This window comes from Rhodococcus sp. AH-ZY2 (genome assembly GCF_030916465.1).
In the GTDB taxonomy this organism is placed as follows: Bacteria; Actinomycetota; Actinomycetes; order Mycobacteriales; family Mycobacteriaceae; genus Rhodococcus; species Rhodococcus ruber.
On record NZ_CP126458.1, the window covers coordinates 3992800 to 4221491 of the forward strand.

Here is a 228692-nt window from a genome sequence, read left to right on the forward strand (position 1 = left end):
GGCACGACGACGAACGGGCGTTGCGCGCCGAACTCACCGAGGGCATCGCCACCGCCGCCGGCCTGGGCGCACGCGTCGTGTTCCTGCCCGAACTCACCCTCAGCCGCTACCCGGCCGACACACCCGGCGGCACCGACGCCGCCCGGACCGCCGAAGACCTGCGGACCGGCCCGACCGTCGCCTTCGCCGCGGCCGCCGCCTCCGCCCACGGCGTGTTCGTGCACGCTTCCCTCTACGAACGCGCCGACGGCTCCGACGGACTCGGCTACAACACCGCCGTCCTCGTCTCCCCGGCCGGCGAGCCGGTGGCCCGCACCCGGAAGCTGCACATCCCCGTGACCGCCGGATATCACGAGGACACCTACTTCCGGGGCGGACCGGCCACCGACCCGTATCCCGTCCACACCCCCGACGGCCTCGACGGCGCCCGCATCGGCATGCCGACCTGCTGGGACGAGTGGTTCCCGGAGGTGGCGCGCGCGTACTCGCTCGCCGGGGCCGAGATCCTCGTCTACCCGACGGCGATCGGTTCCGAACCCGACCATCCCGAGTTCGACACCCGTCCGCTGTGGCAGCAGGTGATCGTCGGAAACGGCATCGCCAACGGCACGTTCATGATCGTGCCGAACCGGTACGGCTGCGAGGGAGCCGTGACCTTCTACGGCTCCTCGTTCGTCTCCGATCCGTACGGCCGCATCCTGGTGCAGGCCCCGCGCGACGAATCCGCCGTGCTGGTGGCCGATCTCGACCTCGCGCAGCGCCGGGACTGGCTGTCGCTGTTCCCGTTCCTGACCACGCGCCGCCCGGACACCTACGGCTCGCTGACCGCGCCGGTGGATGCGCACGCCCCCTTCGGGGCCACGCGATGAGCTGGCGCATGCCCGCGGAGGGCGAACCGCACGAGCGCACGTGGATGGCCTTCCCCACCGAGGGATACTCGCTGGGCGACACCGCGGAGGAGCGCCACGAGGCCCGCGCCACGTGGGCCGCGGTCGCGCATGCCGTCGCCGAGTTCGAACCCGTCACCGTGGTGGCCGATCCCGGCCAGGTCGACGCGGCGCGCCGATACCTGTCCCGCGACGTCGAACTGATCGAGGCCCCGCTGAACGACGCCTGGATGCGCGACATCGGGCCGACCTTCGTCCTCGACGACGACGGCCGCCGCGGCGGGGTCGACTGGGTGTTCAACGGGTGGGGCGCCCAGGACTGGGCCCGCTGGGACCGCGACGCCCGGATCGCGTCGTTCGTGCTCGAGCGCGCCGGCGTCGAGCGCGTCGCCTCGACGCTGGTCAACGAGGGCGGCGGCATCCAGGTCGACGGTCTCGGCACCGTCCTGCTCACCGAGACCGTCCAGCTCGACCCCGGGCGCAACCCGCACCTGGACAAGGCCGCGGTCGAGGCGGAACTGCGGCGCACCCTCGGCGCGACCTGCGCGATCTGGCTGCCGCGCGGGCTGACGCGGGACCAGGAACGCTACGGCACCCGCGGGCACGTCGACATCGTCGCCGCGATCGCGTCCCCCGGTGTGGTCCTCGTCCACGACCAGCGCGACCGGGACCACCCGGACTTCCACGTCACCGCCCAGATCGTCGACCGGCTGCAGCACACGACCGACGTCCGCGGCGAGCCGTGGTGCATCGTCCGGGTGCCGGCCCCGGCCACGGTGCGCGACGACGAGGGCTGGGTGGACTACAGCTACATCAACCACTACGTCGTCAACGGCGGGGTGATCGCCTGCCGCTTCGGCGACCCCGCCGACGACGAGGCCGCGGAGATCCTGGCGGCCGCGTATCCGGGCCGGCGCGTCGTGGGAGTGGACGCCCGGCCGCTCTTCCGCCGCGGGGGCGGCATCCACTGCATCACCCAGCACCAACCGCGGTGACGGGTCCGGCGGTGCCGCCGCGCCGGCACCGCCGGCCCGTCCGTTGAACAGCGCCCGGAGCAGATTCCCGGGCCGGGTCGGTGGTTCGCTACCGTGCGGCCGTACGGGACGCGGTGAAGGGCGTCGGACCCGTGATCGCCACGTTCCCCGGGCGCTCATCGGGGACGAGCACACAGTGGGTACGGCCGTAGACGGTGTACATGCACTTGTTGTTGTGGTTGCACCGTCCGGTCACCGTGTGGTCCGCGCGGATGCGCTCGATCAGATCCGGCTCCCGCAGCAGCGCGCGCCCCATGGCGACGAAGTCGAACCCCTCCCGCATTCCGGTGGTGATGTGGTCGTAGTTGTTGATCCCGCCCAGGAGGATCAACGCGGTGTGCTCCATGACGGGAACGAACTGGCGAGCGGACTCGAGCATGTACAGATCCTCGTAGGGATACGAACCCAGCGCCCGTTTGCCGAACAGGCGCACACCCGTCCTGAAGGGTTCCTTCATGACCGACGCGAACTCGTCGACAGGCACGTCGCCGCGGAACAGGTACATCTGCTTGAAGAAGGACGAGCCCTGCGTCAGCTCGAGCGCATCGAGGTTGCGGTCCTGGTCGAGCAATTGCGCTGTGCGAAGGGACTCGGTGAGCCAGATGCTGCCGCGGATCCCGTCGTCCATGCTCATTTTCGCGGTGACAGCCACTCGCGTGCCGACCACCTCCCGCACCCGGTGGGCGATCTCACGGACGAAGCGGGAGCGATTGTCGATGCTGCCCCCGTACTCGTCCTTCCTGCGGTTCAGAAGCGGACTGAGAAACGAGCTCGGCAGATACAGATGGCCGAAGTGCAGTTCGATCGCATCGAACCCGGCCTCGGCCGCGACGGCGGACGCCTCACCGAATTGATCGACGACCTTCTGGATCTCGGCTCGATCGATTTCGCGGCAGTACTCGAAAGACGAAGGGTTGATCACCCGGCTCGGTGCCATCGCGGTGACGCCTGTGATCTTCTTCGAGGCCACCACACCGGCGTGGCCGAGTTGAGCGGAGATTGCGCCACCGGCCTCGTGGACGGCATCCGTCAGCTTCCGCAGGCCGGGAAGCGCCTGCCGGTTCATCAGTATCTGACCGGGCGCGCTGGCGCCCTCGGGAGCCACACAGCAGTACGCGACCGTCGTCATGCCCACCCCACCGCGGACGAAGCCGAGGTGGAAGTCGATCAGGTCGTCGGTGACCAGACCTTCGGGTGAACGCCCCTCCGATGTCGCGGCCTTGACGATGCGGTTGCGGAGCCGGACAGGGCCCAACGTCGCGGGGGCGAACGGATCCCGGGGCGCGGTGGCCGACCCGGTCGAGGTTTCCGAAACGGTCATGGCGAGCAGCCCTCCCGACTGAGTGGATGTGACCCCACTTACATTCCGCAGGCAGCCGTGCCCGTGTCAACGAGCGTCCCTCTCAGCGGACACCGCACGGGCTCGGCGCTCGTCCGGACGGCGGACCCCGGCGACGGTGCGCGACGAAGAGGGCCGCCCTTCCACCGCGGGGCGACATCCACTGCGTCTCCGAGCACCGACCGCGACGGTCGTCGCCGGCGCTGTCCGGTGTCGGCGAAGACGGCCCCCGTGACCCGTCCCCCCTCTACTGTGTCCTCGGGACGGCCCACGGCGCGTGCGGGAGGTTTCCTGTGACGGAGGAACGGCTCGATACCGGGGCGGCGGATCGGATCGTCGGTTCGATCGTCGACTCGACCGGGATCTCGCGCGCCAAAACTTTTCCCGCGCACATGCTTTCGTGGTTCATCGAGGTCGGTGCGGGGGCGTCGCCGAGCTGGGCGGTGTTCTGCGTCGACGACCACCTGGCGTTCACACCGTCGCTGTCGGTGACGGGTGATCTGCGGCTGCGGATCGACCGCGACCGGCTCCGGCGTATCGGCGACGGGATCCGATGGGCTCCTGCCGGCCTGTACGACCAGAACGGGACACGGTCGTCGCTGTGCACCCGCGGGGTGCTCGAACGCGTCGTCGACGCTCTCGCCGGGATCGGGGTGCAGGCCCGGATCGGGCACGAGGTGGAGTTCACGCTCGTCGGCGGGCACGGCGAGTGGGCCGCGTACGGACTCGGCGCCGTCCTCGGGCAGGACGAGTTCGTCGCCGACCTGCTGCGTGCCGCCGCAGGCGCCGGACTGGGGATCGAGCAGATCCACGCCGAGGCGGGCGCGCAGCAGTTCGAACTGTCCCTGTCCCCCACCGACCCGGTCGGCTCGGCCGACGACCTCGTTCTCGCGCGCATCCTGATCGGTCGCACCGCGCGCGCCCACGGGATGCGCGCGTCGTTCTCGCCCGTGCCCGTCGCCGGCGGGTCGGGCAACGGCGCCCACGTCCACGTGTCCTTCACCCGGGACGGGCGGCCGCTGCTGTCCGGTGGCGCCGGCCCGCACGGGATGACGGACGCGGGCGGCAGCGTCGTCGCCGGCATCCTGCGCGCCCTCCCCGACCTCGGCGCCGTCCTCACCGGGTCCGTGCTCTCGCACCTGCGGCTGCGGCCGGGCATGTGGGCGGGCGCCTGGTGCTGCTGGGGACTCGAGAACCGCGAGGCCGCGGTGCGGCTGTGCGCCCTCACGCCTGGGAATCCGCACGGCGCGCATCTCGAGGTCAAGCCGGTGGATCCGTCGGCGAACCCGTACCTCGCCTGCGCGGCGATCCTCGGGGCCGCGCACGCCGGCCTCGTCGGTGCACTGCCGCTGCCGGCGGAGGTCCCGGTCGATCCCGTCCGGCTGACCGACGCCGAACGCGCCGCGCTCGGGGTCGACCTCCTGCCCACGAGCCCCGACGACCTGCTCGCGGCCCTCGCCTCGTCGCGGCTCGCCGGTGACCTGTTCGGGCCGTCGCTGCGCGAGGCGCTGCTCGCGGTGAAGAGCTACGAGTACGGCGAGTACCGCGCGCGGCCACCCGCCGAACTCGCGGAGCGGTTCCGTTTCGCATGGACCACCTGAGGGCGTGGCGAATTTCACCGTAACGGGCGTGCCGGGTTTGTCGATCTACGGCCGTCGGCAACTGCGGACAGTCGACACCTGTGGAGAACGGACGACCATGCACAATCCCGAGTCGGTGGACCCCCTCGCGTCCACCCAGCCCATCGCCAAGCTGCTCGTCCCGGGCGAGCCGGCCGCGGCGCCGGCGTCGCACTCCGCGGCGCGGGTCCCGGCCTCCGGCGCCGAGGTCCGACGCGTCAAACGGCTCACCTACGGCGACGAGCCCCGCGGGCGCTCGTGGCGACCGGATCTGTGGACGGTCGTCGGCGTGCTGGCCGTGCTGCTGGCGGTCGCGTTCGTCGTCGTCGCGGTACTCGTCTCGGGGAACCGGTCGCAACCGTCGTACCGGCCCGGTTACGCACCGTCGGGCATAGGCGCTGCGTCCGTGCCCGTCGCAGCCGTCGCGTGAGGACCCACGACCTGCCCTCCTCCCGCTGAGCGGGATCGCCGGAGTGTCGCCGCCCTCCCGGGGCAGCAGCATCGACCTGCTGACCGAGTAGGAGGAGTGAATCGATGAGTGAATTCGAAGGCCGGGTCGCGCTGATCACGGGCGGGGCACGCGGGCAGGGACGCAGCCACGCGGTGGCGCTGGCCGAGCGCGGCGCCGACATCGTGCTGTGCGACCGGTGTGCCGACAGCCCGGTGGTGCCGTACCCGCTGGCCACCGAGACCGACCTGGAGGAGACCGCGGAGGCGGTGCGCGCCACCGGGCGCCGGTGCCTCACCGCGAAGCTGGACACCGCGGACCGCCCGGCGATGGACGAACTCGTCGCGCAGGCGCACGCGGAGTTCGGCCGGATCGACATCGCGGTCGCGAACGCCGGAGTGTCGGTCGCCGCCCCGATCCAGTCGATGACCGAGGCACAGTGGGCCGAGGCGATCGGCTCGAACCTGACCGGGGTGTTCAACACGGTCGGGTCGGTGGCACCCGGCATGGTGGAGCGTGGGTACGGCCGGATCGTGACGATCTCGTCGATGCTCGGGCGCGCGGGCAGCACCAACATGGCGGCGTACAGCGCGTCGAAGTGGGGCGTGATCGGCCTGACCAAGAGCGCCGCGCTGGATCTGGCTCCGCACGGGATCACGGTGAACGCGATCGCCCCCGGGAACATCTCGACGCCGATGATCCACAACGACTTCCTCTACGGCCTGATGCGCCCGGACCTCGAGCACCCCGGCGCCGACGACGTGGCGCCGGTCTTCCAGAGCCTGCACGCACAGCCGGTGCCGTGGCTCGATCCCGCGGAGATCACCCGCGTGGTGCTGTTCTTCGCCGCCGAGGCGAGCGCCCACATCAGCGGCACCGTGCTGCCGGTCGACGCCGGCAACGCGGGCCGGGTAACCGGATAGGCGCCTCCGGCGCCGGTGCGTCCTTTGGGCGGCCAGGGCAGCCCAAAGGACGCACCGGGGGCGTCAGCCCCAGCGGGACTGACCGCCGTCGAGGGGGATGGTCGCGCCGGTGAGGTAGCCGGCGTCCTCGCCGACGAGGAAGACGACGGCCCGGCCGATGTCGGTCTCGGGGTCGCCGATGCGACGCAGGGGGATTCCGGCGCGGAACTCCTCGGCCTCCTCGGGGTTGCGTTCCATCCACCGCTCGAGTCCCGGCGACAGGGCGTGGGGGGCGATGGCGTTGACGCGGATGCCGTCGACGCCCCACTCGCACGCCGCGGCACGGGTCAGCGACCGCATGCCCTCCTTGATCGATCCGTAGACGCCGTAGTTGCTCGCGTCCCACCGGACCGCCGCCGAGGTGACGAGGTTGACGATTGATCCGCCCCCGCGTTCCTTCATCACCGGGTAGCAGGCCCGCATCAGCCGCAGCGTCGCGAGCGGTCCGGTGGCGAAGGACCGCTCGAACTCGTCGTCGGTGAACGACAGCAGCGGTCCGGGCCGGCAGTCGTTGGCGTTGTTGACCAGGATGTCCACGCCGCCGAAGTGCTCGACGGTGCGCTGGACCGCCGCGTCGACGTCGTCGGGGTTGCTGACGTCGCAGCGCACGGCGAGTGCCTTGCCGCCGAGCTCCTCGATCGCCTCGGCCGTCGAGATCACCTTGGATTCGGTGCGGCCCGCCGCCGCGATCCGCACGCCCTCCTTGGCGAGGGCGAGGGCGATGCCCCGGCCGATCCCCTGCCCCGCGCCCGTGATGAGCGCGACCTTGCCGTCCAGCTTGCTCATGTGTCCTGCTCCGGTTCTCTCGCCACTTCGGAAGTCCTGGTGCGTCCCAGGCTCCCCGTCCACTATCCTTGACCAAGCACTTGCTTGTCTATGTCGGTTTCCACCGTCGCCCGCGAAAAGCGTCGGACGGCAAGCAGTCTCGAACCGCTCCGAACTCGCAGAAAGGTAGCCACGTGCACCTTCCCAATCCTGCCGACCACACCGGGCGCGCCGTGATCGTCACCGGCGGCACCAAGGGCATCGGCTTCGTCGTCGCCGAGCACTTCCTCGCCGCCGGCGCCGACGTCCTGGTCTGCGCCCGCAACGAACCCGAGACGCTGCCCGCGGTCGACGGCCGCAGCGCCGCGTTCCGGGCCGTCGACGTGCGCAACCCGGCCGACGTGGCCGGCCTCGTCGACGACACCGTCGCCCGGTTCGGCCGGCTCGACGTGCTCGTCAACAACGCCGGCGGGTCGCCGGACGCCGACGCCGCCACCGTCTCCCCGCGCTTCGTGGAGAAGATCGTCGCACTGAACCTGCTCGCCCCGTTCTACGCCGCGCAGGCCGCCAACCGGGTGATGCAGGAACAGCCCGAGGGCGGCGCGATCGTCAACATCGGCAGCGTCTCGGCGCACGACCCGCAGCCCGGCACCGCCGCCTACACCGCCGCCAAGGCCGGCCTGCTGGGCCTGACGAAGGCTCTCGCCCTCGAATGGGCCCCGAAGGTGCGCGTCAACCACATCACCACCGGCCTGATCCGCACCGAGGCCGCCGCGTCGGTGTACGGCGACGACGGCGGCGCCGCCGTGACCCGGACCCTGCCGATGGAGCGGATGGCGGTCCCGTCGGACATCGCCCGGGCCTGCCTGTTCCTCGGCAGCGACCTGGCGGCCTACGTCAACGGCGCCGACCTCGCCGTCCACGGCGGCGGCGAGTTCCCGGCCCGGTACATGGCCCTGCACGGGAAGTGACCGCGCGGATCGGTGCCCGGATGCCGGGCACCGATCCCACGTCACGCGAACGACGCCCGCGCCCCCGAGATCACGGCCCGTCCGTCCCCGACCACCTCGAACGCCACGTCGTCGCGTCCACCCCAGGCCCGCAACTCGGCGACGTCGCCGGGGAACACCGGCGCCGCGAAGCGGCCCTGCAGCGCGGTGAGATCCGCCGGATGCGCACCGACGAGCCGCGCCAGCGGCAATGTCGCCGCCGCGAGCGTGCACAGCCCGTGCATGATCGGACGCGGTTGCCCGATCCGCGCGGCCGCCTCCGGGTCGATGTGGATGTGGTGCCGGTCGCCGGTGAGCCGGTAGAGCGCGGCCTGGTTGGCGGCGGTGGCCAGAGGCGCGGTCAGCTCCGGCTCGCCCTGCGGGGCCGCCGGCTTCGACGGGCCGCGCTCGCCGCCGAACCCACCCGCGCCGGGCGCGAAGATCGACCAGGTCGCGACGAAGTACTCGCACTCGACCCGGACCTCGAACACGGCCGCGGCGCCCTTGTCCCACACCTCACCCACCGACGCCCGCAGCTCCACCTCGCCGCGGCGCGGCAGCGGAGCCAGCACGGTCAGCTCCTGCGAGCCGTGCAGCGCGGTGCCGGTGTCGAACGCGCCCCGCGAGCCCAGCTCGTCCGGCGCCCACTGGGCGAGGGTCAGCGCGAACGTCGGCAGCACCCGCAGCCGGTCCTCGAGCACCAGGTCCAGGTCGGTGGCCGGCTGGGCGCCGACGGCGAGCGCGTACAGGATCGCGTCGCGCTCGTCGTAACTCACCGTGCGGGTGCCCAGGTCGGCGCCGCGCCACGCACCGGCCTTCTGCTCCACTGCCGTCATGTCGTGTCCTTCCGGTTCAGGCCGCGCCGAGGATCAGGCCGGAGGTGGGAACCGCGGTTCCCGCCGTCACCAGCACGTTCTCGACGCCGTCGGGTTGGTTGGTGGAGGTGCCGCGCAGCAGGCGCACCGCCTCGGCGACGCCGTTGACGCCGTGCAGATACGCCTCGCCGACCTGCCCGCCGTGGGTGTTGGACGGCAACCGGCCGCCGAGCTCGAGATTGCCCTCGCGGATGAAGTCCTTCGCCTCGCCGGGGCGGCAGAAGCCGAGTTCCTCGAGCTGCGGCAGCACCAGCGGGGTGAAGTGGTCGTAGAGGATCGCGGCGTCGATCTCGTCCGGGCTCAGGCCGCTCTGCGCGTAGAGCTGGCGGCCGACCAGACCCATCTCCGGGATGCCGGAGATGTCCGGACGGTAGTAGCTGGTCATCATGTGCTGGTCCTTGCCGGAGCCCTGCGCGGCGCCCTTGACCAGGACCGGTGTGTGCCGCAGGTCCCGGGCCCGCTCGGCGGAGACGACGACGAGCGCCTGCCCGCCGTCGGTTTCCTGGCAGCAGTCGAGCAGGTGCAGCGGCTCGGCGATCCACCGCGAGTTCTGGTGGTCCTCGAGCGTGATGGGCTTGCCGTAGAACCACGCCGCGGGGTTGTTCGCGGCGTGCTTGCGGGCGACGACGGCGACCCGGCCGAAATCCTCGCTCGTGGCACCGTACTGGTGCATGTACCGGCGGGCGAACATCGCGACCCACTGGGCGGGAGTCGCCAGTCCCTGCGGGGTCAGCCACGCGTAGGCCGCGCGGTCGGCGGTCGAATCCATCGGCCGGTCGTGCTGGCCGAGACCGAACCGGACCCCGGAACGTTCGTTGAACGCACGGTAGACCACGACGACCTCGGCGACGCCCGTCGCGACGGCCATCGCGGCCTGCTGCACGGTCGCGCAGGCCGCCCCGCCGCCGTACCCGATGCGGGAGAAGAACTTCAGTTCCCCGAGTCCGCAGTTGCGGGCGACGAGGATCTCGCCGTTGGTCTCCATCGTGTAGGTGGCCAGGCCGTCGACCTCGGACGGGTCGATGCCGGCGTCGGCCAGCGCCGCGACGATCGCCTCGCACGCGAGCTGCAGCTCGGAGCGGCCGGACTTCTTGGAGAACTCGGTGGCGCCGATGCCGACGATCGCGGCGGCACCGGAGAGCGGGGTGGTCATCGGGTTCCTCCCGGCCGGTCGGTGAAGGCGATCGTGACGGTGCCGGCGGCGTGGTCGCCGAGGCTGTTGGCGCCGCGGACGCGGACCTCGACGAGCCCGTCGGACTTGCCGACCACCTCACCGGTCATCGTCATGGTGTCGCCGGGGTAGTTCGGTGCGCCCAGGCGGATCTTCACCCGCCGCACCACGGCGCACGGACCGGCCCAGTCCGTGACGAACCGGCCCACCAGGCCGTTGCTGGTGAGGATGTTCATGAACACGTCCTTCGATCCGCGCTCGCGGGCGAGTTCGGGATCGTGGTGGACGTCCTGGAAGTCGCGGGTCGCGAGGGCGGTCGCGACGATCAGGGTGCGGGTGAGCGGGATCGCGAGTTCGGGCAGCACCTCGCCGATCTCGATGTCGTCGTAGCTGCGGTCCGTGGACACGGTGGCGGTCATGCCACCACCTCGACCCCGGCGGCGAGCTGGGCACCGAGCCGCGCCAGATCCGACGCGGACCCGCCGAGGGTGGCGCCGATCTGCTTGCCCCACAACAGGTGCCGATGCACCGGATAGTCGGTGTCGACGCCCATTCCGCCGTGCACGTGCGTCGTGCGGTGCACGACGCGCTGACCGCCGTCGGTGGCCCACCACTTGGCGACGAGCACCGATGTGCCCGGGTCCGCGCCCTCGGTGAGCAGCCACGCCGCCTGCCACAGCGTCACCCGCATGGCCTCGAGGTCGATGTAGCAGTCGGCGAGCTGATGGCCCACCGCCTGGAACGTCGCAAGCGGACGCCCGAACTGCATGCGCCCGTTGAGGTAGGTGACGGCCTGCTCGACCGCCCCGGCACCGACACCGAGCTGCAGGGCGGCGAGCGCGAGCTCGACGCGGTCGAGCAACCACTGCACCGCGGTGCCGTCGGCGGGGCCGAGCAGCTCGGCGGGCGCCGCGTCGAACGTGACGTTGCCGCAGATCTCCCACGTGGTGGACTGCGTCTGCTCCACTGCGACACCGTCACCGGCGAGGTCGACGACGAACAGCGCGGCACCGGCCGGCGTCGTCGCCGACACGATCGCGCGCTCCGCGACGTGGGTGACCGGGACGGCGGCCTTGGCGCCGGTCAGGTGCCACCCGCCGCCGGTCTCGGTCGCGGTGGTCGCCGGAGCGCCGTCGACGTACGGGCCGAACTCCTCGAGCCCGATCGTCAGGAACCGGCTGCCGTCGGCGACGCCGGGAACCAGCGCGGTGCGCTGCGCGTCGGTGCCGAACTCGACCACCGCCAGGGCGGCGAGCACGGACTGCCAGATCGGGACGGGCGCCACGTGCCGGCCCTGCTGCTCGAGCAGCACGTACAGCTCCGACAATCCGAGACCGCCGCCGCCGAGCTCCTCGGGCAGGGCGACGCCGAGCAGACCGGTGGTGGCGAGTTCGCGCCACAGCTCCCGGTCGACGCGCTCGTCGCCGAGCTCGACCTGCTTGACCCGGTCGATGCCGGCCTTGCCGGTGAAGACCTCGTGGGCGAGGCCGCGAATCGCTTCCTGCTCTTCGCTGAAGTTGAAATCCATCTACGAGTCCTCCCGTGCGGCCGGCCGGAACGCGGGCAGCGTCAAATCCGGGTCGGCGTCGATCCAGTCCAGTTCCACCGGCATGCCGATCTCCACCGCGTCCGGCGCGACACCGGTCATGTTCGCGATCAGGCGGGTGCCCTCCTCGAGTTCGATCGTCGCCACGACGAGCGGGTACTCGAAGCCGGGAATCTGCGGGTGGTGGTTGACCACGAAGCTGTAGACGGTGCCGCGGCCCGACGCGTCGACGGTGTCCCAGTCGAGCGAGCGGCACTGCCCGCACATCGGTCCCGTCGGGTGCCGCAGGGTGCCGCACGACGTGCAGCGCTGGATCACCAGCCGGTGCTCCTTCGCCGCCTCGAACCAGAAGGCGTTGTCGGCGTTGAGCGCCGGGCGCGGACGCAGCCCCTTCGGCTTCGCCTGCGCCGCATCGTCAGGCTGCGCCGTGTCCTTCGGCTGCGCCGTGTCCTTCGGCCGGAAACGGAGGGTGCGCCACCGCTGGGTGGCGACGACCTCGCCGGCGCCGTTGCGGTACGTCTTGAGCGTGGTCACGAAGTGCCCGGCACCGAGCCCGGTCCTCTTCTCCTCCGAGATCGACTCGATCACCTCGGTGAGCGAGACCCGGTCGCCGGGGCGCAGCTCGGTGAAGAACTCGAAGTCCGAGTCGGTGGCGACGACGGAGGTGAACCCGGCGGCGTCCAGGGTGGCGATCAGGTCGGTCCACACCTGCGACGGGTCGTTGTTCGCCATCTTGTCGGTGAAGGTGCGCATCGTCCACACCTGCGTCATGAGCGCGGGGGCGACGGCACCGTCACGGCCGGTGGCGCGGGCGGCCTCGTCGTCGAGGTAGATCGGGCAGGTGTCGCCCATCGTCTCGACCCAGTGCCGGATCATCGGGGTGTTGACCTCGTCCGGCCCCCACGTGGTGGGGGTCAGGGTCTGCCCCTCGAACGCCCGCAACGTGGTCAGCAGTTCGCTCACTTGACCCTCTTCTCCCGCACGAGGCCCAGGCCCATGGTGCCGACCATGTCGCGCAGGACCTCGTTGACGCCGCCGCCGAACGTGTTGACCATGCCCTGCCGGGAGATCTGCTCGATCTGACCGGCCAGCACCGCGCCCGGCGATTCGGGACGGATGCGACCGGCCGCGCCGAGGATGCCCAGCAGCGTCCGGTACACGTCGACGTGGGTCTCGGTGCCGTACACCTTGGTGGCACCGGCGTCCGCGCCCGAGAGGGTGTCGGCCGCGACGGCGGCGGTCATCTTCCAGTTCAGCAGCCGCATCGCCTCGAGCTTCGCGTGGGTGCGGGCGAATTCCTGCTGCACCCAGGGAATCTCGATGGCGCCGTTCTCCTTCGCCCAGTCCAGCACCTGATGCCACAGCCCGTAGGTGCGGCCGCCGATCGCGGCCAGGCCGATGCGCTCGTGGTTGAGCTGGGCGGTGATCAGCGGCCAGCCGCCGTTGATCTCCCCGACCACGTCCCGGACGGGGACGCGGATGCCGCTGTAGTAGGTGGCGGTGACCGACAGGCCGCCGACGGTGTGGATCGGCGACCACGAGAACCCGGGCGCCTCGGTCGGCACCATGAGGATCGAGATCCCGCGGTGCTTGGGGGCGTCGGCGTCGGTGCGGCACGCCAGCCACACGTAGTCGGCGGTGTTGGCGCCCGAGGTGAAGATCTTGTTGCCGTCGACCACCCACTCGTCGCCGTCGCGCACCGCGCGGGTCTTCAGCGACGCCAGGTCGGTGCCGGCCTCCGGCTCGGTGTAGCCGATGGCGAAGACGATGTCGCCGGAAAGGATGCCGGGCAGGAAGCGGTCCTTCTGCTCCTGCGTGCCGTACTTCATCAGGGTCGGGCCGACCGTGTTGACGGTGACGAACGGGAACGGCAGGCCCGCGCGCTGCACCTCGTCGAAGAAGACGAACTGCTCCTCGATGGACCGGCCCTGCCCGCCGTACTCCGTGGGCCAGCCGATCCCCAGCCAGCCGTCCTTGCCGAGCAGCGTGACGACCTCGCGGAAGTGCTCGCCCCCCACTCCCTGCTCACCGGCGCGGCGACGCTTGTCCTCCGGCAGCAGCGACGCGAAGTAGGCGCGCAGCTCCCTCCTGAGCGCGACCTGCTCCGGGGATTCCTTCAGATCCATCGCGAATTCTCCTAGCGACCGAATGTCGTTGTGACCTCGGACGCTAGTCAGCGGGGCCGCCGAGCGGGCGGACCGTCTCGGACAGCGGGAACCGCCCGGTCACACCCGGCCGAGGCGTTCGGCACAGGCGGCCATCTCGTCGACGACCCGGTTCAGCGTCCCGGCCTTCGGCGACGCCGACAGCACCATCCGCGTCGCCCCGAGGGCGCGGGCCCGGTCGATGCGGGCCTCGTCGAGCCGCGGCAGCGTCGCCCCGAGCACCAGTTCCACGGCGCCGGGATCGCGGCCGGCCGACTCGGCGGCGCGGCGCATCTGCCCGATCGCCCGATCGAGATCCTCCCCGGCCAGGCCGAGCGGCTGGAATCCGTCGCCGAGGCGACCGGCCCGGCGGGCCGCGGCGGCGCTGTGCCCGCCGATGTACAGCGGCACCCCGCTCACGCGGTGCGGCTTCGGCCAGCTGTGGGCGCCGCGGAAGGAGTAGAACTCGCCGTCGAAGTCCGCTCCCGCCGGGTCGGTGCCGGCCCACAGGGCGCGCATCACGGCGATCGCCTCGTCGGCGATCTTCCCGCGCCGGTCGAAGTCGCCGCCGCACGCCTCGATCTCCTCCCGCATCCAGCCCAGCCCCAGGCAGATCCGGACGCGGCCGCGGGAGAGCCGGTCGAGGGTGGCCAGGCGCTTGGCCAGCACCACCGGATGGTGGTTGGGCAGCACCAGCACGCCCGTGGCGAGACCGAGGTCGGTGGTGGCACCGGCGACGAACGACAGCAGCTCGAGCGGGTCGGGCAGGTCGCAGTCGTCGGGCAGGTGGGACTTGCCGGTCGGCGAGTACGGATACGCGCTGCCGGTGTTCGCGATCACCACGGAGTGCTCGACGGCGGAGATCTCGTCGAACCCCAGTTTCTCCGCGGCACGCGCGAATTCGAGGATCCACTCGGGGTCCCCGCTGTGTCCCAGCTCGATCGGCACCACCACACCCAGCTTCACGTACGTCCGTCCTCTCGTGCCGCCGCTCCCCGAGCGGTCGTCTCCTCGATCAGTTTCGGCGCCCACACCACCTTGCCGAGCAGCCGGTCCGCCTCGGGCGCGGTCGCCAGCCACACCGCGGCGGCGGCGGGCACCGTCGCCGGCACGGCCTCGAATCCGGCGTCCTCGACGGCGCGCGTGCCGCCCCGGGCCCGGCCGGCCTCGGTGACGACGAACCCGGGGCTGAGGTTGAACGCCCGGATCCCGCGGCCCCGGTACTCGGCGTTGATCATCCCGGCGATCCGGGCGAACGCGGCCTTCGACGCGGCGTACGACAGGCCCCAGCCGCCCTCCCCCGGTGGGGCGGGCGGGTCGATCGCCGCCGACCCGGACACCAGATCGATCACCACACCGCTGCCGCGGTCGAGCATCGCCGGCAGCACCGTCTGCATCAACGCCACCTGGTGCAGGTAGTTGCCGTCGATCATGGCGGCGGCGTCGGCGAGGTCGATGTCGAGCAGCCGGTCCATGTTCCCCGCGGTCTGCGCGTACGCGTTGGCGACCAGCACGTCGACCCGGCCCCACGCGTCCAGGACGCGCCGGCCCGCGCCGCGCACCGATTCGACGTCGAGCAGGTCCATCGGGACGGGCAGCGCCCGCACTCCCAGTGCCTCGATCTCCGCGGTGGTGGTCTCGAGGCTGCCGGGCACGGCGATGGGTTCGTCGCCGTCGCGGCGGCTGCGGGGCGGCACGGCGCCCTGGCCCTCGCGGACCGTGCGGGCGGTGACGGCGACGTCGAAGCCCGCACGGGCGAACGCGAGGGCGGTCTCGCGTCCGATGCCGCGGCTGGCGCCCGTGACGAGGGCGACGCGGGTGCCGGGCATCGGCTACACGCTCAGCAGCCGCTGCCGGCCGTGTGCGGCGAATTCCTCGTCCAGGGCGGCCTTGTCGGACTCGCTCATCGCGGTGTACTCCGGCGCGCCGCGTCCCACCCACCGGTACACGGGCTCGGTGGTGTGCCAGCGCTGCGCCTGCAGCTCGCGCTTGAGGACCTTGTTCGAGCCGGTCACGGGAAGGTTCGTCGACACCCGCACGAACCGGGGAATCGCCTTCGACCCGAGATCGGCTTGGCCGGTGAGGAATTCGGCGAGCTCGGCCGGGTCGAAGTCGGTGAGCGAGGCGACCTCGATCGCCGCCATCACCTGATCGCCCGACCGCGGGTCCGGCACCGCGTAGACACCGGTGGTCACGACCTTCGGGTGCCGGCGCAGGACCCGCTCGATCATCAGCGCCGAGGTGTTCTCGCCGTCGACCCGGATCCAGTCGCCCTTGCGGCCCGCGAAGTAGATGAAGCCGGCCTCGTCGACGTAGCCGAGGTCGCCGGTCCAGTACCACCCGTTGCGGATCCGCTCGGCGTCGGCGACGTCGTTCTTGTAGTAGCCCTCGAAGGCGCGGGCGCCCTCCTTGTTGATCATCTCGCCGATCGCCTCGTCCGGGTTGAGCACCCGGCCGTGCTCGTCGAGCACCGCGCGGGCACACTCGGCGAACGTGTCGGGATTCACCACCGCGATCCCGGCGTGCGCGGGCCGGCCGAGCGCGCCCTCCGGCGCCGCCGGATCGAGCCGGACCGAACCGGCGCCCTCGCTCGAGCCGTACCCCTCGTACAGCACCGCGCCGAACCGGCGCACGAACTCGGCCTTGTCCTCCGGCGAGGCCTCGGTGCCGAATCCCCGCTCGAGCCGGTTGTCGGCGTCGTCGGGCTGTTCGGGGGTGGCCATCAGGTAGGCCAGGGCCTTGCCGACGTAGGTGAAGAACGTCGCGCCGAAGAACTTCACGTCGGGCAGGAACCCGGACGCGGAGAACTTGCGGGTCAGGCACACCGTCGCACCGTTGGCCAGGGCCGGGGCCCACAGCGCCATCAGCGCGTTGCCGTGGAACAGCGGCATGCAGCAGTAGTCCACGTCGTCGCGGTGGTGCCCGTACTTGGCGGTGTTGGCGTACGCGAGCCGCGACAACCGGCCCTGGGAGCACTTGACGGCCTTGGACCGGCCGGTGGTGCCGGAGGTGAACAGCAGCAGGAACAGGCTGTCCTCGTCGACGCCGTCGGCGATCGCCGGTTCCACCCGCTCGAGGCGGGCCGCGTAGCCGGGATCGTCGATCAGCAGGAAGCGGTCCTCGCCGAGGCCCAGGTCGAGGCCGCGCAGCTTCGCCATCCCGGCGGTGTCGGTGACGATGAGCTGGCAGTCCACGTAGCGGACCTCGGCCTCGAGTTCCGCCGCGCCGCGCGTGGGATTGATGCCGACGACCGTCGCGCCCGCCAGCGCGGCCCCGCCGAGCCAGAACAGGAAGTCCGGGACGTTGTCGAGGAGGATCCCGATGTGGAACGGGCCGTCGCCGCGCAGCGACCGCGCGAGAGCGCCACGCGCGGCGCTCTCGCGCACCACGGCGTCCCACGTCCAGTCCTGCTCCCGGGTCCGCAGGCCGAGCCGGTCGTCGCCGACGCGGTCGAGCAGCATCTCGGCGATGGTGGCGCGCTGCACGCCCGCTTCCGTCGCGGCGGTGCCGGGGTTCACGGTGCTCGTCATCGTTGCGGCTCCCTTCACGCCGTCCGGAGCACGCAGTGGGTGCCCCCGTAGATGGCGGTCATGCACTTGTTGCAGTGGTTGCACAGCGACGCGGCGTCCGCGTCCTCCTGCATGCGGTTGACGAGGTCCGGGTCGCGCAGCAGCGCCCGCGCGGCGGCGACGAACTGGAAGCCCTCGGCCATCGCCTCGTCGATGATCGCCCGGTTGGTGATGCCGCCGAGCAGCACCAGCGGCATCTTCAGCTGCGACCGGAACTGCTTGGCGTCCTCGAGCAGGTAGCCGTCGCGGTAGGGGTATTCACGCAGGAAGTGCTTGCCCACCAACTGGATTCCCAGCTTCGTCGGCTGCGGCATCACGGCGGCGAAGTCGCGCAGCGGCGCGTCGCCCTTGAACAGGTACATCGGGTTGAGCAGCGAGCTGCCGGCGGTCAGCTCGAGGGCGTCGAGCGAGCCGTCGGCCTCGAGCCACTTGGCGACCTGGATCGACTCGTCGAGCCAGAAGCCGCCGGGCACGCCGTCGTCCATGTTGAGCTTGGCGAGGATCGCGATCTTGTCGCCGACGGCGTCGCGGACGGCGCGGGCGGCCTCCCGCGCGAAGCGGGCGCGGTTCTCCAGCGACCCGCCGTACTCGTCCTTGCGCTTGTTGATCTTCGGGCTCAGGAACGAGCTGATGAGGTAGTTGTGCCCGAAGTGGATCTCGACGGCGTCGAAGCCGGCCTCGACGGCGCGGCGCGCGGCCTCGGCGTGGCCCTCGGTGATGCGGGCGATGTCCGCCTTGGTGGCGGGCTTGCTGAAGTTCTGGGTCGTCATGCGGAAGGCGCGGCTCGGCCCGAGGGCCGGGGTGCCGAGGTACTTCGCGGCGGCGACCGGACCGGCGTGGCCGATCTGCGCGGAGACCGCGGCGCCCTCGTTGTGGATCGCGTCGGTGAGCTTGCGCATGCCGGGCCGGGTCTCGTCGGTCCACTGCAGCTGACCGGGGGCGGTGCGGCCGTCGGGTGCGACGGCGCAGTAGGCGACCGTCGTCATGCCGACGCCGCCGGCGGCGGGCCGGCGGTGGAACTCGATGAGCTCGTCGGTGACGAGCCCCTTCGGGGTCAGGCCCTCGAACGTGGCCGCCTTGATCACCCGGTTGCGCAGGGTCAGCGGGCCGAGCTTCGCGGGGGCGAAGGGATCGATCCTTGTCGTCGGGGTATCGAGAAATGTGGACATGCGGTTGCTCCTCCGGCAGCGATTCTGCGCCGAACGTAGCCCCGGCTGTCGGGTGGATCACGGTGAGTCCCGCTCAGTGGTAACCACTACCCGCACCCACGGCCCGACGTGAGAAATTGCAGTGGCACGCCTCACACGCGGCCGCGGCCGGGGTGGGGTCACAGGTCTATCGCCGCAGGTGACACGGTATTCACGTGACACGAAGGAAAGGTCCCCGCATGACTGCGTCCGCAGGCCCCCGGCTGTACCTCGACGAGGTCGTCTCCCGCCTGACCGGCCCGGGTGGCCGGTTCGAGATCGTCGAGGAAGAGGTGCTCGGCGCCTCGATGCCGGTGATGAAGAACCGCGGCAAGGCCGTGGGCGAGCTGCTCGCCGACTCCCTGCGCTGGGGGGACCGCGACTACCTCGTCACCGCCGACCGCCGGCTCTCCTTCGCCGAGCACGCCGCCGCCGCCTACTCCCTCGCCCGGGCGCTGCGCAGCGACTACGGCGTCGAGAAGGGCGATCGCGTCGCGATCCTGGCCGCGAACACCCCGGAGTGGGTGATCGCGTTCTGGACGAGCCAGACGCTCGGCGCGATCACCGTCGGGCTCAACGGCTGGTGGGTGCCGCGGGAGATCGAGTACGGCCTCGAGCACAGCCGGCCGAAGGTCCTCGTCGTCGACGCCAAGCGCGCCGAGGCCCTCGCGGACGTCGACACCACCGGGATCACGGTCCTGACGATGGAGGAGGACCTGCCCCGGCTGATCGCGCAGTACCCCGGCGCCGAGCCGCCGCGCGTCGACATCGACGAGGACGACCCGTCGGTCATCCTCTACACCAGCGGCACCAGCGGCCGGCCCAAGGGCGCGCTGCACTCGCACCGCAACCTGCTGGCGGTCGTCGACTACCACCGGTTCAGCGATGCCCTGCTCGCGGCGTTCACCGGCCGGACCTACAGCGACGACGTCCCCAGCGACCTGCGGTACCTGCTCACCTCGCCGCTGTTCCACATCGCGAGCCTGCACAACCTGGTGATCCCGCGGCTGGCGACGGGCAGCGCGGTGATCATGCACCAGGGTTCGTTCGACGTGGACAAGGTGCTGAGCCTGATCGAACGCGAACGCGTCACCAACTGGGGCGCGGTGCCGACGATGGCGTCGCGGCTGCTCGAGCACGACAACCTCGACAAGTACGACCTGTCGTCGCTGACGGCGTTCGCACTCGCGTCGGCACCGTCGTCGATCGCATTCAAGGACCGGCTGCGCGAGAAGGTGCCCTTCGCGCGCGACGCCCTCGTCGACAGCTACGGGCTCACCGAGTGCAGCACCGCCATCGCGGTCGCCAACTCGCAGGACATCGAGGCGTTCCCCGGCACCCTGGGCCGGCCGATCATCACGGTGAGCCTCGAGATCCGCGATCCGTTCGGCGAATGGCTGCCGGACGGGGTCGAAGGCGAGGTGTGCGTGCGCAGCCCGTTCGTCATGCTCGGCTACTGGGAGGACGAGGAGGCCACGGCCGCGGCGATCACCCCGGACCGGTGGCTGCGCACCGGTGACTACGGCGTCATCGAGAACGGCCGGCTGCGCCTGACGGGCCGTCGCTCCGACCTGATCCTGCGCGGCGGCGAGAACGTCTACCCCACCGAGATCGAGCAGACCCTCGACGAGCACCCGGCCGTGCGCGAGTGCGCCGTGATCGGCGTCCCGCACCCCGACCTCGGTCAGGAGGTGGCGGCGGTCGTCGTCCTCGCCGAGGGGGCGAGCGTGACGGAGGAGGAGCTGCGCGAGTACGCGGCCGAGCGTCTGTCGTACTTCAAGGTCCCCACCCGCTGGCGGATCACCTCCGACCTGCTGCCCCGCAACGCGACGGGCAAGACGGTGCGTCGCGAGGTCAGCATCTAGTTGCGCGGGGCGGTGCTTCTTGCGCGCGTTCTCACGCGCGCGAGAAGCACCGCGGGTCGCGGATGCGGCTACTGCGACCGGGACACGAACCCGGGGTCCTCGACCGCCAGGCGCTGACGCACCGGCTCGGGCATCGTCGAGCACGAATCCGCGCTGGGCCGGTCGTCGGCGTGGTCGGCGGCCGAATCCTCGATGCCCACCGACGCGACGATGTTCTCCCAGCCGCCCCAGCCGGCGAAGCGGGCGGGCAGATCGACGTTGGCGGCACCGTTGATGTGGAACGCCGCGCTCGGATACGGCGCGTCCGGTGGCGTGGCGACGCCCCCGCCGGGCAGGCGCACGACGTCCTCCGGATTGGGCAGCATGCCCGCGAGCTGCATCGCGTGGTACTGGTACATCTCCCAGGGCGCGGTGTCGAAGTAGTACCAGCTGGCCGCGCACACCCCGTACAGGTCGGGACCGAACTGCGCGTAGTTCAGGTACAGCTCCATGATGCGGGCGTCGGGCAGGGTGCTGCTCAACAGGATCGACGGCACCGTCTCGACGGCCTTGCGGATCGCGCTCTGGTCGGGGGTGAAGAACATGTTCTTCGCGAGCTGCTGCGGGATCGTCGAGTACGTCTGCTGCGGCTCACCCGTCAGGTGGGCGCGGGCGCGGTCGGCGTAGTCGCCCCAGTGGAACGCCTGCGCACGAAGACCCATCTGGTCGTCCTCGTGGGCGATCACCGAGGCGACGATGTAGCGGCTGACGTGGTCGAGCGAGACGTACTGGTAGGTGACCGGGCCGTCGTCGATGCGCATGAACCGCGACGACGCCGGCGTCCACACCCGCAGCGACGCGGTGGCCGTCAGCGCGATCAGCACGAGCGCCGCGACCGCTGCGCCGGCCCGCTTCGCCCGCGTCGGCCACGGATTGCGGGGCGGCTGCGCCGGCAGCGGGGGCGGCCCGGGCCGGGCGACGGGCGGCCACGGCGGCTCGGGGCGACGCACTCCCGCGTACTCGGGTTCGCGACGAGGCTGCGGCTCGGACCGGCGGGGCCACTGCACCGCGGGGCGACGCAGGCGGGACCCCTGCCCCGCGGGACGACGCAGCCGGCGCAGCTTCGGGCCGCGGTCCTGCGGTTCCCGGCGCACCGGCACCTCGGGGGCCGCCGCCCAGGCGCGGAGGCGGGCGGCGACACACCGGGTGCACCGGCCGTCGACCCGCCGCTCGAACGGACCCACGATCCGCCGGCACGCTGCGCACCTGCCCGGCCTCATCGTTGTACACGCCTCCCGCTGGTCACCGACACGACCTCTTCATCTTCGTCGCCGACGGTCACGGGCCGGTCTCGGGGGTCGGGACCGGATGCTCAGTCCACCCGCGGCGCCCACTGGACGCCGTTGATGTGCGCGCCGCCGTCGACGAACAAGGTGTTGCCGGTGAGGTAGCGCGCACCGTCGCTCGCGAGGAACACCGCGACGGGTCCGATGTCGTCGAGCGAGTCACCGATTCGGCCCATCGGGTTGGCCTGCGCCGACGCCGCCGCCATCTGCGGGTCGGTCTCGGCCACCCGCCGGAACGCCTCGCTCTGCGCGCCGGGGCAGATCACGTTGCAGCAGATCTGCTTCGGCGCCCATTCCCGCGCCGCGGTGCGGGTGAGGGTGCGCAGCGCCTCCTTGGCGGCGTTGTACTGCACGGAGTACATGTGCGCGTTGACGCCGTTGAGCGAACACAGGTTGATCACCCGGCCGGTGCCGTGGCGCTCGAGTTCCGGGAGGGCCCGCTGCATCGCCCAGAACGCCGCCATCACGGCCGTGTCGAACCCGGCACGCAGCTGCTCGTCGGTCATGTTCTCGAACCGGGCGTACCCGGAGCCGCGCCAGGCGTTGTTGACGAGGACGTCGAGGCGGCCGAACCGTTCGACCGCGCCGTCGACCGCGGCGTGGACCTGGGCCTTGTCGGTGACGTCGGTGCGCACGAAGTGGGCGCGCGCACCCCACTCGTCGCGCAGCCACCGGGCGGTGGCATCGCCGGCCTGCTCGTCGATCTCGGCGACGACGACGTCCGCGCCCTCCCGCGCGTACGCCGCGGCGATGCCGCGCCCGATGCCCATGCCGGCGCCGGTGATCAGCGCGACACGACCGTCGAGTGCTCCCATGCGGATTCTCCTATCGGGGACGCGGAACCGTCTTGTCGATGAACAGTCCCTCCACCGAGACGCACAGCTGTCCGTCGGCCGTCGTGATGCTGCCGACGGTGCGGATCTTGCGGCCGTCGACGGAGACGAGCCGGCCGGTGACGACGAGCGGCTCGAACAGCGGCGTGGGCCGGTGGTAGTTCGTCTCGAGCTTCGCCGTCATCCCGGACTTGCCGCCCCAGGCGTTGGCAACCCCGAGCACGTGGTCGAGGATCAGGGCCGACACCCCGCCGTGGACACACCCGGGCGGGCCCTGGTACGGCATCGTCAGCGTGACCGTGCCCCGCACCGAGCCGTCCTCGAGGCCCTCGAGGACCAGGGGCGGGGCGATGGCGTTCTCGGGGCCGGTGACCGGGTCGTGCCGGGTGACGCCCTCGCCGTTCCACATGTCGATCAGTCGTTCGGCGACCTCCGGGGCGTGTTCCTCGAGGTGGTCGGCGATGCTGTTCAGTTCCTCCGCGACCCGGTCGAGGTTGGCGTTGCCGCGGTCGGTGCGCAGCATGGCGTCGACGACGCGGCGCGCGGCGGCGGTCGCCCGGTCCACCGGCGCGTCCTGCGGCGCCGAGGTCAGCACCGTGCCGTGGGCGTGGGTGGCGGCGGTGGGATGGGTTCCGACCTTCACGGACGCACCTCCATGACGGCGTGGGTGAGGACGGGGGCGCCGTCGCGCTCCGGGCAGGTCGCCAGCAACGTCAGCCGGTCGCCGTCGCGCCAGACGGCGGTCTCGATGGTCTCGCCCGGGAACAGCGAGCCGGCGAACCGCACCGAGTAGCTCTGCACCCGCGCCGGGTCGCCGTCGAGCAGGCCGTCGACGACGGCCTTGCACACGATCCCGTAGGAGGCCAGACCGTGCAGGATGGGCCGGTCGAAACCGGCGGCCTGCGCGAACGCGGGCTCGGCGTGCAGCGGGTTCATGTCGCCGCTGAGCCGGTACAGCAGGGCCTGCCGGGTGCCGGTGGGCGAGACGAGGACGGTGTCGGCGTCGCGGTCGGGCACCGTGTGCGGCGTCTCCGGGCCGGGTTCGCCGCCGAAGCCGCCCTCGCCGCGGGCCCAGATCTGCATGCCGGTGGTCCACAGCGGCGCACCTTCCGGGGTGGCTGCGGACTGTTCGAGCACGATGACAGCGGCCTTGCCCTTGTCCCACACGTGGGCTACGCGCGACGAGATGTGCGCCGTCCCGGAGGCGGGGATGGGGGCGTGCAGCTGCAGCGACTGCCCGCCGTGCAGGATGCGGCGCAGGTCGATGTCGATGCCGGGCAGGTTCATGCCGGCCGGTTTCAGCGCGCCGGCCGAGATGCCCTGACCGGCCACCATCGCGAACGTCGGCAGCACCCGCAGGTCCTTCTCGTACACCCAGCGCAGCTCGGCCGGGTCGAGTCCGTCGCCGCCGGCGCCGAGCCCGAGGTGATACAGCATGACGTCGCGGTCGGTCCAGACCGCTTCGCGCACAGTGGGTTCGGCAGACAGTGCGGTCTTCGGGTCGATGGGCACGGTCAGTTCTCCTTCTCGTCCGCGGATCCGGTGAGGGTCCCGGCCCGGTACAGCGTCACCACGCACGCGCCGCCGAGCCCCAGATTGTGTTGCAGGCCCACGCGGGCGCCGTCGACCTGGCGGCCGCCGGCTTCGCCGCGCAGCTGCCAGGTGAGTTCGGCGCACTGGGCCAGGCCGGTGGCGCCGAGGGGATGGCCCTTGGAGAGCAGGCCGCCCGACGGGTTGACCACCCACCGGCCGCCGTGGGTGGTGGCACCCGACTCGACGAGCTTGCCGCCCTCGCCGGGGCTGCACAGGCCGAGCCCCTCGTAGGTGATGATCTCGTTGATGGCGAAGCAGTCGTGCAGTTCGATCACGTCGACGTCGTCGACGGTGAGCCCGGACTCGGCGAACACCCGGGCGGCGGCCGCTCCCGTCATCGGGGCGCCGACGACGTCGATCATCGAGCGGCTGTCGAACGATTCGCCGGTGTCGGTGGTCATTGCCTGCGCGACGATCTCGACGGCCCGGTCCTCGAGGCCGTGCTCGCGCACGAAGGCCTCGCTCACCAGGACCGCCGCGCCGGCGCCGTCGGAGGTGGGCGAGCACTGCGAGCGGGTGAGCGGCGCGTGGATCATCTTGTCGCCCAGCACCTGTTCGAGGGTGTACTCGTCGCGGAACTGCGCGTAGGGGTTGTGCACCGAGTGCCGGTGGTTCTTCACCGCCACGGCGGCGATCTGCTCGGCGGTGGTGCCGTAGCGCTCCATGTGCTCGACCGCGGCGTTGCCGAACAGCTGGGCGGTCATCGGGCCGGTGCCCCACTCGTGCAGGTCGGTCATGACGTTCAGGTGGTGGTCGAGCGTGGTGACCTTCGGCAGTTCGCCGGTGCCGGTGAGGGAGGTGCGGGTCATCTGCTCGAACCCGACGGCCAGCGCGACGTCGGCCTGCCCGCCCTGCACCCAGTCCCGCGCCGTCATCAGCGCCGTGGAGCCGGTGGCGCAGTTGTTGTCGACGTTGACGATCGGGATGCCGGTCAGTCCCACCTCGTACAGGGCGCGCTGACCGGCGGTGGACGGCTGGAACACGTAGCCGACGGCGGCCCGCTGCACCCGTCCGTAGCCGATGCCGGCGTCGCCGAGGGCCATGTCGACGGCCTCGCGGACCATCTCGGGGTATTCCCGGCCGCCGGTCTCGATCTTCTCGAACTTCGTCATCCCCACGCCGACGACGAACACGCGGCGTCCCTGCCGCGCCGACGTCACGGCGGCGCTCACTTTCCGGGCTCGGGGTCGCGGGGCAGGCCGAGCAGGCGCTCACCGATGATGTTGAGCTGGACGTTGGTGGTGCCGCCGGCGATCGACATGCACTGGGAGTTGAGGAACATCTGCGTCGCCGAGCGGCGGTCCTGCGCGCCGAGCAGGGCGCGCGGTCCGGCCCAGTCCATCGCGACCTCCCACACCTGCTGGATGTGCTCGACGCCGAGCAGTTTCGCGACCGAGGACTCGGCGCCGGGCTGGGCGCCGGCCAGCGAGCGCAGCGTGGTGCGCAGCGCCATCAACCCGCCGGTCTGCGCGTCGCACAACACCTTTCCGAGCACGGTGGACTGTTCGTCGTCGAGCCCGCCGGGCAGCTCGGCGGCCAGATCGAGCAGGGCCTCGCCGCCGGAGCCGAGGGACGAGTCGTGTGAGAGGGAGACGCGTTCGTTGGCGAGGGTGGTGCGGGCGAGCTTCCAGCCGTCGCCGGGCTCGCCGACGAGGCACTCGTCCGGGACGAAGACGTTGTCGATGAAGATCTCGTTGAACAGCGCCTCGCCGGTGATCTCGCGCAGCGGGCGGATGTCGAGACCCTCGCTGCCGCGCATGTCGACGAGGAAGTACGACAGGCCCTTGTGCTTCGCAGCGGAGGCGTCGGTACGGGCCAGGCAGATGCCCCAGTGGGCGTCGCGGGCCATCGAGGTCCACACCTTCTGCCCCTGCAGCATCCACCCGCCGTCGACCTTGGTGGCCTTCGTGGTCAGCGACGCCAGATCCGAGCCCGCGCCGGGCTCGGAGAACAGCTGGCACCAGACGATGTCGCCGCGCAGCGACGGCGGCACGAACCGCTCGAGCTGCTCCGGGCTGCCGTGCGCGATCAGGGTCGGCACCACCCAGTTGCCGATGATCATGTCGTGCGGCCTCAGGCTCGCCGCGCGCAGCTCCTCGGCGATCACCAGCTGGGTGACCGCGTCGGCGCCCTTGCCCCACGGTGCGGGCAGATGCGGTGCGGTGTAGCCCTTCTCGGCGAGATACGCGGTGCGTTCGGCGCCGTCGAGCGCAGCGGCGGGCTCGAGTTCGCCGCGCACCTCCGCGCGGATCCGTTCCGCCTCCGGCGGCAGGTCGATGCCGAGGACGCGGCGGGTGCCGCCGCGGGTGAGGTCGGTGACGCGCCGGCGCCACGACGCGGTGGAGCCGAGCAGGATCCGCAGCGACTGGGCGCGGCGCAGATACAGGTGCGCGTCGTGCTCCCACGTGTAGCCGATGCCGCCGAGGATCTGGATGCAGTCCTTGGCCACGGCGAACGCGGCGTCGGGGGCCGTGGCGCCGGCGACGGCGGCCGCGAGGGACGCCTCGTCCGCCTCGGCACCGCCGGGAGTCAGCGCGCGGGCGGCGTCCCACGCGCACACGCGGGCCTGCTCGGCGAGCGCGAGCATGCGTGCGGCGCGGTGCTTGACGCCTTGGAACTGGCCGATCGGCCGGCCGAACTGGCGGCGCACGGCGGCGTACTCGGCGGCGGTGCGCACGCACCAGTCCGCGATGCCCGACGCCTCGGCCGCGAACAGGGCGGCGGCGAGGTCGGTGACGTGCTGCGGATCGATCCGCAGCACGTCGTCGGCGCCGAGCGCCAGCCGGTCCACCTCGAACTGCGAATTACCGCGCAGCACATCGTGACTGGGCAGGTCCTCGACGTCGACCCGGTCGCGGTGCAGCAGCACCCAGGCGCGGTTGCCGGCGTCCTCGGCCGCGACGAGCAGCAGGTCGGCGGTGTGGCCGCCGAGGACGAATCCGGACCGCCCGGACAGGGTGGTGCCGGCCGAGCCGCGCCCCACCCGCAACGTGCCCGGGTCGAGGGCGACGCCGGCGAGCGTGGTGCCGTCCGCGAGACCGGCGAGTTCGGCGGTGCGGCGGGCCTCGCGCAGCACCGCGGCGGTCAGCACGGTCGGCAGGAACGGGCCGGGCACCATCGACCGGCCGAGTTCCTCGGTGACGACCGCGAGTTCGACCAGACCGCAGCCGGCGCCGCCGGCCTCCTCGGGCAGGTGCAGGCCGAGCACACCGAGTTCGGCGAGCGAGCCCCAGTACGCGGGACGGGTGTCGGTCTTGGCTTCGACGGCCTGGCGCACCACGTCGGCGGTGACGTGGCGGGCGGCCCAGCCGCGCACCGCGTCGCGCAGGTCGCGGTCCTCGTCTGTCAGTCCAATGGTCATGTCGGCCTCGCGAATTCGATGGTGTCGGTCAGATGCGTTCGATGACGGTCGCGGTGGACAGTGCGCCGCCCGCGCACATGGTGACCAGCGCAGTCGACCGGTCGGACCGCTCGAGCTCATGCAGGGCACTAGTGAGGAGCCGGGCACCGGTCGACCCGACGGCGTGACCGAGGGCGATGGCGCCGCCGTTGACGTTGACCTTGGACATGTCGGCGTCGAGCACCTGCGCCCACGACAGGACGACCGCGGCGAATGCCTCGTTGATCTCGACGAGGTCGATGTCGTCGAGTGTCATGCCGGCCTTGCCGAGGACGTGGCGGGTCGCGTCGATCGGGCCGTCGAGGTGGTAGTACGGGTCGGACCCGACCATGCCCGAGGCGACGATCCGGGCGCGGGGCCGCAGCCCCAGTTCCTGGGCGCGCTCGGCGCTGGTGAGCAGGACCGCGGCGGCGCCGTCGCTGATCTGCGACGCGGAGCCGGCGGTGTGGATGCCGCCCTCGACGACCGGCTTCAGCGCGGCCAGGCCTTCGGCGGTGGTCTCGCGCAGGCCACCGTCGCGGGTGACGACGGCGGTCTCGCCGGTGGGCACGCCGTCGACGAGGACGGGCGCCTCGGTGGGGACGATCTCGCGGTCGAACCGGCCCTCGGCCCAGGCGGCGGCGGCGCGGCGCTGGGACTCGAGGCCGAAGGCGTCGGTGTCGCCGCGCTTGATGCCGCGCTTGGCGGCGATGCGCTCGGCCGAGGTGAACTGGTCGCCCATGTCGATGGTCCAGTCGTCCGGGTAGGGGTTCCCGGTCTCGGGGGTGAGGGCCTGGCCGAGGAACACCCGGCTCATGGATTCGACGCCGCAGCCGATGCCCGCGGTGATCTGGCCGGAGGCGATGAGACCGGCGACGATGTGGACGGCCTGCTGGGAGGAGCCGCACGCGCAGTCGATGGAGGTGGCGGCAGTCGTGTAGGGCAGGCCGGCGTGTAGCCAGGCCTGCCGGGTGATGTTGTTGGACTGTTCGCCGGCCTGGGTGACGCAGCCGCCGACGACCTGCCCCACCTGGTCGGGGGCGAGGCCGGCGCGCTCGAGGACGGCGCGCTGGGCGGTGCCGAGCAGGGTGGCCGGGTGCAGACCGGACAGGGCGCCGCGGCGGCGGCCGACGGGGGTACGGGCCGCGTCGACGATGACTACGTCGGTCATGAGCTGGCTCCTCGGAACATGAGTGCTGGGCAGGTGTCGGTGGGACGCGCCGGGGAACAGAACCGGAACGCGTTCATTTTTAGAATGTATTCCATTTACTGCGTCGAGGCAACGGTCTGTTCGGTGCCGATATCGGTCTACACCCCCGCAAGAAAGACAAGAATTCATTTCAGTTATGCAGGCATGCCAAGGCTCGACGCACGAGTGCGCGAGGTCAAGCAGACGGCGCCGGGCTCGCGTTCGCCGGGCTCGCGTTCGACAGGCCGGCGAGCAGCAGCTCGCAGGCCACCCGCAGGTCGGACTCCGCGTCGGGAACCGAGATCCGGCCGTTGAGGCTGGACTGGATGATCCCGAACCACGCCTGCTCGAGGACCCGCACGAGCGTCGCGTCCCGTTCGGTGACGTACTCGAGCCCGGCCGCACGGTAGAGCACCTCACGGAAACGGTGGTCGATCTTCGCGACGTCGGGAATGGACGTCGCCTTGGCGGTGCTCGTGGACTGGATCATCGCCGTCGCCAGCAACGGCCGTCGCCGCAGCGCCCGCGTCGCCCGCACGAGCGCCTCGTAGACGGCCTCCTGCGGGGTGGCGTCCGGGGTGGTGCGCTGGGCCATCCGCTCGCTCATCTGATCGATCTGATCGACCATGACCGCCACGAACAGATGTGTCTTGGACGGGAAGTACCGGTACAGGGTGCCGATGGCGACGCCGGCCATCTTCGCGACCTCGTGCATCTGCACCCGCTCGAGTTCCTTCTCGGTCGCCAGGCTCGCAGCGGCGTCGAGGATGCGCCCGAACCGCGCGCGCTGCTCGGCGGACGTCGGCTCCGCGGCGTCCCGCGCTTCGGCAACTCTGGGCACGGGGGTCCTCCTCCGTCGTCTCGTCTCTGCGGCGATGCCGCGCCGCCCAGCATCCCGCGTTCCGCGCCGAGCCGCCGGAGATCTTCCGCTCAGTGGGACGCGCGCGTGCTCGGCGCACGAGAGGGAGGATACAGCGATCCCGGGCACCCCTCGTTCCAGCAGGTGGCGGCTCAGATCAGGTTGTCCTCCACCGGCAGGCCGAATGCGCCCCGTCCGTACATCGCGAGGGCGCGTTCGGGATCGTTGGCGACGTGCACGCTGCCCGCGTGTGCGTCACGCCACGCCCGCTCGACGGGGGTCCCCCGGCCGAGCGAGTTGCCGCCCGAGGTCTTGAACAGCAGATCGATCGCCTCGACGGCACGCTCGGTGCCCCGCACCTGGTCGCGGCGCAGCCGCAGCCGCAGCCGCGTCGGCAGCGGCTGCCCCGCCACCGCCAGCTCGTACAACTCCCGGATGTTGCGGTCCGTCTGGAGGATCGCCGCGTCGATCTCCGAGGCGGCCCGGGCGACGGCGACCTGCGCGAACTGGTCCTCGGCGAACCGGCCCCCGCCCAGGCTCAACCGCACCCGGTTCCGCATCGCCCCCAGATACTGCTCGTAGCACCCGGCGACCGTTCCGATCACCGGCGCGGCGACGGCGGTGGTGAAGATCGCGGCGAACGGCAGCCGGAACAACGGTCCCGGGTTCACCGCGTGGCCGGGGGCACGCAGCTGCGCCAGGTCGTAGTTGCGCACCGTGCGGTGGTGCGGCACGAACGCCTTGTCGACGGAGATCTCGTTGCTGGCGGTTCCGCGCATGCCCACGACGTCCCACACGTCCAGGATCCGGTAGTCGCTGCGCGGCACCAGGACGGTCATGAAGTCCACCGGCCGGCCCTCGGCACCGACGACGAGTGCCCCGAGCAACGCCCAGGTCGCATGCTCGCACCCGGACGAGAACCGCCAGTTGCCCGACAGCCGGAAACCGCCGTCGACCGGGACGAGTTCGCCGACCGGCGCGTACGACGAGGACAGCAGCGTCGAATCGTCCTGCCCCCACACGTCGTCCTGGGCCTGCGGGTCGAACAGGCCCAGGTGCCAGGAGTGGACCCCGAGGATCGACGTCACCCAGCCCGTCGACCCGCAGGCCCCCGAGATCTCCCGCACCACCTCGTAGAAGCGCACGGGGTCGCATTCGAGACCGCCGTACCGGGCGGGCTGCAGCATCCGGAACACCCCCGCCGCGGCCAGGTCCTGCACGGTCTGGTCCGGCACCCGGCGCGAGTCGTCGACCGTCTGCGCGCGCTCCGCGATGGACGGCAGCAGTTCGCGCACCTTCGTCAGCACGTCGTCGGGCATCGGCGTCACTCCTTCGTGACCGGGGCGGGTACGGGCTCCCCCATCGTGCGGCGCCGTCGCCGCGGCCCGCCGGAACGTGTCCCGGACAGTGGGATCGCCGCACCCCCGGTGACCGGCCTCACCTAGCGTCGATCCCACAGGTCGCAGGCGGCTGCCGTCCCCCGGCCCACCCGCGCACAGCACCGAGGTGCTCCATCCGATACGACATTTCCTCCGAAAGGACGGACGACAGTGAGCTCCAGCAAGTCCGACGACGTCGAAGTTCGCGAGATCGTGGCCGGTGCCGCGCCCACCCGGTTCGCCCGGGGCTGGCACTGCCTGGGCCTGTCCGAGTCCTTCAAGGACGGCAAGCCGCATTCGATCCACGCCTTCGGCACCAAGCTCGTGGTGTTCGCCGACAGCAACGGCAACCTGAAGATCCTCGACGCGTACTGCCGGCACATGGGCGGCGACCTCAGCCAGGGCACGATCAAGGGCGACTCGGTGGCCTGCCCCTTCCACGACTGGCGCTGGGGCGGCAACGGCCGGTGCACCTCGATCCCCTACGCGCGGCGCGTTCCGCCGATCGCGAAGACCCGCGCGTGGCACACCCTCGACCAGGACGGAATGCTGTTCGTCTGGCACGATCCCGAGGGCAACCCGCCGCCCGCCGACGTCACCATCCCCCGCATCGAGGGCGCGACGAGCGACGAGTGGACCGACTGGGTCTGGTACACCACCGAGGTCGACACCAACTGCCGCGAGATCATCGACAACATCGTCGACATGGCGCACTTCTTCTACGTGCACTACTCGTTCCCCACGTACTTCAAGAACATCTTCGAGGGCCACGTCGCGACGCAGATCATGCACGGTCAGGCGCGCGAGGACATGCGGCCGCACGCCGACGGCCAGCCGAAGCTCGTCGGCAGCCGCTCCGAGGCGGCGTACTTCGGTCCGTCGTTCATGATCGACGACCTGCAGTACAAGTACGAGGGCTACGACATCGACTCGGTGCTGCTCAACTGCCACTACCCCGTCACCGAGAACAAGTTCGTCCTGATGTACGGGATCATCGTGAAGAAGTCGGACGCCCTCGGCGACTCGGCCGACGAGACGGCCCGCAAGTTCGGTGACTTCATCGCCCGAGGCTTCGAGCAGGACGTCGAGATCTGGAAGAACAAGACGCGCATCGAGAATCCGCTGCTGTGCGACGAGGACGGCCCGGTCTACCAGCTGCGCCGCTGGTACGAGCAGTTCTACGTGGACGCCGCCGACGTCAAGCCGGAGATGACCGAGCGGTTCGAGTTCGAGATGGACACCACCCGCCCCGTGGCGGCGTGGATGAAGGAGGTCGAGGAGAACCTCGCCCGCAAGACGGCAGCCGAGGAGGCGGCGACCACCGATGCAACCCCTGCAGTGCACTGAGTGCGGCGCCCGGGTTCTCGTCGCCAAGAACAGCTGGGAGCACACCTCCGTCCAGTGGAACGAGGAGGCGCGGTCTCGGTGCCCGGAGATGCGTGAGCAGGGTGGGCAGGACTCCCGGCCCGGGGCGCCGCGCCGTGGTTGCGCGAAGCTCGCCGAGACGATCACGTGGGCCGCGACCGAAGGCCGCCTCACCGTCCTCGACGACACCCCGGTCCCGGGGCCGATCATCCAGTAAGTCAGCCGGAAAGGAACTTTCGTGATCGACGTCAAGCAGTACGGCTCGTGGGCCGTCATCGCCGGCGGCTCCGAGGGCGTCGGTGCCGCGTTCGCCGACGAGTTGAGCAGGGCGGGGCTGAACCTGGTGCTCGTCGCCCGCAAGCCCGGCCCGCTCGAGGAGACCGCCGAGAAGGTCCGCGGCAACGGGGTCGAGGTGCGCACCCTCGCGCTCGATCTGCTCGCCGACGACGCGGTCGAGCAGCTCCGGCGGGCGACCGCCGACGTCGAGGTGGGTCTGCTCATCTTCAACGCCGGCGCCAACAGTTACGGTCACGAGTTCGTCTCCGGCGACCTCGACGGCTTCCGTGGCGTGATCACCCTCAACATCGATCGGCAGCTGGAACTTTCGCACCTGTTCGGGTCGAAGATGAAGGAGCGCGGGCGCGGCGGCATCATGCTGCTCGGCTCGCTCGCCGGCTACATGGGGTCCGAGCACCAGAGCATCTACGCGGCGTCCAAGGCGTTCAGTCGCGTGTTCGCCGAGAGCCTGTGGCTCGAACTCGCCCCGCACGGGGTGCACGTCGTCGAACTCGTCCTCGGTGTGACCCGCACCCCGGCGATGATCCGCGCCGGGCTGAACTTCGACATCCCCGGCATGCTCGTCGCCGAGCCGGAGGAGGTGGCCCGGGAGGGCCTCCAACACCTCACCGACGGGCCGGTGTGGGTGGCCGGCGGCAACTACGACGCCGCGGTCAAGCGCAGCGGGTTCCCCCGCGACAAGCTCGTCCGGGGCGCGGCCGAGGCGATGCGCAAGCTGCTGAACAGGAGCTGACCGAACGGATTTCCGGGGCGTCGGTGTGAAAGCACCGACGCGGGGGTACCTTACACACGATCGGGTCGGCCGGACTGCGCACATTCCATGACAGTCGGTCCACCGTCGACTTGCTGCGCAGGACGGCCGGCCCGATCGGTTCTCGTATCCGCACTGCCCACCCGCCGAGCACGGCGTGTGGGCAGTTCGTTTCTGTGCGGGTCGGAGCACCGGCCGGGTCGACTGCCGCGCCGGCGGGACCTGCGAGCTCGGTGCGTCGTCGGCAGGCGCGGACCGGCACTGCGTTCCGCGCAGAGCACCGACGATCCTGTCCTGCAGGCGCACCGGGGTCATGGCGCAGCCGTAGCCGACGATCACGACGAGCCATGACAGATCGCGGCGCGGGTGCACCGTCGCAGCCGCACCGACAAATTCGTCGCGAGCAGCGTCGCGACGACGCCGAGCAGCACGGCAGGAACCATGCCGTGCGAGGTGCGGCCCAGCACCAGGGCTCGACGACGAAGGCCCGGCCGGGGTGATCCCCGGCCGGGCCTTTGTTCGTGTTCCCTCTGCGAGCTAGGACTTCGGGCTGAACGCCGCCAGCGGCTCGGACTCGGACCAGTCGTGACCCCAGTAGCTGTCGGCGGTGATCTCCTCGGCCGTGTAGTACGACTCGTCGACGAGCATTCCCTCGGTGCCGAACTCGAGGTCCCAGCCACCGGGGGCGCGCACGTAGAACGAGACCATCTTGTCGTTCGTGTGCCGGCCCAGCGTCGAGGAGATGGAGAACCCGAGCTTGCGCACCCGGTCGAGTGCCTGACCGACGGCGTCGAGGGTGTCGACCTCCATCATCAGGTGCACGAGGCCGGGTTCCTCGGTCGGCGGCGCCGGGCACAGGGCCAGGCTGTGGTGGCGCTGGTTCACGCCGAGGAACCGCACGCGCCGCGCCGGGCCGGGGGCCTGGAGCCGGATCGCGCCGCGCGGCAGGAAGCCGAGCACCTCGGTGTAGAACGCGTGCGCCGCGTCGAAATCGGTGGCGGGCAGCACGACGTGGCCGAGGCCCTGCTCGCCGGTGACCCACCGGCCGCCGTGCGGGGTGACGACGGGGCTGTGATCGAGCACCGGGCCGAAGAACACCTCGACGCGGGTGCCGATCGGGTCGTCGAACGCGATGACCTGCTCGGCGTCGCGGTAGTCGCATTCCTCCTGGGAGAGGACGTCGACGGTGACGCCCGCCTTCTCGACGGTCTCGCGGACCCGCTGGAGGGCGAACTGATCGCGCACCTCCCAGCCCACCGCGAGTGCCTTGTCGGATTCGCCGGGCAGCACGATCAGGCGTGCCCGCCGCTCGTCGACCCGCAGGTAGAGGCCGTCCGGTTCGGGGCCGGAACCGACGGCCATGCCGAGGCCGTCGACGACGAGTTCACGCCAGCGCGCGACGTCGGTGGTCTGGATCCGGAGGTATCCGAGTCCTCGAATATCCGTCATATGTGTTCCTTCCGGGACGTTCGCGGGAGAGCTAGATCATCGAGCGGTGGACACCCTGCGGCTCGCCGCCGAGCTGGGTCAGCGCAGACGCGTGGAAGATCGAGCCGGGGACGTGGATCGCGTGCGACAGACCGACGTGCGCATCGCGCCAGAAACGCTGCATCGGGAACTTCAGGTGCATCGCGCCACCACCGGCGCGGGCGAAGATCTCGTCGACGGCGCGGACGGCCCGCCACGCGGCAGCGGTCTGGGTGCGGCGCCCGATGGCACGCTCGTCGAAGGTGACCTCCTGGCCTTTGTCCGTCTTGTCCCAGAAGCGGTCGACGGTCTCGAGGATCGCGGCGCGCGACGCGGCGATCTCGGCGGCCGCCTCACCGAGGGCATAGAGGACGTACGGGTCCTCCTTGATCGGGATACCGGTGACCGCGACGCGCTCCTTCTGGGCCGCGATGTAGCACGCGAGCGCGCCCTCGGCCATGCCGATCAGCGACGAGGTGATGCCCAGCGGGAAGATGCACGAGAACGGGAACTTGTAGAGGGTCTCGTCGCGCCCGGCGTGCCGCCAGCCGTTGCCGCTGAGGACGACGTCGGCGTCGAGGGTGCGGTAGGTGGGGATGAAGGCGTCCTCGATGATCAGATCCTTCGAGCCGGTGCCGCGCAGGCCCACGACGTTCCAGCTGTCCTGGTCGATCTCGTAGTCCGAGCGCGGCAGCAGCACGTGCAGGACCTGCGGCGGGTTCAGCCGGTTGCCGTCCTTGTCGCCCACCGCGGCGCCGATCATGATCCAGCCGCAGTGGTCGGTGCCCGAGGAGAACGACCAGCGGCCGTTGAGGATGTAGCCACCGTCGACCGGAACCGCGACACCCATCGGCGCGTACGGGGAGGCCATCCACATGTCGGGGTCCTCGCCCCAGATCTCGTTCTGCGCCTTCGGATCGAAGAACGTGAGCTCCCACGGGTGCACGCCGACGATGCCGGCGACCCATCCGGTGGCGCCGTCCATTGCTCCGATCGCCATCGCGGTCTCGGCGAACTCGCGCGGGTGGACCTCGAGGCCGCCGTGCTCCTTGGGCTGCAGCATGCGGATGACACCGGCGTCGCGCAACCGCTTGGCGTTGTTGTCCGTCAGGCGCATGAGCTTGTCGCCCTCGGCGCCCTCGGCGCGGATCTCGTCCGCGTACTGGATGATGTTGTCCAAAACCTGGCCCATGACTGTCAGCTCTCTCTCAAGACCCGGAGGTCTACTTCTGGGCGGCGAGACCGACGGCGATCTCGATCAGCTGGTCTTCCTGACCGCCGACGAGGTTGCGTCGTCCGGCCTCGATGAGGATCTCCGCACCGGAGACCCCGTACCGCTCGGCGTGCGTGGCGGCGTGCTTGAGGAAGCTCGAGTACACACCGGCGTACCCCATCGTCAGCGACATCCGGTCGAGGAGGCACTCGCCGTCCATGATCGGCCGCACCACGTCCTCGGCGGCGTCGATGATCTTCAGGGTGTCGATACCCGTTCGGATACCGAGCTTCTCGGCGACGGCGACGAACGCTTCGACGGGGGTGTTGCCCGCGCCGGCACCGAACCGGCGGGTGGAGCCGTCGATCTGCAGTGCGCCGGCACGCACCGCGAGCACCGAGTTCGCCACGCCGAGCCCCATGTTCTCGTGCCCGTGGAAACCGACCTGCGCGTCGTCGCCGAGCGCGGCGACGAGAGCCGCGACCCGGTCGGAGACTCCCTCGAGGACGAGGGCGCCGGCCGAGTCGACGACGTACACGCACTGGCAGCCGGCGTCGGCCATGATGCGCGCCTGCTTCGCGAGCACCTCGGGCGGCTGGCTGTGCGACATCATCAGGAATCCGACGGTCTCGAGACCGAGCTCGCGGGCCAGCCCGAAGTGCTGGGCGGAGATGTCGGCCTCGGTGCAGTGCGTGGCGATCCGGCAGATCGACGCGCCGTTGTCGGCGGCCTCGCGGATGTCCGAGCGGACCCCGAGCCCCGGCAGCATCAGGAACGCGATCTTCGCCTGCGTCGCGGTCTCGACGGCCGCCTTGATGAGCTCCTGCTCGGGGGTGCGGCTGAAGCCGTAGTTGAACGACGAGCCGCCGAGGCCGTCGCCGTGGGTGACCTCGATGACGGGCACACCGGCGGCGTCGAGTGCACCGACGATCGAGCGCACGTCCTCGACGGTGAACTGGTGACGCTTGGCATGGGAGCCGTCACGCAACGACGAGTCCGTGATCCGGATGTCGAGATCTGCGCTGTAGGGCATCGACTGTGTTCCTTCGAAAGTACGGTCTGCGGTGGGGTTCTACACGCGGGCGGTGAGCAGCTTGGCCGCGAAGCTCTCGCCCACCTTCGTGGCGGCCGCGGTCATGATGTCGAGGTTGCCCGAGTACGGCGGCAGGAAGTCGCCGGCGCCCTCGACCTCGAGGAAGATCGCCACGCGGGCGCGTCCGCCGCTCATCGGGGTGGGGTCGTCGAACTGCGGCTCGGCGCGCAGGCGGTAGCCGGGGACGTAGCCCTGCACCGTGGCGACCACCTCGTGGATCGACGCGGCGATCGCGTCGCGGTCGGCGTCCTCGGGGATCGAGCAGAACACGGTGTCGCGCATGAGCATCGGCGGCTCGGCCGGGTTGAGGATGATGATGGCCTTGCCCTTGCGGGCGCCGCCGATCGTCTCGATGCCGCGGCTGGTGGTGATGGTGAACTCGTCGATGTTGGCGCGGGTTCCGGGGCCGGCCGACGGGGAGGCGACGCTCGCGACGATCTCGGCGTACTCGACCTCGGTGACGCGGGAGACGGCGTGCACCATCGGGATCGTGGCCTGGCCGCCGCAGGTGATGAGGTTGACGTTCGGCGCGTCCTCGTGTTCGCCCATGTTCACGGCGGGCACGACGGCCGGCCCGAGGGCCGCCGGGGTCAGGTCGACGACCTGGATGCCGAGCTCGGCGTAGCGGGGGGCGTTCGCGCGGTGCACGTAGGCCGAGGTGGCCTCGAAGATCACGTCGGGCCGCTCGTCCTGGGCGAGCAGCCAGTCCACACCCTCGTGGCTCGCGACCAGGCCCTCGGTCGCTGCACGGGCGAGACCCTCGCTGCTGGGGTCGACACCGATCATCCACCGCGGCTCGATGACATCCGAGCGCAGCAGTTTGTACATCAGGTCGGTGCCGATGTTGCCGGGCCCGACGATCGCGGCGGTAGCCTTCGTCACTGGTGCACTTCCTTACTTGAATTCGACTGAGACGGAGCCGATGTCGCTGAAATCGGCGCGGAAGACGTCGCCCGGCCGGGCATCGACGGCGCGAGTGCACGAGCCGGGCAGGATCACGTGCCCGGCCTCGAGCCGCACCCCGAAGCTCGCCACCTTGCGGGCCAGCCACGCGACGGCGCGGGTCGGGTCACCGAGCACGGCTGCCGCCTCGCCGCGCGCGATCTCCTCGTCGCCCTGGTACAGCACCGCCGAGATCGCACCGATGTCGACCTTGTCCGGTTCGATGCGGCCCGCTCCGAGGATCACGCCCGCGGACGAGGCGTTGTCGGCGATCGTGTCCGCCAGGCCGATGCGCCAGTCCACGATGCGCGAGTCGATGAGTTCGATGCTCGGGACGATGTACTCGGTCGCCCGCAGCACATCCGCCTCGGTGCAGTCCTTGCCGGGCAGGGTCTCGCCCAGGACGTAGCCGATCTCGACCTCGATGCGCGGGTAGCAGAACTGCGCCGTGTCGATGGGCTCGTCCTCGGAGTACACCATCGTCGAGAGCAGGTGTCCGTAGTCGGGCTCGTCCACGCCCATCATCTTCTGCATGACCTCGGACGACAGGCCGACCTTGTGGCCGTAGACGGTGGCGCCCGCCTCGAGCCGGCGGCGGATGTTGATCAGCTGGATCTCGTACGAATCCACCACGTCGATGTCGGGAAAGGTCTCCGTCAGCGGGGCGATCGCGACGCGGTCGCGCTCGGCGGCCCAGAGGAGATCGGCGGCGGCGAGTCGCCGGGAACCGTCGAGCATCGTGCACTCCTGGAACTGGTCGATGATCCGCGCGTCGTCGCGCCGATCGGGCTGTCTCGAAGGTGACATATGCGCAGGTGGGACGGCGGAAGCCCTCCCGCTCAGCGGGATCGTGGACTAGCTGCGGTCGTCGTCGCGCAGCAGGAACGCGAGCACGGCCGACAGCCACGCGTCGCGGGCTTCGATCATCGTCCAGTGCCCGCACTTCGGGAACGTGTGCAGCTCGCAGTTCGGGATGTCGCGCATGGGCAGCATCGCCATGTCCACGGGGCTGACCCGGTCGTCGCGGCCCCACGTCAGCAGGGTCGGTGCGGTGATCTTGTGCAGCTGCGCCCAGTACGGGGTGACGTTCGACGCGGCCGCTGCGGCGGCACCGGCGGCGAAGGCCTTCGAGCTGTACATCCGGCGGGCGATCTCGAGGGTCTTCGGTTCGGTGGCGAGCGCCCAGCGCTCCTCGATGAGCTGGTCGGTGACCACGGCGGGGTCGTAGACCATGGACTGCAGCCAGCGGACGAGACCCTCGCGGGTCGGGTTGTCGGTGAACTCCATGAGCAGCTTGATGCCCTCGCCCGGCCCGGGCGCGAAGACGTTCTTGCCCATCCCGCCGATCGTGACGAGCTTGCGCACGCGGTGCGGCTCGTCGATGGCGACCTTGGCGGCGACGATCCCGCCCATCGAGTTGCCGATCATGTCCACGGCACCGAGACCGAGCCCGTCGAGGAAGGTGCCGACGGCCCCCTGCGCCATCACCATCGGGTGGCCGTCACCGGGGTCGCTGACGCCGAAACCAGGAAACTCGAGCACCAGGCAGCGGAAGTGCTGTGCGAAGTCGGCGAGGACGCCGCGGTAGTTGCGCCACCCCGTCACGCCGGGTCCGGAGCCGTGCAGCAGGAGCAGCGGCGGCCCGTCGCCGGCCTCGTGGTAGCGCAGCACACCCTGATCGGTGGAAAGTTCCTTCAGGGTCCCCTCGTAGCTCACTTCGGTCATCGTCGTCCCTGTTCGTCGCCGTGGTGCCGGGCACACCGCCCATTCGAACCGCAGGCTGCCAGCCCTCGTCGACGACGGCCATACACCATCCCGTTCAGCGAGATCACCGCTCCGGCGACCGGGTCGCCGCCGGCCGCGTCCGCTCAGCGGGACGCCCGTTCGGGCCTCCCCTGGCCTGTCCTAGCGTCGAGCCCATCGACCACGGCGTGCTCACGCCGATCCGTCCCACGACCCGGAGGTGGACTCATGCCCCTCGAGACGACGACCCTCGCACCATCGACAGCTGACGCGCCCAGCCCGGAGGACATGCGCCGGGTGATGGGACAGTTCGCCACCGGAGTCACGGTGGTGACGGGACTGGACGACGAGGGCCCGGTGGGGTTCGCGTGCCAGTCGTTCGCCTCGGTGTCGCTCGAGCCGCCCCTGATCCTGTTCTGTGCCGACCACCGCGGCCGTGCCTGGCCCCGGATCCGTGCAACGGGACGGTTCTGCGTCAACGTCCTCCGCGAGGACCAGTCCGACCTGTGCGCCCGGTTCGGCTCGAGCCGGGGACGCAAGTACGAGGATCTCGCGTGGGAGGTGTCCCGCTGGGGGACGCCGGCGCTGCCGGACGTGCTGATGCGCGTGCACGCGGAAGTGCACGACGTCCACGTCGCCGGCGACCACGACGTGATCATCGGCCGGGTGCTCGAGCTGGACACGGTGTGTGAGGAGCGGCCGATGGTGTTCTTCCGGGGCCGGTTCGGGATCGACCACCCGGTGCCGGTGGCCTGACCGGGCCCGGCGCCGGGCACGGACACCACCGTCTCCGATACCGTCTCCGTCCCGGGATCGGCACGACGACAATCGGAGGATGGACCCCAGGGCGCACGTGAGACGTTTCGACCACATCGGCATCACTGTCGCGGACCTCGACTCGGTGACGGCGTTCTTCGTCGGACTGGGTCTCGAGGTCGAGGGCACCGGATCCGTGGAGGGCGAGTTCGTCGAGACCGTCTGCGGCATCCCCGGCGCGCACTGTGAGATCGCCGTGCTGCGGCCGCCCGACGGAGGGACGCGGTTGGAACTCGCGAGCTTCGTCACGCCCGACCACGCGCCCGGATCGCCCATGGCGATGGCCAACGAACTCGGACTGCGCAACGTGTCCTTCGAGGTCGGCGACCTCCAGGCGGCCGTCGACGCGGTGGCTGCGGAGGGGTACGGCCTCATCGGCGGCATCGGCGAGTACGAGAACAGCGTGCGGATGGCCTACGTGCGTGGACCCGAAGGGATCATCGTGTCGCTGTTCGAGCAGATCGGCTGATGCGCGAGCGCCGTTGTCATGTGTCGATGCGGTGCCGTGGACGCGACGGAAGGTCCGAGAATGTCCTTCTGCAGCAGCCCCTTACGAGGATCGACGACTGTCGCGCTCGGCCGGCGAAGTGAGCGCCGGACTTCGCCGCCTTCGGCCGCCCGGGCGAGGACACTTGCTTGCGCCCGAAGCCTTCCCGTGCCATCCTCGACAACCATGACTACAGGAAAGGCGGCCACCGCCACCATCCGGTGAGCGCCGTGCCGATCTCGTCAGCGGTTCCGCACCGCACCCTGTCCACCAGCATCACCGACCCTCACGCCCTTGCCGCCGCCGTGTCCGCCCGGCGTGACCATTGGCTCGCGCAAGGACTGTGTACGAGACCTTCCGACCGGCCCGCCGCGGAATCCGCCGTCGCAGAGCTCTACCGGCGAGCGGGATTCGAGGAACCGGAGTTCGTCTGGGTACCTTCTCCCCCAGCGGCCCTGCAGTTGATTGCCGACGAGGGCTTCTCGGTCCCCCCGCTGCGCTTCGGAGAACCGGCACACCCTTCGGCGGGGATCGCCGCAATCTGGACCGCGTCCCGCGACCGAATGGACGCGCGTACACCTCGGCGGCAGGACCCGCTTCTTCGTGCGGCCGTGTGGGATTCGTTGCGGACCTCGCTGTTCGTCGGTGTCGCGACGGCGATACGCACACTGTTGCCGGGCCCGACTCCCGGCGTCACCTGGTACGGGCAACAGGAGGCACATCGGGTCGCGTACTACGACACGCTCCGACGCTACGGTCTCGCGGGCTTCGAGTCGCGCGACGACGAACTTCTCGATCTTCAGGGCGCACTGGTCCGTGCCACCGGATGGTGGTGGGCCTTCGAACGTGTCTGCGTCATGGCCGAACGGCCCACCGCGCTGCACACCGAACCCACACCCGGGGGCGTCCACAACGAACGCCGCTTACACCACTCCGATCGTCCGGCGCTCGAATTCGCGGACGGCAGTCATGTTTTCGTGCAGAACGGCACGATCGTTCCCGATTGGGTCGTCCTCGATCCCACCGTCGAGCGGATCAACGACGAGCGCAACGTCGAGGTCCGCCGATGTGCTGTCGAACGCATCGGCTGGGACAGGTACATCGGCATGGCCGCGCTCGCACTCGTGGACCGTGCCGACGATCCGGGAAACCCGGGATGCACGCTCGGACTCTATGCATCCCCGACCGGTTGGGGTCGACCCGGCCGGATCCTGCTCGTCGTCAACGGTTCCGTCGAACGCGACGGGCAACGGCGCCGTTACGGCCTGCACGTCCCCGATCAGGTTTCCTCCGCACTGGACGCCGCGGGCTGGACCTACGGCATCAGCGGTACCGACTATGCACAACTCGTTCGCCGAACCTGAACTCCCCCGAGGTGGTCCCATGCATTCCGATCTCACCCTGTCCGACCTCACGGCCCTCAGCGGTCTGGACGTCCTCGACCACCTGGACCGGGAGGTGACCGTCCCGGTGACCGATGGTCTCCAGGCTCAAGGCGATCTGATCGTCATTCCGTACGCGCTTGTCGGTGCCGCCGTCGAACGCACACCGTGGGCGCGCTCCATCCGGGTGCCGCTTTCGGGAGTGGAGTTGTTGCGGAGCGCCGCCGGCGGCAACCCGCACTCTCTCGTCGCCGACGAGGGCACCTGCAGGTGGACGACCCCCGTCCGGGACACCATGGGTCTCGCCCTGGGCATCGTCGAGACGACCGGGACCGCGTATCTCCTCCATCCCGAGCACGGGGCGACGGGGATCGCTCCGGGTTGCTACGTGATCCGTCGACAACGCGAGCACGGTGCAGGACGGCACGGGTCGCCACGGCTGGTCGCCGATTGACCTGAACACGTCGCCGAATCGACGTCGCCGACCAGACGCGTCGCCGCTCCGCGCAGCCCTGAGGTGTGGCGGGCTCGCGGCGGTAGTCTCGGTGATCGTGATGGTGACCGGGAGCGTGGTCGCCGAGGCCGGCTGGAGCGAGTGCGTGCGCGCCGACACGCAGTGTCTGCCAGGCTTCGGCCCACTGGTGGCCGCATGGGCGGCGGCAGGAGTGTTCGTGCTGGTATGGCTGGCCGCGGCATCGGCGGCCACCGTCGACGTCGTCGGCTCCCGGCCCGGCCTGCCCCGGGCGGCACTGTGGGTGCTGGTGGTGTGGACGGTGCCGGTGGTCGGTGTGCTCGCCTGGTATCGCCGCCGGCGCACCGGCGACGCCGTCCGCACGTGCGATGGCCCACCACCGATTTGACGTCGACTTCCCGAACTCCGGTCCTCGGCGAAGCATCCGATACGGAAGTCGATATCGCCGGGGGTCGTTATCCTCGCCTGGAACGGGAGGTGAGCGGTGGACCAGTCGGTTCCGTGGGTGCAGGTGCTGGTGCAGATGGTGCACGGCCCCGATGTGCCGGTGCGCGGGATCATCTCCAGCGCCGACGGAGGCCTGAGGTCCCGCGATGAGGTCGGTTGGACCGCGTTCTCCGGTGCGCTGCCGCCGACGTTCACCGGCGGCGGGATCGAGGCCACCGAGTTGCGGGTGTGGCGCGACGGGATGCGGGTGCGCATCGAACACCTCGACGGTCGCCCGCTGCTGTTGTGCGACGCGGTCACCTGCTGGCGGTTCCGTAAGGGCCGGGAACTGCCGCGGGTCGCGCCCGCGGCGACGCTGCGGTTCGTCGGCAACGGCACCGGTCTGCTCGCACGCCGTCCCGCCGAGGACTGGGTCGGTGACGACTACACCCGCCCGACCGGTCCGCTCACCACGACCACGTACCTGTCGCGGCCGGCGTGGCAGTTCGAACTTGCCCCACCGCCGCAAAGCAGGTCTCCGCGTACGGCGCATCCGATGCGCATGGTCGTCGATCAACAGACCGGACTGGTGCTCGAGCAGCGCATCGACGCTGTCGGGTCGGCCGAGCGCTGGTCACAGTTCTTCATCGGGGAGGTGTTCGACGAGGCGTTGTTCACCTGGGACGGGCCGGCCGAGTCCGTCGCCGCGGAAGCCCGCCGGCAGCGAGCTGCGGACCGGGCGCTGCGGGCCGAGCGGCGTCGGTGGTTCGACACCCACGTCACCGCCGAGCCCCTGAATGCGGCGGTAACCGCGGATCTGGACCTGCAATACCTCCACACCTTCGATTCCGGCACCGGTGCGTTCGAAGCGCGCCTCGGCCGCCGAGGGATCACCGCCTCGCTCGCCCGCCGCCCCCGATCGACCGAAGTGTGGGAGCTGCAGTGGGCGGGCCCGGTCCACCGCTGGTCGACATCCCGCTTCGACTGGGCTCTGGCCGTCCACGATGTCGAACTGACCGCCGAAGGACTCGCCGAGCTGCAGGCCCGCCTACACCCGGGTGAGCAGACGGTGCCCACCGGCGAGCCCTGACTCCGAACCCGGCAGGGCATCTGAGTGGTGCCCTCACAGCCTGCCGACTACTGAAGGTCACAACCTGGGGATTTCGACCAGATCATGACAATCCCCGCATAATGCCGAAAAGTCCCGGATCGTCTCTTGATTCAGAAGTGCCAGCCCAACATCGCGGGGCGGGCGACGTCGAACGCGCGGTCCACGTCGGCGATATCACGAGCACTGTGCGCCTCCACCCGGCCGGCGGCGGCAAACGTGCGGGCCTTGTGCGCGCCGAGGTACAACGCGGACAGCGCGTCCAGGTCCAGCGTGATCACCGGCGCCGCGTCGGTGCGGACGCACCGGGCCCGTCCGTTGCGTACCGTCAGCGCGAAAGTGCCCCCGGCGCTGCGGAACTGGTCACGGACCGCCAGCACGGTGGCCAGGTCGGCGGCATAGTCGCGGGCGGTCAACGCGGCCGGCACGTCCATGATCCGCAGCCACAATTCGTCCACCCGGGCGGTCGTGCGCGGCAGGCGGTAGTCGGTCAGCAGCAGGCGCAGCGGATCGTCGGGATGCTGGACGGCTTCGATGCGGTGGGTCAGGTCCAGTCCGCACAGGGTGCGCCACAGCGCGGCGTGGGCGTCGTCGGTGATCGCGACCAGCTCCTCGACCACCGCGACCGGCTCGGCGTCGGATCCCTTGCGGCGGAAGGTGGCGTACCCGTCGGGGTGTACCAGGAAGAACAGCGCCGAGGCGCCGTCGCGGCGCTCCTCGGGATCGGCAAAAGTGTAGTCCCACTCGGCTTTCGGACGGGCCTGCGCTCCCGGCGTGCACAGCCGCCACCGGTCGTACAGTTCCGGCAACCGGACCGCCGCCGTCGCAGCGTCGGCAAGGACCACCCCGCCGGGATCGGGGGCGTCCTCGCGGAAGCGGGCGAAGCGCCGATCGACGGTGACCTCGGTGGCGACGGTGGCCGGACCGTATCCGAAACGCCCGTAGATGCCGGCGTCGCTGGCGGTCAAGGCGGCCAGCGGTGCCCCGGTCGCCTCCATCCGGCGGTGCAGCTCGGTGAACATCGACCGCAGCACGCCGCGGCGACGGTGCGTGGGAGCGACCGAAACCCAGCTGACACCACATGCCGGGACCTGGTGCCCGCCGGGCACGGTGACCTCCATGTCCAGATACAGCGCCTGACCGATCGGCGCGCCCCGCTCGGTCGCCACCACGATGTTCTCCGTGCGGAACATCGGACGAAGCAGTGTCCGATCGGCATCGATGGGGTGATACCCGAACGCCACCGAGTCGAGCAGCTCCAGGGCCGGCCAGTCGTCATCGGTGGCGGTACGGATGGTGAGGGCGTCGTGCACGGTCATGTCCGAGAGACTGACACAACCGGCCCCTCGAACGCGAGTGATTTGTCCGGTTCGGCTCGGTGCGGAGACAGCCGGGTTTCCTCGGCGACGGACGCGGCGAGGCGCGCTCACGGCGGTTCCCCGTTCGTGGCCGGGAGGGTCATGTCGACGACCCGGTCGGAGATCGCATCCACCACGGCGCCGTCGTGGCTGATCATCAGCAGGGATATGCGTTGTGTTCGTACGAGATCGGACAAGATGTCGAGCACCCGCTGTCGGGATGCGGGATCGAGTCCCGTGGTGACTTCGTCGCAGATGAGCAGCGAGGGCTCGACCGCCAGGGCACGGGCGAGGGCGGCGCGCTGGGCCTCGCCGCCGGAAAGGGCGGACGGATGCTGCCGGGTGATCCGTTCGGCCAGACCCACCTGGTCGAGCGCGCGACGGGCCGCCGCGGCCGATTCCGGGCCGGTGGCACCGCGCAGGCGTGCCGGACCGCGCAGGATCTGCTCCCACACGCTGCGATACGGGTCGAAGGCCGCCTTGGCGTCCTGGAAGACGTACCCGATCGCCGCCGTCTGGTGCCGGGTCCGTCGCCGTACCGATGCGGCCAACGGGTGGCCGTCGAGAAGAACCCGTCCGGCCGTGGGTGGGTGCAAGCCCGCGACGACCCGGGCCGCGGTGGTCTTGCCGCAGCCCGAGGGGCCGTGAAGTGCCAGACATTCGCCGGGCTGGAGCGAGAGCGAAAAGCGTTGCAGAACCCGGTTGTTGCGGTACCCCGCCGAGACGGCGTCCAGGATCAACCGGGCGTCGGCCCGGGTCGGGCGGCGATCCGCAGTGTCGGCGCGTGTCTGCGGGATCCGCGGGGCGGCGACCGGCAGGATCCCGGCGTCACCGGTCTCGAGCACCCGGCCGCCGCCCATGACGATCACACGCTGGGCGACCGCGCGGACTGCGTCCAGGTCGTGGGTGACGAGCACGATCGTCAGGCCCTGCCGGGCAAGTCGGGTGATCTCGTCGAGGACCGCCGTCCGACGAGCCGGGTCCTGCCCGGTAGTGGGTTCGTCGAGGATCAGGCATGTCGGGTCGGTCAGCAGAGCCTGGGCAATGACCAGTCGTTGTTGCTGTCCGCCCGACAGTTGATGCGGGTAACGGCGCAGCATGCCCGGATCGTCGGCGAATCCCGCACGTGCGAGTGCGTCGGCCACGGTCACCGGATGCCCGTGCCGTCGGCCGGCACGAGCGATGTCGTCGAGCACGGTACCGATCCGCAGGGCCGGGTTCAGCGCCGAGGAGGGGTGCTGGGGCACGTACCCGAACCGTGCCCCGCCCGTGTCCAGAACGGTCGTGGTCACGTCGCCCCCCGGGCGGCGCTCGCCCATCAATGCCAGCGCGGTGGTGGTCTTGCCGCTCCCGGAAGACCCGACGAGCGCGGTGACCACCCCGGCGGGAATGTCCAGGTCGACGCCGTCGACCAGGAGCCGATCCCGTGTCCGTGCGGTCAGACCGCGCACTCGGATGGTGCTGCTGGGCACAGCGGCGGCCGGGGCCGCGGGGATTACCTCGGTCATCGCCACTTCCTCGTCGACACCTCGCGTGTTGCCGCGCGAGCACCGGAGTCGAACAGCAGATTCACCCCCATCGCCAAGGCGATGATCAGGGCCGCGGGCAGGACGACACCCCACGGGACGAGGGCGAGGCCCGCGCGGTTGCGGTCGATCATCACGGCCCAGTCGGTGCCGGCGGAGTCCGCGCTCACCCCCAGGAAGCTGGCCGAGGCGACCAGGTAGATCGCCCCGACGAACCGTAGCCCTGCGTCTGCCGCGAGGACCGGGAGCAGCGATCGTCCCAGATAGCCGAGGTGCCGGCGCCACCAGGTTTCGCGTTGCAGGAGCAGCGCCTCCATGGCCGGGGTGTGCGCGGAGTGCAGCGCCGACGCCCGCACCAGACGCGCCGCATCAGGGAACAGCAGCACCGCCACGGTGACTGTCAGAACGACCAGGTCGGCGTCGGTGAGCGCCACGGCCAGCAGCAGCACCATGATCGACGGCAGCGACAGCAGCAGATCCAGGGGGCGCATCAGCATCTCGTCGACGATCGGTACCCGAGCGGTCGCGGCAGCTATCCCCCACGGCACGGCGAGCAGGTACGTCAGGGCCACGGCCGCCGCGGCCACCAGCACCAGCGAACGCCCCCCGAGCAGGACCTGCGTGAGCAGATCGCGCCCCTCGGAATCGGTTCCCAGAAGCCACTGGTCCCCGTAGGTGAACGCCGGGCCACGGGCACCGGGTTCGGTGAACAAGGGCCCCAGCAGCGCGACCGCGAGCGGGACCGCCGTCAGGGCAGCCCCGACGCGCACCCGGGACCGCCCACCCGCACGCTCGAGAAACGTGGAGCCGGTCACGATGCCGATCCTGCCGTGGGGTTGAGCTGGAACGCCGCGATGTCCGCGACCGTGTTGACCGCCACCGTGATCACCGCGAACACCGTCACCAATCCCATCAACAGCGGAATGTCGCGGCTGCTGACCGCGCTGACCAGCAGCTGCCCGAGACCGCCGAGCGCGAACACCGCCTCGACGACCACGACCCCGCCGAGCAGCCAATCGGCGACCCGCGCGAGATGCTGTGTCGCCGGGGTGAGCGAGCCCGGCAGGGCATGCCGCCAGATCACCCGCCGCACGGGCACACCGAGGCGACGGGTGTGCCGGATGTATTCGGAGTCCAGGGTGGTGATCAGCGACGAGCGCACCAACCGCGACAGCGAGCACACCGGGCGGATCACCAGCACCAGTACGGGCAGCACCCACAGCTCCGGTTGCATCAGCAACGGACCACCGGCGCCGACCGCGGTGGGCGCGAACCATCCCAGCCCGACCGCGAACACTGCCACCAGCACGATCGCCAACGCGAATTCCGGTGCCGCGTAGAACGCTACGGTCAGGGCGGTGACGGCCCGGTCGATCCGGTGGCCGCGGCGCACCGCGGCGACCACCCCGAGGAGCAGTGCCAGCGGGACCAGCACCACGAACGCCAGGGCGGCGAGGGTCAGCGTCGGCGCCAGCGCCGAGCCCAGCATCGCGGTGACGGGGCGGCCGGATACCACGGAGGTGCCCAGGTCGCCGCCGAGCAGACCGGTCAGCCAGTCCCCGAACTGCACGGACAGCGGCCGGTCCAGCCCGAGGAGTTCGCGTAACTGCGCAATCCGCCGCGGATCTGCGTCATCGCCCGCGATCACCACCGCAGCGTCCCCCGGCAGCAGGGCGGCGATCGCGAAGACGACGACGAGTACGCCCAGCACCTGGGCCAGTCCCACCGTGAGGCGGGTACCGGCGTAGCGGGCGAGCATCACGAAAGCCAGGCCTTGTCGAAACGGGCGTACCCGAGGGTGTTGCTGGGCGCATTCTCGGCCATCCCCGCCAGATGCGGCGCCATCCCGTGCAGGCCGTCGGAGAGGCCCCACACCAGCAGACCGCCCTCGCTGTGGAGCTGCGACTGCATCTGCTGATATGCGCGGGCCCGGACGTTCTCGTCGGTGGTTTCGCTGGCGGTGGCGAACAAGGCGTCGAACTCGGGGCGGCGCCACTGGGTGTAGTTCTTCGCCGAGGTCGACAGCATCCGCTGCGCGAGGTGCGTTTCGATGGGCATGGCCCCGGAGCGGAAACTCGACAACACACCCTCGTCGAGGGTGCGCGTCCAATAGGTCGATCCCTCACCGACTTTCACATCGATCTTCAGTCCGGCGCGTCCGGCCTGCTCGGCCAGGATGTTGGCGGCCTCGACGAAGCCGTTGGTGGCGCCGGTGGTCTGCAGTTCGATGGTCGCGTTCCGGGCGCCGGCCTTGCGGATCAGGGCCTCGGCCTCGTCCAGATCCAGGGTGCGCTGCGGCAGGTCGGCCGCGTAGTACTTGGCGTCCTTGCCGAACAGGTCGTTGCCGACCACACCGGTGCTGCCCAGCACGGTGGTGACCAGCTCGTCGCGATCGACGAGGGCGAACATCGCCCGCCGCAGATCCACGTTGTCGAAGGGGGGCCGGTCCACCTTCATCGCGAACGCCGACATCGCGCTGCGCGGCGACCGCAGGATCTGCATCCGGGCATCGGTTTCGTAGGTGCGCGCCGAGGTGACACCGAGGTCGTCGGCGTAGTCGACCTGCCCACCGAGCAGGGCGTTGATCCGTGCGGTCTCGTCCGGAGCGGTGAGGATCTCGAGTTCGTCCACATGGGGGGCACCGTCCCAGTAGTCGGGGAATCGCGCGGTGACGAGCGAGCGCCCCGGTTCGAACGAGACGAACGTGAACGGCCCGGAGCCGATCGGACGGCTGAAGTCGGTGGTGCCCTCCGGGATGATGTAGGCGCCGAACGCGGCCAGCACGTTCGCCAGTTCCCCGCACGGGCGGGCGCAGACGAACTCGATCGTGTGGTCGTCGAGGGCGCGGGAGCGGGCGATGTCGATCACCTCGAGAGAGGCCCGCGGGCGCAGTGCGTTCACCGGGTCCAGGATCCGCCGGTAGGAGTACAGCACGTCGGCGGCGCGCACCGGCCGGCCGTCGTGGAAGACCGCCGGGCGCAGCTCCACCGTCCAGGTGGTCGCGTCGGCGTTCGGATGCCAGGCGGTGGCGAGCCGCGGTACCGGGCCGAGGTCGTCGCCGTATTCGACGAGCTTGTCGTAGAGCGCGTTCGCGCGGGCGACGTCGGCGTACAGGTTGGTCTTGTGCGGGTCCAACACCTCCTGTGCGCCACCGCCCGCGAACACCGCTCGCAGTCGGCCGCCGTCCCGGGGCCCGGCGGTGGCCGCGGGGGCGGTCTCGCCGCTCGTGCTGCATGCCCCGAGCAGTACGGCGCCGGCGGCGGCGCCGAGGCCGAGGAACGAGCGACGGCTCAGGTGCGGACGCGGAGGCAGGGCAATCGGATTCATCGGGGTATCTCCTCGGGCAGTGGATCGAGCGGGTCGGGTGGAACGTGGGGGTGAATCAGACGGCCTCGGCGATCACGTGCAGCCGGTCGCCGCAGAGCGCAGTACCGCCGAGATCGGTTCCTTGCCCCGGCCAGCCGGTCTCGGTGCGGGGTCCGGGTGTGTCGAACAGTGCCCGCACCACGAATCCGGCGCGCTGCAGGTGGCCGGTCAGCTCCAGCGGAAACAGCAGCCGCCACGCCGAGGTCTGGACGAGGGGCTCGGCGGACTCGGGGATCTGCCACCGCCGGCGGCGGCGTAGCAGCTGCGCCGCGTGGTCGATCCACAGGGTGGTCTCCGCCCGCCAGGTGTGGCCGTGCCAGGAGAAGGACGAGCGGGTGGGCCCGTCGAGGAGTTCGGTGTTGCCGAGGAAGAAGGCGCCGTTGCGCATTTCCGCGATCAGCAGCCCACCGGGACGTAGGTGCCTGCGGCAGCAGCGCAGGCACGATTCCAGCTCGACGTCGGTGTGGCAGTACAGCAGGGCACTGTCGAGGCAGACGATGGCGTCGACGCTCGCGTCGACCTCGAAGGTGCGCAGGTCGCCGACCGCGGCTCTCACGCCCGGATACTGTTGTTGCGCGTACCGCACCATCGCCGGGGACTGGTCGATGCCCAGGCAGCGGTATCCCCGCCGGGCCAGGTATCCCAGGTCGCGGCCGGTGCCACAGCCCAGGTCCAGCACTGTCGCGGGGTGTGTCCGCGGCGCCGGATCGTCGGAGGTCAGGTAGGTCGCGAGAATGTCGTCGACGAACCGGGCGGCGCTGTGGTCCGGGTCGGGGAATCGTGCCTCGTACAGAGCGGGGTTGTCCGTCAACAGGTTCCGAGCCCCTGCAGCCGCGGTCATGTCCGCGCTCCGGCCGGGTCGGCGAGCAGGCCGCGGCGGTGCAACAGCCAGATCCCGGTGGCCGAACCCCATGCGAGGGCGACGCACACCAGCGCTCCGGGCCACCCGTTGCCCAGGTCGAGGCCGTATCCGATCAGCGCATTGCCGCCGGCGGCGGCCACCCCGGAGACCAGGTAGAACATCCCGAACAGAGTTCCGGACATGTTCGACGGCCCGTATGCCGGGATCAGTTCCATCACGAACGGCTGCGCGATCAGGATGCCCGCTTCGAGGATCAGGGCGGAGAGCAACAGCGGTGCCAGCGTCAGGGCGATCCGTCCCGCGCCGTGGGAGGGTTCGCCCCACAGGACCGGCAGTGCCACCACGAACGCGGCGCCCATCAGCATCAGCCCCGCCGTGATCGCGGTGCCCCGGCTGGTGTGGCGATCGAACCATCGGGTCAGCCGCACCTGAGCGAGCAGACCGAAGACGGTGGTGGACAGGAACAGCACCGCCACTGCCCCACTCCAGTCGGTGATCCGCCCGGCCAGCACCGGATACACCAGATACATCTGCGTCTGCAGGGCGAACATCCCGAGCATGGTCACGGTGAACAGCACGAACCGGCGGTCGGCCAGCACCGCACCCCAGCCGCGGAGCACCGTCGTCTCGGCGCGGTCCACCGGGTGGGCGGGCAGAAACCGCAGCTGTGCCAGGGTGAGGGCGGCGAAGACGGCCGCCGCGGCGACGGCGACGGTACGGAAGTCCACCGTCAGCAGCGCGCTGCCGATCAGCGGCCCGGACAGTGCCCCCGCCTGTGCGAAGGCATTGAAGACCGCGAACGCCTCCGCCCGGCGCCGGGGTTCGGCGACGGCGATGTAGGAGCGCACGGCCGGATTGAACAGAGCCCCAGCCAATCCCGACAGAACAGAGGCGAGCAGCAGCAGCGGCACGCTGGTGCCCACAGCGAACACCGCGAAGCCCACCGACCGTAGTGCGCAGCCGGCGATGATGACCCGATGGGGTCCGAGCCGGTCGGCAGCGGTGCCCCCGATCAGGAACAACCCCTGCTGGCTGAGGGTGCGCGCCCCGAGGACCAGGCCGGTGATCGCCAGGGACAGACCCAGGTTCCCGGTCAGATGCATCGACAGGTACGGCACCAGCATGTAGAAGCCGGTGTTGACGCCGTACTGGTTGAGCACCAGCAGTTGTACCGAGCGGGGGAAGCTGCGCAGCAGAGCGAAGGTCCCTGCCGGGGAGTCGGTGGCGGTCATCGCGTTTCCTCGTTGTCGGGTCGGTACACGCCGAGTCCGGGCAGGCCGCTCGGGCGCAGCTTTCCGTCTCCGCCCCCGAGGCCGGCCCACGGGTCTCGGGCGAGCAGCAGGTGCCCGTCCAGGTCGCACCATCGGGCCAGGGACGCCAGCTGAACCGCGGGGGCGATACCCAGCGAGCTGCACACCAGGCAGCCGAGCATCACCTCCATTCCGCGCGCGCCGGCCGCCTCGGCCAGTGCGTGGGCGCGGTAGATGCCGCCGCACTTGGCGAGTTTGATGTTCACCACGTCCGCGAGGCCGGTCAGCTCGTCCAGGTCCGTCAGGTCGTGGACGGCCTCGTCCGCGACGAGCGGAAGATCGGTGCGGCTGCGCAGCTCCCGCATTCCGTCGCGGTCGTGCACCGGCAGCGGTTGTTCGAGCGCGACGATCGGCAGACCACCGCTGTCGGCGAGTACCGACAGCGCGGTGGCGGCGGTCCACGCTTCGTTCGGGTCGACGATCAGGTCCACGCCTGGAGCGGCAGCGGCGATGGCGGCCAGCCGCCGTACCGATTCGGTCGGGTCGGCGTCGGTCTTGACCTTCAGCAGAGCGAACCCGCACCCGGACAACTCGGCGGCCTCGGCGGCCATGTCCTCGGGCGCACCGATTCCGAGGGTGCGGGAGATCGGGATCTCGGCGGGCAGCGGCAGCCCGAGGTGCGCAGCGCCCGTCTGCCTGTTCACGCGTGCCCGGTAGTCGGCGACGTCGGACCACACGGCGCCGGCGACCGCCGGGTGCACGTGTGCCGGAATCGTTTCGGGGATCCCTCGGGCACCGCAGCACGCCGCGACCGCCCGCAGTTGGGCCTCGACGAGGTGCACGTCCAGGCCCGCGAACACGGAGGTGACGACCTCGCCGCGGCCGCACGATCCCGTGTCGGGATCGGTCACGGTGACCGTGATCGCCTGGCGGGACGACATCACCGCCCGGCTGATCCGGAACGGCCGGGCCAGGGCGAGGGTGCTCACCGACCAGGTCAGGCTCATCGCGCCGTCTCCATCCGGTCCCTCGCCCCCGGGTGCGGGGCCCGCACGGATTCGCACCGCGTCCAGCACTCCGCCGGGTCACCGCACTCGGCGATCTCGTGCGGATGTGTTCGCGGCGGAGCGAGCAGGCTGTGCCGAGCACACCAGTCGTCGTCGAAGATGGTGCGCAGGTAGCGGTCGGGGCCGTCCGGAAAGACGGTGACCACCGAGCCCGGCCAGCGGGTGGCCGCCCACCCGGCCACCGTGGCCACCGCACCCGTCGACCAGCCGCCGGTGTGGAACCCGTCCCGCGCCAGGCTGCGGCAGGCGTGCACGGCCTCGCGCGGGCCGACCCAGTGCACCTCGTCGAACATCTCGTATCGCACATTGCGCGGATGCACGCTGCTGCCCAGTCCCCGCATGACCCGGCAGGCGGCGGGCTGTCCGAAGATCGTCGACCCCACCGCATCGACCCCGATGATCCGCAGGTCCGGCCACGCCTGGCGCAACCGCAGACCCACTCCGCTGCTGTGGCCGCCGGTGCCCACACTGCACACAAGCACCTCGGCCCGCTCGATACCCTGTGCGGCCAGGCCCGCGACGATCTCGTCGGCGAGCCCGTGGTAGCCCACGGCGTTGTCGGGATTGTCGTACTGGTTGGGCCAGTACGCATCCGGGTCGGCGGCAAGAATCCGGTGCAGGACGTCGAGCCTGGCCTGCTGCCACCCGCCTTCCGGGTGCGGACGGTCCACGATCTCCACGGTGGCACCCAGCGCGCACAGCAAATTGCGCATGGCGGGTTCGAGCTCGCAGTCCACCACCAGGGTCACGGGGTGGCCGAGTGGCTGTGCCACGTATGCCAACCCGACTCCCAAAGTGCCGCTGGTCGATTCGACGATCCGCGCGCCGTCCCGCAGTTCCCCGCGTCGCCGGGCGCCGACCAGCATCGACAGGGCCGACCGCGCCTTGAGCCCACCGAGGCCGAGCGCCTCGATCTTCGCGAAGTAGCCCGGATGCCGGGTCGGCACCGGCGTGAGGATGCGGACGAGTGGGCTGTTCCCCACCCGCGCCGGTAGATCGATCACAGTCATCGTGCCCTCGACCCGTGGTACAGGTAGATCGGGCCGGCGTCCCCGGTCAGCCAGAAGAACGGGTACGGCTCGGCCGAGAGTGCGTCGATGCCGTGTCCGAGCAACTCCCGGGCGACCGCGGCGCCACTCTGGGCGAACATCGTGATCGGAATCCGCCGGCCGGACGCCGCCACCCGCGCGAACAAGGTGTCGACGGTGCCGTTGCCCAGCATCATTCCGCTGGCCAGCACCGCATCACACTCGTCGAGATGCTCGGTGAAGTCGGTAACGATCGGCTCACCCCACTCGGTGGTGCCGCCCTTCAGATCACACGGCACGTACCGCAGCCCGCGCTCGCGCAAGCTGACGAGCAGCGAGTTGACCACTCCGATCACCAGCACCCGCCCGCCGGGTGGTGCGTCGACCAGCCCGGTCACGTGATGCGCCCGGGCCAGCGAGCGCTGCAGCGAATCCCCGGAATCCAGCTGCACCGTCACTGCGCGGGGCTCATCCGAGTGCGGGCGCTGGTGCGTCAGGTAGGCGTCGAGTGCGGCGATCTGCACGGCGATCTCGGCATGGTGCAGCAGATCGGCCACTGCCACCCCTGCGCAGGCGTGCACGATCTCCGGATCCACCGAGCCCGGCTCGACCGCGCACGAGCCCGTCGCAGCCCCCACCCGCAGCGAGATCACCTGGTTGCGGTAGCCGCCACTGCGCCCGCCGTGCCGTACCCCCTGTGACGTGGTGAACGCAACCGACACCACCACGTCGCGCGCGGGACGCCGGGCAGGGTCGGTGCGGTAGCACTCGAGAAGCGCAGCCAGGCGCCCGTTCGTCGCGGTATCGATCGCCGAGGTGGCGGTCACGACGCCGGCTCCTCGCCGTATGTGGCGGAGATCGACGACAACAGGCGCTCCGCCAGCGGGCGGGCCCCGGACCGCTCCGGCGAGATGACGACGACGCTGCCCAGGTAGCTGTTGTTGTCCATTCCCGGCGTGGTTCGGTGACCGGGCCCCTTGAACGCCGCCGAGACCACCGACGGATCGGCTGCGACGGTGTCCACTCCCTCGATTCCGGTGACGACACCCGCCCTCGTCGGCACCAGCATGCTCACGGCTGCGCTCGAGGGCCGTCCACCGTCACGGTGCTCGTCCGGGACCGCCGGGACGATCGGCTCGCGTCCCAGTGCGAGTTCGACCGCCACCCGCGGCAGGTCGACTCCGCTCACATGCCGGATCAGCTCGGTGATCTGATTGCCGGCCGGCCGTGGATTGATCTCGATGATCCGCGGCCCGGCGGCGGTCAGGCGCAGTTCGGTGTGCACCACACCGTGATCGAGGCCCACCGCGTCGATCGCCTCCTCCGCGGCGGCCACCACCTTCGCGCGGTCCCCCTCAGCCAGGTCGGCCGGAAACATGTGCCCGGTCTCCACGAAACCCGACGTCCCACCCAGGCTCTTGTCGGTCACGCCGACCGTGTGGACGTTTCCGCGTGAAATCCAGCTCTCCACACTGAATTCCGGTCCGGCGAGGAACTCCTCGAGCAACACCACCGGACTCCGCCGCTGCCCGCGCGCATTGATCTCGAACCCCCGCAGCGCGTGCACCGCCGACTCGACATCCAGCCAACTGTCCGCGCGTCGCACGAACATTCCCGCACACAGATCGGTGGGCTTGACCACCAAGGGGAATCCCACCAACTCGGCCGCGGTACGGAGCCGGATCGGGTCGTCGACCGAGGCGGTGGTGTGCCGCGGCCCCGGGACACCGACGCAATCCAACACCGCCCGGGTGCGCGCCTTGTCGCAGGCGGTCTCGATCGCCTCGGGTGTCGGACCGGGAAGTCCGAGCGCGGCGGCAATTCGCGCGGCCGTCGGCAGGTAGTAGTCGCAACTGGTGAGGACGCCGTCGATCCTTGCCTCGGCATCGATCCGCCGCGCCGCCTCGAGTGCGGCAGCCGGATCGTTGGTCTCGGCAGTCGCCACCGCGCGACCGAGACGCAGCGGATGCGGGGAGCCGTCCGGCAGGGTGTCCGGGTAGTGCCCCGGTCGTCGGGTCAGGAATGTGAACTCGACTCCCAGGTCGGCAATCGCTCTCGGCAGCAACGTTCCCATTGCCCCGACCCAGCTCTCGACCAGCAGTAGGTGTGCCACACGTGGCCTTCCGCTCGCATCCTCCGTAGTACCCAGCGCCACAGAAGCTACTGATAATCGTTATCGTTAGCAAGACTGGTTGTGCCGGACGATTGCGAGGCCGATGAGAACGGTGGCCCACGAAGGTCCGGCAGCTCGTGCCGATCCGCCGATCGAGCCGGGCTCGATCCCAGGCCGGTCGGCGACCCCGGCGACGCCGGGAAAGCCCGGAACAGCGGTGCGAACGGGGTCGCGACGAACGATTGGCGGGCTGCTCACTCGGCCGGGTCACGGACCCCTTCCTCGTCCGAGGAAGTCGCACGGGAGATCTCGGTACGGATCGTCAGGACGGCGTCCCGGTGCGCTGCATCGGTGGCGACGTTGCAGCCGAGCGCGAGGTCCTCGAGGAGAAGACCTCGATGGACCGCGAGGATGCGCGAGGCGACGGACCGGGCCGCGCCCGGTGCCGCGCCCGCAGCCTCGATCGCCGCGGCCATGGGGTCGAGCCATTCGGTCACCACCGGGACGAGGAATGTCTGCTGCAGCTCGGGATCCCGCGTCGCCGCGGTATAGATCTCGAAGAACATGGCGGTTCGCCGGCGCCCATCCGGCGTGTGCGCTTCCGCCCAGGCCAGCTCGAGCCCACCGCACCGGCGGGACGTCGCTGTTCACGGCGCGCAAGGCCGGCGCCGGCGGCAAGGCCGGAAACAGCATCGGAACCTACATGTGCAGCAACTTCGCATGCTCACTGTATGTGCGGGAGCTGGCGCCTCTGTCCGGCAATCAGCCCGATCAAGCACTGCCCACCGAGACTCGGATCCGCCGGCTCGGGACTCGACTCGGTGGCTTCGTCGGGCGGGTGCTCGACGAGCAGGACCCCTGACCGCGCTGTGCACTACCCGAGCGGCGCCGTCACCCGGGTGCCTTCACGCGAAGGACCACAGTCCCAGACTGTCGCGCAAGGTGGCCCCGGGGTATGCGGTGCGAAACAGGCCGCGGCGTTGCAGTTCCGGGACGACGAGGTCGACGAAGTCGTCCAGCGAATCCGGATACGCCGGACACATCAGGTTGAATCCGTCGCAGGCGCCGGCGACGAACCACTCCTCGATCCCATCCGCGATCGCCTCGGGCGTGCCGATCATCGTCGCATGTCCTCCTCCGGCCGCGAGGTAGCCGAGCAGTTCACGCAGAGTGGGCCGGTGCGTTTCGATGATCCGTTGTACCGTCGCGTAGCGGCCCTGCGGGCCGGAGAACTGATCGAGGGACGGCAGGTCGTCCACCGGCGCGTCGAGATCGTGGCCCGTGTAGTCCTGACCGGTGAAGACACCGAGCTGGGCGAGCGCAGCGTCGATGTCGAGCAACGCGTCCAGGGTCGCCTTCTTCGCCCGGGCCTCGTCCTCGGTGCGACCGACGTAGGGGACGAGGCCCGGCAATATCGCAATCGACGCGGGATCTCGTCCGGCGGCGGCAGCGCGGCCACGCAGATCGGTGGCGAAGTCGAGCGCCGCGGCCGAATCCCACGACACCGAGTACACCGCTTCGGCGTGCCGCGCTGCGAGGTTGCGTCCGGTCTCCGACGCGCCCGCTTGGAACAGCACCGGACGCCCCTGCGGACAACGCGGCACGGTGAGCGGCCCGTCGACGCGGAAGTGCTGACCGCGATGGTCGATCCGACGGATGGCATCGGCGTCGAGGTATCGACCGGCCGCGCGATCGACGAGGATGCCGGCTTCGTCCCACGAGTCCCACAGCGCAGTCAGCACCTCGATGAACTCCTCGGCGCGGCCGTAACGCTCAGCATGGTCCGGCAGCGCGTCGAACCCGTGGTTGCGCGCCTCCGCGTCGAACATCGAGGTCACAATGTTCACCCCGGCCCGTCCACCGCTGATGTGGTCCAGCGAGGCGAGCATCCGCGCCGCATGGAACGGTGTATGGAAGCTCGCGGACACCGTGGTGACCAGCCCGATGCGATTCGTCCTGCGCGCCATGGCGGACAGCGCGGTCAGGGGTTCGAGAAACCACGTGGTCCCGGCCGTGTAGCCCGGGTTCACGCAGTGTCCGTCGGCGAAGAACACCGCATCGAGGCAGCCGCGTTCGGCGGTCCGCGCGAGTTCCTCGTAGTAGGCGATGTCGCCGATTCGCTCCGCCGCGGACGATGGATGCCGCCAGGCCGCCGAATGGTGGCCGACACCGTGGAGAAAGGCGTTCAGATGGAGGGTGCGGGGCTCCGGCATCAGTTCATCACCAGTCCACCGTCGACCACCAGGTTCTGGCCGGTCACTGCTCGCGACCAGTCGGAAGCGAAGAACAGGACGGCGGCGGCGACGTCCGCCGGGGTGGTGACCTTCCGCAGGGGCGTGGAGGCGGCGATCAGGTCGAATACTTCCTCGGGGGTCGCTGCCGATGCGTCGGTGGTGCGCAGCAGCCCGCCGGAGACCATGTTCACGCGGATGCCTTCGGGCCCGAGGTCTGCCGCGAACGTGCGGGTCAGCGACAGCAGTGCCGCCTTGGCGGCGGTGTAGTCGTGATACGGCACCACCGGGTTCTGGAACAGGTTGGTGCCGATGTTGATGACGGTGCCGCCGCCGGCCTCGCGCATGCCGGGCAGGGCCGCCTGGATCGTGTTGACAGCGCCGCCGACGATGCCGTCGAGTTGAGCGGCGAAGTCGCCGTAGCCGATCTCGTCGGCTCTGCGGCGCGCGTCGCCGTTGAAGGAGAAGTCGGGCAGCGCGTTGTTGACCACGGTGGTGACCGGCCGGCCGAACTGTTTCCGGGCCTGCGTGAACAGGACGTCTACCTGCGCGGCGTCGGTCACGTCGGCGGGCAGGGCGATCGCACGGTCCGGGCCGATCTTCTCGGCGAGGGCGTGGGCGGCGTCGCTGCTGTTGCGGTAGTTGACCACGACGGCGGCGCCCTCGTCGGCGAACGCCTGCGCGAGGTGGCGACCGAGACCGCGCCCGGCGCCGGTGACGAGGACAGTCTGGTTCTGCAGGAGCATTGTCTGTTCTTTCCCTTCGGTGGGAAGGGGTTCACCGCAGCGACGGACCACACGGCCGCGCCGGCTCGGCATCCCTTCGCTCGCATGATCGAGATCAGGTTCGACGGGTCTGTCTCTCAGCCGTTTCCGGCACCCCGTGTCGAGTCCGTCGCAAGACTACCCCGGCTGTGCCTGCACGTCGAACTTCGATGTCACATCGGACAACTCGGCAGGCTGCGAAGGATTCCCGCCCGGCACGAGGACGATCCGGCGGCAGTGGGTCGCCTGAACATGGTCCAGAAGAAGCGCTGCCTGTCCTCCGGAATCCGAACCGGCAACGGACAACACTCGCGGCGGTGGACAAGCAGACATCGTCGTTCGGACATCCCTTCGCTAGTACGAACTAGAGCAGGTTCGACGAGTGTGATCTCAGCCCTCCTCCAGGGCACCCCGTGTCGAGAGGATCATAAGGCGTCGACGTCGTTCGGCGGCTCGGTGGGGCCGCGGGAGATGGACGGGTTCGGTGGCGAGCCGGCCGGGGCCACGCCGTACACGGTGCGGTCCGCTTCGCGCGGGTGTGTCGACCTGTGGTGGCGTGCGTGGGGCCCGAAAGCGTTCGTGCGGAACGATCTTGCTCAGGCAGTGTGCCGGTCGACCCACTTCTCGGCGAGTGTGCGAGATCGTCGACGAATTCCGCATTCGTGACGGCCGCAGACGGCAGGGGCCATGGTGTGGCTCACACTCCTGACGGTAGGCTGGACGGCGTGAGTAAGGCCAGTTCGGCGCGCCAACGGTTGCTCGCTTTCGGTTCCGGTGAAGACTTGTCGCGCCGCGCCCGATTGCTGAGCGACGTCCACGACGCGGTGATGTCCGGTCGGACGCCGCCGGTACCGCCGCGCGACGTCGTCGCCCGGTCGTGGTCGCGTCTTCGGGCAGACGGTGTCAGTCCCGCCCGGTGTGAGGACGTCGTACTCGCGGACACTTCCGAACTCGAGGCGCGCCGTGCACGAAGTGCCCTGAGATCGGTTCTGCCCGAGCTACGCGGCACCCTGACCGAGGTGGCGAGCGACGCGAACTTCATCGTGGTCGTCGCAGACTCGGACGGGGTGGTGTTGTGGCGAGAGGGTGCACGCGACGTGCAGAGGGAAGCCGACGTCCTCGGATTCGTGGAGGGCGCCCGGTGGTCGGAGAAGTCGGTGGGCACCAATTCGGTCGGCACGTCGCTGGTCGAGGACGCTCCGGTGCAGCTCTTCTCGGCCGAACACTACGCGCGGTCCCACTACGGCTGGTCGTGTACGGGGTCACCGGTCCACGATCCACGCTCCGGCGAGGTACTCGGGGTACTGGACATCAGCGGGTCCGCGATGTCGGTGCATCCGGCCACCGTGGCCCTCGTGCAGACGGCTGTGCGATTGGCCGAGTCGATGCTCTGGCGCGAGCATGCCGCCCACCTCGACAGGCTCCGTGCCGATGCGGCACCGGTGCTCGCAGCGACGTGCGGGCCCGCCGTTGTCGTGGACGGCCACGGCTGGGTCGTGGCAGCCAGCGGAATCGGCGTTCCCGAACGACTGGCACCGCCGGGCGGCGACCGACCGCTGCTCGTGCCCGGTCTCGGACTCTGCGTGCCCGAACCGCTCGGTGACGCATGGCTGGTGCGGCGCCGAGCGGAACGGGCGGCCGTCGAACTCGAACTCGACCTGGGGGCGGCTCCGCGGGTGACGGTGCGGGGGGAGACGGAATGGACGCGCGCCCTGTCACCGCGGCACGCGCAGATTCTGCGGGTATTGGCACGTACCCGGTCGGCCGGTATCGATGCCGCGTCGTTGAGCGAGGCCCTGTTCGGCGACCGGGACCACATCGTTGCCGTCCGTGCCGAGGTCTCCCGCCTGCGTAAGAGCCTCGGTCCTGTGCTGACGCCCCAACCGTACCGGTTCGCGGAGGGGGTCGAAGTCCGTGTGATCAGGTGAGATCCGCCTGCGGATATCTCGCTCCGAGCCCCCGCCGCCTCCGTGTCGACGAATCCGGGTAGGAGCGGCACGCGCGCCCTCCTCCCCGGGGCTCACAGCGGGGCGGACCGGGCTTCTCTCCGAACATCGTCCCTCCGGGTCGGCGCGGATTCGGCGGCGCGCGAGGCGACGGTGCGCGCAGCGACGAAGTTGCGCAGGTCCGCACGTAATCGGGGGTGCAGCCGTATGGCGGCGGGGCTGTCGAGGATCTCACCCAGCCGGGTCAGATATCCCGCGGGGGTCATACCGAATTCGACGAGAAGGTCTCCGGGACTTCCGCCCCCGTAGGGCAGCCAGCGGCGGGCGAACTCGACGATGCGGTCGTCTTCGACGGCGGAACTCATGTGGTCACTCTCCTGGCGGGTGCGCTGGGGCGAGACGGCTGAGAGCAGCCGCGAGTGGACGGCGGTGGTGGGCCATGGCGTCGGCGTAGAGGCGGCCGGCGCGGTAGGAGGAACGCACGAGCGGCCCCGCCAGGACGCCGGCGAAACCGATCTCCTCGGCGGCCTTCGCGTGCTCGACGAATTCTTCCGGCGCGACCCACCGCTCGACCGGGTGGTGCCGCGGCGAGGGACGCAGATACTGGGTGATGGTGAGGATGTCGCAGCCGGCATCGTGCAGGTCGATCATCGCCTGATGCACTTCCTGTGGGGTCTCGCCCAGACCGAGGATCAGGTTCGATTTGGTGATCAGGCCGAAGTCGCGGGCGGCGGCGAGCACACCGAGCGAGCGTTCGTAGCGAAACGCGGGGCGGATCCGCTTGAAGAGCCGCGGCACGGTCTCGAGGTTGTGGGCGAGCACCTCGGGCCGGGAGTCGAACACCTCGGCCAGCAGGTCGGGCTTTCCGCCGAAGTCGGGGACGAGGTTCTCGACGCCGGTGCCGGGGTTGAGGGCGTGGATCTGCCGGACGGTTTCGGCGTAGAGCCAGGCGCCGCCGTCGGGCAGGTCGTCGCGGGCGACCCCGGTGATGGTGGAGTACCGAAGTCCCATCGCGTGCACGGACTCGGCGACGCGGCGGGGCTCGTCCCGGTCGAGGTCGGTGGGTCTGCCGGTGTCGATCTGGCAGAAGTCGCAGCGGCGCGTGCACTGCCGACCGCCGATCAGGAACGTGGCTTCGCGGTCTGCCCAGCATTCGAAGATGTTGGGGCAGCCGGCTTCCGCACACACCGTGTGCAGTCCTTCGCGTTCGACCAGGCTCTCGAGTTCGGCGTACGCAGGACTCGTCTTGACGCGGGCCTTGATCCAGTTCGGCTTGCGTTCGATGGGGGTCTGCGCATTGCGGACCTCCAGTCGAAGCAATGTGCGGCCCGACCGGGCCGGCGCCTCGGGTGATGTTCCAGGGGTGGGATTCACGTTTCGTTCGATTCCTGGGCGTGGGTTCCCGCCGAACCACGATCCCACGCGGGCCCGCGGTTCGGCGGGACTTGCTACATGTTGATCGGACGGCCCAGTGCGGCCAAAACCGATTCGTGCATCGCCTCCGACAGTGTCGGGTGCGCGAAGACGACCTCGGCGAGATCGTCGGCGGTCGCCTCCAGGGATCGAGCGATACCGAATCCCTGGATCTGCTCGGTGACATCCGGGCCGACCATGTGGGCACCGAGGAGTTCGCCGCTGTCGGCGTCGAAGATCGTCTTCACGAAGCCGTCGGCTTCGCCGATCGCGAGCGCCTTCCCGGACGCCTGCAGGTCGAACTGCCCGATCTGGAGGCGGCGGCCGGTCGCACGCGCTCGTTCTTCGGTGAGACCGAGGCTCGCGACCTGCGGCCTCGCATAGGTACAGCCCGGAACGTAGTCGCGGTCCAACGGCCGGACGTGATCCGCACCGGCGAGCTTGTCCACACACAGCACGGCCTCGTGGCTTGCCTTGTGGGCGAGGCAGGGTGCGCCCGCCACGTCACCGATCGCGTACACGCCGAATGCGGTGGTGCGACACCACTGGTCGGTGGTGACGAATCCGCGTTCGACCTCGACGCCGAGTTCCTCGAGGCCGAGGTCCTCGACGTTGCCCTGGATTCCGGCCGCAACGAGAACCCTGTCTACGGTCGACTCGTCGATCGTTCCGTCGGCCGACCGGACGGCCACGGTGACGGCGTTCGTGTCGACCGTCAGTTCGGACACCGAGGCGCCGGTGTGAATCCTGATGCCTCGCTTCTCGAACTGCCGCCGTACGTGGCCCGCGACGGCGGCATCCTCGACCGGCATGATCTGCGGAGCCACCTCGACGAGGGTGACGTCGGTGCCGAGATCGTTGTACAGACTCGCGAATTCGACGCCGATGGCGCCGGAGCCGATGACCAGCAAGGACTTCGGCAACTCCGACGGGACCAGGGCATCGAAGTACGTCCAGACCCGGTCACCGTCGGGGACGACACCGGGTACCGATCGCGGCCGGGCTCCGGTGGCCAGGATGATGTGGTCGGCCCGGTACTCGGACACCGACTCGTCCGCGGCCGTCACTGCGACGACGCCCTTGTCGAGCAGCCGCGCCGACCCCCGGACGACGTCGATGCCGTTCTTCTTCATCAGGTAGCCGATGCCGTCGGACAGTCGCCCCGACACCGACCGGCTGAACTCGACGAGGCGTTCCATGTCGAATTCCACACCACTCGCACTGAACCCGAGCGGCCGCAGGTTCGCCAGCGTGTGGGCGACATCGGCGCCGTGGAGCAGTGCCTTGGTGGGGATGCACCCCCAGTTCAGGCAGATCCCGCCGAGCCGGTCCCGCTCGACGACCGCAGTGCGCAGACCGTGCTGCGCGGCGCGGATGGCGGCGACATAGCCACCCGGCCCGCTGCCGACGACGAGGACGTCGTATTTCTCTGTCATGGTGTACCTCTCAGACCAGCATCAGCGCGGGTGACTCGACGAAACGCCGGAGTTCTCGCAGGAAGGTCGCGCCGAGCGCGCCGTCGATCACCCGGTGGTCGCACGAGAGCGTGACGGTGAGCATCGTGCGCGCAACCACCTGACCGTCGACGACGACGGGACGCTCCTGTCCGGCACCGACCGCGAGGATGGCGCCCTGCGGCGGGTTGATGATCGCGTCGAACTCCCGCACATCGAACATGCCGAGGTTGGACACCGTGAAGGTGCCGCCTTGGAACTCGTCGGCCGTCAGTTTCCCGGTCTTGGCCTTGGTCACCAGCGACTGCACCTCCCCGGAGATCTCGGCGAGCGTCTTGCCGTCGGCGCCGCGCACGATCGGGGTGATCAGACCCGACGGCAGTGCGACAGCCACCGAGATGTCGGCACTCGCGTAGCGCAGCACCGACTGTGTCGCCTCGTCGAACTGAACGTTGACATCGGGCACCTTCCGCAGCGCCGCGGCACACGCCTTGACGACGAAATCGTTGACCGACAGCTTGACGGCCGGAACGGTCGCGTTGATCTTCGTCCGCAAGGCAAGAAGATCGTCGATCTGCAGGTCCGCGGTGAGCCGGAAGTGCGGGGCGCTGCGCTTCGACTCCTGCAACCGCTGCCCGATCGCCTTGCGCATCGCGGTGAACGGAATCGTCTCGAACTCCGCCTCCGCGGCGGGTTCGGGCGCGGCGACGACTTCCGGTTGCAGCCGGAACCGGCGCTCGGCCTCGCGGACGTCGGCCTCACACACCCGACCACGTGAACCGGTGGCGCGGCAGTCGTGCAGATTGATCCCGAGGGACGCGGCCAGACGTCGGGCCACGGGGGTGGCCGGGACGGCGGTGTCGTCCTCGAAGGAACGTCCCGGTACACCCGACCGCGTCGGCGACTGCGGTGGTGCGACGGTTCCACCAGCCGCACGGATCGAGTCGTGGAGATCGGCAACCGAGATCCGGCCCTCCCGGCCGGTCCCCGTCACACGGGCCAGGTCGATCGACAGCTCGTCCGCCAGGCGGCGGGCGTGCGGAGTCGCGAACACGTCACCGTTCGTCCGTCCGCGCAGGGCATCGGGAACGATCGTCGCGCCGGGACGCGGACGGGACCCGGGGGCCGCCCCGGTCGCCGGGACCGATTCGTGGGCCGCCGGCGCCGGCGGGCTGCTCTCGAGATCCGGCGGCGCGGGGGCGGGCTGCCCGCCCGGCGACCGCCCCGACTCGGCCGGTGCCGGCACCTGATCTGCCCCGATGCCCGCGAGGAATTCCTCGATCTCGGCGTCCGAGACCGCGGCCTCGGCCGACACCGCCAGCACCGCACCGACCGGCAACGTCTCCCCCGGCTTGGCGACGACCCGTCGGAGCACCCCGTCGAACGGCGCCTCCAACTGGTTGGCGATCTTGCTGGTCTCGATCTCGCAGATCAGGTCGCCCTTCGAGAAGGACGCTCCCTCCTCGACCAGCCACTCCGCCACGGTGCCTTCCTCCATGGACAGGCCCCACTTGGGAACTTCGATCAGTTTGATCTCACTCATGTCAGGCACTCACAACCTTGCGGACGGCGGCCTCGATCCGAGCGGCGTTCGGCAGCCACGCCTGCTCGAGGACCGGGGAGAACGGCACCGGAGTGTGCGGCGGGGTGACCAGTTCGATCGGCGCCTTCAGTGACCCGAACGCACGCGTCGCGATCAGCGCGGCGACGTCGTGACCGAACCCGCAGCGCGCCGCGGACTCGTCGGCGATCACAACCCGGCCGGTGGAGGCGACGGATTCGAGGATGCCCTCCTCGTCGAGGGGCGACACCGTGCGGGGGTCGACGACCTCGACGGAGATCCCCTCGGCTGCCAGCTTGTCCGCGGCGGTGTTGGCGGCGTTCACCATCGCCGACAGCGCGATGATCGTGACGTCCGTGCCCTCACGGGTGTAGTTGGCGACACCGAACGGGATCGTGTACGGCTCGTCCGGAACCTCGCCCTTGACGTCGTAGAGTGTCTTGTGTTCACAGAACACGACGGGATCATCGTCGCGAATCGACTGGATCAGCAGGCCTTTGGCGTCGTACGCATTCGACGGGGCGACGACCTTGAGGCCGGGAACGGCGGCGAACACGTTGTACGGTGACTGCGAGTGCTGGGCGGCGGCGGAGAATCCGGCGCCGATCATGCCCCGCACCACCAGCGGGGTACGGGCCTTGCCGCCGAACATGTACCGGAACTTCGCGGCCTGGTTGTAGAGCGCGTCGTAGCAGACTCCGAAGAAGTCCATGAACATCAACTCGGCCACCGGTCGCAGCCCGGTCAGAGCAGCGCCGGCTGCCATGCCGATGATCGCGGACTCGGTGATCGGGGTGTCGATGACACGGTCGGAACCGAACTCGGTCCACAGACCCTTCGTCACCCCCAGCACACCGCCGAACGCCTCCACCTTCCCGGACTCGAGTTCCGGATTGGTGCCGGCGTGACCGCCGCGCAGGTCCTCACCGATCTGCACGACCGTCGCGTCCCGCTGCATCTCCTGTGCGAGTGCGGCTTTGATCGCTTCGCGATATGTCGTCTTCGACGTGGTCATTTTCGTTCTCTCTCTCAGTACGACACGTAGACGTCGGTCAGCAGGTTCGTCAGCGGCGGGTATTCGGCAGCTCGCGCCTTCGTGACGGCGACCTCGACCCGTTCACGAGCCTCGGCGTCGATCGCATCGAGTTCCTTCGCGGTGACCTTCTTGCCGTCGACCTTCGCGCGGAACTTCACCAGCGGATCCTGGGTCCTGCGGAGCTCGGCGACCTGGTCCGCGGTGCGGTACAGCTGGGCGTCGCCCTCGAAGTGGCCGTGCCAGCGGTGTGCCACCGCCTCGATGGTGGAAGGACCGCCTCCCCTGCGGGCGCGCTCGACCGCCTCGCGCGCCGCCTCGTGGACCTCGAAGAAGTCGGTACCGTCGACGGTGGTAGCGGGCATCCCGAACGACGCGGCGCGCGCAGCGATACTCGGTGTGCCGACCGCATAGTCGCGGCCGGTGGCCTCACCGAATCCGTTGTTCTCGATGACGAAGACGATCGGCAACTCGAGCACGACCGCCATGTTCATGGCCTCGAACACGGTGCCCTGATTGGATCCGCCGTCGCCGGTGAACGAGGCCGCGACACCGCCGTTCCCCAGGGTCTTGGCGCTCAGCGCAGCACCGATCGCCAGCGACGGGGCACCGCCGACGATCGCGTTCGCGCCGAGCATGCCCACCGACAGGTCGGCGATGTGCATCGATCCGCCCTTGCCGTGGCACAGTCCGTCGTTCTTGCCGAAGATCTCGGCCATCATCCCGTCGAGGTCACACCCCTTGGCAATGCAGTGGCCGTGTCCGCGGTGGGTGGAGCCGATGTAGTCGGTGTCGTGCAGGTTCTCGCACACACCGACGGCGATCGCTTCCTGCCCCGAGTACAGATGGATGAACCCCGGGATGTCGCCGGTCGCGTTCTCCTCGTGCAACCGGTCCTCGAACTCGCGGATCTCCGACATCTTCCGATACGCGCTCAGTAATGCACTCTTGTTCAGCGCCATTGCTCTCCTCTACTTTCTGCCTGAGGGCCTGCCGCACAGGGCCGAGCCCCGAGCGTGACGAGACTTCGGGACGGTCCTCGTCTCACGCCGTGTAACCCGGGTCACGAATGTAGGGAGAGGGAGCGAGCCCGCTCAACGTTGCGGCGGATTGCAGCCCGGGCCCGGCACGAACACTCGCGGTCGCAGCCGGGTCGGTTGCCGCACGGAACGCGCGCGGGCTGGATACCGCGCATGGAAAAGCGGGAGAGCACTCGGGAAGGGGGCGGATCGATCCGCAGCCGTGACAGGGTCCCCGTGAAGATGACATCGCCGACGACACTTCGATGTGCCCGGTTTGCCGGATTTTTTGTGTCCCTGGTGAATACCGTGGTTCTCCTGACGAACTCGACGTTCGATGGCCACCCGGCGCGTAGCGACGGCCACAGCAGCGAGAAGCTGGTGTTTCCGCCGATGCGGCGACCACCGCTGCTACCTGACCGGCCCACGGTCACCCGAGTCTGCTCCCGGACCAGCCCGGGACCGCACAAGCGCCGGGCCCCGGCGCGGGCACGGGATCTACGTTCCCCGCCGAGGCAGCGGATCCGGCAGAGCCGTCCAGGCTGCAGGCCCGGCAAGAAACTCGTCGTCATCGAGGATGCACGCATCCAGCACGTCCTGCAGCCGGGCAGGATCGAGGTCGACGCCGAAGAATGCGATGTCCTGGCCTAGGGCGAGCGATTCCTCCGCGCAGGCATCGGTGTCGGTGTGCATGGCCGTGAACTGCAACTCGGTGGCACATTGATCCCACAGCACCACCGTGTGGGGGCGCGATGCAAGCTGGCAGAAGCCCACCGCCCGTACCACATTCGCCCCGACAGGCGAGTCCGGACCTGCATCGAACAACGCAGCCAGACGGCCGGGATGAAACGGGCGAAGATTCTGGTACCGGAAGGTGGACACCCGTGCGTGGACACTGCGCGGGGCGAAGGTGTCGCTGAGCACGTGCATCCAGCCCGCGCGGTTGAGGCTCGCCTCGGCGACGTCGAATCCGTGCCGATCGAGCACCAAGGGGGCGTCGGCTCCGAGCAGCACCACCGTCGCCGCCGGGTTCAGGTGCCCGACCAGCGCCACGAGCAGATGGAGATCGTCCACTGCCAGCGATGTCCATGCGGTGAACACCACGACGGTGGCGTGCTCGATCTGCGTCGCGGTCGCCACGAGCGACGCCCCCGGGTTTCGCCTCCGGTACAGGGCAGGGGCAACCAACATATCCCACAATGTCAGGGCGTCGACGGTAGTGACGACCGAGGCGAGGGCGAGGCCCCGGGGATGTTCGTCGCGGGCAGAGACGAATTCGGAGATCACGTGCGGCGCGCCGGCGTCCCCGCGGCACTGCACCAGCGCGTCGGTAGCGGTGACGTCCGCGGCCGAGCGCAGGTGCGGCACGAAGGCGTCGAACTCGACGAGCCGGTCCGCAGCCGACGGGCCCAGAGCGCGGCGCAACGCGGTGGCTGCCGCCGGTTGCGTGAAGAAGAGGTGCACGCGCACCGGATCGGAGATGTCCATGGGGCGTCCTGAGGGTCGAGGTGCGATGCCCAATTATAACGATAACCGTTTTCATTAATAGGGGGACTCGTGAACGTCGGCCGCTCGTCGCCCGAGTCCTCGAAGACCCTGCTCATGGGGTCGCCCGCCGTCGCCACCACGGACCCCGTTGGAGTCGGTGTGCGACGTCGAGCGTGTCCTCGGAGCTCACCCTGCGATTCGTCGACCCCGAGTTCGGCGGCGACCGCTGTCGCCCTCCCGGGAGTGGGCCGCTGCCGCGGTTCCCAGACCATGAGGGGAACTCACAGCGAGTCGAGCAGATCCAGCGCTGTCGGAACGACGGCCGGTGTCAGCACTCCGAGGCCGAACGAGGCCACCGGTGCTCCGATCGGCCGGTGGAGCAAAGAGAACACCGCGATACCCAGCAGGATCAGCCAGGCGCCGACCACCGCGACACGGATCGGCGCGACCCCCAGCAGTGCCCCGATGCTGCAGATCCCACCCAGCAGCACCCATCTCCAGCGCAGATTGCGCTCACAGAACTCCCGGATGCGCGGGTCGGTTGCGCCCCGGGGCGAGTCCTGCCGGTCAGTGGTCGTCGTAGTGCCCCTCGTGCGCGGCGTGCCGGTGCCCCTCGTGGATGTAGTCCATGTGGTCGCCGTGCGGAACGGCCACATGCCCGCAACCCTCGCCATGGGTGTGGTCGTGGCCTGCATGCTCGCGGTGGTCGGTCTCGGTCATCGCAGAACTCCTCCGTCGGGAACCGTCACCCCTCGTCCAGTATCCCACCGCGACCGGGGGCGGACACCCGACTCAAGCACTCACCTCGGGCACTGTTCGCGGGCCGGGACGGAGCGAGGGGTCCGTAGGGCACCGACGCGGCACGCGTCGAAGCGGGACCCTCAGGACGAGACCGGCACGAAGCCCACCACCGCAGCCAGCTCGCGGCATGAGGCCTCGAACAAGTCCCTCAGAGCCACTGACCGCTCTGGACCGACAGCAGCCGGTCCATCGCGTCCGGGGACCACGTGCTCTCGGGCGGTTCGGGCGCCCGGCGGCCCCGGCGCGGGGCGCCGAGTTCGGGGTAGAGGCTGCGGGAGACCTCTCGGGCGGCGTCCACCACGAGGGGTGCGACCCGCTCGAGCTGCGCGGTGCGGGCGTCGCCGCACAGCGAGATCGCGGCGACCGGACCGTCGTGCCCGCGCACAGCGACGGCGACGCACGCGACGCCGCGCACGGACTCGCTGCGCTCGAACGACAGACCGCGCCTCTGCCGGATCCGGCTGAGTTCCTGGTGCAGGGTCGCGAGGTCACCGATGGTGTGCTCGGTGCGGCGGGCCAGGCGCCGCTCGTACAGGTCGTCGACGCGCTCGGGTTCGAGCCAGGCCAGCATCGCCTTGCCACCGGCGGTGGTGTACGCCGGGGCCCGGCCGCCGACCCGCGAGGGCAGCGCCGCGGCGAAGCGGCCGCCGACCTTGTCGAGGTAGACGCTCTCGGCGCCGTCGAGGACGGCGAGGTGGACCACCATGCCGGTCTGCATGTGCAGCTCGTGCAGGAGCGGCGCCGCCGACGCCCGGATCTCCCCGTGGCCACCGTCCCCGCCGCCGAGACCGAGCGCCCGCCGGCCGAGGCAGTAGCCGAAGGATGCGTGGTCGACCCAGTTCAGCTTCACGAGCTGATCGAGGATGCGGTGCACGGTCGAGCGGGGCAGCCGGGTGCGGCAGGCCACCTCCTCCAGCGTCAGGCGCGAGGACCTGCCCTCGAACGCGTCGAGGATGAGCGTCATCCGTTCGACCATCGACGGCGGCACGTCGCGCCGCGGGGCGGTGGTAGCTGTCGGTTCCGTTGCTTCGACGACTGCCATCTGCGGCCTCCCGATACTTCTGCCCCCGGATGGGAGCGGGAAAACTGAAATGAATTCTGAAAGTGTATCAGCTCACTCTCGCCGCCAGTAGTGATCGGCGGCGCGAATCTCCCCCTGCGACCCTGACGCGCCTCGCGTCCGCGGTCGACGCGGATCCCGCTGATCGGAACGTCGGCCGCAACGAAACGATGCCGTCCGGTACAACGGACCGACACCCTCCCAGTCCCGGCAGCGGAGAGGCTCGCATGCGCATCGGAATCGTCAGCCCCGTCGTGGTCCAGCACCCCGGCGTGCACTCACCGTGGGAACGCACCGCCGGCATCGACGACCTCGCCCGGGTGGCCCGAACCGCCGATCTCCTTGGCTTCCACCATCTGACCTGCAGCGAACACGTCGCCGTCCCGGTGGACGTGGCGGCCACCCGCGGGGGCACCTACTGGGACCCCCTCGCCACGCTCAGCTATCTCGCTGCCCGGACGCAACGCATCCGGCTCGCCACTCAGGTGCTCGTCCTGGGTTACCACCACCCGCTCGAGATCGCCAAGCGCTACGGCACCCTCGACGTCCTCAGCGGCGGCCGGCTGACGCTCGGCCTCGGGGTGGGCAGCCTGCGCGAGGAGTTCGACCTCCTCGACGCACCGTTCGAGGACCGGGGCGCCCGCGCCGACGACGCCCTGGCCGCGTTGCGCGCCGCACTGTCCCGACGACTGCCGGAGTACCACGGGTCCTATTACGAATTCCAGAACCTGCTCGTCGAGCCGCACGCCGTCCAACCCCGCGTCCCGCTGTGGATCGGGGGCCGCACGCTGCGCTCGCTGCGCCGCGCCGTCGCCCACGGCGACGGCTGGGTGCCGTTCGGCCTGCCCCTGCCCGACCTGACCGCGATGCTCGGCCGGGTGGACCGCCCGGAGGGCTTCGACGTCGTCCTCGACACCGGTGCGCCCCTCGACCCGCTGGGCGCGCGCGAGCGCACCGCCCGGTCGCTGGATCGCCGTCGCGAGGCCGGCGCCACCGTGGTCGGAGCGACCGTCGCCGCGACCGGCGTCGAACACTACTGCGAACAACTCGAGTGCCTGCGGGCACTCGGCACCGATCTGGGGCTGGACTTCGCCCCGGCCGAACCATCCGAACAGGAGACCTCATGACCGACACCGCAGAGACCGACACCGCAGAGACCGACACCGCAGAACTCGTCCGGTCCCTCCTCGCCCGCGTCCAGCTCCTCGAGGACAAGATCGCCGTCCAGGAGATCGTCACCGCCTACGGCCCGGCCGTCGATGCCGGCGACGCCGACGCGGTGGGCGAACTGTGGACCGAGGACGCCGTCTACGACGTCGACATGCGCACCATGAACGGCCGCAAGGAGATCATGGAGATGGTGCGCACACGGCCGCACCAGGACTACATCCACGAAGGATGCGGACACCTCCTCGATCCCGTGCACATCCGGGTCGAGGGTGACACGGCCGTGGCCACCTGCCATTCGCAGTTGCTGCGCCACGACGAGAACGGCTTCCGGGTCTGGCGCGTGACGGCCAACCGCTTCGAACTCGTCAAGAACGACGGCCGGTGGCGGATCCGCAGACGCACCGCCCGGGTGCTCGACGGCCGCGACGAGTCGCGCGAGCTGCTCGCCCGCGCCGGTCGCTGACCCGCCCCGGACACCGGGAACGGCCGGCACCGAATGCGGGGCCGGCCGTTCCTCGTCCGACGACGTCAGGCGTCGACGGTCGCGTTCTCGAGCGTCGCCCTCGCCCACCGGTAGTCCGCCTTCCCGGCGGGCGAACGCAGCACCTCGGGAACCGGCACGATCGTCTTCGGGATCTTGTACCCGGCGATCAGGGTCCGGCAGTGGTCGGCCAGTTCCGTGGCCGTGGGCGCGTCCACACCGGGACGGAACTGGACGGCCACCGAGACCCGCTCGCCCAGAAGCGGATCCGGGATCCCCGCCACCACGGCGTCGAGGACGGCCGGATGGCTCTTGACGGCTTCCTCGACCTCCTCCGCGTAGACCTTCTCGCCGCCGGTGTTGATGCAGGCCGACCCGCGGCCGAGCACGACGATCGCACCGTCCGGCTCCACGGTGGCCAGGTCCCCGAGCAGGCACATGCGCACACCGTCACGCTCGGGGAACGTCGCCGCGGACTTGTCCGGGTCGTTGTAGTAGCCGAGGGGGACGTGGCCGATGCGGGCGAGGTAACCGATGGTCTCCGAGCCGGGCTCGACCTCGGCCAGATCCGTGTCGACCACCCGCAGCGTCGGCGACGGGGAGATCCGCGCACGGCCGTCGGAGCCGGCGTCGAGGGTGCCGGTCGCGCCCGCCTCCGACGAGCCGAAGGAGTTGCGCAGGTAGACGTTCGGCAGCAGCTCCGCCAGGTGTGCGCGCACACTCGCCGACCACAGCGCCCCGCCGGAGCCGATGACCAGCAGAGAGCTCAGATCGAACTCCGTGCCGCGGGCGGCGACCGCGTCGGCCAGCGGCCGGCTGATGGCGTCGCCGACCACCATCACGATCGCGATCCGGTGCCGGTCGATCAGGCGCAGCGCCTCGATCGGATCGAACGACCGCATCAGCACCTGCTTCGCACCCGTGAACAGCCCCATCAGCACCGAGTACATCGCGGCCCCGTGCATGAGCGGCGCCGTGACGAGATAGGACATCGGGTGCTCGTTGGCCGCGGCGGCCGCGGCGAGATCGGCAGGGCTGCGGTGCGGTTCGCCGTAGGGGTTGCCGCCGGCCAGCGCCGCGAAGTAGAAGTCCTCGTGCCGCCACATCACGCCCTTGGGCATGCCCGTCGTGCCGCCGGTGTAGAGGATGTACCGGTCGTCGCCGTTCCGCGCACCGAAATCCCTCTCCCCCGAGGCGCTCTCCACCGCCTCCGCGTACCGCGCCACGGTCGCGTCCACAGCTGCCGCGGCCTGCTCGAGCGCCGCCGTCTCGGCGCTTCCGACGACGGTGATGTGCCGCAGCCGTGAGGTGTGCGGCACGGCCTGCGCCGCGACGTCGGCGAACTCGTCGTCGACCACGAGTGCCACGAGGTCCGCATCGGTGTAGAGGTGCACGAGCTCGGCACCCACGTAGCGGAAGTTGATGTTCACGGGCACCGCGCGAATCTTCAAGCAGCCCAACATGACCTCCAGGAACTCGAGGCTGTTGCGCATGTGCAGGCCCACATGATCACCTGCCGTCACTCCGACGGCCGCGAGGTGGTGCGCGGCCCGATTGGCGCGCGCGTCGAACTCGGCGTACGTCCGGGACTCGTCCCCGCAGATCAGGGCCGTCCGGTCGGGTATCGCATCGACGACGGCCTCGGTGAGATCGGCCAGGTTCAGAGACATCGCGGGTCCTTCCGGGGTTCGTGGGTGGGGCAGGACGCGCACGACCACGCGATCGTCGCGGGTGTGCCGCGGATCACAGCAAATTCAGTAGAACATATTCCTGTTCCGGGATCAACGGCCGGATGATGACGCGAAGGCCAGGCCCCACGGTTGCCTGCGGAATTACGGGAACACCCTCGGCTCGCGAGAGTGCGGCCGGAGAACACCCTTGTGCAGGTACTAGAATGAATACTAGTTTTCAGTCACCGTTCTGCACTCCCGCACGGACCCAAGGAGCCCATCATGACCCAGAACCTGACCCTCGACGGCCGCGCCGCCGTCGTCACCGGAGCAGGCGCCGGCCTCGGCCGTGCCGAAGCCCTCGCCCTCGCCGACGCCGGGGCCGCCGTCGTCGTCAACGACATGGGCGCCGCCGCCCACGACGTCGTCGACGAGATCCGCGCCGCCGGAGGCCGCGCCGTCGCCGTCACCGGCGACGTCTCGGACTGGGCGCTCGGCGAGGAACTCGTCCGCACCGCGGTCACCGAGTTCGGATCGATGGACATCCTGGTCAACAACGCCGGCATCCTGCGCGACAAGATGATCTTCAACCTGTCCGAGTCGGACTGGGACGACGTGATCCGGGTGCACCTCAAGGGCCACGCTGCGACGTCGCGCGCCGCGGCCGTGCACTGGCGGCAGGCGTCGAAGGACGCGAACGGCCCCGTCTACGGCCGCGTGATCAACACCTCCTCCGAGGCGTTCCTGTTCGGCTCGGCCGGGCAGCCCAACTACTCGGCCGCCAAGGCCGGCATCACCGCCCTGACCCTGTCGACCGCCCAGGGCCTGTCGCGGTACGGGGTGCGGGCCAACGCCATCTGCCCGCGCGCCCGCACGGCCATGACTGCGGACGCATTCGGCGAGAACAACACCGGCGCGTCGGGTCTGGACCCGCTCGCGCCCGAGCGAGTGGCCACCCTGGTCCGGTACCTCGCCTCCCCCGCCTCCGACGAGGTCAACGGTCAGGTCTTCGTCGTGTACGGCAAGATGGTCGCGCTCATGGAGGCCCCCAAGGTCGAGCACCGCTTCGACGCCGCGGGCTCCGCGTTCACCGTCGACGAACTCGGTGACCAGCTCTCGTCCTACTTCTCCGGTCGCGGCCCGTACGAGACCTACGCCGCCTACAGTGTGGCCGAACTGGAGAAGGTCGCGCTCGCCACGGGCGACCCCGTCGGCGCATGAGTGGAAGGGACGTGGCCGTGAAACTGCGCGGGAAGACCGCCGTCGTCACCGGCGGTGCGGGCGGGATCGGCCGCGCGGTGACCCGCGTGTTCGTCCGCGAGGGCGCCCGCGTGCTGTTCGTCGACGTCGACGACGATCGGGGGCGCGCGCTCGAGTCCGAGCTGACCGGGGCCGGCGGTGAGGCGAAGTTCCTGCAGGCCGACATCTCCCGGCGCGAGAGCGCGGACCAGATCCGCGACGCCGCCGTCGCGGCGTTCGGCGGCATCGACATCCTGGTCAACAACGCGCACGCGTCGCGCCAGGCACTGCTGGTCGAGCACACCCCGGAGATGTTCGAGCTGTCGTTCGGCACGGGGTTCTACCCCACCGTGCACCTCATGCAGGCCTGCTACCCGCAGCTCAAGCAGGCCCGGGGTTCCGTCGTCAACTTCGGCTCCGGGTCCGCCCTCGACGGCATGCCGACGCAGACGTCGTACGCGGCGGCGAAGGAGGCGATCCGGGCGGTCAGCCGGGTGGCCGCGAACGAATGGGCCGCCGACGGCATCCGCGTCAACGTCGTGTGCCCGTTCGCCGCGACCGAAGGCGTGCAGGCCTGGCAGCAGGCGTTCCCCGACCGGGCGGCCGCCGCGGCGGCGAAGGTGCCGTTGCAGCGCATCGGCGACCCGGAGACGGACATCGCGCCGGTGGTGGTGTTCCTCGCCTCCGACGACTCGAAGTACATGACGGGGCAGACGCTGATGGCCGACGGGGGCAGCATCAAGCTGCGGTGAGCGGGGTTCTCTCGCGCCGGGTTCCATCGCACTGAGTGGGACACCCGATCGACAGGGGCGGTGCCGCGTGGAAATCTGCGTCCTACAGGCCCGCCGGCCGGTGTCGTACCCGGCCGGCGGGCCGCATCCATATCCGGTCTGCCGCACGGCAGCCACGTCCGTACCGTCCGAGAGAGGGTTTCGACCGCATGGCTTCCTCCTCCCCGCTCTTCCGCCCGCTCCGTGTGCGTTCGCTCGAGTTGGCGAACCGCATCGTGATGTCACCGATGACGCGGTCGTACTCGATCGACGGTGTGCCGGGTGAGGACGTCGCCGCCTACTACCGGCGGCGGGCCGCGGGTGGGACGGGCCTGATCGTCACCGAGGGTGTCGCCATCGATCACCCGACGGCCGTGGACAATCCGCGTGTTCCGCGCATGCACGGCACCGAGGCACTCGCGGGGTGGCGCCGGGTCGTCGACGAAGTACACGACGCCGGGGGCCGGATCGTCCCGCAGTTGTGGCACGTCGGACCGTTGTGGGGCGCGATGAGCGCGGTCGATCCCGCACTGAAGCCGATGCGTCCGTCGGGCAGCTGGGGCGCCCTGGGCATCACCTCGTACCCGGAGGACTACGTCGCGTGGGCCACCCGGCCGACGGAGGCGATGACCGAGCAGGACATCGCCGACGTGATCGCGGCCTACGCTCGCGCCGCCGCCGCAGCCGCCGAGGCCGGATTCGACGGCATCGCGCTGCACGGCGGGCACGGCTACCTGCTGGACTCGTTCCTGTGGGAGGGCACCAACACCCGGACCGACGCGTGGGGCGGTGACCTCGAGCGGCGCACCCGATTCCCCGCGGCCGTCGTGGCGGCCATCCGCGCCGAGATCGGCGACGATCTGCCCATCGTGTTCCGCTTCTCGCAGCACAAGCAGCAGAACTACACCGCGCGCATCGCCGAGACGCCCGACGAGCTGAAGGTGATCCTCGGCGCTCTCGTCGAGGCCGGCGTCGACATCCTCGACGCGAGCATCCGCCGTTTCGACACCCCCGCCTTCGAGGGCAGCGACCTCTCGCTCGCCGGCTGGGCCAAGCAGCTGACGGGCGTGACCACCATGGCCGTCGGCAGCGTCGGCATCGGCAAGTCGCTGCGGGAGAGCCGGATCAGCGGCTCGGCACCGATCGACGACAACGTCCACGAGGTGGAACGACGGATCGACAGCGGCGAATTCGACCTGATCGCCGTCGGCCGCCTGCACCTGGCCGACCCGGCCCTCGCGACCACCCTGCAAGCCGGGGGGCCGCTGCCCGAATTCGACCGCGCGATCCACGAAGCGTCGCTGACCTGACCCGAACGGGGCGGGTGCGCGGCGGTGACGACAGGAGGCCTCCATGGGATCCTCGTTCCCCGAGCAACTTTCCGCTGTGCTCGATCGGCAGCGCCGGACGCCGTCCACGGCGTCGGCCACCGATCCGGGCCACCGGGTCCGGCCCGTCCGCGCCATGATCGATCTGCTCGTGCAGCACCACAAGCCGCTCACCGAGGCGGTCCACGCCGACTTCGACGGACAACTGCCGACCCACGTGGTCATGGACGACATCCTCACGTCCCTGACGGCACTGCACCGGGTGCGGGAGTCGTTGGAAGGCTGGGGTAGCGCCGGTCGGCCCACCTACCGGATACCCGGGCCGTCGGGGGCGCTGTGGCACTGCGGCCCGCACCACGACGCCGGGACGGTGGCCATCGTGGGAAGCCGCACCGCACCCCTGTTCTCGCTGCTGGGACCGTGGGTCAGCGCGATCGGCACCGGCCACCGCGCCGTGCTGATGCCGGCCCACGGGCTGCCGCGCACGGTGCGAGTGCTGGCGGACGCCGCCGAGTCCCTCCTCGACCCCGCCCACATCGCGGTGCTCGTCGGGATCGAGAACCACGACGATCAGATCACCGCCGACCGCTTCGACCACGTCGTGGTCACCGGCGAGCACCACGCGTCGCCGCCCGGCGGGACCGCGACGACGTCCGTGCTGCGCCCCGGCGCTGCGGGACCGGTGAGTCCGCACCGGCGCACGTTCGCCGACGCGCTTGCGACGACGTACGCCGCGCTGCTGCCCGCCGTCACCGACCACCCCGGTCTCGTCGTGACCGTCGCCGACCACCCGGGCAGCTGCCCGGTCCTGCGCTTCACCCGCCCCGGAGCGGCCTCGTCGCCGACCGATCAGTGGGACGACGAGCGCGCGCCGGACGTCGAGCGATGGAGAATGCCCGCATGAGCAGCCCACTCGAGGATCGCCTCGCGCTCACGGACGTCGTCGCACGGTACGCCCGTGCCGTCGACCGCCGCGAGCCGGCCGTGCTGCGTTCGCTCTTCACCGACGACGCCGAGTTCGTGCAGCCGCCCGGGCTGGTCCGTCGCGGACACGACCCGGTGCTCACCGGTGCCGGACCGATCGCCGACGGGGTGCTCGCCGCGGTCGCGCACCTGCACTCCACACGCCACGTCCTCGGCCAGCACGTGATCGACCTCGACGGCGACCGCGCCCGGGGCGAGCTGTACTGCGAGGCGCACCACGTGTACCCGAGCGGCGACGGCTACCGGGACTACACGGTGTCCGTCCGCTATCGGGACGAGTACCGGCGCGAGCCGGACGGCTGGCGCATCTCGCGCCGGGAACTGGTCGTCGATCTCACCGCCGACCGTGAAGTGACGTTGCTCCGATCCGAGTGAGGGGGAAACCTTCGTGACACAGACCGACGCGGGCCTGACACCGAGCGCCGCGGAACAACTGCTGGCCGTCGAGGAGATCAAGCGGCTCTTCGCCGCACGGCTGCGGGTGATGGACACCAAGCAGTGGGATCTGTACCCCACCCTGCACACCGAGGACGTGGTGAGCGAGACCTGGGGCGGTCTGCCCGAGGACACCCAGCCGCGCACCGGTGGACGGTCCAATCGGGTCGTGGGCCGCGAACCGTTGCGGCGCGCCATCGAGAACCTGCTCGACGGAGGCACTCCGGTCACCAGTGCGCACCACGGTCACACTCCCGAGATCACCCTCACCGGCGACACCACCGCGACCGGCATCTGGGCGATGGAGGACGAACTGTGGTGGACGAACGGGACCGTCGAGGAACACCTGCACGGCTGGGGCCACTACCACGAGGAGTACCGGAAGGTCGACGGCGTGTGGTTGATCAGCTACCGCAAGCTCACCCGGCTGCGGCAGGTGCACACACCCGGGTTCTTCGACTTTCTGAAGCCGCTCCGGTAGGACTTCGCCGGTTGCCGTCTCGGGGATCGAGATGGTGACGGAGCGCCTTTCGCGGTAACGCGTCTCGTCGGTTCACCGGCTCTCGGTCCTCGTCGACACGCCACGGATGGCTCAGCAATTCTCTTGCGGAGCCGAGGGCAGCGCACGTGGAACGGCTTCGTGACGTCTCTGGCGGAAATCGTCCCAGAGCAACGGAATTGCTGCCACCGAGCACATTGCGCTCGCCCCTACCTCCCCAGTCTCCGCTGCGGCGGAACAGGCTTCGGCTCTTCGACCACTCGAAGAAGTGCGTGGTACCCCTGACTTCGGAACTGTTCGGGAACCTGCAACCAGGACGGATGCGACTCTGCGGCCAATGCGTCGGCCAAGACCCGGACCCGTCCACGATCACTGCCTTCCATGCGTAGGCTGTCGCCCAACGGATCGCTCATCGCACACGCCGACACCACCGCGTCGTCGAGGTGCCGCGCTCGGTCCCGTGCGTCCTCCTTGTAGGCAGCACCTTTCAGCACCAGCGCACCGAGGACGTCAGGAACGCTCAGCCGGATCGATCCGTCGTCGTACTCGACGATGCAGTCGACGGTCTTGCGGAGAGCCGAAGTTCCTGCAGGCACGGCGAATACCTCACGGCCGGCCACCTTCGGTCGATGACGGGGCGCGAGATCGTCCGGGACAGTTCCGCTACCTGGGGTCACGGCGGCGTCCACCCGCCGACAGGAGCCGGCACTTCCCATCTCGGCCGGTCACCGGACGTCATCGAGCAAATTCTGTAGCACCCGCGTGCCGGCGCTACGCTCGCGAGTGTCGAGAGAGTCCATCAGATCCACTGCGACAGCTGCCAGCGGCACCTCTCCCCCACGAAAGGCATCCGCGATCGTCACCGCCCGCACAGTGATGTCACCATCCCCGTCGACGGTCAAACCGAAGTGATCGACAAGACCGTCGTACTCCTCCGCCAGTACATATCCGTCGATTCCTCTCCGGCTCGCAGCCAAACCGAACTTGCTCGCGACGGGGCGTCGTACCAGCGCGCTTGCGCCGGTCAGCACCAGATACTCGGAGAGGTTCGCCGCGCTGCCGGCCCATCCACGCATGCGATGAACCGCCGCACGGCGACGCGCGAGAAATGCGACTTCCTGCGCGCTGGATCGCCGGAGCCGGTGCTTGAGCCGGGCCATCTGCGCCGCCGGTATCCAGTCCACGTCCTCCCCGGACAGCAGCGTCAACGCCGCCCAGGCGACGTCTTCGTTCCAGGGCCGCCCGCGGACCGGGCGCAACTGTGCACGACGGTGCACCGAGCCGGCATCCAGGAGCAGCATGTCACCGATCTCACGCGCTACCACCACTTCGCCGGCGCGAGCCAAGCGGGCGACCTGTCGCCTGCTGACTCCCAGTTCGACAGCTGCGGCCGCTACCGACATCTCCTTCACTCATATATAGTCTCGACTGCGACCATATAACGCAATATTTCCACTTCAATCCCGTTTCTATTCCACCTCTGCAGCGCAGGCGGATCCCCACTCGCACCGGGCCGTCGAACATGGCACGACATGGGGGATGCCACGCGGGAGCGCCTCGATCGCGGCACCGGTCGGGACGAACCGGGGGTCACGCCAGATGCTGCCGGGGAGCGAGCTTCCGGTCGGCTCGGTCCACGGCGGCCCACACCGCGCCGATCTCCTCGTCGTCGGGATCGATGCACCCCTCGCACGCGAGCAGGTTCAGCTCGAGGAAGCCGTCCGACCGGTTCGCCGGGCCGGCCGCGAACACCATCGGGAGCAGACCGCGGACGCGGTCGGCGCCTTCGTGGAGTGCACGTCGAAAATGTCGCACCGGCAGGATCAGGGCACCGAGCCCTCGTAGCACCCTTCGGACAGATCGGCGTGGCATGCGCGTCAGGTGTATGAGGCAGGAGTCGGCCCTGTAGGCGTGCCGGCGCGGGCCTGCCGCCGCAGCGTCTCCAGGTTCTGTCGCATCTGTGGCCGCATGTCCTGGTGCTGCGGATGCAGGCGGGAGTAGAGCGCGAGCAGGGGGCGGTACGGCAGTACGTCGATCCGGTACGAGTGCGTCACCCGGGTCCCGTCACCGTCGGTCCGGAACACGTAGGACCAGGTGGTCGAGTCGTGGTAGAGCGGGTTGCGCCGGTCCGAGACGGTGTGGAATTCGAACCTCTCGCCAGGATCGGCGGCGGTCACCTCGCAGACCCGGGACCATCGGGTGTGATGGGCGCGGTTGCGTCCGCGGAAGCGGGCCCCCACCGTCCCCGGCGATCGTCCCGGCAGCCACTCGCAGCTGCGGCACTCGGGGCTGCGCTCCCCGATGCGCGTGACGTCGGCGACCGCGTCGTACAGCTGCCGGGCCGGGGTGTCGATCCGCAGTTCCACCGACCCCTCGGTGCGGGGCGGCCGGTGCAGCCGCGGGCCGACATCGACGTCGGCGCCCCACCGAGCGGCGCATGCCCGCCGATACGGTCGTGCGAACGCATGCCGCAGCAGGAACCGAGTAGCGGGGCCGACCTTGCCGACGGCGACGTCGTAGTCTTCCCGATCGACCCCGTCGACCACCCAGTGAGCTTCGATCCCCAACTCCCGCTTCGTCTTCGAGGCAATGAACACCTTCTGCTCCACCTCGTCCCACTGACGACGGGTCAGGGTCCGGGCGACGACCGGCATCATCTCGTCCTCTTCGCGCTGCAGATGCGGCAGCAGTACCTGTTCGAGTGCGGTGAGGGCATGCACCAGATCTTCTCGGGCCGCGGGATCGGCACGGTAGTCGGTGGCCGCAGCGGTCACCCGTTCGATCTCGGGGCCGATCCGCGCATGGTCGGCGTCCATCTCGTCGAGCAGGGCCTCGGCGGCCGGGTTCACGGCGCGCACCAGGGGCCACAGTCCCTGATCCTCGCCGCTGTGGTGCAGGTGCAGGAACTGCATCATCCACACCAGATGATCGGCCAGGGCGACCCGCTGGGTCCGTTCGGGCGCAGGCGCGGTACGCAGTACCTGGGCGGCGCGCGTCAGATCGCGGCGCAGCGCGCTGTGCACGACACGCATGATCCGCGTGTCGGCGGGGGGCAGAGTGTCGGTTGTCATGTTCGTCTCCAGCCATGGGCACCCGAGTCTCACCCCGGGCGATCGAGAATTTCTTCGATGCGGTCGATGAGCCACGCCTCGTAGCGGACCCGACTCCAGCCGCATCCTTCGATGAAAAGGGCGTAGACCTGGTCCCCGGCCTGAACCCACAATTCGTCGACCTGACCGGGATCCGGGTGGCGGCCCAGAATCACGCCGGCGACGTCGGCGATCGAGAGCCTGCGTTGCCGCTCCAGATCGGCAACCACCGCGGCGAGCGCGGGATCGACCGTCGCCCCCTGGCGCAGTGCCGCGGCCAGGCGATGGAGGCGCTCGTTGATCAGGGCAATCATGCGCGCGGTGATCTCGATGCGCTCGCCGGTCGTTCGTCCGGAACCGATCTCCGTGTAGGCGGGCCGGGCGGCCAGTGGCACCGGCGCGTCGTCGCCGACGACGGCGACGTCCAGCGCCGACTTCAACAGATCCGCCTTGGATCCGAACGTTGCGTAGACGGTTTCGACGGACACCCCGGCGGTCCGCGCGACCTCGCGCATCCCGGTGCCGACCCAGCCGCGCTCGGCGAACAAGCGGGTGGCGGCCTCGAGCACGACCCTCCGCGTCTGGGCTGCCTGCATCCGGCGCAGCGAAGAGCGGTACCGGCGAGTTCCGGAGCCGCCGGCCGTCGAGTCGTACTCGACCGTGGCCATACCCCTATTCTAGAACGTACGCGTTTTCGATACAATACTGTTCCAGTGATTTCCGGGCCCCACTCGAATCCGAATACATCCATAGCACCACCCCTTTCGTCACCCTGGGTCGGGCGGCACAGTGGTCCGGGACGGCCGAACGGACCATCGACTGTTCGACGGCCGGTCGGCCGCAATCCCGTTCGCACACAGTGACATACACTGCACCACGCCGGTGCAGCAACAGATCCGTGGTGATCGCCGGCTCCCCGATCGGGGTGCCGAACTCGAACTCACGCCCCGCGGCCGAAGGGTGGTCGCTGTCGCCGCGGCCGGTGCCCTCGAGCGTCGGGCCCCACGGTGAGCGCCAGACAGTTCCGGACGTCCGTAGACGGAGCGATGCACGTCTGCGCCGTCATGTTCGGGACGAACGGTAGTCTCGAACCGTGCAGGAGGCTGCGAGGTTTCACGTGCGGGAACCGGAGCCCGCCGATGCCGAGGCGATCGCTCGAGTGCAGGTCGCCACCTGGCAGGCAACCTACGGCAGCCTCCTCCCCAGCTCGTACTTCGACGCCACCGCGCTCGAGCAGCGCACAGCCATGTGGCGCTCCGTACTGAACGGGCTGCACCGTCCGCCACGACTCCGCGTCGCCGAAACACACGGAGACATCGTCGGGTTCGCTGCTGCCGGCCCACCGATCGAGGACGACGACCCCGTCCGAGACCTCCAGCTCTACACCCTCTATCTCCTCCCCGAACACCACGGAAGCGGTGCCGGGCAACTACTTCTCGATGCCGTTCTCGTCGGAGAACCCGCTCAACTGTGGGTTGCCGAGGACAATCCCCGCGCCCACAGCTTCTATCGCCGTAACGGGTTCATGCCCGACGGTACGGAGAAGATCTTCCCGCACGCCCCTCTGGTCGCGGTCCGACTCGTCCGATAGCTGCCCCTCATACCGAGCAAGTGATGCGCACACGCCGCCCGATGCGGGCATCACTTGCCACCGCACATGCAACAACGACTCCGCCCCGAGTGGCGGTGGCGCCCCGCCGACCGGCTCGTAACACGTGGACGTGATTGCGAACTGGACGCTTGTCACGATCACCGGACGGGGGCCCGGCACGGCCGGTACCGGCCCGAGTGGCCCGGTTCCGACGACTGCACCTGTCGCCCACGCAATACCCGGCCGCTGGGACACCGATCCGGTGCGACAATCCAGGTGTCGAAGGGAGGCGCGAGATGACCCAGACACGATCGGTGATCGGGGACAGCGTCGAGGAGTCGATCGGCGGCGGCGAGGACGTCGCGCCGCCGCGGCTCGGGGCGGCCGTCGGTGCCCTGGCCGACGTGTTCGGTCACGGCCGGACCGTGGCCCGGCACGGCGCGGCGTTCGGCAAGGAACTGGCGAAGATCGCCGCCGGTCGATCCACGGTGGCCCCCGCCGAGGGGGACCGCCGGTTCGCCGATCCGGCGTGGAGCACGCACCCGGCCTACCGCCGGCTCGAGCAGACCTACCTGGCCGCCACCGACGCCGTCGACGGCGTCGTCGCCGACGTCGGCCGCGGCATCGACCCACGCCGGGCCGCCGAGGCCAAATTCGCCGCCGACATCCTCACCGCCGCCCTGGCGCCGACGAACTACCTGTGGACCAACCCCGCCGCGCTGAAGGAGGCGTTCGACACCGCCGGCCTCAGCCTGGTGCGCGGCACGAAGCACTTCGTCTCCGATGTGGTCGAGAACCGGGGCATGCCGTCGATGGTCCGACGCGGCGCCTTCACCGTCGGCACCGACCTGGCGGTGACCCCGGGGGCGGTGATCTCCCGCGACGAGGTCGCCGAGGTGCTGCAGTACACCCCGACCACGGCGACGGTCCGCCGCCGGCCGGTGCTCGTGGTGCCCCCGCCCATCGGCCGGTACTACTTCCTGGACCTGCGCCCGGGACGCAGCTTCGTCGAGTACAGCGTCGGCCGGGGCCAGCAGACCTTCCTGCTGTCGTGGCGCAATCCCACCGCCGAGCAGGGTGACTGGGACTTCGACACCTACGCCGGGCGGGTGCTGCGCGCGATCGACGAGGTACGGGAGATCACCGGCAGCGACGAGGTGAATCTGATCGGCTTCTGCGCCGGCGGGATCCTCGCCACCACGGTGCTCAACCATCTGGCCGCCCGGGGCGACGACCGGGTGCACAGCATGGCGTATGCGGTGACGATGCTCGACTTCGGCGATCCGGCACTGCTCGGCGCGTTCGCCCGGCCTGCCCTGATCCGGTTCGCCAAGGGCCGGTCCCGCCGCAAGGGCCTCATCAGCGCCCGGGACATGGGCTCGGCGTTCACCTGGATGCGCCCGAACGATCTGGTGTTCAACTACGTGGTCAACAACTACCTCATGGGGCGCACCCCGCCGGCCTTCGACATCCTCGCCTGGAACGCCGACGGCACCAACCTGCCCGGCGCCCTGCACGGGCAGTTCCTCGACCTCTTCCGGGACAACCTGCTCGTCGAACCCGGCGCGTTCACCGTGCTGGGCACGCCCCTCGACCTGACGTCGATCACCGTACCCACCTTCGTCTCGGGCGCGATCGCCGATCACCTGACCGCGTGGCGCAACTGCTACCGCACCACCGAGTTGCTCGGCGGCGACACCGAGTTCGTGCTCAGCTTCTCCGGGCACATCGCCAGCCTGGTCAACCCGCCCGGCAACCCGAAGGCGCACTACTGGACCGGTGGCACACCGGGCCCGGACCCCGATGCCTGGCTGAAGGGCGCCGAGCGGCAGCAGGGCAGCTGGTGGCAGGCCTGGGCCGACTGGGTGCTCGCCCACAGCGGGGAGGAGATGCCCGCGCCGAGCGCGCCCGGCAGTGCCCGGCATCCCCCACTCGAGGCCGCCCCCGGCCGATACGTACGCGACCTACCCCCCGACTGAACGTGTCTCTCACGGATCACATCTCGGTGACGACACGATGCATGTCGGGGCCGAGGGGCCGTCGGTGATGTCGCGGTAGCGCCGGCGTCACGGCCGCGACGAGCCGTGCTCACCGTGGAGGTGGGCACGCTCGCCGTCGTGGTCGAAGATCGTGAGAATTTCCACCGGACCGTCGTGGGCACCGATGACGTGCGGGACCATCGTCGAGAACGCGGCGGCCTCGCCGGTCCGCACCAGCACCGTCCGCTCGCCCAATTGCAGCCGGGCCGTGCCGGCGAGCACGGTGAACCACTCCCGGCCCGGATGCACCGCCGCCGCACCGGTTCCGGTGGGCCGGTCGGGGGTGATGCGCATCTTGGCCACCGTCACGCCGTGCAGGGCCCGCTCCCGGGACAGCAGCCACGTCGTCACCCCGGGCATGTGCTCGGGCTGCGGCCGGATCACCACGTCCTCGTCCTCGGCGGATTCGACGAGCTGATCGAGCGTGGTGCCCAGGGCCCGGGCGATCGGCACCAGTTGATCGAGAGCGATCCGGCGGTTGCCGGTCTCGATGCGGCTCAGCGTCGACGGGCTGAGCCGGCAGCGGGCCGCCAGCGAATCGAGCGACCAGCCGCGGGCCAGGCGCAGGCTGCGGATGCGGCGGCGGATCACGGCGTCCAGATCTTGCGTCATACGCAAGATGGTATGCGTCATAGGCACCACGGCCGCTACCGTGAGCGACATGACGCACCACACCCACTCTCCGGGCCACCCGCACACGCATCACGAGGCCGGCCTGGCGGACCTCCTCGACCTCGACGCCGAGGTGCTCGGCGCGTATCTGGACGAGGTGACGGCGTGGGCCGAACCGTACGCCCCGGTCCGTCCCCGGGTGATCGCCGATGTGGGGGCGGGAACCGGAACCGGCAGCGTGGCTCTCGCCCGTCGATTCCCCGACGCGGAGATCGTCGCGGTCGACCGGTCGGCATCGATGCTCGACCGCGTCCGCGCCACCGCCCGCGAACACGGCCTCGCCGAACGCATCCGGACCGTCCTCGCCGACCTGGACACCACCCGGCTTCCGGTCGACGAGGTCGACCTCGCGTGGGCGGCCTCGTCGCTGCACGAGGTCGCCGACCCGGATCGGGTGCTGCGCGACCTCCACGCCGGCCTGACGCCCGGCGGGTTGCTCGTCGTCGTCGAGATGGACGAGCTGCCGCGCTTCCTGCCCGACGACACCGGACAGGACCGGCCCGGCCTCGAGGAGCGCTGCCTTCGGGCGCTCACGGAGGCAGGGTGGAACGCCCACCCCGATTGGCACGCCCACCTCGAGCGCGCCGGGTTCGAGGTCGTCGACCGGCAACGGTTCTCGACGGAAGCCACTGCGGCACAATCGAACACGGTGCGGTACGCATCGACCTACCTGGCCCGCATCCGCGACGCGCTCGACGATCGACTGGACAGGGACGACCTCGACCGGCTCGATCGCCTGCTGTCGCCCGGCAGCCCCGAACACCTGGCGCGGCGACCGGATCTGACGGTCCGCAGCGTCCGCACGGCGTGGGCCGCCCGGCGGCCCTGACCCGACACCGTCCGCTTCGGAGGGCGAACAGTGCGCGACTACCTGCGTGGCCTGTCCCCGAAGGGCAGCACACCGTCGACGTCCGCGATCTCGAAACCGAACCGCACGTCGTCGCCTCGTCGGGCGGCGTACACCTTGCGAATCCCGGCCGGCAACGGCGGCAACGGAACCCGCCGAGCCGCGACGACCGGTACGAGCAGGCCGTAGCAGCGCAGGCGCAGCAACTCCACGTAGGCGACGTCGTCGACGACCGCCCCGTCCACGACGGCGCTGACGTTCAGCCGACGGTGATCGGCGCGGATGTCGTCCCCGCGACTCAGCCGCCACGGCGTGTCGAGGGAGTTGAACCAGTCCAGCACGACGGTGATCGGTGCGACGCCCTGCACGTCGAGACGCGCCGCGCTGATCCGGGTGGACAAGCCCGGCACGATCCGCAGCCCGTGTGCGGTCACCGTCAGGCTGTCGATGCGCCGGTCGTCCCAGTCGAGTCGGCTCAGCCGCACGCGGGCGCGCAGATGCGCGCGGTCACGACGGATTCGGACGCCGTCGACGACGGCACGCAGCGGCGCTCCCTGCACGGTCGTCTCGACCGGACGGCCGGCGTACCGGAGGGCGAGACCGCGGCCGAGCAGGTCGACGAGGGTGTCGGGGACCAGCGCGGTGACAGTGCCCGCGCCGAGTTCGGCGAGCGGCTGCATCCATGCACGTTCCACCCCGGCATGATGCCACCGCACCGCAGGTCGTGGTGGGACCGTCGCTCTAGGCTGCCGCCTCCCGCAGCACCGTGACGAGCGTCGCGAGCCGGTCCGCGGCCCGGTCCGGATCGGGATGCACCATGGTCAGCGGGACCATCACATCGGTGACGCCGACGGCAAGGAGCTCTTTCACCGCCCGAGCGGTCTCCGGCACGGCGATCTCGCCGCTCGCCTCGTGCACCACCTGCAGCCGCCCGCGGATCTGCAGGTGGTCGGGGTCGCGTTCCTCCCGCTCGAGCGCGGCACGGAGCAGGTCGCGGCCCCGTTGCAGCTCGTCCGGTCCGGCACCCATGATCGGGATCCACCCGTCGCCCCATCGGGCGAGCCGGCGGATCACCGGTTTCGACAACGATCCCGAGACCCAGACCGGGATCCGCCGGTCTCCGGGGCGCGGCGAGCAGTACACCTCGGTGAAGGCCACGCTGGGCCGCTGCACCGAGGCCGGGGCGTGCTCCCACAGGGCCCGGCAGGCGGCGAGCGTGTCGTCGAGCAGCGGCCCGCGCTCGCGGAAGCTCAACCCGGCCGCCTCGTATTCCTTCTCCTGCCAGCCGGTTCCGACGCCCAGGTCGAGCCGCCCGCCGGACAGGTGGTCCAGGGTGGCCGCGGTCTTGGCGAGCACGGCCGCGCCCCGCAACGCCGCGATGATCACGCCGGTGCCGAGGCGGATCGTGCGGGTCCGGCCGGCGATCACCGCCAGCACGGTCATGGGTTCGAGCCACATCGCATCGGGTTCGGTGGCGAACGGTCCCCACGCGTAACCGGAGGTGTCGGACCCCATCACGACGTGGTCGGTGACGTTGACCCGGTCCACCCCGCTCTCCTCCGCCCGGACCGCGACGTCCACGAGGTGGGCGTAGTTGTCGCGGGCCAGCACGTCGCCGAAGTTGGGGAGGTTGACGCTCAGGGTGGGAGGATTCACGCGAAAGGTCCTTCGGTGGTAGGGATCAGGGCGCGAGGGGACGATTGGTCCACGATCCGTCGGCGCGGGCGAACCAGCCGCCGGCCGCGTAGCTGCCACCGTCGACGTGCACCGTGGACCCCGTCACGTAGCGGGAGAGGTCGGAGGCGAGGAACAGAGCCGGCCCGGCGACGTCCTCGGGCCGGCCCGGACCGCCGAGCGGCGCCCAGCCCGGCCAGCGGTGCCGGTCCGCCTCGGGCACGAGCCGCTCGTACGGCACCTGCGGCGTCTCGATCAGGTCGGGTGCGATCGCGTTCACCCGGATGCCGTGCCGGCCGACCTCGAGGGCGAGACTGCGGGTGAAGTGCCGTAGCCCGGCCTTGTACGTGCCGTACACGACGTGCCCGGGAATGCCCCGGTGCGCCTCGACCGTGGTGACGTTGACGACGGAACCGCCCCTCCCCCGGTCGATCATGCCGGGAAGGACGGCGCGGGTCATCCGCAGGGCGTGGTCGAGGTTGACGCGGGCGAGGGCTTCCCACTCGGATTCGTCGGCCTCCGCGAAGGGCGTCGCGGCGCGGAGGAAGTCGCCGACGTTGTTGACGAGCACGTCCGGGTCACGGGCGGCGGCCTCCGTCGCGACCGCCGGGTCCGCTGCGTCACCGACGATCGGAACCGCGGCGGGTACTTCGGCGGCGAGCTGCTCGGCCGCCCGGCGATCGGTGTCGACGAGGACGACGCGGGCACCGTGCTCGGCGAACAACCGCACGACGGCCGCGCCGATGCCGTTCGCTCCTCCGGTGACGACCGCGGTCCGTCCGGACAGCAGTGGATGCGACGGAGTGTTCGAGCTCGGCACGGTGGTCACCGTCGCGACGGTAGCCGTCCCGCCCCGGCGGCATCCGGCGGTTTCCCGGTGGCCGGGAACGGCGCCGTGCCCACCCCTTACGGAGTGAAGGCCGGGGGTGGCACGCGCAGCCCGGTCTCCCGCCAGATGCGCGTCGCGTCGTAGTAGTGGTCGTGACCGGCGAGATCGATGTGCCGCTCCGTCAGTCCCCGCTCCGCCGCGAGGGCCACGGCCTCGTCGTACCCGAGACTGGTGCTGGGCAGGTCGAATCCGGCGTCGCGCGCGACGGCCGAGGCGAGTGCGCGCACACTCACCGGCTCCGGGTGGGCGGCATGCAGGACAGCGCCGCCGGCCCCGGGACGGGTGCCGCGAACCGCGAGTGCCGCGATCAGGCGGCCGAGATCACCGACCGAGATCACCGACAGCAACGGGCGTCCGTCCTCGACCCACGCACCGAGACGAGTGAGGATCTGCGCGATTCCGGGCACGAACCAGCGGTCTCCGGGTCCGTGGACGAAGGCGGCGCGCACCACCGTGCCCCCGTAGTCCCGCACGGCCAGCTCGGCCGCGAGCCGGCTCGCACTGAGCACCGAGACCGGGTTCGGCACGACGGCGTCCTCGGCGACGCCGCGGTGCGGGCCCGGTCCGTAGACTCCGATCGTGCTGACGTAGATCACGTGGGGCCGGTGCTGTCGGTTCGCTGCCGCCAGCAGGTTCTCGGTCCCGGCACGGTTCACCTCGTCGCACGTCTGCGGGTCCGATCCGGTGTACGAGGCCGCATGCACGATCACGTCGGCGGCGGCGATCACGGTGCCCAGGGACGGCGGTTCGGTCAGGTCCGCCGCGATCCGTCGCGTCGCCGCGGCGGGCACGTCGTCGGGTCGTCGCGCGACGGCCGTGCCGGGCACACCCGCCTCCGTGAGCCCGGCCAGCACGGCGCCGCCGACGAAGCCGGTCGCGCCGATCACCGCGATTCGCGGGTGCTGCGCCGAAGGTTCGTCGCGGCGGCATTCCGGGGCGGCGGGTACGATTCGGCCGGGTGGGGGAAACCCGATGGGGTTCGTCACGATGCACCTCGTCGGAACACAGGGTGGGAACGGAGTGAGGACGGATGGCTCAGCAAGCGCGGGCGGTGGCTACCAGGCAGCAGATCGTCCTGGGCGCGGCAGAGAACTTCGAACGATCGGGCTACGAGGGCGCGAGCCTCGGGGCGATCGTCGAGAGCTCGGGTATCACCAAGGGTGCTCTCTACTTCCACTTCCGGTCGAAGGACGAGCTCGCGCAGGTCGTGATCGAGGAGCAGCATCGCATCTCGATCGCCGCGGTCGAGGCCATCGCGAACCTCGACATTCCCGCGCTGGAACAGATCGTGATGCTCTCGCACGAGATGGCGCGCCAGATGATCGACGAGCCGATCGTGCGGGCCGGAATCCGTCTGACCCTCGAACTCAGTGCCACCGACGGGCCCACCGGTCCGTACCTGGACTGGATTGCCGCCTGCGAGAAGCTCACCGAGCAGGCGATCGCCCAGGGCGACATCCTCGACACGATCGACGCGGCCATGCTGGCCCGGTTCGTGATCTCCGCCTACAACGGTGTCCAGCTCGTGTCCAACGTGCTCACCCACCGGCAGGATCTCGAGCAGCGCCTCGACGAGATGTGGATCCTGCTGCTGCCCGCCGTGATGCCCGCCGACCGCCACGGTGAGATGCCGCGGATCCGCGCGGCCCGCTGGACGCCGCCGTCCGGCGACTGAACGAACGTCGCCGGCGGTCAGCATCGCGACCGGTCCGGCGCGAGCCGCACGACGCCGCTCGCCAGGACCTCGCCCCACTGCTCGACGGTGGTGCGCACGATCCACGGATCGTGCGCATCGATTCGCGCCACCACGTTCGCGGGCTCGTCCAGTTCCACGAACCGGTGATAGGTGGCCTCGATGAGCGCGATATCCGCGTCCGGACACCCGCACGCGGCGCGGGCGCTCTGGCGGAACGCTTCGAGGAGGAGCATTCCGGGCACGTGGTCGCTGGGATGGTCGAACAGGACGGGGTGCCGATCGTCGACCCGCAGACGCCAGCGGTTCTCGGCGTACTGCGGTCCGAGGACGACGTCCACGGGCCGGGACTGGCCGACGACGACGGGGGAAATCGGCGGGGGGCAGACGGGATCCCCGATCCGGCGGGGGCCGGCGCCGTTCCAGCGCAGCCGCTGGTAGGCGTCCGGGGTGAGGACGTTGGCCACCCCCTCTCCCGTGCCCACCCGCTGTCCGTCGATGGCGAACACCACCGTGAGGTCGAACTGGGAGAGCAACCCGCCGCGATAGACCGGGTCGTCGAGGGAGGCGTCGAGCACGACCTCTGCGGCTCCGGCCCCGATGGCCAGCGCGTCCACCGCCGCGTCCACCCGCAGGGTCTGCATGACGAACGGATGGCCGAGCGGCACACGATACTGCGTATGCCCCAAGTAGATCGCCGTCTGGCGCAGAGTCTCGGCGATCAGCATGGCGTCGTAGCGGCCGGTTTCGGTCCGGTAGAAACCGTGCAGCCGTGGCCATTGGGCACCCAGAAGGAATCGGTGGGCGACGCCGACGGACGTGCAGTCCGTCAGGAACACCTCCGACACCGATTGCCGATGGACGTACCGCCTGGGCACCGTCGACTCGAAACCGAGGACGGGACTGTTCCGGGGCACTGCGTCCGCATCCACGGTCATTGTCGCTTCTTTCATTGCAAACCGGCCGGACTGCTTTTATCGAGGGACTATAGACGACCGGGACGAATCGGGAGACGCTCGCGTCCGGTAGCCGGCACCCTCGTGGGGAACGGTTTCCGTCCCCCGTCGATCGCTCGGATGAATTCTTCGAACTCCACAAACCGATCGACCGGTTTATGCTAACGTGTAGTGCAGTCGGGAAACAAAAAGGGTCGGCCGTGGAGCACGCGGAGGGGTGTTTCCGATCGACCCGAGATCACGGCACCTCCGCGTCGCCGGGACTATACGAGGGGTAGTCCCAGCGGCGCGGAGGCGTGTCTGCCCCCCGCATCGAGCCTGTACCCGCCCGGCCGGAACCCGGTGCTCCAGTTGCCCCGGGTGCTCTAATTACTCGGAATCCGGCTCCGCGCTTCGGCGAGCTGATCCTCGAGGCAGACGATGCGGCACGCCGCGTCCACCGCCGTGCCGCTGTCGACCAGTTCCCGCACCCGCGCGACGATGCGGAGCTGGTTGCGGGAGTAGCGGCGGTGGCCTCCCTCGGAACGGTGCGGAACCACGAGGCCGGGGGCATCGAGACTACGGAGGAAGGCGGGGGTGACGCCGAGTGCCGCAGCGGCGCGGCCCATGCTGAAGGCAGGGTAGTCGTCGTTGTCGAGTTCGTTGGTGACCGCGGGAGTGCGGTCGTCGGTCGGATCCACGTGCCCTTCGTTGCTACGAGAGGGAACCCCGGCACGTGCAGCGCCGGGGTTCGTGACGGTTATGACAATGCCGGCCTCGACCGGCACGAGGAAATGACATACACGAGTTCGCAATCCCGATGGATACGCATCACCAGCCTCTCGCTCTGTTCTCCGGTGGCGACGTGGTCGGCCTCCCAGAGTCCGCCCCGTCGCGCCGTCGGGGTGGAGCCGCAGAACCGAGTGCGGCTCCACCCCTCTGCAACTTCAACTTCGCCGGCAACCCGTCGGTTGCCCCTCTTCCGGATCCTTCGCGTTGACGCCCTCGATATTATCGGCCGCGCTATCGAAAGTCTACTGTTGCGACTGCAGTTTCTTTCGGCTGCCGCAAGGCCGCCCTTCGATCCTGTCGGACCGGTGCGGCACCATGAGCGCACCGCCGCCGGAAGGAACGCTCATGCCCGAGATCCTCGACCTGGCACCGGCCGCCCACGAGATGGCACGGCTCGTCGGCGCGCTCACAGACGAGCAACTGGCCCGTCCCACCCCGTGCGCGGGCACGACCGTCGGGGACCTCGTGGATCACGTGGGCGGGCTGTCCCTGGCGTTCACCGCCGCCGCGGGTAGAGCTGTCGGGGATCACAGACCGTCGGCGGATGCCTCCCGGCTCGGTGACGACTGGCGCGTCAGGATCCCCGGCCAGGTCCTCGCCCTCGCCGAGGCGTGGCACGACCCCGGCGCATGGACCGGAACCACCCGGGCCGGCGGCGTCGACCTGCCCGGATACGTCGCGGGAGTCGTGGCGCTCGACGAACTCGTGATCCACGGCTGGGACATCGCGACCGCCTGCGGCCGGAAGTTCTCCTGCGATCCCGCCGCGCTGGCCGCGTGCCTGACGTTCGTCGCCGCGACCACCGACGAGGAACGCGCAGCCGGCGGGCTCTTCGGGCCGGCCGTCGCGGTTCCCGACGACGCCCCGGATCTCGACCGCCTGATCGGGCTCAGCGGACGCGACCCGTCGTGGCGTCCGCCCCACGACCGCCGGGAGCCGACCCCGCGCGACGGTCCGGACTAGGCTCGGCGGGCGCCCCGACCACAGTCCGCCCGCCCAGAAAGGCACGCATTCCTTGCCCGACCACCCCACTCCCCGCCCGGAACTACTGGCCGACTGCGCCGACTGCTTCGGATTGTGTTGCGTGGCTCTGCCGTTCGCCGCGTCGTCGGACTTCGCGATCGACAAGGACGCGGGCCGGCCCTGCCCGAACCTGCAGGACGACTTCCGCTGCGGCATCCATCGGGACCTGCGGAGCCGGGGCTTCACCGGGTGCACCGTCTACGACTGCTTCGGTGCGGGCCAGAAGGTTTCACAGCTCACCTTCGGCGGGGAGGACTGGCGGCGCTCGCCGCAGCTCGCCCGGCAGATGTTCGACGTCTTCCCCGTCGTGCGCCAACTGCACGAGCTGCTGTGGTATCTCGACGAGGCGGCCGCCCTGCCCACCTCCGGGCCGATCCGCACGGACCTGCGCGCTGCGCGGGCCGCGACCGACCGGCTGAGCAACGGCGACGCCGGCGCGCTCGCCCGCCTCGACGTCGCGGCACACCGGCAGCAGATCAACACCCTGTTGTTGCATGCGAGCGAACTCGCCCGGGCCACCGTGCCCGGTCGCAGGAAGGACCGTCGCGGTGCGGACCTGGTCGGCGCGAAACTCCGCCGGGCGAACCTGCGGGGCGCCAGCCTGCGGGGCGCCCTCCTCGTCGCCGCGGATCTGCGCGAGGCCGACCTGCGCCGCGCCGACCTCATCGGCGCCGACCTGCGCGATGCGGATCTGCGCGGCGCCGATCTCACCGGCAGCCTGTTCCTCGTCCAGTCCCAGCTCGACTCCGCGCGGGGCGACGGCCGCACCCGGCTGCCCGCCACAGTGACCACGCCGAAGCACTGGTAGCGCAACGGGCGAATCGGGCCCGTTGCCCGCGAAAGCCCTCGATCCGGCCGCGATCGGGTGTGCAATAGGTCCCATGAACATCCCCGACCTCCTTCCCACAGACCGCCGCCGGATGGCTCGTGCTGCCGTGGATTCGCTGGGTACCCAGCGCAGTGACCACGCCCTCGTCCGCGTGAAGTGCCCCGCCAGCCACAACGTCGCCACCGTCTACCGCACGCCGGAGGGGCCGGTGCTCGTCGCCGGCGGTGGGCCGACGGCACACGGCAATCGCGACCGCTCCGAGACCGCACATCACGGCGGCTCCCTCGGCTCCGAGTTCGTCGACACTCTCGAGACGACGCAGTTCGAGGACGACGACGTGCCCGCGCGCTGCGCGTGCGGCCCGCACACCCTGTCGCGCCAGGACCTGCAGGACGCGGTCCGCTCGCACACCCGCACGGTCACCCTGGCCTGAGCCGAACCCGATGAGCACCGCCGACAGCGCGCGAGACGTCGAGCTCGAGCTCCGCGACGTGGCCCTGGCCGGCACCCTGACCGTCCCCGCCGGTTCGGACGGCCTGGTGATCTTCGTGCACGGCAGCGGCAGCAGCCGGTTCAGCCCGCGCAACCGGTACGTCGCCGGGGAACTGAACGCCGCCGGTCTGGGCACGCTGCTGTTCGACCTGCTGACGGCCGGGGAGGAGGGCGACCGCACTCTCGTCTTCGACATCGAGCTGCTCGCGGGCCGGCTCGGCGAGGTGACCGACCTCGTCCGCACGGAGGCCGCGTGGATCGGTTACTTCGGGGCCAGCACGGGCGCTGCCGCGGCGCTGTGGGCCGCTGCGGACCCGGACCGGGAGATCGCCGCCGTCGTCTCCCGCGGCGGACGGCCGGATCTCGCGATGCCTGGGCTCGGCCGGGTCCGTGCCCCCACGCTCATGCTCGTCGGCGGCCTGGACCGCACGGTGATCGAACTGAACCGGCAGGCTGCCGCGGCCCTGCGGTGCGAACACGACCTGCGGATCGTGCGCGGGGCGACGCACCTGTTCGAGGAACCCGGCACGCTCGAGGTCGTGGCGCAGCAGGCGCGGGACTGGTTCCTCGACCACCACCCTCCGGCCTGACCGGCGCGCAACATACATGGTGTCGGAAACCTGTGCAGCTGCGACGAATTCGGACATCGAGGACGGAACACCCGCGGACGCGGCGTCGCCCCACCGGGCTGTGCTGGGCAAACACGGGTACGGTGGACACGACGGCACAGTCCTCGTACTGTGACGGAGGACACAAGACCGGGTAGCTGCCGAACCGGCGGGGTACCCGCACTACAACGAGTTGACACACGCCCAGTGGCGACACCTCAGAGGCGGACAATTGACGATCGAAGCACACCGTGACATCCCCGCGGTACGACGCCTGACGGCACTCGACACCGCGCAGACCCTTCTCCGCTCCGCACGGGGCCGCTCCTACAGCGAAGACCAGGCGTTCGACGAACTGCTCGACGCCTCGATGCGCTTCCACGTCGACATCGTCGACCTGTGCGAAGCCCTCACCGACCTGACCACCACCTCCGACACCGTCCCGGCACACCGGCGCGCCCACACCGTCGCGACCGACCTGTGGGGTGCGCTGATCGACCGGAGTGCCACCACCGTCGAGAACTGATCACCGGACGCGGAAGCTGAGCGTGCGACGGACGAGGTCACCGACCTCGTCCGCCCACGCGAGAATGCCGAGCGTCGAGTCGATGTTCCCCGGTGGCGTCCGCACGAGGGTGTCCCTGCGGATCAACCGCTCGAAGTCCACCGTCACCGGATCGGGGCGCACGCCACCGTTGGCATGGTGGAACCGCACCCCCGCGCGACGCATCACGTTGACCAGTTCCTGCGCGAGGATCCCGTTCGCCACCGTCGTCGGGTGCACACCGTCGAGGGAGAACAGCCCGCCCGCGGCCCGGCCGCCCCGGCCGTCGGCCGTCAGGAACCGCGAATCGGGCACGGGGTCGAGCGCGGCGAGCGCGGGCGGGAGCGGGTAGGGGGTCCACCACGCCGGACGGGCACCGACATCCGTGACGAAGCGCCGGGACGCGAGGCGCTCGAGCAGACCGGCCACGTCCAGCAGATACCAGTCCCGTGCCGGGCCGTGCGCACCGGCGCGGGCGTCGGCGACCGCCTGCTCGATGTGCTCGTTGTAGAGATCGATCGCGACGTCCACCGCGTACGCGCCGGCACCCGTGATGTGCTCGTCCTGGGCCGGGTCGAACCGGGACTCCTCGATCCACGGCCGGGTGTAGTAGGGGAAGTAGGGCGAACCCGGTTCCATCTTGTGGCCGAGCCCCTTGGCGATCGGGGCGATGGTGACGTGGGGAATCGTGCACCACACGACGTGCCGCGCCCGGATCGCCGCCACCCGATCGACCACCTCCGCGAACTCGGCCGCGAAATGCTCGGGCCGCCAGATGGTGTAGGCGTCCTTCGCGGTGAGGTCGCGGAAGTCCGGGCCGCTCCAGGAGATACGCAGGTCCGTGACCGTTCCGAGCGCGTTGTTGGAGCCGAGGAACACGACCAGCGTCTCGATCCCGGCTTCCGTCGTGTCGTCGTGGTCGTCGCCCAGGGCCGCGGCCGCGTCGAACACCGTCATCGACTTCGCCTCGTCGCTCCAGCGCGGATACACCCGCAACGCGGCCCGCTCGCCGTTGTTCTGCACGATCTGGTCGAGCAGGTCGTCCTTCGGCGTGGCGATCGCCGCCTCGCACGTCGCGGCGGTCTTGCTCAGGGCGTCGCGCAGGTCCCAGCCGAAGCAGGACAGGTTGTGCCGATACGTCGCGGGCAGCGGCGCGTCCCGACCGGGCCCGCGCTCCCAGTAGTCCTCCACCTCGTCCATCAGCGCACGCACGGCGAACAGTGCGAGGGGCGTCTCCCACACGTTCACCGAGGACCCGAAGCGTCGCTCCAGGTCGCGCAGAAGCAGTTCGATGTTGAGCGGCAACCCGCCCGGACCGGCGTAGCGGGGGTAGCGGAACCGGCGCAGCCAGCCGAGTTCGTAGGCGACGATCGCGGGCACCGAGACGTCGGTGTGGAAGACGGCGCCGCTCTGGAACCCCTGCAGCACCGAATCCCCGATCGCGACGAGCCGGTGCGGTGGGACACCACGGGCGTCGACCTGCACGTCCCGTCCGAGCGCGGGATCCGACACCGGCACCCGGGGGGCGGACGCCGCGCGCACCCGCACGTCCTCGGGCGTGCCGTCCGGGAGATCCATCGGAGTCACCGGCATGTCGTCCTCCCCGGGCCGCAGCTGCGCCTGCTCCGAGCGTGAGCCGCGCGGGGTGGGTTGTCAACGGCACGGCCGGCGGCCAATCCTGTAGGGCATGGCCACCGACGAGGACTTCGCGCACACCGACGAGGCGGCCCGCAACCGTCGGGAGAAGGCGATCGTCCTCGCCCGGTTCGCCTGGGATCGCGGGATCACCGCGGAGGAGTTGCTGGCCCTGAGCGAGGACGTGCGCCGGAAGCTGGCACGGGCGGCGGGGGCGCATCCGCCGCGCACGATGGAGACGTGGACGCTGGTCGCGCGGCTGCTCGACGAGAAGTCGGCATGGGCCGCGCAGCATCCCGACCATCCCGCGGCCTCCCCCACCGCCACGGATGAGAAGATCATGTGGGTGAAGAAGCCACCCCGCCGGTGGCTGTGATCGGCACGCGGGATCCGCACCCGCCGTGCGCACCCGCTCGCGGTGGCGACCGAATGTGACATGCGTTCGATGTGATCGAACGGGTGTGACATTCGGTCGCCACGGCAGCAGCTCAGCGGTCGGCGTCGTCCCAGATCCGCAGGACGGTCGAGAGGATGTCCTCGGACACGCCGAGACCGCCGAGGTGGCTCTCTCCCGGCAGGTGGTGGAACTGGGCGTCGGGGAGCCGGCCCACCACGTGGAGGCCGTGTTCCATGGGGACGATGTGGTCGGTGTCGCCGTGCCACCACCGGACCGGCACCTTGACGTCCTCGAGGCGGAAGCCCCAGTCCCGGGTGAACACCACGACGTCGGCGAAGGGGGCGGCCATCTGCTTGCGGCTGCCGTTGAGCAGATCGTCGAGGAACATCGCCTTGAACTCGGGGCGGGCCAGCAACTGCCGGTCGGCCTCGGGCGAGAGCCGGCCGTACAGGTCGATGATCGGCGACGCGAACGGGCGCACGACCCGGATGATCGAGGTCACGCCCATGCCGATGGGGACGCCCGCGACGGCGAGCAGCGGCGCGACCATTGTGCCGAGCCGCATCAGGCCGCTGCTGATCGCGTCGGGGCCGACGACGGGTGCGACACCCCCGAGTACCCCGGCGGCCATGACCCGCTCGGGCATCGCGTGCGCCGCGGCGAGGGTGTAGGGCCCGCCGCCGGAGAGCCCGACGACCGCCATCCGGTCCACCCCCAGGGTGTCCGCGACGATCCGCAGGTCGTCCGCGAAGGCGAGGACGTTCTCGTAGCGGTGCGGGCTCGACGAGCCGATGCCGGGGCGGTCGAGGCCGATGAGCCGGACGTGCTCACGCTCGGCGTAGCGGCGTGCCTCGACGGGGATCTGCCGGCGCGCCCCGGGGGTGCCGTGCAGCCAGAACACGGCTCGGCCCTGGGCCGATCCGAACTCGGCGAACCCGATCCGGCGGCTGCCCCCGACCGCGACGGTGCCTTCCAGCTTGGGACGTTCGACGTCGATCATGAGCGCCAGCATGCCACGTGACGGCGGCCACACGAGGCAGGTGTCCGTGACGGCGCGTGCCGGACATCTTCCCGGCCGCTCAGCGCAGCGCGTCGATCAGTTCGCCGACGGTGTGCGCGGATTCGAGCGGATGCCGCAGCCGCCCCTCCGGATTCAGCGAGTAGGTGTTGCGGCGGCCCACCCGGGTGCGGGTGAGGTACCCGCCGTCGACCAGATCCGCGAGGATCGTCTGCACGGAGCGCTCGGTGATCCCGATCCGTTGCGCGAGTTCGCGGACGGTGGGTTGTCCGCCCCGCGCGACACACAGCAGCACGTGCGCGTGGTTGGTCAGGAACGTCCAGCCCCGGGCACGGTCCTCGCCGACGGCGGGTGACGAGCGGGCGGAGGAGGTCACCTGCACACCATAGGGCACCACGGTTTCCGGTATTGCTCTTCACTTCCGTGTCCTGCCCCCTTGACAATTAACCGGAAATACTCTTCACTAATCTAAGTTCGCGAAAGGGAGTATCCCTCCGCGCTTCGTCGTCAACTCGGGAGCCGTCCGCCGGCTCTCCGGCGGAGCGGGCTCACCGGAGCCGGGAAAGACTTTCGGCCGTTCGAGGCTGAAAGGTGGTCCTGATGACCGTTCCGTTGTGGTTGTGGGCGGCGGTGCTCGCCGCGATCGTGGCGATGCTGGCCGTGGATCTGTTCGCGCACCGGCGTGCTCACGTGATCGGTGTGCGCGAGGCCGCAGGCTGGTCGGTGTTCTGGGTCGGTACCGGCGTCGGATTCGGCGCGCTGATCTGGTGGCAGTACGGCTCGGAGTTCGGCCAGCAGTACTTCTCCGGCTACCTGATCGAGAAGTCGCTCGCCGTCGACAACGTCTTCGTCTGGGCGATCATCCTGACGTACTTCGCCGTGCCGCGCGAGTACCAGCACCGGGTCCTGTTCCTCGGCGTGCTCGGCGCCCTGGTGTTCCGGGGTCTGTTCATCGCGGCGGGATCGGTGCTGATCGCGAGCTTCGGCTGGATCCTCTACCTGTTCGCGGCGTTCCTGCTCTACACCGGCTACCGGATGATCCGGCAGCGCGACGAGCACCTCGATCCCGAGAAGTCCCGGGCGCTACGGCTGTTCCGCCGCCACGTGCCGATGACCGACGCCTACCACGGACAGAAGTTGCTCGTCCGTCGCGGGGGTGCGCTGCTGGCCACCCCACTGCTTGCGGTACTCGTCCTCATCGAGATCACCGACATCGTCTTCGCGGTCGACTCGATCCCCGCGATCTTCGCCGTCACGGACGAACCGTTCCTCGTCTTCACCGCCAACGCATTCGCGGTGCTCGGACTGCGGGCGATGTACTTCCTGCTCGCAGACCTGATCCACCGCTTCGTGTACCTGAAGATCGGGCTGGCTCTGGTGCTGGTGTGGGTGGGCATCAAGATGCTGCTCAAGATCGACGTGTTCTACATTCCGACGCCGATCTCGCTGGCCGTCGTCGCCACGATCCTGACCGTATCGATCGTCGCCAGCCTGCGCGCCACCCGCGGCCAGGGCCGTCGCGGCCTCGAAGCGCCCACGACGCCGCCGTTCCGGGTGGCCACGGCCGAGGAGACCGCGGCGCTCGAGCCCGTGTGGCGGCTGCCGGGTGCCCGGCGGCGCGCGGAGCGGACCGAGCGCGACGACAGCCTCAGCGGTGAGCGGTGAACACGTACTGGCGGGTCGCGGACTCGACGATCTGATCGGGGGTCACGTCGATCTCCCCGCCGAGCCAGGCGGTCGTGAGCTCGGCGAGACCCCCGACGAACAGGAGCGCGGCGATCTGATCGTGGGGCGGCTGCAGGGCGCGGTCGCCCCACAGTTCGCGGGATTCCACGGCGACGAGGCCGGCGAACTGGCGCAGCAGTTCCCGGCGGCGGACGCGCACGGGCTCGGACCCGGTGGACTCGACGACGGCGACCCGGCCCTTGCGGGGATCGTCGGTCAGGACCGCGACGAACGCGGCGATGGCGGCGCGGGCCCGCTCCTCCGGTCCGCGCTCGGATTCGGCGAGTGCGGCCAGCGCGCGCTCCCGGATCTCGTCGGCGATCCGCTCGACGACGCACACGAGCAGCTCGTCCCGGCCGGAGAAACTCTCGTAGAAGTACCGTTCGGTGAGCCCGGCCTCCTGGCAGATCGCGGTCATGGTGGCACGGTCGCCACCGTCGCGGCCGAACACCGTCAGACCGGCCTCGAGCAACTGCTCGCGGCGGTCGGCGGTGCGCTGCTCGGCGCTCTTTCCGCGGTACTGACGACTGGGCCGGTCCATAGTCGAATCTTGACAGATCACGGCCTGTGATCCACGCTACAGTCAATTGACAGAGCTTCATGTCAGATACGGTCCGACGAATCGGAGACCCCATGACGAAAGTGCTCGCACCCTCCCCGCCCGGTCTGACCGCCGTTCCCGGGGACGCCGGCCTGCCGTACGTCGGGTACGCCCTCGACTACATGCGCAACCCGCTGAGGGCCTACGACCGGCGCTACCGCGAACACGGGCCGGTGTCCTGGTTCCGGTTCGCGGGCCGGCCCTGGGTGGTGCTGCTCGGCCCCGACGCCTGCGGCGCCGCGCTGCAGAACCGCGACCGGGCACTCGCGAACGGTCCGGGCTGGCGCACCCTCATCGGCCCGTTCTTCGATCGCGGCCTGATGCTGCTCGACGGCGACGAGCACCGCACGCACCGCCGGATCATGCAACAGGCCTTTACCCGGGACCGCCTCGCCCGGTACACGGACTCGATGCAGCCCGCGATCGCCCGGGCCCTCGACTCGTGGACGCCGAGCGAGGACTTCCGCGCCTACCCGGCGCTCAAGGAACTCACGCTCGGGCTCGCCACCTCGATCTTCATGGGCGGCGCCGAGGGCTCGTCGGCCACGGAGATGGCCGAGGTGAACAAGGCCTTCATCGGGTGCGTGCAGGCGGCCACCGCGATCGTGCGCTACCCCCTGCCCGGAACCCGCTGGCGCCGTGGCGTGGTGGGCCGTCGCCGGCTCGAGGAGTTCTTCCGGCGCTACCTGCCGGCGCGTCGCGCCGGCGACGGCGACGACCTGTTCACCGCACTGTGTCACGTGGAATCGGAGGACGGCGAACGGTTCTCGGACGAGGACGTCGTCAACCACATGATCTTCCTGATGATGGCCGCGCACGACACCTCGACGATCACGCTGTCCACCGTGCTGCAATACCTCGGTCAGTTCCCCCAGTGGCAGCAACTGTGCCGGGAGGAGTCGCAGGCGCTCGGCACGACGACCCCGACCCTGACGGACCTCGAATCGCTCACCAGCCTGGACCTGGTGATCAAGGAATGCCAGCGGCTCGTGACGCCGGTGCCCGGCATCGTCCGGTACACCACCGCCGACACCGACATCCTCGGCCACTTCGTGCCGCGCGGCACCCTGATCAACGTCGGGCTGCACTACAGCCACCACATGGCCGAGTTGTGGCCGGAGCCGGAGAAGTTCGATCCCGGCCGCTTCTCCCCGGAACGCCGCGAGGACCGAGTGCACAAGTTCGCGTGGACGCCGTTCGGCGCCGGAGAGCACCGTTGCCTGGGCATGTACTTCTCCGGCGCCGAGATCAAGACGGTGCTGCACCACCTGCTGCTCGGGTACAGCTGGCATGTGCCGTCCGATTACGTTGCCCCACTGAACTTCACGTCGCTGCCGTACCCGTCCGACGGGCAGCCGATCACGCTGCGCCGCCTGCGGTGACGCAGACTGCGGGGGTCAGACGCGGCCCTTGACCATTCCGTGCCAGTACATCGCCGGCAGGCCGTAGCGCTTGAGCAGCCACATGTCGCGGCGATCCTTGGTGGTGTCGATGACCGGAATGCTCGGGGACGGCTCGAGCTCGTAGTCGAACTCCGCGAGCATCATCTTGTCCCGGGCGGTGACGAACGGGCAGGACGAGTACCCGTCGTAGCTCTTGCGCTTGCCGACCCCGCGCATCTCGGCGACCAGGTTGGCGACGAGGACGGGCGCCTGCTTGCGGACGGCGGCGCCGGTCTTCGACGTCGGCAGGTCCGCGACGTCGCCGAGCGCGAACACGTTGGGGTACCGGCGGTGCTGAAGCGTGTGCTTGTCGACCTCGACGTACCCGAAGGGGCTCGCCGGGTTGGCGAGCGGGCTCGCCGCGACCCAGCCGGGCGCGCGCTGCGGAGGCACGGCGTGGAGCATGTCGAACCCGACGATCTCCTCGTCTCCGGTGGCGTTGTTCACGATCGTCGCCTTGCGCGACGCCCCGTCGAGCGCGGTCATCTCCGAGCTCAGGCGCACCTCGATGCCGTACCGCGCGGCGACCCCCTCGAGGGTCCGCCGCCAGGACGGGATGCCGAACATCGAGTCACCGGGCAGGACGAGGATGACGCGGATCCCGTCCAGCAGGCCCTGCCGCCGCCAGTAGTCGGAGGCGATGTAGGCGATCTTCTGCGGCGCGCCGGCGCACTTGATCGGTCCCGCCGGCTGCGTGAAGATCGCCGTGCCGGAGCGCATGTTGCGGATCAGCTCCCACGTGTAGGGGGCGTACCGCGGGGAGTAGTTGCTCGAGACGGCACCGTGCCCGACGGCGTCGGCGAGGCCCGGCACACCGTCCCAGTCGAGGTGCAGTCCGGTGGCGAGCACCAGATAGTCGTAGCCGACGACGGTCCCGCGGTCGGTCGTGACGGTCTGCGCGTCGGGGTCGACGGCGGTCGCGGCGGCCCGGATCCACCGGACGCCCTTGGGGATCAGCTTCTCCTCGGCTCGGCGGGTCTCGTCCAGCGACGCCTGGCCTCCGCCGACGAGGGTCCACAGGGGCTGGTACCAGTGCTCGTCGGAGGGCTCGATCACCGCGATGTCGGTGACGCCGGCCCGGCGCAGGCGCGCAGCGGTCGCGATTCCGGCCGTGCCACCTCCGACGACGAGTACTCGATGTCGCGCGGCACCGTTGCCTGAATGGAGCGACATGTGAACAGTCCTTTCCGTCCGTGACGCAGGCGCGGACGCGGGCTGGGCCTCCACGCCCCTAGATACCCGGTGGGGTATTCACCGACGACTGTAGGCGCGCGGCGTCGGCTCTTCAAGTACCCCGGCGGGTATTTCCGCCCGCTGAAGGTCCCTGCTTTCCGGGACCTTCGTCCCGGCCGGGCGGACCACGGCCCACCGACCGGGGCCCACCGACCGGGGCCCACCGATTGGGCGCCGCTACTCGGCGGCCGCGCTGACGACGTCGTCCTCGGACAGCAGCACCTCGGCCGCCGCCGGGCCGAGCGGCACGAAACTGTCCCGGCTGGTGACCCGCGAGATCCGGCCCCGGTAGCCCGCGTCCACCAGCGCGGTGACCACCGCCTCCGACACCCCGCCGCTGCGCCGCGTCTCGTCCACCACCAGCACGCGCGGGAAGGACTGTGCGCACGCGAGGAGTTCCGCCAGCGGCAGCGGGGCCAGCCACTGCAGGTCCAGCACCGCGGCCTGCACACCGCGCGCCGACAGCCGACGAGCCGCACGCAGGCTCATCCGGACGCCGTTGCCGAACGTCACGAGCAGCACGTCCTCGCCCGTGCCGTACACCCGCACCGAACCGGGCTGTACCGCAACGGAATCGGGCGGCTCACGCCACAGCCCGTCGCCCTCGTCGTACAGGTCGCGTTCGTGGTACAGCGCGATCGGCTCGAGAAACACGCACACCCGGCCCTCGCTGCGCGCGAGGTGCACGCAACTGCGCAGCAGTGCCCCGGCGACCGACGGGCGGCTCGGCACCGCGAGCACCAGACCGGGGATGTCGCGCAGCACCGCGACGGAGTTGTCGTTGTGGAAGTGCCCACCGAACCCCCGTTGGTAGGCGAGGCCGGCGATGCGCACCACCATCGGGTTGCGGAAGCGGCCGTCGGAGAAGAACATCAGGCTCGCCGCCTCGCCGCGCAACTGGTCCTCGGCGTTGTGCAGGTAGGCCAGGTACTGGATCTCCGGAATCGGCAGCAGGCCCGTCACCGCGAATCCCAGTGCCGTGCCGAGGATCGTCTGCTCGTCGAGGACGGTATCGAAGACGCGCCGCGGCCCGAATCGGCGGAGCAGGCCACGCGTGAGGCCGTACACCCCGCCCTTCTCGGCCACGTCCTCCCCGAACACGAACGATTCCGGGATCTCGTCGAGAATTCCGGCGAGCGCGCCGTTCACGGCCTGGGCGAGCGTGCAGGGCTCCGTCGTCGCGGGCTCCGGCCCGTCCGGAACCCGGCGCCGGCCGTGCATGTGCAGCGGCCGCATCACCTCGGCGGCCGACCCCAGCCGGGGGGCATCCGCGACGGCGTCCACCTCCGCGGCGACGACGGCGCGCACCGCCTCGTATCGTTCGAGCACCTGTGCGGGGGTGAGCGTTCCGTGGTCGACGAGGACACGTGCGGTGGCCAGCAACGGATCCTGGGCGTAGTCGGCGGCGATCTCCTCGCGGCTGCGGTACGCGGTCTCGGCGTCGGAGCCGGCGTGGCCGAGGAACCGTACCGCCCTCAGATGCAGCACGGCCGGTGCGCGTGCGGTCCGGACGGCGACGAGCAGGTCCGCGACGGCCGCGAGCACCCCGACCGGGTCCGCGCCGTCGGCCGCGCGGTAGCTCACCCCCGGGTACGACGAGAGGGCCCGTTCCGTCCAGCCCTCCGGCGTGCGGACACTGATGCCGAGCCCGTTGTCCTCGCACACGAACAGCAGCGGCAGCGGCAGGCCCCGGTACGCGCAGTAGGCAGCCGCATTGAGCGCACCGACCGCGGTGGAATGGTTGGCGGAGGCGTCCCCGAAGCTGCACAGCACCACCGAATCCGCGGGCCACGGGCACTGCAGGCCCAACCGGGACGCGCGGGCGAGGGCGAACGCCGCCCCCACCGCGCGCGGCAGATGGGACGCGATCGTCGAGGTCTGCGGGAGGATGTTCAACTCGGCGTTGCCGAACACCTTGTGCCGGCCGCCGGAGATCGGATCGAGCGTCGAGGCGGCGCACCCGGCGAGCACGTCCCGCACCGGCGTCGTGCCCGGCACCTGGGCCGCCCGCGCGGCGTAGAAGGCACCCGACCGGTAATGCAGCAGCGCCGGATCGGTGACCCGCGACAGCAGCCCCAGCGCGGCGTTCGCCTCGTGGCCGGACGAACCGATGGTGTAGAACCCGGCACCGCGTCGCTGCATCTCGCGGGCCGCGAAGTCGAGGTGACGGGACTGCAGTTGCGCGTCGAAGTACCGCAGCACCGGTTCGTTCGACGCCTGCCCGGCCCCGGCGCTCCAGCCGCGGACGGTGGCGGTGAAGTACTCGTCGAGCGGCTCGGCCGTCATCGCGCTGCCCCACACCCTCGCAGGTCCTGCCCAATACTGTGTACCGGCACAGTACCGCCCGGCCCCGGGCGGCGCGGGTCGTCGCGCCGGCCGCTCGCGGGCCGGCACCGAACGAAAGGAACACCGGGATGTCCACCCGCCTCACCGACGGGGAACTCGTCGAGCGGTACCTGCACGCCGTCCTCGTCCACCTGCCCCGGTCCCGGCGCGCCGAGGTGGCCGCCGACCTGCGCCGTCGCCTCGAGGACGCCGGTGCCGAGCACGAGACGCGTGCGGTGCTCGCCGACCTGGGGTCCCCGGAGGATCTCGCCCGCACCTACCGGGGCGCGCCGCGGCACCTGATCGGCCCGAGGTTCTACGACACCTATCTGCGGGTGCTGTGGCCCGTCGTCGGCGTGGTGGCGGCGGTGCTCGGCGGTCTGACCCTGCTCGCCGCCCTGACCGAGGCCACCGACCCCGCGGCCGCGCCCCTCGACGGCGCCGACGTCGTGTGGGACGCGATCGATGCGGCCCTGACCGGCGGTGTGTACGCCGCCTTCTGGGTGACCGTCGTGTTCGCGGTGATCGAACGCACCGCGCCCGCCGGCACGGATCTCGGGCGGTGGGATCCGGACGATCTGCCCGCGGTGCCGCACGGCCGGGAGATCCCGGTCGGGGAGGCGGTCGCGGAACTGGTGTTCGCGGTGGTCGTGCTGATCGGGGTGGCCGGTCTGTCCCCGTCGCTGGCGCCGTCGTTCTTCGGTGCCGGGTACGAGGCGCTCGACCCCAGTTTCACCGACCGGCTGGTGCCCGCGATGGTGGCCGTCGCGGTGCTGTGGGTGGTCTCGGCGAGCGTCGCGCTGGCCGTGCGCAGCTGGACGACGGTCGTCACCGCACTGTCGGTGGTCTCCGACCTGCTCGCTGTCGCGGTGGCCACGGCCGTGCTCGTGCACCGGCCGTACTTCTCCCCGCAGTTCCTGTCCGACCTGCGCGAGCGCGCGGGCTCGGACCTGACGGCTCAGCTGAACCTCGCCGTCGGCATCGTGTGCATCGTGGTGATCGTCGCCTCGGCGGTCGGGGTGGTGACGGCGGTCCGCAAGCACGTCGCGCACCGCCGCGCCTGAGACCGGTCAGCAGGTGGCCAGGACGCCGGCCATCGCATCCTTCTCGTCCGGCGTGATCCACAGTCCGTACTCGGCCTTCACCTCGATCTGCCGGGAGACGTAGGTGCAGCGGTACTCGGGGTTGGGGGGCAGCCACTGCGCCGCGTCCTTGTCGCCCTTGCCCTGGTTCGTCGGTCCGTCGACGGCAAGGAGGTTCCGGGGATCGTTCGCGAGATTCTTGCGGGCCTGTGCGTCGAGCAGGCGCGCACCCTTCTCCCACGCGTCCGACAGGGCGACGACGTGATCGATCTGCACCGCCGACGACGTGTCCACCCCGCGCCGGAAGTAGATCTCCCGGCCCGTGTACGGGTCGTACAGGGTTCCCGCCTCGACGGTGCACTCCTTCGTCACCGGTGCCAGCTTGATGTTCACCAGATCCCGCTTCAGGACGTCGTTGCGGGTGTCGCAGCCGTTGCGCCCGCCCGCGACGGTCACGTCGTCGGTCCACGCCGGCCCGAACAGCGCACGGTCGTACCCGCCGGAGGGGTCCGGTTCCCGCACGGCGAGGCTCTTCAGCAGTTCGACCGCCTCGGCGGCGGCGGCCGACGACGGGGCCGGGACGGGCGCCGACGTGGACCCGCCGGGACCCGCCTCGTCGCCGCCGTACGTCTGCTGGAGGACGACGAAGGCGACGAAGGCGAGCACGTAGGCGAGCGACCACAACCAGCGACGACGACCGGTCGAGTTCGCCGCGGCCACTACTGCGCGAGCTGCGGCATCTTCACGACCTGCCCCGCGTAGGACAGTCCGGCGCCGAAGGCGAGCAGCAGGGCGAGCCCGCCGGGCCGGACCTGGCCGGTGCGCAGCATCTTCTCCATCGCGAGGGGGATGGACGCGGCGGAGGTGTTGCCCGTTTCGATGATGTCGTCGGCGACGGCCACCGTCTCCGGCAGGTCGAGCTGCCGGACGATGACGTCGTTGATGCGCAGGTTGGCCTGGTGCGGCACGAACGCGTCGAGGGCGGCGAGTTCGACACCGGCCTTGTCGGCGACCTGGCGGGCGATCTTCCCCATCTCGAAGGCAGCCCAGCGGAACACCGCGGTGCCCTCCATGATGATCCAGGGCCGCTTCTGATCGGGGTTGTCCGCGAAGCTCACCCAGTCCGGTTCCTGGCGGATGGCGTCGGCCTGGGAGCCGTCCGACCCCCACACGGTGGGACCGATACCCACCTCGTCGGACGGGCCGACGACCACGGCACCGGCGCCGTCGCCGAAGATGAACCGCACCGAGCGGTCGGTGGGTTCGGTGGTGTCGCTCATGCGCTCGACGCCGACGACGACCACGTAGTCCTCGGTCCCGGTGCGCACCATGTCGGACGCCACGCCGAGCGCGTAGCAGAACCCGGCGCACCCGGCCGAGATGTCGAGAGCGGCCGCGCCCCCGGTGCCCAGGGCGTGCGCGACCAGCGCCGCGGACTGCGGCGTCTGATTCGGGTAGGTCGAGGTGGCCACGATGACGGCGCCGACACGATCACCGGTGATGTCGGCGGCCTCGAGCGCCTTGCGGGCCGACGCGATCGCCATGTCCACCACCGACTCCTCGGGGTGCGGCTTCGCGAAGCGCCGTTCCTTGATGCCGGACCGCGACTGGATCCACTCGTCGCTCGAGTCGATCTGCTGGCAGATCTCGTCGTTGGTCACGACCCGCTCGGGGCGGTGCACGCCCAGCCCGAGCAGTGCGGTGTTCCGCAGCGGGGCGGGACCGGCGATCTGTGCACCCATCAGGCGAATCTCCTCTGCTTCGTGCACTGCTCGTCAGTGCATCGCGTCCCTGACACGGTAACGCGCGCGCGAATCGTAGCGGAGCCCACCCGTCGGCCCGGGCCTCGTGCGAGTACCGCCGGGACACGCCGACGGACACCGAAGGACGTGTGACGGTTGTCACCCGCTGTTACCGTCTGTGGCCGTGCACACACGTAATGGGGGTTACCGACGTGCCTCGTTCCGAGTCGGGGTCACCGCACTGACCTGTGCGGTCGTCGCCCTGGTCCCGTTCGCGGGCACCTCCGCGGCGAACCCGAACGCGATCAATCCCATCCCGGGCCTCAACGGGGTCAACGGCCTGCCGGAGTTGCGCGGCCGCACCCAGGTGGTGGCCCAGCAGACCGGGATGCTCAGCACCAACCGCACCCAGGATCTGAACGTCCTGGGCACCGACCTGGGCGTGATGTGGGACAACGGGCGCGGCCAGGTGCTGACCGCGTTCGGTGACACCGCGGGCCTCGGCGTGCCCAATCTGCTGTCGGGCAGCATCTGGGCCTGGCGCAGCAGTTCCCTGTTCCGCAGCTCGGACCGCCACCTCGCCGACGGGATGACGTTCGACAGCGCGGCCCGCGATTTCTTCGGCCAGGCGAAGGAACTCGTCCCGAGCCCGAAGATCCCGTTCGTGGAGATCAGCCGGATCCCCACCGCGGGGATCGCCGTCGGCGACACCCAGTTCCTGAGCCTGATGTCGGTGAAGAACTGGGGGCCGGCCGGTTCGTGGGAGACCAACTTCTCCGGCCTGGCCTTCTCCCACGACAACGGGGAGAACTGGACGGTGGCGCCGCAGACCGAGCGGCCGAACGCCGACGGGAACCGGAACTTCCAGATGGGCGCCTTCGTCCGGCACGGCGGCTTCGTCTATCAGTACGGAACCCCGCCCGGTCGTGGCGGGCCGGTGCACCTGGCACGGGTACCGGAACAGCAGATCCTCGACCTCGCGGCGTACGAGTACTGGGACGGCGGCGCGTGGGTCCGCGACGTGAACGCGGCGCGCCCGGTGATGACGGGTGGTGCGGCGGAACTGTCGGTGCAGTGGAACGACCACCTCGGGCAGTTCGTCCTGCTGACCACCGACGCGCACAACTCCGTCGTGCTGCGCCGGGCACCGTCGCCGACAGGGCCGTGGAGCGCGCCGGAGGTCGTCCTCGACACCCGCGAACTGCCGACGGCGTACGGCGCGTACATCCACCCGTGGTCGTCGGGCCCGGACCTGTACTTCCTCACGACCGTGCACCAGAACTACAACGTGCTCCTGCTGCGCACCACGCTCCACCCCTGACCCGCGCGGCGTCCGGGCTACCGTGCGTCCATGGACGCACAGGAGTGGGATGCGCGGTACGCGAAGAGCGAGACGGTGTGGGGGTGCCGCCGAACCCGGTGCTCGTCGAGTTCGCGACGTCGCTGCCGCACGGCCGGGCTCTGGATCTGGGCTGCGGCGAGGGCCGGCACTCGCTCTGGCTGGCCACGCGCGGCTGGGAGGTGACCGGACTCGACTTCTCCCGCGTGGCGGTGGACAAGGCCCGGGCGATCGCGGCGCAGGCGCCACGGCGGGTGCGCGAACGCCTGACGTACGAGTGCGCCGACGTGACCGGGGCCACTTTCGAGGCTCGATATGATCTCGTCCTCTCGGCCTATCTCCATTTCCCTCCACCACAGCGACGGGCATTGATCGACAATGCGATCGCGGCCCTGAAACCTGACGGAATCCTCATATTTCTGGGCCACGATTCGCTCAATCCCACCGAGGGTGCCGGCGGCCCCCGGGATCCCGAAATCCTCTACACCCCAGCAGATGTCGTCGCGGAAATCGATGGCCGACTGCAAATCCGGACCGCCGAACGAAGAATGCGGGAAACGGACGCCGGAATGGCGATCGATGCGTTGGTGGTGGCCCGCAAACCAACTCTTGGCAGTTAGTTGCCCGACGGGTAACATAGGCGGATGTTACCGACGAGTAATAACTTGGGCGGTACTCGAACACAGCTTGACCGCACCATCTCACTGGGAGTAGCGCAGACATGGGCCATTACAAGAGCAACCTCCGGGATCTGGAGTTCAACCTCTTCGAGGTGCTGAGGATTCAGACGCTCCTCGAGGCCGGAAAGTTCGGCGACCTCGACGAGGAGACCTCTCGTGGCATCCTGGCCGAGGTGAAGACCCTCACCGAGGGCCCGGCGGCGGAGTCCTTCGCCGAGACCGACCGCACCCCCCCGGTCTTCGACCCCGAGACCCACTCGGTCTCGCTGCCCGAGGGCTTCAAGAAGGCGTTCAACTCCTGGTACGAGGCCGGCTACTGGTCCATGGGCCTCGAGGAGGAGATCGGCGGAACGCCCGCACCGCGCGCCCTGAGCTGGGCCGTCAACGAGATGATGCTCGGCGCCCAGCCGGCCGCCTTCATGTACGCCGCCGGCCCCTCCTTCGCCGGTGTGCTCCACGCCAACGGCACCGACGAGCAGAAGCAGTGGGCCGCGACCATCGTCGAACGCGGCTGGGGCGCCACCATGGTGCTGACCGAGCCCGACGCCGGCTCCGATGTCGGCGCCGGCCGCACCAAGGCGATCAAGCAGGACGACGGCACCTGGCACATCGAGGGCGTCAAGCGGTTCATCACCTCGGCCGACTCCGACGACCTGTTCGAGAACATCTTCCACCTCGTCCTCGCCCGCCCGGAAGGCGCCGGCCCCGGCACCAAGGGCCTGTCGCTCTTCTTCGTCCCGAAGTTCCACTTCGACTTCGAGAAGAACGAGATGGGTGAGCGCAACGGCGTGTTCGTCACCAACGTCGAGCACAAGATGGGCCTGAAGGCGTCCGCCACCTGCGAGCTCACCTTCGGCGGCCACGGCGTCCCGGCCAAGGGCTGGCTCGTCGGCGAGGTCCACAACGGCATCGCCCAGATGTTCGACGTCATCGAGCACGCCCGCATGATGGTGGGCACCAAGGCCATCGCGACGCTGTCGACCGGTTACCTCAACGCCCTGGCCTACGCCAAGGAGCGCGTGCAGGGCGCCGACCTGACCCAGATGACCGACAAGACCGCCCCCCGGGTCACCATCACCCACCACCCGGACGTGCGACGCTCGCTGGCCATGCAGAAGGCCTACGCCGAGGGTCTGCGCGCGGTCTACCTCTACACCGCCGCGCATCAGGACGACGTCGTCGCCGAGCAGATCTCCGGTGCCGACCACGAGCTGGCGCACCGCGTCAACGATCTGCTGCTGCCGATCGTCAAGGGTGTGGGCTCCGAGCGCGCCTACCAGTACCTGACGGACTCGCTGCAGACGTTCGGCGGCTCGGGCTTCCTGCAGGACTACCCGATCGAGCAGTACATCCGCGACGCGAAGATCGACTCCCTCTACGAGGGCACCACCGCGATCCAGGCGCAGGACTTCTTCTTCCGCAAGATCGCGCGTGACCGCGGCGTCGCCCTGGCACACGTGACCGGCCAGATCCAGAAGTTCCTCGCCTCCGACAGCGCCGACGAGCGCCTCAAGTCGGAGCGGGCCCTGCTGGCCACCGCGCTCGAGGACGTCCAGGCCATGACCGCCACCCTGACCGGCTTCCTCATGGGCGCCCAGGAACAGCCCACCGAGCTGTACAAGGTGGGCCTGGGCTCGGTGCGGTTCCTGCTGGCCGTCGGTGACCTGCTCATCGGCTGGCGGCTGCTCGAGCAGGCCGAGATCGCCCTCGCGGCCCTCGACGCCGGCCCGGATTCCAAGGACAAGGCGTTCTACGAAGGCAAGGTCGCCGTCGCCGGCTTCTTCGCCAAGAACGTCCTGCCCGAGCTGACCGCCGTGCGCAGCATCGTCGCCAACGTCGACCTCGACCTCATGGAGCTCGACGAAGCGGCCTTCTGAGCCGGCGCTCGGGCGGAACCGAGTACGCAGACAGAAAGCACTGTGCCCTCCCGTCGCACGACGGGAGGGCACAGTGCTGTGTGCAGGGACTGCCGCGGCTACTCCGTATCGGCCGCAGTCGGCGATGCCGCCGCGGGCGCCGCGGCAGGAACTTCCTCCCCCTCGTCCGCGCCGCTCGGCGCGGGCTGCGGGGTCGTCGTCACGGCCGGGCGCGCGCCGGCAGGTTCCTCCGCGCCACCGCCGGGCGTCTCCGCCTCACCGGGCGCCGGCTGCGACGGTGCGGCCGGCGCCGACTCCCGCTCGGGCTCCGGCTCGGCGCTGACGCAGCGCACCACGGGCACCGGGTCGTAGCGGACCGTGCGGGTGGTGCTCGAGATCTGCCGGCCGGTGGCCGCGTCGGTGATGATGCGGGTGTCGCTCACCGTGAACCCCTGCGCACCGCTCGACGGGATGCATCCCGGCCCGGCCGGCAGGGTGATCGTGTTCGGTGCCGTGAAGTTGGTGCGGGAACCGGTCACGGACTCGACGTCGACGGTCTTGGTGCCCCAGATCCGCACCGTGATGTCCGACGACGTGCCGATCGCCTGGATCAGCACCCCGGTGTCGAAGGGATTGCGGAACTTCAGGTCGATCGCGCCCTCGTAGACCGTCGCCTCCCGGGCCGCCGGGTACCGCGAGATGTAATAGCTGTGCTCGGTGTGTTCGACGTCCTCCATACCGGCGAAGTACGTCGCGTTGTACAGGGTGGTCGCGAGCTGGCTGATGCCGCCGCCCACGGCCTTGGACGGGCGCCCGTTGTTGATGATCCCGGACTCGACATACCCCTGCGCCGCGCCGCGCGGACCCGTGTAGCCGTTGAGCGAGAACGTCTCCCCCGGCTTCACCAGCGCACCGTTGATCTCCGACGCCGCCAGGCGGATGTTCACACCCGACGCGTACTCGAAGCCCCCGGTGGTGAACTCACCGATCACCTCGCGGATGCCCAGCTTCTCGGCGGCCTCCGTGGTCAGCGCCGGCTCGGCCGGCTTGTACACGGCGTCGGTCACCCGCTCGCCCGGCGCGGCCAGCAGCTGCGGCAGCGACTCGAGACTCACCGGCCAGTCGACGAGCTCGCCGGCGACCGACGGGATCACCGTCGGGCCGCCGCCTTCGAGCACGATCCGGGCGTCCTTCGGCTCGACCTCGGTCGCCGCCAGTTGCGGCCGGAGGATCTCGGTCGCGGCCTCGATCCCGTACTGCGGGGACAGGCCCCCGTTGCCGTCCGGCACGAAGGTCAGCACAGCGCCGATCCGGTCGCTGGGCAGGGTCGCGACGGCCCCGTCCCGTCCGCGCACCGTCACGTCGCCGGCGACGGCCGGGTCCGCGACCTCCCGCAGTGCGCGCTCGAGTCCCTCGGGCGTGACCGTCACGTCGACCGTCTCGACCGGGAACTCGACGTCGCCGAACGCCCACCGCTCGGCGAACAGGTCTGCGGAGGCCTCCGCATCGAGGGTCTGCCCGGGCAGCGGCGCCACCGGCACCGGCGTTGCGCCGTCGAACACGAGGTTGCCCTCGCGGGGTGCACGGTCGGCGACCGCACGCACGCCGCCGATCGCGGCCGACAGCGCGGCGTCGTCGCGGGTGGACACGACACCGATCTCGTCACCGCCACCGAAGAACGACGTCACGCGGGTTATCGGATCGAGCGGCTGCGATCCGATGCGGTCGAGGGTGTGCTCCCAGTCGACGTCCAGACCGGCCTGCGCCGGCACGATCTGCGCGGTCACGTCGCCCGCGGTGACGGTGACGGGCTCGTCTGTGCGCGGACCGAGTTCGGCCCGCAGGATCTGCTCGGCTTCCGGAACCGACCGTCCGCCGATCTCGATGCCGGCAACGGTGACGCCGCGCGGAACGTTCCCCGAGGAGACGACGAGGTCACCGACATAGAGGGCCGCGAGCACGGCGAACACTCCACCGGTGACGAGGGCGATGCGGCGCCAGGGCGGGCCGCTGTCGCCCCCGGGTCCGGTGGGCGCCGGCTCCTCGGGCGGGGGCCCGGCGGGCGGGGGCCCGGCGGGCGGGGGTCCGGCAGGCGGGGGTCCGGCAAGCGGGGGTCCGGCAGGCGGGGGTCCGGCAGGCGGGGGGGTGTCCGGTACCTCTGACGGCGTCGCCGAGCGGGCGGTCGCGTCCCCCGCGACGGCGGGCTCGCGGGCGGCGTCGTCCGACAGGCTGGGGAGGACCTCGGTCTCGACGTCGGCCGCAGTGCGGTCTGTCGCCGGCCCGACGGCGTCGGTGCGGTCCGTCGCCGGCCCGACGGCGTCGGTGCGGTCCGTCGCCGGCCCGACGGCGTCGGTGCGGTCCGTCGCCGGCCCGACGACGGGCAGCACGGCCGTGGGCGCCTCCCAGGGCGGTACCTCCGCCGGCGGTGCCGGCTCGGCGTCCGGGCCCGACCGGGCGGGCTCGGGCGCAGCGTCGTCGGCGACGGACGGCGGGGTGTGCTCGGGGCTCTCCCCGGGGATTGCCTCCGACCGGTCACCGGCGGCGTCCTGAGCCGCAGCCTCCGGTTCGGGGACGACCGATCGAGCGTCGTCCTGGCCGTCCTCGGGGTCGTTCGTCCCGTTCTTGCCGCTCACCCGTGTCCTTTCACCGGGGTGCGCCCCGGTTCGGGCACACCACTCGGTATCCAGCCTAATGTCGGATTCCGAGCGCTCCCGATCGGACGGGCGGCCGGAGCGCGCACGGAGAAGCGAAAGACCTCGCGCTGCCGCCAGGTCGGGGGTCAGGCAGCAACGCGAGGTCGCCTGGTTTATCGGTGGTCCCGCCCGGGCGTTACAGACTTCCGAGATTTTTTCCGGACGGGACCGCAGGAAGCGGGACTCAGGCCTCGAGAATGGCGGTCACACCCTGCCCACCTGCAGCGCAGATGGAGATCAGGCCCCGCACGGGCTTGCCGGTCTCCTGCTTCTTCTCATGCAGCATCTTCGCCAGGGACGCGAGAATGCGTCCGCCGGTCGCGGCGAACGGGTGCCCGGCCGCCAGCGACGAGCCGTTGACGTTGAGTTTGGTGCGATCGATGGACCCGAGCGGAGCGTCCAGGCCGAGCCGGCCCTTGCAGTACTCCTCCGACTCGAAAGCCTGGAGCGTGGCCAGCACGACGGAGGCGAACGCCTCGTGGATCTCGTAGAAGTCGAAGTCCTGCAGGGTCAGGCCGTTGCGGCGCAACAGGCGCGGGATCGCGTAGGTGGGGGCCATGAGCAGGCCGTCACCTCCGTGGACGTAGTCGACGGCCGCGGTTTCCGAGTCCACGAGGTAGGCGAGCACGGGGAGCCTGCGCTCCGCGGCCCACTCCTCGGAGGACAGCAGCGCCGCCGACGCGCCGTCGGTGAGCGGGGTCGAATTGCCCGCGGTCATGGTGGCGTCGCCGAGCTTGACTCCGAACACCGGCTTCAGGCCGGAGAGCTTCTCGACGGTCGAGTCCGGGCGCAGGTTGTCGTCGCGGGTGAGGCCCAGGAAGGGGGTGACGAGATCGTCGAAGAAGCCCCGGTCGTAGGCGGCGGCCATGTTGCGGTGGCTCGCGGCGGCGAGTTCGTCCTGCGCCTCGCGGGAGATGCCGAACTCCTTGGTGGTGATGGCCGCGTGTTCCCCCATGGACAGCCCGGTGCGGGCCTCGCCGTTGCGGGGGATCTCGACACCGAGCATCGACGGCCGGACCTGGCCGAGCAGCTTGATGCGGTCTCCCGTCGAACGGGCCCGGTTGAGGGAGAGCAGGAACTCGCGCAGTTCGTTGTTGACACCGATGGGGGCGTCGGAGGTGGTGTCGACTCCGCCGCCGATGCCGGCCTCGATGCGGCCGGCGGCGATGGCGTCCCCCACGGAGATCACCGACTGCAGGCCGGTGCCGCAGGCCTGCTGCAGGTCCCAGGCGGGGGTGTGGGGGTTCAGGGCGCTGCCGAGCACGCACTCGCGGATCAGGTTGAAGTCGCGACTGTGCTTGAGGACGGCACCGCCGACGACGGCACCGAGCCGCTCACCCTGCAGATTGAACCGGCTCACCAGGCCGTCGAGCGTGGCGGTGAACATGTCCTGGTTCGAGGCGCGGGCGTACTTGCGGTCCGACCGGGCGAACGGGATCCGGTTGCCGCCGAGGATTGCGACACGGCGCAGCTGCGTGGAACGGGCGGTGGTGGTCACTGACGTCTCCCGGGATGCTGGTGGATGATGGCGGTGAGTACAGGCTCTCGCTACTATTCTTACTCGCGAGTAAGTTCATTGTCGACACCACATCGTCGGCCCCTCCCGACAATACCGACGTCCGAACCAGAGAAGGTGGAATCGTGGCTGAAACCAAGACCGCCCCCGGCCTCTACGCCCAGTTGATCGGGTCCGCGCCCGGAGCATTCCTCGCCAAGCAGTTCGGCCTGCCGCAGCCGCAGAAGCTGCGCCGGTACGAGCCGGGGCAGCCGCCGCTGGCGGGCCCGCTGCTCCTCGGGGGCAACGGCCGCCTCGTCGAACCGATCCGCACGCTGCTGTCCGACTACCCCTTCGCCGACCCCGCCGACACCGAGTACGGCGCGCTCGTCTTCGACGCCACCGGCATCACGGACGTCGCCGGGCTGGAACAGCTGTTCACCTTCTTCCAGCCCGCTATCAAGGGCCTCGGTCCGAGCGGACGGGTCGTCGTGCTCGGCACCACCCCGGAGGAGGCGTCCTCCGTGGACGAGCGCATCGCCCAGCGCGCGCTCGAGGGCTTCACCCGCAGCGTCGGCAAGGAGCTGCGCCGGGGGGCCACGGCGCAACTGGTGTACGTCTCCCCCGACGCCGCCACCGGACTCTCCGGTCTCGAATCCACGCTGCGTTTCCTGCTGTCCGCGAAGTCCGCGTTCGTCTCCGGTCAGGTGATCCGTGTCGGAGCCGGCGACGCGACGGCGCCCGAATCGTGGGAGCGTCCGCTCGCCGGGAAGGTGGCCGTCGTGACCGGCGCCGCCCGCGGGATCGGCGCCACGATCGCCGAGGTACTCGCCCGCGACGGCGCGCACGTCGTCTGCGCGGACGTGCCGGCGGCCGGCGACGCCCTGTCGCAGACGGCGAACAAGGTCGGTGGGGTCTCCCTCGCACTGGACGTCACCGCCCCGGACGCGGGCGACAAGCTCGCCGACTACCTGCTCGAGCGGCACGGCGGCGCCGACGTCATCGTCCACAACGCCGGCATCACCCGCGACAAGCTGCTCGCCAACATGGACGCCGCGCGGTGGAACGCCGTCATGGCCGTGAATCTGCTCGCCCCCCAGAAGATCACCGAGAAACTTGTCGAGCGGGGCGCACTGAAGGAGGGCGGCCGGGTGGTCGACGTGTCGTCGATCGCCGGCATCGCCGGCAACCGCGGCCAGACCAACTACGGCGCGTCCAAGGCGGGCGTCATCGGCATGGTGCAGGCGACCGCGCCCGTGCTGGCCGAGAAGAACATCACCGTCAACGCCGTCGCGCCCGGCTTCATCGAGACGGCCATGACCGCAGCCATCCCGGTGGCCACCCGCGAGGCCGGCCGGCTGATGAGTTCGCTGCAGCAGGGCGGGCAGACCGTCGACGTCGCCGAGACCGTCGCCTGGTTCGCCAACCCGGCGTCGAGCGCGGTCACCGGCCAGGTCGTGCGCGTGTGCGGCCAGTCCATGCTGGGGGCGTGATGGCTGTCGTCGAACTTTCTTCACGCCCTTCGACTCTCGACGTCTACTCCCGGGCGGTGCTCTCGGCGCTGCCGGTCGTGGGTGCTTCCGGCGACAGCCTGCCCGACGACACCCTCGTGCTGCGCGGCCTGCGCGTGGACCCGGACAACCTGGCCGGGTACACGAAGGTGTGCGGGCTGCGCTTCGGCGACACACTGCCGCTGACCTACCCGTTCACCCTCACGTTTCCCGTCGTGATGAAGCTGATGGTGTCGAAGGGCTTCCCTTTCCCCGCCGTCGGTTCCGTTCACGCCGAGAACGTGATCGAGCAGTTGCGGCCCGTGTCCGTGACCGAGCCGCTGGATCTGAGGGTGCATGCCGAGAACCTGCGGGAACACCGCAAGGGCCTGCTCGTCGACCTGGTGAGCGAGATCAGCGTCGGCCGGGAGCCGGTGTGGCGGCAGACGTCGTCGTTCCTGCGCCAGCAGCGCACCTCGCTGTCGGATCAGCCGAAGCCCGAACCGAAGGCCGAGGAGATCCCGCCGGTGCCGACGTCGACGTTGCGGGTGGACCAGAAGACGATCGACCGCTACGCCTCGATCTCGGGTGACCGCAACCCGATCCACGTCTCGCGGCTCGGCGCCAAGGCGTTCGGGTTCCCCAGGCCCATCGCGCACGGCATGTGGAGCGCGGCCGCGGCACTGCGGGCCGTGGAGGGCCGCATCCCGTCGCACGCGACGTACTCGGTCCGGTTCGGCAAGCCGGTCCTGTTGCCCGCGACCGTGAATCTGTACGCCGCGCGCGCCGCCGCCGGCTGGGACCTGGCGCTGCGCGACCCGAAGAAGGGCTACCCGCACCTCACCGCCACCCTGCGCTGAGAGCGGCTGCGCCGCAGTCCGCACTCACACGCTGAACCATCGACGCACCGCCACCGCCGTGCGTGTTTTCGGTAGTACCGACTACCGAAAACACGCACGGCGTCGCTGACTCTGGCGTCCCTCACTCCGAAGACGTCCGCGTCGCGAAGTGGCTCTATTTACAAATCTTCTCCTTTGTCTACCGCGCCGACCCAAACTGATGTACTGTCCAAGAGACAGTGAGCTGGCTCATACCAGCTCCTCCGCGGATCACGGGACAGGGAGGTCGAACGGTGACGACGTCGGACATCGGCCGGCACGCGCACACGCCGGTGGAACAGTGGCGCGATCGCAAGCGGTATCTGTGGCTCATGGGGCTGATCCCGCCCACGGCGATCTTCCTCGCGACGGCGCTGGTCTGGGGATTCAACCAACTCGGCTGGACCGCGGTCTCGTCGGTGTGGTGGTGGATCGGTCCCCTGCTGGTGTACGTGCTGCTGCCGATCCTCGACCGGTTCTTCGGCCCCGACGGGCAGAATCCGCCCGACGAGGTGATGGGGATGCTCGAGAACGACAAGTACTACCGGTACTGCACCTACGCCTACATCCCGTTCCAGCTGGCCAGCCTCGTCTTCGCCTGCTACCTGTGGTCGGCCACGGACCTGTCCTGGCTGGGGATCGACGGCGGCCTGGGTCTGGTCTCGAAGATCGGCCTGGCGTTCAGCGTCGGCGTGATGGGGGGCGTCGGGATCAACACCGCCCACGAACTCGGCCACAAGAAGGACGACCTCGAACGGTGGCTGTCGAAGATCACCCTGGCCCAGACCGGCTACGGCCACTTCTACATCGAACACAACCGCGGCCACCACGTGCGGGTCTCCACCCCGGAGGACCCGGCCTCGGCCCGTTTCGGCGAATCGTTCTGGGCGTTCCTGCCGCGCAGCGTGTGGGGCAGCCTGAAGTCGTCGTGGGAGCTCGAGAAGACCCGCCTGCAGCGACTCGGCAAGAGCCCGTGGACCCTGCGCAACGACGTCCTCAACGCGTGGGCGATGTCGGTGGTCCTGTTCGGCGTGCTCGTCGCGGTGTTCGGCCCGGTCATCGTTCCGTTCCTGATCCTGCAGGCCGTCTACGGTTTCTCCCTGCTCGAGACGGTGAACTACCTCGAGCACTACGGACTGCTGCGGCAGAAGACGGCCTCGGGCCGGTACGAGCGCTGCACCCCCGCGCACAGCTGGAATTCCGACCACATCGTCACCAACATCTTCCTGTACCACCTGCAGCGACACAGCGACCACCACGCCAACCCGACGCGCCGCTACCAGACCCTGCGAAGCATGGACGGCGCCCCCAACCTGCCCAGCGGCTACGCGAGCATGATCGGCCTCGCCTACATTCCGCCGCTGTGGCGCAAGGTGATGGACCATCGCGTCGTCGAGCACTACGACGGCGACCTCACCCGAGCCAACATCCAGCCTCGCAAGCGCGACAAGGTTCTCGCGCAGTACGGAGCACAGTGATGGCCGCCTACGAATGCCCGGTGTGCAACTACGTCTACGACGAGACCGCCGGCGCGCCGCGCGAGGGTTTCCCCGCCGGCACCCCCTGGGACGCGATTCCCGACGACTGGTGCTGCCCCGACTGCGGGGTCCGCGAGAAGATCGACTTCGAAGGACGCTGAGATGACCACCGACTACAAGCTGTTCCGTTGCCTGCAGTGCGGATTCGAGTACGACGAGGCCGAGGGCTGGCCCGAGGACGGCATCGAGCCCGGCACCCGCTGGGACGACATCCCCGACGACTGGTCCTGCCCGGACTGCGGCGCCGCCAAGTCCGACTTCGAGATGGTCGAGGTCAGCCGGACGTGACCGAGACGATCGTCGTCGTCGGCACCGGGGTGGCCGGCGCGACCGCCGCACAGACCCTGCGCAACGAAGGCTTCGCCGGCCGTGTCGTGCTGATCGGCGAGGAGGCCGCACTGCCGTACCGGCGGCCGGTGCTCTCGAAGGACCTGCTCGCCGGCAGGATCACCGACGAGAAGGCGCAACTCGAACCGGCCGGCTACTGGACCGACCACGACATCGAATTGCGCACCGAGACCCGGGTCGTCGAACTCGACCCGGAACGTCACCGACTCCGGCTGTGGGACAACGAGATCGTCGAGTACGACGCGGTGATCCTGGCGACGGGTGCGCGCGCCCGTCACCTCGAGCACGACGCCGGGGACCGGGTGCTGAGCCTGCGCACGGCGGAGAACGTCGCGCCGCTGCGGGCCGCGATCGCGTCGCACCGAGCGCTCCTCGTCGTCGGCGCCGGCCTGATCGGCTGCGAGGTCGCCTCCACCGCACGAGAACTGGGAGCCGAGGTCACGGTGCTCGAGAGTGCGCCGTCGCCGCTCGCCCGCATCGTGCCGCCCGCGGTGGCCCGGATGTACGTCGGCCTGCACGCCGAACACGACGTGCCCGTCCACACCGGCGTCGCGCTGCGCTCCCTCACCGGGAGCGACGACGGGGTGCACGCCGTCGCGGAGGACGGCCGCTCCTGGACGGCGGGCACCGCGCTCGTCGCGGTGGGCTCGGTGCCGGACACCGCGCTCGCCCGGGCGGCCGGGCTCACCGTCGGCGACGGCATCGTCGTCGACGAGGCCTACCGCACCTCGGCCGCCGGGGTGTACGCCGCGGGCGACGTGATCGAGCAACCCGACCCGGTACTCGGCGGCCGGCACCGCACGGAGAACTGGAACAGCGCCCGGGCGCAGGGCATTGCGGCGGCGAAATCCGTTCTCGGGCAGCCGCTCGGCGCCGCGGAGGTGCCGTGGGGCTGGTCCAACCAGTACGGGCACAACCTGCAGTTCGCCGGCTGGTCCCGGCACGACGACGACTACGTGGTGCGCGGGTCGATCGAGGACCGCGACTTCACGGCGCTCGCACTGCGCGGCGACCGGCTCGTGGGGGCGATCGCCCTCGGCCGTCCGAAGGACATCCGCATCGTGCGCCGGCTCGTGGCCGCCGGCGCCCCGATCGACCGCGCCGCCCTGGCGGACGAGTCCGTCGCACTGGGCGACGTCGCCGGTCGGGGCGCGGCCGTGCCGGCCTCGCTGTAACGGGAAGCCACCTCGGCCCGCCCGGACGACGTCCGGCGGAAGGCTCCCCCGAGGCCCTGCCGGGGCCGCCTCCGGACGGCCCCGACAGGGCCTCGGGGCGTCTCAGCCGTGCTGGTCGGTGCGCTTCTTGCCGGCCAGTCCGCGCCAGGCGAGGTTCTCGAGCAGGTCGGCGGCTTTCTCCACATCGATCTCGCCGCCCGCGATGCGGTCGGCGACCGCCTCACCGGCACCGACCAGCGCCACCGCCATGATGGCGAAGTCCGTTCCCGGCTCCGGGTCGCGGGTGCTCGACTCCAGCAGATGCGCGGTGAGCTCGATGAGCCGGTCCCGGCTGCTGCGGACCTGCCCGGCGAACGCCTGCTGCGACATCGCCTGGCGGTAGAGCACCATCCACGAGTTGCGGTGGGCGTCGACGAACCCGAGGAACGACTCGAGCGCCACCCGCAGCTGGTCGCGCGGCGTGAGCCCGGGGTCGCCGGCGGGTGTCAGCGCCTCGACGAACCGCTGCCCCTCGCGGCTGATGCACGCGGCGAACAGTTCGTCCTTCGAGCCGTAGTACAGGTAGAGCATCGGCTTGGAGATCTGCGCCCGGGCCGCGATGGCGTCCATCGAGGTATTGTGGAATCCGTTCTCGGAGAAGACCTCCACCGCGGCATCGAGCATCTGCTGTTCCCGCACCGCGCGAGGCAGTCGCTTGGTACCGCCGGCCATGTCTCCTCCAAGTCCCGATGCTCCGATCCTTACTCTAGAGTAAGGATCGGGTTTCCGACGTCGATTCAGCAGTCCAGCGCGCCCTTGGCGCGCGCGACGGTGCGCACCGCGTCGTCCACCCGCGCCGCCGGGAGCTCCCCCGTCGCCACCGCCTGCTCGAGGTGGTCGAGCACCCGCGGGACGTCGTCGGTGGACAGCCACAGCGCCTGGTCCACCCCGGCGGCGAGCGCCGCCTGCACCGCCTCGGTGATGTCGTACGTATCGGTGATGGCCCGCATCCCCGACAGGTCGTCGGTGAAGACCACCCCGTCGAACGGCGGGGCGCCGTAGCCCGTTCCGGAACGCAGCAACTGCACGGCCTGCGGGCTGATGCTCGCCGGCACGCCCTCGGTCAGACCCGGCACGTCCAGGTGCCCGAGCATCACCGCGACCCCGGAATCGACGAGCTCCCGGTACGGCACCAGGTCCACCTGCTGCAGCTGGTCGAGCGGCGGCGCGGTGACCGCACCGGTGTGCGAGTCGCCCGACGCCGAACCGTGGCCCGGGAAGTGCTTGAGCACCGGCAGGATTCCCGCGTCGCGCAGCCCGCGCGCGTAGGCGCCGGCGTACTGCACCACCACCTGCGGATCGGCGGAGAAGGAACGGTCGCCGATCACCGCGTCGTCGGGCTGGCTGCTCACATCCACGTCGGGGGCGAAGTCGACGGTGACGCCGAGCTCGCGGAGCTCCCGGCCACGCTCCAGTGCCATCCGGTAGGTCTCCTCCACCGTCATGGTCTGCGCCGTCACCCGCGCCGACGGATCGGGACCCAGCAGCGCCCCGACGCGCGAGACCCGGCCGCCCTCCTCGTCGATGGTGACCATCAGCGGCAGCCGGCTCGCCGCCGTCACCTGCGGGATCTCCCGGTTCGCCAGCATCGACACATCGGTCCAGCTGCCGACGAAGATCCCGCCGATCTGTTCGGACCGCACCGCCTCGAGTGCGTCGGCCGTGCCCGTGACGCCGACGTTGAGCAGCTGCGCCAGCCGCTGCCGCACCGTCAGCGACGCGAGCAGCTCGTCGCCGCACGCCGGTGCGGCGGACGCGGTCGCCATCGGGGCGGGCGACGGTGGCTGCGCGACGGCCGAGGTGTCCTGCGCGGTGGGCGCCGCCGTGGACTCGGCGGCCCGGGGAGCGTCCTGTCCTCCGCACCCGGCGACGGCGAGGACGGCCGCGACCGCGACGGTGAGGGTGTGACGGATCCGCATGGCCTCCGACGGTAGCCGACCACCACCGTGCCGGTCCCCACGACCCGCGGCGGCGGGTGGTCCCCACGGCCCACGACGGCCGGTAAAGTGTCCCCCAAGGACCGCCACGACAGCAGGGATTCGTGATGCCCGCAGATCTCATCCTCATCGCCTACGACGGCTCCGAGAACGCCAAGCGGGCCGTGGAATATGCGGGGCGATTCCTCGCCTCGTGCCGCGCCGTCGTCGTCACGGCCTGGGAACCGATGGTCCGTCAGGCCGCCCGCATGTCCGGGCTGTCGGGGGTGATGCAGCCGGAGTGGGTCCCCGACGAGGAGACCGAGGACGTCGCCCTCACCGACGCGAAGGTGATCAACGCGGAGGGACTCGACCTGGCCCGCTCCGCCGGCCTCGCCGCGGAGGGCCGCACCCTCGAGGTGGTCAGTGCCGTGTGGACCGCCATCGTCGAGGCCGCCGACGAGCTGAACGTCGACATCATCGTCACCGGCACCCGCGGCACCACCGGCCTGCGCTCGCTGCTGCAGTCCTCGGTGGCCGACCATGTGCTGCGGCACAGCCACCGGCCCGTGCTGATCGTCCCGCCGGGACGCTAGCCGCGGCGCGAACCGCACGCGGGCGAGGATATCGTCGACCCACCATGGACGGTTTCCTGCTCTCCCGCGCCGATCGCACCGTGCACACCACCGGGACGCGCCGCCGGTTCACCGACATCGCCGAGGCCTCCCTCGCGTTGCGCCGCGGTGAGGCCGACCTGATCGTGGGCGCGCTGCCGTTCGATCCCGAGCGTCCGGCCGCGTTGACCCAGCCCGAAACCGCCGAGGTGACCGGCGCGGCGTGGCAGCCGCCGGACGCCCTGCCCGGCCTGCCCACGGCGCGGATCGCCGCGCAGACCCCGGCGCCGGAGCAACACGTCGCGCGGGTCGCGGCACTGCGCGACCGGCTCGGCCGCGGCGAACTCGACAAGGTCGTCGCCGCCCGCTCGGTCACGCTCGTCGCGAACACCCCTGTCGACCCGCTCGCCCTCGCGGCCCGGATGGCCGAACGCCACCCCACCGCGCACGTCTACGCGGTGGATCTGAGCGCCGCCGGCGAGCGGTACCGCGGTCACACCCTGGTCGGTGCGACGCCCGAGCTGTTGGTCAGCCGTCGCGGCGACGCCGTGACGTGCCGTCCGCTCGCCGGCACCGCCGCGCGCTGCGCCGACCCGGACGCCGACCGGGAGGCGGGCCGCCAGTTGCTCGCCTCGGCGAAGAACCTCGCCGAGCACGCCTTCGTCATCGAGTGGATCCGCGCTCGCCTGGCCCCGCTGTGCGGTGACCTGCAGATCCCCGGCACGCCCGTGCTGACCGCGACGAGCGACGTGTGGCACCTGGCCACCCCGATCACCGGCACCCTGCGCGATCCCGGGACGGACGTCCTGACCCTGGCCGCGGCGCTGCACCCGACCCCGGCCGTGGCCGGCACTCCCACCGAGGCCGCGCTCGCCGCGATCCGCGGCACGGAGGGCGACCGTCGCTTCTACGGCGGAGCGGTGGGGTGGTGCGACGCGAACGGCGACGGGGACTGGCTGGTGGCGATCCGCTGCGCCGAACTCAGCGCCGACGGCAGGCGTGCCCTCGCGTGGGGCGGCGGGGGCATCGTCGCGGCATCCGATCCGCAGGCCGAACTCGACGAGACCACCGCGAAGCTGCGCACACTGCTCGGCGTGCTCGGCCTCTAGGCCGCCACGAGTGGAGCACGCCACAGTTGTCCCCGTGCGGGTGATACCTTGACGCGGAGCGCGACGACGCCGGTTCGGATCCGGCGACGGGCGCGCGCGACGGATGTCGGCTCACACGGGAGCCGACGATGGACGATGGGGAGATGGGTATGGCGAAGTTCGTGGGCCCGGGCCTGGCCAGCGCGGCGATCGGTGCCGTCCTCGGCGCCGTGGCGGTGTTCGGCGTCACGGCGGCGGTTCAGGAGAACACCCGCCCGCAGGTCGACCGCAGCGGCAACGCCGATTCCTCCCTGCTGAACCAGGTTGAGTACGGCAGCCGCTGACGGCGCCGTCCACGCGACGAGTTCACGCACTTCCCACGGCACGGCACCCCACCCCGGTGGGGCACCGTCCGCCGACCCCTTCTCCAGGCGGTGGTTGTACGGGGCCGCCGTGGTGTCGCTGCTGCTGGCGTTCGCGCAGGCCCCCGGCCTGATCGTCGCCGACACCAAGTACGACCTGACCCAGAATCCCCTCGGGTTCCTCACCCGCGCCGCCCACCAGTGGAGCAGCATCGCGCCGCTCGGCCAGGTACAGAACCAGGCGTACGGCTACTTCTTCCCGCACGGTTCCTTCTTCGCCGTCGGCCAGCTCCTGCACATCCCCCCGTGGATCACCCAGCGGGTGTGGTGGGCGCTGCTGCTGCTCGCCGGGTTCTGGGGCGTGGTGCGGCTCGCGGAGGCGCTCGGCGTCGGTAACCGTGGTTCCCGGCTGATCGCCGCGGCGGCGTTCGCGCTCTCCCCCCGCGTGCTGACCACCCTGGGATCCATCTCGTCGGAGACGCTGCCGATGATGCTGGCGCCGTGGGTGCTGCTGCCGCTCGTGCGCTACCTCGACGGCGACGGGTCGTATTCCGCTCGACGAGCGGCAGCGCCGTATTCCGCTCGACGAGCGGCAGCGTCGTATTCCGCTCGACGAGCGGCAGCGCAGTCCGCCGTCGCCGTCGCGCTCATGGGTGCGATCAACGCCGTCGCCACCGTCGCCGCGTGCCTCGTCGCCGGGCTGTGGTGGCTGGCACACCGCCCGAACCGGCGATGGTGGCGGTTCACGCTGTGGTGGATCCCGGCCTGCGTCGTCGCGGTGCTGTGGTGGATCGTGCCGCTGCTGCTGCTCGGCCGCGTCAGCCCGCCGTTCCTGGACTACATCGAATCGTCCGGGGTGACCACGCAGTGGACCTCGCTGGCGGAGGTGCTGCGCGGCACCGACAGCTGGACCCCGTTCGTCTCCCCCGAGCGCATCGCCGGCGCGGTACTGGTCACCCAGCCGGCGGCGGTCCTGGTCACCGGGCTGCTCGCGGCCGCGGGCCTGGCGGGACTGGCGACGCGCTCGATGCCCGCCCGGGGGCGGTGGACGCTGATCCTGTTCGCCGGCATCGCCGGGCTGGCCGCCGGGTACGTCGGTGACCTCGGCTCGCCGATCGCCGAGCAGGTCCGGCTCTTCCTGGATTCGACCGGCGCCCCGCTGCGCAACGTGCACAAGCTCGAGCCGCTGGTGCGGTTGCCGCTCGTGCTCGGGCTCGCGCATCTGCTGCGCCGGGTGCCGCTGCCCGGTGCGGTGCCGTGGCGGCAGGCCCGGACCGCGTTCGCGCACCCCGAGCGACAGCCGATGGTCGCGTTCACCACCCTGATCCTCGTGGCGCTGACCCTCGCGACGTCGCTGGCGTGGACCGGCCGGCTCGCCCCGCGCGGTGCCTACGATGCGGTGCCCGGATACTGGCACGAGACCGCCGCGTGGCTCGACGAGCACACCCGCGGGGAACGCGCGCTGATCGTGCCGGGCGCCCCGTTCGGCAGCCAGATCTGGGGCCTGACCCGCGACGAGCCCATCCAGGCCCTCGCGTCGACGCCGTGGGCCTCCCGCGACGCCGTGCCCCTCGTGCCGCCCGGCGCGATCCGGGCCCTGGACTCGGTGCAGCGGCACATCGCCGACGGCCGGCCCACCCCGGGGCTGGCGGCGACGCTGCGCGGTCAGGGCATCGGATATGTGGTGATCCGCAACGACCTCGACCCGGAGACGTCGCCGTCGGCGCGGCCGGTGCTCGTGCACCGGGCGATCGAAGGTTCCCCCGGGCTGGTCCGGGTCGCGGAGTTCGGCAACGAGATCACCCGGAACTTCGAGGAGGGCTTCACCGCCGATTCCGACCTGCGGCCGGCGTACCCGGCGATCGAGATCTACCGCGTGGACCTGCCCGGCGCCCCGGTCGGGCCGTACGCGGTGGACGCGGCCGACGTGCCCCGGGTGCAGGGCGGCCCCGAGGCCCTGCTGCGCCTCGACGACGCCGAGCCGGGCAGCACCGGCCCCGTCCTGCTCGCCGCCGACGCGAACCGCGCCGGTCTGCCCGTCGACGACGTCCTCGTCACCGACACCCCCACCGCCCGCGAAACCGACTACGGCCAGGTCGACAACCACAGTTCGGCGATCCGTGCCGCCGGTGACCCGAGGCGCACCTACAACCTCGTGCCGGACTATCCGGTGCCGGACACCGACCTCGTGCACGCCGAATGGGAAGGCGCCCGGATCAGTGTGTCCAGCTCCGCGGCCGACGCCACCCAGCTCGGCGGCACCTCCGTGGGGAGCGGACCGGCGGCCACCGTCGACGGCGATCCCACGACCGGCTGGCACAGCAACGGCCTCGAGTCCGCGGTCGGCCAGTGGCTGCAACTCGACCTGGACCGGCCCCTCGAGGCCGGGCTGCTGCGGCTGAGTACCAGCCCCGGCGCGCTCGGCCCCGCCGTGAAATGGCTCGAGGTGACCACCGACCGCGGCAGCACCGCCGTGCGCGTCGAGAAGCCCGGCCGCGAACAGACCGTGGCGCTGCCGCTCGGACGGACGACCTGGATCCGGATCACCTCTACCCGCACCGAGGACGGGTCGGTGGGCAACCAGTTCGGGCTGACCGAGGTGGCGGTGGACGACTTCACCGACCGCGACAACCCCCGGCCCGTCGAGATCCGGCAGCGGATCGTGTTGCCGGACGTCGTCGCCGGGGCGACGGTGCGGGGCTGGAATCTCGGTCAGGAACTGCCCGGACGCGGCGGCTGCGTCGACACCCCCGATCGGGTGCGGTGTGCGCGGGGTCTGGCCGTCGCGGCCGAGGAGCCGAACCTCTTCACCCGCACCCTGTCGGTGCCGGAAGCGACGTCGGTGGCGCCGCAGCCGTGGGTGCGGGCCCGGCCCGGCCCGGCCCTCGCCGAGATCGCCGCGCTGCCGGACCGGGTGGTCGCCCGCGGCGCCGCGGACGTCGTCGACCTGCAGGGCTCCGCGTTCGCCGCGACCGACGGTGATCCGCGGACCACGTGGACGGCGTCGGAGGAGTCGGTGCGTCCCGGTGCACCGCGACCGACCGTCACGCTCGACCTGCCGTCCCCGCAGCTGGTGACCGGCTTGGAGTTGACCGCGGGCCTGGGACCGCTGCCGGCGCGCCCGACCCGCGTCGCCGTCGACCTCGGCAACGGACCCCAGGTGCGCGACGTCGAATCATCAACGTCGACAATTGATCTCGAACCTCATGTGACGGATCGGGTGGTGCTCGGCCTGGTCAGCTGGGAGGACGTGCTGGACCAGACGGTGCTCGGCTTCGCCAAGGTCGTCCCGCCGGGCCTGGCGGAAGTGACCGTCCTCGGCCCGGACGGTCCGATCGGCCCGCAGGATTCGGTGTACGACCGGCAGGTCACGGTCGGCTGCGACACCGGCCCGGTGCTCACCGTCGACGGCCGCAGCTACCGGACCTCGGTCACCGCGACCGTCGCGGACCTCGCCGCCGGCGTCGAGGTGCCGGCCACCCTGTGCGACGAGACCGTCGCGCCGCTGCCCGCCGGGCGCGTCGACGTCGAGATCGACCCGGGCCAGGCGTTCACCGTCGGGACGCTGCGGCTCCCGGTTCCCGGCGCCGCGAGCCCGCCGGCAGCCGAACCCACCGAACTCGCCGTCGGCACCTGGACGGAGAACCTGCGCGAGCTCGAGGTGCCCGCGTCCGAACGGGACCGGCTCGTCGTCGTGCCGGAGAGCACCAACGTCGGCTGGGTCGCCACGGCCGCGGACGGCACCGAACTGACACCCGTGGTGGTCGACGGCTGGCAGCAGGGCTGGGTCGTGCCCGCCGGGACCGGCGGCACCGTGACCCTCGAATTCGCCACCGACCGGTGGTATCGCCTCGGCATCTTCGGCGGCCTGCTCCTGCTGCTGCCGCTGTTCGCGCTCGCGGCGTGGCCGCGCCGGCGCCCCGTCGCCGATCCGGGGCCGTCGCCCCGGGTCTGGGGCAGTACCACCGTCGGCTTCGCCGGCGTGCTGGCCGTCGCGGTCCTCGCGGCCGGCGCGGTGGGCGCGGCGACGACGGTCGTGGCGGCAGCGGCGATCGTGGCGGTGGGCGCCCGCTGGGGCCGCGACGTGGCTGCCCGCACCCTGGTCGTCGTGACCGGATGCGCCACCATGACGGCGATGGCGTTGCTGTCCACCGGGCCGTGGCGAGCGCCGGACGGCTACGTCGGGCACTCGGTCGCCGTCCAGTTCGCCGCGCTGTGCGGGCTCGTCGCGCTGGGAATCGCGGCGCTGCCGGTCTCGGTCAGGGCGCGGCGGAGTCTGCGACGCGTTCTGCGGTGGAGGCGACGCGGCTCTGACGGCGCCTGACCTCCCGGCGCACCGGTTCCTCCACGAGGGCGTAGCTGACCGACGCGACGGCGATGCTCAGCACCAGGGTCACCGTGAGCACGAACCAGAAGTCGCCCTGGAACGGGATGAGACCGAAGACCGGGAAGACGATGGACAGCACGGCCAGGTGCCAGATGAAGATGCCGTACGACCATCGGCCCACGGTCAGCGCCGGACCGCTCGCCAGGATGCGGTGCTCGGCGCGCGGCGCCAGGACGAGGGGCGCCAGCAGTGCGAAGCTCATGAGGGCGCCGAGCAGGATCTTGCCGTTGTACTGCCACGGATCGATCTTCACGAGGCCTTCCGGCCCGCCGAGGGCCGTGGTGGACAGCGCGAACGCGGCCACGGCGACCACCGCCATGAGCACCCGGTGCGCCGCGAGGCGGTGCACCCAGGTCCGCTCGCCCGTCACGAGCTCCGCGAGCACCATGCCGGCGGCGAACCACGGCAGATAGCCGGGCAGCCAGTTGTCGTGGTTGATGTGGTCCGGGGTGGGAACCGGCAGCCACGCCCACACCAGCGACAGCGCACTCAGGGCGAGCAACAGCGGGACGCGGAACCGGGCCCGTTCGCCACGCAGACCGGCGAGCGCCGCGGCGAACAGCGGCAGCAGCAGGTAGAAGGCCACCTCCACCGACAGGCTCCACATCTGGGTGAGCCCCTCGGTGAGACTCAGCGGCACGAACACCTGCACGAGGGTCAGGTTCGCGAGCCACAGCCGCCACCCGCCGCCCGCCTCGGGCAGCAGGAGCAGCACGATGCACACCACCACCCAGTAGGCAGGCAGGATGCGGGTGGCCCGGGACAGCAGGTAGCGCCCGGTGGTCGGCGCGGCCCCGAGACCACGCGCGGCCGCCGCGTGCGGCCGCCACAGCAGGAAGCCCGACAGCGCGAAGAACAGGGCGACGGCGAGGTCGAACCGCCCCCAGATGCGGCCGAGCACCGGGTCGTGCACGGCGCCGGTCTGGAATGCCACGTGCGTGATCAGGACGCCGACGGCCGCGAATCCGCGCATGCCCTCGAGCGCCGGCAGGAAGCCGGAGACGGCGGGAGCCGAGGCGGTGGGGGGGGCACTGCTGGTCATCGACGACAGTCTGCCCGGTCGCTTCGGGGCGGGGAAGCCTGGATCTCGAGTCCGAACGGTGGCGCGCGCCGGGCGGATGCCCTGTTAGTGTCTGGGCTCACGTGGTATTCGCGAGCCGGATGCCAGGCGATCCGTGCAGACCGGCTGCCGGTGGGGGTACTCGATGGAACCGTTGAGTGAGGAGACACAGCATGGCTGAGCGTTCGGGCTCGGGCCGGAAACTGGCATTGGCATTGGTGGGCCTCGGCGCCTTCCTCATCGTCGCGGCAATACTGATCCCGACGTATACCGTCGGCAAACTCGCCAAGACGCCGCTGGACCTCGAGGTGACCACGGTCGCCGAGGGCACCGGCGACATCCTCAACGCGCGGGCACTGCTGTCGGGGCGGGCGCAGGTCGACACCGACGTGCCGATCGTGGCGCAGCGGTTCGTCACCGTCGAGGAGCCGTCGGATGCGGACATCATGACCCTGCAGGCGGGCCAGACGGTCCGTCGCCTGGACATGCAGGGCGACACGGGTCTGGTCTCCGCCATCGTCGACCGGGTCACGGTGGACCGGGTCAGCGGCATGCCGGTCACCAAGGAGGAGAACCCGGACGCGGTCAGCACCATCCAGACCTCGGCCACGGCTCCGCCGACGGAGATCCCGAACCGCGACGGTCTGCAGTACCGCTTCCCGTTCGGCACCGAGCAGAAGTCCTACCCGTACTTCGACCTCAATGCGCGCGAGACCTACCCGATCGACTACATCGACGAGACCGAGATCAACGGCGTCAAGGTCTACCACTTCCGGCACGAGATCGAGCCCGTCGACCTGTCCGCGGTCGATCCGTCGGTGCCGACCTACAAGCTGAGCCTGCCCGCCTCCACGTGGGGCGTCGAGGGCGGCGAGACGCCGGTGACCATGACCCGCTGGTACACCAACGTCCGTGACCTGTGGGTCGAGCCGGAGACCGGCGTCGTCATCAAGGGCCAGGAGCAGCAGTACCAGTACTACGCCCGCGAGGCGAGCCGTCCCGAGGTGACGGTGCTGCAGGTGTCCCTGCCGTTCAACGAGGACACCATCGAGTTCCAGGTGGAACAGGCCAAGAACGGTATCGACACCCTGAACCTGTTCGGTCGCACCGTGCCGATCATCCTCGGCATCCTCGGTCTGCTCGCGCTGATCGCCGGCATCGTGCTCGGCCTGCGCGGCGGCAGCGGCCGCACCGGCCGTCCCGTCGCCGCGACGGGCGGCCCGACCGCCCCGGCCGGACCGGCCCACGCCGCCCCGGCCCAGCGCGACTGGACCAGCGACCGCACCGAGGAGATCCCCCGCACGGACGCTCCCCCGCAGCAGCGGGACTGGACCACCGACCAGACGCAGGAGATCCCGCGCACCGACCTGCGCAAGGAACCGCCGCAGCAGTAGGTAGCAGTAGGTACCCGGCCGATGCCCCTCCCGATCGGGAGGGGCATCGGCGTGTGGACTCCCGATCGGGAGGGCGTCGGCGTGTGACCGAATGTGACATCGCGTCGGTTGGATCGAACCGATGTCACATTCGGCCCGACGGGGCGGGCCGCGTATCCGGCCCGACGGTGCGGGCGGCGCGCACGGCGAGGACGGAGACCACCGCGGCCGTCGTCGCCGCGACGGCCACAGCGACGAGCACGAACTGCCTCGTGGTGGTGGCGACGGTGAGCATGAGGGCAGCCTCCACCGCGAGACCGACCCACGCGACGGCCGCGAGGTGGGTGCGTTCGCCCGCGATCGCGGACAGCAGTGCGCCCTGCAGGACCGCCAGGCACGCGCCCTGCAGGGCGAACAGCCACAGCAGCGACTGCACCGGGGCGTAGGCGTCACCGACGAGCAGCGGCACGAGCGGCGCGCCCACGGCTGCGCCCGCGACGAGCGCCGCACCGATCCCGACGAGGACGGTCAGGGCCGAGCGGACCGCGGCCGCGGACTGGGCGGGGTCGGCCATCCGCGGGTACAGCACCACCCCGACCGCCTGCGGCAGCCAGAACGCGACTTTCGTCGCGACGGCGCCGAGCGCATACAATCCCGCGTCCTGCGGGTCGAGGACGGTGCGGGCGAGCAGCAGATCCAGCGACGTCAGGGCGATCAGCGCCAGCTGCACCTGGGAAGCGCGCAGCACCGCGAGCACGCCGACCGCCGGGGCGGTCCCGGATCCGGGCCCCGCCGGGGAGCGCGACACGAGCGTGGCGGCCGCGGCCGCGACGAACCCGGTGCCGACCGCGCCGGCGAACAGGGCCGCCCCCGGTCCGCCGCCGACGGCGAGCACCGCGACGGCGGGCACGACCTTCGCCACGCCGGCCGCGGCGAGGACGACGCTGAGCGCGCCGAACCGTCCCCGGCCTTGCAGCAGGCCCTGTTCGGTGGCGAGCAGCACGAGCAGGGGTGCGGTGACGAGCGAGCCGAGGGCACCGGCGACGCTGGTGTCGAGGGCCCACGCGACGAGGGGCACGACGGCGAGCGCGACGAACCCGGCGAGGCCGGCGCAGCGATAGCCGAGACGGCGCAGGGCCGCGGTGCCGGCACCGCGCACGGTCTCCCGGGCGACGACGGTCTGCAGGGCGAGCGCCGGCACGGCCAGGACCAGCTGGGCGGCCAGCAGACTGGCGAACTCCCCGTATCCCGCGGGTCCGAGCCACTGGGCCGCCGGCAGGTGCAGCAGATAGGACGCCAGGTTGGCGGTCATGGCACCGGCGGTCACCATCGTCATCCCGGCGACGGCGGTTCCGGTGGCCGGGCGCGGCATCTCAGGTCGCGGCATCGGACCATGGTTGCACGCGGCGGGTGCGGGCGACGAGGCGCGGGACACCGGCGCGAGATGGGTATTGTGCGGCCATGCCCAGGCCGGTGTCGCTGCGTCCCGCTGTCCCGGCCCTCTACAGCCTCGCGCTGGCGGCCGTGGTGCTCGGGCCGCTGCTCACCTCCCCCGGCTACCTGCTGTTGCGCGACGCGGTGAGCACCCCGCGGTCGTTTCCGACGGACTCGGCGCTGGGTCTGACCGATGCCGCGGCGCGGGCCGTCCCGCAGGACGCGTTGCTGGCGGCGGCGAGTTCGGTGGCGGACGGCGGCCTGGTGGTGACGGCGTTGCTCACCGGCGCCCTGTGGGCGGCCGGCTGGGGCAGCGCCCGGCTGGTGGCGGTGCTGTTGCCGACGGCCGGGCTGCCGGCCCGGCTGGTGGCGGCGACGGTGGGCGTGTGGAACCCGTACGTGGCGGAGCGGCTGCTGCAGGGGCACTGGAGCCTGCTGGTGGGCTACGCGGCGCTGCCGTGGACGGTGGTGGCCGCCGTGGCGGTGCGGCGGGGCGACCGCTCCGGGTGGCCGTCGCTGGCGGTGTGCCTGGGCGTGGCGGGCCTGACCCCGACGGGTGCGCTGCTGGCGTCGGGGACGGCGCTGGCCGTGCTCGCGCCCCCGGGCGGGCGGTCCCGGCGGGTGCCGCGGCTGGCCGGCGCGGTGGCGCTGGCGGGTGCGGTGGCGGCGCCGTGGCTGGTGGCGACGGCCGTCTCCGGCGGCGCGGGCGACGGATCGGATCCGGCGGGGGTGCGCGCCTTCGCGGCACGGGCCGAGCCCGCGCTGGGCACGCTCGGCAGCGTGGCGGGGCTCGGCGGCATCTGGAACGCCGACGCGGTGCCCGCGTCGCGGACGACGGTGTGGGCGCTGGTCGGTACTGCGGCGCTGCTGCTGGTGGTGGTGTGCGGGGTGCCGGCGCTGTGGCGGCGACGGCGCAACCCGGTGCTCGGCGTGCTGACGGCGCTGGCCGCGGTCGCGGTGCTCGGTCCCGCCCTCGCGGCGACGGGGCCGGGGCTGCGGGCCGGGGAGTGGGCGATGGTGCACGTCCCGGGTGCGGGTCTGCTGCGCGACACGCAGAAGTGGGTGGCCTGGGCGGTGCCGCTGTACGCGCTGGCCGCCGCGGCGGGGGTCGGCACGTTGCGGACGCGTTTCGGCGGGCGGGCCGGCGTCTGGGCCACGGCGACCGCGCTGGCGGTGCTGCTGGCCCTTCCGGACCTGGCGTGGGGCGTGGGCGGGCGCGTACGCCCGGTGCAGTATCCGGACGCGTGGCAGCGGGTCGCGGCGACGGTGCCGCCCGGCGACGGCGATGTGGCGGTGCTGCCGGCGGGTATGTTCCGGCGATTCGAGTTCAGTGGCGCCGCACCGGTTCTCGATCCGGCCCCCCGGATGCTGCGCGCCGACGTGCTGCAGTCCGGGGAGCTGATCGTCGCCGGCGGCACCGTCGCCGGCGAGGGCCGGGGGGCCGCGGAGGTGGAACGCCTGCTGCTGGCGGGCGCGGCGCCGGCCGACCTCGCGGCCCACGGCGTGGGGTGGGTGCTCGTCGAGCACGGCACGCCCGGGGATCTCGGCGACTCGGCCCGCACGCTCGAGCAGCTCGAGCCGGTGGTCACCGACGCCGCGCTGTCGCTGTACCGGGTGCGCGGGGTCGCCGGGACCCGGTCGGACGACCGGACGGCGGCGATCGCCGCGCACGCGCTGTGGGCGGCGGTGTCAGCAGGCGGGCTCGTGGGCCTGCTGGTCCTGCGACGGCGCGTCCGGCGCCGCGAGCACGACGGCGGCCTGCGCGGGGCGCGGGAACAGTCCTGAGACGCGGTGGCCCGCGGCCGTCGCGGCGAGCACCTCGTGCACCCCGTCGCCGGTCGCGGACCAGGAGAACTCGGCGGCGCGCACCCGGGCCTTGCCGCCGAGGGTGCGGCGGCGGTCGGCGTCGGCGAGCAGGTCGGCCACGGCACCGGTGAGCTCGTCCGGGGAGTCGACGAGCACGCCGGTGACGCCGTCGATGATCGAGTCGGTCAGGCCCTTGGAACTGCGGTAGCCGATCGTGGGCACACCGTGCTGGGCGGCCTCGACCACGGCGAGCCCCCACCCCTCCTTGCGGGACGGCATCACGTGCACCCAGGATCGGGCGAGCAGTTCGTGCTTGCGGTCCTCGGCGACGTGGCCGTGGAAGGTGACGGCGTCGGTGATGCCGAGGTCGGCGGCGGCTGCGCGCAGGTTCCGTTCCCACCAGCCGCCGCCGATGACGTCGAGGTGCAGGCCGGGGACGCGGTCGCGCAGCGCGGCGACGGCGACGAGGGCGTCCTCGATCTGCTTGTGCGGTACGAGCCGCGACAGCACGCACACGGTGGGATGCGCGGTGCGGGTGTGTTCGTCGCCGGGTTCGACGCCGGCGGGGACGGCGTCGGCACCGTTGCGCACGACGGCGATGCGGTCGCGGTCGACCCCGAGGGCCATGAGCTCGTCGGCGGACGGCAGCGACACGGTCAGGTACTGGTCGTCGCGGTGCACGCGCGGCGACAGCGTGGACTCGATCCACCAGCCCAGGGCGGCCATGACGCGCCCGGCGACGGGCCACTGCTCGCGGTGGCAGTGGTGCACGAGCACGGTCACGGGCGCCCCGGCGACGAGCCGGGAGAAGAACGGGATGCCGTTCTGGGTGTCGATCACGGCGTCGGGCCGGAGGTGACGCAGCGGGCCGACGCCGAGACGGCCGGCGGCGATCGCGGCGAGGGCCCGGGGATAGACGGTGAGCCGTCCGCCGCCGCGGCTGACGGTGACGCCGTCGATCTCGTCGCGGCGGGGGGCACCGGGGTAGGCGGCGGTGCGGAGGGTGACGCGGATGCCGCGCGCGGCGAGCTGGGCTCCGACCTGCTCGAGGTACCGTTCGCTGCCTCCGCCCTGGGGGTGCCCGGTATCGCGCCAGCACAGCAACAGAACCTCGCGCACGTGGCGACCCCCTGTGGTTCGTCGTCGACGGATGTATCCCGGAACACACTAACGGGTGCAGGGGCACCCGCGGTGGAGGGTTACCGGCGGGTAGTGCAGTGCGGGGGCCGCTATGGTTGCTCCTCGTGGTTGTTCCGACCCTGCCCGTTCCCCCGGTGGCCCGCACCTTCGCCCGGCGCGCCACCCTGCGCCGATCCGTCGGGCTGCTCGGCGACTTCCGGCACGAGCAGTCCGCACCCGAGCTGTTCTACGGGGCGCTCGCGCGCGACACCGTCGACCTGATCGGTGACCTGTACGCGGACCTGACCGACCGGGACCTCACCGGCACGACCGTCGTCGACGTCGGGGGCGGACCGGGATACTTCGCGGAGGTGTTCGGCGCGGCGGGTGCCCGCTACGTGCCGGTCGAGCCGGATCCGTCGGAGATGCACGCGGCCGGCCTCGCCGTGGGCGGGTCGGTCCGCGGCTCGGGCCTCGCGCTGCCGCTGCGCACGGGGTCGGTGGACGTGTGCTTCTCGTCGAACGTCGCCGAGCACGTGGCGCAGCCGTGGGTGATGGCCGAGGAGATGCTGCGGGTGACGCGGCCGGGCGGGCTGACGGTGCTGTCGTACACGCTGTGGTGGGGTCCGTTCGGGGGGCACGAGACCGGCCCGTGGCACGCGTTCGGCGGTGAGTACGCGGCCCGGCGGTACGCCCGCCGGCACGGCCGGGAACCGAAGAACCGGTACGGGGTCTCGTTGTTCGAGGTGGGCTGCCGCGACGGGCTGCACTGGGCACGGTCGACGCCGCACGGGGAGCTGCTGGCCGCGTTCCCCCGGTACCACCCGCACTGGGCGTGGTGGCTGGTTCGGGTCCCCGCGCTACGGGAGTTCCTGGTCAGCAACCTGGTGCTCGTGCTGCGCCGGCGCTGATGGTCGCGCTCGCCCTCGACGTCGGCGGCACCAAGATGGCCGCCGCCCGCGTTCGCGCCGACGGCACGCTCGACCCACCGCGGACGGTGCCGACGCCCGTGCACGGGGTGTGGGCGGCGTGCGCGCAGCTGCTGCGGCAGGTCGCCGCGGGGGACGAGGTGACCGCCGTCGGGATCGCCAGTGCCGGCCCGGTCGACACCGGCGCCGGCTCGGTGGCGCCGATCAACATCGGCGAGTGGGCGCGCGGCTTCGATCTGGCCGATGCCGTGCGCGGACTGTTCCCGCGCGCGGGGGTGCGGCTCGCGGTCGACGGGGCCGCGGCCGCGCTGGCCGAGCACCGGCTCGGGGCGGGCCGGGGTACGGCCGACCTCGTCGCTGTGGTGGTCTCGACCGGCATCGGCGGTGGTCTGGTGCTGGACGGCCGGATTGCCGGGGGCCGGACCGGCAACGCGGGCCACATCGGGCACATGGTGTCGAGCGTGGGTACCGAGGCGTGTGCGTGCGGGGGCGCCGGGTGCGTGGAGACCGTGGCGAGCGGGCCCGCCGCGGTGCGGTGGGCGCGGGGGCACGGCTGGTCCGGTGCCGACGGTGCGGCGCTGGCCCGCGACGCGGGGGCGGGCGATCCTGTCGCGGTGGCGGCGCTGGGACGGGCGGGGACGGCCCTGGGGGAGGTGATCGCGTCGGCCGCGGCGCTGGTCGACGTGGACCTCGTCGTGGTCGGCGGGGGATTCGCGCAGGCCGGCGCGCCGCTGTGGCGGCCGATGCGCGCGGCCGCGGCCCGGCACGCCCGGCTGCCGTTCCTGTCCGGGCTGCGGCTCGTCCCGGCGCGGCTCGCCGCCGCGGGAACCCTGACGGGCGCCGGGCTCCTCGCCGTCGCGGGCTGAGCTTCGACGCGAATCGCCCGCGCCGCGGCCCCTTCCCGCGTCACAATACGAGGGTATTGCCCTCGGGACGGGAGCGGCCATGACGCCTTTCCAGCGCTACATCGCCGAGGAGATCGCGGTGGACCACGCCGACGGTCTGCTCACCCGCCGCGAGGCGCTGCGCCGGCTGGGGCTGATGGGGCTGAGCCTCACCGCGGCATCCGCCCTGCTGGCGGCCTGCTCGAACGAAAACGGTTCGACCGTAACACCTTCCAGCCCTTCTGGGGCGGCTTCCGCATCCCCGGACCGGACACCGCCGGGTAGCGCGACGGCCGTTGCGACGGAGCCGATCACGTTCCCCGGCCCGGAAGGACGGACGCTGCAGGGCGCATGGGCGCCGGCGGCGGAGCCCCGGGGTGCCGTGCTCGTGATCCACGAGAACAAGGGACTCAACGATCACATCCGCTCGGTGGCCGGGCGCCTGGCCGGGGCCGGCTACTCGGCGCTCGCGATCGACCTGCTCTCCGAGGAGGGGGGCACGGCCGTGTTCACGGACCCGGCGCAGGCCACGGCGGCACTGAGTACCGTTCCGCCGCAACGGTTCTCCCAGGACATGCGGTCGGGCATCGACGAGCTGACCCGGCGGGTGCCGGATCGGGGCGTCGGGGCCGTGGGGTTCTGCTTCGGCGGCGGCATGACGTGGCTGCTGCTGACGACCGGCGACCCGCGCGTCGCGGCGGCCGTCCCGTTCTACGGACCGCTGCCCGACGCTGCCGACTTCGCCGGCTCCCGAGCCGCCGTCCTCGCGATCTACGCCGAACTCGACCAGCGCGTGAACGCCTCGCGGGACGCGGCGACCGCGGCGCTCGAGCGGGCGGGCCTGGCGCACGAGGTGGTCACCTACCCCGGCGCCGACCACGCCTTCTTCAACGACACCGGCCCCCGGTACAACGCGGACGCGGCCGCGGGAGCGTACGACCGGATGCTCGCCTGGTTCGGGACTCACCTGGGGTGACCCCTTCCGAAAACTTGTAACGTGTTCTAGTGTTCGAGGTCACAGTCCCGGTGGCCGGAAGGAGAGCGCGTGAGCATCGATCCTGCCGCGTCGACGTCCGGCGCCGCCGGCCACGACGCCGAGGTCGCGCGGCCCAGCGACTCCCGGCGCGATCCCGAGCAGGTCCGGGAGAACCTGCGATCGTGGCTCGCGACGAAGGTGACCGACCCGGTCGTCGAGAACGTGCACATCCCCGAGACCACCGGCATGTCCAGCGAGACGCTCCTGTTCGACGCCCGCTGGGACGGCACCGACCGTCCGCTGGTCGCCCGCGTCGCCCCGGCCGAGACCGCCGTGCCCGTCTTCCCCACCTATGACCTCGAGGGCCAGGCCCGTGTCATGCGCGCCGTCGCCGAGCACTCCCGCGTCCCCGTCCCGGCCGTGCACTGGTACGAACCCGACCCCGCCCCGCTCGGGGCCCCGTTCTTCGTCATGACCCGCGTCGCCGGTCGCGTACCGCCGGACGTCATGCCGTACAACTTCGGCTCCTGGGTCACCGAGGCCGGCGACACCGAGCGCGCCGCCATGCAGGACGCCTGCGTCGAGGTGCTCGCCGGTGTCCACGACGTCCCGCCGGCGAGCGCCGGGCTGGGACCGGCCGGCACCGTCGCCGACGCCGTCCGGGCGCACCTGGAGCGTCAGCGCGCCTACTACGAATGGACCACCCGCACCGGCGGCCCCCGCTCCCCGCTCGTCGAGCGGGCGCTCACCTGGCTCGACGCCCACCGTCCCGACGACCCCTCCCCCGCGGTGCTGTGCTGGGGCGACGCGCGGATCGGCAACATCCTCTTCGACGGGTTCCGGCCCGTCGCGGTGCTCGACTGGGAACTGGCCACCCTCGGCGCCCGCGAGATGGACCTGGCCTGGATGACGTTCCTGCACCGGTTCTTCGAGGACATCGCCGCCTCCGCCGGGCTCCCGGGTCTGCCGGGCTTCCTGCGTCTCGACGACGTCGCGCGCACGTACGCGCAGCGCACCGGTCACGTCCCGCGCGACCTGCACTTCTACACCGTCCACGCGGCGCTGCAGCACGCGATCATCATGCTGCGCATCCACACTCGCGCGGTGCACTTCGGGCAGGCGCAGCCACCCCACGACCCCGACGACGCGATCATGCACCGCGCCACCCTCGAGGCGATGCTCGACGGCACCGACCGGCAGGGGTCGGCGTCGTGAGCTCCCTGTCCCCCCTGGACGACTACCCCGTCCACCAGACGGCCGAACCGATCCGGCGCGTCGCGACGTCCGACCGCAACTTCTACGACCGGTACTACTTCAACTGCTACCCCGCCGACACCGCCGACCTGTTCCTGATCGTCGGCATGGGCCAGTACCCGAATCTCGGTGTGGCCGACGGTTTCGCGGTGCTGCGCCGCGGCGACGACCACCTCGTCGTCCGGGCGTCGAAGGCACTGGGCACCGATCGGACCGACACGGCCGTCGGACCGCTGCGCGTCGAGGTGCTCGAGGGGCTGCGGCGGCTGCGGGTGGTCCTCGAACCCGGCCACGCCGAGACCGCCGACCTCTCCTTCGATCTCACCTTCGAGGGCACCGTCCCGGCCACCGAGGAGACACCGCAGCGACTGCGCCAGCTCGAGCGCGTCGTCATGGACACGTCACGGTTCGTCCAATCCGGCCGATGGTCGGGCACCCTCACGGTCGACGGGCAGACGCGGCACGTGGATCCGCGCACGTGGCTCGGCAACCGCGACCGCTCGTGGGGCGTGCGCCCGGTCGGGGAACCGGAGCCGCCCGGACGCAAGGCGCACGAGGGCACGCCCGGCTTCTTCTGGATCTACTCGGTGATGCAGTTCGAGAACGACACGCTCGTCACGATCGTGCAGGAGGACGACCAGGGTCGGCGTCTGGTCGAGGAGGCGATCCGGATCCGGCCCGGCGCCGAGCCCGAGTGGCTGGGCCGGCCGGAGCACCGGCTGGTGTTCGCGCCGGGCACCCGCAACGTCACGGGGGCGGTGCTGACGTTCCACCGGCCCGGGTCCGAGGTCGTGACCGTCGACTGCGAACTGCTGGTGCCGAACCTGCTCGCCGTCGGTACCGGCTACGGGCTCGAGCAGGACTGGCGGCACGGCATGTGGCAGGGCGAGCTGGTGGTGCAGGCGCTGCGCCGCGACGTCCGCGAGATCGACCCGGCGTTGCTGCTGTTCTGCCCCACCGACCATCTCGCGCGGTTCCGGATCACCGGGTCGGACGCCGTCGGCACGGGACTGTTCGAGGTCGCCGTGATCGGACCGCACCGGCAGTACGGCTTCACCGGGTTCGTCGACACCCACCCCGCCCGGTCGGACAAGTGCGCAACCGAAGATCGTTGAGGAAAGGTGACATGACCGATTACGACAAGCTCTTCATCGGCGGACGCTGGGCCGCCCCATCCACCGACGAGCGCCTCGAGGTGTTCTCGCCGGCCACCGAGGAACGCGTCGGTTCCGTGCCGGTCGCCGGGCCGCAGGACATCGACGCCGCCGTCGCCGCCGCCCGTCGCGCCTTCGACGACGGACCGTGGCCCCGCACCTCGCCGTCCGAGCGCGCCCAGGTGCTCGCCAAGGCCGCCAAGCTGATCGAGGAACGCAGCGCCGACCTTGCGGCGTCGCTGTCCGCCGAGATGGGCCAGCCGCCGGCCTCGGTGCAGATGATGCAGGTGACGCCGTCGCTGGCGACGATCAACTATTATGCGGGCCTTGCCGATTCGTTTCCGTGGACGGAGGAGCGCACCGGCGCCTTCGGACGCTCCCGGGTGACGCGTGAACCCGTGGGCGTGGTCGCCGCCGTCATCGCGTGGAACGTGCCGCTGTTCCTGATGATCAACAAGCTCGGCCCGGCCCTGCTCGCCGGCTGCACCGTCGTGCTCAAGCCCGCGCCCGAGTCGCCACTGACCACCAACGCGGTCGCCGAGATCTTCGCCGAGGCGGGCCTGCCCGAAGGCGTGCTCTCCCTCGTCCCGGGCGGCGCCGAGACCGGTGAGTACCTCGTCGCGCATCCGGACATCGACAAGATCACCTTCACCGGCTCGACCGCCGTCGGCAAGCACATCGGCGAGATCGCAGCACGCAACCTCACCCGCTGCTCACTCGAGCTCGGCGGCAAGTCCGCCGCCATCGTCCTCGAGGACGCCGACCTCGACTCGACGATCGCGATGCTCGTGATGTCCGGCCTGATGAACACCGGGCAGGCCTGCGTCGGCCAGACCCGCATCCTCGCGCCGCGCTCGCGCTACGACGAGGTCGTCGAGAAGATGGTGGCGACCGCCGCGTTCTTCCCCGTCGGCATGCCCGACGACGCGGCGGCGCAACTCGGACCGCTGATCTCCGCGAAGCAGCGCGACCGCGTCGAGGGCTACATCGCCACGGGCAAGGAGGAAGGCGCGCGACTGGTGCTCGGCGGCGGCCGGCCCGCAGGCCTGGACAAGGGGTACTTCGTCGAACCGACGATCTTCGCGGACGTCGACAACTCCATGACCATCGCGCGCGAGGAGATCTTCGGCCCCGTGCTGTGCGTGATCCCCTACGACAGCGTGGACGAGGCGATCAAGATCGCCAACGACTCCGACTACGGCCTCGCCGGCTCCGTCTACACCACCGACGTCGACAAGGGCCTCGAGGTGGCGTCGCGGGTGCGCACCGGCACCTACGGCATCAACTGGTACGCCTTCGATCCGGGCTCACCGTTCGGCGGCTACAAGAATTCCGGCATCGGACGGGAGAACGGCCCCGAGGGCGTCGAGGCGTTCTGCGAGACCAAGTCGGTGCTGTACCCGCCCGGCTACGGCGCCTGACGGACTCTCGCGGGCTTCGGCCGAATGTCACATCGCGTCGATCGAATCGACCCGATGTGACATTCGGCCGTCACGCGACCTCCGGCCGTCACGCGGCGGCGGACGTCAGATGTACATCGCGGGATCGATGTAGCACGCCGGGTCGACGAGTTCCTCGTGCGACTTGCGGGGCCGGATCGTCGCCGGGATGCCGACGGCGATCGAGTCGGCGGGGACGTCGCGCGTGACGACCGCGTTCGCGCCGATCGCGACGTCGTCGCCGATCACCACCGGCCCGAGGACCTTCGCCCCCGCGCCGATGGTGACCCGATTGCCGATGGTCGGGTGCCGCTTGGTCCGTGCCAGCGACCGCCCGCCGAGCGTGACGCCGTGATAGATCATCACGTCGTCGCCGATCTCGGCGGTCTCCCCGATCACCACGCCCATGCCGTGGTCGACGAAGAATCGCCGGCCGATCGTCGCGCCGGGGTGGATCTCGATGCCCGTGAGGAAGCGGGTGAACTGCGCCAGGACGCGAGCCGGTCCCCGCAGCGCCGGTCGCGCCCACATCCGGTGTGCCAGCCTGTGCGACCAGATCGCGTGCAGGCCCGAGTACACGAGGGCGTTCTCCATGTCACCACGCGAGGCCGGATCGTGGCCCCGGGCCGCCTGCAGGTCTTCCCGGAGGGTGCGCAGAACACTCACGATTCGTTCAGTCCCGGATGTGCTCGAACAGCGGAGTGGAGATGTACCGCTCGCCGAAGTCGCAGACCACGGCGACGATGAGCTTGCCGGCGTTCTCCGGGCGCTTCGCCAGTTCCAGCGCCGCCCACACGATCGCGCCGGACGAGATGCCGCCGAGGATGCCCTCCTGCGTACCGAGATCCCGGCCCACGCGCACGGCGTCGTCGAACGAGACGTCGACGATCTCGTCGTAGACCGCGCGATCGAGCACGTCGGGCACGAAGTTCGCGCCGATGCCCTGGATCTTGTGCGGGCCCGGCTGCCCGCCGGTGAGGATCGGCGAATCGATGGGCTCGACGCCGACGATCTTCACCTCCGGCTTGTATTCCTTGAGCCTGCGGCCCGCACCGGTGATGGTGCCGCCGGTGCCGATGCCGGCGACGAAGATGTCGACCTCCCCGCCGGTGTCCTTCCAGATCTCCTCACCGGTGGTGTTGTAGTGGATCTCCGGGTTCGCCGGGTTCGCGAACTGGCGGGCGAGGATCGCGTTCTCGGTCTTCGCGACGATCTCCTCCGCCTTCGACACCGCCCCGGCCATGCCCTCGGAGCCGGGGGTCAGGACGATCTCGGCGCCGAACGCACGCAGCATCACCCGCCGCTCGGTGGACATCGTCTCGGGCATCGTCAGGATGACCTTGTAGCCGCGCGCGGCACCGACCATCGCCAGCGCGATGCCGGTGTTGCCGCTGGTGCCCTCGACGATCGTCCCCCCGGGACGCAGCTCGCCGGACTTCTCGGCCGCGTCGATGATCGCCACGCCGATCCGGTCCTTGACGCTGTTGGCCGGGTTGTAGAACTCGAGCTTGACCGCGACCTGGGCGTCGAGCCCCTCGGTCAGCCGGTTCAGCCGCACGATCGGGGTTCGCCCGACCAGCTCGGTGACATTGTTGTAGATACCGCTCATGGGCCCGATCCTCCTCCCGGTCGCAGTGCCGACCGGATTGGTTCCGTCGTCACCTATTGCATCATTCCGCCGGATGCCCGATTCACGTGGGGAGCCGCACAGCGTGCCACCGCGAACCCGTCGCCGCGGAACGGACCGAATGTCACATGGCTTCGATCGAATCGAACCCATGTGACATTCGGTCCGTGGGCCGGGCGAACGATGTCGGAAACGTCCAATACTGCGGGTGGTGACGACCCGAGACTGGTCGCATGACGCATTCCGTGAAACCGATTCCCACCGGCTACACCGCCCTCACCCCGTTCCTCGTCGTGGACGGTGCGGCCCGCGCCGTCGAGTTCTACCGCACCGTGTTCGGTGCCGAGGTCGTCGATCGCACCGACGGGCCCGACGGCACGATCGCGCACGCCGAACTGGACTTCGGCAGCGGCCGGCTCCAGCTGAGCGACCCCGCGCCGGCCATGGGCCTGCGCGCCCCGGACGGGACGAACGTCGTCGACCACTCCTACGTGCTGTACTGCACCGACGTCGACGCGACGTTCACCCGCGCCGTCGAGCAAGGGGCGCAGGTCTTCGAGGAACCGTCGACATTCGTCACCGGCGACCGGTTCGGGACGATCCTCGACCCGTTCGGGCACCGGTGGGCGATCATGACGCGGGTCGAGGACGTCGCGCCCGAGGAGGCACGACGTCGCATCGACGAATGGCTCACGAGCCGGTCGTCCTGAGCAACCGGCACCCTGAAACGCCGAATGTCACATCGGATCGATCCAAGCGATCCGATGTGACATTCGGTCGGTCAGGCGTCAGCCGAGGCGCTGCTTCAGGGCCTCGAACTCGTCACGGATGCCGGAGGGCACCTTCTCACCGAGGAATTCGAAGTACTCCTCGATCAGGGGCAGCTCTTCCTTCCACTCCGCCACGTCGACCTTCAGGGCCTCGTCGACGTCGTCGCGGTCGACGTCGAGGCCCTCGAGATCGAGGTCCGCCGCCGACGGCACGAAGCCGATCGGCGTGGACTGGGCACCGGCCCGGTGCTCGATACGGTCGACGATCCACTTGAGCACACGGGAGTTCTCCCCGAAGCCCGGCCACAGGAAACGGCCGTCGTCACCGCGACGGAACCAGTTCACGTAGAAGATCTTCGGCAGCTTGTCCGAGTCGGCGGACTTGCCGATGTTGATCCAGTGGTTCAGGTAGTCGCCGGCGTTGTACCCGATGAACGGCAGCATCGCCATGGGGTCACGACGGACGGTGCCGACCTTGCCCTCCGCGGCGGCGGTCTGCTCGGACGACAGCGTCGCGCCGAGGAAGGTGCCGTGCTGCCAGTCGAGGGACTCGCTCACCAGCGGCACGGTCGTCTTGCGGCGACCGCCGAACAGGATCGCGGAGATCGGCACGCCCTGCGGATCGTCCCACTCGGGGGCGAGGATCGGGCACTGCGACATCGGGGTGCAGTACCGCGAGTTCGGGTGCGCGGCCGGGGTGCCGGACTCGGGCGTCCAGTCGTTGCCCTTCCAGTCCGTGAGGTGCTGCGGATCGCCCTCGAGCCCCTCCCACCACACGTCGCCGTCGTCGGTCAGCGCGACGTTGGTGTACAGCGTGTTGCCGGCCTCCATCGTCTTCATGGCGTTGGGGTTGGAGCCGTGGTTGGTGCCGGGCGCGACGCCGAAGAAGCCGTACTCCGGGTTGACCGCGTACAGGCGGCCGTCCTCACCGAAGCGCATCCAGGCGATGTCGTCGCCGAGGGTCTCGGCGCGCCAGCCCGGGATGGTCGGCTGGATCATCGCAAGGTTGGTCTTGCCGCAGGCGCTGGGGAACGCGGCCGCGATGTAGTAGGCCTTGTCCTCCGGCGAGATCAGCTTGAGGATCAGCATGTGCTCGGCGAGCCAGCCCTCGTCGTGCGCCATGGCCGACGCGATCCGCAGCGAGTAGCACTTCTTGCCGAGGAGGGCGTTGCCGCCGTAGCCGGAGCCGTAGCTCCAGATCTCGCGGTCCTCCGGGAAGTGGGTGATGTACTTGGTGTCGTTGCACGGCCACGGCACGTCCTTCTGGCCGGGCTCGAGCGGCGCACCCACGGAGTGCAGGGCCTTGACGAACGGCTTGTCGGTGCCCAGCTTCTCCAGAGCCGCGGCACCCATGCGGGTCATGATCCGCATGGAGACGACGACGTACTCCGAGTCGGTGATCTCGACGCCGAGCTTCGGGTCGTCCGCGCCGAGCGGGCCCATGCAGAACGGCACCACGTAGAGGGTGCGTCCGCGCATGCTGCCGCGGTACAGCTCGGTCATGGTGGCCCGCATCTCGGCCGGATCCATCCAGTTGTTGGTCGGTCCGGCATCGACCTCGTTGCGCGAGCAGATGAAGGTGCGCGACTCGACGCGCGCGACGTCCGACGGGTCGGAGTTACCCAGGAAGGAATTGGGCTTCTTCTCGTCGTTGAGGCGGGTGAAGGTCCCCGCCTCGACCAGCTGGGTGGTCAGCCGGTCCCATTCCTCGTCGGACCCGTCGGCCCAGACGACCCGGTCCGGCTGAGTGAGTTCGGCGACCTCCTGGACCCATGCGAGCAGCTCGGCATGCTGGGTCGGGGGTGTGCCGTCGGTGCCGTTCAGACCGGGAATGGTCACTGAGGTCATCAAACTCTCCTGGGGTGCGCCGGAACCGGATCCCTCCCCCGACCTGCGACGAACCGTCCCAGGGACCAGCGGCGGACCCGGACTCCCCCTCTCGGCAGGGGTACCACCCGCTTCCTCCGTGGCCGAACGGACGAGGCGGGCGCCGGATGTCCTATTCATAGAGGTTAACGCCGGACTTCGGGGTGATGGCAATCGGGGCCGGTCGGAAATGTCACAGAAACGATTCAGAGGGGCGACAGCGTACCCGCATCACACCCTCCCGGCACAGGCGATTTGCCTCACTTTCCCCCGTCCAGGTGACCTTCGTCAATCCGGGTCCAGGACTCTGCCCCGTCGACGTCGCGCCGGAACTGCCACACGCCGAACCGTCCGTCGTCGCCGAGTTCGGTGACCCGGTCGAACCAGCCGTCGGCGTCGGTGTCCGAGGCGACGACGAGAGCCTCCGCGGTGGTGAACGTGACGGTCTCGGGCAACCCGTCACCGTCGACGTCCACGGCCGGGGCCAGCGCACCCGGACCGGCCGGGTCGAGCAGCGCCGGGGTCAGTCCCGGGACGAACGCCGGACGTCCCGGGACGGGTGGGTCGGGTTCCCCGTCGTCGATACCGATCGAACCGTCCACCATCGTGCGCTCCTCACTCCCGCGTCACACCGTCGGACGCCGTCATCGCGTTGGACGCGCCCGCCCGGCCTCCGGTTCCCGCCCGGGCGAGTACCGCGAGATCGCGCTCGCAGGCCGCCAGCTTCCCGGCCCGGTCCTCGGCGCGACGTCGCAGTTCGTCGTCGACGGCGGCGATGCGCTCCCGGGCGGCGGCGATCCGGGCGGCGCGCCCGGCGGCGACGGCGGCCCCGAGCCGCGCCTCGGCGTCGACGATCCGCTCGAGCGCGACTGCCTCGAGCTCGGCCCGCACGTCGACGAGTTCCTCGAGCGCCCACCGGCGCATCCGGTCCCGTTCGGCGAGCCGGCGCCGGATCCGCACCAGCCACCACGCCGCCGCCGCGCCGAGCAGCAGGCTCAGCGGTACCGTCGCCAGCTCGAGCCCGGGCACCAGGGACAGCGGGGACACCGCGACCCGCCCCAGCCCGGCCGCCGCCGAAGCACCGATCACCACGGTGAGGCGGTCCTCCACGGAACGTCGCGGGGACGGCGGCGCGAGACGCGGGGGCGCCACCGGCGGTCCGTCCGGTCGCTGTTCGGCCGGACCGATGCGGGCCAGCCGCGCGGTGACGACCGCATCCACCCGGACGTACAGGTCGCGCACCGCGTCGCCGAGCAGGTCCGGCACGCGCGCCGGGTCCACCGACTCGAGGGCGTCGCGGACCTCGGCGGACGCCGCCCGGACGGCCGCCGAGACGGCCTGTGCGGTGTCGAGGCGGGCCCGTTGCAGTTCGGCGCGGAGACCGCCGTCGTCGGCGGGAGTGGACGCGCGCAGGCTCCACCGCGCCCGTTCGGCGCGCAGCGCCGCGGTGTCGTCGCCGGCGCGCAACTCGGCGGCCGCGCGGGCCACGAGGTGGCGGGTCTCCGCGACGACGGCGGTGCGCAGGGCCCGGTCCGTGTGCGGGCCCGCGACGAGTGCCGCTGTCAGGGCCTCGTGCAGGTCCACGATCCCGGATTCGAGCCGCAGCACCGCGCCCGCGTCGCCGCCGACGACGCGGGCGCGGGCGGCGAGCGACGTCCCGACGGGCAGCAGGGTCACCGGACCGAGCCAGGGCGCGTGCCGCTGCAGCAGCGCGACGTCCCGTTCGTGCACCTCCCGCCAGTCGGGGTGCGCGTCGATGCCGGTGAGGGCGCACACCACGCGGCCGGCGCCCCGTCCGGCGGACTCGAGGACGGCGAGTTCGGTCCGGCCGAGGTAGGCCGAGGCCTCGAACACCGTCAGCACGACGGTCGCGCGGCCGTCACGGACGTACTCCGGGGCCGCGTCGAGCGCGGAGAGTTCGTCGACGAGCGCTGCGCAACCGCAGCCGTCCACCCCGGCGACCCGGACCCGCGGCGGGCCCGAAGGGGCGTGCAGCCGCGCCCACCCGTCCGGGTTCCAGCGGCGCACGACGTCGCCGACGTCGGCCGGGCTCATCACGCCGTCCCGAGGAGATCGTCGAGGGCGGCCTCGATGACGTCGCGGGCCCGCGGGCCGGCCGCGATGCCGGCCAGGTCGCGGGCGAGCGCGGCGGCCCGGCGGCGGCGCGCGGATCCGAGCCGGTCGGCCACCGCCGCCGGCGCCGACCCGGGCGCGAGGACCGGCCGTCGCACCTGCGCGGCGGCACGGGCGAACGCGGCGTCGGCGTCGTCGAGTCCCTCGGTCCGATCGAGCACGACGACGAGGCGCTCGTCGCGGCCCGGGACCGGTGCCGCCGGATCCGCGGAGCGGGCGAGGGCCGCCAGATCGGCGGGGTGTGCCCGCGCGGCGAGGACGAGGAGGACGACGTCCGCGTCGAGGACCGGTTCGGGCCGGTCCGGCGAGTCGAGTTCCGCGGCTTCGACGTGCGCGGCTTCGACGTGCGCGGCTTCGACGTGCGCGACCGTCGCGACCGCCGACTCGACGGCGGTGCGGAGGGTGGGACGGACCGCACCGCCGCGGCCGGCGATCTGCACCCGCAGCGGGGCGTCGTGCCGCTCGAGAGCGCACTGGGCCTGTCGGCCGGCTCCGGCGTCGAACCGGCCGATGTCCTCGACGATCTGCCGCCACCGAGCGTGCGCGGCCCCCGCATCCCCCACCATGACCACCCCCGTGTGTCGCCGCCGATTCTGGCAGAGGGGGCCGCCGACGGCAGCGGCCCGGGGCGGGGCACCCCGAGAAAACCCGGGGCACCCCGAGAAATCCCGGGGCACCCCGAGAAATCCCGGGGCACCCTGAGAAAACACTGTGGTCACATCAGTCCCTCCTGCCACACACTCCGTCGATACGCGACAATGGTCGGGTGAACGACGCCGATCTGGACACGACCGAGACGCTGGAGCAGGGCCCGACCCGAGGAAACCGTCTGTACCCGCGGGTGACGAGTTTCCGCTCGCGGCGGGGTGCGCTGACGCTTCCGCAACAGGAGTCGTGGGACCGCTGCTGGCCCGAGCTGGGCCGCGACGTCGGCGACGACCGGCTCGACGTCGACGCCTGGTTCGGCCGTTCGGCTCCGGTCGTGCTGGAGATCGGCTCCGGCACCGGCACCGCCGCGGTGACGATGGCCCGCGCCGAACCGCACGTGAACCTCATCGCCGTCGAGGTCTACAAGCCCGGGATCGCGCAGACCCTGCAGCAGATCGAGCGCACCTACGACACCGACACGCCGATCCGGAACCTGCGGATCCTGCGCGGCGACGCCGTCGAGGTGCTCGAGCACATGGTGGCGCCCGAGTCGCTGACCGGAGTGCGGGTGTTCTTCCCCGACCCGTGGCCCAAGGCCCGCCACCACAAGCGCCGGCTCCTGCAGCCGCCGACGTTCGCCCTGATCGCGAGCCGGCTGCAGCCGGGTGGCGTGCTGCACGTGGCGACCGACCACGCCGAGTACGCCGAAGCCATCGCCGAGGCGGGCAACGCCGAGCCGTTGCTGACGAGCCTCGACTGGGACTCCCCCATCAGCCACGAACGCCCCGTCACGAAGTTCGAGGACAAGGCGCAGCGGGTGGGCAGCAGCATCACGGAGCTCGTGTGGGGGAAGATCAGGGCATGAGCGTCCACGAAGAACTGTCCGACGTGTCCGCGGCTCCCACGGCGGACGGCACCGAGCGGCGCGAGCGGGTGCTGCTCGTGTGGGACGCCCCGAACCTGGACATGGGTCTCGGTGCCATTCTGGGTGGCCGGCCCACCGCCGCGTACCGGCCGCGGTTCGACGCGCTCGGACGGTGGCTGCTCAGCCGCACGGCCGAACTCTCCCGCACCACGACGGCCACCCTCGAACCCGAGGCGACGGTGTTCACGAACATCGCGCCGGGCAGCGCCGACGTGGTGCGCCCGTGGGTCGAGGCGTTGCGCAACGTGGGTTTCGCGGTGTTCGCCAAGCCGAAGATCGACGAGGACAGCGACGTAGACTCCGACATGTTGCGGCACATCGCGCTGCGACGCAGTGAGGGTCTGGCGGGGGTGATGGTCGCCTCCGCCGACGGACAGGCGTTCCGGGAACCGCTCGAGGAGATCGCCGCCACCGGCGTGGCGGTGCAGGTCCTCGGTTTCCGCGAGCACGCCAGCTGGGCGGTCACATCCGAGGTGCTCGACTTCCTCGATCTCGAGGACATCCCGGGGGTGTTCCGCGAGCCGCTGCCACGCGTGAGCCTGGACTCGCTGCCCGACGAGGGTGCCTGGTTGCAGCCGTTCCGACCGCTGTCCGCCCTGCTCGTGGGCCGCAAGAGCGTGGCCGAATAGGAGAGTTTCGTGTTCGACCGCTGGGGAGAGCTCGTCCACCGCGCGCGCTTCACCGTCATCGCGGTGATGGTCGCCGGTCTGCTCGGGCTCGCCGGGTACGGCGCGGGCCTGAGCGATCATCTCAGCCAGAGCGGCTGGGACGATCCCGGCTCGGAGTCCGTCGCCGCGGCGAAGCTGGCCGACGGAACCTTCGGCCGGGACACGAACGGCGACGTCCTCGCGTTGTACACGGCGCCGGAGGGCCGGACGGTCGACGATCCGGAGTTCGCGGCGAAGGTCAAGGACAGCCTGAACTCGCTGGTCGAGGACCACTCCGAGCAGATCCTGAAGATCAACGGCGCGTACTGGCCGACCAACGGGGCGCCCGCGGTGCCCGCCCTCGCGGACGAGTCCCGGCAGCACGCGGTGGCGTCGATCGCCATCGCCGGTGACAACGACACCGAGCTGACCAACAACTTCCGCGACGTGAAGGACGAGTTCCTCATCGACGGGGTCGACGTGCAGCTCGCCGGCCTGCAACCGATCTCCGGCGCCCTCAACGACACGATGGCGCAGGACATCAAGCGCATGGAACTGCTCGCCATTCCGGCGGTCGGCATCCTGCTGTTCTTCGTCTTCGGCGGCGTGATCGCGGCCGCGATGCCGCTGATCACCGGCGGACTGACGGTCGTCGCCGCCAACGGCATCGTGCGGCTCATCACGAACTTCACCGAGGTGAACTCGTTCGTCGCCCCGGTGGTGTCCCTGATCGGCCTGGGTCTGGCGATCGACTACGGCCTGTTCATGGTGTCCCGGTTCCGGGAGGAACTCGCCGAGGGTTACGCCACGCCCGCCGCGATCCGGCGCACGGTGATGACGGCGGGACGCACCGTGGTGTTCTCCGCCACGATGGTCGTCACCAGCCTCGGCGGCCTGCTGCTGTTCCCGCAGGGATTCCTCAAGTCCGTCGCCTACGGCGCGATCGCGACGGTGTCCCTCGCGGCGATCACCTCGATCACACTGCTGCCCGCCATGCTGGCCATCCTCGGCAGGAACATCGACAAGTGGGGCTGGTCCCGGTTCGGGCAGATCCAGTCCAACGAACAGATCGAGAACAGCATCTGGGGACGCATCACCCGCTGGGTGATGCGCAACCCGCTCAAGGTCACGATTCCCACCGTGATCGGCCTGCTGCTGCTCATCGTGCCGCTGACCGGCATCAAGTTCGGCGGCATCAACGAGACCTACCTGCCGCCCGACCATCCGACACGGCTCGCCCAGGAGCAGTTCGACGACCTGTTCCCCGGCCAGCGCGCCGAGCCGGTACGCATCGTCGTCCGCGGGGCCGAGGGGGGCGACCTCAACCAGATCATCCAGACGGCCAGCTCGGCCCCCGGCCTGGTGGAGAAGTTCACCATCGAGGGCCCCGCCCGGGACGGCGTCCGCGTCGTCAAGGCCGGCCTCGAGGACCGCAACAACTCCGCGGAGACCATCGACTACCTGCATGCGGCGCAGTGGCCCGACGGCGTGGAGGTACTCGTCGGCGGGACACCGGCGATCGAGCAGGATTCGATCGCCGCCCTGATGAACACGCTGCCGCTGATGGTGACGGTGGTCGTGGTGCTCACGACCCTGCTGATGTTCCTGGCCTTCGGGTCGCTGGTGCTGCCGATCAAGGCGGCGCTGATGAGCGCCCTGGGCCTGGGCTCGACCCTGGGCATCCTCACGTGGATCTTCATCGACGGCCACGGGGCCGGCCCACTGAACTTCACCCCCGGCCCCATCATGTCGCCGGTGCTCGTGCTCATCATCGCGATCATCTACGGCCTGTCCACCGACTACGAGGTGTTCCTGCTCTCCCGCATGGTCGAAGCCCGCTCGCAGGGGGCGAGCACCACCGAGTCCATCCGGATCGGCACGGCCCACACCGGCCGCATCATCACGGCCGCAGCGCTGATCCTGATCGTCGTGACCGGTGCCTTCGGCTTCTCCGAACTGGTGATGATGAAGTACATCGCCTACGGCATGATCGCGGCCCTGATCATCGACGCCACCGTCATCCGCATGCTGCTCGTTCCGGCGACGATGAAACTGCTCGGCGACGACTGCTGGTGGGCGCCGGCGTGGATGAAACGCATCCAGGCCAAGATCGGGCTCGCCGAACCGATCCTCGACAACGAGCTCATGCCGCAGGACGTGCCGGAGCTGATCACCGTCGGCATGTTCGGCCCGGCCACCGTCGCAGCCACCGGATCGCATCGACTGCCGACCGTCGCCGGCGTCGCCCTGGACGATCCGATGACGCAGCCGCTGCCGAAGATCGCCGCACCCCGCTCGGCCGCCGAACAGCGACGCGTGCGCGACCTGCAGCCGCCCGTCCGCCGGTCGGCGCCGCCGCGCCCCTCACGCCCGGTGGAGCCCCCGGCACGGGCACCGGAGGATCGGGACCGGCCGCCCCGCCGCCCGACCGGTGCCGCCCCGGCCTCGCCGGCACGGCCGCAGCAACCGGCGGCCCAGAATCCGTCGGGCCGGATCCCGGCACCGACGCCACCCCGGCCGGCTCCCGCCCAGGACAGTCCCCGTCCGCTCGCTCAGGACAGTCCCCGTCCGCCCGCCCAGGACAGTCCCCGTCCGCCGGCACCCGAACCGCGGCCACCGCGCGCCGAGCCGACGCAGGCGCCGCAACCGCTGCCGCAACGTCCCCTGCCCCAGCGGCCCCGCCCGCAGCAGGCCCCGGATCCGCAGGCGCCGTCCCCGGCCCCGAGCGGCGAGCCGGGCGGCGTTTCCCCCGCGGGGCGGCCCGCCACGCCCCCGTTGCCCCGTCGGCAACGCGGCGACGTGCCACCCCCGGTGACGCAGACCTACGTGCGTCCACAACCGCCGCAACCGCGCTCTTCCGGCGCACCCGTCCGGGACCCGCAGGCGATCGAGAACTGGCTCTCACAGCTACGCCGGGCGAATCCGCGGACGGCGGATCAGCCGGTCACCGGCGATCGGACGCAGACGACACCGCCGGCGGAGACCGGCGCCCCCACCGACGACGCCCCGGCCCAGCGGGCGCAGGCCGACGAGCAGCACGCGCAGGGCGGCCGGCACGGCGGAGCCGAGAACAGCCAGTCGATCAGCGTGAGCGAACTGATCGCGCGGCAGCGCCGCGACTGACCCGCCGCGACTGACCGGCCGCGACTGACCCGCACGGATCAGTCCGCGTCGTGCCCCGACTCCGACGAGCCGGCTTCCCGGCCGGCGAACGCCTTGGCGTAGCGGGTGCCGACCGCGAGCAGTAGCAGGCCCACGACGATGAAGGCGACGACCCGCCACACCCCTTCGAGGGCGGCGAGGTCGAAGAGGAAGAGCTTGGCGAGGGCGGCACCGGTCAGCGACAGCCCGGCGGCCAGCGCGGCATGCGCATACTCGGTGCGGGCGAGACCGAACGCCAGCATCGCGGTCGCCGCGATCATCCAGCAGATGGTCGCGGCGGCGTGCCCGGCGACGAACCCCGCATCCGCGCCGCCCAGGAGGACGCCGGCCGTGACGAGGGCGGTGGTCACCGCGTACAGCACCACGAGCGCCGCGCCGCTCCACACCCAGGGCACGCCCCGGTCCCGGACGAGATGCAGTCGTGTCGCCGTCCACGCGAACAGCAGCGTGACCGCGGCGAGCAGGACCGACGTGACCAGCGTGGTCACGTCGAGGCGGTCCACCGCCTGCATCCGGTCGGTGAGATTCTCGATTTCGGCCCCGTCGTAGAACATCGCGCCGCCGAGCACCCAGAAGCCGAGGCCGGCGACGAACAGCAGACGTGAGCGCATCGATGCGGCCGCGCCTGCATAACCGGCGGCGACGGCGAGCAGGACGGTGGCGGCCGCGTCGGGGCTCGCACCGGTGAGGCATGCGTGCAGCAGCGCGAACGCCGCCACCGCGGCGGACGCCACCCGAAGCGGGCGCGACCGGGGGCCGGCGAGCGCGAACAGCGCGAGGTACCCGGCGGCGGCCGTGGCTTCGAGTGCGACGGCGGGCCACCGGTCCAGCCTTGTTCCGACCGTGAGCAGCGGCAGTGCCGCGATCGCCAGGCACACCGCGGCGACGACGTCGCCCGGGTCCCGGCGCAGCAGCAGCACCGCGGTGCCGGCGACGAAGACGGCCACCGCCACCGGGAATCCGACCAGCCAGGCCTGCTCGCCACGGTCGGCTAATTCGCCCCCGCCGATCGTCGCCTGCAGGACCGCGACGATCGGCACGACCCGCGCGAGATGCAGCAGCGCCCAGTTGCGCTGCCACTGGGCCGGGAAGCTCGCGACGAGCAACACCAGCAGGAAGCCGAGCAGCGGCAGCGGGTCGCCCTCCGACAGGACCGGGGCGAGCAGTGCGGCACCGAGCACGAGCAGCACGGCCAGGATCCGGTCCGACCAGCGCACCGCGAGCGCGACGCCCGCGCCGGCGACGACGAGCGCGGCGGCCAGACCGGCGACGGCGGGCACCCACCGGTAGTACGCGGTCGCGGCGAAGACCACCAGGTAGCCGCCCGCGAAACCGGTCGCGGCCAGAGTGGCACCGCCGACGCGGCCGCCCTCGCGGCGGTGCACCCGGATCCCGGCAGCCACGAGCGCGGCCGACAGCACCGCACCGGAGACGACGCGGGGCACGGGACCGAAGATCCCGGCCTGTGCGGCGAGCACGAGCAGCATCACGACGCCGATGAGGGTGACCGCCACCCCGGCGACGGCGAGCAGGCGGCTGATCACGCCGTCGCGCTGCCACCACGGTTCCCGCGCCGGTGCCGACGGTTTCGGTGGGGCCACCGGCGGGACCGGCCGTCGGGGTGGCGGCGGGGTCCGCGTCATGGACGGCGCCGGCGGCGGGGCCGGCACCGGGCTCGGGGTCGGGGCCGGTACGGGCGCCGGTACGACAGCGAGGCGGTCGAGCTGGGCCCGTAGGTGTGCGACGTGCGCGCCGACGGCGTGCAGGTGCTGTTCGAGCGCGTAGCACTCGCCGGACAGCTGGGCGACGAGCCGCGGATCGAGACCGGGCGGGGTCGGCGTACTCATGCCTACATGGTCCGCGGCCCGGCGTCCGTGGGCATGAGTATCACTACCACACATGCGGCTCGGGTACTGCTGCCTAGCCCAGCAGTTTGCGTAGGGTCGTCCCCAGCGGGTGCTTGACGTTGACGGAACCGAGGCGGACGGTCCCGTCGACGATCAGGTGCAGCGGACCGAACGGGGGTCCGTTGCGCACCTTCGACTGGGCACTCGCGGCGACCGTGTCGAGACCGTTGATGTCGGCCGTGGCCTCGGCGGGGACGATCAGGGTGAGGGAGCTGAGGTAGTCGTCGACCTGGATCCGCACGACCTGGGTGCGCATGACGGCCTCGGTGAAGTCGAGGGTCACCGAGGACATCAGGGTGTCGAGCCGCAGCACCGGTGGCACCTCCCACCGGCCCTTGCGGCTGAGGGTGGACATCCGGCCACGGATGGTGGGTACCTGCATGTGCGGGGACGGCGCGGGATACACCGGGCCGGACACGGGTGGGGCGGAATGCCCCGGGCCGGGCACGGGTGGCGCCGGGACGGGACCGAGCTGGGCGGGGTGCGGCAGGTATTCGGGCCGCACCTGCACGCCGGGCAGGTCGACGAGCACGGCGTTCAGTTCTCCGCGGGTCTTCGCGGCCAGCGCGGTGTCCATCCGCTCGGTGAACTCCCCCAGCGACAGCATCCCCTGCCCCACCGCCCGTTGCAGCAACGTTCCGACGTGTTCGCGCTCGGCGTCCGAAACACGCAGATCCCTCGACTCCATGATCGACAGGGTAGGCGCTGCCGCGCTTGCCGGACGATCATGAAGCGAGGAATCGTCGGGCTCAGACCGCCGAGGCGGGCCACCGCGCCGCGGACGCGAAGACCCCGGCGGGGTCGTAGGCCGCGCGGATCCCGGCGAGCCGCGCACGCTGGGCCGGGGTCCACGCCCTCGCCACCCGAGCGGCAGGGACACCGTCCGCCGCGCCGGCGAAGTTCGTCGATGCACCCCCGGTTCCCCACGGCGCGAGTGCCCCGACGACGGACTCGAGGGCACCGGGCACCGCGTCGGCGACGGGCGGCGCCAGCACACCGACCGTGAACAGATTGAACGCGGCGTCGCGACCCCCGACCGCGTTGGTGGTCTCCGGCGGAGCGCTCAGGGCGCCACCCATCGCGCGGAGCTCGGCGAACGCGATCGGCAGCCCGCCGGCGGGACCGGCGACCGCGAGCAGGGCGTCGAGGGCGGCGTCCGGGAGTTCCCGCAACAACACGGAACGTTCCGCGGCGGGCATCGGATCGGTGGGGTCGGCATGGATCGAGCCCAGCGCCGGGTACACGATCTCGGCGACGGTGTCGAGGATCGGGGTGGCCGCCGCCCGCATCGGGGCGAGCACTTCCACCCCGTCCTCGTGGTCGTCGACGTGCGCGAACCGCACGTGCACGGCGGTGCGGCCGCGCAGCGGCTCGGGCAGGACGGGCAGGGGCGGGAAGTTGACGATCGCCAGCGAGCTGGACACGGACATCGGCGCCGCGGAGATCCAGTCCCGCCAGCGGCGCAGCACGGCCGGTGCGTCGGCGATGTCGTAGAAGAGGCCGCCGCCGTCGAGGGTCTGGATGGGGAGCAGCTCGAAGGTCATCTGGGTGACGATCCCGAACGCCGCGCCGCCGCCGAGCAGCGCCCAGAACAGGTCGGGTTCCTCGTCGGGGGTGACCCGCCGCAGCTGTCCGTCGGCGGTGACGACCTCCATCCGCAGCACCCGGTCGGCCGCGAAGCCGTGGGTGCGGGCGATCGGTCCGAGACCACCGCCGAGGGTGTACCCCACCACGCCGACGTCGGGCGACGACCCGGCCAGCGGTGCCAGCCCGTGCGGGGCGGCCGCATCGAGCACCTGCCGCCAGCGGACCCCGGCCTCGACGGTGGCGGTGCGCTCGGCCCGGTTGATGCTCACCCCGTCGAGGAGGGCGGTGTCGACGAGGATGCTGTTCTCCGGTGCGGGGGCCGCGCCGTGGCCGGTGGCCTGCACCGCGACGGTCAGTCCGCACTCGGCCGCGATCCGGACGGTGGTGGCGACGTCGGCGGCACTCGAGGCGACCACCACCGCGGCGCTGCGGTGCACGGTGGCGACGTTGAAGCCGGTGGCGGACAGGCGGTAACCCTCGTCGTCGGGGGCGTGGACCGCGCCGGCGACGGCGGTGCGGAGGCGGTCGGCGACGGACGTGGCGGCCAGGGTCGGGGACGGCTGGTGGGACATGATGCTCCTCGGTGGGGACGACTCGGGGTCCCCTCCAGGACAGCGAACGGGGCTTAGCTGCCGCTTAGCTCCGGCTGGGCACCGACGTGCCCCGTCCGGCACAGCCGGTCGAGCAGCGCGCTCACCTCCGCGCGGTCCAGGCCGGCGCCGAGACCGACGTACCGTTCGAACTCGGTCCCCCCGAGCGCATCGCGGACGACCGCCACCTCGCGCGGGCCGTCGACGGGATCCATCACCTCGGGCAGGAAGCCGATGCGGCCACCGAGGGCACGGACCGCGCCGAGCAGCATCGCGCCGACGTCGGGTGTGCCGAGCCGGGCCACCAGGGCCGCGGCGCTGTGGACGAGTACCAGCCACGACGTCACGTCACCCTCGGCCTCGAGAACCGGCTGCATCACCCGGACCGCGTCGAGCGCCGCATCCGTGTCCCCGACGTCCATCGCGGTGCGCATGAGGGTCCACGACGCCGAGCCGACCGCCCAGCCGTGGCCGCAGCGCTCGCCCGTCTCGACGGCCTCGCGCAACACCTGCTGGGCCCGCTCGGGCCGGCCGAGGAAGCGCAGGATCATGCCCTCGATGAGCAGCGCGTCGGCGCGCTGCCACACGGCACCCTCCCGGCGCAGGACGTCGGCACTCTCGTGGGCTGCGCGCAGGAACTCCTCGGACGGTCCCGTGATCGCGGAGCAGTACGCCCACCAGGAGCGCATCCATGCCTCGGTGACGGCATCGCCGGTGCGCGCCGCGGTCTCGGCGGACCGGAGCAGCGCGGCCGCCGCGGTGGCCGGGTCGCCCGCCAGGTAGGTGAGTCCGCCCAGTCCGGTCAGCGCCGACGACAGGGTCGCATCCGGGACGACGGCGGCGGACCCCTCCACCGCCCCGAGCCCCGCCGAGATCACCCCGAGGCCCTCCCGGATGTGCCCGCGCCGGTACCAGAACCAGTAGAGCGCTCCGGCGAGTTCGAGCAGGTAGACGGCGTCGCCGGCGGCTGCGGCGGACGCCGCCGCGGCGCGGTGCTCGGCGATGTCCGCCGTCAGGGCGTCGAACGTCTGCCGCGCCCGGGAGCCGCGCAGGTGCGGCGTCGCCGCGAGGGCCCGCCGCAGCACGAACCGGCGGTGCACGACGGCGGTCCGGTCCCGTTCGGACGCGTCCACGCGTTCCAGGGCGAACTCCCGGATCGTCTGCAGCATCGAGTACCGCCGCGGCGACGACGCCGGTTCCACGCGTAGCAGCGACCGTCGCACGAGGGCGGTCAGCGGCGGCAGGACGCTCAGCGGCGGCGCGCTGCCGTGCACGGCGGCGGCGCCCTCGAGATCGAAGCTGCCGGCGAACACCGCCACCTCGCGCAGCAACCGCGCCTGCTCGTCGTCGAGGAGCCGGTAGCTCCACTCGATCGCGTCGGCGAGTCCGCGTTGCCGAGGCGGAGCGGTGCGAGAGCCGCCCTGCAGCAGCGCGAACCGGTCGCTCAGCCCCTCCGCGATCTGCTGCTCGGACAGCACCCGCAGCTGTGCCGCCGCCAGCTCGATGCCCAGCGGGATCCCGTCGAGCTCGGTGCAGATGCGGCGCACGGGCTCGGTCACCGCGTCGTGGATCGTCCAGCCCGGCACCACCCCGGCGGCCCGGACGCCGAACAGCTCGACGGCCGCGTCCTCGTCCAACGGCGGCACCTCGTAGACCCATTCGCCGTCGAGGCCGAGCGGCTCCCGGCTCGTCGCCAGGATCCGCACGCCGGGGCAGCGCTCGAGCAGCGCCGTCACCAGCTCCACGACCCCGTCGAGCAGGTGCTCACAGTTGTCCAGGACGAGGACGAACTCGCGGGGGGCGAGGACCGTCGCCAGGTGATCGACGGTTCCGGGGCCGAGGATCTGCAGGGCGGCCGCCACGGTCGCGGCGACCAGCGCGTCGGCGCGCACCGCCCCCAGGTCCACGAACCACGGTCCGTCGGCGCGGCGTTCACCGCCGTGGCGGCACACCTCCACCGCCAGACGTGTCTTGCCGACCCCGCCGGGGCCGACGAGCGTGACCAACGGTTCCCGGGCCACCGCCGCACCGACCTCCGCGAGTTCACGGCCGCGGGCGACGAGGGCGGTGCGTGGGCACGGCAGAGTGGAGTTCGGGTTCCGCGGGGCCGCGGCCGCCGGCGGGATCGCCGTGCCGAGCAGCCGCGCGTCGTCCTGCCGCAGCACCGCCGTTTCGAGTTCGCGCAGTCCGGTGCCCGGTTCGATGCCGAGTTCACCGTCGAGCACGGTGCGCACGCGGCGCAGCGCCGCCAGCGCGTCCGCCTGCCGGCCCGCCCGGTAGAGGGCGACGACCAGCAGTTCCCAGGCCCGTTCGTCGAGCGGGTGCGCGGCGACGAGCCGCTCGGCGGTCTCGACGACGTCGGCGCCGCCCAGGTCCAGCCGGATCTGCAGCAGGGCCTTGCGGGTGCGCAACTCGACCGCCGTCAGCCGGGCGACTTCGGGGCGCACGAACTCGGCGTCGGCGACGTCGGCGTAGGGCGACCCGCGCCAGCACGAGAGGGCTGTCGCGTACGCCTCGGCGGCGGCCTGAGCGGCGCCCTGCTCGCGCAGCCGGTCGCCCCGCGCGACGAGGTCGGTGAACCGGACGGCATCGATCTGCTCGGCGGCGACGGCGAGCCGGTACCGCGAGCCCTCCCGGACGATCACGCCCTCGTCCCCGCGCGGCCGCTGCGGGCTGAGCCGGTCGCGCAGTTTGGAGACGGCGAAGTGCAGCGAGCTCGTCTTCGGGTCGTCGACGTCGTGCCAGACCTGCTCGAGCAGCCGCTCACCCGACACGTCGCCCGGGAACGCGACGACGAGCGCGGCGAGCAGGGCGCGCTGCCGGATGCCACCGAGGTCGACGGGTCGTCCGTCGACGCTGACGGCGAAGCCTCCGAGTACGCCGAGCGCCACGCCAGGGGTAGTCATCCGCGCTCCGCCTTTCGATCGAGCACGCCACCGCCGCAACCGGACTGCGGAAGCGGTCGAATTCTAGAGGACCGGTGACGCCCGGTGCGCTAGTCCAGTCCCTGTTCGATCGCGTACCGGGTCAGCTCGACGCGGTTGGCCAGCTGCAGCTTGCGCAGCGTGGCCTGGACGTGGTTCTCCACCGTGCGGTGGCTGAGGGTGAGCCGGGCGGCGATCTGCTTGGCCGACAGTCCCTTCGCGACGAGCCGCAGCACCTCGGTCTCGCGTTCGGTGAGGGTGGGCGGGGCGGGGGCGCGCCGGCCGGAGTCCGACGACATGCGGCGGTACTCGCCGGAGGACATGCGGCGGTACTCGCCGAGGACCAGACCGGCCAGGCCGGGCGTGAACACCGCCTGCCCGGCAGCGGTCGCCCGCACGGCCTCGGCCAGCTCGGCGGCCGACGCGCTCTTGACCAGGTACCCGCAGGCACCGGCCTTCACGGCCCCGAGGACGTCGTCCCGCTCGGAGGACGCGGACAGCACCAGCACGCGGCTGGCTGGGGAGGCCCGGAGCACGGCGACGGTGGCCTCGGTGCCGGTGCCGTCGGGCAGCGTCATGTCCATCAGCACGACGGCCGGCTGCACCGCCGCGGCCCGGCGCGCGGCCGCACCGACGCCGTCGGCGGTGGCGACGACCCGGAAGCCCGCCGCGTCGAGGTCCCGCGAGACGCCGTCGCGCCACATCGGGTGGTCGTCGACGACCATCACCGTGATCGGGCCGCTCGTCGCGCTGTCCTCACCCACCTCGTGCTCCCCTCTTCGGAATCCGGATCTCCCATTCGGTGCCCGCACCGGGCGCGCTGTCGAGCACCGCGACGCCACCGAGCCACTGCGCGCGGCCGACGATCGACTTCGACACACCCATCCGGCCCTCGGCGCGGGCCTCGGCGAGCCGCCCGTCCGCGATGCCCTTCCCGTCGTCGCGGACGCTGAGGATCACCTCGTCGCCGAGGTCCTCGACCAGCACGTACGCCTTCGCCCCGGCACCCGCGTGCAGCGTGGTGTTGGTCAGCGCCGTGGTGGCGATCGCCGCCAGTTCCGCGGCGCGGACGCGGTCGAGCAGGACCGGGTCGGCGGGCGCCGAGACGGTGACGCCGGCACCGGCCTGGCCCCGCAGCAGCGCCCGCAGGTCCACGAGTTCGTCGCCGCGGTCGAGCCGGGTGCCCTGTTCGGAGACGAGCATCCGCAGCGCGGCCTCCTGTTCCCCGGCGAGCCGGGCGAGTTCGGCGGCCTCCCCGCCGAGAGCGGTGCCCCGGCGCCGCACCAGGGCCAGGACCTGCAGCACCCCGTCGTGCACCTCGCGGGCGAGCCGGTCGCGTTCCTCGGTGGCGGCCGCCACCCGCACGGCCTGTTCGAGCTGCCGGTGCGCGCGCCGGGCGGTGGTGGTGGCGAATCCCATCGCGACGCCGACCGCGACGAGGACGGGGGCGGTCGCGTCCCGCCACAGGTCGAGGTTGATCTGGTCGCGGACCACCGCGCTGACCGAGGCCATCGCCAGCGCGGATGCCACGCCGGCGGCGGGACCGCCGAGGATCGCGGCCGAGAGCACCGCGTTGGCGACCCAGAGGGTGGTGGGCAGCGTCTGATGGGCGCTGTACCAGTCGTGGTCGGCGACGAGCCGCGTCGCGCCCATGAGTGCGACCGCGACGACCTGATCCATCCCGACCACCACGGCGCGCCGGCCGACTCCCTGCGACAGCAGCACCGCCGACACGCCGGACCACACCGCCAGCAGCGCGACGAAGAACCAGCTGAGCTGCGGGGAGGTGTAGTGGGTGACGGTGGAGAACTGGGAGCTCACGGCGTAGACGACGGTGACGAGCCGGAACACCTGCGCGGCCCGCCACAGCGGCGCGTCCGGGTCGGCGCCGATCCGGTCCCGGGCGGGTGCGGCGGGCACGGCGACGCGACGCGGCGGCCTGTCGTCGGCTCTGCGCCGGACCATGCGGACGTTCCCCTTCCCGGTCGATCGTCGCGCCGAGGGTAACCGCCCGAAACGCCCGGATCACGACCATGGTGCGCTGTGACGGTGGGCACAGTGGTTTGATTTGATGTCGTGTTGGGGTCCTATCGAGCCGTCGCGGCGACGTTGCGTAGTCGCTGGCCGCTCTACATGGCCTCGATGGGGGCGTCGAACCTGTTCGGCGCGCTGCTGGTGTTCGCGTTCGTCCGGTACGGCATCCCGCTGTCCGAGAACGAGAACATCATCGCGGACCGGGTCCGCAACTTCGCGGTGTTCGCGGTGTATCTGGTGTTCGCCGGGATCGTGAGCCTGACGGCCGCGGCCCTGATGCTGCGGGCGGTGGTGCGGTGGCAGCTGCGCGGCGGCCCGCCGACCCGATCCGAGCAGATGTCCGCGCTGCACGCGCCGCTGCGGCAGGCGATCGTGCACCTGGTCCTGTGGATCCTCGGCGGCGTGCTGTTCGTGTTCCTCACCGCGGAGGAGATGCCGGAGCTGGCGGTGGCGGTGGCGATCACCGTCGCGATGGCCGCCACGAGCACGTTCGGGTTCACGTACATGCTCGGCGAGCGGATCCTGCGGCCGGTGGCGGCGCGGGCCCTGAGCGAGGGGGAGTTCGACCGGACCCTCGCGCCGGGTGTCGGTACGCGCCTCGCCATGACGTGGGGGCTCGGCACGCTGATGCCGGCCGGCGGCATCGCCCTGCTGTGCGTCACGCAGTTGACCACCGACGTCGAGTTCCCGGTGGACGCGATGGCCTGGGCGGTGCTGGCGCTGTCGGTGATGGCGATCGGTCTGGCGGGGGTGCTGTCGTCGCTCACCGCGGCCCAGATCTCCGACCCGGTCAAGCAGCTGCGCTGGGCCATCGAGCGGGTCCAGCGCGGCGCGACGGACGTGCAGGTCGAGGTGTTCGACGGCAGCGAGATCGGCCGCCTGCAGGTCGGCTTCAACCGGATGATGGCCGAGTCCGACGAGCGGCGGCGGCTGCGCCAGCTGTTCGGTCAGCACGTCGGCGAGGACGTGGCCCGCCGTGCCCTGCAGTACGGCACCGAGCTCGGCGGGGAGACCCGCTACGTCGCAGTGCTGTTCGTGGACATGGTGGGATCGACGGCGACGGCGGCCGAACGCCCGCCGGGCGAGGTCGTCGAGCTGCTCAACGAGTTCTTCCGGGTCGTGGTGGACGTCGTCGACCGGCACCACGGCTTCGTCAACAAGTTCATGGGCGACGCGGCGCTGGCGATCTTCGGCGCTCCGCTGGACCGGCCCGACGCGCCCACCGCCGCGCTCGCGGCGGCCCGGGAGCTGCGATTCGCGCTGGACGAGATCACCGATCTCGACATCGGCATCGGGGTCTCGGCGGGGCTGGCGGTGGCCGGCAACATCGGCGCGGCCGAACGGTTCGAGTACACCGTCATCGGCGATCCGGTGAACGAGGCGTCGCGGCTGACCGAACTGGCGAAGCTGCGGCCGAGCCGGGTGCTCGCGTCGTCGAGCGCGTTGTACTTCGCCGACGACGAGGAACGGGCCCACTGGGAGCTCGGCGACGAGGTGCAGCTGCGGGGCCGCCGCCGGGTGACGCATCTCGCCTGGCCGGTGCGGTATCCGGAATCGGGCCACGAGTGACGGACGGCCGGACGAGTCGGCGACGAAAAGGACGATCCACCCTCCGGTCCGCTTGGCTACGCTGAATCCTGTGGCGCAGCCCCGACGTGATCCGCCAGCACCCGACGCCACGCGGCGCCGGGGTCGCTTCGGGCGGGTGAAGTGGCTGCTCGCCGTGGCGCTGGTCGCCCTGCTGGTCGTCGAGGGCATCTACCTGTGGCCGACGCTGGCCGACTCCTGGCGTGCCCTGACCGAACTGCACTGGGGCTGGCTGGCCGCGTGCATCCTCGCGCAGGCCCTGTCGCTGAGCGGCTTCGCGGAAGTCCAGCGACGGCTGCTGCGCGCCGGGGAGGTCGTCGTCGGGCACGTGCGCTCGGCGTCGGTGATCTATGCGAGCACGGCGATGGCGGTGACGTTGCCGGCCGGTCCGGTGTTCTCCACCGCGTTCACCTACCAGCAGACCCGGCGCTGGGGTGCGACGCCGGTGGTGGCGTCGTGGCAACTCGCGGTCTCGGGGGTGATCGCGGCGGTGACGCTCGCAGCGGTCGGCGTGGGCGGCGCGTTCGCGGTCGGTACGCGGGTGAGCCCGGTGACGCTGGTGCTGTCGGTGGCCGGGGTGATCGCGTTGATCGTCGGTGTCCGGTACGCGTCCCGCAATCCGTCGTCCGTCGAGTCGGCCGGGGCGTGGGTTCTCGCGCGCGTCAACCGCCTGCTGCGCAAGCCGGCCGACACCGGGTTGGAGAAGTTCGAGCAGGTCCTCGGGCAGATCGAGGCGGTGCACCTGGGTCGGCGCGACGGGCTCGCCACGATCGGCTGGTCGGCCGTGCACCGGGTCTTCGACGTCGCGTGTCTGGGGTTCGCGTGCTGGGCGGTGGGCGGGGAGCCGTCGCTGCCGGGACTGCTGATCGCGTTCGCGGCCGCCAAGGCGGTGGGGAGCATTCCGCTCGCGCCCGGCGGGCTGGGTTTCGTCGACGGCACGTTGATCGCCACGCTCACCGCGGCCGGGATGAGTGCCTCGCAGGCCCTGGCGGCGGTGTTCGTGTACCGGGGCGTGAGCTTCATCCTGGTCGCACTGGTGGGGTGGACGGTGGTGGCTTTCAAGTTCCGGACGAGCCGGCACGAGGAGGACATCGACGCCGATCTCGAACGCGAGGAACACGCCCGTTCGGTGCTCGAACGACGTCGCGGCCGGGCCGCGAGCGAGGGCACCCCCGCGCCGGAGTGAGATCCACCTCACATCAAAAGTAGTTGCGGAATCAACCATTGGATGCGATCGTTGACTGCATCGAAGGTTGAAACTTCAACCAATACTCGACCAGGAGGAGCACCCATGACCACCGCCGCCACCACCGCCACCTTCCCCGGGCTCACCGCCGGCACCTGGGTCATCGACTCGGTCCACTCCACGGTGGGCTTCACCGTCCGGCACCTCGTCGTCAGCAAGGTGCGCGGCACGTTCGACGACTTCTCGGGCGCCGTCACCGTCGCCGAGGACGGCACCGTCGCCGTCGCCGCCGAGATCCAGGTCGCGTCCATCGACACCAGGAACGCCGATCGCGACGCCCACATCCGCTCCGCCGACTTCTTCGACGCCGAGCAGTTCCCGACCGCGACCTTCCGGTCCACCGGCGTGCGCCCCGCCGGGAGCGACTACGTGGTCGACGGCGAGTTCACCCTGCACGGCGTCACCAAGCCCGTCGAACTGAAGCTCGAGTTCAACGGAGTGAACCCGGGTATGGGCCAGGGCCCGGTCGCCGGCTTCGAGGCCACCACCGTCCTCAACCGCAAGGACTTCGGCATCTCCATCGACATGCCGCTCGAGGGCGGCGGCGCCGTCGTCGGCGACAAGATCACCATCAACCTCGAGATCGAGGCCGGCCTGCAGGCCTGATCCCGTCCCGCACAGCGAGCGCTCTCCCGTCCCGGAGGGCGCTCGCTGTCGTCGTCGCCCTACGCTGGACGACGTGAAGAAGTACGCACCCGCCCTGATCGACGTCGTCCTGGTCATCGTGTTCGCCGCGCTCGGACGCGCGAGTCACGACGAGGGGGTCGATCTGGTCGGACTCGCGAGCACGGCATGGCCGTTCCTGGCCGGCCTGACCGCGGGATGGATCGCGACGGCTGCGCTCTACAAGGAGAAGTTCGATCCGTGGCTGGTCGTCCCGACCGGCGTGCTCGCCTGGCTGTCCACCGTGGTCGTCGGGATGCTGTTGCGGGTCGTCACCGGCCAGGGCACCGCCGGGTCGTTCATCGTCGTCGCATCGATCGTGCTCGCGGTGTTCCTGCTCGGGTGGCGCCTGCTGGCGGGCCTCTGGGCGCGCCGACGCGTCGACGCCGCCTGACCGTTCCGCCCCGTCCGAGCCGTAGTGCGCATATCGGACAGGGTCCGGGGCGAACGCCGTCCGGGAGACCGGGGCTGTGCGAGAGTGACAGCCATGAGCGAGACCGCGCCGCCGCCCGAACGGACTCGGGAACGAACCTTCTTCGGCCAGCCCTTCGCCCTGGCCAACCTGTTCGGTGTCGAGATGTGGGAGCGATTCTCCTTCTACGGCATGCAGGGCATCCTGATCTACTACCTGTACTACTCGGCCGCCGACGGTGGACTGGGGATCAGCGAGCTGGCCGCGACGTCGATCGTCGGCGCGTACGGCGGCACGGTCTACCTGTCGACGATCCTCGGCGCCTGGATCGCGGACCGGCTGCTCGGTTCCGAACGCACGCTGTTCTACAGCGCGATCCTCATCATGCTCGGCCACATCTCGCTGGCTCTGCTGCCCGGACTCGCCGGAGTAGCGGTCGGCCTGGTGTTCGTCGCGGTCGGCAGCGGCGGCCTCAAAGCCAATGCGACGTCGCTCGTCGGTGATCTCTACGACGAGCAGGACACCCGTCGCGACGCCGGGTTCTCCATCTTCTACATGGGCATCAACATCGGGGCGCTGATCGGTCCGCTGCTCACCGGGTGGGCGCAGACCGAGCTGGGCTTCCACTACGGATTCGGCCTGGCCGCGATCGGCATGGCGCTCGGCCTGATCCAGTACACCCTCGGCCGCAAGCACCTGCGCGGGATCGGCGCCACGCCCCCGCACCCGCTGCCCGCCACCCAGCGGGTCCGCGCCGCCGGGATCGCCCTCGTCGTGCTCGCCCTGATCGCGGTGCTGTTCGCGACCGGACTGGTCACCGTCGACAACCTGTCCGACGTCGTGGTCGGCACGATCGTCGCGGCCTCCGTCGTCTACTTCGTGGTGATCCTGTCCAGTCGGCAGATCACCCCGGCCGAACGCAGCCGGGTGGTCAGTTTCATCCCGATGTTCCTGGCCAGCGCGGCCTTCTGGTCGCTGTTCCAGCAGCAGTTCACCACCGTCGCGGTCTACGCGGACAAGCGCCTCGACCGCAACCTGTTCGGCTGGGACTTCCCGCCGGCATGGGTGCAGTCGATCAACCCCGTGTTCATCATCGTGTTCGCCGGTGTGTTCGCCGCGCTGTGGACCCGGCTCGGGCCCCGGCAGCCGTCGTCGCCGGCGAAGTTCGCGATGGGCACGATGCTCATGGGCATCGCATTCCTGTGCTTCGTCCCGATGTCCGGCGGCGGCCCCAACAGTGCTCCCGTGCTCGGTCTCGCCGGCATCCTGCTGCTGTTCACGTTCGCCGAGCTGCTGCTCTCCCCCGTCGGGTTGTCCCTCGCGACGAAGCTCGCCCCACGCAACTTCCACACCCAGATGGTGGCGCTGTTCTTCCTGTCCGTCGCACTCGGCACGGCGATGGCCGGCACGCTCGCCAAGTACTACGACGAGGCGAACGAGAAGCCGTACTTCGCGTGGATCGGCTTCGGTTCGATCGCGATCGGCGTCGTGCTGGCGCTGCTGTCGCCCTGGATCCGGCGGAAGATGCAGGGGGTGCACTGACCCGGCGGTGTCACCGACCGTAGGTCGACGGTGTCACCGACCGTAGGCCGACGATGTCACCGACCGTAGGTCGACGATGTCACCGACCGTAGGTCGACGGTGTGCACGGGCGCGGCGGGCTCACCGGAGGGCCAGCCACACCGCCAGCCCGAATCCGGCGAGTGCGACCCCCACCCGCAGCACGTCGGGCGGGATGCGCCGGACCACCGGCGGTCCGCACCACCCGCCCGCGACGGCCCCCAGCGCCATCGCCGCGGCCGCACCCCAGTGCACCGGGCCGAATACGGCGAACCCGATGGCCGCGACGACGTTGGCCACCCCGAGCAGGTAGCTCTTGAGGATGGTGGCGCGCCAGATGTGCTCGGAGGTGCAGATCAGGGTCACGGCGAGGAAGACGACGCCCGCCCCGGCCCCGAAGTAGCCTCCGTACACGGCGACGACGAACAGCAGCGCCGAGTACGGTCCCGGCAGGTCCCGGCCGCCGGACAGGGCGCGGATCCGCGGCTGGAGCAGCAGCGCGAGAGCCGCGAACGCCACCATGTAGGGCACCACCGCCTCGAACGACCCCGCCGGCGCCCACAGCAGCACGACGGCGCCGACGAGGCCGCCGAGCGCCGAGTACGCGGTCCACCGCCACAGCCGTGGGCCGGTGTCGACGACCTCGCGGGTCGAGTTGGCGAGTGCCCCCACGCCGACCCCCACCATCGCGACGGTGTTGGTGACGTTGGCGGCGACGGGTGGCAGCCCCGCGGCGAGCAGCGCCGGGTACGACACGATGGACGCAAGGCCGGTGACGAACCCGATGAGCCCGGCGAAGAACCCCGCGACCGCGAGCAGCAGCAGGTCGACGGGGGTCACGAGCGACAAACGTACCCGGGTCCGCTCCGACGGGACCGTCGAGGTCCGCGGCGGTCAGCCGTCGGTGGGCGGCTTGGCCAGCTCCCGCAGGAACATGTCGGCCATCTTCACCGCACGGTCGCCGCCGTCGGCGTTGGCGACGAACACCGCGAACGCCAGATCGCCGGTGTATCCGTAGAACCACCGGTCGTCGCCGCTCGCGGCCGCGATGCCGGCCAGACCCGGGTGACCCTTCAGGAACGATGCGGGGCCGCTGCGCACGTTCTCGGCCATCGCGGCGCGCAACGCGTCGGTCACCTGCGGTGGCAGCGGTTCGACGGTCTCGTCGACCTTCGCCGACCTGCCCTGCACGATCGCCGGCAGCGGCGCTTCCCCCCGCGCGACGGACGCGGCGAGCAGCGCGGCCCCGAACGGACTGACGAGCGCCTCGCTGCCGCCGTCCGAGCCGGAGAACTGCACCACGCCCGACCGGTTTTCCCCGATCTGCGCGGTCTCGAAGTCGAACCCCGGAACGTCGTAGTCGAGTCCGAGCCCGAGCCGGCGGGCGGTGGCGGCCAGATCGTCGGTGCTCACCGAGACCGGATCGACGCCCCGGTCGAGGCCCGCGGCCAGGCGCACCGGATCCAGTACCTGTCCGGCCGGGTACAGCCCGCGCGAGGCGACCGGTCCGAGTTCCATCGCCCAGTTGTTCACGTCCAGGGCCAGGACGCCGCCGGTGGACGGCTGGATGGCCACGATGGCCGCGGGGGTACCCACGCTGACCACGGCTTCCTTGGCGGCGAGCTGGACGTGCGAATCGAGGGTCGCCTGCAGGTCCGGCGGCGGCGGGCCCTGGAAGCCGGCGAGCTGCACGGGGTCGGCGCCGGGTTCTTCGAGGGTGACGGCCCAGCCGGCGGTGGCGTCGCGTTCGAGCTGCCAGGCCGCGCGCAACGGGTCGAGCAGGGGTGTGGAGATCCGCCGGTCCGCGCTGATCAGGGTCGGTGTCTCGACCACCACGACGCCCGGGATGGACACGATGTCGTCCTCGAGGAACTGGTAGTCCTGGTCGCGCAGCTTCACCGCGGTGATGCGCGCGCCCGGGTCGGCCGCGAGGTTGCGCTGCAGCAGGTCGGCGGTGATGACCGGGGCGACCGGTTCGAGTACCTTCGCGAGCCGTGTCGTGGTGTCGACCGGATCGGACGTGAGGGCGGGGTCGACGACGACGGCGTTGATGGTCTGTTCGGCCATGAGCAGCCGACCGGTGCGGTCGAAGATCTTCGGCGGGGCGGCGTCGGTGCGCACGTGGTGCACGGTGCGGGTCCGGTTCAGGTCGGGCACCAGCACCTGCGGGTCCCAGGAGATCCGCCAGCCGACGGCGAGGTTCTTGGCCACGCCGTCCACCTGGTAGCCCCAGTCCTTGCCGGGCCCGAAGTTCCAGTCGGCTCCGAGGGAGAAGAATCCCGTCTGCTCGTTGAGTTCGACGAACTGGGCGACGTCGAACTCGACGTCACCGTCCTTCATGCCCTCGAACATCTGGCTGATCGACGTCTCGGCGGCGTTCGGGTACGAGGTGAGGGCGGCCGCGCCGGCGGCGTCGCGTTCGTTCAGTTCCGCGACGAAGTCGTCGACGAGTCGCTGCGCGTCGCTCCGGGAGTCGTCGAACACGCAGGACGCCATGCCCGCGGCGAGAACCACGACGGAGACCAGGGCTGTCACGCGGCCGCGCATCCTGCGCCAGTCCCGAAAACCCATAACGACCAACTTTCACTTCTGTCACTTCAGCAACAAGCACGTCCTGCCTACGATGCGATCACGATTGCGCCTCGAACCGCGTATCACCCCCTCAGCAGGCGTCCCGCCACGTCCACTGCCGGCGCCGAACTGCCCGCTCCCGCAACGAAAACCGCGAATGCGAGGTCTCCCTGCGAGCCGACGAACCACCCGTGGGCACCGGTGCCATCACCGTACTCTGCCGTCCCCGTCTTACCGACGAGTTCGGGGATGTCCCGCAGCACACTCGCAGTTCCCCCCGTGACAGTCTCCCGCATCATCGTCCGTAACGCGGCAGTGACCTCCTCCGGCGCGGCGCCGGGCGCGCGATCGGCCACCCCCGGCCGGCCCTCGACGAGCATCGGCAGCGGTGTCGACCCGTGCGCGATGGACGCCGCCACGAGTGCCATCCCGAACGGGGACGCCGTCACCCGGCCCTGGCCGATCGCGGACTCGACGCGCTCCGCCGGCGTCCGCGCCTCGGGCACGTTGCCGGTGACCGTGACCAGTCCGGGCGTGACGTAGTCCACCCCGAGCCCGAACTGTGCGGCCGCGTCGGTGAGCGCGGTCGCCGGCAGTCCCACGGCGAGCCGGCCCATCGTGGTGTTGCACGAGAAGGCGAAGGCGGTGTGCAACGGGACGGAGCCGAGGTCGAAGCTGTCGTCGTTGGGGATGACGCGGCCCTCGATGTTCGCGGTCCCGGGGCACGGCACCACCGTGTCGGGGGTCGTGGCCCCGGCCTGCAGCGCGGCCGAGGTGGTGACGGTCTTGAACGTCGAGCCGGGCGGATACAGCCCGGTCAGGGCGAGCGGCCCCTCGGCGTCGGTGGCGGCGTTCTGCGCCACCGCCCGCACCGCCCCGGTGGACGGCTCGATCGCGACGATCACCGCCGGTTGCTGCATCGGCGCCAGGACCGCCTCGGCGCGCGTCTGCAGGTCCAGGTCGAGCGTGGTCTGCAGGTCCGGCGCCGGTGGACCGTCGGCCCCGGCGACGCGGCGCGCGCTGCCGTCCCCGGACACGAGCCGCACGGCCCAACCGGCGGACGCGTCCTGCCCCTCCTGCCACAGCTCGCCCAGCCCGGACAGCACCGGCGAGGCCAGGGTTCGGTCGACCGTCAGCAACCGGGTCTGCCGGACGAGGGTCACCCCGGGCAGCGCGGCGAGCTGCGCTTCGATCGGCGCGAGGTCGGTCTCCCGGAGGGTCACCGCCGTCACGGGCTTGCCCGCCGCGGCGGCGACGTCGGCGGCAAGCGACTGCGCGGTGATCGTGGGCGCGGCCGTCGCCAGCAGGGGCGCGACGGCCGCCGGGTCGGCGGTGGCATCGAGGCTCACCAGCGTCACGACCTGTTGTTCGAGGATCGGCTGCCCGCGGCGGTCGAGCACCGACGGCGCCGGACCCACCGTGGTCGTGTAGCTCAGGGTGGTGCCGGCGGTCAGGTCCGGGGCGAGCAGCGCCGGATCCCACTCGATGCGCCAGCCCTGCGGGTCGAGGTCCACCGCACTGCCGGACGTGCGGTACGCCCAGTCCCGCCCGGCGCCGAAGGTCCACGCGACGTCGAGGTCGAACGTGCCCGCGTCCCCCGTGCCGGCGAGGTTCACGTCGGGGCGGACCGTGCCGGACCCGTCGACGCCGAGACCGTCGAACACGTCGCCGATCGTCGTGGCCGCCGCCGCGGGGTCGGTGGTGAGGTCCGCCGCGGCCTGCACGTCGCCGGCCTCGAGCGCCGCCGCGAACTCGCCCACGACGGTCTCGGGCTGGTCGGGCCCGAAGGAGCACCCGGCGGCCGCGAGCGCGGCGACTACGGTCGTCAGGAGCGGAACCGGTCGGCGTCGAAGGATGGGCACGACCACGATCATGCCCGAATTCGGACGGTGCCGTCGGGCACGACCCGGGAGGGCGTGCCGTACAGGCGGCACGTTGTGACGCGGGTCGCGGTCGCGCAGAAAACCGGTTGCCGCTCCGCGATCACCGATCTACCGTGGATTCTCGTCACGTTCCCGCCGATCGGAGAAGGCCGTTGCTCCTGTAGAGGTTTCGCCCGCCGCGCCGCACCCTGCGCGCGGTACGTCGTCACCTACTGCCGGGAGCAGCCATGTCACACCCTTCCCCGATTCTCTCGGACCTCGCGTTCACCTGGCCGGACGGCACCGTGGTGTTCGACGGTCTCGACACCACCCTCCCCACCGGCCGCACCGGACGCGTCGGGCGCAACGGGTCCGGCAAATCGACTCTGCTGCACATCATGTCGGGCGATCTGCCCCCGACCCGCGGTTCCGTCACGATACGTGGCCGGGTCTCGCTGCTGCCGCAGGACATCGTCCTCGACCGGCACCGCACCGTCGACGCCGTCCTCGGCATCGACGGCGTGCGTGCGGCACTGCGGCGCATCGAGGCCGGCTCGACCGCCGCCCGCGACTTCGACACCGTCGGCGAGCGCTGGGACGTCGAGGAGCGCGCCCTGGCCACCCTGCACCACCTCGGCCTCGACCGAATCGTCCGATCCCCCAGCGACTTCGATCGCACCGTCGGCACCCTCTCCGGCGGCGAGACCGTCCTGCTGGCCCTCACGGCCCGTCTGCTCGACGAGCCCGACGTCCTGCTGCTCGACGAACCGACGAACAACCTGGATCCGGCGGCCCGCACGCGTCTGTACGACGTCCTGCGGGAGTTCCCCGGGACCCTCGTCGTCGCGACCCACGACCGCGACCTGCTCGAACGGGTCGACACCGTCGCCGAGGTACGGGACGGAGACCTGCGGCTGTTCGGCGGCAACTACAGCGAGTACGAACGCATCGTCGCGGCCGAGCAGGAGGCCGCGCTGGCCGCGGTGCGCGACGCCCGCGCGGACGTGCGCCGGCAGGCGCGCGAACTGCGCGACTCGCACATCAAGCTCGCCCGGCGAGAGCGCTACGGCCGCAAGATGTTCGAGAACAAGCGGGAGCCGAAGATCGTGATGGGCGCCCGCAAGCGGCAGGCCCAGGAGTCGGCGGGCCGGCTGCGGCGCGAACACGAGGGCAAGCTCGCCGGCGCGCGTGAGACCCTCGAGCAGGCCCAGGACACCGTGCGCGACGACCGGGAGATCCGGGTGGACCTGCCGGAGACGGAGGTGCACGCCGGGGCGCGCGTCGCCGAGGGTCCGCTCGAGATCGTCGGCCCGGAGCGGATCGCGCTGCGCGGACCCAACGGTTCGGGCAAGACGACGTTGCTGCACGCCGTCGTCGCGGCCGGCCCCCGGGTGCCGTTCGCGGTGCTGCCGCAGCGGCTGGACATCTTCGACGGGACGCTGTCGGTGGCGGACAACGTCGCGCTGCGTGCCCCGCACCTGTCGGCGCAGCAGGTCCGGGCGTTGCTCGCCCGGTTCCTGTTCCGCGGTGCCGACGCGGACGTGCCGGCGGCCGCCCTCTCGGGCGGCGAGCGCCTGCGGGCGGCGCTGGCGACCCTGCTGGCGGCGGACCCGGCGCCGCGGCTGCTGCTCCTCGACGAACCGACCAACAACCTGGACCTGCCCGGCCTCACACACCTGGTGCAGGCGCTGCGTGCCTACCGGGGCGCCCTCGTGGTGGTCAGCCACGACGAGCGGTTCCTGGCCGACATCGGCGTGACCCGGTCGGTCAGACTGGAGCGGTGAGCCATGCGATCAACCCTGTCGACGGAACCCGCATCGCCTTCTCGGTGATCGACTCCGACGCCGGCGCCGGCAGCCCGTCGCTGCTGCTCGCGCACGGCAGCGCCCTCTCGTCCGCCATCTGGCGGGGATTCGGGTACGTGCGTCCCCTGCGGGAGCGGTACCGGCTCATCCTGCCCGACCTGCGCGGACACGGCCGCAGCGACAAGCCCCACGTCCCGGACGCCTACGCGATGGACCTGATCGTCGACGACGTGCTGGCGGTACTGGACGCCGCCGGCACCGACCGCGTCCACTACCTCGGATACTCGTTCGGAGCCCGGGTCGGCCTGTCGCTGGCGGTGCGGGACACCGGGCGGCTACGGACGCTCACCGTGGGCGGTGGCAGCGCCCGTGCGCAGGCCGGGACGTTCGACCGGTTGTTCTTCCCGGGATGCGCCGACGTGCTCGGTCACTACGGCATCGACGGGTTCCTCGAGGCATGGGCGGAACACCTCGGTGCACCCGTCGACGCGGCGACACAGGCCGCGTTCCGGGCGAACGACGCAACCGCCCTCGCCGCGTACATGCGGCGGTCGGATCGCGAACCCGGCATCGACGACGCCGCCCTCGCCGCGCTGGACGTGCCGACGCTGGCATTCGTCGGTTCGGAGGACGGCGAACGGATCGACGACACCCGAGAGCTGTCGCGGACGATCCCCGGGGCCCTGCTCGCCGTCATCCGGGGGTACGACCACGCGACGACGATCGCGGCGGCGCCGGAGGTACTGTCCGTGATCGAACCGTTCCTCGCGGCGCACGCCGACGACTCGTCCGGCTAACTCGCCGAGGACGGCTCGTCCACCCACTGCACGAGCTGGTAGACGATGCCGTTCGGGTCGCGCATCTGGAAGTACCGCTCGCCCCACGGCTCGGTCTCGATCGGGGTGACGATCGGTACTCCTTCGGCCCGCAGGCGTTCGTACTCGTCGTCGATCGTGTCGACGACGAAGGCGACGAGCGTCCCCTGCCCGGCGTCGCCCGCGATGCTCGCGGGCTTGAAGCTGCCGAGCCCGGTCCGCAGGAAGACGAGGTTGAAGCCGGCGTCCTCACGGGTGAGGGAGACGAACCCGTCCTCGGCCATCGCTTCGGTGAACCCGAGGTGGCGGGTTGCGAAGTCGGCCGACGCGGCCACGTCGGGAACGTTGAGGGACAGGGCACTGGCGGTGATCTGCACGGTGAACTCCTTCCGGTTGCACGACTCCGAACGTCCGGCGGACGCATCTGGTTCCCGCACCCCGCTGCGTGGGAGTGGCCGAATGTCACATCGCTTCGATCTGATCGACGGGATGTCACATTCGGCCCCCAAGGGGGGTGTTGTCCGCCGCCCGGAGTCGGAGGACTCTCGGAATCACCCCTGTCCCCTCCGGAAGGCCCCACCGTGACGCACACCGTCTCCCCCGTCGACACCGCTGCTCAGCGCGTCCTCGACTCCGCGCTCGGCGCCGTCGATCTGATCGCGATCTACCTCGGCGACCGGCTCGGCTGGTACCGCAGCCTCGTCACCGACGGCCCCGCCGCCGCCGACGAACTCGCGACGCGCACCGGAACCGACCCGCGCTACGCCCGCGAGTGGCTCGAGCAGCAGGCGGTGACCGGTCTGCTCGAGGTCGACGACGACGATCCGCCGCGCTTCACGCTCCCGCCCGCGGTGGCCGAGGTCCTCACCGACGAGCAGAGTCTCAACTACCTCGGGCCGCTGGCCCGCATGTTCGCCGGGGTGTCCGTGCAACTCCCGGCTCTGCTCGACGCCTACCGCACCGGCGGCGGCGTGAGCTGGGCGCAGCTCGGCACCGATGCGCGCGAGAGCCAGGCGGACATGAACCGGCCGTGGTACGAGAAGGCGCTTCCGGGTGCCCTGGCGTCCGTGCCGGACCTGGACGCCCTGCTACGCCGGCCGGGGGCCGTGATCGCCGACATCGGCTGTGGCGGAGCATGGTCCACGATCGCGCTGGCCCGCGCGTACCCGCAGGCCCGGTTGTTCGCCGTCGACATAGATCCGGCGACGGTCGCCCTGGCCCGGACGAACGTCGCGGCGTGCCCCGACGTCGCCGACCGGGTCACCGTCGTCGAGGCCGACGCGGCCGGCCTGCCCGACGAACGCTTCACCGCCGCGTTCGCCTTCGAGTGCGTCCACGACATGCCGCGCCCCGTCGAGGTGCTCTCCGCGGTGCGGGGTGCACTCGCGCCCGACGGTGTCATGGTCGTCATGGACGAGGCCGTCGCCGACCGGTTCACCGCGCCCGGCGACGAGGTCGAGCGGCTGATGTACGGGTTCAGCATCGTGTGCTGCCTGCCGGACGGCATGAGCCATCCGCCGAGCGCGGGAACCGGCACGGTGATGCGCGCGGACACCCTGCGCCGGTATGCGCTCGACGCGGGCTTCTCGGACGTGTCGGTGCTGCCGATCGAGGACTTCGGGTTCTGGCGGTTCTACCGGCTGACCCCCTGACCGGTCTCAGCACGACGCCGGCCGGCGTGCCTCCGACGGGTGTGCCTCCGACAGTGCCGGCGAGCCGGCCTCGGACAGTGCCGGCGAGCGGGCCTCGGACAGTGCCGGCGGGCGGGCCTCGGACAGTGCCGGCGAGCCGGCCTCGGACAACAGCGCGGTGACGGTGTGCTTCATCAGCTCGGTGGCTTCGGCGACCGCCAGGCCGAGCACGTCGCGCAGCGCCACCCACGATCCCCAGGTGCTCGCCACCGCCACGGACCGCACCAGCCGGCCCCGGTGCGACGGGTCGAGCGCGGTCAGCTCCGCCGCGAACAGCGCGTCGACCTCTTCGACCACCCGGGCGATGTGCCGCAACTTGTTTCGCCGGATCCGTTCGGACTGCGGCGCTCTCATCGCGGACGAGCGCGCGAACGGCGCCATCAGTTCGAGCAGTTCGGCGCGCTGCCGGCAGAACGCGTCGATCCGCTCGCCGAGCGGCAGGTCGACGGGGACCGGGGCGAACGCGGAGTCCTGTCGCCGCAGCAACTCCGCCCCGGTCTCCGCGAACAGCGTCTCCAGATCGTTGAAGTTCGCCCACAGCGCCCGGAGCGAGACCCCGGCCCGGGCGGCGATCTGCGCCCCCGTCGGTTTCAGCTCCCCGGCCTCGATCAGGGCGATGTGTGCCTCTATCACTGCGTGGCGGGTCCGTTCGGCCCGCGCGACGCGTCCGTCGGTGACGGTCACGTGTCTCTCCTCCCGTGTCGCCGACCGGCTCCTCCCAACCGGTGCGGCGAACCCAATTGTGCCAGGGCCTGTGTCACCGAGGAGCGCGGCGCCGCGCGGGGAGCGGTTCAGTCGGGATCGAGAACGGGGGTGCGGGCCGTGGCCCGGACGATCGCGTCGCACAGCGCGCGAGTGGCACGGGCGCCGGCATCCCGGGCGAGGAGGGATCCGGGGAACGCGCCGCGGTGGCAGTGCAGTTCGACGGGCACGCCGGCCTGCAGGAGCCGTCGGGCGTAGTCGGTTGCCGCGTCCCGGAAGGGGCCGTGCTCGTCGACGGCGAGGTAGGTCGACGGCAGTCCGGTCAGGTCGATCCGGTGCGCGGGCCCGGACTGCTCGGTGGCCTCCCGGCCGCCGAGGTGGTGCCGCCGGTCCCGGGTGGCGTCGAGGTCGTCCCGTCCGGCGGCACCGTCGCGCACGGAGCCGGTCCGGTCGTCGAGTCCGGGTTCGAGCAGGGCCTGCAGCGCGATGTGCGGGCCGTCCTCGTCCCGTGCCCGCAGGGCGACGGCCGCGGCGAGGGTGCCGCCTGCGGCGTCGCCGAGGACGACGATGCGGTCCGGATCCATGTCCAGGCAGGCCGCGCCGGAGGCAACCCACTCGAGGACCGCGTAGCAGTCGTCCGCCGCAGAAGGAGGGTCCTCGGGCGCAAGCCGGTAGTCGACGGAGACGACGATCGCGCCGGTCGCGCGGGCGACGGCGGCGGCGAAGGCCTCGTCGGGGGCGGCGCTGCCGGGGCCCGACCCGCGGCCGGGGATCTCGAGCACGACGGGCCGCGCCGCGGGGTTGCCGTCCGGGCAGGTGTCGGGCGTGTGTATCCGCACGGGCACCTCGGGGTCGCCGAGCGCGCCGGGAACGAGCCATTCCTCGACGGTGACACCGGTGGTGTGGGGGGCCGCGAGGACCGGGTCGGGGAAGGGTGTCGCGTCGGCCGGTACGGGGTCGACGTCGGGCGAGTCCGGCATGAGCTCGGGCATGGCGACACGATAGTGGAACCTGCAGCCCGAGTGCAGATACCTGTCCCGGGTACCGGGACCGCACGGCGCGGCCCGGACCGCGGTCACCCGGAGAGCAGACCCTTGGCGATGTGCGTCACCTGGATCTCGTTGCTGCCCGCGTAGATCATCAGCGACTTCGCGTCCCGCGCGAGCTGCTCGACGCGGTACTCGGCCATGTAGCCGTTGCCGCCGAAGAGCTGCACCGCCTCCATCGCGACCTCGGTGGCCGCACGCGAGGAGTACAGCTTCATCGCCGACGCCTCGGCGAGAGCGACGGGCTTACCGGCCTCGGCACGCTCGATGGCGCTGAACACCATGTTGCGGACGTTGATGCGGGCGATCTCCATCTCGGCGAGCTTGAGCTGGATCAGCTGGAACTGCGCGATCTCGCGGCCCCACAGGGTGCGGCTGCGCGCGTAGTCCTTGCACAGGCGCAGGCACTCCTCGATGATGCCGAGGGCCAGGTAGGCGATGCCGATCCGCTCGGCGGCGAACGACTCCCGCGCGCTCTCCTTGCCGTCGCTGCGGCCACCCTCCTCGGTCTCACCGAGCAGCCGGTCGCGCGTGAGGCGCACGTTGTCGAAGAACAGCTCGCCGGTGGGTGAGGAGTTCATGCCCATCTTCTTGAACGGCGGACTCTGGGTGAGCCCCTCCATGCCCTTCTCGAGCACGAAGGCCAGCACCTTGCGGTCGCGCCGGTCGACGCTCGGGTCACCCTCGTCGAGCTTGGCGTACACGACGACGACGTCGGCGTAGGGACCGTTGGTGATGAACGTCTTCTGCCCGTTGAGGATGTAGTCCTCGCCGTCGCGCCGGACCGTGGACTTCATCCCCCCGAAGGCGTCCGACCCGGAGTCGGGTTCGGTGATGGCCCAGGCGCCGACCTTCTCGAACGTCACGAGTTCGGGCAGCCACCGCTTCTTCTGGGCGAGGGTGCCGCGGCTGCGGATGGTGCCGGCGGTGAGACCGAGGCTGACCCCCATCGAGGCGACGAGCCCGAGGCTGACGCCGGCGATCTCGCTGTTGAGCAGGGCCGCCATGCCGCCCGAGCCCATGCCGCCACCCGACTTTGCCGACGGCACCTCACCGGCCTCCTCCCGGGCGAGGGCCTTGTTCAGGCCGTCGCGGGCGAGCTCGTCGATGCCGAAGGCGGCGAACAGCTTGCGGATGATGTCGTAGGGCGGCAGCTCACCGCTCTCGAGCCGATCCACGTGCGGGCGGATCTCCTTTTCGATGAATCCGCGCAGGGCGTCACGGAACATGAGATCGGTGTCGGACCACGCGTACATGAACGAAATATAGAACACGTTCTCGAAAAGGTACACAGGCCGGCGCGGCGTGAGCGTGACGTCGGACATATTTAGCCTGCTATTAGTTAACGCACTATCTAAATGTCTAGACTCCGAGGTGCCACTCCCGCACGAAAGGCCCGAGAGAATGCACACCCGCCCCGGACCGTTCCAATGGCTCGCCTACGCCTTCGGCCGTCCCCTCCCGGCCTCGATGCGCGAATGGGTGCGCAACGACCTGGTCGGCGACCACGCCGTCGCCCGCCACATGATCCGCAGCCAGATCCCGTTCCTCCCGCTGTACGCCGCCTTCCTGCTGCTACCCGGCCCGGTGTGGCTGCGCCTGTCGACGATGGGGCTCGGCGTCGCGCTCGCCCTGTTCTTCTCCGCCGCCTACATGGCACAGAACCGTCGTCGCCGGCTCGAGCGCAACGGCCTGCCGGGCGACCTCGAGAACCCCCGGCGCGTCCGGCAGCGCGACGCCGAGAAGGCCGCCTACGAGGCGATGCATTCCGCGATGCGCGCCGGCTGACGGCCCCGACGCACGGCCGTCCGGGTACCGGGCTGCAGGAGCCGTTCCGGATCTGCTCGCCGATCCGGAATCCGCTCGCGCCGCGGCGGGGGCGAATTCCGGTTCGGCGCAGGAATTTCCGTGGACCCCGAGGGCGGTGAGTCCCTCAGTCCTTCGGTGTCAACAGGTAGACCGGGATCTCCCGCTCGGTGCGCCGGGCGTACAGCTCGTAATTGGGCCACACCTGCACCAGCACCTCCCAGTGCACGTCGCGCTCGACGCCGCGCGCGCGGCGCGGCACGACCACGGTGTCCTCCCCCCGGTAGGTCACCAGTGCCTCGTCGGCGGCCTCGAGGTTGTGCGCCCAGCCCGGCAGTTCGGGCATCCCCCAGTTGCTTCCGGCGACGAGCCAGCCGTCGTCGCGCGGAGCGCACAGCAGGGGGGTGCGGCGCTCCACCCCGCTCTTGCGGCCGCGGACCGTGAGCACCAGTTCCGGCAGCCCGGCGAGCGTCAACAGCGTGACCCGGCCGGACGTCACCCGCTGGAGGGTGTGGTCGACGGTGACGATCTGCGGGGTGAACCGCGGCAGCCACGGTTGCCGGCCGAGCTGCACCGCGACGGGACGCAGCGGGTTCACGGCGCCGCCCATCCGGCCAGGACCGTCCGCACGGCGGTCACCACCGCGAGCGGCTGGTCGATCATCGGATGGTGCCCCGCGGCGGGCAGTTCGGCCACGAGCGCACCCGGACCGAACTGCGGCCGCATGCGACCGAGCAGATCGAGGGCGACGATCCCGTTCTCGGAACGGAAATAGGCGACGCGGCACTTCGCCTCGAAGCTCTCGAGGCTGGTGCGCCGGTCCTTCGTCATCCGCAGGGCGTCGAACTTCCAGCTCCAGCCGCCGGGCACCTGCCGCATGGACTGACGGGCGATGTGCTCGAGCACGTACGGCTCGGCGGTGTCCTGCGGCGGGACGAGCCGGAAACGGGCCATCGCCTCCTCCGCCGTCGGATACACCTTCGTGCCGCTGCGCTCGCGGGCCACCTGAGCGCGCATCTCGATCTCCTCGGGCGTCAGGTCCCGGATCGGCGAGTCGAGGATCATCACCCCGTCCAGCCGGTCGCCGTACAGGTGAGAGGCCACGAAGGACACGATCCCGCCCATGCTGTGCCCGACCAGGACCGGCGCTCCGGCGATCCCACCCGCCTGCGCCGCCGCGAGCACCTCGCGCGCCCACGTCTCGAGGGAGTAGTGCTCGCGGTGGTCGCTGTCCCCGTGCCCGCTCATGTCCAGCGCGACGACGCGCCGGTCCTCGGCGAGCTGGGGTGCGACGTGATCCCACCAGCGCGAGTGCGCCATCCCGCCGTGCACCAGCACGATGCCGGGGCGGCCCTCCTCACCCCACGCGCGATACGCGATCGAGGCGCCGTCGACCTCGACGCTGCCCGTTTCCACCGGCGCGGACAGGGCCTCGACGAACCACTTCGGCGCCGAATCGTTGTCGATGCTCATTACCTGAATCTACTGCGTGGCGTGGCCCCGGTCACCAGGCGGGCCATCAGTTCGAGGCGCGGTTCCTCCTGCTCGGGTTGCGGGTGCACCACCGCCGCGACGGCCTCCCCGTCGAGCAGGTGCACCAGCGTGAACAGCAGCGTGTCGAACTCCGCCGGTTCGAATCGCGAGGCGATCGGCAGGGTGCGCCCGAATTCGGCGATCCGGCCGTGGTACCGCTGTGCCATGGGGGCCAGGCGTTCGCGCAGCGCGGGGTCGGTGCGCGCCGCGCCGAGCAGTTCGTACCAGGCGGCGTTGATCGGGGCACGGCACGCGGCCCGCAGCAGGCGCAGGCACTCGCGGACCGATTCGGGGCTTTCGTCGGGCCCGCCGAGTTGCGTCAACCCCAGCCGGAAGTTCGCGAACTGCCGTTCGCGGACGGCGTCGGCGGCCGCGATCATCAGGTCGAGCCGGGTCGGGAAGTGCCGGAACACCCCTCCGGAGGACACCCCCGAGCGGCGGCACACCTCCCCGATGGTGGTGGCCGTGTAACCCAGCTCGCCCAGCGACGCGACGGTCGCGTCGAGGATCCGTTCGATCGTCGCCGTGCGCCGCTGCTGCTGGGTGCGGCGCGACGGTGCCGCGGTCCCGGTCACGGCGCCGCGCTGCCGGCCGGGGCGGTGGCGGGCGGAACGGTGGCGGGCGGAACGGCGGCGTGCGGAGCGGCGGCGGGCGGAGCGGCGGCGGGCGGAGCGGGGCGTCGCGCCGGCACGGGTCCGCGCGCGTCGGTGCCCGCGCGCAGGAACCGGCCGGCGCCGACGGTGGCGCCGTACCCGGGGACGAACTCGCCCGCGCGGAACACCACGCGACCGGCCACCGCGGTCGCGGTGACGGCGGCGTCGTTGCGGTTGACCATGCGGCTCAGCCCGCCGAACTCGGGCATGGGCGCCTCGTGGTAGGCGTCGGTGTCCTGGTTCAGCCCGGCCGGGTCGACGACCACGAGGTCCGCCCGGTCGCCGACGCGCAGGTGCCCGGCGTCGATGCCGTAGAAGTCGCCGAGTTCGCCGGTGAGCTTGTGGATCGCCGATTCCAAGGGCATGACGGGCTTGCCGCGCCGTGCGTACTCGTGGATGCGGCGCAGCATGCAGATGCCGTAGTTGTAGAACGCCATGTTGCGCAGGTGCGCACCGGCGTCGGAGAAGCCGACGGTCACGCCGGGCTGCCGGAGCAGCCGGTTGGCCACCTCGGGCCGGTCGTTCGCGATCACCGTGTGCCAGCGGAACTTCCGTCCGTGCTCGACGACGAGGTCCAGGAAGGTGTCCACCGGATGCACGGCGCGGTCGCGGGCCACGTCGCCGATCGAGCGACCGACGAGCGACGCGTCGGGGCACCCGACGATGGTGGTGTCGTCGAAGTCGCGGTGCCACACGCGCGGCGAGAACTTCTTGTCGAAGTCCTGCCGGAACCAGCGCCGGTACGCCTCGTCGCGCAGCAGTTCGTTGCGGGCGACCTCCTCCTTCAGGTGCAGCGCGGCGCGCCCCGAACCGAACTCCTCGAACACGACGAGGTCGATCCCGTCGGAGTACACCTCGAACGTGGTGGGCAGGTGCTGCCACCGGAACGCGCCGCGCCCGATCCGGTTGGCGGCGAAGGCGATCGGACCGAAGATGCGGTGCACCCAGCGCTCGGCCTTGGTGTCGGCGGCGGCGAGCACGGCCGCCTTCATCGGCTTGCGGCCCACACCCGTGGTGGCGAGGGCGAAGAAGGCCACGTCGTACTTGGTGTTGAGGTTCGGCACAGCCTGCAGGACGCGGCCGCGGCGGCGCAGGATGCGGTGGATCCGGCGGAATTCGGACCACGACGCGTGGGTCGAGGGCAGGGTGCGGGAGCGGTAGCGATCGCCGTCGAGCTTGTCCCAGGGATTCGTCATGGTGGACACGCCCAGGAAGCCGGCGTCGAGGGCGTCCTCGACGCCGGCCTCGATCGCGGCGAGTTCGGCCCGGCTCGGCCGGCTCGAGGGATCGGTGGAGCGGCCCAGGCCCAGGACGGCCGCCCGCACGTCGGAGTGCCCGATGAACGCGGCGACGTTCGGGCCGAGCGGCAGGGCGTCCAGCGCGGCGACGTACTCCCGGGGCGACGACCAGGTCCGGCCCTGTTCGAGTGCCGTCAGGACGTGCTCGCGGGGCAGCGCCTCGACCCGGCTGAACAGGTCCGCGGCGTCGAGCGGCGGCACGAACACCGTCGAGAGCGAGCAGTTGCCCATGAGGACGGTGGTGACGCCGTGCCGCACCGATTCCGGCAGGCCGGGCGAGACGAGCACCTCGGCGTCGTAGTGCGTGTGCGGGTCCACGAAGCCGGGCATCACCCAGCGGCCGGCCGCCTCGATCACCTCGGTGCCCGGTCCGACGGGCAGTGGGTCGGCGCTCGCCGTCGCCACCACCCCGTCCTTGATGCCCAGGTCGCGGACCACGCCGGGGGCGCCGGTGCCGTCGAACCACAGTCCGCCGCGGACGACCAGGTCGAACTCGGTGGGCGCCGGTGTCGTGTGCATGTGATCTCCCTCACGTCGATGCACGAAGCATAGACAGAAAGAGGACGACCGCTCTCTATTTTCGGGCAACCCGGGGTGCGGACCGGCGCGGGACAGCGCCGCGAATAGAGTGCGGCCATGCCCGCGTTCCCGGCGGTTCCCGCCACCCCCGCCCTCCTCGTCGACCGTGACGTCCTCGACCGCAACATCGCGCGGATGGCCGACGCGGCACGTACCCGCGGGGTGGCCCTGCGCCCCCACGCGAAGACCCACAAGTGCGTCGAGATCGCCCGGCGTCAGCTCGCCGCCGGCGCCGTCGGGCTTACCGTCGCGACGGTCTCCGAGGCCGAGGTCTTCGCCGATGCCGGCTTCCGCGACCTGTTCGTCGCGTATCCGCTGTGGACGGATGCCGCGCGCGGTGCCCGGCTGCGCGCGCTCGCCGCGGAGGTCCGGCTGACCGTGGGCGTGGACTCGGCGGAGGGCGCGCGGGCCCTCGCCGAGCACGCCCGGCCGGGCCTGACCGTGCTCGTCGAGGTCGACAGCGGTCATCACCGCACCGGCGTCGCGCCGGAGCGGGCCGGGTCGGTCGCCGTCGCGGCGGCGTCCGTCGGGCTCGAGGTGCGCGGCGTGTTCACCTTTCCGGGGCACTCGTACGGCCCGGGACGGCCGGCGGTCGCGGCGACGGACGAGGCGGCAGCGCTGAGCCGGGCGGTGGCGGCCCTGGAGGCCACCGGGCACGACGCCGAGGTGATCAGCGGCGGCTCGACCCCCACCGCTCACCTCGACGTGCCGGCCGCCACCGAACTGCGCCCGGGCGTGTACGTCTTCGGCGACGCCCAGCAGCTCGAACTGGGCACGATCGACGAGGACGCGATCGCGCTGACCGCGTTGGCGACGGTGGTGTCGGCGCGTGACGACACCGTCGTGCTGGACGCCGGCAGCAAGGTGCTCGGCGCCGACCGCGCCCCGTGGGCGACGGGCTACGGCCGCATCCTCGGCGCCCCGGACGCGCGCATCGTCGCGCTGTCCGAACACCACGCCACCGTGCTGTGGCCGGACGACTCCGACCGCCCCACCCTCGGCACACGCCTCCGGGTGATCCCCAACCACGTGTGCTCCACGGTCAACCTCGCCGACGACCTGACTGTCGTCGCCGGGGACACGGCGGTCGACCGGTGGGCAGTCGCCGCGCGGGGCCGCAACACGTAGCACGCAGGCGGCTCCGCCGCCGGTGTGCCTTTTGGGCTGCTAGGGCAACCCAAAGGGCACACCGCCGGGTAGGGCGGCTCCGATCGCGTCGGCGGCGGCCGCCGCCCGCGATTCCGGCAACCGCGCATACCCGCACACCAGGCCGCTCGGACCACCGGGGCCGGCGCTGTACCTGCTGAGGGGTGCGGTCTCCACACCGAGCCGTCGCGCTGCGGCGGCGATCGCGACGTCGTCGACACCCTCCGGAAACCGGAGCACCACATGCAGACCCGCTTCGATGCCGGTCACCGACACCCCGGACCGTTCGAGACCATGAAGCGCACCGACGAACGCCGCCCGACGGGCGCGGTAGGTGCGGGACGCACGCGCCAGATGCCGAGACAGCGCCCCCGACTCGATCAGCCGGGCCAGCGCGGACGCGGCGACCGAGCCGGCCACCTCCCCGCTCTCGGCCACGGCCGCCGCGATGCGCGAGCGCAACGGGGCCGGTGGGATCAGCCACGCGAGCCGCAGATCCGGCGACAGGATCTTCGAGGCCGTCCCCACGTAGGCGACGCACTCGCGGCCGCCGTCGATGCTGCGCAGCGCCGGCAGGGCCGACACGTCGTACCGGAACTCCCCGTCGTAGTCGTCCTCGACGACGATCGTTCCGCTCTCGGCGGCACGGGCAACGAGCCGGGCGCGGTGGGACACGGGCATGCGCGCCCCCAACGGATACTGATGTGCGGGCGTGCAGTACACCGCGGCGTCCGTGACCCGCAGCAGGTCGGGATCCAGACCGTCCTCCCCCACCGGGACCGGACGCGGCCGGGCGCCCTCACCGACGAGCGCCCGTCGCGCACGGAGGTATCCCGGATCCTCGAACGCGACGTCGCGGTCTCGCAGCCGCGCCGCGATCGCGAGCACCCGCACCGCGGCGGCGACGCCCGGCAGCACGACGATCTCGTCCGCCCCGCAGGCGAGGCCCCGCGTCCGCCGGAGATGGTCGGCCAGCGCCCGGCGCAGATCCGGATGAGCCTCCGGATCCGCGACGCCGAGGGCCCGCGGCGCCGCGGCGGCCGCCCGCCACGCGCGACGCCACTCCGGTTCCGAGATCAGCGCCGGATCCGGGATCCCCGGCCGCAGGTCCAGTGCGGGCGCGCGCCGCACCGGATCCGGCTCCGTCGCCGCCGCGGGCACGACGGGATGGGATGCGGCGTGCGCCCGCGCCGCGACGTCGGCACCGGGCGCGACGCGCGTGCCCGAACCCGCCCGCGCCACAGCGAATCCCGAGGCACACAGCTCGTCGTAGGCGTCGACGACGCACCCGCGGGACACCCCGAGCTCGGCGGCCAGCACGCGGGTCGACGGCAGCGGATCGCCGACCCGGATGCGGCCGTACCGGATCTGGTCGACGACGGCCTCGGCGAGGCGCTGCCGGAGGGGCGCGTCGGTGTCGGGCAGTTCGAAGGCCGGATGGACCGGGGGCGCGACACGGGGCACGGCGCCACGATACTGGTCCTGGACTGTGCGCGCTTTGTGGACCTGTTCAGTGGACCGGATAACCGACAGACTCACCGGCATGGAGAACATCAGGCGCTATCCCGAACGGGCCCGCACCCGACGGGCCGACCTCGACGCGGTGCTGGACGCGGCCGTCACCTGCACCTTCGCGACCGTCGTCGACGGCCTGCCGTGGGTGGTACCGATGCTGTACGCGCGCGACGGCGACCGGATCCTGCTGCACGGCTCCACCGGCGCGGGCGCACTGCGCCTGGCCGCATCCGGTGCGCCGGTGGCCGTGTGCGTCTCGCTCCTCGACGGTGTCGTCGTCGCGCAGGATCTGTTCCACTCGTCCGCGAACTTCCGATCCGCCGTCGTCCGGGGCGAAGTCACGGCCCTGCCCGCCGAGGAGTCCGCCGCCGCCCTGGATGCCCTGTCGGACGGCCTCATTCCGGGGCGCAGCACCGAGACCCGGGCACACACCAGGAAGGAACTGGCGGCCACCGCCACCCTGGTCCTGCCCATCCGCGCCGGACAGTGGACGGTCAAGATCCGCGACGCACCCCCGTCCGCGCCCGACGTGAGCGACGGCTCGTGGGCGGGTGTGGTCCCGTTGCGGACGGTCGCGGACCGTCCGGTCGCCGCGCCGTGGGTCGCGGACGACGTGCCCGTGCCCGCGTCCGTCCGCAGGCTGGTGGACCGCTACGCCACGAGCACGACGATGGTTTCCGCGACCAGCGCCGGCTTCTCGGCACCCTCGGCCTCGACGGTGTAGGTGACGGTGAGGTTCGCGCCCTTCGCGGTGCGCTCGAGCGAGGTGAATTTCGCGGTCGCCCGGACCTTCGACCCCACCGGAACCGGCGACGGGAATCGAACCTTGTTGGCACCGTAGTTGATCCGCATCTTCAGGCCCTCGGCGGCGAAGATCTGCGATCCGAGGACGGGCAGGAGCGAGAGGGTGAGGTAGCCGTGGGCGATGGTCGTGCCGAACGGTCCGTCCTTCGCGCGCTCGGGGTCGACGTGGATCCACTGGTGGTCCCCCGTCGCCTCGGCGAACAGGTTCACCCGCTCCTGGGTGATCTCGAGCCACTCGCTGTGGCCGAGATCCTCGCCGACGGCCGCCTCGATCTCGTCGATTCCGTGGAAGGTGCGCATGATTCGTTTCTCCTGGGTCAGGGCCGCTGCGGACGGTGTCCGGCGCGACGGAGGGTGACGCGATACGTGTAGTGCTCGGGCAGAAAGTAACTGACGGACAGCTCGGCGGGTTCGCCCAGATCGTTCGAGTACAGCCGGTCCACCCGCAGCAGGGGATGCCCCTCGGTGCAGTTCAGCTCGCGCGCAACCTCTTCCGTGGCCCGCGCGACGGTGATCGTCTGTGCCGCCTCGACGATGGGATGCTCGAGGTGCGGTTCGAGCAGACCCATCACGGTGTTCCGGCTCGACGCCCCGGCCGCGAGCTCCGGGGCATCGAGCACGTGCGCGGCCACGTGATCGGGCAGGTACACGGTGGTCAGCGCGAACGGGATCCCGTCGTGCACGCGGCGCAGCGCCACCGAATGCACCAGATCGGTGTCCAGTCGCAGCCGGCTCGCGGCCTCGATGTGCACGCCGCGTCTCAGTGGCGCGACGATCTCCATCGTGGTGTCGGCGGCGAGGTCGAGGAGGTCCTCGATGGAGCCGAGCTGGCGCCGGTAGCGCCGCCCGCCCTCGTCGGCGAATGTGCCGCGGCCGGGCACCCGGTAGACGACGCCGTCGGCGACGAGGTCCTGGAACGCCCGCCGCACCGTCTGCCGGCTCAGTCCGTAGCGCTGCGCGAGTTCGGCCTCGGTGGGCAGCCGCACGCCGCCGCGGTACTCGCCGGCGTCGACGGCCTCGCGCAGCCGTCGCGACAGCTGCGCGTACGCCGGTTCCGTGTCGCGTTCGCCCATGACGATCACGGATCCTAGTGACGGGCGGTCACAGGCCGCCGCGGGCCACCAGTTGGGACGCGATGACGCCCTTCTGGATCTCGTTGGTGCCTTCGCCGACGATCATCAGCGGGGCGTCGCGGAAGTAGCGTTCGACGTCGTACTCGGTGGAGTAGCCGTAGCCGCCGTGGATGCGCACCGCGTTCAGCGCGATCTCCATCGCGATCTCCGAGCAGTACAGCTTCGCCATGCCGGCCTCCATGTCGCACCGCTCGCCGCTGTCGAAGCGCTCTGCCGCGTAGCGGGTCAGCTGCCGCGCCGCGGTGAGCTTGGTGGCCATCTCCGCCAGGTAGTTACCGATCGACTGGTGCTTCCAGATGGGCTGGCCGAAGCTCTCGCGTTGCTGCGCGTAGGCCAGGGAGTCCTCGAGCGCCGCGGCGGCGACGCCGAGGGCGCGGCACGCGACCTGGATGCGGCCGGTCTCGAGACCCTTCATCATCTGCGCGAAACCCCGGCCGGGCGCGCCGCCGAGGATCGCCTCGGCGGAGATCCGGTAGCCGTCGAAGCTCAGCTCACAGGACTCGACGCCCTTGTAGCCGAGCTTGGGCAGATCCCGCGAGACGGTCAGGCCGGGCCCGTGCTCGACCAGGACGATGGAGATGCCCTTGTGCCGGGGGGTGGCGGCCGGGTCGGTCTTGCACAGCAGCGCGATCAGCCCGGCGCGACGGGCGTTGGTGATCCACGTCTTGGCGCCGTTGATCACCAGGTCCTCGCCGTCCCGGCGGGCGGTGGTGGTCATCGCCTGCAGGTCCGAGCCGCCGCCCGGCTCGGTCAGCGCCATCGTCGCGCGCACCTCACCGGTCGCGAGCTTCGGCAGCCAACGCTGCTTCTGCTCCTCGGTGCCGAACAGCACCAGCAGCTTGGCGACGACGGTGTGCCCGCCCATCGCCCCGGCCAGACTCATCCAGCCGCGGGCGAGTTCCTCGGTGACCTGCGCGTAGCACGGCATCGACACCGGCATCCCGCCGTACTCCTCCGGCACGGCCAGCCCGTAGATCCCGATCTGCTTCATCTGCTCGATCCACTTCTCGGGGTACTCGCCTGAGTGCTCGACCTCCTGCACCGACGGCTTGACCTCCCGGTCGATGAACTCGCGCACCGTCTTGACCAGGTAGGTCTCTTCGTCGCTCAGGTAGCTCACGGAAAAATCCTCGAATCGACACGGGACCTGCGATCCCACCCGTCATTTGTACGGCCATTTTTCGTGGCGCACCCGGCCGTGTCAACACCATCCGGTCGCACGACACCCCTCGAACCGCCTATACGTCGACCCTGCCGTCGCCTATAGGTCCGCTCCGGGTAGCGCCGGACCGGACAATGGCCGTACATTTAGCGCGTTCCCGACCGCCCCACAGCAGAGGTTGATCCGTGACTCTCGCCCAGCCCCGCCGCCGGCGAGCCGTGCTCGTCGCCCCCGGCTCCGACGACCGCAAGGCCGGCAAGGCTCTGGCCTCCCCGGCCGACGAGGTGGTTCTCGACCTCGAGGACGCCGTCGCCACCGGCCACAAGGACACCGCCCGCGACCTCGTCGCCGACCTGGTGTCCACGCACGGCACCGGTCGCACGATCGCGGTGCGTGTCAACGGTCCCGGCACGCCGTGGTTCGCCGACGACCTGCGCGCCTGCGCCGCCCTCGGATCGGCCCTGTCGTCGGTGGTGGTGCCCAAGGTCGAGGGCCCGGCCGACCTCGCCGAGACCGACCGGATCCTCACGGCGGCAGGCGATACCGACCTGGCCGTGCAGGCGCTGATCGAGACGCCGGCCGGGGTGACCCGCCTCGACGAGATCGTCACCGGCCCGCGACTGGCCGCGGTGATCCTCGGTTACGCCGACCTCGGCGCCGCGCTCGGCCGCACCCGCACCGCCGCCCCCGAGCACTGGCTGTACGTGCAGGACCGGATCCTGCACGCCGCCCGCGCCGCGGGCGTGCAGGCGATCGACGGCCCGTTCCTCGGCATCACCGACGACGATCGGTTCCGTCACGCCGCCCGCTGGACCGCCGACCTCGGCTTCGACGGCAAATGGGTCATCCACCCTGCCCAGATCGACTCGGCCGCAGCGGCCTTCACCCCGAACGACGAGCAGGCCGAGCAGGCGCGGCGGGTGCTGGCCGCCCTGGCCGAGGCCGAGGCCCGCGGCGCGGGCGCCGCCCAGCTCGACGGACAGATGCTCGACGAGGCGGTCGCCGTCGCCGCCCGCCGCACCCTCGCCCTGATCGGAGAGAACTGAGATGACCACCGCGAACGCCGCCACCGAGGTCGGCGGCCCCTACTTCGACGAGCTGACCGTCGGCCAGGTCTTCGACACCGCCCCCGCGGTCACGATCACCGACGGCCTCGCCGCCGCCCACCAGGCGATCCTCGGCGACCGGCTGCGCCTGCCCCTCGATGCGCACCTGTCGGCGGCCGTCGCCGGTGGGCCCGTCGCGCACGCCGGGCTCGTCACCGATCTCGCGATCGGCCAGTCCACCCTGGTCACCCACCACGTCAAGGCCAACCTGTTCTACCGCGGCCTGCGCTTCCACCGCTTCCCGCACCTCGGTGACACGCTCTACACGACCACCGAAGTGGTTGGTCTGAAGGAGAATTCGGTCAAGCCCGGCCGCAAACCCACCGGCCTGGCGGCGCTGCGGATGAACACCGTCGACCAGAACGGACGGACCGTCCTCGACTTCTACCGGTGCGCGATGCTGCCGCTGAGCGAAAACCCCGATCCCGAACGCGTCGTGGCCGCCGACGACCTGTCCGCGATCGGCCCGCAGGAGCCGCCGCGGTGGTCCGCGCCCGCCGACTGGGATCTCGCCGCCTACCGGACACGGGTTCCAGGAACGCATTTCGATCCGTCGCTGGCCGGTGCGGTGCTGCGGTCGAGCGGCGACGTCGTGACCAGCGCACCCGAGCTGGCGCGGCTGACCCTCAACATCGCCGCCACCCACCACGACGAACGTGTCGGTGCCGCAGGACGACTGGTGTACGGGGGTCACACCATCGGTCTCGCCCTGGCCCAGGCCACCCGGGCGCTGCCGAACCTCGTCACCGTCCTCGGCTGGCACTCGTGCGACCACACCGGCCCGGTCCACGAGGGCGACACCCTCACCAGCGACCTGCACGTCGAGTCCGCCCACCCCCTCGACAGCGGAGGGGGCGTCCTCGAACTGCGCTCGATCGTCCACGCCCACCGCGGCACCGACGCGCCGGCAGCCGTGCTGGACTGGCGCTTCACCGCACTCATGGCCTGACCCCGGAACCGACATGACTTCTCCTGCCCCGGCACCGGACCCCATCGTCGCCCCCGACGCACCCGACTGGCGTCTGCACGCCCGCTGCCGGTTCATCGGACCGGACACCTTCTACGCCCCCGAGGGCGAGACCCTGGGCGAGCGGCAACGCCGGGAACGAGCGGCCCGGGACATCTGCGCACCCTGCCCCGTTCGTATCGCGTGCCGCGACCATGCCGTGAAGAACAAGGAACAGCACGGAATCTGGGGCGGACTCACCGAGAGGGAACGCCGCGGACTGCGGTACGTCCGCTGGCTGCCGGACCGTGCTACGTCGGCGGCCGGCTGACCCTACCCGCGGTCGCTCACTCCCCCCGGCGTGGCGATCTCGTCGCAGGTCCCATTCGAGCGCCCACGGCGTGTGCGTCCGCGCTGCATGACGAGGTCGTTCAGGTAGGGCGCGATCTTCGCCTCCTGCGCCTTCTCTCGACTACACAGTCGAGCGATCTGTTCGACCGACGACGACCTTCCAGTCCCGTGGACGGTCAGTCCGATCGCGGGTATGAACCATCCGGGCAGCGCACCGCCCAGGTGGGCAGGCTCAACGCGCGACCGACGCGCGCAACCGGCGCGCGATGCCGGGCAGGAGCGTCACCGTCGCCCACAGCGCGACCGCGGCGACAACGGCAGTGGCCGTGTCGCCGAACGTGGCGGTGCCGAGCTCGTATCCGCGCAGGGCATCGGTGGCGTGGGCGACCGGGTTGAGCGTCGCGGCGGCCTGCATCCAACCCGGCATGGTCTCGAGCGGGGCGAACGCGCTCGAGACGAACATCAGCGGCATCATCACCATCATCCCGGCGAACTGCACCACATCGGGACGGCGGAGCCGGTCACCGATGAGCCCGAACAGGGCACTCATCGCCGCGGCCAGCACGGCGAGCACGACGATGCCGGCCAGGGCGTCGACGACGGTGCCATGGAACTCGAACCCGAGTACGACGGCGGCGACACCGAGGAGCGCGGCCCGGGCGAGTGTGAACGCGGCTTCGTTGAGCGTGCGCGCCACACCGGGCAGCGCCGCCCGCATGGGAAGCGCGGCGAAGCGGTCGTGCAGGCCGTTGGTGTGATCGATCGCCGCGGACACCCCCGCGTTGGTGCCGGCCATCACGGTGGAGACTGCCAGCATGGCGGGGGTGAGGAAGTCGATGTAGCTGACCCCGGGAGGGAAACCGGGTCCGGCCGCCACACTGCGGAACACCTGACTGAACAGGACCAACATCGCCATCGGCATCGTCAGCGAGAACATCAGCAACTGCGGGACGCGGGCACTGGTGCGCAGATTGCGGACCACAAGGGCCGCGAGCTGGTCTGCGGCGGGTGACCGCCCGGATCGGGTGGTGAGCATGGCGTTCATGGGGTGGCTCCGTCGTGGGTGAGGTGGGTGAAGACGTCGTCGAGGCTGGGCGAGGCGACATCGAGGTCGCTGACGTCGACGCGGTCCCGGGCGAGCTGGGCGACGAGTTCGGCAGCGGTCATCGCGTCGCCGACGGTGAGCGAGACACGGACCCGACCGCCGTCGACGGGATTCTCGGTCTCGAGCCCGAACGGCAGGCCGCCGAGCTGGTGCGTGGGAATCGTGGCGGTCACCACCTTGCCGCCGACAATCCGCTTCAGCTCGGCGGGCGTACCGCGGGCGGCGACCCGCCCCCGGTTGAGCACGACAATGTGGTCGGCAAGCCGGTCGGCCTCTTCGAGGTACTGGGTCGTGAGCACGACGGTGGTGCCGTTGGTGGTGAGTTCGTCGACGACGTCCCACAGCGCGCTGCGGGCGATGGGATCCAGGCCGGTGGTCGGCTCGTCGAGGAACAGTACCGACGGAGATCCGACCAGGCTGGCGGCCAGGTCGACCCGACGTCGTGACCCACCGGAGAGTTCACCGACCCGCCGCGACGCGAGGTCGAGCAACCCGAGCCGGTCGATCAGAGTGTCGGCCCGAGCCCGTGCCCGGCCGCGCAGACCGGCGAGGCGGCCTATCAGTTCCAAATTCTCTCGGGCAGTGAGGAACTCGTCGAGTCCGGCATACTGGCCGGTGACTCCGATCCGGCGGCGCACGTCCATCGCGTCGGTGACGACGTCGAGGCCCTCGACCAGCGCCCGGCCGACGGTCGGCCGCACCAGCGTGGTGAGCACGCGAATCAAGGTCGTCTTACCGGCGCCGTTGTGGCCGAGCACGCCGAGCGTCGTGCCCGCCCGCACCTCGAGGTCGAGGCCGTCGAGCGCCCACGTCTTGTCGTAGGCGACATGGAGATCGTCCACTACTACTGCAGGGGCGTTCATCTCACGCCTCCGAACCGGTGCCGGGCACGTGCACTGCCGGCGCGCTCCGGCGTCGCCGGCCCGAACGTCGGGGCACCCCCGCAGGGAGGGGCGGTGCGTCGGTGTCGTCGGCGTCGAGCGCGATGTGGACACGGATGGTCGTCATCTGAGGGTCCTTCCGAGACGGCGCTCCCCTGGGTTGGGAAGTCGACATCTCTGACGAGCGACCCGCGATTTGGACGCATCACACCGACAGCGACCGCTCGAGCGCGGCCCGGAAGAACCGAACGAGTGGACGTGAGGGGAGCCCGTCGGCCAACCACACACGACGCATCTCCCAGCGCAGCCACTGGCGCGGAACTACCTTTGAAGACCTCGGAGCCGCCGCCGGATTCGCCTGAGAGCCGACGAGAGGACCGGCCGCGCCCGGCTCAGGCGCCGAGACCGTGCGCGAGCCGCTGCACCCGTTCGCGCGCCGCGTCCAGGCTTGCCGTGGAGCGCTCGGTCATCGGCTCCAGTGCCGGAATACGTCCCGCCAGGGTGTATTCGGCGGTCACGACCGTGACGTCCATGCCCAGCGACGTGCCGAGCACCTGCTGCAGCGGCGGCACGGTGTGGTCGAGGCCCTCGTCCGGGTCGCCGGGGCCGTAGGCCAGCCCGCGGCTCGAGATCACGACGACGGGCGTGCCCGCGAACGGCTGGTCCGGGGTGTCGAACGGCACGGTGGTGCCGAGTACGTGGATGTGGTCGATCCACGCCTTCAGCGTCGACGGCAGCGACCAGTTGTACATCGGGGCACCGATCACGACGGCATCGGCGCTCCGGACCTCGGCGATCAGCTCCGTCTGCAAGGCCTCCGCCGCGGGATCGACGGAGGCGCCGGGTGCCCGCAGGCGTGGCGCGTAGTGCAGTTCCGCGTCCCCGAGATGCGGGACCGGGTCTCGGTGCAGGTCCCGTTGGATCACGGTGTGGCCGGGTCCGCGCCGGCGCCACGTGTCGGCGAAGAGACGGGTCAGCTCGCGGGAGACGGACATCTCGAGGTTCGCGGACGAATCGAGCTGCAACAGCTGGGGCACGTCGGGCTCCTTCGGGTTCGAGTACTGCACCTGTGGATCACTGCGCCGGTGGATCACTGCGCCGGGTCGATGACCGTGCCGGGTCGGCTACCGGCTATTGCACGATGCCGGCGGCACGCAGCCCGGCGATCTGCTCGTCGGTGAGGCCGAGATCGGTGAGCACCGCGTCGGTGTGCTGGCCCAGCGCCGGGACCGCCCCCATGCGCATCTCCACGTCGGAGAACGTCATGGGCGGCAGCACGGCCCGCACCGGGCCCGCCTCGGTGCCCACCTCCCGCCAGCGGTTCCGTTCCTCGAGCTGCGGGTGCTCGATCAGATCCTTCATCTCGTTCAGCCGGGCGGCGGGTACCCCCGCGGCGGCGAGCCGTTTGTCGAGTTCGGCGGTCTCGAAGCGGCGCGTGTGCTCGGCGACGACCGCGTCGGTCTCGGCGCGGTGCTGCACCCGCAGGATGTTCGTCGCGAACTTCGGGTGCCCGGCGAGATCCGGGCGGCCGAACACCTCGGTGACCAGCGCCCGCCAGCCGCGGTCGTTCTGCACGCCGATGAGGATCTTCCCGTCGACGGTCGGGTACGCGTCGTAGGGCGCGATCGACGCGTGGCTCAGACCCATCCGCTGGACCTGCGTGTCCTGATACATCTGCAGGTACATCGGGTGGCCGAGCCACTCGACGGTCGCATCGAACATCGACACGTCGATCGTCGCACCCGCTCCGGTGCGCTCGCGCCGGAACAGCGCCGCCTGGATCGACGTGAGCGCGTACATGCCGGCGGCGATGTCGGAGGTCGGGATGCCGGTCTTCGTGGCGGTCTCCGGGGTGCCGGTGATCGAGCACAGCCCGGTCTCGGCCTGGACCAGCATGTCGTAGGCCTTGCGCTCGCGCAGCGGGCCCTCGGTGCCGTAACCGGTCATGTTCACCACGATCAGCTCGGGCCGCGCGCGCCGCAGCTCGTCGGCGCCGAGCCCGAGCCGCGCCGCCGCGCCGGGCGCGAAGTTCTGGAGCACCACGTCGGCGTCGTCGACGAGGCGACGCACCGTGGCGAGGCCCTCGGCGGCCTTGAGGTCGATGCAGATCGACTCCTTGCCGCGGTTGAGCCACACGAAGTGCGACGCCAGCCCGTGGACGGCGGCGTCGTAGTTGCGGGCGAAGTCGCCCTCCCCGATGCGTTCGATCTTGATGACGCGGGCGCCGAGATCGGCGAGGTGGCGGGTCGCGATGGGGGCGGCGACCGCCTGCTCGAGGCTGACGACGGTGATGCCCGCCAGCGGCAGGCCCGTCGATGCCTCGCTTCCCGGCTCGCTGTGCTCGCTCATCGCGTGTGCGCCTTCCTGTCTTCGTATGCCGTCGCGGCCTCTCCCCGGGCACGGCAGCGCCACCGTCGCACATCGTCCTCCGGCGCGCCGTGGTCGATCAGCCACGCCTCCGGCCCGCCGGGATGCGCGACGAGGCGTTCCACGATCGGAGTGATCGCCTCGGCGGGCGCGCGGAACAGTTCCGACGGTACCGCCCGGCCACCGCCCGGGGACGAGCCGCCCACGCGCAGGCCGACGGCCTCCCAGCGACGGTACAGACGGGGCATGTTCGTGTCGGTGGCCACGTAGTCGTCGACGACGGCCTGCGGTTCCACCCCCGCCGCGAGCAGCAGGACGGCGACGGCGAGGCCGGTGCGGTCCTTGCCGGCGGTGCAGTGCACGAGGACCGGGCCCGCGGCCCGCGCGACGACCGGCACGAGCCCGGCGAACAGCGGTGCGGCCACGTCGACCACGCGGCCGTAGAGTTCGGCGAGGCCGGTGCGCCCGCCCGGCGCGGCGTCCGCGTGCAGCGACAGCCGGTGCACGTGCGTGCCGTCCGGCCAGGTGTAGGTGCGGTGGCCGCGCTCGGCGTCGGAGCGCAGGTCGACGACCGTCGTGGGTGGCCGCTCGGCGAGGAGTCCGCGTACCACGTCGCCGGTGTAGCAGGCATCGCCGCGGTACAGCACACCGGCGGCGGTGCGGCCGCCGCCGGTCAGCGCCAGCCCACCGAGGTCCCGCAGGTTCACCGGCCCGGGTCCGGACTGCTCTTCGTCCTGCACGTGCACCCCTTCTCGTTCGACCGGGACCCCGTGCCCCGTCGCCCCACAGTCGATACCCGACCGGCGGTCCCTGTCCAGCGGGGTCGCGGACTACTCCGGCCGGCCGTCGGTGATCAGCGGCCAGAGCCCGCGCGACCCGGCCTCGACGGCCGCCGCGGTGAGCCTGTCGTCCCAGAACCGGACGGAACCGAACTCCCGGCGCCACGACAGCAACCGGTTCGCGTGCCGATGCAGCTCGTGCTCCATGGTGAAGCCGATCGCGCCGAGACTCTGGTGGGCGTTGCGCACCACCACCGACGCGGCGTGCCCCGCACAGGACTTCGCGGCGGCGATCGCGAATCCCGCTTCGTCGCTGCCGAATCCGGAATCCTCGGCGATCGTCACGGCGGCCTGCGCGGCGGCGCGCGCGAGCGCCCCCTCGGCGGCGATGTCCGACACCAGGTGCTGCACCGCCTGGAACTTGGCGAGCGGACGGCCGAACTGGACGCGGGCGGTGGTGTGGCCGACCACCAGGTCGAGCACCCGCTCCATCGCGCCGCTCATCGCCAGCGCCCGGGCGAGCGCGCCCCGGCGCAGGAACTCCTCCGCGGTGCCGTCCGGCACCGCGGCACCGGAGAGCGCGGCGACGTCGACGCGGATGTGGTCGCGCGGCTCGGACGCGACGTCGACCGCCTCGGTGACCTCGACGTCGGCGCGGGCGACGTCGGCGACCCGCCACGTGCCGTCCGCCTCCCACAGCACGACGACGGCGTCGACGTCGCGGGCCCACGGCACGTGCCGGGCCGAGCCGTCGGCGGTCAGCACGGCGGCGGTGCGTGCCGCCGCCGGATCGGTCACCGCGCGCTCGCAGCCGGACAGCTGCAGCAGCCAGCCGGCGAGGAGGTCGTTCTCGGCAACCGGCACCGCCGCGGCACCGGCGCCCGCGGCGCCGAGCAGGTAGGCGGCTTCGGCCCAGCCCGCCTCACTGCCCCCGTCCGCCTCCGGACCGGTGAGCCGGGCGAGACCGAGTTCGGCCAGGGTCGACCACAGTTCGCGGTCGAGACGCAGCGGCCCGTCGAGGCGGTGATCGTCGCCGCGGCGCTCACCGAAGAGCTGTTCGAGCATCTGCGCGAGTTCGCGCATCTCGACGTCGTTGCCAGTAGTCGCGTTACTCATCAGCGCATCCCCAATCCCCGCGCGATGACCCCGCGCAGAATCTCACTCGTGCCGCCTCGGAGGGTGAATCCGGGACGCTGCATGACGCCGGCTCGGACCAGTTCGGCGAACCCCTCCCCGGCGGTGTCGCTCTCGTCGGCCAGTTCGTCGGCGAGGTCGGCGATGTCGCCCTCGGTCTGGGTGCCGAGCACCTTGACCACCGACGCGGCGACCTCCGCGTTCTCGTGCCGCTGCAGTGCCTCGGACACCCCGCGGGACATGTGGTGCAGGCCGAAGATCCGGCCGACGAACGCGCCGATGCGGGGGTCGGCCGGCAGACGGCCGGCGCCGGCCTCGTCCACCGCCCCGGCGAGCACCCCGAACGTGGACATGAAGCGTTCCGGGCCGCTGCGCTCGTAGCCGAGTTCGGAGGTGACCTGCGCCCAGCCGTCGCCGACGGTGCCGAGCACGAGGTCGTCGGGCACGAACACGTCGTCGAGGACGACCTCGTTGAAGTGGTGCTCACCGGACATCGACAGCACGGGCCGGATCTCCACGCCGGGCGAGTCCAGCAGGACGATGAACTGGCTCAGTCCGGCGTGCCGGTGCGCCGGGTCGAGCGGCGCGGAGCGGGCCAGCGCGAAGAAGGCATCGGCGTGGTGGGCGCCGGAGGTCCACAGCTTGGTGCCGGTGATGCGCCAGCCGCCGTCGACCTCCACGGCCCTGGTCTTCACGCTCGCCAGGTCGGATCCGGACTCGGGTTCGCTCATGCCGATGGCCCAGCAGATCTCGCCGCGGGCGATGCCGGGCAGGAACCGCCGTTTCTGCTCCTCGGTGCCGTACTTGAGCAGCGACGGCGCCGCCTGCCGGTCCGCGACCCACTGGGCGGCGACCGGTGCGCCGACCGCGAGGAGTTCCTCGGTGACGACGAAACGCTCCATGAAGGTGCGGCCGTGCCCGCCGTACTCGGTGGGGATGGTCATGCCGACCCAGCCGCGGGCGGCGAGGGCCTTGGTGAAGTCGGTGTTCCAGCGGGCGAGCCAGGTGTCCACGCCGGGGGTGAACACGCCTGCGTCGATCTGCTCGCGCAGGAAGGCGCGCACCTCGGCTCGCAACGCGGCGAGGCTCGGGTCGGGGGCACCGGCGGACGGCACCAGTGATGTACGCATCGTCGTCTTCTTCCGTGAGGGGGTCAGGGTCGCGGTTGCAGCAGCAGCAGGGCCAGGTCGCCGTATCGGGCCGCGATGTCGGCGGGGGTGTCCGGACCGTCCGGGTCGTACCAGTTCGCGATCGAGGTCGTCATCGCCAGGATCGAGCGGCGGCAGTCCTCCGGGTACGGGGTGGTGAACGCTCCGGATTTCACGCCGTCCTCGATGATGCTGCCCAGCAACTCGTTTCCGGAACGTCGCCGCTGCTCGTAGACCGCCGCGTTCTCCGGTTCCAGGTTGCGGACCTCGGTGCCGATCATCAGGCTCTGCTCCTGGCAGGTGGTGCGGAACCGGACGAGGGCGATCACCAGGGCCCGCAGTCGCTCCACCGGGTCGTCCCCGACACGCGAGAGTTCCTCGTCGCACATCGCGTCGAAGGCGTTGACGCCGTCGATCAGGATGGCCAGCAGCAGGTCCTGCTTGTTCTTGTAGTGGTAGTACAGCGCGGACAGGCTGACGCCGGCCTCCTGGGCGATCGTCCGGATCGACGAGGCCCCGTATCCGTTGCGGACGAACTCGCGACGGGCCGCCTCGATGAACACCCGTTGCCGCTCCGAGGGGACGACGGTGTCTCCCTGTCGTGCATAGGTGCCCCGCCGGACGCTCATCGGTCACCTCCGGCGGTCACGGGGCGCAGCGCCCCCTTGACGAGCTTGCCGGTGGGCGTCCGGGGCAGCGCAGCGACGAAGTCGACGCTGCGCGGGCACTTGTACCCGGCGATGCGGTCGCGGCAGTAGGCGATCAACTCGGCGGCGAGCGCCTCGTCGCCGGCAACGCCCACCGCCGGCTGGACGACCGCCCGGACCGATTCGCCCATCTCGGCGTCGGGCACGCCGATCACCGCGACGTCGAACACCTTGGGGTGCAAGGCGAGTGCGTTCTCGATCTCCTGCGGGTAGATGTTGACCCCGCCGGAGATGATGGTGAACATGGCCCGGTCGGTGAGGAAGAGGTAGCCGTCCTCGTCGAGATATCCGATGTCCCCGGTCGTCGCCCAGGTGGGGTGGAGCGGGTGGCGCGACTCGGCCGTCTTCTCCGGATCGTTGTGGTACTCGAAGCTGTACCCGGGACGTTCGAAGTAGATCGACCCGATCTGCCCGGGCGGCAACTCCGTTCCGTCCTCGGCGCAGATGCGGGCACGGCTGGGGTGGCCGTGACCGGTGCGGCCCACGGTGCCGGGTTTGCGGAGCCACTCCTGCGGCGAGACGAGGGTGCTGCCGACGGATTCGGTGGACGAGTAGTACTCGTAGATCCGCTCACCCCACCAGTCGATCATGGCGCGCTTGACCTCGACCGGGCACGGCGCGGCCGAGTGGATGGCCACCCGCATCGCGGACAGATCGTAGCGGCCGCGGGCCCGTTCGGACAGCTTCAGCAACCGGACGAAATGCGTGGGCACCCACTGACTGTGGGTGACGCGGTGGCGCTCGAGGTCGGCGAGGCAGGTCTCGGCGTCGAACCTGCCCGCGACGATCGCGGTGCCCCCGAGGGCCTGCGCCGCGGCCCCGAACCGCAGCGGCGCAGCGTGGTAGATCGGCGCCGGGGAGTAGTACACGCAACCGTCGTCGAAGCCGAAACTCTGCAGCAGGCCGACCGCGTTGGAGGCCGCCTGCTCACCGACCTGCACTCCGCTGAGCGCGGGCTTGATCCCCTTCGGCCGGCCGGTCGTGCCCGACGAGTAGAGCATGTCCGTGCCGCCGGGCTGGTCGGCCGGCGGGGTGGTGCTCATCGCGGCGATCTCGACTTCGTATCCGAGGTGTCCGGGTATGTCGCCGCCGAATGCCAAGCGGTGCCGCACCTTCGGCGTGTCGTCGGTAACGGCGACGGCAAGGTCGGCGAGCGGCGCGGAGACCACGAGTGCGGTGGCGTCGCAGTCGTCGACGATGTAGGCGACCTCGGAGGGGGCGAGATGCGTGTTGACGAACGTCACGTACATTCCGGAACGTACTGCCGCCCAGTACAGTTCGAATGCGGTGGCGTCGTTGACCGACAGCACCGCGAGGTGGTCCCCGAGGCCGAGGCCGTGGGCGCGGAGCCAGTGTGCGAACTGCACCGAACGGTCCTCGAGCTCACGGTAGCTCACCACACGGCCGGTGGCGGCCTCGATCGCCGCCGGCTTGTCCGGGGTGACCGACGCGTAGCGTCCGGGATACATCCGAGCTCCTTCCACCTGCCCTGGCAGTACGGTTACAGGCCGAGGTCCTTGGCAATGATCGTCTTCATGACTTCGCTGGTGCCGCCGTAGATCCGGCTGACGCGGGTGTCGGCGTAGAGCCGGGCGATCGGATACTCGGTGATGTAGCCGTACCCGCCGTGCAGCTGCAGGCACCTGTCGATCACGCGACCGGCGACCTCGGTGCAGAACAGCTTCGCCCGGGCGGCGTCGGCGACCGACAGCTCGCCCCGGTCGAGCAGCTCGAGGCAGTGGTCGGCGAAGACCCGTGCCGCCTGCACCTCGGCGGAACATTCCGCGAGAACGAACTTGGTGTTCTGGAAGGAGGCCACCGGCTTGCCGAACACCGTGCGGTCCCGGGTGTACGCGAGGGCATGCTCGATCGCGGCCGCGGCCTGGCCCACCTGGTTCAACGCGATGCTCAGACGTTCCTGGGGCAGGTTGTGGGCGAGATAGCCGAAGGCCTTGCCCTCCTCGCCGAGGAGATTCTCCACCGGCACCTTCACGTCCTGGTACGACAGCTCGGCGGTGTCCTGCTGGTGCAGACCGAGCTTGTCGAGCTTGCGGCCGACGGAGAACCCCTCGGCGTCGGTGGGGACGCAGAGGATCGACAGTCCGGCGCGACGGTCCTCCGGGTCGAACGGGGCGGTGCGGCACACGGTGAGGACCAGGTCGGCGGTGACGCCGCCGGTGATGAACGTCTTCGCGCCGTTGACGACGTAGTGCGAGCCGTCGGCGGACAGCGTGGCCGTGGTGGCGATGCTGGCCAGGTCGGAGCCGGTGCCGGGCTCGGTCATCGCGACGGCGGTCATCATCCGCCCGGACGCGAAGTCCGGCAACCAGCGCTTCCGCTGCTCGTCGGTACCGTATTCGAGCAGGTACGGCAGGATCAGGCAGGAGTGCACGGTGTAGGAGCCGAAGGACACCCCGGCCCGCGCCACTTCCTCGAACACGATGGCGTTGTACTTGAAGCTCGCCTCGCCGCCACCGCCGAACTCCTCGGGCACCTGGATGCCGAGGATGCCGAGTTCACCGAGGCGGTGGAAGAACTCGCGCGGGGGCCGGCCCAGCTCGTCCCACTCCTCGCGATGCGGCAGCACCTCTCGCGCGATGAAATCGCGCACCATGGACCGGAATTCGTCGTGCTCCCGGCTGAAGATCGTCCGCTCCACGGCCGTATTCCCTTCGTTGCGTGCGGCGACCCGCGAGGGCGCGGCGGTCAGTTCCCGGTGAAGTTCCCGCCGCGGCGTTCGAGGAACGCCGAGAGGGCCTCGCCGTGGTCGGCGGTGTGGTGCGAGAGGGCCTGGAACGCCGCCGAGAGCTCGAGGATGCTGTCGAGATCCTGGCGCTGCCCCTCGCGCATCAGCTTCTTGGTCATGCGCAGTGCGTGCGGCGGGTTCGAGGCGACGCGGGCGGCGAGCTCACCGGCCGCGGCGAGCAGCTGATCGGGTTCGACGACCCGGGAGACCATGCCCCACTCGAGCGCGGTGGCGGCGTCGACGCGGTCGCCGGTGAAGGCCATCTCCGCGGCCCGCGCCGCACCGATGGCGCGGGGCAGCAGCCAGGCGCCGCCGTCGCCGGGGATGATGCCGAGCTTGACGAAGCTCTCGGCGAAGAACGCGGTGTTCGAGGCGATCCGCATGTCGCACATCATGGCCAGGTCGCAGCCGGCGCCGACCGCGGGACCGTTGACGGCGGCGATGATCGGCACCTCGCAGTGGTAGATCGCCTTGGGCAGCCGTTGGATTCCGCGACGGTAGCCCTCCCGCAGCTGATGCGGGGCGCCCCCGAACATCCCCGTACGGTCGGCCATGTCCTTGACGTTGCCGCCGGCCGAGAACGCGCTCCCGGCGCCGGTGAGGATCACCACGCGGGTCTCGTAGTCCGCGTTCGCCTCGTCCACGAGCTGCACCAGCCGCTCGACGACGTCGTCGCCGGAGATCGGATTGCGCGCCTCGGGCAGGTTGATCGTCCACGTCGTGACGTGGCCTTCGCGGCTGGAGAGTACGACGTCCTCGGGTGCGCTCATGCGGAGGTCCTTTCGGCCGACGGAACGGCAGGCAGCAGATTAGGTCGAACGATCGTTCAAATTACTGTGCCGAGGACCCGTTGTAAAGAGGGGGACGCCTCGACGGCCGGGCCGGCCGCGCTCACGCGAAGTCGAACGCCCGCGCTCACGCGAAGTCGAACAGGGGTGGGAGCACGCACACCACCAGCGCCGCCCAGATCCCGAAGACCGGCAGGTAGCGGGTCTGCCAGCGTTCGACGGAGCCGAACCCGCGGCGGCCACGGACGAACCCGAACAGGAGCCGAGCCGACCAGGTGAGACCGACCAGCAGAACCAGGTTCATCCCGAGTGCGGCCACCTTGTTCGGAGTGAAGCCGAACTCCGCGATTCGCGTGAGCATGGCGGTCAGCATGAGCACGTCGACCACGAGCGCAAGGACGACGAGGACAAGTTGCAGGCGGTCGAACAGGTCGGGCGGCAGATGCGGCTCGCGGGCGGAGACCGCGTACAGCAACAGGCCCAGGACGACGACGAGGATGAGGTCCATCAGGATCAACAGATTCCGGTCGACGTCGACGACGCTTCCCGTCGTCGCGAGGGCCGCGAGCAACACCAGCAGCATGACGATCGTGACGGGGGTGAACACGCGGGTGAGGACGGGCGCGATGTTCTCCACCACGTTCTGCTTCGCCTCGACCAGCCAGGCGGCGACGACGACCGCGCCCGCCGCGCCGAACGGCAGCACCCACTCCTCGACGACCCACTCGGCATCCGTGCCGAGCGCATCGAACGCGCCGATCGTCAGACCCACCAGCACACCCCCGCCGAGGGCGAGAAGGGTGAGATAGACGACCCATTCGCCGGTGAACCGGATGAAGTCCATCCGGCGCCGGTCGGACCGCCACTCGCCACCGACGTAGGCGAGACCGACGACGAACCACAACACGATCGGGGTGTGGATCGCGACGATCACCTCGGTCGAACCGCTCGGGACGAAGGGGTATCCGTTAGTCACGGCCGCCGCCAGCGCGAACGGCACCAGCAGCGCCACGGCGCCGCGGGGCGACATCCGGCGCTTCCACGCGAAGTAGGCGGCGAGGAACGGGAGCACGAGCAGGCCGAGGTTGCGCGCGACGACGCCCTCGTCCAGGGTCGCCAGTCCCGCCTTCAGTGCGACGGCGCCGCCGACGGCGAGCGCGAGAACGACGAGCAACTCACGCCTGGGCCGGGGACCGCTGCCGTCCGCGGCGACGGACGTCAGGACGAGTTGCTTCCAGAGCCGATCGGAATGCTCGCGCGCGAACTCCCGGGAGATGTCGTCCACGCTGCCCATGCGCTTGACCGCGACCAGGAAAGCCTCGTCGGCCGCCAGACCCGCGGCGGACAGATCCGAGATCTGGTCCCGCAGATGATCTTCCATCTCGTCGGCGTCGGCGGTGGAGATCACGCGACGCCGTTCGACGTAACCTCGCCATCGGCCGATCTGCGTCTCCAGCGCGGCGTCCATCACGACCACCCGGGGGCCGCGGGCATCTCCGCGCAGCGCCAGACCTGGTCGAGCGCGTCCGCGACCACGTCCCACTGGCTGCGCCGTTCGGCGAGCGCGCTCCGTCCCGCGTCGGTGATCGCGTAGTGCTTGCGTCGTCGTCCGGTGTCGGAACTCCCCCACGATGCCGACACGTATCCGGACCGTTCCAGCCGGTGCAGCAGGGGGTAGAGCATTCCGTCGGTCCACTGGATCCGTCCGCCGGACAGGTCCTTGACGCGTTTGAGGATGGCGTAGCCGTAGGAATCGCCCTCGGCGAGGATTCCGAGTACGAGCGGGGTCGCCGACGCGGCCACGAGGTCCTTCTCGATGTACATAGGTCTCCTATGCCTAGGTCTGCTAGGCATGAACCTAGCAGACCTAGGCATAGGCCGGTCGGTCTTCGGCTGCGGACTGCGCGTCCGAAACGCCCGTCGCACGCTCTGCACAGCGCGGGGAGGGCGCCGGGGTCCGGCGCCCTCCCCGCGGTGGGCCTGCGTTGCTCCGTACTGCCGTGTACCACCCGGTCGGCAGGCGGCTCCGGTGACGCGGTCAGCCCTTCTTCGGCTCCGCCTCCACCTCGTCGTCGTCGGCGAAGACCAACCGGCCGTCGTCCAGCGCGACGGCCCAACGGCGCACCGGCGCCCAGTCCCGTCCGAGTTGCTCGCCGGCCTGGGCAGCCTCGCTGGCATAGTCCTCGACCACTACACCGGGTGCACGGCCCTTCTCGTCGCCGCGGCGCACCACCACCCGCGAGCCGACGGTGAGCCCGCCGCGACCTGCGTCTCCCGAGTTGTCACTCATAACAAATGATCATGACAGCTAATGCGCCCGCGGACATCCCAACGGCGGTTCGGCGCCCTCCGTGTCGGCTTCGGCACGTCCTCACGGCCCGACTCACTCGACGATCGGGAAGAGGGAGTCGCCGTCCTCGGGACTGCCGTCGATCTGCCCTCGATCGACGCGCGAGTCCTCGACGATGACACCCTCGACCACCTCGGCGTGCTTCCCACCGCCGCCCGCGACGGCGGCGTCCCCGTCGACCACCTCGTCGACGACATCCTCGGTCAGTTCGTCGTCGGGCATGGCCGCGACCGGCCGTTCGAGCGGCTCCGCGGGTGCCACGTCGGGCTCCTCCTCCGCGAGGCGCTGGTCCAGCGACTCGCCCTCCTGTTCCTCCCGCTGCGTGGTGCCGAATCGGTCGGCACCGCTCCAGCCCTCCGGCGGGTCCACGACCTCGTCACCGTCGTCGTTGCGGACTTCGTCGGAGTCGAGGCCCTCGCTGGGGCTGAGGGTGTCGCCGGGGCCGTCTTCGATACTCATGACTGTGACGTACCCGAGCCGGCGAACGCGGAAACGCACAGGTTTACCGGGGTCGGAGGCCGGATATGCCGGGGAGACGACCACAGCGAGGGAGTCTTCCCATGGACGAGAACGACCTCTTCCAGCACATCGAGGAACTGGTGGACGAGGAGAAGGCGCTGCGTTCGAAGTCGAGCGGCGACGGCATGAGCGATCAGGACCGGCAGCGCCTGCGCGCCGTCGAGGAACGCCTCGACCAGTGCTGGGACCTGCTCCGGCAACGCCGCGCGAAAGCCGAGTTCGGCAACGACCCGGACGAGGCGGAGGCGCGGCCGGTCGGGGAGGTCGAGTCCTACCGCCAGTGAGGACCTCGTGACCGGGACCGCGAGGAGGACGGCGTGAGGTTCGAAAGCGTGCGGCTCAGAGCATCGAAAACTCTTGCTGCAGTGGCCCTCTCGCTCGGACTGGTCACCTCGTGCGGCGACACCCCGCCGGGCCCGGCGCCGACCACCGGCGTGCCCGCGTCGTCACCGGCACCGGTGACGGCGACGACGGCTGGGAGCACCCCCGTGCCGAACACCTCGTCGACCACAGCGACCGAGGACACCACTCCACCGACCGACGCGTCCTTTCCCGGCGAGAACCTGACCCCGGAGGAGGCCGGGGAACTTCAGCGTGCGGTCGACGAGGGCAGCCGGCCGTGGCGGCTGGATCCGTCCCTGGTCGCGCAGGCGTTCGTGGCGGACCGGTTCGGCTGGAGCGACACCGAGGCGCGCACGGCCGACCCGCACACCGTGGAGGTGACCGACCGGACGGACGGCAGCATCGTGGTGCTTCAGCTGCGCCAGCCCGTCCGCGAGGGGGCCGACGGCATCTGGGTCGTCACGGGCGGCGTCCGGATCGACTGAGGAACCCGCGTCGGAATCATGCCTGCGCCGCGGTCCGCCGCACGAGGTCGACGATCGCGACGGGAGCATCCGACTGCGGCGCGTGCCCGGCCCACGGCAGCGGCACGAACCGCGCCCCGGGAATCAGTGGGACGTACCGCACCGTCTGCGCGGATGCGACGACGTCGAGCACGCCCTGCGCGAGGGTGACGGGGCACGAGATGCGGTCGAGACCCGTCGGCACGTCCGTCAGCACGGCATTCCACAGCATCGACCAGTAACCTTCCGATTCCGCGAAACCCCCCTTCACGGACAGGGATTCAGCCTTCGAGGTGCGCCACGGCAGGGCCCGCAGCCCGGCGGTGAGCGCAGTGCGCCCGACGGCGCTGTCCGACATCCGCTCGATCAACGGGCTGCGTGCCTTGTTGACGATCCGCGCGACGGCCATGAGCAGTCCCTGGAACGCCCGCTCCGGCGGCAATCCGAGACCGGACGGGGACAGCGCCACCACCGACCTGGCGCGCCCGCGCCGCGCCAGGTCCAACGCCAGACGGCCGCCGAGGGAGTTGCCCAGGACGTGCACCCGGTCCAGCCCGTGGGCGTCGAGGTCCGCCGCGACGGCAGCGCCGAGAGACTCGACGGTGGGACGGGTCGGCAGCATCGGTGACGATCCGTGGCCGGGAAGGTCCACGGCCAGGACGTCGAAGTGCTCGGCGAGGCGCGGAACGAGTTCGGCGAAGTCGTCGCGAGTAGCGCCGATCCCGTGCAGGAGAAGCAGCGGCTCGCCGGAACCGGCACGTCGACAGGCCAATCGAGGAGTGTGCATCGTGCCCATCCTGCCCGGACCGGGAGGGTGCGGCCACCCGGACGCCCGGGGACCCGGCCCCGTCACACCGGCTCGAGCAGCTCCGGACGGTTGTTGCGGGGGTTGTTGACCTCGGTGCTGACCTCGTACGGATGCAGGTGAGGTTCCGGTACCGAGGCGACCAGCGCGTCGACGTCGTCGCGGTCGGTGAGGGCCGGGTCGAGCCACACGTCGTGGAAGGACGACGGGAGCACCAGCGGACACCGCTCGTGGATCTGCCCGGCCGCATCGGTGGCCTCCGTCGTCAGCACGGTGACGGTCCACAGCCACTTGTCGGGATGGTCGTCGGGCAGGTCCGGATCGGGCCACAGCTCGTACAGTCCCGCCATCGCGAGCACGCCGTCGCCGTGCAGGAAGTACGGGATCTTGGTGCCGTCCTCGCGCTTCTGCCACTCGAAGTACCCGTCGGCCGGCAGGATGCACCGTCGCCGCGAGGCGGCGGCCTTGAACGACGGCTTCTCGGTGATCGTCTCGCAGCGGGCGTTGATCATCCGGTTGCCGATCTTCGGGTCCTTCGCCCACGACGGCACGAGCCCCCACCGGGCGGACCGGAGCTGCCGCACCGCCTCCGCGCCGGGCTCGCCCTTCGGGGCGCGCTCGAGCACCACCCGCACGGTCTGCGTCGGCGCGACGTTGTACGACGGGGGCAGCGGCTCGCCCACCGTCTCCACCACGTCGAACAGGGAGCGCAGTTCCTGATCGGTGACCGTGCTCGCATACCGACCGCACATGGGCACCCACCTTCCGTCGTCGGGCCTCGACCGGTCGGTTCCCATGGTGCCGCACCGCACCGACACGCGTGTGACGCCGGTCATCGGCGGGGGCCGTCCGGCCGGGACGCCGGACCCGGCGCGCTAGCCTGGGTGCCGGGACCGGTCGCGAATCCGGCGACGACGTCGCGGACAGCCGTGGTCTCCCCGGACGTGCGGGCTCCTCGGTCCGGCACGCAGTCTGTCCCCCATCGGATTGGAGTACACCGTGGTCGACCTCGCCTATGTCATCGCCGGGTCCGAAGCCACCGGCGGCGCAGGGCTGCAGGCGGATCTGAAGACGTTTCAGGAGCTGGGCGTCTACGGCGTCGGCACCACGACCTGCATCGTCTCCTTCGACCCCCGCAACAATTGGTCGCACCGCTTCGTCCCGATCGCGCCCGAGGTCGTCGCGGACCAGATCGAGGCGGCCACCGCGGCCCACGACCTCGACGTCGTCAAGATCGGCATGCTCGGCACCCCCGCCACGATCGACGTGGTGGCCGAAGGTCTGCGTGGCCGGTCGTGGCGGCACGTCGTTCTGGACCCGGTGCTGATCTGCAAGGGTCAGGAACCCGGGGCGGCGCTCGACACCGACAACGCGCTGCGTGAGTCCGTGCTTCCCCTGGCCACGGTGGTCACCCCCAACCTGTTCGAGGCCCGCACCCTGGCGGGGATGGACCGCATCGACACCGTCGACGACCTCGTCGAGGCCGCTCGCCGCATCCATGCCCTGGGCCCGCGGTACGTCCTGGCCAAGGGCGGCGTCGAACTCGCCGGTGACGATGCCGTCGACGTGCTCTTCGACGGCGAGCAGGTCACCGTCCTCGCCGCGCCGAAGGTCGGCCGGGAACGGGTGTCGGGTGCCGGCTGCACTCTCGCCGCGGCCGTGACCGCCGAACTCGCCAAGGGCGCCGACGTGCCGGCCGCCGTCGCGCTCGCGAAGGACTTCGTCACCGCCGGTATCGAGGGCCGGGTCGGGGCGCACACCCCGTTCGACACGGTGTGGCAGGGCGCGTACGCGGCGTCGCGCTCCGCGTAGGGCCCCCTCTCCGTCGGCGGGCCGGATTCGCCTACCGGAGTGCAGATCCGGACGTCGACAACCGTCGGGACGGTTGTCGATGTCGGGAACCGGAGCGCGTAGCCCGGTATCGCGATGCGCGGGTGCGCCCGGCGCCTATCGTGGACGGGCATCCGTCCGCTCGCCGAGAGGATCTTCGATGACCACGACCCGGTCCGCGCTCGTCACCGGCGGCACCGGCGGTCTCGGTGCCGCCGTCACGACGCATCTGCTCGAGGCGGGCTGGCGGGTCGTGGTCCCCTGGGTGGCTCGTACCGAACTCGGGCGGCTCGGGGACCATCCGAGTCTGCATCTCGTGGAGGCGGACGTGTCGGACGACGCGCAGCTGCGGCAGGCCGTCGCGCTCGCGGCCGCCGACGACTCCGCGCCGCTGTTCGGCGTGGTGAATCTGGTGGGCGGGTTCACCTCGGGCTCCCGGGTACACGAGACGCCCGTCGAGGTCCTCGACGCCCAGCTGGATCTGAACCTGCGTACCGCCTACGCCGTGACCCGCGCGGCGCTGCCGCACCTGCTCGCGGGCGGCGGCGGGTCGGTGGTCTGCATGTCCACCGCGGCGACGAAACGGCCGTTCGCCGGGGGTGCCGCGTACGTCGCGTCGAAGGCTGCCGTGACCGCACTGGCCGAGACCCTGGCCGTCGAGTACGCCGGCGACGGTGTCCGGGTCAACGCGCTGCTGCCCGTCGTCATCGACACACCCGCGAACCGGGCGGCGATGCCCGACGCGGACCGGCGCTCGTGGTCGCGGCCGGCCGAGGTCGCGCGGGTGATCCGGTTCCTGCTCTCCGACGACGGCGCCGCCGTCACCGGGGCTTCGATCCCCGTCACCCACGTGGGCTGACGCGCCGGACACACCACGCCCCGCCCGGGCCGGCTGGAACCGAGCGAACGGACCATGCCGCCGGCGTGCGGAGCCGGGCGATGGGTCCGCACGCTCCGCGGCCCGGCGCCTCCGTGTCAGGCGGGTAGCTCGAGCCCCTGTTCGGCGGCGCGGCGCGCCACCTCCTCGGGGAAGACGTTGCGCAGCAGGTACAGGTCCCGGCCGATGACCCAGCCGGGGGCGAGGGCGGTGGCGTAGCGCTCGAAGTAGCCGAGCTGCTTGCCGAACAGCACCAGTTCCTCCGGGCTGGCGATCCCCCACTGCTTGCCGAGCCGGATCAGCGCGACGATGAGGTCGCTGAGCCGCAGCTGTCCCAGGTCGCGCCCGAGGATCGGAGCGAGCGCCTGCGCCACCTGGCGGCCGATCTCGGCGTCGTCGGCGTCGAGCCCGCTGGTGTAGCCGAGTGCGCGGATGCCGCGCGCCACACGGGCGAAGTCCCCGTCGATGGCGGTCGCGCGGAACAGGTCGCGCAGGATGGCGCGCCAGTGCTCGGGCAGCTCACCGACGATGCCGAAGTCCAGGAAGGCGAGACGGCCGTCGTCGAGCAGCCACAGGTTGCCGGCGTGCACGTCGCCGTGGAACGGTCCGTGCAGGACGACCGATTCGATCCATACCTTCACCCCGCGGCGGATGAGCAGACTGGTGTCGATCGCCGAGTCGGCGGGCACCCGGTCCATGGGCACACCGCGGAGCCGTTCCATGCAGATCACGCGCGGGCCGCAGTAGTCCCAGTACACCTGCGGCGTGGTGACGGTCGTGTTGTCCCCGAACGCGCCGATGCACTCCCGGAATCGGCTCTGCCGGTCCGCTTCGACCGCGCTGTTGAGTTCGGTCATCGTGGACGAGTGCAGGTCGCGGATGATGGCGGTGGCGTTGGCGATGCGGAAGAACTCGAACGCCTGCAGCAGACGCGCGCCGACGTAGGCCGCCCGCAGGTCGACGAGCATGCGGTGGGCGATGCCGGGCCGCTGCACCTTCACGACCGCTTCCCGGCCGTCGTGCAAGACGCACGCATGCACCTGGCCGACGGACGCGGCGGCCAGCGGGACGTCGTCGAACCGGGCGAACAGTTCGCCGACGGGATGGCCGAGATCCTCCTCGATCACGGCGCGGGCCCGGTCCGCGGGCACGGGTGCGACGTCGTCGAGGCAGCGCAGGCACGCGTCGGCCAGCGGCCTGGGGAACACCCCGGACGACGACGCCATGAGCTGGCCGAGCTTGACGAATGTGGGACCGAGGATCTCGAACGCATCGACGGTGCCCTCGGCAGCGGCATCGGCGGGGCCGCGGCCGTCGGGCCGCAGCGGCCAGGCGAGCAGTTTCAGCAGGACGCTGACGAGGAGCACCACACCGATGACGACCGTGCGACCGGCCTCGCGCAGGCCGAAACGCTCGAGCGGGGGCATGTCGACATGCAGCGCCGACGCGGGCGGTCCCCCGGCGTACGGGCCTGTCGGTCGGGGCGCGATGTCGGGCACGGGTCACCTTCGTCCTTCTGCCTGCCGGCGGGGCTGTCGGCCGGGGCAGTTACTGGACGGTACCCGGAGTGCACAGATAGTTCGAGACCCTGTTTCCTGTCGGCCCCCGGGACTACGCTCACGCTCGTAACTGCACTTCGGCAGCGACGGGCAGGCGGGGGTACGACATGACGGAGCAGGTTCTCGACTCGCAGGACGACTTTCTGACGCTGGCCGGTCCGTACCGGCGGGAGCTGCTGGCGCACTGTTACCGGATGAGCGGCTCGATCCACGACGCGGAGGACCTCGTGCAGGAGACGTACCTGCGCGCCTGGCGCGGCTACGCGAACTTCGGGGGCCGCTCGTCGCTGCGGACGTGGCTGCACCGCATCGCGACCAACGTGTGCCTGACCGCGCTCGAGGGCAGGTCGCGCCGGCCGCTGCCGACGGGGCTGGGGGCGCCGAGCTCGGATCCGGCCGACGACCTCGTCGAGCGCGGGGAGGTGCCGTGGCTCGAGCCGATTCCCGGCGGGTCCTTCGGCGACGACGGCCGGCCGGACGATCCGACGGACCCGGCGGCGATCGTGACCTCGCGGGAGTCCATCCGCCTGGCGTTCGTCGCGGCGCTGCAGCATCTGTCGGCGCGGCAACGGGCAGTGCTGCTGCTGCGGGACGTCCTGCAGTGGCGGGCGACCGAGGTGGCCGCCGCGCTGGACACCTCGACGGCCGCGGTGAACAGTCTGCTCCAGCGGGCCCGCGCGCAGCTGGAGCAGGCGCAGGTGACGAAGGACGATCTGGTCGAGCCGGAGAGTCCGGAGGCCCAGGCGCTGGTGCGGCGCTGGGTCGAGGGGTTCGAGAAGTACGACATCGATTCGATCGTCGAGATGCTCACCCAGGAGGCGGTGTGGGAGATGCCGCCGTTCGAGGGCTGGTACCGCGGCGCCGAGGCGATCGGAAACCTCATCCGGACGCATTGCCCGGCGAGCGGTCCCGGCGACCAGGTTCTGCTGCCCACGGTGGCGAACGGGCAGCCCGCCCTCGGCCTCTACATGCGAGGCGAGGACGGGCAGCACCATCCGTTCCAGCTGCAGGTGCTCGACGTCGTGGGTGACCGGGTCGTGCATGTGACCGTGTTCTTCGACACCGATCTGTTCGCCCTGTTCGGACTACCCGAGCACCCCTGACGCCGGCCGCTACGCCTGCGCGGACGTCTCGGCCTGCGGTCCCATCGCGGCGGCCGCGGCCTGGACGTCCATCCACATGACCTCCCAGACGTGCCCGTCGAGGTCGCGGAAGGCCCGGCCGTACATGAAGTCGGTCTTCATCTCCTCCGACCCGGCGGTGATCCAGTCGCTGCCACCGGCGGCGAGCGCGGCATCGACGAGGCGGTCGACGTCGTCGCGGCTCTCGGCGGACACGCTCAGGAGCACCTCGCGGGCCGTGGCGGTGTCGCAGATGTCGCCGGTGATGAAGTCGCGGAAGCGCGCCTCCTCGAGGAGCATGACGTAGGTCTGGTCGTTGATCTCGAGGCAGGCGGTGTTGTCGTCGCAGAACATCTCGTTGAAGGTGAAGCCGAGAGCATCGAAGAACGTGCGGGCGGCAGCCACGTCCTTGACGGACAGGTTGGCGAAGAGCATGCGGGACATCTTCAACTCCTTGTGTGTGAGCGGACGGCCGGCACCTCGTGTGAGGTGTCGAGAAGGTAGACCGTCCGGCTCCGGAAAACTCATCGCGCCGGACGGGATCGCCGAAACCCCGGCACGCATCGGAGCGAGAAACTATGCTCGGCGCCCGGTGCTCCGCGCGCCGAGGTGATGGACCATACCCCTGCGGGTATGTATCCTGGCCTCACCCGGCCGACGGAGACGATCGGCCGCCACCGACACCGCGTCCCTCCTCCCTCCCCCCGAAGGCGGGACGTGGCGCCGGGCGTCACACGCCCGGCGCGGACCCCCTGCCCTCCCTCCCCTCGGGCAGGGGGTTTCGTCGTCTCTCGGGTCCGCCTGCACACCGCTCGGAGCGCAGGAACAAATCCCCCGGCCCGTCGGTTAGAGTAGTTGCATAGTCAACTACATGCCGAAGGAGCCCGCCATGCCCGCGGTGACCGTAGACAACATCCTCACCCTGCCCCGCATCCCGGCCCCCGCACCCGACGCGACCGCCCGTCCGGTCCTCGGCGTGCGGACCGCTCCCGTCGGATACGAGGGCGAGGGCTTCCCGGTGCGCCGGGCATTCGCAGGCATCGACCAGCGCTTCCTCGACCCGTTCATCCACATGGACCAGATGGGCGAGGTGCAGTACGCGCCCGGCGAACCAAAGGGCACCCCGTGGCACCCGCACCGTGGATTCGAGACCGTCACCTACATGATCGACGGGATCCTCGAACACAAGGACTCCAACGGCGGGGGCGGCACCATCGGCGGGGGCGACACCCAGTGGATGACCGCGGGCTCGGGGATCCTGCACATCGAGGCGCCGCCGGAACACGTCGTCGCCAGCGGCGGCCTCTTCCACGGCGTGCAGTTGTGGGTGAACCTGCCCCGGAACCACAAGATGGCGCAGCCGCGATACCAGGACATCGCCGGCAGCCACGTAGCCCTGGCCTCCTCGCCCGACGGCGGCGCCCTCGTCCGCGTCGTCGCCGGTGAGATCGGCGGTGTCCGCGGCCCGGGCGTGACCCACACCCCGATCGCCCTCGCACACCTGACCGTCGCGCCGGGCGCGTCGGTGACCCTGCCCTGGCATCGCGAGTACAACGCGCTCGGCTACGTGCTCGCCGGGGACGGCACCGTCGGCGCCGAGCACGCCCCCATCCGGGCGGGACAGACCGCCGTGTTCGGCCCGGACGGCGACAGCGTCACGTTCACCGCCGACCGCACCCAGGACTCGCGCACCGCGTCCCTCGAGGTGTTCCTGCTCGGCGGACGGCCGATCCGCGAGCCCGTCGCGATGTACGGGCCGTTCGTGATGAACACCAAGGCCGAGATCATCCAGGCGTTCGAGGACTTCCAGGCGGGACGTCTCGGGACCATCCCGGCCGGGCACGAACAGCTGCCCTGACGCTGCGCCGACGCGCTCGTACCCTGAACCCGCCGCACCTCACCGAGGAGAATCCATGACCGACGCCACGACTCTCGACATCCGGCGCGCCGAGGACCGGCTGACGACGAACATCTCCTGGCTCGACTCGAAGCACTCGTTCTCGTTCGGCCACCACTACGACCCGGACAACACGCACCACGGGCTGCTGCTGGTCAACAACGACGACACGGTCCTGCCCGGTCAGGGCTTCGACACGCATCCGCACCGCGACATGGAGATCGTGACCTGGGTGCTGCGCGGCAGCCTCGTGCACCAGGACTCGATCGGGCACTCGGGCGTCATCTATCCGGGCCTGGCACAGCGGATGAGCGCCGGAACGGGCATCCTGCACTCGGAGAAGAACGACTCCTGGCGGTTGCCCGGCGCCACCGGCGTGCACGCCGCGGAGCACGCCGAGCTGGTCCGCTTCGTCCAGATGTGGGTGGTGCCGGACGAATCGGGCATCACCCCCGGTTACGAGCAACTCGAGATCGACGACGAGCTCATGCGCGGCGGCCTGGTGCCCGTCGCCACCGGCATCCCCGAGCACCGCGATCACGCCGCCATCCGCATCCACAACAAGTACGCCGGGTTGTCGGTCGCCCGCCTGCAGCCGGGCCGGCCGGTCGTCCTGCCCGATGCCCCCTACCTGCACCTCTTCGTCGCCCAGGGCACAGCCGAGCTCGAAGGCGCCGGAATCCTGCGGGAGGGCGACGCCGTGCGGCTGACCGGCTCCGGCGGACAGCGGGTCCACACCGACACGGCCGCGGAAATCCTCGTGTGGGAGATGCACGCCCGCATCGGCTGACCGGGGTGGGCGCAACGCCCGGCCCCGACCTCGGTACCGTGACCGAGCGAACCCTCGCTCCGCTCGACCTCAGGATGTCGCCGTGACCGTCACCGCCCCCGAAACCGATCGTCTCAACGCCTTCATGGGCATCGACACCGTGAGCGGGGAGCCGGGCACGGTGTCGTTCCGCCAGCCGCTGGGCGCCCGATTCGTCGACCACCGCGGCCGCACCACCGTCGATCCGTCGGCGTGTTCACCGACGTCCTTCTCGGCGCCGCCCCGCACCTCGTGTGGCGCGGGCAGGGCCGCGACACCCGGTCCGTCCTGAGCCAGCTCAGCGCCTCGACCGCGAATCCGATGCCGGCCCGGGGGGCTCTGCACGGCACCGGCCGCGCCGTCCACGTGGACGACGCCACCGCGTTGAGCACCGCGCAGATCTGCGACGACGCAGGCGATCTGGTGATCCAGCTGACGGGACGGTCGATGGTCGTGGATCGTCCCGCCGTGTTCGACGCGTTCGCGGACGCGTCCGGACTGGTCCGGCCCGCACCCGAACCCTGGACGGACCCTTCGGAACTCGCCGAGCGCACCGGCCTCGACACGGTCTCCGGCATCGCCGCCGGAACCGTGGCCCGGGGCCCGCTCGCCGGGCTGCTCGATCTGCGCGTCGGCGCCGTCGAGAAGGGACGCGTCGCCGCGGTCGTACCACCCGCGGAATGGATGGCCAATCCGATGGGCGCCGTGCAGGGTGGGGTCCTGGTCTCCGTCGCCGGCACCGTCGCCGAACTCGCGGCGCAGACCCTCACCGCTGCCGGACAGGAGTACCGGTTGCTGAACCTGACGCTCGACTACCTGCGCTCCCCCGCGGCACCCGGCCCCGACCTTCTCGTCGAGGCCCGGGTCACCCGGGCCGGCCGACGGCTCGCCTCGATCGACACGCATCTCACCGCACCCGACGGCGCGGTCCTGGTCCGGGCCCAGGCGAGCGTGCAGCTGCTGGCGCCCTGACGACGGCTCACGAGCGCGGCCGGACGGAGGACCGGTGACGGAACGGGCGTCGGCCGTCAGGCCGCCCGCCGTGCGACGACGACGCCCGCGGCCCCGAGCCGCGGGAACCGCATGTCCGAGATGGGGGTGACACTGCCGAGGCGGTTGGTGACGAAGGCGATGGACAAGCCCGTCTCCGGATCGGCGAACGCGCCGGAGCCGCCGAAGCCGAAGTGACCGATCGACTGCAGCGGCTGTTCCCGCAGGGCGACCCAGCCCGGGTGGTAGCCCAGCCGCCAGTTGGGGCGGATACCGAGCACGTAGTCGCGGCGCCGGGTCTGCACCTCGAGGACCTGCTCGAGGGTTTCCGCCTTCAGCAGCCGCGCTCCGTCGAGTTCGCCGCCGTTCGCCAGCGCCCCGTACATCCGGGCCAGCGCGCGGGCGGTGAAGACCCCGTTCCATCCCGGCATCACCGCGTCGTGCGCGGCGGGGCTGCGGGCCAGCTCGTCGAAGCCTTCGGCCATGCCCGCCTCGGCGACGCCACGCAGCCCGGGCAGCCGCGACAGCACGGTGCCGGTGACCGCCCACGGCGCGGGGGTCGGGTTCAGCCGGGGGAAGACCCGGGCGATCCGGTGCCGCTCGTCCTGCGGCACGTGGAACCAGAATTCGCGCAGACCGAGCGGGCCGGCGATCTCCTGCTCGACCAGCTCGGTGAAGGACAGGCCGGTCACCCGGATGGCGATCTCGGCGACGAGGTTGCCGTAGGTGACGGCGTGATAGCCGGGGCCGGCGAGCCGCCGCGGGTCCGGCACGGAGGCCGCCAGCGCGGCCGCCACCGCATCGGAGTCGAGCAGCCCGAAGCGTCCCGGGACGAGGCCCCGCGCGCGGTGCAGACCGGCGCGGTGGGACATCAGTTCCCGGACGGTGATGGATTCCTTTCCGGCGGCCCCGAACTCGGGCCAGTACGTCGCGACGGGTTCGTCGTAGTCGACGAGCCCGCGCTCGGCGAGCCGGTGCAGCACGGTGCTCGCGACGCCCTTGCCCGTGGAGAACGACAGCGCGACGGTGTCGTGGGTCCACCGCTTGTCCCGGGACGCCCAGCCCGCCCAGATGTCGAGCACCGGCTCGCCGTGCAGGTACGCCGCGAGCGCCCCGCCGCCGTTCCGGGTGTCGCGGAACATCTTGAAGAAGCGGTCGGCGACCGGCAGGAAGCGTGGGTCGACGATCATCTCGGTCGGGGGGTGCTCGCCGTCCACCCGCTTGGCCGCTCCGGCATCGGAACTCATCACGCCACTCCTACCGCAGTCTCCAACTCCGACAGAGACCGCTCCGTCAGAGGTATCAACGTCGCGATGTCCGGTATTGCTTCCCCGCCGGCCACATATCCGAAACCGATCCGGTCGGCATACGAGCACACCGTGACGTTGAGGGCCATCCCGTCGTAGACGATCGAGACGGGGTACATCTCCTCGAGGTGGGCGCCGTTCCAGTACAGCTCGGTGCGCGGACCGGGCACGTTGGAGATCGGCAGGTTGTACCCGGGCCGCAGCCCCGGGTCGAACGGAAGCATCGGGGCGAGGATGGTCGGCAGGATGCTCGGTGCCGTCACCACCAGCGACGGCACCGGCCCCAGCGCTGCGACGCGGTCCTTGGCGACCTGCATCGAGCGGTGGATCAGCCGCAGCCGGTCGGCCGGGTCGGCGAGATCGGTGCCCAGCGTGCACACCGCCGTTCCGAACGCATTGCCCGCCGTCGCGCCGTCCTGCCGTCCGCGCACCGAGACCGGGCAGATCGCCACGAGGGAGTCGCCGGGTGGTTCGTCGTGCGCGCCGAACCACGAGCGCAACGCCCCGGCCACCACGGCCGTGACGACGTCGTTGCCGGTCACGCCCGCAGCGCGCTCGATCGCGCGCAGTCGCGACTTCGGCCAGCCGGCGGCGACGAAGGCGCGTCCGGCTCCGAGTGGACCGTTGAGCCGGGTGCGGGGCGCCCCGAACGGCAGCACGGTGGTGTCGGTGGTCAGACCCTGCACCGTGGCCCCGACCTGCCCCTTGACCGTCCGGCGAACCAGGCCCACACCGGAGGTGAGCGCCCCGAGGACCGAACGGGCCAGGCCGAGCGGCGTCGGAAGGCCACCGGGCGCGGCGTCGGGCCGCGGGTGCCCGCCGGTGGCGAAGAACGGGGACATCGACCGGCGATCGGGGTCGGGCGACATCGACTCCTCGATCATCCGCAGGCCCGCGATCCCGTCGAGCACCGCGTGGTGGACCTTCGTGTAGAGCGCGAACCGGCCGTCGGGAAGGCCGTCGACAAGGTGGGCCTCCCACATCGGGCGGGAGCGGTCGAGCGGTTCGGCATGCAGCTTCCCCACCAGCTGCCACAGCGCGTCCCGTCCGGCGCCGGGCGGCAGCGACGCCCGCCGCACGTGGTAGCTCAGATCGATGTCGTCCACGTCGCGCCAGGCCCACCACCCGCCGGTGTCCACACCCCGGTGCGCCCGGCGTCGCAGCACCGGATCCACCTCGTCGCCCCGGCCGAGCGCGTCCCGGTAGGCGTCGTCGACGAATCGGGAGCCGGCGTCCTCGGGTGGGTTCAGGATCAGCACCACCCCGACGTGCATGGGGTTCGCCAGCAGCTCTGCCGTCATGAGAACCGCGTCGATCGGGTCCATCAGACCCACTCGCCCACCCCGCTTCCACGTGTCTGTGTGGCTTCGGTCACGGTAACTCGAGCGCGGCGTGTCGCGGGCGGAGACGGCCCGTCGCCCGTACGCAGGCCCGTGCCGGGTGCGGGGAATGGGTGTAAGGATGGACGGCATGACCATCGTGGAGCATCCCCGGGCCCGACACTCGGGCATCGACCTGACCCACCTCGACGAGCGCACCCGAGCGCAGGACGATCTGTTCGAGCACGTCAACGGCCGCTGGCTCGCCGAACACGAGATCCCCGCCGATCGTGCCCTCGACGGCGCATTCCGCACCCTGTTCGACAAGGCCGAGGTCGACGTCCGCACCCTCATCGAGGAGGCGGCCGCGTCCTCGGCCGAGCCGGGCACCGACGCGCAGCGCATCGGTGACCTGTACGCCAGCTTCATGGACACCGAGACCGTCGAGGCGGCGGGCCTGGACCCGATCGCCGGCGAACTGGCCGCCGTGGCGGACGCCGCGGACCGGAACGCGCTCGCGGCGGTGCTCGGCCGGTTGCAGCGCGTCGGGATCGGCGGCGCCGTCGGGCACTACGTGGACACCGACGCGAAGAACTCGGCGCGCTACCTGATGCACACGACGCAGTCCGGTCTGGGCCTGCCCGACGAGTCGTACTACCGCGAGGACGGTCACGCCGAGATCCGGGCACAGTACGTCGCGCACATCGGGCGCATGTTCGAGCTCGCCGGCATCGGGTACGACCCGCAGCGGGTGCTCGACCTCGAGACCCGCCTGGCGGCCGGGCACTGGGACGTGGTCAAGCGGCGCGACGCCGACCTGTCCTACAACCTGGTGACGTTCGAGGCGCTGACGTCCGAGCGACCCGGTTTCGACTGGCGCGGCTGGATCGGCGCGCTCGGGGCCACCGAGGAACAGTGGGCCGAGATCGTGGTCCGCCAACCGGGCTTTCTCGACACGTTCGCGCAGCTGTGGGCCGAGGCGGCCCTCGACGACTGGAAGGCCTGGGCCACCTGGCGGGTCCTGCACTCCCGCGCGCCGTACCTCACCGAGAAGCTCGTCGACGAGAACTTCGCGTTCTACGGCCGCACCCTCACCGGGGCGCAGGAGATCCGCGACCGGTGGAAGCGCGGCGTGGCGCTCGTCCAGGACCTGCTCGGCGAGGCTGTCGGCAAGCTGTACGTCGAACGGCACTTCCCGGCCGAGGCCAAGGACCGCATGCAGCAGCTCGTCGCCAACCTGCAGGAGGCGTACCGGCGCAGCATCGCCGAGCTCGAATGGATGAGCCCGCAGACCCGTGAGGCGGCGCTGCGCAAGCTGGAGAAGTTCACGCCGAAGATCGGCTACCCCGACAAGTGGCGCGACTACTCGGCCGTGACCGTCGCCGCGGACGACCTGGTCGGCAACTACCGCAGCGGCTACGCCGCCGAGTACGACCGTGACCTGGCCAAGCTCGGCGGCCCGGTGGACCGCGACGAGTGGTTCATGACACCGCAGACCGTGAACGCCTACTACAACCCGGGCATGAACGAGATCGTGTTCCCCGCCGCGATCCTGCAACCGCCGTTCTTCGATCTGCATGCCGACGACGCCGCCAACTACGGCGGGATCGGGGCCGTCATCGGGCACGAGATCGGGCACGGCTTCGACGATCAGGGCGCCAAGTACGACGGCGACGGCAATCTCGAGAACTGGTGGACCGACGACGATCGCACCGAGTTCGGTAAGCGCACCGCGGCACTGATCGCGCAGTACGACGAGTTCGAACCGAAGGGACTCGCCGGGCACCGCGTCAACGGCAGCTTCACCATCGGCGAGAACATCGGCGATCTCGGCGGGCTGTCCATCGCGCTGAAGGCGTACGAGATCGCGCTCGACGGAGCCGAACCGCCCGTGATCGACGGCCTCACGGGCCTGCAGCGGGTGTTCTTCGGCTGGGCGCAGGTGTGGCGGACCAAGGTCCGCGACGAGGAGGCGCTGCGCCGGCTCGCCGTGGACCCGCACTCCCCGCCGGAGTTCCGCTGCAACGGGGTGGTGCGCAACATCGACGCCTTCTACGAGGCGTTCGACGTGCACCCCGGCGACGAGTTGTATCTCGACCCGGCGCAGCGCGTGCGGATCTGGTGAGCCGGACGCCGGTGCGCCGCGCCCCCCGACGGGGCGGCGTACCGGCGTCCGACTAGGAACGCGAGGACTGTGGTACGGATACCCCGCGCGAGCCGAACCAGGCCAGCGGGTCCATCTTGGCGCCGCCCGGCTGCCACACCTCGAAGTGCAGGTGCGGCCCGGTGGACTGGCCGCGGTTGCCCATCGTGGCGATCACGTCGCCCGCCCGTACCTGCTGGCCGACCGACACGAGCGACTGGTCGATGTGCCCGTAGACGCCGATCGTGCCGTCGTCCTGCTGGATGCGCACCCATAGTCCGAAGCCGGAGGCGGGGCCGGATTCGATCACGGTGCCGTCGGTGACCGACTTGATCGGCGTGCCGATGGCGTTGGCGATGTCGATGCCGTTGTGCGCCGTTCCCCAGCGGGGCCCGAACCCGGAGGTCAGCGCCCCGATGGTGGGGAAGACGGCACTCGGGCGGCTCGCGAGTTCCTGCGCGATCCGCTCGGCTTCCTCCCGGGCGAGGCGCTCGGCTTCACGCCGGCGCTCCTCGGCCTCCGCGGCGAGGCGGGCGGTCTCGCGCTCGGCGGCGCGCTGCAACTGGTCGACGTACCGGTCGGTGCCGGCGTCCGGGAATTGCAGCACCTGCGGTGCGGTCGAGAGCCCGACGGTCGGCTGCTGCCGCTCGGAGGCGGCCTCGGCCCGGGGCTGCCCGGGGGCGGCCTGGGCCGCGGCGCTGCCGGCCGCGAGCACGGCGCCGACCGCCAGGGGAATGGTCAGCAATCGACGCGCGGGCCCGGTCCGGGTCGAGCGTCGGTGTGCCCCACGCCGAGGCGCTGCGGGTTCGAGTGTTTCGCTGAAGTTGTCACCATCGGGGCGGGCGTACGGGGCCAAACTGCTGTCCTCGACGTTCGAGTAGTCCGTTCAATAACGGATTGGTCACGGTCGAGTCACAGATTAGCGCATGCTAGCGGCTGTGGGTAGCGCCTCCTACCTGACCGAATGTCACATCCGGTCGGTTCCGCGACCCGAATGTGACATTCGGTCCACAGCGGCCGGCTCCCGCCGGGGGCCGCCTCGCTCAGCCGTCCGCCACCTGACGCGACGACCCGCCGTCGGAAGCCCGGGTGCGGGCCCGCTCGGCCAGCACCGTGTCCAGCCAGTCGAACATCCGCTGATCGGTGAGAGCGCGGGCGAGGGGCTGGCAGTGGAAGT

Annotated in this window: 217 protein-coding genes, 2 pseudogenes and 2 riboswitches (2 of these 221 only partly in view); of the genes and pseudogenes, 88 read left to right on the forward strand and 131 right to left on the reverse strand. The window is 71.1% G+C overall.

From position 1 onward, the window contains the following. Both QNA09_RS19170 and QNA09_RS19175 read left to right on the forward strand, forming a co-directional pair. Positions 1-869: the 3' portion of a nitrilase-related carbon-nitrogen hydrolase gene (locus QNA09_RS19170; protein ID WP_017679888.1), read on the forward strand. It extends 97 nt beyond the left edge of the window; only the last 869 of its 966 coding nucleotides appear in the window; the start codon falls outside the window, past its left edge; it ends in the stop codon at positions 867-869. Continuing rightward, positions 866-1882 carry an agmatine/peptidylarginine deiminase gene (locus tag QNA09_RS19175; protein ID WP_203011103.1) on the forward strand — a complete coding sequence of 339 codons (1017 nt, stop codon included), beginning with the start codon at positions 866-868 and terminating at the stop codon, positions 1880-1882. Before QNA09_RS19170 ends, QNA09_RS19175 begins: the two co-directional genes overlap by 4 nt. Positions 1883-1970: 88 nt before the next feature. Here QNA09_RS19175 and QNA09_RS19180 read toward each other — a convergent pair whose 3' ends face one another. Then, positions 1971-3242 (reverse strand): NADH:flavin oxidoreductase, encoded by a 1272-nt coding sequence (locus tag QNA09_RS19180; RefSeq protein WP_191902491.1) that lies wholly within the window; start codon positions 3240-3242, stop codon positions 1971-1973. A 311-nt stretch (positions 3243-3553) separates the two neighbouring features. Between QNA09_RS19180 and QNA09_RS19185 the strand changes: the two genes are divergently transcribed. The 3 genes from QNA09_RS19185 (at position 3554) to QNA09_RS19195 (ending at position 6250) form a co-directional block, all read left to right on the forward strand. Then, positions 3554-4861 carry a glutamine synthetase family protein gene (locus QNA09_RS19185; RefSeq protein WP_203011104.1) on the forward strand — a complete coding sequence of 436 codons (1308 nt, stop codon included), beginning with the start codon at positions 3554-3556 and terminating at the stop codon, positions 4859-4861. A 97-nt stretch (positions 4862-4958) separates the two neighbouring features. Further along, positions 4959-5309: a hypothetical protein gene (locus QNA09_RS19190; protein WP_308072022.1), complete on the forward strand. Its 351-nt coding sequence runs from the start codon at positions 4959-4961 to the stop codon at positions 5307-5309. 104 nt (positions 5310-5413) lie between these two features. Then, entirely contained in the window at positions 5414-6250 is an 837-nt protein-coding gene (locus QNA09_RS19195) for a mycofactocin-coupled SDR family oxidoreductase (protein WP_010596057.1), read from the forward strand. Between the two features lie 63 nt (positions 6251-6313). On the opposite strand, the gene QNA09_RS19200 is transcribed toward QNA09_RS19195, so the two are convergent. Beyond that, positions 6314-7075 carry an SDR family NAD(P)-dependent oxidoreductase gene (locus tag QNA09_RS19200; protein ID WP_010596058.1) on the reverse strand — a complete coding sequence of 254 codons (762 nt, stop codon included), beginning with the start codon at positions 7073-7075 and terminating at the stop codon, positions 6314-6316. 173 nt (positions 7076-7248) lie between these two features. Here QNA09_RS19200 and QNA09_RS19205 point away from each other — a divergent pair, with 173 nt between their 5' ends. Beyond that, positions 7249-8025, forward strand: coding sequence for an SDR family oxidoreductase (locus tag QNA09_RS19205; protein ID WP_010596059.1), 777 nt, complete (start codon positions 7249-7251; stop codon positions 8023-8025). A 41-nt stretch (positions 8026-8066) separates the two neighbouring features. Here QNA09_RS19205 and QNA09_RS19210 read toward each other — a convergent pair whose 3' ends face one another. From QNA09_RS19210 to QNA09_RS19255, 10 genes are all read right to left on the reverse strand, one after another. Then, positions 8067-8879 (reverse strand): MaoC/PaaZ C-terminal domain-containing protein, encoded by an 813-nt coding sequence (locus tag QNA09_RS19210; protein WP_203011105.1) that lies wholly within the window; start codon positions 8877-8879, stop codon positions 8067-8069. A 16-nt stretch (positions 8880-8895) separates the two neighbouring features. Beyond that, a complete protein-coding gene (locus QNA09_RS19215; protein ID WP_308072023.1) occupies positions 8896-10071 on the reverse strand; it encodes a lipid-transfer protein in 1176 nt (391 codons plus the stop codon). Then, positions 10068-10508: a MaoC family dehydratase gene (locus tag QNA09_RS19220; RefSeq protein ID WP_010596062.1), complete on the reverse strand. Its 441-nt coding sequence runs from the start codon at positions 10506-10508 to the stop codon at positions 10068-10070. Before QNA09_RS19220 ends, QNA09_RS19215 begins: the two co-directional genes overlap by 4 nt. Then, the gene (locus tag QNA09_RS19225) at positions 10505-11617 is read right to left on the reverse strand and encodes an acyl-CoA dehydrogenase family protein (RefSeq protein WP_010596063.1); all 1113 of its coding nucleotides are present in this window, start codon (positions 11615-11617) and stop codon (positions 10505-10507) included. Before QNA09_RS19225 ends, QNA09_RS19220 begins: the two co-directional genes overlap by 4 nt. Next, the gene (locus QNA09_RS19230; protein ID WP_010596064.1) at positions 11618-12598 is read right to left on the reverse strand and encodes a bifunctional MaoC family dehydratase N-terminal/OB-fold nucleic acid binding domain-containing protein; all 981 of its coding nucleotides are present in this window, start codon (positions 12596-12598) and stop codon (positions 11618-11620) included. It abuts the gene before it with no gap. Next, positions 12595-13761, reverse strand: a complete 1167-nt coding sequence (locus QNA09_RS19235; RefSeq protein ID WP_268965722.1) for an acyl-CoA dehydrogenase family protein — start codon at positions 13759-13761, stop codon at positions 12595-12597. Before QNA09_RS19235 ends, QNA09_RS19230 begins: the two co-directional genes overlap by 4 nt. 99 nt (positions 13762-13860) lie before the next feature. Next, on the reverse strand, positions 13861-14745 hold the full coding sequence (locus QNA09_RS19240) for an LLM class F420-dependent oxidoreductase (protein ID WP_301913984.1): 885 nt from the start codon (positions 14743-14745) through the stop codon (positions 13861-13863). Beyond that, entirely contained in the window at positions 14742-15608 is an 867-nt protein-coding gene (locus QNA09_RS19245) for an SDR family NAD(P)-dependent oxidoreductase (protein ID WP_017679878.1), read from the reverse strand. The genes QNA09_RS19240 and QNA09_RS19245 overlap by 4 nt, the downstream gene beginning before the upstream one ends. A 3-nt stretch (positions 15609-15611) precedes the next feature. Then, the gene (locus QNA09_RS19250) at positions 15612-17309 is read right to left on the reverse strand and encodes an AMP-binding protein (protein ID WP_301913985.1); all 1698 of its coding nucleotides are present in this window, start codon (positions 17307-17309) and stop codon (positions 15612-15614) included. Positions 17310-17323: 14 nt separating this feature from the next. Then, positions 17324-18517: an NADH:flavin oxidoreductase gene (locus tag QNA09_RS19255; protein WP_010596069.1), complete on the reverse strand. Its 1194-nt coding sequence runs from the start codon at positions 18515-18517 to the stop codon at positions 17324-17326. Between the two features lie 218 nt (positions 18518-18735). Here QNA09_RS19255 and QNA09_RS19260 point away from each other — a divergent pair, with 218 nt between their 5' ends. Next, positions 18736-20400 carry a class I adenylate-forming enzyme family protein gene (locus tag QNA09_RS19260; RefSeq protein ID WP_308072024.1) on the forward strand — a complete coding sequence of 555 codons (1665 nt, stop codon included), beginning with the start codon at positions 18736-18738 and terminating at the stop codon, positions 20398-20400. Between the two features lie 68 nt (positions 20401-20468). Here the strand turns inward: QNA09_RS19260 and QNA09_RS19265 are convergent, their stop codons facing one another. From QNA09_RS19265 to hsaA, 9 genes are all read right to left on the reverse strand, one after another. Then, positions 20469-21623 carry a biosynthetic peptidoglycan transglycosylase gene (locus QNA09_RS19265; RefSeq protein ID WP_040270151.1) on the reverse strand — a complete coding sequence of 385 codons (1155 nt, stop codon included), beginning with the start codon at positions 21621-21623 and terminating at the stop codon, positions 20469-20471. A 128-nt stretch (positions 21624-21751) separates the two neighbouring features. After that, positions 21752-22540, reverse strand: a complete 789-nt coding sequence (locus QNA09_RS19270; RefSeq protein WP_040270149.1) for an SDR family NAD(P)-dependent oxidoreductase — start codon at positions 22538-22540, stop codon at positions 21752-21754. Between the two features lie 10 nt (positions 22541-22550). Further along, positions 22551-23201, reverse strand: coding sequence for a PaaI family thioesterase (locus tag QNA09_RS19275; protein WP_102031580.1), 651 nt, complete (start codon positions 23199-23201; stop codon positions 22551-22553). After that, a complete protein-coding gene (locus tag QNA09_RS19280; RefSeq protein WP_119700051.1) occupies positions 23198-24070 on the reverse strand; it encodes a MaoC/PaaZ C-terminal domain-containing protein in 873 nt (290 codons plus the stop codon). Before QNA09_RS19280 ends, QNA09_RS19275 begins: the two co-directional genes overlap by 4 nt. 2 nt (positions 24071-24072) lie before the next feature. Beyond that, entirely contained in the window at positions 24073-25323 is a 1251-nt protein-coding gene (locus QNA09_RS19285) for a lipid-transfer protein (protein ID WP_119700050.1), read from the reverse strand. Then, positions 25320-27512, reverse strand: a complete 2193-nt coding sequence (locus tag QNA09_RS19290; RefSeq protein ID WP_119700049.1) for an acyl-CoA dehydrogenase — start codon at positions 27510-27512, stop codon at positions 25320-25322. The genes QNA09_RS19285 and QNA09_RS19290 overlap by 4 nt, the downstream gene beginning before the upstream one ends. A 28-nt stretch (positions 27513-27540) precedes the next feature. After that, positions 27541-28701 (reverse strand): steroid 3-ketoacyl-CoA thiolase, encoded by a 1161-nt coding sequence (locus tag QNA09_RS19295; protein WP_119700048.1) that lies wholly within the window; start codon positions 28699-28701, stop codon positions 27541-27543. A gap of 214 nt (positions 28702-28915) precedes the next feature. Then, a complete protein-coding gene (locus QNA09_RS19300) occupies positions 28916-29560 on the reverse strand; it encodes a TetR family transcriptional regulator (protein ID WP_119700337.1) in 645 nt (214 codons plus the stop codon). A 170-nt stretch (positions 29561-29730) separates the two neighbouring features. Next, complete coding sequence (hsaA, locus tag QNA09_RS19305; protein WP_017679869.1) at positions 29731-30897, reverse strand: 3-hydroxy-9,10-secoandrosta-1,3,5(10)-triene-9,17-dione monooxygenase oxygenase subunit; 1167 nt, start codon at positions 30895-30897, stop codon at positions 29731-29733. Positions 30898-31128: 231 nt separating this feature from the next. On the opposite strand from hsaA, the gene QNA09_RS19310 reads away from it, so the two are divergent. Genes QNA09_RS19310 through QNA09_RS19320 form a run of 3 tightly spaced genes read left to right on the forward strand, consistent with a single transcriptional unit; the run spans position 31129 to position 33352 of the window. Further along, the gene (locus QNA09_RS19310; RefSeq protein ID WP_059174956.1) at positions 31129-32304 is read left to right on the forward strand and encodes a Rieske 2Fe-2S domain-containing protein; all 1176 of its coding nucleotides are present in this window, start codon (positions 31129-31131) and stop codon (positions 32302-32304) included. Further along, a complete protein-coding gene (locus tag QNA09_RS19315) occupies positions 32282-32539 on the forward strand; it encodes a hypothetical protein (protein WP_017679868.1) in 258 nt (85 codons plus the stop codon). Before QNA09_RS19310 ends, QNA09_RS19315 begins: the two co-directional genes overlap by 23 nt. A gap of 21 nt (positions 32540-32560) precedes the next feature. Next, on the forward strand, positions 32561-33352 hold the full coding sequence (locus QNA09_RS19320) for an SDR family NAD(P)-dependent oxidoreductase (RefSeq protein WP_308072025.1): 792 nt from the start codon (positions 32561-32563) through the stop codon (positions 33350-33352). 353 nt (positions 33353-33705) lie between these two features. Here the strand turns inward: QNA09_RS19320 and QNA09_RS19325 are convergent, their stop codons facing one another. The 7 genes from QNA09_RS19325 to QNA09_RS19355 form a co-directional block, all read right to left on the reverse strand. After that, positions 33706-33837 carry a hypothetical protein gene (locus QNA09_RS19325; protein ID WP_267966265.1) on the reverse strand — a complete coding sequence of 44 codons (132 nt, stop codon included), beginning with the start codon at positions 33835-33837 and terminating at the stop codon, positions 33706-33708. A 70-nt stretch (positions 33838-33907) separates the two neighbouring features. Beyond that, positions 33908-34819, reverse strand: a complete 912-nt coding sequence (bphC, locus tag QNA09_RS19330) for a biphenyl-2,3-diol 1,2-dioxygenase (protein WP_210063034.1) — start codon at positions 34817-34819, stop codon at positions 33908-33910. A gap of 31 nt (positions 34820-34850) precedes the next feature. Continuing rightward, positions 34851-36029, reverse strand: coding sequence for an acyl-CoA dehydrogenase family protein (locus QNA09_RS19335; protein WP_017679865.1), 1179 nt, complete (start codon positions 36027-36029; stop codon positions 34851-34853). Between the two features lie 31 nt (positions 36030-36060). Further along, the gene (gene dmpG / locus QNA09_RS19340; protein ID WP_308072026.1) at positions 36061-37083 is read right to left on the reverse strand and encodes a 4-hydroxy-2-oxovalerate aldolase; all 1023 of its coding nucleotides are present in this window, start codon (positions 37081-37083) and stop codon (positions 36061-36063) included. A gap of 39 nt (positions 37084-37122) precedes the next feature. Next, entirely contained in the window at positions 37123-38025 is a 903-nt protein-coding gene (locus QNA09_RS19345) for an acetaldehyde dehydrogenase (acetylating) (RefSeq protein ID WP_119700043.1), read from the reverse strand. A 12-nt stretch (positions 38026-38037) separates the two neighbouring features. After that, a complete protein-coding gene (locus QNA09_RS19350) occupies positions 38038-38823 on the reverse strand; it encodes a 2-keto-4-pentenoate hydratase (protein WP_119700336.1) in 786 nt (261 codons plus the stop codon). Between the two features lie 117 nt (positions 38824-38940). Then, a complete protein-coding gene (locus tag QNA09_RS19355; protein WP_119700042.1) occupies positions 38941-39810 on the reverse strand; it encodes an alpha/beta fold hydrolase in 870 nt (289 codons plus the stop codon). A 246-nt stretch (positions 39811-40056) separates the two neighbouring features. Between QNA09_RS19355 and QNA09_RS19360 the strand changes: the two genes are divergently transcribed. From QNA09_RS19360 to QNA09_RS19385, 6 genes are all read left to right on the forward strand, one after another. Then, complete coding sequence (locus QNA09_RS19360; protein ID WP_040781099.1) at positions 40057-40584, forward strand: flavin reductase family protein; 528 nt, start codon at positions 40057-40059, stop codon at positions 40582-40584. Between the two features lie 79 nt (positions 40585-40663). Continuing rightward, positions 40664-41113: a VOC family protein gene (locus tag QNA09_RS19365; RefSeq protein ID WP_119700041.1), complete on the forward strand. Its 450-nt coding sequence runs from the start codon at positions 40664-40666 to the stop codon at positions 41111-41113. Positions 41114-41352: 239 nt separating this feature from the next. Continuing rightward, positions 41353-42495 (forward strand): DUF6745 domain-containing protein, encoded by a 1143-nt coding sequence (locus QNA09_RS19370; RefSeq protein ID WP_119700040.1) that lies wholly within the window; start codon positions 41353-41355, stop codon positions 42493-42495. Between the two features lie 19 nt (positions 42496-42514). After that, positions 42515-42967 carry a hypothetical protein gene (locus QNA09_RS19375; protein WP_119700039.1) on the forward strand — a complete coding sequence of 151 codons (453 nt, stop codon included), beginning with the start codon at positions 42515-42517 and terminating at the stop codon, positions 42965-42967. Positions 42968-43064: 97 nt separating this feature from the next. Next, positions 43065-43373, forward strand: a complete 309-nt coding sequence (locus QNA09_RS19380) for a hypothetical protein (RefSeq protein WP_162919260.1) — start codon at positions 43065-43067, stop codon at positions 43371-43373. Positions 43374-43469: 96 nt separating this feature from the next. Next, positions 43470-44501: a hypothetical protein gene (locus tag QNA09_RS19385; protein WP_190242343.1), complete on the forward strand. Its 1032-nt coding sequence runs from the start codon at positions 43470-43472 to the stop codon at positions 44499-44501. A gap of 131 nt (positions 44502-44632) precedes the next feature. On the opposite strand, the gene QNA09_RS19390 is transcribed toward QNA09_RS19385, so the two are convergent. From QNA09_RS19390 to QNA09_RS19445, 12 genes are all read right to left on the reverse strand, one after another. After that, positions 44633-45838: an enhanced intracellular survival protein Eis gene (locus QNA09_RS19390; protein ID WP_119700038.1), complete on the reverse strand. Its 1206-nt coding sequence runs from the start codon at positions 45836-45838 to the stop codon at positions 44633-44635. A 107-nt stretch (positions 45839-45945) separates the two neighbouring features. After that, on the reverse strand, positions 45946-47385 hold the full coding sequence (locus QNA09_RS19395; protein WP_308072027.1) for an ATP-binding cassette domain-containing protein: 1440 nt from the start codon (positions 47383-47385) through the stop codon (positions 45946-45948). Beyond that, positions 47382-48218 (reverse strand): ABC transporter permease subunit, encoded by an 837-nt coding sequence (locus QNA09_RS19400; protein ID WP_119700037.1) that lies wholly within the window; start codon positions 48216-48218, stop codon positions 47382-47384. Before QNA09_RS19400 ends, QNA09_RS19395 begins: the two co-directional genes overlap by 4 nt. Then, the gene (locus tag QNA09_RS19405; protein WP_040274239.1) at positions 48215-49162 is read right to left on the reverse strand and encodes an ABC transporter permease; all 948 of its coding nucleotides are present in this window, start codon (positions 49160-49162) and stop codon (positions 48215-48217) included. Before QNA09_RS19405 ends, QNA09_RS19400 begins: the two co-directional genes overlap by 4 nt. Continuing rightward, the gene (locus QNA09_RS19410) at positions 49162-50730 is read right to left on the reverse strand and encodes an ABC transporter substrate-binding protein (RefSeq protein WP_119700036.1); all 1569 of its coding nucleotides are present in this window, start codon (positions 50728-50730) and stop codon (positions 49162-49164) included. The genes QNA09_RS19405 and QNA09_RS19410 overlap by 1 nt, the downstream gene beginning before the upstream one ends. A gap of 55 nt (positions 50731-50785) precedes the next feature. Next, positions 50786-51610: a trans-aconitate 2-methyltransferase gene (locus QNA09_RS19415; RefSeq protein ID WP_026137565.1), complete on the reverse strand. Its 825-nt coding sequence runs from the start codon at positions 51608-51610 to the stop codon at positions 50786-50788. Continuing rightward, positions 51607-52863, reverse strand: coding sequence for an MFS transporter (locus QNA09_RS19420; protein WP_064065686.1), 1257 nt, complete (start codon positions 52861-52863; stop codon positions 51607-51609). Before QNA09_RS19420 ends, QNA09_RS19415 begins: the two co-directional genes overlap by 4 nt. Then, positions 52860-53888, reverse strand: a complete 1029-nt coding sequence (locus QNA09_RS19425; RefSeq protein ID WP_119700340.1) for an enolase C-terminal domain-like protein — start codon at positions 53886-53888, stop codon at positions 52860-52862. Before QNA09_RS19425 ends, QNA09_RS19420 begins: the two co-directional genes overlap by 4 nt. Further along, positions 53885-54958 carry a PLP-dependent cysteine synthase family protein gene (locus QNA09_RS19430; protein WP_010593446.1) on the reverse strand — a complete coding sequence of 358 codons (1074 nt, stop codon included), beginning with the start codon at positions 54956-54958 and terminating at the stop codon, positions 53885-53887. The genes QNA09_RS19425 and QNA09_RS19430 overlap by 4 nt, the downstream gene beginning before the upstream one ends. Continuing rightward, positions 54955-55803 (reverse strand): hypothetical protein, encoded by an 849-nt coding sequence (locus QNA09_RS19435; RefSeq protein WP_017679851.1) that lies wholly within the window; start codon positions 55801-55803, stop codon positions 54955-54957. The genes QNA09_RS19430 and QNA09_RS19435 overlap by 4 nt, the downstream gene beginning before the upstream one ends. Next, positions 55800-57089: an ATP-grasp domain-containing protein gene (locus QNA09_RS19440; RefSeq protein ID WP_010593448.1), complete on the reverse strand. Its 1290-nt coding sequence runs from the start codon at positions 57087-57089 to the stop codon at positions 55800-55802. The genes QNA09_RS19435 and QNA09_RS19440 overlap by 4 nt, the downstream gene beginning before the upstream one ends. Before the next feature lie 254 nt (positions 57090-57343). Next, positions 57344-57703, reverse strand: a complete 360-nt coding sequence (locus tag QNA09_RS19445) for a TetR family transcriptional regulator (RefSeq protein WP_326491671.1) — start codon at positions 57701-57703, stop codon at positions 57344-57346. Between QNA09_RS19445 and QNA09_RS19450 the strand changes: the two genes are divergently transcribed. Next, positions 57601-57951 carry an FBP domain-containing protein gene (locus tag QNA09_RS19450; protein ID WP_253260962.1) on the forward strand — a complete coding sequence of 117 codons (351 nt, stop codon included), beginning with the start codon at positions 57601-57603 and terminating at the stop codon, positions 57949-57951. The genes QNA09_RS19445 and QNA09_RS19450 overlap by 103 nt on opposite strands. A gap of 43 nt (positions 57952-57994) precedes the next feature. On the opposite strand, the gene QNA09_RS19455 is transcribed toward QNA09_RS19450, so the two are convergent. Together QNA09_RS19455 and QNA09_RS19460 are read right to left on the reverse strand one after the other, a co-directional pair. After that, the gene (locus QNA09_RS19455; protein WP_010593450.1) at positions 57995-59302 is read right to left on the reverse strand and encodes an LLM class flavin-dependent oxidoreductase; all 1308 of its coding nucleotides are present in this window, start codon (positions 59300-59302) and stop codon (positions 57995-57997) included. After that, complete coding sequence (locus tag QNA09_RS19460; RefSeq protein ID WP_040274193.1) at positions 59302-60066, reverse strand: 3-oxoacyl-ACP reductase; 765 nt, start codon at positions 60064-60066, stop codon at positions 59302-59304. The genes QNA09_RS19455 and QNA09_RS19460 overlap by 1 nt, the downstream gene beginning before the upstream one ends. A gap of 54 nt (positions 60067-60120) precedes the next feature. Continuing rightward, positions 60121-60213: riboswitch (TPP riboswitch) on the reverse strand. Between the two features lie 200 nt (positions 60214-60413). Continuing rightward, positions 60414-60508: riboswitch (TPP riboswitch) on the reverse strand. A gap of 376 nt (positions 60509-60884) precedes the next feature. Between QNA09_RS19460 and QNA09_RS19465 the strand changes: the two genes are divergently transcribed. Continuing rightward, positions 60885-62012 (forward strand): GAF domain-containing protein, encoded by a 1128-nt coding sequence (locus QNA09_RS19465; protein ID WP_225222678.1) that lies wholly within the window; start codon positions 60885-60887, stop codon positions 62010-62012. Between the two features lie 92 nt (positions 62013-62104). Here the strand turns inward: QNA09_RS19465 and QNA09_RS19470 are convergent, their stop codons facing one another. From QNA09_RS19470 to QNA09_RS19515, 10 genes and pseudogenes are all read right to left on the reverse strand, one after another. Next, a complete protein-coding gene (locus tag QNA09_RS19470) occupies positions 62105-62395 on the reverse strand; it encodes a DUF3263 domain-containing protein (protein ID WP_017679844.1) in 291 nt (96 codons plus the stop codon). Positions 62396-62399: 4 nt separating this feature from the next. After that, positions 62400-63404 carry a lipoyl synthase gene (gene lipA / locus QNA09_RS19475; protein ID WP_043822252.1) on the reverse strand — a complete coding sequence of 335 codons (1005 nt, stop codon included), beginning with the start codon at positions 63402-63404 and terminating at the stop codon, positions 62400-62402. Between the two features lie 74 nt (positions 63405-63478). Beyond that, the gene (gene lpdA / locus QNA09_RS19480; RefSeq protein WP_308072028.1) at positions 63479-64879 is read right to left on the reverse strand and encodes a dihydrolipoyl dehydrogenase; all 1401 of its coding nucleotides are present in this window, start codon (positions 64877-64879) and stop codon (positions 63479-63481) included. A 10-nt stretch (positions 64880-64889) separates the two neighbouring features. Then, complete coding sequence (locus QNA09_RS19485; protein WP_203011121.1) at positions 64890-66440, reverse strand: 2-oxo acid dehydrogenase subunit E2; 1551 nt, start codon at positions 66438-66440, stop codon at positions 64890-64892. A gap of 1 nt (position 66441) precedes the next feature. Then, positions 66442-67473: an alpha-ketoacid dehydrogenase subunit beta gene (locus tag QNA09_RS19490; protein WP_017679840.1), complete on the reverse strand. Its 1032-nt coding sequence runs from the start codon at positions 67471-67473 to the stop codon at positions 66442-66444. Positions 67474-67487: 14 nt separating this feature from the next. Next, complete coding sequence (locus tag QNA09_RS19495; protein WP_017679839.1) at positions 67488-68453, reverse strand: thiamine pyrophosphate-dependent dehydrogenase E1 component subunit alpha; 966 nt, start codon at positions 68451-68453, stop codon at positions 67488-67490. Between the two features lie 555 nt (positions 68454-69008). Further along, positions 69009-69998, reverse strand: a complete 990-nt coding sequence (locus QNA09_RS19500) for a GTP-binding protein (RefSeq protein ID WP_244213181.1) — start codon at positions 69996-69998, stop codon at positions 69009-69011. A 281-nt stretch (positions 69999-70279) separates the two neighbouring features. Next, positions 70280-70489 carry a hypothetical protein gene (locus tag QNA09_RS19505; protein WP_059174947.1) on the reverse strand — a complete coding sequence of 70 codons (210 nt, stop codon included), beginning with the start codon at positions 70487-70489 and terminating at the stop codon, positions 70280-70282. Between the two features lie 76 nt (positions 70490-70565). Then, positions 70566-70694: pseudogene (locus tag QNA09_RS19510) on the reverse strand (zinc transporter permease); the annotation flags it as partial. 253 nt (positions 70695-70947) lie between these two features. Further along, positions 70948-71841 carry an IclR family transcriptional regulator gene (locus QNA09_RS19515; RefSeq protein ID WP_010593462.1) on the reverse strand — a complete coding sequence of 298 codons (894 nt, stop codon included), beginning with the start codon at positions 71839-71841 and terminating at the stop codon, positions 70948-70950. A 245-nt stretch (positions 71842-72086) separates the two neighbouring features. Between QNA09_RS19515 and QNA09_RS19520 the strand changes: the two genes are divergently transcribed. Together QNA09_RS19520 and QNA09_RS19525 are read left to right on the forward strand one after the other, a co-directional pair. Then, complete coding sequence (locus QNA09_RS19520; RefSeq protein ID WP_308072029.1) at positions 72087-72986, forward strand: TIGR03619 family F420-dependent LLM class oxidoreductase; 900 nt, start codon at positions 72087-72089, stop codon at positions 72984-72986. Beyond that, positions 72983-73492: a nuclear transport factor 2 family protein gene (locus QNA09_RS19525; RefSeq protein WP_040275004.1), complete on the forward strand. Its 510-nt coding sequence runs from the start codon at positions 72983-72985 to the stop codon at positions 73490-73492. The genes QNA09_RS19520 and QNA09_RS19525 overlap by 4 nt, the downstream gene beginning before the upstream one ends. 65 nt (positions 73493-73557) lie before the next feature. On the opposite strand, the gene QNA09_RS19530 is transcribed toward QNA09_RS19525, so the two are convergent. Continuing rightward, complete coding sequence (locus QNA09_RS19530) at positions 73558-75180, reverse strand: acyl-CoA synthetase (RefSeq protein WP_040275002.1); 1623 nt, start codon at positions 75178-75180, stop codon at positions 73558-73560. A 282-nt stretch (positions 75181-75462) separates the two neighbouring features. Between QNA09_RS19530 and QNA09_RS19535 the strand changes: the two genes are divergently transcribed. The 6 genes from QNA09_RS19535 to QNA09_RS19560 all read left to right on the forward strand — a co-directional run bounded on the left by QNA09_RS19535 (position 75463) and on the right by QNA09_RS19560 (position 80417). Then, entirely contained in the window at positions 75463-76401 is a 939-nt protein-coding gene (locus QNA09_RS19535) for a 3-oxoacyl-ACP reductase (RefSeq protein ID WP_010593466.1), read from the forward strand. A 17-nt stretch (positions 76402-76418) separates the two neighbouring features. Beyond that, on the forward strand, positions 76419-77171 hold the full coding sequence (locus QNA09_RS19540) for an SDR family NAD(P)-dependent oxidoreductase (RefSeq protein WP_026137560.1): 753 nt from the start codon (positions 76419-76421) through the stop codon (positions 77169-77171). A 188-nt stretch (positions 77172-77359) separates the two neighbouring features. Then, positions 77360-78499 carry a 12-oxophytodienoate reductase gene (locus QNA09_RS19545; RefSeq protein ID WP_040275000.1) on the forward strand — a complete coding sequence of 380 codons (1140 nt, stop codon included), beginning with the start codon at positions 77360-77362 and terminating at the stop codon, positions 78497-78499. A 43-nt stretch (positions 78500-78542) separates the two neighbouring features. Continuing rightward, positions 78543-79421, forward strand: a complete 879-nt coding sequence (locus tag QNA09_RS19550) for a coniferyl-aldehyde dehydrogenase (RefSeq protein WP_010593470.1) — start codon at positions 78543-78545, stop codon at positions 79419-79421. After that, entirely contained in the window at positions 79418-79876 is a 459-nt protein-coding gene (locus QNA09_RS19555; protein ID WP_010593471.1) for a nuclear transport factor 2 family protein, read from the forward strand. The genes QNA09_RS19550 and QNA09_RS19555 overlap by 4 nt, the downstream gene beginning before the upstream one ends. Positions 79877-79889: 13 nt before the next feature. Beyond that, positions 79890-80417, forward strand: a complete 528-nt coding sequence (locus tag QNA09_RS19560; RefSeq protein WP_064066562.1) for a nuclear transport factor 2 family protein — start codon at positions 79890-79892, stop codon at positions 80415-80417. Positions 80418-80644: 227 nt separating this feature from the next. Here the strand turns inward: QNA09_RS19560 and QNA09_RS19565 are convergent, their stop codons facing one another. The 5 genes from QNA09_RS19565 to QNA09_RS19585 all read right to left on the reverse strand — a co-directional run bounded on the left by QNA09_RS19565 (position 80645) and on the right by QNA09_RS19585 (position 84192). Continuing rightward, complete coding sequence (locus QNA09_RS19565) at positions 80645-81124, reverse strand: hypothetical protein (RefSeq protein ID WP_237658132.1); 480 nt, start codon at positions 81122-81124, stop codon at positions 80645-80647. Positions 81125-81160: 36 nt separating this feature from the next. After that, the gene (locus QNA09_RS19570; protein ID WP_225222675.1) at positions 81161-81838 is read right to left on the reverse strand and encodes a hypothetical protein; all 678 of its coding nucleotides are present in this window, start codon (positions 81836-81838) and stop codon (positions 81161-81163) included. A gap of 187 nt (positions 81839-82025) precedes the next feature. After that, positions 82026-82250, reverse strand: coding sequence for a hypothetical protein (locus QNA09_RS19575; protein WP_152693026.1), 225 nt, complete (start codon positions 82248-82250; stop codon positions 82026-82028). Between the two features lie 62 nt (positions 82251-82312). Further along, positions 82313-83506, reverse strand: a complete 1194-nt coding sequence (locus QNA09_RS19580) for a hemerythrin domain-containing protein (RefSeq protein ID WP_017679827.1) — start codon at positions 83504-83506, stop codon at positions 82313-82315. Between the two features lie 29 nt (positions 83507-83535). Then, on the reverse strand, positions 83536-84192 hold the full coding sequence (locus QNA09_RS19585; RefSeq protein WP_017679826.1) for a TetR/AcrR family transcriptional regulator: 657 nt from the start codon (positions 84190-84192) through the stop codon (positions 83536-83538). A 425-nt stretch (positions 84193-84617) separates the two neighbouring features. Between QNA09_RS19585 and QNA09_RS19590 the strand changes: the two genes are divergently transcribed. Next, positions 84618-85115 (forward strand): GNAT family N-acetyltransferase, encoded by a 498-nt coding sequence (locus QNA09_RS19590; protein ID WP_230831744.1) that lies wholly within the window; start codon positions 84618-84620, stop codon positions 85113-85115. Positions 85116-85411: 296 nt separating this feature from the next. Next, a complete protein-coding gene (locus tag QNA09_RS19595; protein ID WP_017679825.1) occupies positions 85412-87094 on the forward strand; it encodes an alpha/beta hydrolase in 1683 nt (560 codons plus the stop codon). A gap of 87 nt (positions 87095-87181) precedes the next feature. Here the strand turns inward: QNA09_RS19595 and QNA09_RS19600 are convergent, their stop codons facing one another. Then, positions 87182-87766, reverse strand: coding sequence for a helix-turn-helix domain-containing protein (locus QNA09_RS19600; protein WP_010593480.1), 585 nt, complete (start codon positions 87764-87766; stop codon positions 87182-87184). Between the two features lie 49 nt (positions 87767-87815). Between QNA09_RS19600 and QNA09_RS19605 the strand changes: the two genes are divergently transcribed. Next, the gene (locus QNA09_RS19605) at positions 87816-88655 is read left to right on the forward strand and encodes a trans-aconitate 2-methyltransferase (protein ID WP_102031610.1); all 840 of its coding nucleotides are present in this window, start codon (positions 87816-87818) and stop codon (positions 88653-88655) included. A 38-nt stretch (positions 88656-88693) separates the two neighbouring features. On the opposite strand, the gene QNA09_RS19610 is transcribed toward QNA09_RS19605, so the two are convergent. The 4 genes from QNA09_RS19610 to QNA09_RS19625 form a co-directional block, all read right to left on the reverse strand. Continuing rightward, positions 88694-89368 (reverse strand): hypothetical protein, encoded by a 675-nt coding sequence (locus QNA09_RS19610; protein WP_228287113.1) that lies wholly within the window; start codon positions 89366-89368, stop codon positions 88694-88696. A 46-nt stretch (positions 89369-89414) separates the two neighbouring features. Further along, positions 89415-90329, reverse strand: a complete 915-nt coding sequence (locus tag QNA09_RS19615) for a TIGR03619 family F420-dependent LLM class oxidoreductase (protein WP_017679821.1) — start codon at positions 90327-90329, stop codon at positions 89415-89417. A gap of 25 nt (positions 90330-90354) precedes the next feature. After that, positions 90355-91176: an SDR family NAD(P)-dependent oxidoreductase gene (locus QNA09_RS19620; protein ID WP_140188913.1), complete on the reverse strand. Its 822-nt coding sequence runs from the start codon at positions 91174-91176 to the stop codon at positions 90355-90357. Positions 91177-91253: 77 nt separating this feature from the next. Further along, entirely contained in the window at positions 91254-92222 is a 969-nt protein-coding gene (locus tag QNA09_RS19625) for an NAD(P)-dependent oxidoreductase (protein WP_268965743.1), read from the reverse strand. Positions 92223-92266: 44 nt separating this feature from the next. On the opposite strand from QNA09_RS19625, the gene QNA09_RS19630 reads away from it, so the two are divergent. Next, complete coding sequence (locus QNA09_RS19630; protein ID WP_026137557.1) at positions 92267-92911, forward strand: ScbR family autoregulator-binding transcription factor; 645 nt, start codon at positions 92267-92269, stop codon at positions 92909-92911. 17 nt (positions 92912-92928) lie between these two features. Here QNA09_RS19630 and QNA09_RS19635 read toward each other — a convergent pair whose 3' ends face one another. Both QNA09_RS19635 and QNA09_RS19640 read right to left on the reverse strand, forming a co-directional pair. Then, positions 92929-93867, reverse strand: coding sequence for a ScbA/BarX family gamma-butyrolactone biosynthesis protein (locus QNA09_RS19635; protein WP_010593487.1), 939 nt, complete (start codon positions 93865-93867; stop codon positions 92929-92931). A gap of 383 nt (positions 93868-94250) precedes the next feature. Continuing rightward, positions 94251-94565 (reverse strand): helix-turn-helix domain-containing protein, encoded by a 315-nt coding sequence (locus QNA09_RS19640; RefSeq protein WP_010593488.1) that lies wholly within the window; start codon positions 94563-94565, stop codon positions 94251-94253. Positions 94566-95001: 436 nt separating this feature from the next. Here QNA09_RS19640 and QNA09_RS19645 point away from each other — a divergent pair, with 436 nt between their 5' ends. From QNA09_RS19645 to QNA09_RS19665, 5 genes are all read left to right on the forward strand, one after another. Continuing rightward, positions 95002-95619, forward strand: a complete 618-nt coding sequence (locus QNA09_RS19645) for a TIGR03086 family metal-binding protein (RefSeq protein ID WP_010593489.1) — start codon at positions 95002-95004, stop codon at positions 95617-95619. A 121-nt stretch (positions 95620-95740) separates the two neighbouring features. Then, entirely contained in the window at positions 95741-96487 is a 747-nt protein-coding gene (locus tag QNA09_RS19650; protein ID WP_017679817.1) for a pentapeptide repeat-containing protein, read from the forward strand. 73 nt (positions 96488-96560) lie between these two features. Next, a complete protein-coding gene (locus tag QNA09_RS19655) occupies positions 96561-96941 on the forward strand; it encodes a hypothetical protein (RefSeq protein WP_003939188.1) in 381 nt (126 codons plus the stop codon). Positions 96942-96951: 10 nt separating this feature from the next. Beyond that, complete coding sequence (locus tag QNA09_RS19660; protein ID WP_308072030.1) at positions 96952-97590, forward strand: alpha/beta hydrolase; 639 nt, start codon at positions 96952-96954, stop codon at positions 97588-97590. A 250-nt stretch (positions 97591-97840) separates the two neighbouring features. Next, positions 97841-98134 carry an ANTAR domain-containing protein gene (locus tag QNA09_RS19665; RefSeq protein WP_010593493.1) on the forward strand — a complete coding sequence of 98 codons (294 nt, stop codon included), beginning with the start codon at positions 97841-97843 and terminating at the stop codon, positions 98132-98134. Here QNA09_RS19665 and QNA09_RS19670 read toward each other — a convergent pair whose 3' ends face one another. Continuing rightward, on the reverse strand, positions 98135-99745 hold the full coding sequence (locus QNA09_RS19670; RefSeq protein ID WP_203011127.1) for a hypothetical protein: 1611 nt from the start codon (positions 99743-99745) through the stop codon (positions 98135-98137). It lies immediately after the preceding gene. A gap of 94 nt (positions 99746-99839) precedes the next feature. Here QNA09_RS19670 and QNA09_RS19675 point away from each other — a divergent pair, with 94 nt between their 5' ends. Continuing rightward, the gene (locus tag QNA09_RS19675; RefSeq protein WP_010593495.1) at positions 99840-100163 is read left to right on the forward strand and encodes a hypothetical protein; all 324 of its coding nucleotides are present in this window, start codon (positions 99840-99842) and stop codon (positions 100161-100163) included. Positions 100164-100275: 112 nt separating this feature from the next. Here the strand turns inward: QNA09_RS19675 and QNA09_RS19680 are convergent, their stop codons facing one another. Beyond that, positions 100276-101184, reverse strand: coding sequence for an alpha/beta fold hydrolase (locus tag QNA09_RS19680; RefSeq protein WP_371851044.1), 909 nt, complete (start codon positions 101182-101184; stop codon positions 100276-100278). Between the two features lie 79 nt (positions 101185-101263). Continuing rightward, complete coding sequence (locus QNA09_RS19685; RefSeq protein WP_017679815.1) at positions 101264-101584, reverse strand: MarR family transcriptional regulator; 321 nt, start codon at positions 101582-101584, stop codon at positions 101264-101266. 218 nt (positions 101585-101802) lie between these two features. Here QNA09_RS19685 and QNA09_RS19690 point away from each other — a divergent pair, with 218 nt between their 5' ends. Continuing rightward, on the forward strand, positions 101803-102867 hold the full coding sequence (locus tag QNA09_RS19690; RefSeq protein ID WP_026137555.1) for a TerC family protein: 1065 nt from the start codon (positions 101803-101805) through the stop codon (positions 102865-102867). Here QNA09_RS19690 and QNA09_RS19695 read toward each other — a convergent pair. Then, positions 102851-103468 (reverse strand): TetR/AcrR family transcriptional regulator, encoded by a 618-nt coding sequence (locus tag QNA09_RS19695; RefSeq protein ID WP_010593499.1) that lies wholly within the window; start codon positions 103466-103468, stop codon positions 102851-102853. The genes QNA09_RS19690 and QNA09_RS19695 overlap by 17 nt on opposite strands. A gap of 92 nt (positions 103469-103560) precedes the next feature. On the opposite strand from QNA09_RS19695, the gene QNA09_RS19700 reads away from it, so the two are divergent. Beyond that, positions 103561-104910: a cytochrome P450 gene (locus tag QNA09_RS19700; protein WP_017679813.1), complete on the forward strand. Its 1350-nt coding sequence runs from the start codon at positions 103561-103563 to the stop codon at positions 104908-104910. Between the two features lie 15 nt (positions 104911-104925). Here QNA09_RS19700 and QNA09_RS19705 read toward each other — a convergent pair whose 3' ends face one another. Continuing rightward, positions 104926-106143 carry an FAD/NAD(P)-binding oxidoreductase gene (locus tag QNA09_RS19705; RefSeq protein ID WP_010593501.1) on the reverse strand — a complete coding sequence of 406 codons (1218 nt, stop codon included), beginning with the start codon at positions 106141-106143 and terminating at the stop codon, positions 104926-104928. 237 nt (positions 106144-106380) lie between these two features. Continuing rightward, positions 106381-108489, reverse strand: coding sequence for a thiamine pyrophosphate-dependent enzyme (locus tag QNA09_RS19710; RefSeq protein ID WP_029539959.1), 2109 nt, complete (start codon positions 108487-108489; stop codon positions 106381-106383). A 128-nt stretch (positions 108490-108617) separates the two neighbouring features. On the opposite strand from QNA09_RS19710, the gene QNA09_RS19715 reads away from it, so the two are divergent. Next, positions 108618-109592: a hypothetical protein gene (locus QNA09_RS19715; RefSeq protein WP_010593503.1), complete on the forward strand. Its 975-nt coding sequence runs from the start codon at positions 108618-108620 to the stop codon at positions 109590-109592. 6 nt (positions 109593-109598) lie between these two features. Here QNA09_RS19715 and QNA09_RS19720 read toward each other — a convergent pair whose 3' ends face one another. Next, positions 109599-110330, reverse strand: a complete 732-nt coding sequence (locus QNA09_RS19720) for an HNH endonuclease family protein (protein ID WP_102031618.1) — start codon at positions 110328-110330, stop codon at positions 109599-109601. After that, positions 110330-111352, reverse strand: coding sequence for a beta-ketoacyl-ACP synthase III (locus tag QNA09_RS19725; protein ID WP_010593505.1), 1023 nt, complete (start codon positions 111350-111352; stop codon positions 110330-110332). The genes QNA09_RS19720 and QNA09_RS19725 overlap by 1 nt, the downstream gene beginning before the upstream one ends. 262 nt (positions 111353-111614) lie before the next feature. Between QNA09_RS19725 and QNA09_RS19730 the strand changes: the two genes are divergently transcribed. The 3 genes and pseudogenes from QNA09_RS19730 (at position 111615) to QNA09_RS19740 (ending at position 115248) form a co-directional block, all read left to right on the forward strand. Further along, positions 111615-112673: a DUF4185 domain-containing protein gene (locus QNA09_RS19730; RefSeq protein WP_225222666.1), complete on the forward strand. Its 1059-nt coding sequence runs from the start codon at positions 111615-111617 to the stop codon at positions 112671-112673. Positions 112674-112703: 30 nt separating this feature from the next. Next, a pseudogene (locus tag QNA09_RS19735) lies at positions 112704-113311 on the forward strand (class I SAM-dependent methyltransferase). Between the two features lie 101 nt (positions 113312-113412). Continuing rightward, positions 113413-115248, forward strand: coding sequence for an acyl-CoA dehydrogenase (locus QNA09_RS19740; protein WP_119700081.1), 1836 nt, complete (start codon positions 113413-113415; stop codon positions 115246-115248). 98 nt (positions 115249-115346) lie between these two features. Here the strand turns inward: QNA09_RS19740 and QNA09_RS19745 are convergent, their stop codons facing one another. Continuing rightward, complete coding sequence (locus QNA09_RS19745; RefSeq protein ID WP_119700342.1) at positions 115347-117197, reverse strand: VanW family protein; 1851 nt, start codon at positions 117195-117197, stop codon at positions 115347-115349. A 907-nt stretch (positions 117198-118104) separates the two neighbouring features. Beyond that, positions 118105-119418, reverse strand: coding sequence for an acetyl-CoA C-acetyltransferase (locus QNA09_RS19750; protein ID WP_048773175.1), 1314 nt, complete (start codon positions 119416-119418; stop codon positions 118105-118107). 143 nt (positions 119419-119561) lie between these two features. Here QNA09_RS19750 and QNA09_RS19755 point away from each other — a divergent pair, with 143 nt between their 5' ends. From QNA09_RS19755 to QNA09_RS19780, 6 genes are all read left to right on the forward strand, one after another. Continuing rightward, entirely contained in the window at positions 119562-120908 is a 1347-nt protein-coding gene (locus QNA09_RS19755) for a 3-oxoacyl-ACP reductase (RefSeq protein ID WP_040274939.1), read from the forward strand. After that, positions 120908-121765, forward strand: coding sequence for a MaoC family dehydratase (locus tag QNA09_RS19760; RefSeq protein WP_040274936.1), 858 nt, complete (start codon positions 120908-120910; stop codon positions 121763-121765). Before QNA09_RS19755 ends, QNA09_RS19760 begins: the two co-directional genes overlap by 1 nt. Positions 121766-122037: 272 nt before the next feature. Then, positions 122038-123261, forward strand: coding sequence for an alkane 1-monooxygenase (locus tag QNA09_RS19765; protein WP_119700082.1), 1224 nt, complete (start codon positions 122038-122040; stop codon positions 123259-123261). Continuing rightward, a complete protein-coding gene (locus QNA09_RS19770) occupies positions 123261-123422 on the forward strand; it encodes a rubredoxin (protein WP_003939211.1) in 162 nt (53 codons plus the stop codon). Before QNA09_RS19765 ends, QNA09_RS19770 begins: the two co-directional genes overlap by 1 nt. A 1-nt stretch (position 123423) precedes the next feature. Beyond that, on the forward strand, positions 123424-123609 hold the full coding sequence (locus QNA09_RS19775) for a rubredoxin (protein ID WP_003939212.1): 186 nt from the start codon (positions 123424-123426) through the stop codon (positions 123607-123609). Next, a complete protein-coding gene (locus QNA09_RS19780) occupies positions 123606-124844 on the forward strand; it encodes an NAD(P)/FAD-dependent oxidoreductase (RefSeq protein ID WP_040274933.1) in 1239 nt (412 codons plus the stop codon). The genes QNA09_RS19775 and QNA09_RS19780 overlap by 4 nt, the downstream gene beginning before the upstream one ends. Positions 124845-124946: 102 nt before the next feature. Here the strand turns inward: QNA09_RS19780 and QNA09_RS19785 are convergent, their stop codons facing one another. Together QNA09_RS19785 and QNA09_RS19790 are read right to left on the reverse strand one after the other, a co-directional pair. Then, the gene (locus QNA09_RS19785; protein ID WP_010593517.1) at positions 124947-125555 is read right to left on the reverse strand and encodes a TetR/AcrR family transcriptional regulator; all 609 of its coding nucleotides are present in this window, start codon (positions 125553-125555) and stop codon (positions 124947-124949) included. Between the two features lie 65 nt (positions 125556-125620). After that, a complete protein-coding gene (locus QNA09_RS19790) occupies positions 125621-126802 on the reverse strand; it encodes a glycoside hydrolase family 3 N-terminal domain-containing protein (RefSeq protein ID WP_102031624.1) in 1182 nt (393 codons plus the stop codon). Positions 126803-126927: 125 nt separating this feature from the next. Between QNA09_RS19790 and QNA09_RS19795 the strand changes: the two genes are divergently transcribed. From QNA09_RS19795 to QNA09_RS19810, 4 genes are all read left to right on the forward strand, one after another. Beyond that, positions 126928-127395: a universal stress protein gene (locus QNA09_RS19795; protein WP_010593519.1), complete on the forward strand. Its 468-nt coding sequence runs from the start codon at positions 126928-126930 to the stop codon at positions 127393-127395. Positions 127396-127439: 44 nt separating this feature from the next. Further along, on the forward strand, positions 127440-128522 hold the full coding sequence (locus QNA09_RS19800; protein WP_040274928.1) for an isochorismate synthase MenF: 1083 nt from the start codon (positions 127440-127442) through the stop codon (positions 128520-128522). Between the two features lie 149 nt (positions 128523-128671). Beyond that, positions 128672-128845 (forward strand): DUF2613 domain-containing protein, encoded by a 174-nt coding sequence (locus QNA09_RS19805; RefSeq protein WP_003939230.1) that lies wholly within the window; start codon positions 128672-128674, stop codon positions 128843-128845. Between the two features lie 109 nt (positions 128846-128954). After that, positions 128955-133187: an alpha-(1->3)-arabinofuranosyltransferase family protein gene (locus QNA09_RS19810; RefSeq protein ID WP_374121863.1), complete on the forward strand. Its 4233-nt coding sequence runs from the start codon at positions 128955-128957 to the stop codon at positions 133185-133187. On the opposite strand, the gene QNA09_RS19815 is transcribed toward QNA09_RS19810, so the two are convergent. Further along, positions 133123-134292: an acyltransferase gene (locus QNA09_RS19815; RefSeq protein WP_048773160.1), complete on the reverse strand. Its 1170-nt coding sequence runs from the start codon at positions 134290-134292 to the stop codon at positions 133123-133125. The two genes, QNA09_RS19810 and QNA09_RS19815, sit on opposite strands and share 65 nt — an antisense overlap. A 191-nt stretch (positions 134293-134483) precedes the next feature. Between QNA09_RS19815 and QNA09_RS19820 the strand changes: the two genes are divergently transcribed. Beyond that, on the forward strand, positions 134484-135704 hold the full coding sequence (locus QNA09_RS19820; RefSeq protein WP_048773158.1) for a DUF3068 domain-containing protein: 1221 nt from the start codon (positions 134484-134486) through the stop codon (positions 135702-135704). Positions 135705-135828: 124 nt separating this feature from the next. Here the strand turns inward: QNA09_RS19820 and QNA09_RS19825 are convergent, their stop codons facing one another. Next, positions 135829-137055 carry a polysaccharide biosynthesis protein gene (locus tag QNA09_RS19825; protein ID WP_203011962.1) on the reverse strand — a complete coding sequence of 409 codons (1227 nt, stop codon included), beginning with the start codon at positions 137053-137055 and terminating at the stop codon, positions 135829-135831. Between the two features lie 89 nt (positions 137056-137144). Here QNA09_RS19825 and QNA09_RS19830 point away from each other — a divergent pair, with 89 nt between their 5' ends. Beyond that, a complete protein-coding gene (locus QNA09_RS19830; RefSeq protein ID WP_203011133.1) occupies positions 137145-138902 on the forward strand; it encodes a hypothetical protein in 1758 nt (585 codons plus the stop codon). Here the strand turns inward: QNA09_RS19830 and QNA09_RS19835 are convergent. Beyond that, positions 138807-140042, reverse strand: a complete 1236-nt coding sequence (locus tag QNA09_RS19835; RefSeq protein ID WP_040274921.1) for a glycosyltransferase family 4 protein — start codon at positions 140040-140042, stop codon at positions 138807-138809. The two genes, QNA09_RS19830 and QNA09_RS19835, sit on opposite strands and share 96 nt — an antisense overlap. 155 nt (positions 140043-140197) lie before the next feature. On the opposite strand from QNA09_RS19835, the gene QNA09_RS19840 reads away from it, so the two are divergent. The 6 genes from QNA09_RS19840 to QNA09_RS19865 all read left to right on the forward strand — a co-directional run bounded on the left by QNA09_RS19840 (position 140198) and on the right by QNA09_RS19865 (position 146660). Then, on the forward strand, positions 140198-140953 hold the full coding sequence (locus QNA09_RS19840) for a class I SAM-dependent methyltransferase (protein ID WP_029539964.1): 756 nt from the start codon (positions 140198-140200) through the stop codon (positions 140951-140953). Then, positions 140953-141837 carry an ROK family protein gene (locus QNA09_RS19845; protein ID WP_048773149.1) on the forward strand — a complete coding sequence of 295 codons (885 nt, stop codon included), beginning with the start codon at positions 140953-140955 and terminating at the stop codon, positions 141835-141837. The genes QNA09_RS19840 and QNA09_RS19845 overlap by 1 nt, the downstream gene beginning before the upstream one ends. Positions 141838-141916: 79 nt before the next feature. After that, complete coding sequence (locus tag QNA09_RS19850) at positions 141917-142831, forward strand: dienelactone hydrolase family protein (RefSeq protein ID WP_017682247.1); 915 nt, start codon at positions 141917-141919, stop codon at positions 142829-142831. Positions 142832-142900: 69 nt separating this feature from the next. Continuing rightward, on the forward strand, positions 142901-144046 hold the full coding sequence (locus tag QNA09_RS19855; protein ID WP_017682248.1) for a phosphotransferase family protein: 1146 nt from the start codon (positions 142901-142903) through the stop codon (positions 144044-144046). Further along, on the forward strand, positions 144043-145200 hold the full coding sequence (locus QNA09_RS19860) for a hypothetical protein (protein WP_064066766.1): 1158 nt from the start codon (positions 144043-144045) through the stop codon (positions 145198-145200). Before QNA09_RS19855 ends, QNA09_RS19860 begins: the two co-directional genes overlap by 4 nt. Before the next feature lie 11 nt (positions 145201-145211). After that, a complete protein-coding gene (locus QNA09_RS19865) occupies positions 145212-146660 on the forward strand; it encodes an aldehyde dehydrogenase (RefSeq protein ID WP_010593532.1) in 1449 nt (482 codons plus the stop codon). Between the two features lie 105 nt (positions 146661-146765). Here the strand turns inward: QNA09_RS19865 and epsC are convergent, their stop codons facing one another. After that, complete coding sequence (gene epsC / locus QNA09_RS19870) at positions 146766-147344, reverse strand: serine O-acetyltransferase EpsC (RefSeq protein ID WP_010593533.1); 579 nt, start codon at positions 147342-147344, stop codon at positions 146766-146768. Between the two features lie 7 nt (positions 147345-147351). Then, entirely contained in the window at positions 147352-148287 is a 936-nt protein-coding gene (gene cysK / locus QNA09_RS19875) for a cysteine synthase A (protein WP_003939081.1), read from the reverse strand. 251 nt (positions 148288-148538) lie between these two features. Between cysK and QNA09_RS19880 the strand changes: the two genes are divergently transcribed. Continuing rightward, positions 148539-149015 carry a VOC family protein gene (locus tag QNA09_RS19880; RefSeq protein WP_010593534.1) on the forward strand — a complete coding sequence of 159 codons (477 nt, stop codon included), beginning with the start codon at positions 148539-148541 and terminating at the stop codon, positions 149013-149015. Positions 149016-149093: 78 nt separating this feature from the next. Here the strand turns inward: QNA09_RS19880 and QNA09_RS19885 are convergent, their stop codons facing one another. From QNA09_RS19885 to QNA09_RS19900, 4 genes are all read right to left on the reverse strand, one after another. After that, positions 149094-150923, reverse strand: a complete 1830-nt coding sequence (locus QNA09_RS19885; RefSeq protein ID WP_010593535.1) for a phosphoenolpyruvate carboxykinase (GTP) — start codon at positions 150921-150923, stop codon at positions 149094-149096. Between the two features lie 278 nt (positions 150924-151201). Continuing rightward, entirely contained in the window at positions 151202-151546 is a 345-nt protein-coding gene (locus QNA09_RS19890; protein WP_040274911.1) for a DUF6802 family protein, read from the reverse strand. A gap of 10 nt (positions 151547-151556) precedes the next feature. Further along, positions 151557-152996, reverse strand: a complete 1440-nt coding sequence (locus QNA09_RS19895; RefSeq protein ID WP_040274910.1) for a hypothetical protein — start codon at positions 152994-152996, stop codon at positions 151557-151559. Beyond that, positions 152996-153640 carry a hypothetical protein gene (locus tag QNA09_RS19900; protein WP_040274909.1) on the reverse strand — a complete coding sequence of 215 codons (645 nt, stop codon included), beginning with the start codon at positions 153638-153640 and terminating at the stop codon, positions 152996-152998. The genes QNA09_RS19895 and QNA09_RS19900 overlap by 1 nt, the downstream gene beginning before the upstream one ends. Positions 153641-153804: 164 nt before the next feature. Between QNA09_RS19900 and trmB the strand changes: the two genes are divergently transcribed. From trmB to QNA09_RS19915, 3 genes are read left to right on the forward strand one after another with little or no spacing between them, the layout of a single operon-like run. Next, the gene (gene trmB / locus QNA09_RS19905) at positions 153805-154587 is read left to right on the forward strand and encodes a tRNA (guanosine(46)-N7)-methyltransferase TrmB (protein ID WP_172603663.1); all 783 of its coding nucleotides are present in this window, start codon (positions 153805-153807) and stop codon (positions 154585-154587) included. Then, positions 154584-155276 carry an NYN domain-containing protein gene (locus tag QNA09_RS19910; RefSeq protein WP_010593540.1) on the forward strand — a complete coding sequence of 231 codons (693 nt, stop codon included), beginning with the start codon at positions 154584-154586 and terminating at the stop codon, positions 155274-155276. The genes trmB and QNA09_RS19910 overlap by 4 nt, the downstream gene beginning before the upstream one ends. Before the next feature lie 9 nt (positions 155277-155285). Further along, the gene (locus tag QNA09_RS19915; protein WP_010593541.1) at positions 155286-158417 is read left to right on the forward strand and encodes an MMPL family transporter; all 3132 of its coding nucleotides are present in this window, start codon (positions 155286-155288) and stop codon (positions 158415-158417) included. Positions 158418-158455: 38 nt separating this feature from the next. Here the strand turns inward: QNA09_RS19915 and QNA09_RS19920 are convergent, their stop codons facing one another. The 6 genes from QNA09_RS19920 to macS all read right to left on the reverse strand — a co-directional run bounded on the left by QNA09_RS19920 (position 158456) and on the right by macS (position 167429). Then, positions 158456-160303, reverse strand: a complete 1848-nt coding sequence (locus QNA09_RS19920) for a DUF2339 domain-containing protein (RefSeq protein ID WP_017681936.1) — start codon at positions 160301-160303, stop codon at positions 158456-158458. A gap of 73 nt (positions 160304-160376) precedes the next feature. Further along, a complete protein-coding gene (locus tag QNA09_RS19925) occupies positions 160377-161051 on the reverse strand; it encodes a DUF1707 domain-containing protein (RefSeq protein WP_308072031.1) in 675 nt (224 codons plus the stop codon). Positions 161052-161112: 61 nt separating this feature from the next. After that, on the reverse strand, positions 161113-162522 hold the full coding sequence (locus QNA09_RS19930; RefSeq protein WP_308072032.1) for an FAD-binding oxidoreductase: 1410 nt from the start codon (positions 162520-162522) through the stop codon (positions 161113-161115). A gap of 53 nt (positions 162523-162575) precedes the next feature. Further along, positions 162576-165446 carry a BTAD domain-containing putative transcriptional regulator gene (locus QNA09_RS19935; protein WP_234574850.1) on the reverse strand — a complete coding sequence of 957 codons (2871 nt, stop codon included), beginning with the start codon at positions 165444-165446 and terminating at the stop codon, positions 162576-162578. Positions 165447-165535: 89 nt separating this feature from the next. After that, complete coding sequence (locus tag QNA09_RS19940) at positions 165536-166189, reverse strand: response regulator transcription factor (RefSeq protein ID WP_225223230.1); 654 nt, start codon at positions 166187-166189, stop codon at positions 165536-165538. Between the two features lie 31 nt (positions 166190-166220). Then, on the reverse strand, positions 166221-167429 hold the full coding sequence (macS, locus tag QNA09_RS19945) for a MacS family sensor histidine kinase (protein WP_010593547.1): 1209 nt from the start codon (positions 167427-167429) through the stop codon (positions 166221-166223). Positions 167430-167597: 168 nt separating this feature from the next. Between macS and QNA09_RS19950 the strand changes: the two genes are divergently transcribed. The 5 genes from QNA09_RS19950 to QNA09_RS19970 all read left to right on the forward strand — a co-directional run bounded on the left by QNA09_RS19950 (position 167598) and on the right by QNA09_RS19970 (position 172948). Then, a complete protein-coding gene (locus QNA09_RS19950; protein ID WP_010593548.1) occupies positions 167598-169067 on the forward strand; it encodes an adenylate/guanylate cyclase domain-containing protein in 1470 nt (489 codons plus the stop codon). 70 nt (positions 169068-169137) lie between these two features. After that, complete coding sequence (locus QNA09_RS19955; protein ID WP_040274897.1) at positions 169138-170271, forward strand: YbhN family protein; 1134 nt, start codon at positions 169138-169140, stop codon at positions 170269-170271. Positions 170272-170376: 105 nt separating this feature from the next. Further along, positions 170377-170937 (forward strand): YceI family protein, encoded by a 561-nt coding sequence (locus tag QNA09_RS19960; RefSeq protein ID WP_017681941.1) that lies wholly within the window; start codon positions 170377-170379, stop codon positions 170935-170937. Positions 170938-171010: 73 nt separating this feature from the next. Then, positions 171011-171388, forward strand: coding sequence for a DUF3054 domain-containing protein (locus QNA09_RS19965; protein WP_010593551.1), 378 nt, complete (start codon positions 171011-171013; stop codon positions 171386-171388). A gap of 93 nt (positions 171389-171481) precedes the next feature. Beyond that, positions 171482-172948 carry a peptide MFS transporter gene (locus QNA09_RS19970; protein ID WP_010593552.1) on the forward strand — a complete coding sequence of 489 codons (1467 nt, stop codon included), beginning with the start codon at positions 171482-171484 and terminating at the stop codon, positions 172946-172948. A 120-nt stretch (positions 172949-173068) separates the two neighbouring features. Here QNA09_RS19970 and QNA09_RS19975 read toward each other — a convergent pair whose 3' ends face one another. From QNA09_RS19975 to QNA09_RS19985, 3 genes are all read right to left on the reverse strand, one after another. Then, positions 173069-173806 carry a sulfite exporter TauE/SafE family protein gene (locus QNA09_RS19975; RefSeq protein WP_308072033.1) on the reverse strand — a complete coding sequence of 246 codons (738 nt, stop codon included), beginning with the start codon at positions 173804-173806 and terminating at the stop codon, positions 173069-173071. A gap of 54 nt (positions 173807-173860) precedes the next feature. Then, complete coding sequence (locus QNA09_RS19980; protein WP_051009375.1) at positions 173861-175537, reverse strand: NTF2-like N-terminal transpeptidase domain-containing protein; 1677 nt, start codon at positions 175535-175537, stop codon at positions 173861-173863. Positions 175538-175620: 83 nt separating this feature from the next. Beyond that, entirely contained in the window at positions 175621-177411 is a 1791-nt protein-coding gene (locus QNA09_RS19985; RefSeq protein WP_308072034.1) for a penicillin-binding transpeptidase domain-containing protein, read from the reverse strand. Between the two features lie 236 nt (positions 177412-177647). Between QNA09_RS19985 and QNA09_RS19990 the strand changes: the two genes are divergently transcribed. Together QNA09_RS19990 and QNA09_RS19995 are read left to right on the forward strand one after the other, a co-directional pair. After that, complete coding sequence (locus QNA09_RS19990; protein WP_308072035.1) at positions 177648-179183, forward strand: ATP-binding cassette domain-containing protein; 1536 nt, start codon at positions 177648-177650, stop codon at positions 179181-179183. Further along, entirely contained in the window at positions 179180-180001 is an 822-nt protein-coding gene (locus tag QNA09_RS19995; RefSeq protein ID WP_010593557.1) for an alpha/beta fold hydrolase, read from the forward strand. Before QNA09_RS19990 ends, QNA09_RS19995 begins: the two co-directional genes overlap by 4 nt. On the opposite strand, the gene QNA09_RS20000 is transcribed toward QNA09_RS19995, so the two are convergent. Continuing rightward, the gene (locus tag QNA09_RS20000) at positions 179998-180396 is read right to left on the reverse strand and encodes a VOC family protein (protein ID WP_026138043.1); all 399 of its coding nucleotides are present in this window, start codon (positions 180394-180396) and stop codon (positions 179998-180000) included. The two genes, QNA09_RS19995 and QNA09_RS20000, sit on opposite strands and share 4 nt — an antisense overlap. A gap of 204 nt (positions 180397-180600) precedes the next feature. Between QNA09_RS20000 and QNA09_RS20005 the strand changes: the two genes are divergently transcribed. Further along, positions 180601-181671, forward strand: coding sequence for a methyltransferase domain-containing protein (locus tag QNA09_RS20005; protein WP_308072036.1), 1071 nt, complete (start codon positions 180601-180603; stop codon positions 181669-181671). 6 nt (positions 181672-181677) lie between these two features. On the opposite strand, the gene QNA09_RS20010 is transcribed toward QNA09_RS20005, so the two are convergent. From QNA09_RS20010 to QNA09_RS20020, 3 genes are all read right to left on the reverse strand, one after another. Continuing rightward, positions 181678-182394, reverse strand: coding sequence for a TetR/AcrR family transcriptional regulator (locus tag QNA09_RS20010; RefSeq protein WP_140188930.1), 717 nt, complete (start codon positions 182392-182394; stop codon positions 181678-181680). A gap of 107 nt (positions 182395-182501) precedes the next feature. Further along, positions 182502-183404 carry an alpha/beta hydrolase fold domain-containing protein gene (locus tag QNA09_RS20015; RefSeq protein WP_308072037.1) on the reverse strand — a complete coding sequence of 301 codons (903 nt, stop codon included), beginning with the start codon at positions 183402-183404 and terminating at the stop codon, positions 182502-182504. A gap of 83 nt (positions 183405-183487) precedes the next feature. Further along, on the reverse strand, positions 183488-184714 hold the full coding sequence (locus QNA09_RS20020; RefSeq protein WP_026138044.1) for an acyl-CoA dehydrogenase family protein: 1227 nt from the start codon (positions 184712-184714) through the stop codon (positions 183488-183490). 148 nt (positions 184715-184862) lie between these two features. Here QNA09_RS20020 and QNA09_RS20025 point away from each other — a divergent pair, with 148 nt between their 5' ends. Next, on the forward strand, positions 184863-185246 hold the full coding sequence (locus tag QNA09_RS20025; protein ID WP_010593563.1) for a DUF5313 family protein: 384 nt from the start codon (positions 184863-184865) through the stop codon (positions 185244-185246). Between the two features lie 145 nt (positions 185247-185391). On the opposite strand, the gene QNA09_RS20030 is transcribed toward QNA09_RS20025, so the two are convergent. From QNA09_RS20030 to QNA09_RS20045, 4 genes are read right to left on the reverse strand one after another with little or no spacing between them, the layout of a single operon-like run. Beyond that, entirely contained in the window at positions 185392-185874 is a 483-nt protein-coding gene (locus tag QNA09_RS20030; protein ID WP_040274889.1) for a nitroreductase/quinone reductase family protein, read from the reverse strand. Then, on the reverse strand, positions 185859-186737 hold the full coding sequence (locus QNA09_RS20035) for an alpha/beta fold hydrolase (RefSeq protein WP_017681947.1): 879 nt from the start codon (positions 186735-186737) through the stop codon (positions 185859-185861). The genes QNA09_RS20030 and QNA09_RS20035 overlap by 16 nt, the downstream gene beginning before the upstream one ends. Then, positions 186737-187372: a TetR/AcrR family transcriptional regulator gene (locus QNA09_RS20040; protein WP_010593566.1), complete on the reverse strand. Its 636-nt coding sequence runs from the start codon at positions 187370-187372 to the stop codon at positions 186737-186739. The genes QNA09_RS20035 and QNA09_RS20040 overlap by 1 nt, the downstream gene beginning before the upstream one ends. Then, positions 187369-189267 (reverse strand): amidohydrolase family protein, encoded by a 1899-nt coding sequence (locus QNA09_RS20045; protein ID WP_308072038.1) that lies wholly within the window; start codon positions 189265-189267, stop codon positions 187369-187371. Before QNA09_RS20045 ends, QNA09_RS20040 begins: the two co-directional genes overlap by 4 nt. Positions 189268-189384: 117 nt before the next feature. On the opposite strand from QNA09_RS20045, the gene QNA09_RS20050 reads away from it, so the two are divergent. Next, positions 189385-190455 carry an alanine racemase gene (locus QNA09_RS20050; protein ID WP_010593568.1) on the forward strand — a complete coding sequence of 357 codons (1071 nt, stop codon included), beginning with the start codon at positions 189385-189387 and terminating at the stop codon, positions 190453-190455. 39 nt (positions 190456-190494) lie between these two features. Here the strand turns inward: QNA09_RS20050 and QNA09_RS20055 are convergent, their stop codons facing one another. Further along, positions 190495-191937 (reverse strand): PLP-dependent aminotransferase family protein, encoded by a 1443-nt coding sequence (locus QNA09_RS20055; RefSeq protein ID WP_040274883.1) that lies wholly within the window; start codon positions 191935-191937, stop codon positions 190495-190497. 79 nt (positions 191938-192016) lie between these two features. On the opposite strand from QNA09_RS20055, the gene QNA09_RS20060 reads away from it, so the two are divergent. Beyond that, positions 192017-192712 carry a pyridoxamine 5'-phosphate oxidase family protein gene (locus QNA09_RS20060; RefSeq protein ID WP_210063048.1) on the forward strand — a complete coding sequence of 232 codons (696 nt, stop codon included), beginning with the start codon at positions 192017-192019 and terminating at the stop codon, positions 192710-192712. On the opposite strand, the gene QNA09_RS20065 is transcribed toward QNA09_RS20060, so the two are convergent. Genes QNA09_RS20065 through QNA09_RS20075 form a run of 3 tightly spaced genes read right to left on the reverse strand, consistent with a single transcriptional unit; the run spans position 192640 to position 195045 of the window. Further along, positions 192640-193092, reverse strand: coding sequence for a MaoC family dehydratase (locus tag QNA09_RS20065; RefSeq protein ID WP_210063049.1), 453 nt, complete (start codon positions 193090-193092; stop codon positions 192640-192642). The genes QNA09_RS20060 and QNA09_RS20065 overlap by 73 nt on opposite strands. 17 nt (positions 193093-193109) lie before the next feature. Continuing rightward, positions 193110-193865, reverse strand: coding sequence for a GntR family transcriptional regulator (locus QNA09_RS20070; RefSeq protein WP_210063050.1), 756 nt, complete (start codon positions 193863-193865; stop codon positions 193110-193112). A gap of 28 nt (positions 193866-193893) precedes the next feature. Beyond that, on the reverse strand, positions 193894-195045 hold the full coding sequence (locus tag QNA09_RS20075; RefSeq protein ID WP_210063051.1) for an acyl-CoA dehydrogenase family protein: 1152 nt from the start codon (positions 195043-195045) through the stop codon (positions 193894-193896). A 260-nt stretch (positions 195046-195305) separates the two neighbouring features. Here QNA09_RS20075 and QNA09_RS20080 point away from each other — a divergent pair, with 260 nt between their 5' ends. The 3 genes from QNA09_RS20080 to QNA09_RS20090 are packed head-to-tail and all read left to right on the forward strand — an operon-like array spanning position 195306 to position 197470. After that, positions 195306-196133, forward strand: coding sequence for a CoA ester lyase (locus QNA09_RS20080; RefSeq protein ID WP_010593574.1), 828 nt, complete (start codon positions 195306-195308; stop codon positions 196131-196133). Position 196134: 1 nt separating this feature from the next. After that, complete coding sequence (locus QNA09_RS20085; protein ID WP_203011138.1) at positions 196135-197142, forward strand: MaoC family dehydratase; 1008 nt, start codon at positions 196135-196137, stop codon at positions 197140-197142. Positions 197143-197155: 13 nt separating this feature from the next. Further along, complete coding sequence (locus QNA09_RS20090; protein WP_010593576.1) at positions 197156-197470, forward strand: WhiB family transcriptional regulator; 315 nt, start codon at positions 197156-197158, stop codon at positions 197468-197470. 252 nt (positions 197471-197722) lie between these two features. On the opposite strand, the gene QNA09_RS20095 is transcribed toward QNA09_RS20090, so the two are convergent. The 16 genes from QNA09_RS20095 to QNA09_RS20170 all read right to left on the reverse strand — a co-directional run bounded on the left by QNA09_RS20095 (position 197723) and on the right by QNA09_RS20170 (position 211954). Further along, a complete protein-coding gene (locus QNA09_RS20095; RefSeq protein WP_010593577.1) occupies positions 197723-198535 on the reverse strand; it encodes an ABC transporter permease in 813 nt (270 codons plus the stop codon). Then, positions 198532-199458, reverse strand: coding sequence for an ATP-binding cassette domain-containing protein (locus QNA09_RS20100; RefSeq protein ID WP_308072039.1), 927 nt, complete (start codon positions 199456-199458; stop codon positions 198532-198534). Before QNA09_RS20100 ends, QNA09_RS20095 begins: the two co-directional genes overlap by 4 nt. 1 nt (position 199459) lies before the next feature. Then, positions 199460-199603, reverse strand: coding sequence for a hypothetical protein (locus QNA09_RS20105; RefSeq protein WP_162919339.1), 144 nt, complete (start codon positions 199601-199603; stop codon positions 199460-199462). 265 nt (positions 199604-199868) lie between these two features. Continuing rightward, complete coding sequence (locus QNA09_RS20110) at positions 199869-200513, reverse strand: FMN-dependent NADH-azoreductase (protein ID WP_268965758.1); 645 nt, start codon at positions 200511-200513, stop codon at positions 199869-199871. A gap of 94 nt (positions 200514-200607) precedes the next feature. Further along, positions 200608-201825, reverse strand: a complete 1218-nt coding sequence (locus QNA09_RS20115) for a CaiB/BaiF CoA-transferase family protein (RefSeq protein WP_064065888.1) — start codon at positions 201823-201825, stop codon at positions 200608-200610. Continuing rightward, positions 201822-202589 (reverse strand): tyrosine-protein phosphatase, encoded by a 768-nt coding sequence (locus QNA09_RS20120; RefSeq protein WP_308072040.1) that lies wholly within the window; start codon positions 202587-202589, stop codon positions 201822-201824. Before QNA09_RS20120 ends, QNA09_RS20115 begins: the two co-directional genes overlap by 4 nt. A gap of 84 nt (positions 202590-202673) precedes the next feature. Beyond that, positions 202674-203738, reverse strand: coding sequence for an acyl-CoA dehydrogenase (locus tag QNA09_RS20125; protein WP_140188937.1), 1065 nt, complete (start codon positions 203736-203738; stop codon positions 202674-202676). Then, positions 203738-204886, reverse strand: coding sequence for an acyl-CoA dehydrogenase family protein (locus QNA09_RS20130; protein WP_026138049.1), 1149 nt, complete (start codon positions 204884-204886; stop codon positions 203738-203740). Before QNA09_RS20130 ends, QNA09_RS20125 begins: the two co-directional genes overlap by 1 nt. 23 nt (positions 204887-204909) lie before the next feature. Then, on the reverse strand, positions 204910-205533 hold the full coding sequence (locus tag QNA09_RS20135) for a TetR/AcrR family transcriptional regulator (RefSeq protein ID WP_010593584.1): 624 nt from the start codon (positions 205531-205533) through the stop codon (positions 204910-204912). Next, a complete protein-coding gene (locus QNA09_RS20140) occupies positions 205530-207080 on the reverse strand; it encodes an acyl-CoA synthetase (protein ID WP_059174323.1) in 1551 nt (516 codons plus the stop codon). Before QNA09_RS20140 ends, QNA09_RS20135 begins: the two co-directional genes overlap by 4 nt. A 32-nt stretch (positions 207081-207112) precedes the next feature. Next, entirely contained in the window at positions 207113-208270 is a 1158-nt protein-coding gene (locus QNA09_RS20145; RefSeq protein WP_017681960.1) for an acyl-CoA dehydrogenase family protein, read from the reverse strand. A gap of 47 nt (positions 208271-208317) precedes the next feature. Further along, the gene (locus QNA09_RS20150) at positions 208318-209127 is read right to left on the reverse strand and encodes a crotonase/enoyl-CoA hydratase family protein (RefSeq protein ID WP_010593587.1); all 810 of its coding nucleotides are present in this window, start codon (positions 209125-209127) and stop codon (positions 208318-208320) included. 145 nt (positions 209128-209272) lie between these two features. Then, complete coding sequence (locus tag QNA09_RS20155) at positions 209273-210613, reverse strand: permease prefix domain 1-containing protein (protein WP_040274952.1); 1341 nt, start codon at positions 210611-210613, stop codon at positions 209273-209275. Continuing rightward, on the reverse strand, positions 210613-210969 hold the full coding sequence (locus QNA09_RS20160; protein ID WP_010593589.1) for a PadR family transcriptional regulator: 357 nt from the start codon (positions 210967-210969) through the stop codon (positions 210613-210615). Before QNA09_RS20160 ends, QNA09_RS20155 begins: the two co-directional genes overlap by 1 nt. Before the next feature lie 214 nt (positions 210970-211183). Further along, complete coding sequence (locus QNA09_RS20165) at positions 211184-211435, reverse strand: hypothetical protein (RefSeq protein WP_010593590.1); 252 nt, start codon at positions 211433-211435, stop codon at positions 211184-211186. A 93-nt stretch (positions 211436-211528) separates the two neighbouring features. Then, positions 211529-211954 carry a hypothetical protein gene (locus QNA09_RS20170; protein WP_010593591.1) on the reverse strand — a complete coding sequence of 142 codons (426 nt, stop codon included), beginning with the start codon at positions 211952-211954 and terminating at the stop codon, positions 211529-211531. A gap of 101 nt (positions 211955-212055) precedes the next feature. On the opposite strand from QNA09_RS20170, the gene QNA09_RS20175 reads away from it, so the two are divergent. Together QNA09_RS20175 and QNA09_RS20180 are read left to right on the forward strand one after the other, a co-directional pair. Next, the gene (locus QNA09_RS20175; RefSeq protein WP_010593592.1) at positions 212056-212298 is read left to right on the forward strand and encodes a DUF2630 family protein; all 243 of its coding nucleotides are present in this window, start codon (positions 212056-212058) and stop codon (positions 212296-212298) included. Between the two features lie 33 nt (positions 212299-212331). Next, positions 212332-212841, forward strand: coding sequence for an acyl transferase (locus QNA09_RS20180; RefSeq protein WP_308072041.1), 510 nt, complete (start codon positions 212332-212334; stop codon positions 212839-212841). Positions 212842-212857: 16 nt separating this feature from the next. On the opposite strand, the gene QNA09_RS20185 is transcribed toward QNA09_RS20180, so the two are convergent. Together QNA09_RS20185 and QNA09_RS20190 are read right to left on the reverse strand one after the other, a co-directional pair. Continuing rightward, positions 212858-213646 carry an alpha/beta fold hydrolase gene (locus QNA09_RS20185; RefSeq protein WP_268965761.1) on the reverse strand — a complete coding sequence of 263 codons (789 nt, stop codon included), beginning with the start codon at positions 213644-213646 and terminating at the stop codon, positions 212858-212860. Positions 213647-213708: 62 nt separating this feature from the next. After that, positions 213709-214416: an SOS response-associated peptidase gene (locus QNA09_RS20190; RefSeq protein WP_010593595.1), complete on the reverse strand. Its 708-nt coding sequence runs from the start codon at positions 214414-214416 to the stop codon at positions 213709-213711. Between the two features lie 247 nt (positions 214417-214663). Here QNA09_RS20190 and thiD point away from each other — a divergent pair, with 247 nt between their 5' ends. Next, a complete protein-coding gene (gene thiD / locus QNA09_RS20195; RefSeq protein WP_017681963.1) occupies positions 214664-215476 on the forward strand; it encodes a bifunctional hydroxymethylpyrimidine kinase/phosphomethylpyrimidine kinase in 813 nt (270 codons plus the stop codon). Between the two features lie 178 nt (positions 215477-215654). Continuing rightward, on the forward strand, positions 215655-216353 hold the full coding sequence (locus QNA09_RS20200; RefSeq protein ID WP_017681964.1) for an SDR family NAD(P)-dependent oxidoreductase: 699 nt from the start codon (positions 215655-215657) through the stop codon (positions 216351-216353). A 116-nt stretch (positions 216354-216469) separates the two neighbouring features. Here the strand turns inward: QNA09_RS20200 and QNA09_RS20205 are convergent, their stop codons facing one another. Beyond that, the gene (locus QNA09_RS20205) at positions 216470-217870 is read right to left on the reverse strand and encodes an AarF/ABC1/UbiB kinase family protein (RefSeq protein ID WP_010593598.1); all 1401 of its coding nucleotides are present in this window, start codon (positions 217868-217870) and stop codon (positions 216470-216472) included. 167 nt (positions 217871-218037) lie between these two features. Between QNA09_RS20205 and QNA09_RS20210 the strand changes: the two genes are divergently transcribed. After that, entirely contained in the window at positions 218038-219033 is a 996-nt protein-coding gene (locus QNA09_RS20210; RefSeq protein ID WP_010593599.1) for a sigma-70 family RNA polymerase sigma factor, read from the forward strand. A gap of 9 nt (positions 219034-219042) precedes the next feature. On the opposite strand, the gene QNA09_RS20215 is transcribed toward QNA09_RS20210, so the two are convergent. Beyond that, a complete protein-coding gene (locus QNA09_RS20215; protein ID WP_010593600.1) occupies positions 219043-219495 on the reverse strand; it encodes a VOC family protein in 453 nt (150 codons plus the stop codon). A 445-nt stretch (positions 219496-219940) separates the two neighbouring features. On the opposite strand from QNA09_RS20215, the gene QNA09_RS20220 reads away from it, so the two are divergent. From QNA09_RS20220 to QNA09_RS20235, 4 genes are all read left to right on the forward strand, one after another. Beyond that, positions 219941-220909 carry a pirin family protein gene (locus tag QNA09_RS20220; protein ID WP_010593601.1) on the forward strand — a complete coding sequence of 323 codons (969 nt, stop codon included), beginning with the start codon at positions 219941-219943 and terminating at the stop codon, positions 220907-220909. A gap of 55 nt (positions 220910-220964) precedes the next feature. Beyond that, a complete protein-coding gene (locus QNA09_RS20225; protein WP_059174328.1) occupies positions 220965-221738 on the forward strand; it encodes a pirin-like bicupin family protein in 774 nt (257 codons plus the stop codon). Between the two features lie 82 nt (positions 221739-221820). Further along, positions 221821-222048 carry a hypothetical protein gene (locus tag QNA09_RS20230; RefSeq protein WP_308072042.1) on the forward strand — a complete coding sequence of 76 codons (228 nt, stop codon included), beginning with the start codon at positions 221821-221823 and terminating at the stop codon, positions 222046-222048. Continuing rightward, the gene (locus tag QNA09_RS20235) at positions 221970-222728 is read left to right on the forward strand and encodes a PaaI family thioesterase (protein ID WP_308072043.1); all 759 of its coding nucleotides are present in this window, start codon (positions 221970-221972) and stop codon (positions 222726-222728) included. Before QNA09_RS20230 ends, QNA09_RS20235 begins: the two co-directional genes overlap by 79 nt. 56 nt (positions 222729-222784) lie before the next feature. On the opposite strand, the gene QNA09_RS20240 is transcribed toward QNA09_RS20235, so the two are convergent. Both QNA09_RS20240 and QNA09_RS20245 read right to left on the reverse strand, forming a co-directional pair. Continuing rightward, a complete protein-coding gene (locus QNA09_RS20240; RefSeq protein WP_017681967.1) occupies positions 222785-223993 on the reverse strand; it encodes a serine hydrolase in 1209 nt (402 codons plus the stop codon). Continuing rightward, positions 223993-225387, reverse strand: a complete 1395-nt coding sequence (locus QNA09_RS20245; RefSeq protein ID WP_017681968.1) for a wax ester/triacylglycerol synthase family O-acyltransferase — start codon at positions 225385-225387, stop codon at positions 223993-223995. Before QNA09_RS20245 ends, QNA09_RS20240 begins: the two co-directional genes overlap by 1 nt. A gap of 136 nt (positions 225388-225523) precedes the next feature. On the opposite strand from QNA09_RS20245, the gene QNA09_RS20250 reads away from it, so the two are divergent. Beyond that, positions 225524-227497: a M13 family metallopeptidase gene (locus tag QNA09_RS20250; protein WP_017681969.1), complete on the forward strand. Its 1974-nt coding sequence runs from the start codon at positions 225524-225526 to the stop codon at positions 227495-227497. Positions 227498-227549: 52 nt separating this feature from the next. On the opposite strand, the gene QNA09_RS20255 is transcribed toward QNA09_RS20250, so the two are convergent. Together QNA09_RS20255 and QNA09_RS20260 are read right to left on the reverse strand one after the other, a co-directional pair. Further along, the gene (locus QNA09_RS20255; RefSeq protein WP_308072044.1) at positions 227550-228260 is read right to left on the reverse strand and encodes a M23 family metallopeptidase; all 711 of its coding nucleotides are present in this window, start codon (positions 228258-228260) and stop codon (positions 227550-227552) included. Positions 228261-228558: 298 nt separating this feature from the next. Continuing rightward, positions 228559-228692, reverse strand: partial view of a S9 family peptidase gene (locus QNA09_RS20260; protein ID WP_102031649.1) — the 3' portion only. The gene runs 1165 nt beyond the window's last position; the window shows 134 of its 1299 coding nt (coding positions 1166-1299); the start codon falls outside the window, past its right edge; the stop codon is at positions 228559-228561.

Coding starts and splice junctions, on each gene's coding strand:
- QNA09_RS19175 (WP_203011103.1), top strand. CDS start 866: ATGAGCTGGCGCATGCCCGCGGAGGGCGAACCGCACGAGCGCACGTGG.
- QNA09_RS19180 (WP_191902491.1), bottom strand. CDS start 3,242: ATGACCGTTTCGGAAACCTCGACCGGGTCGGCCACCGCGCCCCGGGAT.
- QNA09_RS19190 (WP_308072022.1), top strand. CDS start 4,959: ATGCACAATCCCGAGTCGGTGGACCCCCTCGCGTCCACCCAGCCCATC.
- QNA09_RS19195 (WP_010596057.1), top strand. CDS start 5,414: ATGAGTGAATTCGAAGGCCGGGTCGCGCTGATCACGGGCGGGGCACGC.
- QNA09_RS19200 (WP_010596058.1), bottom strand. CDS start 7,075: ATGAGCAAGCTGGACGGCAAGGTCGCGCTCATCACGGGCGCGGGGCAG.
- QNA09_RS19210 (WP_203011105.1), bottom strand. CDS start 8,879: ATGACGGCAGTGGAGCAGAAGGCCGGTGCGTGGCGCGGCGCCGACCTG.
- QNA09_RS19215 (WP_308072023.1), bottom strand. CDS start 10,071: ATGACCACCCCGCTCTCCGGTGCCGCCGCGATCGTCGGCATCGGCGCC.
- QNA09_RS19220 (WP_010596062.1), bottom strand. CDS start 10,508: ATGACCGCCACCGTGTCCACGGACCGCAGCTACGACGACATCGAGATC.
- QNA09_RS19225 (WP_010596063.1), bottom strand. CDS start 11,617: ATGGATTTCAACTTCAGCGAAGAGCAGGAAGCGATTCGCGGCCTCGCC.
- QNA09_RS19235 (WP_268965722.1), bottom strand. CDS start 13,761: ATGGATCTGAAGGAATCCCCGGAGCAGGTCGCGCTCAGGAGGGAGCTG.
- QNA09_RS19245 (WP_017679878.1), bottom strand. CDS start 15,608: ATGCCCGGCACCCGCGTCGCCCTCGTCACGGGCGCCAGCCGCGGCATC.
- QNA09_RS19250 (WP_301913985.1), bottom strand. CDS start 17,309: ATGACGAGCACCGTGAACCCCGGCACCGCCGCGACGGAAGCGGGCGTG.
- QNA09_RS19255 (WP_010596069.1), bottom strand. CDS start 18,517: ATGTCCACATTTCTCGATACCCCGACGACAAGGATCGATCCCTTCGCC.
- QNA09_RS19260 (WP_308072024.1), top strand. CDS start 18,736: ATGACTGCGTCCGCAGGCCCCCGGCTGTACCTCGACGAGGTCGTCTCC.
- QNA09_RS19270 (WP_040270149.1), bottom strand. CDS start 22,540: ATGGGAGCACTCGACGGTCGTGTCGCGCTGATCACCGGCGCCGGCATG.
- QNA09_RS19290 (WP_119700049.1), bottom strand. CDS start 27,512: ATGACCATTGGACTGACAGACGAGGACCGCGACCTGCGCGACGCGGTG.
- QNA09_RS19295 (WP_119700048.1), bottom strand. CDS start 28,701: ATGACCGACGTAGTCATCGTCGACGCGGCCCGTACCCCCGTCGGCCGC.
- hsaA (WP_017679869.1), bottom strand. CDS start 30,897: ATGCCCGACGACGTGCTGACGAAGGTGCGCGAACTGCTGCCGTCCATC.
- QNA09_RS19315 (WP_017679868.1), top strand. CDS start 32,282: ATGCAACCCCTGCAGTGCACTGAGTGCGGCGCCCGGGTTCTCGTCGCC.
- bphC (WP_210063034.1), bottom strand. CDS start 34,819: ATGACGGATATTCGAGGACTCGGATACCTCCGGATCCAGACCACCGAC.
- QNA09_RS19335 (WP_017679865.1), bottom strand. CDS start 36,029: ATGGGCCAGGTTTTGGACAACATCATCCAGTACGCGGACGAGATCCGC.
- dmpG (WP_308072026.1), bottom strand. CDS start 37,083: ATGCCCTACAGCGCAGATCTCGACATCCGGATCACGGACTCGTCGTTG.
- QNA09_RS19350 (WP_119700336.1), bottom strand. CDS start 38,823: ATGCTCGACGGTTCCCGGCGACTCGCCGCCGCCGATCTCCTCTGGGCC.
- QNA09_RS19355 (WP_119700042.1), bottom strand. CDS start 39,810: ATGACCGAAGTGAGCTACGAGGGGACCCTGAAGGAACTTTCCACCGAT.
- QNA09_RS19360 (WP_040781099.1), top strand. CDS start 40,057: ATGCCCCTCGAGACGACGACCCTCGCACCATCGACAGCTGACGCGCCC.
- QNA09_RS19365 (WP_119700041.1), top strand. CDS start 40,664: ATGGACCCCAGGGCGCACGTGAGACGTTTCGACCACATCGGCATCACT.
- QNA09_RS19375 (WP_119700039.1), top strand. CDS start 42,515: ATGCATTCCGATCTCACCCTGTCCGACCTCACGGCCCTCAGCGGTCTG.
- QNA09_RS19390 (WP_119700038.1), bottom strand. CDS start 45,838: ATGACCGTGCACGACGCCCTCACCATCCGTACCGCCACCGATGACGAC.
- QNA09_RS19395 (WP_308072027.1), bottom strand. CDS start 47,385: ATGACCGAGGTAATCCCCGCGGCCCCGGCCGCCGCTGTGCCCAGCAGC.
- QNA09_RS19405 (WP_040274239.1), bottom strand. CDS start 49,162: ATGCTCGCCCGCTACGCCGGTACCCGCCTCACGGTGGGACTGGCCCAG.
- QNA09_RS19410 (WP_119700036.1), bottom strand. CDS start 50,730: ATGAATCCGATTGCCCTGCCTCCGCGTCCGCACCTGAGCCGTCGCTCG.
- QNA09_RS19415 (WP_026137565.1), bottom strand. CDS start 51,610: ATGACCGCGGCTGCAGGGGCTCGGAACCTGTTGACGGACAACCCCGCT.
- QNA09_RS19420 (WP_064065686.1), bottom strand. CDS start 52,863: ATGACCGCCACCGACTCCCCGGCAGGGACCTTCGCTCTGCTGCGCAGC.
- QNA09_RS19425 (WP_119700340.1), bottom strand. CDS start 53,888: ATGAGCCTGACCTGGTCGGTGAGCACCCTCGCCCTGGCCCGGCCGTTC.
- QNA09_RS19430 (WP_010593446.1), bottom strand. CDS start 54,958: ATGACTGTGATCGATCTACCGGCGCGGGTGGGGAACAGCCCACTCGTC.
- QNA09_RS19450 (WP_253260962.1), top strand. CDS start 57,601: ATGTCTGCTGCAGCTCGGGATCCCGCGTCGCCGCGGTATAGATCTCGA.
- QNA09_RS19455 (WP_010593450.1), bottom strand. CDS start 59,302: ATGCCGGAGCCCCGCACCCTCCATCTGAACGCCTTTCTCCACGGTGTC.
- QNA09_RS19460 (WP_040274193.1), bottom strand. CDS start 60,066: ATGCTCCTGCAGAACCAGACTGTCCTCGTCACCGGCGCCGGGCGCGGT.
- QNA09_RS19470 (WP_017679844.1), bottom strand. CDS start 62,395: ATGAGTTCCGCCGTCGAAGACGACCGCATCGTCGAGTTCGCCCGCCGC.
- lpdA (WP_308072028.1), bottom strand. CDS start 64,879: ATGACAGAGAAATACGACGTCCTCGTCGTCGGCAGCGGGCCGGGTGGC.
- QNA09_RS19485 (WP_203011121.1), bottom strand. CDS start 66,440: ATGAGTGAGATCAAACTGATCGAAGTTCCCAAGTGGGGCCTGTCCATG.
- QNA09_RS19490 (WP_017679840.1), bottom strand. CDS start 67,473: ATGACCACGTCGAAGACGACATATCGCGAAGCGATCAAAGCCGCACTC.
- QNA09_RS19495 (WP_017679839.1), bottom strand. CDS start 68,453: ATGGCGCTGAACAAGAGTGCATTACTGAGCGCGTATCGGAAGATGTCG.
- QNA09_RS19500 (WP_244213181.1), bottom strand. CDS start 69,998: ATGGACATCTCCGATCCGGTGCGCGTGCACCTCTTCTTCACGCAACCG.
- QNA09_RS19515 (WP_010593462.1), bottom strand. CDS start 71,841: ATGGCAGTCGTCGAAGCAACGGAACCGACAGCTACCACCGCCCCGCGG.
- QNA09_RS19520 (WP_308072029.1), top strand. CDS start 72,087: ATGCGCATCGGAATCGTCAGCCCCGTCGTGGTCCAGCACCCCGGCGTG.
- QNA09_RS19525 (WP_040275004.1), top strand. CDS start 72,983: ATGACCGACACCGCAGAGACCGACACCGCAGAGACCGACACCGCAGAA.
- QNA09_RS19530 (WP_040275002.1), bottom strand. CDS start 75,180: ATGTCTCTGAACCTGGCCGATCTCACCGAGGCCGTCGTCGATGCGATA.
- QNA09_RS19535 (WP_010593466.1), top strand. CDS start 75,463: ATGACCCAGAACCTGACCCTCGACGGCCGCGCCGCCGTCGTCACCGGA.
- QNA09_RS19545 (WP_040275000.1), top strand. CDS start 77,360: ATGGCTTCCTCCTCCCCGCTCTTCCGCCCGCTCCGTGTGCGTTCGCTC.
- QNA09_RS19550 (WP_010593470.1), top strand. CDS start 78,543: ATGGGATCCTCGTTCCCCGAGCAACTTTCCGCTGTGCTCGATCGGCAG.
- QNA09_RS19555 (WP_010593471.1), top strand. CDS start 79,418: ATGAGCAGCCCACTCGAGGATCGCCTCGCGCTCACGGACGTCGTCGCA.
- QNA09_RS19570 (WP_225222675.1), bottom strand. CDS start 81,838: ATGTCGGTAGCGGCCGCAGCTGTCGAACTGGGAGTCAGCAGGCGACAG.
- QNA09_RS19580 (WP_017679827.1), bottom strand. CDS start 83,506: ATGACAACCGACACTCTGCCCCCCGCCGACACGCGGATCATGCGTGTC.
- QNA09_RS19585 (WP_017679826.1), bottom strand. CDS start 84,192: ATGGCCACGGTCGAGTACGACTCGACGGCCGGCGGCTCCGGAACTCGC.
- QNA09_RS19595 (WP_017679825.1), top strand. CDS start 85,412: ATGACCCAGACACGATCGGTGATCGGGGACAGCGTCGAGGAGTCGATC.
- QNA09_RS19600 (WP_010593480.1), bottom strand. CDS start 87,766: ATGACGCAAGATCTGGACGCCGTGATCCGCCGCCGCATCCGCAGCCTG.
- QNA09_RS19605 (WP_102031610.1), top strand. CDS start 87,816: ATGACGCACCACACCCACTCTCCGGGCCACCCGCACACGCATCACGAG.
- QNA09_RS19630 (WP_026137557.1), top strand. CDS start 92,267: ATGGCTCAGCAAGCGCGGGCGGTGGCTACCAGGCAGCAGATCGTCCTG.
- QNA09_RS19635 (WP_010593487.1), bottom strand. CDS start 93,867: ATGACCGTGGATGCGGACGCAGTGCCCCGGAACAGTCCCGTCCTCGGT.
- QNA09_RS19645 (WP_010593489.1), top strand. CDS start 95,002: ATGCCCGAGATCCTCGACCTGGCACCGGCCGCCCACGAGATGGCACGG.
- QNA09_RS19655 (WP_003939188.1), top strand. CDS start 96,561: ATGAACATCCCCGACCTCCTTCCCACAGACCGCCGCCGGATGGCTCGT.
- QNA09_RS19660 (WP_308072030.1), top strand. CDS start 96,952: ATGAGCACCGCCGACAGCGCGCGAGACGTCGAGCTCGAGCTCCGCGAC.
- QNA09_RS19670 (WP_203011127.1), bottom strand. CDS start 99,745: ATGCCGGTGACTCCGATGGATCTCCCGGACGGCACGCCCGAGGACGTG.
- QNA09_RS19675 (WP_010593495.1), top strand. CDS start 99,840: ATGGCCACCGACGAGGACTTCGCGCACACCGACGAGGCGGCCCGCAAC.
- QNA09_RS19680 (WP_371851044.1), bottom strand. CDS start 101,184: ATGATCGACGTCGAACGTCCCAAGCTGGAAGGCACCGTCGCGGTCGGG.
- QNA09_RS19690 (WP_026137555.1), top strand. CDS start 101,803: ATGACCGTTCCGTTGTGGTTGTGGGCGGCGGTGCTCGCCGCGATCGTG.
- QNA09_RS19695 (WP_010593499.1), bottom strand. CDS start 103,468: ATGGACCGGCCCAGTCGTCAGTACCGCGGAAAGAGCGCCGAGCAGCGC.
- QNA09_RS19700 (WP_017679813.1), top strand. CDS start 103,561: ATGACGAAAGTGCTCGCACCCTCCCCGCCCGGTCTGACCGCCGTTCCC.
- QNA09_RS19705 (WP_010593501.1), bottom strand. CDS start 106,143: ATGTCGCTCCATTCAGGCAACGGTGCCGCGCGACATCGAGTACTCGTC.
- QNA09_RS19710 (WP_029539959.1), bottom strand. CDS start 108,489: ATGACGGCCGAGCCGCTCGACGAGTACTTCACCGCCACCGTCCGCGGC.
- QNA09_RS19715 (WP_010593503.1), top strand. CDS start 108,618: ATGTCCACCCGCCTCACCGACGGGGAACTCGTCGAGCGGTACCTGCAC.
- QNA09_RS19725 (WP_010593505.1), bottom strand. CDS start 111,352: ATGGGTGCACAGATCGCCGGTCCCGCCCCGCTGCGGAACACCGCACTG.
- QNA09_RS19740 (WP_119700081.1), top strand. CDS start 113,413: ATGGGCCATTACAAGAGCAACCTCCGGGATCTGGAGTTCAACCTCTTC.
- QNA09_RS19760 (WP_040274936.1), top strand. CDS start 120,908: ATGGCTGTCGTCGAACTTTCTTCACGCCCTTCGACTCTCGACGTCTAC.
- QNA09_RS19770 (WP_003939211.1), top strand. CDS start 123,261: ATGGCCGCCTACGAATGCCCGGTGTGCAACTACGTCTACGACGAGACC.
- QNA09_RS19775 (WP_003939212.1), top strand. CDS start 123,424: ATGACCACCGACTACAAGCTGTTCCGTTGCCTGCAGTGCGGATTCGAG.
- QNA09_RS19785 (WP_010593517.1), bottom strand. CDS start 125,555: ATGGCCGGCGGTACCAAGCGACTGCCTCGCGCGGTGCGGGAACAGCAG.
- QNA09_RS19790 (WP_102031624.1), bottom strand. CDS start 126,802: ATGCGGATCCGTCACACCCTCACCGTCGCGGTCGCGGCCGTCCTCGCC.
- QNA09_RS19795 (WP_010593519.1), top strand. CDS start 126,928: ATGCCCGCAGATCTCATCCTCATCGCCTACGACGGCTCCGAGAACGCC.
- QNA09_RS19800 (WP_040274928.1), top strand. CDS start 127,440: ATGGACGGTTTCCTGCTCTCCCGCGCCGATCGCACCGTGCACACCACC.
- QNA09_RS19805 (WP_003939230.1), top strand. CDS start 128,672: ATGGCGAAGTTCGTGGGCCCGGGCCTGGCCAGCGCGGCGATCGGTGCC.
- QNA09_RS19815 (WP_048773160.1), bottom strand. CDS start 134,292: ATGACCAGCAGTGCCCCCCCCACCGCCTCGGCTCCCGCCGTCTCCGGC.
- QNA09_RS19820 (WP_048773158.1), top strand. CDS start 134,484: ATGGCTGAGCGTTCGGGCTCGGGCCGGAAACTGGCATTGGCATTGGTG.
- QNA09_RS19825 (WP_203011962.1), bottom strand. CDS start 137,055: ATGCCGCGCCCGGCCACCGGAACCGCCGTCGCCGGGATGACGATGGTG.
- QNA09_RS19830 (WP_203011133.1), top strand. CDS start 137,145: ATGCCCAGGCCGGTGTCGCTGCGTCCCGCTGTCCCGGCCCTCTACAGC.
- QNA09_RS19845 (WP_048773149.1), top strand. CDS start 140,953: ATGGTCGCGCTCGCCCTCGACGTCGGCGGCACCAAGATGGCCGCCGCC.
- QNA09_RS19850 (WP_017682247.1), top strand. CDS start 141,917: ATGACGCCTTTCCAGCGCTACATCGCCGAGGAGATCGCGGTGGACCAC.
- QNA09_RS19865 (WP_010593532.1), top strand. CDS start 145,212: ATGACCGATTACGACAAGCTCTTCATCGGCGGACGCTGGGCCGCCCCA.
- cysK (WP_003939081.1), bottom strand. CDS start 148,287: ATGAGCGGTATCTACAACAATGTCACCGAGCTGGTCGGGCGAACCCCG.
- QNA09_RS19880 (WP_010593534.1), top strand. CDS start 148,539: ATGACGCATTCCGTGAAACCGATTCCCACCGGCTACACCGCCCTCACC.
- QNA09_RS19885 (WP_010593535.1), bottom strand. CDS start 150,923: ATGACCTCAGTGACCATTCCCGGTCTGAACGGCACCGACGGCACACCC.
- QNA09_RS19890 (WP_040274911.1), bottom strand. CDS start 151,546: ATGGTGGACGGTTCGATCGGTATCGACGACGGGGAACCCGACCCACCC.
- QNA09_RS19895 (WP_040274910.1), bottom strand. CDS start 152,996: ATGAGCCCGGCCGACGTCGGCGACGTCGTGCGCCGCTGGAACCCGGAC.
- QNA09_RS19900 (WP_040274909.1), bottom strand. CDS start 153,640: ATGGTGGGGGATGCGGGGGCCGCGCACGCTCGGTGGCGGCAGATCGTC.
- QNA09_RS19910 (WP_010593540.1), top strand. CDS start 154,584: ATGAGCGTCCACGAAGAACTGTCCGACGTGTCCGCGGCTCCCACGGCG.
- QNA09_RS19920 (WP_017681936.1), bottom strand. CDS start 160,303: ATGAGTACGCCGACCCCGCCCGGTCTCGATCCGCGGCTCGTCGCCCAG.
- QNA09_RS19925 (WP_308072031.1), bottom strand. CDS start 161,051: ATGGAGTCGAGGGATCTGCGTGTTTCGGACGCCGAGCGCGAACACGTC.
- QNA09_RS19930 (WP_308072032.1), bottom strand. CDS start 162,522: ATGTCCCACCAGCCGTCCCCGACCCTGGCCGCCACGTCCGTCGCCGAC.
- QNA09_RS19935 (WP_234574850.1), bottom strand. CDS start 165,446: ATGACTACCCCTGGCGTGGCGCTCGGCGTACTCGGAGGCTTCGCCGTC.
- QNA09_RS19940 (WP_225223230.1), bottom strand. CDS start 166,189: ATGGTCGTCGACGACCACCCGATGTGGCGCGACGGCGTCTCGCGGGAC.
- macS (WP_010593547.1), bottom strand. CDS start 167,429: ATGGTCCGGCGCAGAGCCGACGACAGGCCGCCGCGTCGCGTCGCCGTG.
- QNA09_RS19950 (WP_010593548.1), top strand. CDS start 167,598: ATGGCCTCGATGGGGGCGTCGAACCTGTTCGGCGCGCTGCTGGTGTTC.
- QNA09_RS19960 (WP_017681941.1), top strand. CDS start 170,377: ATGACCACCGCCGCCACCACCGCCACCTTCCCCGGGCTCACCGCCGGC.
- QNA09_RS19970 (WP_010593552.1), top strand. CDS start 171,482: ATGAGCGAGACCGCGCCGCCGCCCGAACGGACTCGGGAACGAACCTTC.
- QNA09_RS19980 (WP_051009375.1), bottom strand. CDS start 175,537: ATGGGTTTTCGGGACTGGCGCAGGATGCGCGGCCGCGTGACAGCCCTG.
- QNA09_RS19985 (WP_308072034.1), bottom strand. CDS start 177,411: ATGATCGTGGTCGTGCCCATCCTTCGACGCCGACCGGTTCCGCTCCTG.
- QNA09_RS19990 (WP_308072035.1), top strand. CDS start 177,648: ATGTCACACCCTTCCCCGATTCTCTCGGACCTCGCGTTCACCTGGCCG.
- QNA09_RS20015 (WP_308072037.1), bottom strand. CDS start 183,404: ATGCCCGAGCTCATGCCGGACTCGCCCGACGTCGACCCCGTACCGGCC.
- QNA09_RS20020 (WP_026138044.1), bottom strand. CDS start 184,714: ATGTACGCGTGGTCCGACACCGATCTCATGTTCCGTGACGCCCTGCGC.
- QNA09_RS20025 (WP_010593563.1), top strand. CDS start 184,863: ATGCACACCCGCCCCGGACCGTTCCAATGGCTCGCCTACGCCTTCGGC.
- QNA09_RS20030 (WP_040274889.1), bottom strand. CDS start 185,874: ATGGGCGGCGCCGTGAACCCGCTGCGTCCCGTCGCGGTGCAGCTCGGC.
- QNA09_RS20035 (WP_017681947.1), bottom strand. CDS start 186,737: ATGAGCATCGACAACGATTCGGCGCCGAAGTGGTTCGTCGAGGCCCTG.
- QNA09_RS20045 (WP_308072038.1), bottom strand. CDS start 189,267: ATGCACACGACACCGGCGCCCACCGAGTTCGACCTGGTCGTCCGCGGC.
- QNA09_RS20050 (WP_010593568.1), top strand. CDS start 189,385: ATGCCCGCGTTCCCGGCGGTTCCCGCCACCCCCGCCCTCCTCGTCGAC.
- QNA09_RS20060 (WP_210063048.1), top strand. CDS start 192,017: ATGGAGAACATCAGGCGCTATCCCGAACGGGCCCGCACCCGACGGGCC.
- QNA09_RS20065 (WP_210063049.1), bottom strand. CDS start 193,092: ATGCGCACCTTCCACGGAATCGACGAGATCGAGGCGGCCGTCGGCGAG.
- QNA09_RS20070 (WP_210063050.1), bottom strand. CDS start 193,865: ATGGGCGAACGCGACACGGAACCGGCGTACGCGCAGCTGTCGCGACGG.
- QNA09_RS20085 (WP_203011138.1), top strand. CDS start 196,135: ATGACCACCGCGAACGCCGCCACCGAGGTCGGCGGCCCCTACTTCGAC.
- QNA09_RS20090 (WP_010593576.1), top strand. CDS start 197,156: ATGACTTCTCCTGCCCCGGCACCGGACCCCATCGTCGCCCCCGACGCA.
- QNA09_RS20095 (WP_010593577.1), bottom strand. CDS start 198,535: ATGAACGCCATGCTCACCACCCGATCCGGGCGGTCACCCGCCGCAGAC.
- QNA09_RS20100 (WP_308072039.1), bottom strand. CDS start 199,458: ATGAACGCCCCTGCAGTAGTAGTGGACGATCTCCATGTCGCCTACGAC.
- QNA09_RS20105 (WP_162919339.1), bottom strand. CDS start 199,603: ATGACGACCATCCGTGTCCACATCGCGCTCGACGCCGACGACACCGAC.
- QNA09_RS20115 (WP_064065888.1), bottom strand. CDS start 201,825: ATGAGCGAGCACAGCGAGCCGGGAAGCGAGGCATCGACGGGCCTGCCG.
- QNA09_RS20125 (WP_140188937.1), bottom strand. CDS start 203,738: ATGAGTAACGCGACTACTGGCAACGACGTCGAGATGCGCGAACTCGCG.
- QNA09_RS20130 (WP_026138049.1), bottom strand. CDS start 204,886: ATGCGTACATCACTGGTGCCGTCCGCCGGTGCCCCCGACCCGAGCCTC.
- QNA09_RS20135 (WP_010593584.1), bottom strand. CDS start 205,533: ATGAGCGTCCGGCGGGGCACCTATGCACGACAGGGAGACACCGTCGTC.
- QNA09_RS20140 (WP_059174323.1), bottom strand. CDS start 207,080: ATGTATCCCGGACGCTACGCGTCGGTCACCCCGGACAAGCCGGCGGCG.
- QNA09_RS20150 (WP_010593587.1), bottom strand. CDS start 209,127: ATGAGCGCACCCGAGGACGTCGTACTCTCCAGCCGCGAAGGCCACGTC.
- QNA09_RS20155 (WP_040274952.1), bottom strand. CDS start 210,613: ATGGACGCCGCGCTGGAGACGCAGATCGGCCGATGGCGAGGTTACGTC.
- QNA09_RS20160 (WP_010593589.1), bottom strand. CDS start 210,969: ATGTACATCGAGAAGGACCTCGTGGCCGCGTCGGCGACCCCGCTCGTA.
- QNA09_RS20165 (WP_010593590.1), bottom strand. CDS start 211,435: ATGAGTGACAACTCGGGAGACGCAGGTCGCGGCGGGCTCACCGTCGGC.
- QNA09_RS20170 (WP_010593591.1), bottom strand. CDS start 211,954: ATGAGTATCGAAGACGGCCCCGGCGACACCCTCAGCCCCAGCGAGGGC.
- QNA09_RS20175 (WP_010593592.1), top strand. CDS start 212,056: ATGGACGAGAACGACCTCTTCCAGCACATCGAGGAACTGGTGGACGAG.
- QNA09_RS20185 (WP_268965761.1), bottom strand. CDS start 213,646: ATGCACACTCCTCGATTGGCCTGTCGACGTGCCGGTTCCGGCGAGCCG.
- QNA09_RS20190 (WP_010593595.1), bottom strand. CDS start 214,416: ATGTGCGGTCGGTATGCGAGCACGGTCACCGATCAGGAACTGCGCTCC.
- QNA09_RS20200 (WP_017681964.1), top strand. CDS start 215,655: ATGACCACGACCCGGTCCGCGCTCGTCACCGGCGGCACCGGCGGTCTC.
- QNA09_RS20210 (WP_010593599.1), top strand. CDS start 218,038: ATGACGGAGCAGGTTCTCGACTCGCAGGACGACTTTCTGACGCTGGCC.
- QNA09_RS20215 (WP_010593600.1), bottom strand. CDS start 219,495: ATGTCCCGCATGCTCTTCGCCAACCTGTCCGTCAAGGACGTGGCTGCC.
- QNA09_RS20220 (WP_010593601.1), top strand. CDS start 219,941: ATGCCCGCGGTGACCGTAGACAACATCCTCACCCTGCCCCGCATCCCG.
- QNA09_RS20225 (WP_059174328.1), top strand. CDS start 220,965: ATGACCGACGCCACGACTCTCGACATCCGGCGCGCCGAGGACCGGCTG.
- QNA09_RS20240 (WP_017681967.1), bottom strand. CDS start 223,993: ATGAGTTCCGATGCCGGAGCGGCCAAGCGGGTGGACGGCGAGCACCCC.
- QNA09_RS20250 (WP_017681969.1), top strand. CDS start 225,524: ATGACCATCGTGGAGCATCCCCGGGCCCGACACTCGGGCATCGACCTG.